The sequence below is a fragment of the Nonomuraea sp. NPDC050404 genome (genome assembly GCF_040655495.1).
Classification (GTDB): Bacteria; Actinomycetota; Actinomycetes; order Streptosporangiales; family Streptosporangiaceae; genus Nonomuraea.
Genome location: NZ_JBFAKB010000007.1, coordinates 57672 through 284362 on the forward strand (window position 1 = coordinate 57672; position 226691 = coordinate 284362).

Sequence of the window (226691 nt, forward strand, 5' to 3'; positions counted from 1 at the left end):
CGTCGGGAGCGGGGTACGGCCGGGGGCGTTGCGGGACCGGGTGTACGCGCACCTGATCGAGTACCCGGGCAAGGACTTCACCCCGTACGAGATCGGCAAGGTGCTGGACGCCTCGTCCGGTGCGGTGGCCAACGCGTTGGACCGGCTGGTCAACCTCGGACACGCGGAGCTGACCTGTGAGCGGCCCCGCCGGTTCGCCCTCACCCCCACGGAGACCGCCACCGCGACCCGCGCAGATGCCCGCGACACGGCGGTAGGTGAGCCCGGCAACACGGTCCCCGACGGCTACGACGACTGAATCAGGGCGTACGGGCGGGCCGCCCTGCCACCGGCCCGCCCGGACCCCGTAGGCCGGTAGGCCGCCCTACCGATGCCCGCAGCAGCCCACCCGCCCCGTACGGCCCCCGCGCGCGCCGACGCCGACCGCACGTCCCGACGGGACCCCCACGATCATCAACTGATCAGCGGCTCGGCGCCCCGCACGAAGGGACGGGACCGCTAATCCCCGATCCGTCATCGCGTCTGTTTCGCATGCCCACACATCAGAAAGGCCTTGTCATGGCTCACGAAATCGAGATCTTCGCCAACGGTTCGGCCGGGTTCGCCGCCGCCGGTAAGCCCGGTTGGCACGGGCTCGGCTACACCGCGCCCGGCCCGATGACCGCCGAGGAACTGCTGTCGAACGCCCAGCTCGCCGGGTGGAACGTGCGCAAGGTGCCGGTCGGTCAGGTGACCGACCCCGTCACCGGACAGCCGGTCACCACCGACGAGGACTTCCTGGTGGTGCGCACCAACCCGGTCACCGGGGCGCCGGAACGGCTCGGCCGCGTGGGCAAGGAGTACGAGGTGTTGCAGAACGAGGAGGTGACCGCGTTCCTGCAGACCCTGGTGGACGAGTCGGGGGCGGTGTTCGACACCGGCGGGTCGCTGAACAACGGGCGGCGCATCTTCGTCACCATGCGTCTGCCCGAGCCGCTCATGGTCGGCGGGTTCGATCAGATCGACCTGTACCTGGCGGCGTTCTCCCGGCATGACGGGTGGGGCGCCTTCGTGACCGTGGCGACGCCGGTGCGGGTGGTGTGCGCCAACACCGAACGGGCCGCGCTGGCCAACCATGCCTCCAAGTTCACCGTCCGGCACACCGGCCGGATGGCCGGGCGCATCGCCGAGGCCCGCGACGCTCTGAAACTGACCTGGCGGCACGGGCAGGCGTTCGCCGCCGAAGCCGAGAAGCTCCTCGCCATGCCGATGGAGGTGAAGGAGTTCCGGCAGTTCGCCAGCCGGCTCCACCCCCTCCCGGCCGACGCGAAAGAGCTGGCGAAGCGTAATCGCGATCTGACGATGCGGGAGCTGGAGTACCTGTTCACCACCGCGTCGACGCAGGAGCCGATCCGGAACACGCGGTGGGCGGCATACAACGCGGTGACCGAGCGGCTGGACCACAAGAGCCCGGTGTTCGGCAGCCGCGACGTGGCCACCGTGCGCGCCGAGCGGGCCCTGCTCGATGACCACGACAACGCCAAACTCAAGGCCCGCGCATTCCGGCTCCTGGCCACCGCCTGACCCACGACCCCCGGCATCCGGTAGGGCCCCGGGCACGGGGCCCTACCGGGCACCACGCCGCCACGCGCGGTTGTGCCGGGACCCCACCCCTCCACACACCCGGGACGGGCGGTCGACACCAACACCCCGGACCGCTCTGACCGGCCGATACCCCGCCCCGCGTACGACATCAACCAGCCCACTGAAGGAGATCATCATGGGACGACTCGAAGACCTGGCCGTCCACTACGCCAACGCCGCCCGCAGGGAACTGAGTGAGGCGCTCAACCGCATCGCCTCCTTGGACGAGGAGGGCACGTTGCACGACAAGGACTTGGGCCGGATCGCCTACGCCTACCAGCGGATGTCGTGGTGGCAGCAGGTCACCGACCTCACCCACGGCCGCGAGGACACCATGGATGGCGGCACCGCACTGCTGACCGTACGGCAACGGGCCCGGAATCTGTTGATCAACGCCCGCCCGGTGTCCAATGGCGGCTTGTTCGCCCTGGCGATGGCCGAGGTCCGCAGGGGTGGTGCTCGGGCCTTCCTGGATGCGACCGAGAAACTCGCGAACGCGCTGGCGCTGCTATCCGAGCGCGGCACCCGCCCGCCCGAGAACACCACACCGGACACCCTCGCAACCGAGCAGGCCCCGGCCGGGGGCACCGGCCGTGACGCCGCGACCGCCGGATGTGGCTTCGAGCCGCCGACCGGCGCTCACCCCTGACCCTCACCTCTCACCAACCCCTGTCACCCAGCGAAAGGGACAGCACACGATGGATAACTCTTGCCAGCCCGGCCCTCTGGCCCCGCCCCGTCCGCCGGGCAGCATCACCCCTGCCCGAGGCAGCACCACCACCGGCCATGACGAGCAGGCATGGCCCTCATGCGATCAGCTGACCACCGAGAAGATCATCGCCACCCGCCACGCCTGCTACACCGCGGCCGCCAAGGCGATCGTCGCCTTGCAGAACGGGCAACGGCTGACCGGCGAGCAGTTGTTCGCCACCGCTCACGCCCAGGCTTCCCGCGCCTGGTGGGAGCTGGTGGCGGAGGAGATCACTGGTAAGAAGCTGACCTCCGATCACGCGCTACGCCGGGTGCGGTCCTGGGCCCGCCACTACCTCACCGGGGAACCTCCGGCGACCCGGCCGGGCACGTTGTTCGATCACGCCCTCGCCCACGCCGCTCGGATGGCCGCCCGCGACTTCCTGGACGACAGCGGCCACCTGCTCACTCAGCACCTCATCCACCAGGCAACCAACCCGGCCACGCCCGCCGACTACCAAGGCGGCTCGCTCATGCCATCGGCGACGTCTGCAGCGCCATGAGCGAGCAGCCGATCGCACGAGCGCATCGCGGCGCTGGTGACACCCCCGAAGAAAGGGGCATCAAGATCATGAACAACCCCGAGCGGCATCCGGCTACCGGCGCACCACTCGAAGGAGGCCCGGGCCGATTGGAGGCGATCATCGAGCAGGCTCGTAGCGCCCGCAAGGATCACACCGACGACATCTTCCGGCGACTGGGCCGGGGTGAGCGGCTGAGCGCCGCGCAGCTCTACGACCTCCTGTATGCGCAGACCCTGAGCACCTGGTGGCTGCTGGTGGCCCGGCACATCGAGTACGCCGACAGCGGCGGCCTGCGCCCGGCCCAGGCCGTCGCCAGGTTCATCTCCTGGATCGCCCCCTACGCCGACAACCCCACCCCACCCCAACCCGCGACGGACACGCCGAACCCCGGCGCGGACGTCGAGCGCGAACGGGCCCTGGACCACCTCGAGCGCAGCCTGGCACTCATCCGGCACGACGCCGCCCACACCTTCCTCCGCCAAGCCGAGACACTCGCGCCGGCCTGCTCCCACCAGCAGACCCCTGCCGCTTCGACCGGGCAGGAGGGCACGGCATGACCCACCCCCACCACACCGCCACCAGCGATCCGACCGGCCGCGCTCCGGAGCCTCCTCCCAACGGACCGCAGCCGACGCGGACGGACCACTCGCGTCTGGAAATTTTCCAGATGCTCGGCTGGAGCTGGGACATCACCGCCGCCAAGAAGCTCACCCAGGGCCGATCCCCGGACGGGGTGATCATGACCGAATGGTGGGCGGCCATGCTCAACCTGATCGCCATCGACGCCGAGCACGCGGCCCAGGTGGATCTGTCCGAGCCGCTGATCGCGGCCACGGTCCCGACCGGCGGCATCCTGATCATCGACGGCTGGCACCGCCTCTGCAAGGCCGTGACCATCGGCCTGCCGGAGCTGTCCGCCGTGGTGCTCACCGCCGAGGAGGAACGCGCCTGCCGCATCAGTGGCGGAGAAGAGCCACTCGAGGACGAGGAGGAGGAAGACGACGACGTGCCTGACAGCGACTGAGCCGGTGGCGTAGGGGGCATGCCCCGCCCAGCACAAGTCCAGTGTGCTGGCCGGGGCACACCTCCTGCACCACCGGATCAGGCCCGTCTCCCCGGGCCTTTCCCCATCACCGGAGGGTGCTTACCCGCCATGATGAGCGCGATCTTCTTCCTCACCTTCTCGGGCGTGGGATCCCGCATCAAGTATGGGTTCGGCCCGAGACCGAGCGGGCTCACGTAGGGGGCGGGCTTGTCCGGCTCAGGCGTGGGTTCAGGTTCGATCTTCTTGAAGAGGGGGCCGCCACCGTCGGGGGCGTCGGCCGGGGTCGGGTAGAGGGTGTGGCCGATGAGCCGCAGCACGGACTCGATGGGCAGCAGGTAGTCGATGAGGCTGGTCTCGTCGTCATCGGACAGGGTGGGGTCGCGGGGCCGGTTGCGGTTGTGCAGATCGACTTGTCCGGCCTTGGCGAGATGGTCGTAGAGGCGGCCTTCCAGCCAGCCGGCCTCGCTGCTGTTGAGCGTCTCATTCTCGTTGGACTCATATCGGATGAGCAGCGCCCGGTACCAGTGCGCGCGTTCCCTGAGCTGCTGCAGGACACGGTGGCGGAGCCCTGGGGTGGCGGCCTTGCCGACGTAGGCTCCCCAGCGTCCCTCGGCATCGGGCCGGTCGAGCAGGAGGTAGACGCCAGGCACGTTCCAGCCTCGCTCGAGGCGGTTGGCGTGGTCGCGGTCGAGCAGGAGCATGCCGGCGACCTTGTGCTTGGCGCGGATCTTCATCGGGTTGTTCAGGTCGTAGGAGAGGCTGACGACGAGCTGGGACGGGGCGAACCGCATCGCACACACGTAGGCGTCTCCTTCACCTGGTGCTACGGGAAACTGTCCCGAACAGTATCGGACACATCGCTGTAGGTAATTGAGGGTTCGGAGAAGAAAGGTGCAGCTCACCCGGCGGATAGGTGCCTCCCCACCGCTGAGCGGCACTGTCCGGACGATGCCACGGTCCCGATGGGGGGCGTCATCCCATGCGGTCAGCCAGAGGCCCCGTTCGTGAAGGGCCGTCCACAAACGGTGGGGGTTGCACGGCGGTCGGAGTCACGGACGGTCAGCGTGGGTCGGGCTGGCTGCTGGCAGGGTGCGCGATCGGACGGCTGAAGCTGATCAAGTCGCGGCGATGGTAGGTGTCGATTCTGACCACGCTGCGCCGGTTGGGTGCGTGGATCATCTGCCCGTTGCCGATGACGAGGCCGACGTGTCCGGGGCCGTCGGCTTGCATGTGGAAGAAGGCGAGATCGCCGGGCTGTTCCTGGCCTGCGGGGATGGGTGGTCCGTGGCGCCATTGGTCGGCGGCGACGCGGGGGATGGCGATACCGGCTGCTTGGTAGGCGCGCATGGTCAAGCCGGAGCAGTCGAAGGCATCAGGTCCTTCGGCACCCCATACGTACCGCTTGCCGAGCTGGGCGTGGGCGAAGGCGAGGACGGCGGCGACCTGCTCGCCCGGGATGAGCGGGATGCAGGTTCCGGTGAGAGCGTCAGCAAGGCGTTGAGCGTGCGGTTCCCACGGGGCGTAGGCGTCGGGGCGGGCGGAGCGCTGGACGGCTTGGGAGGCCCGGGTGAGGGGGAGTTGCTCCCAGCGCCGCACCTTGATCAGGTGGTCGTAGAAGGTGCTGGTGGCGTGGCGGGGGTCGAGGATCTGTTCGGGTGTTCCCCAGCCTTGCGAGGGGCGCTGTTGGAACAGGCCCAGGCTGTCGAGATGGCCGTGGCGCAGGGTACGCAGCTGGGATTCTTGCAGGGCGGTGGCGATCGCGATGACGGCTGCCCGCGCGGGCAGGCCGCGCTCCATCGCGAGCTGGACGATGAGCGCGGCGTTGCCCTGCTGCTCGGCGTCCAGGTCGAGCATCGGCACCGCGCGTGGTGGAGCCGCGACCGGGCTGCCTGCCAGGCTGCTCGCTGTGCTGGGCGGGATCGCGCAGGTGACGCTACCGGGTGTTCCGGAGGCGGTCAGGATGCTGATGGCGGCTGCGACGAACGCCGAGACGAGGAGCAGCAGGAGGGCGGCGCCGGCCGCGGCGGCCTTCACCTGCTCTGGTCTTGCTGCGGGGACAGGCTCTCGAGAGAGTCGTCGTCGGGATCGTTGGCAGCGGTGGCGGGACCTTGCGGGCGGCCCTGAACAAGGCGGGGCCACGCTTTGAGGAGTTCGGCGAGTCGCATGCGTGCCTGGCCGGTCTGGCTCGGGAGAGGGAGCCAGCAGGGTCCGGCGGGGCCGTCGTCGAGTTCGGTCTGGACGGCGGTCGCGATCGGGATGTCGGTGGAGTTGATGAGCGCACGGAGGTTGGTTTCGCGTTTCCGGCTGGGCAGCCAGAACAGCACAGGGGTGGTGATCTGGGTGACCTCGGCGAGGTCGGCGTAGGTGGCGAGCTTGTCGGCGACCTTGGCCAGGGTCATGCTGCCGGTGTCGTGTTCCAGGAAGAAGTCGATCTGGCGGCCGTTCTCGGACCAGCAGCCGAAGGCGTCGGGACGGGCCAGGCCGCCCCAGATGGTGGCGCACTGCTTTTCCGACAGCCACGCCCGCAGACGAGTTCCCGGAGTGTGGCGGGCCAGGTGCCGCAGGTCGGTGAAGAAGTCGTTGACGCCGATCTGGTGGCCGCTCTTGTCCGAGACGGAGATCGACATGGCCAGGTCGGGATGGTAGCCGAGCTCTTTGACGGTGGTGTGGCTGCGGAGGGCGAGGAGTTCGGCTCCGGCGCGGCCGAGTACCCAGTGGCAGGGTGCGGAGCCGCCGTAGGGGGTCCAGGGCCGGTAGCGGGTGATGGTGTGGAGCTTGTGCAGGATGCCCAGGCGGCGGCGGGTGGGCTGCGGTTTGGTGAAGAACAGCCGCTGGAGCTGGTGCGTGGTCAGGACACGGTGGTGCAAGAGGTGCTCCAGAATCTGGAAGTCGCGGGGCGTGAGCCGGGCGGCGATGGTGGCCATGGCGGTGGCGTCGAACCGTGGCAGGCCGAGCGGGATACGAGCTGCGGGCATGGCGGAATCTCCTCAAGGTGAGCGGTACCGGGCGCGTGGGCTGAGTGGTGGGTCAGGCGGGCTCTTCGTGCTGGTCGGGAGGTCCGCTGCGCAGGTCGGTGCGCAGGTCGGGTGCGTGGCCGACTTGGTGGCGTGGCCTGCGAGTGGGCTGCTGGGCCACGTCGTCCGGCTGGGTGAACTGCTCGTGGGATGCCTGCCGGATCTCCTCGGCACGGCCCTCGATCAGGCCGGGGAGGGGGCGGGTGCGCAGGGTGAAGGCGGAGATCTGTTGGCCGTCGATGACGAGGCGGGCGGCCGTCTGGTAGGCGCCGAGGTGGGTGAGGTCGTGTGGGCTGATCAGCGGCGCGGTGTGGTGCTTCAGTTCGTTGGCGTCTTTGGGCGAGGCGTTGAAGTAGATCTTGTTGCGGGCGTCGGCGGACAGGGCTTCGCGCAGGTCGCCCGGGAGCTGGTCGAGGTGCTGGTGGGCGAGTACGAGTGAGAGTCGGTAGCCGCGTGCCTCGGCCAGCACGTCGTTGATGTGGCCGGGCAAGTTGAGGAAGTTGTGGCACTCGTCGATCACCAGTGAGGCGTCGGGTCGGTCGGCTTCGGCGAGCTGGGTGCGGCGGGTGGTGGCTTGCCAGGTGTGGGCGAGCAGGATGGAGCCGAACAGCCGGGCGGCGTCGTCGCCGAGGACTCCCTTTGGAAGGCGGGCCAGGATCAGGCCGCCTTGGTCGAGAAGCCGGCCGATGGGGACGGTGGTTTCTGGGCTGGCCAGGGCTTGCCGGACGAACGGGCGGAGCAGGACGGCACGCAGTTTGTTCATCACCGGGCCGATCACGGTCGCTTGCCCGGCGGGGGTGAGGGCTTCGTAGGAGTCCCAGAATCCGCCCAGCAGGCTGTCCTCCAGCTGGGCGACGATCTGGGCGCGGAACGCGGGGTCGGTGAGTAGCCGGGGCACCTCGGCCAGGGTCGCTTTGCGGCCCAGGACGTTGGTCAGGGTGAGGCAGGTGGAGCGCAGAAGGTCATCCACGCGGGGTCCCCAGGCGGTGGAGAAGCAGCGGTGGAAGATGGTGACGACGGAGTCGACGGCGAAGGCGGGGTCAGGCCCGGCCAGGATGTTGATCGACGGCGGCGGGGCCGGGTCCTGCGGGTCGAAGACGACGGTTCTGCCGATCGCTCGCTGGGGCAGCCGGTGGAGGATGTCAGTGATCAGGTCGCCCTTCGGGTCGATGACCAGGGCACCTCGGCCTGCGGCGGCGTCAGTGAGGACGAGGTTGGCGAGCAGGGTGGATTTGCCGACGCCGGTGCCGCCCAGGACGTGCGTGTGGTGGCGTGCGTCGGCCACCGGTAGCGCTACGGGGCGCGGTGGGCCGCTGTCGGCGTCGCCCAGGACGCGGGCCGTTCCACCAGCCGTGGTGCGCGGTACGGCCGGGGACGGCGCAATGGGGCGGGCTCCGGCACGGGTGATGCCGGGCGCGTCGATGTCCCACGGCAGGTGGGCCAGCGCGGCCAGCTCGGCAACGGACAACAGATATCCGGCGTCGAGGCGCCGCGAGCCGACCGCCCGGCGGGCGCGCCAGAGGCGGGCTCGGCGCAGGTACTGGTGGCCGCCGGTGTACAGGGCGAAGACGCCGGCCAGGGTGTGCGCGTGGCCGCGCAGCCAGCCCCGTACGAGATCAGCTGGCTCCGGGCGGACCTTCGTGCACGTAGTGGGAATGGGTTTGCGGCTGGTGGCGACGGCGTAGCGGATCGCCACGGTGTAGCGCGGTTGACCGGCCTTGGTCAGGATGGCACGGACTTGTTCGGCGCGTTCGGGAAAGTCGCGGGCCAGATCGCTGCTGTGGTGCCGGTCGCGGCGGGCGTCGGGGAGGGGGAGAAGCTCGTCGAGGACGCGGCCGAGGAGCGGGCGGCTGCCTCCGCCGCGCAGGTGAGCGGCTGCTCGGTAGGCGTGCCGCAGCCGCCGGCCGGTGGTCGGGCGGGCCAGCACCTGGACGACGGCGTGTTCGCCCTCGCGCAGCCCGCCCATTGCCTCCAGTAGGGAGCGGACGGGGTCGTGGTCGTGGTCGGTCCTGAGCGGAAGGTGTTCGGGCGCGGCCAGGATGAGCCGCCCGCCTGCGACTTCGGATGCGGCGGGGAGCGGCGAGGTGGCCGGGCTGGTGGTGGTGGTCGCGCCCGGCCAGGCAGCTTGGACGGCCTTCTCCACGATGCCGGGCGGGATGGTGCCGGGCACCCACAGGCGGATACGAACTCCGGCGTCGCTGCCGCAGTACTCCCACACCAGGTGCGGCTGGCCGGTGAAGGCGCGCTTCCACGCAGGCCGGAGCAGGCCGACAAGTTGCCGCCACAACACCACGGCGCCCTCCGGGTCACTGCGGGGCGGGCTGGAGATCTCGATGAGCCGGGCTTCGGGGGACATATCGGCGTGGTGGAGCCAGCCGAGCATGGAGCGCACGGCGGCGGTCACGGTCCAGATGACGGCGAGGGCCAGGGCGAGCCGGGGCCCGTAGGCGAGGGCGAATTCGGGCAGGCGAGCGGGTAGCTCGGCCAGGAAGTCCAGAGCGGTCTGCACGTCGTGGTCGTCGATGCCGCACAGCAGGCACGAGCCGTCCTGGCGGGCTGATTGGTTGATGCTCAAAGCGGGTCGCTCTCCTCGTCCTGGTGGCTGGTGCTGATCTGGTCGGTGTCGGGTGGGACGGGAGGTCGTGGTGGTGGAGGCTGGGCTGGTTGGGGGTGCTGCTGTTCGAGTTCGGCGAGCACCTTTGGGTCGGTCGTGACCAAGATCGCCTCGGCTGGTGAGGAAACGATGCTCAGGGCTGTCCGGCAGGCGGGTCCGGCAACCAGGAGGGCTTCGCCGCGTTCGGCGGTTAGCAGGAATTGGCGTTCACCGTCGGTCAGGTCGAAGGCGTCACCGACCGCGCCGATGGCCTGGGGTGCTTGGCGGAGCAGGATCTGGCTGGCGGCGTTGGCCACGATCGCCTGCCCGAGTTCGGAGCCGAGCAGGTCGGCGGCGTCCTGGGTGATGACGGCGAGTCCGGCCCAGTGCTTGCGTGCGGCCTTGGCCATCCGGAACAGGAAGCGGGCGCCTTCGGGTTCCTTCATCAGCAGCCAGGCTTCGTCCACCACGACGAGCCGTTTCTTACGGTCGCGGGGATTGGCCACCCGCCGCCAGATCGCATCCAACGCCAGCAGAGTGCCGACCGCTTTCATCTCCTCAGGCAGGTCACGCAGAGAGAAGACGGTCAGGTACCCGGCCGGGTGGGTGGTGGTGGGGCCGTCGAACAGCTCCCGGTGCGAGCCGGTCACGTACGGGGCGAGCTGCGCGGCCAGGTCCGCGCCGTGCTTGCCAGCCTTCAACGTGGTGACCAGGTCGGCCAGCAGCGGGGCGGGCCGGGCCCAGGTGTCCGGGTTGCGGGTGATCCCGGCCGCCGCGTACGTGGCGATGATCGCGGTATCCAGGGTCGCCCGGCTCTGTGGGGTGAGCGGGGTGCCGCCGAGCATGGTGGCGATCAGGGTCTGCAAGAACATCGCCCGCCGGGACAGCACGTCATCATGCGGGCCGTGGCTGGCGGGCAGGTCGAAGGGGTTCCACCGCACCCCGGCGGCGCCGAGCCGCAGGCAGGTGCCGCCGACCGCGCAGGCAAGGCGGGCGTACTCGTCTTCGGGATCGACCACGGCGACCTCGACCCCCTGATAGAGCAGGCGCAGGGCTTCGAGTTTGGTGAAGAAGCTCTTGCCGGAGCCGGAGCGCGCGAGGACGACGGAGTTGTGGTTGTCCTGGGCGTAGCGGTCCCACACGACAACGCCGGAGCCGGTGGCGCTCAACCCGTACAACACCCCGGCCTCGTCGGCAGTGGTGGGGAGGTCGGGCGAGGTGAACGGGAAGGCCGCTGCCAGCGCGGTGGTGTCGAACGTCCGCGTCTGCTGGAGGGAGTCAACCCCGAGCGGGAGGCCGGTGGTCCAGCCTTGCATGGCGCGGAAGGTGGCCGGTTGCGCGTCGAGCAGCAGGGATGAGGCCAGGGCTCGGACCCGTTCCACCTCGGCGGCCAACTCATGCTCCGTGGCGGCGGTGACGGTCAGGTAGAGACCGACGGAGAACAGGCGGCCGTGGCCGCGGGCGAGCTGGGCGGCCAGGTCGGTCGCGTCGTCGGCGGCGGCCTCGGCGGCGAAGTCAGCCAGGCGGCCGTGGGCGGCGTCGGCGCGGCTGGTGGACTCCAGGCGGGCGAGCTGGCGGCGCAGCCGCATGGCTGCTACGGCTTGCGGGATCGGCTCGATGTGTAGCGAGACGTCGAGGTGGCCGGGGTAGGTGAGCAGTGGTTCCAGCCATCCTGCGCCGACTTCGCGTGGGTAGCCGGTCACCGCGAACGACGCGCAGACCGCATTCGGCAGGGTCAAGGTCCGGGCGCCGACGTGTGCCGATGCCGGGTGTGCGAGGGCGTTGGGCTCGTGGCGGCGGTGTGGCTTCACGATGTGCTCCCGGTGGTCGAGGTGATGAGTTCGTCGGGCAGGGCCTGGCCGTACGGGTGCCGGCCGCCGGGGTCGAGACATTCGGCCAGCGCCTGGCTGGCGGCGTCGGCGTCGAGCACACGGGTGGCGACTCCGAGCGCGGCCAGGCTGCGTTCGGCTTCGGCGGCGCGGCGCAGGACGACGGCGGCGCAGGCGTCCCGGCGTACCGCGCGACGTCCTCGGCCGGTGGCGGGGTGGTCGCGGAGCACGATGAGCACCTGCCGGGCCAGCAGCTCGCGTGAGGCGTTCAGCTCGGCCAGGTAGCCGGCGTGTTCGCGGGCGGCGCCGGCCAGCGCGGCATGCGGCAGCACCTCTGCCTGCCGTTCGACGGTCTCGGCCAGATCAGCGAGGTCGGCGGGGCGGGCCCGGGCGAGGACTTGCACGGGTGCTTCGAGCGAGTTCAGCCACCGGCCGAACGCCCCCACCAGCGCGGCCTGCTCGCCGGTGGTGCGCAGGTGAAAGGACAGGGTGCTGGTTTCGACCAGGACGGCGACGCCTCCGTCAGTGAGTTCGAGCGCGCCGTCGGTGCGGATCGCCCGCACCGGCAGCCGCAGCGGGGCGGGCAGCCTGCCGCGCAGCCTGCACCACCTCGGCGGATCGGCCACCCCAGCGGATGCGGAGACCAGCCTCTTGGACGCACGGGCGTGAAGCAGAGCGGCCAGGGTCAACCGGTCCAGGCTGAGCCCGTCGCGGCGGCCGAGCGCGATGGTCAGACCGAGCGCCACCAGCGGCAGCACGATGGCGGCCAGGATGATGACGGGCAGCAGGCGGTGGAACAGGTAGTAGATGGCGGCGGCGATACCGCCGGTCAGGGTAACGATGAGGAGCTGGCGAAAGCTCAGCCCATAGGCGAGTGTGTCAGGGCGGTTGATGTCGGCGGGAATGTTCGTGATCAACGGTTCTGGTTCGTTCACTGGCCGTCCCTCCTGCGAGTGCGGCGGGGCGGCGGATCCAGATGGAGCTGGAGTTGCCGGGGCCGGGCCGCTCTGGTGGGCATGCCGGGCAGCATCGGCTGGGTCCAGGGCGGTTTCTGCCGGATCCACGGGCCGCTCGGCGGTGCCGGTGCGGACGGTGGTTGCGGTGGACGGGGCACGCGGGTGACCGGGAACGGCAACGCCAGCTGACGGCCGCGCGCGGCGGTCGAGCCTGCCTGCGGCGATCCCGGGCGCGCCTTCGCGGGCGGGAGGTTGAGCGGTAGTTGGAGCTGTTGCGGGCCGTGCTGAGCGGCCGGGTTGGGTGTGTTCACCGGTGTTCCTCCCGTGGTGGTGCGTCCGCCCGCTCGTTGGGTTGCGTGTGGTCCGCCGCGTGGCCGGGGTCCGTTGGGGCCGCGCCGTCTGTTGCCGCTGGTGGTGGGCGGGCGGCCGGGGCGGCGCCCGGTCCTGGTGTTCTTGGTCGCGGTGCGGGCGGCCCGGCCGCCCTTGGTCAGGGCGGTTCGGGCCAGGCCGAGGGTCTTGTAGACGATCAGCGCTTTGAGCAGGCGGCTGAGCAGTTGAGGTTGGGCGGGCTGCCAGACGGAGCGGGCCACCCAGCCGGGAATTTTGATCAGGATGAACAGCAGGCCGATCAGCACCAGCGTGTCGATGGCGCGCATGACGATCGGCTTGAACGCCGCCAGGACGGGCTCGTCGGCGGGGGTGGCGAAGGTGTCGGTGGCGTCGGTGAAGTACACCTTGAACGCCAAGATGAGCACGAGCGCCTGCAGGACCTGCATGATGAGGACGCCGGTAAAGGCGCGCCACCACAGCCGGGCGATGTGCTCGGTCTGCGGCAGCGCGTGACACAGCAGCGCGAGCGGCGCGGCGATCATCAGGAACAGCAGCAGCGTGATGCGCACGACCGCGATGAACGCCAAGATCAGGCCCATCACCACGGCGATCCCGACCATCCAGATGAAGAACATCTGCGGGGCCGCCAGCTGGCCGACCGGATTGACCAGCTTGTTGGCGATCAGGTCACCGGCCCGCCTGCCGTCCACGCCGTCGCCGAGCAGCGCGCCGACCAGGCCGTTGGCCAGCTCGATAGCGTACTGGCAGACGGTGAGCGAGAAGTTGACCGTGATCGCGGCCACCACCACGCGCGGCGCGACCTCGGCGGCAGTGGTCGAGGATTGCACGCTGCCGTACGCCATCACGATCACACCACCGGCCAGCACGAACAGCGCCAGCAACGCGTTGGCCACCACCCGCACATGGGCCGTCAGCTCCTGAACCCGCTCCACCATGTCCGGGGGCGGCGAGGACAGCAGCAGCGTGCCGACCGTCTGGAAGGCCGGCTGGATCGCCTCGGTCACAATGAGGCCGAACCAGCCGTTCAATGCCTGGTTGATCTTGCAGCCGAAGTCCAGCCAGCCGCACTCTTCTGCCTCGCCGCCTGGCGGCGTCTTCGGCTCTGATGCCGGAGCGGCGGGCCTGGCGGACTCGCTGGGCCCGGTGCTCGGATGCGGCGGTGGTGTCAGCATCGGCCCCGTCGGCGGCGCTGGGAACACCGGCGGTGCCGAAGTGGCGGGTGGCGTGGGCTGCTGGTTCGATGTGGGCGACGGTTCCGGCGGAGGCGTTTTGTCCGCAGCAACCGTGACGGCCATGGTGGCTGTGACGGCGAGCGCGATGGCGAGAAGGATCAGGACCTGCGCCACGCGGCGCATGACGGGCGACAGCGTGCCCGCCGTGGCCGGCCGAGGCGGTGGATGGCGGGTCATCAGGAACCGACGATGCCCTTGAGGACGCTGACCAGCAGCGGAGCCAGCACCGCGATGCCGTAGCCGAGAGCGGCGTAACGCAGCGTCTTCTTGGCCGATTCGACCTCGCCGGGGTCGCCGCCGGCCAGGATGTAGCGGACCCCGCCGACGGTCAGGAACAGCGTGGCGAGGGCGACCAGCAGGCCGACGATGACGTTGCGCAGGTTGTCGATCACCTGGTTCAGCGAGCCTGCTCCCTTGCCGCCATCGGCGACGCCGTCGAGGAACAAGCCCGCCGCGGCGGCTTGGGCGAAGTGGGCCAGTGCGAGCTCCAGCAGGGTGCCGAGGGTGACGGCGACGACGATCACGGCGGTGATGAGCAGGCTCTTGCGGGTGGTGAAGCGGGAACGCGGGTTCACGGCTACCCCTTCCAGGGCGAAGCGTCGAAGAAGCGTGGCTAGGTGGTGAAAGGGGCGACGCGGAGGCCCGGACCCGGACAGGGCCGGGTGGGCGTCCTCCTTCGAGCGGTGATGCGGGTGGCGTCCGGTGGTGACAGGAACCGGTGGCCGGGTGTGGCCTGGTCCGAGTCCGGTGCCGTCCGCGCCGCTCCTTTCACCAGCTAAAAGACCGGGGTGAAGGGCCGAGATCGGACACCAGGGGTGTCGGAATTTGCCCGTTCATGACGGTCGGCCCCATCGGGTGGCACAAGCTCGACGAGTTGATTCACTCGGTATTGCCGGACAGCTCGCCGCTGAGGAGGGCTTGCCGGAGGCGAGTCTCGGCGCGCTGGCGGCGCTTGAGCTCGGTGCAGTACAGCAGGCCGCGAGCCCGGCAGTAGGTGCTCAGCGAGACGCTGTCCAGCCGCGTCATCGAGATCAGCTCGGCCGCCTGCGCGGTGATGAGACCCAGCTCGACCGCGCGCTCCAGCAGCATGTCGGCATGCCCGGCCGGGTAGCGCAAAGCCTGGTGCCCGTCGCTCATCTCCGGCTCAGGCAGCAGATCAGGCCGGTCGATGGCATGGGCGCGCAGGACGGCGAACTGGGTCAGCCGCGACAGCCGCAGTACCGGATGTGACCAGGCCAGCTCCACTCGGCCCAGCGCCTCCATGAAGCAGGCCAGCATCTCGGCCTCCAATTCCTCACGCTCGACGGGAAGCGTCTGGGTGAGGGTCTTGAGCAGGCTTCGCAGCATGGGGGCCGCCAGTGCGACGGCGGCCACCATCCACGCTCCCCGGTGGGTGAGCGCCTGCTCGATGAGGTGCCGCCAGACTTCGTCCCGGGTAGCGCGAGGACAGGACGGGTGTAGGAGGAGAGCGCCCAGCTCATCGAGCGGCAGCGGGCGGGCCGGCAGCCCGAGTCCGAGGGCAGCCCCGTCGACCGCCAGCGGCTGCGGTCCCCGCATGAGCAGCTGGAACGCGTGCTCAGCCACAGCCAGTGGGCGTCCCTGCCCGGACGCCGTCGAGGCGCCGCCCGAGCCGTAGGACGACGTGGCCGTCATGTCCAGGCAGGTCTCTGCAACAATCGCGGCGGCGGTCGAAGTGGTGGCGTCGGCCGAGCGGGTGTCGTACATGGCAGCCCCCGAGAGCAGGTGAGCGGATCGGATGCTGCTCATGCCGCCAGAGACCCCGTACAGAAACCGGACGACTTTCGGGCAGACATCGGCCCGGATAAAGATCACCTCAAAGATGAAGAGGAGTCGTGAAACCGCATCTGACCTGCGCAGACAGTGCACTCGGAGGTCTCCGCGAACCGGAGAGCGGTTGAGGCCGGCCGGTGTCCGGATCACGACCGAAAACGGCCTGACCTGGAAGAACACCGATGCGACGAGATCGCGAGGTCAAGTTTGCGCAAACCCTGCTGCACGCCTTGCGGTCGGCACAAAGGGGTGGCCGGGCCCCCGGGGGTGCGCTGGCCGGAGCTCAGGCGGGCTCGGTGAGGTGGATCCCGCCCATGCGTTCGATAACGTCCGCGCCTGTTCCACATGGTCATAGGCGCGGACGGCCGACATCGCGCCGGCGATCTCCAGCGGGGCGTTCAAAAGATCCTCGCGGACCTGTACGACGCCGGGTATCTGACGCGTCAGCGCGTCGGCAGGCGCAACCACTACAGCCTCAACCTCGACCACCAGTTCCGCTACCCGACCGAGGCTGGGCTGCCAATCCGCCTGCTGATCGACAATTTCGTCGATTGGGACGCGCCCCGTAGAAGAGACGGGCGTTGGCACCCGGGACAAACGTCCGCAGCAGCGGCACACGCCCAGGCAGAGGCGGATTGCGCGGACCGATGCTGGAGGACCGGTGGCTGCGCGCGGTCGCGGACCTGGACAACCTGCGCAAGCGCATCGCACGCGACGCCGAGCGGATCAGGGCCGAAGAGCGGTCCAAGGTGACGGCCGAGTGGCTGCCCATCCTGGACAACCTGGAGCTCGCCCTGAGCCACGCGGTCCGCGGCGACGGGGGCGCGGACGCCGTCCTTGAAGGGGTACGAGCGGTACGGGATCAGGCGGTCACCCTGCTCAACAAGCTCGGCTACCCCCGTCACGACGAGACCGGTGTGCCCTTCGACCCCGCCCGCCACGAGGCGGCGACCACAGTCGAACGGGCAGACGCCGATCCGGGCACTGTGGTGGAGGTGCTCAGGCCCGGCTACGGCGACGGCGAGCGGCAGCTCAGGCCGGCGGTCGTGGCCGTCGCGAAGAAGGGGGAGTGATGGCCGAACGCCGGGACTTCTACGAGGTGCTCGGCGTCGACCGGAACGCCGACGCCGACGAGATCCAGCGGGCCTACCGCAAGCTTGTGCGCGCCTACCACCCCGACGTCAACAAGGATCCCGGCGCCGAGGACAGGTTCAAGGAGATCTCGGAGGCCTACAGCGTGCTCTCCGACCCCGAGACTCGTCGCCGCTACGACGCGTTCGGACACGATTTCCGCCAGGTGCCGCCCGACGTCGATCCCGCGGACTGGGCGCGCGCACGCAGCCGAGCGGGCGCGGGTGCGGGTGCGGGCGCGCGGGCCGGCGCTGGGGGTGGCCGGTGGCGCTCGACCGGCGCCGAGGGCTTCGGCGCGGACGAGGGCATCGACCTGGAAGACCTGCTCGGCGGCATGTTCGGTGGCCGGGGCAGACGGCAGTGGGGGCCGGTGCCCGGCGCCGACCAGGAGGCGGAGCTGACGCTGACTCTGGAGGAGGCGTATCACGGCGGGCGGCGCAGCATCACGCTGCCCGGAGGCAAGCGGCTGGAGGTCACCATCCCGCCCGGTGTCACGAACGGGCAGCGGATCAGGCTCGCCGGCCAGGGCGGGCACGGCAGTGAGGGAGCCCAGCCGGGCGACCTCCACCTGATCGTGCGGATCGCCGACCATTCCCGCTACCGCCTGGAGGGCCGCGACATCCACGCCCCGCTGCCGCTGGCTCCCTGGGAGGCGGCGCTCGGCGCCACGGTCGCCGTCGACACGCCGGGCGGCGAGGCGAAGGTGAAGGTGCCGCCGGGCACCTCCACGGGCCGCCGCCTGCGCCTGAAAGGACGCGGCATGCCCCATCCGCGCGGCGCCGCGGGCGACTTCTACGCCGAGTCCCGGATCATGGTGCCGCCCAGGCTCACGGACGAAGAGCGGCGCCTGTTCGAGCAGCTCGCCGCCGTCTCGCACTTCGACCCCAGGAGGCGCTCATGAGCTACGCGCTCGTCCGCCCGGTCCGGCTCGACCTGGACGCCTACGCGCGGGCCACGGGCCTGCACCCGCAGGCCGTGCGCCGGCTGGTGGCGCTCGGCCTGCTGGAGCCGGTCAGGAACGCCAGGGGGGAGCTGTGCTTCACGCCCGCCCAGGTGGCGGCGGCGGCCCGCATCCAGCGGTTGCACGAAGGACTGTCCATCAACTACGCCGCGATCGGCGTGGTGATCGACCTCCTCGACCGGATCGGGGAGCTGGAGGCCGCCCTGCGTGACCTCCCACGACCACGCTAGGGGGCTGGAGTGGACCCGAACAGGATGACGCAGAAGTCGCAGGAAGCCATGCACGACGCCCAGACCAAAGCCTTGCGCTTCGGCCACACCGAGGTCGACGGCGAGCACCTCCTGCTGGCCCTGCTCGACCAGCCCGAGGGGCTGGCGCCCAGGCTCCTGGAGCAGGCCGACGCCGATCCGCGCCGACTGCACGCTGACCTGGAGGACGAGCTGTCGCGACGGCCCAAGGTCAGCGGCCCGGGCGCCGCGCCCGGCCAGGTGTTCCTCACCCAGCGCCTGTCGCGGCTGCTCGACGCCGCCGACCGGGAGGCACGCCGGCTCAAGGACGAGTACGTCTCCGTCGAGCACCTGCTGCTGGCTCTCATCGAGGAGGGATCCACGACGGCGTCCGGACGTCTCATGCACGGCCAGGGCCTGAGCAGGGACCGGTTCCTGGAGGCGCTCACCGCCGTGCGGGGCAATCAGCGCGTCACCTCGGCCATGCCCGAGGTGGCCTACGAGGCGCTGGAGAAGTACGGGCGTGACTTGGTCGCCGACGCCCGGGCGGACAAGCTCGACCCGGTGATCGGCCGCGACGAGGAGATCCGGCGGGTGATCCAGATCCTGTCCCGTAAGACCAAGAACAACCCGGTCCTGATCGGCGATCCCGGAGTCGGTAAGACGGCCGTCGTCGAAGGGCTTGCCCAGCGCATCGTCCGCGGCGATGTCCCCGAGGGACTGCGCGACAAGACCGTCTTCAGCCTGGACATGGGCTCCCTCGTGGCCGGCGCCAAGTACCGCGGAGAGTTCGAGGAACGCCTCAAGGCCGTACTGAACGAGGTGAAGGCGGCCGAGGGCCGGATCCTGCTGTTCGTGGACGAGCTCCACACGGTGGTCGGAGCCGGGGCAACCGAGGGCGCCATGGACGCCGGCAACATGCTCAAGCCGATGCTGGCGCGCGGCGAGTTGCACATGATCGGCGCGACCACGGTGGACGAATACCGCAAGCACATCGAGAAGGACGCCGCCCTGGAGCGCAGGTTCCAGCCGGTGCTGATCGACGAGCCCTCGATCGAGGACACCATCTCGATCCTGCGCGGCCTGCGGGAACGCCTGGAGGTCTTCCACGGCGTGAAGATCCAGGACAGCGCGCTCGTCGCCGCCGTGACGCTGAGCCACCGCTATATCTCCGACCGGTTCCTGCCGGACAAGGCGATCGACCTGGTGGACGAGGCGTGCGCGATGATCCGCACGGAGATCGACTCCATGCCGGCCGAGCTCGACGCCCTGACCAGGCGGGTGATGCGACTGGAGATCGAGGAGGCCGCGCTGGCCAAGGAGGACGACCCGGCCAGCGGGGAGCGTCTCGCCGAACTGCGCGAGGAACTGGCCGCCACGCGGGCCGAGGCCGAGGCGATGCGGGCACAGTGGGAGGCCGAGCGCTCGGCCCTGCGTAAGGTCCAGAGCCTGCGGCAGGAGATCGAGGCCGTGCGGCGGGAGGCCGAGCAGGCCGAACGCGACTACGACCTCAACCGCGCCGCCGAGCTGCGCCACGGCAGGCTGCCCGAGCTGGAGCGTCGGCTGCGCGCCGAGGAGGAGCGGCTGGGCACCCGGCAGAACGGCCACCGGCTGCTGCGCGAGGTGGTGACTGAAAAGGAGATCGCGGACATCGTCTCCCGCTGGACCGGCATCCCGGTGACCCGGCTGCAGGAGGGCGAGCGGGACAAGCTGCTCAAGCTCGACCAGATCCTGCACGAGCGCGTCGTCGGCCAGGAGGAGGCCGTGCGGCTCGTGGCCGACGCCATCATCCGTGCCCGCTCGGGCATCAAGGACCCCAAGCGTCCCATCGGGTCGTTCCTGTTCCTCGGGCCGACTGGCGTCGGCAAGACCGAGCTGGCCAGGTCCCTCGCGGAGGCCCTGTTCGACACCGAGGACAACATGGTCCGCATCGACATGAGCGAGTACCAGGAACGCCACACGGTCAGCCGTCTCGTCGGCGCCCCTCCCGGCTATGTCGGCTACGAGGAGGGCGGGCAGCTCACGGAGGCGGTGCGGCGCAAGCCGTACTCGGTGGTGCTCTTCGACGAGATCGAGAAGGCCCACGCGGACGTCTTCAACGCGCTGCTGCAGGTCCTGGACGACGGCCGGCTGACCGACGCGCAGGGCCGCACGGTCGACTTCCGCAACACCGTGATCATCATGACCTCGAACATCGGCTCCCAGCACCTGCTGGACGGGGTCACCTCCGACGGGGAGATCAAGCCCCAGGCACGTGAGAGCGTGATGGGGGAACTGCGCCGGCTCTTCCGGCCCGAGTTCCTCAACAGGATCGACGACATCGTGCTGTTCAAGCCGCTGACCGAGGCGGAGATCGAGCGGATCGTCGACCTGATGTTCACCGACATCAGGCAGCGGCTGGCCGACCGGCGGCTCACCCTGCAGGTCACCGAGGAGGCCCGCAAGCTCATCGCCAATCAGGGGTACGACCCCGTCTACGGTGCCCGGCCGCTGCGCCGGTTCATCGCCCGCGAGGTCGAGACCAGGATCGGCCGGGCGCTGCTCGCCGGAGACGTCTCCGACGGGTCGACCATCGTGGTCGGCGCCGACAAGGGCGAGCTGAACGTCACCTTCTACACCCCGGGAAACTGACATGCACACCGTGCGCTGCGCCAACTGCGGGAGGCCGAACAGGGTTCCGGACGCCGCCTCGGGCACGCCCCGCTGCGGCAACTGCCACCAGCCGCTGCCGTGGATCGCTGAGGCCGGCGACGACACCTTCGCGGAGGTCGCCGAACGGGCCGACCTGCCGGTACTCGTCGACTTCTGGGCGGAATGGTGCGGGCCGTGCCGGATGGTCACGCCCGCGCTCGAACAAGTCGCTCGAGAGATGGCGGGACGCGTGAAGCTCGTCAAGGTCGACGTGGACCGGTCCCCGGCCCTCTCGCAGCGCTTCACGATCACGGGCGTCCCGGCGCTCATGATGCTCAACGAGGGCCGCGTCGTGGCTCAACGCGTCGGCGCGGCCCCAGTGCCCCAGCTACGCGAATGGGTCGAGGACACGCTGAGGACGCCGTCATGACCCGGTCGCCGGCCGCCCTGCCCGAGACACCGGATCTGTACGGGGCCTATCCCCGGCTGGACGAGCGGCGCATCGCGGACCTGTCGCAGTGCGGCGAGCGCAGGCCCGTGTCGCCCGGCGAGGCCCTCTACCGGGAAGGCGAGCCGGTCGGCGAGTTCATCGTGATCCTTTGCGGCACGGTGGCCATGGTCGAGGGGTATCGCAGCGGAGAGGAACGCACGATCGCCGTCCACGGCCCCGGACGTTTCCTCGGCGAACTGGGCCTGCTCACCGGCCAGGCCGGGTTTCTGACCGCGCTCGTGTGGGAGCCCGGCGAGATCCTGGCCGTCGGGGCGGACCAGGTGCGCACGCTGGTGGCCGGTGACCCTGCGCTCGGGGACCTCATCCTGCGGGCCTACCTGACCCGCCGCACCCTGCTGATCGGCATGGACGCCGGCTTCCGTATCATCGGCTCCCGCTACTCGCCCGACGTCCGCCGGCTGCGCGAGTTCGCCGCACGCAACAGGCTCCCGCACCGGTGGATCGACCTGGAGGAGGACGAACAGGCGGAGGCGCTGCTGCACCAACTCGGCATCTCCCCGCAGGAGACGCCGGTCGTGATCTGGCACGGAAACCAGGTGCTGCGCAACCCGACCGCCGCCACACTGGCCAAGGCCATCGGCTTGCCCGCGCCGCGGCCCGGCAACGGCGCGTGCGACCTGATCGTCGTGGGCGCGGGTCCCGCCGGCCTGGCCGCGAGCGTTTACGGGGCCTCGGAGGGCTTGACCACGGTCGTGCTCGACGCGGTCGCCGCGGGCGGCCAGGCGAGCACCTCCTCCCGCATCGACAACTACCTCGGTTTCCCGTCGGGCATCTCGGGCGCCGAGCTCGCCGAACGCGCCGTCATCCAGGCGGCCAAGTTCGGCGCCCGGCTGACCGTACCGGCCGAGGCGAGCAGACTGGAGTCCGACAACGGCCGCTACAGCGTGCTCGTCGAGGACGGGCCCGCCGTGCAGGGCCACGCTGTGCTCATCGCCACCGGCGCCCACTACCGCAAACTCGACGTTCCCTACCTGGAGAAGTACGAAGGCTGCGGCGTCTACTACGCGGCGACGCCGTTCGAGCTGCGCATGTGCCGGCAGACGCCGGTGGTCATCGTCGGCGGCGGCAACTCCGCCGGCCAGGCGGCACTTTATCTGGCCAGGAATGCCTCGTCGGTGCGCATGCTCGTCCGCGGCGGCGGTCTCAGCGAGAGCATGTCCCGCTACCTCATCGACGCGATCGGCCGGACGCCCGGCATCGAGATCATGTTCCACACCGAGGTACGCGAACTCCTCGGCGACGGCTCCCTGCGGGCCGTGCGTGCCCAGAACAACCAGACGGGACAGTTCATCGAGATCGAGACCAACGCGATGTTCGTGTTCATCGGCGCGGATCCGCACACCGGCTGGCTGGCGGGCGTCGTCGCGCTGGACGACCGGGGCTTCGTCATCACGGGAAACGGCTCGTCGCACTGGGAGGCCCTTCCCCTGGAGGCCGGGCGGCCGGGCGTGTTCGCCGTAGGGGACGTTCGCAGCGGGTCGGTCAAACGGGTCGCGTCCGCTGTGGGGGAGGGTGCGATGGCCGTACGCCTGCTGCACGAAAGATTCACCATGACAGGGCATCGACAGCAAGGACGGTGATCCAGATGCCAGTGATCGCGGTGTCCAGGTTCGAGCACTTCTTCCGCGCTGCTGCGGGACTAGATGTGGACAAGTCCGACCGCTGGATCTGTCGCTCAGCGAAGAAGCCGAGGCCCGGCTACGGCCGTGGCGGGTGGGCTCTCCGTGGCGCTCGCCAGGGCGATCAGAGCCATGGAGCCTGACCGCAAGAACCCGGCGAGCAAGGAGTGGACACGCACAATCCGTGTCTTCGAGTTGCTGCTATGAGGAGATTCGGCGCGTTGCTGGTGCCTCTGCTCGCCACGCGATCGGATGGCGGCTGCTCGGGCGCAGACAGGCCTGGCCAACCCCGCAGGGAGGACGGGCTCGAGCGTGATGGGTAGTAGGTGTGTTCGAGAAAGGAGGATGCCATGCGTCACAACAGTCTGCGTACCGCGGTGCTGCTCGGCGCCCTGTCTGCTCTGATCATCCTGGTGGGGTGGTGGTTCGGTGGCAGCACCGGAATCCAGATCGCCGTCCTGGTCGCGCTCGTCAGCAACGGCGTAGCCTACTTCTTCTCCGACAAGATCGCGCTGTCGGCGATGCATGCCCAACCCGTCGGCCCCGGTGACTGGCCCGCGCTGCACCAGATGGTCCGCGAACTGTCGGAGCAGGCGCACCAGCCCATGCCCCGGCTGTACGCTTCGCCGGTCCTGCAGCCGAACGCGTTCGCCACCGGGCGCAATCCGCCTCATGCCGCAGTCTGCGTGACCTATGGGATCTGAACGAACGCGAGCTGCGCGCGGTCCTGGGGCACGAACTGTCGCACGTCTACAACCGCGACATTCTGATCTCCTCTGTGGCAGGGGCGCTGGCCACGATGATCACCTACCTGGCCTACATGGCCGGGTTCTTCGGCGGGGGAGACGATGATGAGGGTCCAGGCCTCCTCGGGGCTCTCCTGATGATGATCCTTGGGCCGGTGGCGGCCGCGATGATCCAGATGGCCATCTCCCGAGCGCGGGAGTATCAGGCCGACGAGTCCGGCGCCCGGCTGACCCGTGACCCGATCGGGCTGGCCAGTGCGCTACGGAAGATCGATGCGGGCACCCGGCAACTGCCGCTGCCAGAGACCGGCCGGCTCTCCTCGACCTCGCACCTCATGATCGCCAACCCGTTCCGTGGCGGGGGCATCGGGAGACTCTTCTCCACCCACCCACCGATCGCCGACCGGATCGCACGGCTGGAGGCCATGGCCGGTTACCGCCGCTGATCAGGGCTCGGGGCCGGCGGGTAAATCCCTCAGGGTGAGGGCAAGGCCGGCGACAGCGAGCGTGCGCTGGACTCATACGTCGAGGGGGCGGAGATGGTCATGAGACGAAGAACTCGCGTTGTGGTCGTGGGGGCGGGTTTCGCCGGGCTGGCCGCAACGCGAACGCTGGCCAAGGCGGGCGCGCTGGTCACGCTGATCGACCACAACCCGTACTCGACCTTCCAGCCCCTGCTCTACCAGGTGGCTACGGCCGGGATGAGCGTGTCCGACGTGTCATACCCCATCAGGACCTACGCCGCCAAGTGGCCGAACGTGCGCGCTCGTCGGGGTGCGCTCAGCAGGGTGCTGCCCGAGAAGCGACGCGTGGAGTTGGATGACGGAAGCACGCTGGACTACGACTTTCTCGTGCTGGCCACCGGTGTGACCACCAACTGGTACAACGTGCCGGGCGCGCCGGAGAACGCACACCCGCTTTACTCGCTCAACGACGCGGCAGCGTTGCGGCGGCGACTCCAGCACTGTCTGGAGGACGCGGTGGCGGGCCGGCGCGACAGCGCCCACATCGTGGTCGTGGGCGGGGGGCTCGACCGGGGTCGAGATCGCCGGGACGCTGGCCGAGCTGCGGCGGCGCACGCTGCCGCTGACGCATCCCGAGATTCGTCCCGATCAGACCAGCGTGACGCTGGTGGAGCGCTTCGACTTCGTGCTGGCGCCGTACAAGCCGCGGCTGCGAAATGCTGCGGCGGCCGCGCTGCGCAAGCGAGGGGTGCGGCTGCGGCTGGGCGCCACGGTGGCGTCGGTGGAACCGGATGCGGTGGGGATCGTCGACGGGACGGACGTGCCGAGTGACGTGACCGTGTGGGCGCTCGGCGTGACCGCGCCCGCCTACGTGGCGGAATGGGGGCTGCCGCAGACCAAGGGCGGCAGGATCAGGGTTACCGAGGCTTTGAACGTGCCGAAGCATCCCGAGATTTTCGTGGCCGGCGACCTGGCCGGGCCGCCCAAGCCGCTGCCCCAGCTCGCTCAGCCGGCGATCCAGATGGGAAAGCACGTGGGCAGGCAGATCCTGGCGGCGGCTCAGGGACTGCCACTGCGGCCGTTCTCGTACCGGGATCCGGGGATCATGGCGACCGTGGGCCGGGCCGAGGCCGTGTTGCAGCTGTCCAACGGATTGACCATGCGTGGGTGGCCGGCGTGGCTCACGTGGATCTTCATCCATGTGGCGTACCTGCTTGGCGGGCGCAACCGGATCGCCGTGCTGGTCAACTTCTTCTGGCGGTACGCCGGGCCGCGCCACGCCGCCACCAGCGTCAGCCAGTGAGCGCCGCCGTCAGGGCGGCCAGGTCACCAACGTGGAGACTGTCGCGCCACAGCCGAGGCCGGGCCGGGCGGGCTCGCCAGGGCCACGGTCCTGGCCGCCCCGTCACCCTCTGCCGCTGTTGTTGCCTCCGTCCGGCCGGCCGGTCGCGGTGCTCTTCACAAACCAGACCCCGGCGTGTCAAAATCATGTATATCCTGTAGGGAAAATGTACTTTAGAAGGGCGAGAGTATGGCGGCGCGTGCGGCCGGAGTGGGGTTGCGCGGTGTCGGCCACACCTTCAGCAACGGTCACGTCGTGCTGCGAGACATCGAGCTGGACATCCCGCCCGGTGAGATCGTGGCCATCCTGGGTCCGTCGGGATGCGGGAAATCGACCCTGCTGCGGCTGGTGGCCGGGCTCGAAGCGCCGGCCGCCGGCGAGGTGCTGGTGGATGGCCGCGCCGTCCGGGGCGTAGATGAGCGCTGCGCCGTGGTCTTCCAGGAGCCGCGGTTGCTGCCCTGGCGCGACCTCATCGGAAACGTGGCCCTGGGCCTGCCGAAGGGAACTGGCAGGGCGGATGGGCAGCGCATCGTCCGGCACTGGCTCGACGTCGTCGGCCTCCACGGCTTCCACGGACACCGGCCGCGCCAGGTGTCCGGCGGCATGGCCCAGCGCGCGGCGCTCGCCAGGGCGCTGGCCCGGCAGCCCGGCGTGCTGCTGCTCGACGAGCCGTTCGCCGCGCTGGACGCGCTCACCCGGTTGCGGATGCAGGATCTGCTGGCCGACGTGCAGCGCGGCGCCGGGACCACGGTCCTGCTCGTCACCCACGACGTGGATGAGGCCCTCCACCTGGCCGACCGGGTGATCCTGCTCGGCAGCAGGCCGCCGCGTGCGGGCGCGACCGTTGTGACAGTGCTCGGCGTGTCTCATCCCCGGCCGCGTGACCGCGCACACCGCGAACTCGCCGCGCTCCGCGCCGATCTGCTGGAGCGACTCGGTGTACCCCGGCCCGTCCCCGCACAAGAGGCAGCCCCGTGAGAAACCTGATCTACCGTCGCTTTCTGGTCACCGCCGCCCTGCTCGCCACCCTGGCCACCGGTTGCGTGCGGGGGGAGAGTGACGCCGCCCCGTCCGCGTCGGGACAGTTGCGGCTCGACTACGCCTACTACAACCCGCTCAGCCTGGTCATCCGCAAGCAACGCTGGCTGGAGGCCGAGCTCAAGGGCACCAAGGTCACCTGGGTGCTGTCGGCAGGCAGCAACAAGGCCAACGAGAACCTCCGCGCCGAGGCCATCGACGTCGGCTCCACCGCCGGCGCCGCCGCGCTGCAGGCCCGCGCCAACGGCACGCCGATCAAGACCATCGGGATCTACAGCCGGCCCGAGTGGACGGCGCTCGTCGTCGCCAAGGACTCGCCCGTCATAGAGGTCGAGCAGCTCAAGGGCAAGAAGGTCGCCGCGACCAAGGGTACGGACCCGTACTTCTTCCTGCTCCAAGCGCTGGAGGAGGCGGGACTCGGCGGCACGGATGTCGAGGTCGTCAACTTGCAGCACGCCGATGGCAGGACGGCGCTCGAACGCGGTGACGTAGACGCCTGGGCGGGGCTCGACCCGTTGATGGCGCAGAGCCAGGTGGACGCCGGCTCCAAGCTCTTCTACCGCAACGCGGCCTTCAATTCCTATGGCTTCCTCAACGCCCGCGAGGACTTCCTCTCCAAACATCCGGGCCTCGCACAGAAGGTGATCGACGCCTACGAGCGGGCGCGCGCGTGGATCGCCGCGCGCCCCGACGAAGCCGTCCAGTTGCTGGCGGCCGAGGCCAAACTCGCCCCCGAGGTCGCCACGGTGGTGCTGAAGGAGCGGACGCAGACGGAGATCAGCCCGGTGCCGGGCGCTGAGCAGCGTGCGGTGCTGGAGCGCATCCTGCCGACCCTCGTCCGTGAGAGCCAAGTGCGCTCGGAGACGGAGGCCCGCAGCGCGCTGGACTCGCTGTTCGAGCCCCGCTTCGCGGAGACGGCGCAGGGGTCGTCGTGACCCCGCGTGCCGGCGACCCCGCTGCCTCGCCACCGGACGCGAGCAGCACGCGCGCCGGCGGGCGTGATCTCTCTGCATCGTCCGCCGGCGGGCGCGATCCCTCCTCACCGGCCGACGGCGGGCGGCCACGTGCCGGAGGCCACTGGTTGTCACGGTCGAGACGGGTCGCCGCGGGGCTGGTGGTGCCGCTGATCGTGCTGGCCGTCTGGCAGGCAGCCACGGCGGCCGGCGTGTTCACCTCCGCTCAGCTACCCGCACCCTTGGCCGTCCTGGCGGCGGTGGCGGAGCTGACCCGGCGGGGCGAGTTGTGGCAGCACGTCGCGATCAGCGGGCAGCGTGTCCTGCTGGGCTTCGCCGCCGGCGCGTCCGCGGGCCTGCTGCTCGGTGCGGCGGTCGGCTTGTACGCGCCGGTCAGGGCGCTGCTCGCACCCAGCGTCGCCGCCCTGCGGGCGGTGCCGTCACTGGCATGGGTGCCGTTGCTGGTGCTCTGGCTGGGCATCGCCGAAGCCCCGAAGATCGTCCTGGTGGCGATCGGCGCGTTCTTCCCCGTCTACACCACGGTCGCCGCGGCACTGGCCCACGTGGATCCACATCTGGTCGAGGCCGGCCGCGCGTACGGGCTGCGCGGTGTGTCCCTGCTCACCCGCATCCAGCTCCCGTACGCCGCGCCCGCCGTCCTTGCCGGGCTGCGGCTCGGCCTCGCCCAGGGCTGGCTGTTCCTGGTCGCGGCCGAACTGATCGCCTCGTCCATGGGGCTCGGCTTCTTGCTGATCGACAGTCAGAACACCGGCAGGACGGACATCCTGCTGCTGTCGATCCTGCTGCTCGCCCTGCTCGGCAAGGCCGCGGACGCGCTGCTCGGCCTGGTGGCGAGAAGCCTGTCCTGGCCCTTCTCCCACGACTCCGGCTGACGCCGGCGTCAGGCGACCGCGCGCAGCGGAACCGCGTTCACCTCGTCGGCCAGCGCGCGGAGCCGAGGGCGTAGTTCCTCGGCCAACGGCGTGATCTGCGTGTCCAGCACGAACAGCCCCCTGGTCACGTGCCGCGCCCCCAGCACGCTGAGCACCGGCCGCAACGCGTAGTCCACCGCCAGCAGGTGCGCCTGCGTGCCTCCGGTGGCGATCGGCACCACGGTCTTGCCCGCGAAGGCATTCTGCGGCAGCCCGTCGAGGAATGCCTTAACCAGGCCCGTGTAGGCGGCCTTGTAGATGGGCGTGGCCAGGATGATCACATCGGTCTCGGCCACGGAGCGCTCCGCGGCCACGAGGTCGGGATGGTCGCCGTACCCGAACAGGAGCGGCTCAGCGGGCAGGTCGCGCAGGCGGAGCAGGGATACCGCACCGTCCAGGAGCTCGGCCACGTGGTCGAGGAGTCGTCCGGTGCGGGAGCTCGCGGAAGGGCTGCCCGATATCAGGAGCACGCGGGTCATGACGAGGAGTGCCTTTCTAGAACAGGCCGTTCAGCGGCGGTTGCGCGCCGGTGAGGTGGTAGGCGCCGACGACGGCGGCCTTCCAGGCGCGGGGGTTGTGGTTGGCGACGGTTCTGGCGTTGCGCCAGTGCCGGTCGAGATTGTGGCGACGGGAGACCGCGGAGCCGCCGCCCACGTCGAACAGCAGCTCGGCGGCCTTCAACGCTGACTCCGCGGCGACGAACTGTGCCTGGGCCGCCTCGACGGCCGCCTCCGTGAGCAGACCGGGCTCCAGGTCGCCGGCCCAGGCCCGGTCGATCGCGGCGGCGGCACGCAGGACCGCGGACTCGGCGGCGTAGGCGCGGGCGGAGATCTCGCCGACGGCGTGGCGCACGTACGGGTCGTCCACGGACCGGGTGGCGCTGCTGTGCTGGATCGGGCGGGCGCGAGCGCGGGTGAAGCCGACGGCGTCGGTCAGGGCGTTGCGCGCGATCCCGGCCAGCACAGCGGCCAGATAGAGCTGCATGAACGCACTGACGGGGGAGCGGGCGCCGTTTCCCGCGCGTTCGGCGACCTCCTCCGGCAGCACCTTGACGCCGTTGAGCAGGGTCGTGCCGCTGGCCGTGAGCCGCTGCCCGATCCCGTCGAAGTCGTCGAGCAGTTCCAGCCCATCCCGGTCGCGCGGCAGAGTGAAGAAGATCCGCTCGCCGGAGTCGTTCACGGCCGACGCGCTGATCCAGTCCGCGTACAGCGCGCCGGTGCTGTAGTACTTGCTGCCGTTCACGACGCCGTCGCGGTCGATGCGGGTGCGTACCTCCCCGCTGGCGCCGCCGACCTCCCAGCCCGCGTTGCCGAACACGTCTCCGGCCAGGAAACGCGGGAACCAGCGTTCCCGCTCGGCGGAGGAGGCGGTGAGCAGGTGCTCGACCCGGCCGAAGCCGGGGCGCAGCGCCTGGGCGACATTGGAGTCGGCGGCGGCCAGGTCGATCAGGAACCCGAAGACGTCGGCCACGCCGGCGCCCGCCCCGCCGTAGGCGGCGGGGACGCGGAAGGTGAGCAGGCCCGTGGCGGCCACGGCACGAATCTGCTCCCGGGGGAGTTCGCGGGCCAGCTCCCGCTCCCCGGCACCGGCCGCCAACCCGGGAAGCAGGTCGGCGGCGCGCCGCCGCAGCTCCGGCAGGGTGCTCACCGGGCTCCCGCCGTGGCGAACGGGATCGAGGCCGGCTCGGCGGAAGTGGAGCTCTCGGAGGGGTGCTGCCACAGGCCGCGCTCGCGCAGGATGGGCAGCACACCCTCGCCGAACCAGTACGCCTCCTCCAGGTGCGGGTATCCCGACAACACGAACTCGGTGAGCCCGAGGCGGTGATACTCCTCGATGCGGTCGGCCACCTCGGCGTGGCTGCCGACCAGAGCCGTTCCCGCCCCGCCGCGCACCAGCCCGACGCCCGCCCACAGGTTCGGGTAGATCTCCAGCTCATCGCGCCTGCCGCCGTGCAGGGCGAGCATGCGCTTCTGCCCCTCCGACTCACTGCGGCCCAGCCCCGCCTGCACCTTTTCCACGGTCGCCTGGTCGATCCCGTCGAGCAGCCGGTGCGCCTGCGCCCACGCCTGCTCAGCGGTGTCGCGGGTGATGACGTGCAGCCGGATGCCGTGCCTGATCGTCCGGCCCTCGGCCGCGGCCAGGCCGTTGATCCAGGCGATCTTCTGGGCCACGGCGTCCGGCGGCTCGCCCCAGGTGAGGTAGGCGTCCACGTGTCGCGCGGCCACCCGGCCGGCGGCGGGGGAGGAGCCGCCGAAGTACACCTCCGGCACCGGATCGGGCAGCCGGTTGAGCCGGGCGTCCTCGACCTGGAGGTGCTCACCGGCCAGGCTCACCGTCTCACCCCGCCACAACGCCCGTACCACCTGCAGGAACTCGTCGGTACGCGCGTAGCGGGCGTCCTTGCCCAGGAAGTCCCCATAGGCGCGCTGCTCGTGGCCCTCCCCACCGGTCACCACGTTCAGCAGCAGCCGCCCGCGCGAGTGCCACTGGAAGGTGGCCGCCATCTGCGCGGCCAGCGTGGGCGAGACGAGGCCGGGCCGGAAGGCCACCAGGAACTTCAGCCGCTCGGTGGTGTCGGCCAGCATGGCGGTGGTCAGCCAGGCGTCCTCGCACCACGCGCCGGTGGGCGTCAGCGCGCCGACGAAGCCGACCTGCTCGGCGGCGTGCACGATCTGGCGCAGGTAGGGCAGGGTCGCCGGGCGGGCCCCTGAGGCCGCGCCCGCCGGGAGCCCGTGGCCGCCGCCCACGACGTCGCGGCTGTCGCCGTACGTGGGCAGGAACCAATGGAACGTCAAGGTCATCGTTTCTCCTAGAGCAGGCCGTGCCGCGGCGGTAGCCGGCCGTCGAGTACGTAGCGCCCGATGTGCTGGATCTTCCAGCGGGCCGGGTCGTGCAGGGTGTGGGTACGGGCGTTGCGCCAGTGGCGGTGCAGGTTGAGCCCGTCCAGGCTGGACCTGGTGCCGCCCAGGTCGAAGATCGCGTTGCCCAGCTCCACCGCCACCGGGCCGGCGAACGCCTTGGCCGCGGCCACGGCGATCGAGGCCGCGCCGGCCGACTCGTCGGTCAGGTCGTCCGCGGCGGCATCCACGGCGGAGGCGGCGCTGTCGAGCAGCGCCTCGGCGGCACGCACCTGGAGGGCCAGCTCACCGGCCCGCTGGATGACGAGCGGATCGTCGGCCGCGCGCTCCTGCCCGCTCTCGAACCACGGCCTGGCCTTGGTCCGGACGAACTCCAGCGCCTCTTCCAGGGCGCCGCCGGCGATGCCCACGTCGATGGCCGCGTGCAGGAGCTGCGCGAATGCCCCGTGAAGCTGCGGCCCGGTGAACGTGAGGTGGTGCGGGACCACCCGATCCTCGGGCACGCGCACGTCCTCCAGCAGCACGGTGCCGCTGGCGGTGGTGCGCTGACCCATGCCCGCCCAGTCGTCCACCACGGTCAGACCGGGGGCGTCGCGCGGCACGTACGCCACATGCAGCGTCCGGTCCTCGCGCCGTGCCAGCACCGGGACCCAGTGCGCGAACAGTGCGCCCGTGCTGTAGTGCTTGGTGCCGTTCAGCAGGAAGCCGCCTCCGGGGGCGGCGGTCAGTGAGGTCCGGTAGTCCTGGACATGCCGGGTGCCGGCCTCGGACTGGGCGTTGCCGAAGCGTCTGCCGTCCAGCACCTCGCCGCTGAAGAACTTGCGCTGCACGTCCGTGCCCTGCCGGAGCAGGACGTTGACGTAGACGAAGTGGCTCTGCGGGATCTGCGCGATGTTCGGGTCAGCCGAGGCCAGCAGCCTGAACACCTCGGCGACGGTGCGCGCGCTCACGCCGGCACCGCCGTACGCACGCGGCACGGTGATGGCGAGCAGCCCGCTGGCCGACAGCCGATCGAGCTCGGGCTCCGGCAGGCGGCGATCGGCGTCGCGGGCCGCCGCCTCCACCGCGAACCCGGCGGCGAGGTCTCGCGCCGCCGCGAGCGCCTCGGCGTCATCGGCGATCACGTGGGTCATGTTGTTTCGTCCGTTCTGCGTGTTACGTTATGGTTCACCGTAATCCCTGCAATGCAGGTAGGCAATACCTGTTAAGGATCCTCCATGCCCACCCGCTCCACGATGCTGCTCGTTACGGCCCTGCTCACAACGCTGCTGGCCGGTTGCGGCGCGGACGCCGCGCCACAACCGGCTGGCACCAGCGCAGGTCCGAAATCCGGAGGCACACTCGTGCTCGGTGAGAACGGCGACGAGCCCGCCTGCCTCGACCCCCACCAGCTGTCCACCACGAACACCACGGTCGTCGGCCGCCCGATCTTCGACTCGCTGCTGTGGCAGGACGCCGAAGGCGAGCTCAAGCCGTGGCTGGCCACCGCCTGGAAGGTTTCGGAGGACGGCCTGACCTACACCTTCACCCTGCGCGAAGGCGTGCGTTTCCACGACGGGTCGGCCTGGAACGCCGAGGCGCTGCGGCTCAACCTGGAGCACATGCGGGATCCGGCGACCAAGTCGCCGCTGGCCGCCGCGTACATCGCGCCGTACGAGGAGTCGAAGGTCGTGGACGAGCACACCCTCGAAGTACGGCTGAGCTCGCCTTACTCGGCCTTCCTCAATGTGCTGGCGCAGTCGTACCTGGCGATGATCTCGCCCAAGCAGCTCAAGGAGGATCCCGCGGGCACCTGCGAGCGCCCGGTCGGCTCGGGGCCATTCGTCTTCGACCGGTGGACCAAGGGCCAGAGCGTCACCTACCGCAAGAACCCCGGTTACGCGTGGGCGCCGACCGGCCGCACGGGGCCGGCGTACCTGGACCGGCTGGAGATCCGCTTCCTGGCCGAGGACGCCACCCGCCAGAACGCCCTGCTCGCCGGAGAGGTGGACGTGATCGACAACACCCCGCCCGCCGGCGTCGAGGACATCAAGGCCAACCCCGACCTCGCCTTCACCACCGTCGACCGGCCGGGACACCCCTTCTCGGTCTGGCTCAACACCGGCCGCGCCCCGTTCTCCGACGTCAAGGTGCGCCAGGCGCTCACGCTCGCCGTGGACCGCAAGGCGATCATCGACAGCGTCTCCTTCGGCCAGTGGACGGTCGCCACCGGCTTCCTCACCCCGCCCACCCCCGACTTCGCCGCCGGCGGCGGCATCTCTCACGACCCGGCCGGTGCCGACCGGCTGCTGAACGAGGCCGGCTGGGGGACCAAGGGGCAGGACGGCATCCGCGTCAAGGACGGCAAGCGGCTCACCGCCGTCGCCCTGGACACCGGTGTGAACCCGCAGAACACCCAGATCCTCGTGCAGACCCAGGCCGCCGCCGCCAAGCTCGGCATCGAGATCAAGATCGAGAACGTTCCCGCGCAGGCCGCCACGGACCGCACGGGCAAGGGCGACTTCGACCTCTCGGCCGGCATCTGGACCACCAACACGGCCGACGTGTTGTGGATCCAGTACCACTCCAAGAACATCACCACCGACAAGCGGCGCGGCCAGAACACCACCAGGCTCTCCGACGACCACCTCGACGACCTGCTCGAACAGGCCCGCAAGAGCACCGACGCCACCGAACGCGCGGCCATCTACGGCAAGGCGCAGACCCGGCTCAACGAGCTGACCCCCGCCATCCCGCTCTACGACCGCCCCAGCCTCGTCTCCGCGAACAAGCGGGTGCATGGGCTGACCTGGGACCACGCCTACGGCGCGATCGCCTTCCACGACACCTGGGTGAGCTGAGGACATGACCAAGACCCCCCTCGCCGTTCTCACGGCAGCCCTGCTGCTGACGGGATGCGGCGTCACAACAGGCGGCCCGGACGACGGCACGGCCGGCGCGAGCACCACCCCCAAGCGCGGCGGCACGCTGATCCTGGGTGAGAACGGCCAGGAGCCGACCTGTCTCGACCCGCACGGCAACGCCAGCTCCGACGGCCCCGTGAGCACGGTCCCGGTGTCCGACTCGCTGGTGTGGTTCGACGCCGACGGAACCATCCAGCCATGGCTGGCCGAAAGCTGGAAAGTCTCCGGCGACGGCCTGACCTACACCTTCAAGCTCCGCCAGGGCGTGAGATTCCACGACGGCGCGGCCTGGAACGCCGAGGCGCTCAAGAGCAACTTCGAGCACATGCGCGACCCGGCGACGAAGTCACCGCTGGCGGCCTCGTACATCGCGCCCTACAAGGACGGCGAGGTCGTGGACGAGTACACGCTGAAGGTGAAGCTGAACTCGCCCTACCGGCCCTTCCTCGACATCCTCGCCCAGGGCTACCTCGGCATGATCTCCCCCAAGCAGATCAAGGAGTCGCCCGAGAGCATCTGCACTCACCCCATCGGCTCCGGCCCGTTCATCTTCGACCAGTGGACCAAGGGCCAGAGCATCACCTACCACCGCAACCCCGACTACAACTGGGGCCCGAAGAGCGCCAAGCACACCGGCCCCGCCTACCTGGAGAAACTGGAGATCCGCTTCCTGGCCGAGGACGCCACCCGCTACAACGCTCTGGCCTCCGGCGAGGTGCACGCCATCGACTTCACCCCGCCGCAGAACGTCGAGGACGTCAAGGCCAATCCCGACCTCGGCTTCCTCAGCGCGATCAGGCCGGGGCACCCGATGGCGTTCTGGCTGAACACCTCGCGGCCCCCGTTCGACGACGTCAAGGTGCGCCGGGCGCTACTGGCCGCCGTGGACCGCGAGTCGATCATCAAGGGCATCTCCTTCGGCCAGTACCAGGTGGCTCAGGGCTTCGTCACCTCCTCTACGCCCGGCTACGCCGAAGGGCTGAGCGGCACCATCAAGCACGACGAAGCACAGGCGAACAAGCTGCTGGACGAGGCCGGTTGGACGGCCAGGGACAAGGACGGCATCCGGCTCAAGGACGGCAAGCGGCTGACGGCGTACTTCCCCATCGCCGCGAACTTCCCCGCACAGCGCATGCAGATCGCCGTGCAGACCCAGGCCGCGGCCAGGAGGATCGGCCTGGACATCCAGCTCCAGACGCCACCCGAGCAGGAGCTCAGCGACCGCTCGGTCAAGGGCGACTATGACCTGAGCTCCGGGCTGTGGGCCACGAACACGGCCGACGTGTTGTGGATCCAGTACTCCTCCAAGAACATCACCACCGACAAGCGGCGCGGCCAGAACGTCGCCCGCCTGTCCGACGCCGGGCTCGACGACCTTCTCGAGAAGGCCAGAAGCGCCGAGGACCCCACCGAGCTCTACAACCAGGCGCAGGCACGGCTCCTCGAACTCGTCCCCGCCATCCCGTTCTACGACGACCCGCGCCCGGTCGCCTACCACAAGAAGGTGCGCGACCTGTCCTTCACGCCCGCCTACCCGTCGCCGTACTTCTACGACACCTGGCTGGAGGAGTGATGAGGACGGTGAAGTTCATCGGGTGGCGCCTGCTGGCCGGGGTCGGCGTGCTGTGGGGTGCGGCGACCCTGACCTTCCTGGTGGTGCACTTCACCCCCGGCGACCCCGCCGAGGCCGTCGTCGGGGGTGAGGGCGCCGCCCCGACCCCGGAGGTGCTCGCCCAGGTCAGGTCCGAGTACGGGCTCGACCTTCCCTGGTACGAGCAGTACGCCGCCCACCTGTGGCGCATCGTGCACGGCGACTTCGGCACCTCCTACCGCCTGCACACCCCGGTCACCCAGGCCATCGGCGAGCAGGCCGCCGCCACCGCCGAGCTGGCGCTGGCCGCCGCCGTCACCGGACTGCTCCTGGCGGTCGTGGTGGCATTGGCCACCGCCGGGCGCCGCCGCTGGCGCGGCCTGGCCTCGGCGGTGGAGCTGGTCGCGGCCTCGACGCCGACGTTCTGGCTGGGCATCGTGCTGCTGACCGTCTTCTCCTTCGGGCTGCGGTTGTTCCCGTCTTCGGGCGGGCAAGGGCCGGCCTCCCTGGTGCTGCCCGCGCTCTGCCTGGCGCTGCCGATCGCGGGCGTGCTCGGCCACGTGCTGCGCGAGGCGCTGGAGGAGGTGCTGGACGAGCCGTTCATCGTCAGCGCCCGCGCGCGTGGCCTGGGCGACACCGCCGTACGGCTGCGCCACGCGCTCAGGCACGCCCTGACCACGCTCGTCACCATGACCGGCTTCTGGGTGGGTGCCCTGCTCGGCGGCGCGGTCGTCACCGAGACGCTCTTCACCCGCCAGGGCATCGGCCGCCTGCTGGTCTCGGCGGTCAACGCCAAGGACCTGCCGCTCGTGCTCGGCGTGGTGCTGCTGTCCGCCCTGGTCTACGTCCTGGTCAACCTCGTGGTCGACCTGCTCTACCTGGTCATCGATCCCCGATTGAAGGAGGCCGCGTGATGGCCGCCGACCCCCGGCCGAGGAGGAAGAGGTGAACCGGCTCGGCGTGTGGCTCGCCGGGGCCGTCCTGGCCGTGCTTGTCCTGACCGCGCTGGCGCCCGGCCTGTTCGCCGGTCAGGACCCGCTCGCCGTGGACAGCGGCGCGACCCTCCAGGCCCCCAGCGCCGCGCACCTGCTCGGCACCGACGAGAACGGCCGCGACGTGCTGTCCCGCATCGTGCACGGCACGCGTGCCTCGCTGCTGCTCGGCTTCGGCGCGATCGCCGTCGCTCTGGTCATCGGCGGGCTGCTGGGCCTGGCCGCCGGGCTGGGCAACCGGCTGGTCGAGAACGTCATCATGCGCCTGTCCGACGTCGGCATGGCCTTCCCCGAACTGCTGCTGGCCCTGGTCGTCATCACTGTGGCGGGCGGCGGCACCGCCAACGCCATCCTCGCCATCGGGGTGGCCAACATCCCCTCCTACGCCCGCCTCGTCCGTGCCCAGACGCTGGCCATCCGCCGCTCCCTCTACGTCGAGGCGGCGTACGCGCTGGGACTGCCGGGACCGCGCGTGATCCTGCGGCACGTGCTGCCGAACGCCGTCAAACCGGTGCTCATCCTGGCCACCATCGGTGTCGGCACGGCACTGGTGGCGGGTTCGGCGCTGAGCTTCCTCGGGCTCGGCACACCGCCGCCCGAGCCCGAGTGGGGATCCATGCTCTCCACTGCCCGCAACTTCATCTCGCGGGCCTGGTGGTACGGCGTCTTTCCCGGCCTGGCGATCACGCTGACGGTGATCAGCGTGACCGTGGTCGGCCGGGCACTCAGACTGCGATCGGAAGGGAGGACCTGGTGAGCCTGGTCAGAGTAAATGACCTGCGCGTCGCCTTCGGCGCGACACCGGTCGTGCACGGGGTGTCGTTCGAGATCGGGGCGGGGGAGTGCCTGGCCCTGGTGGGCGAGTCCGGCTCCGGCAAGAGTGTCACGGCGCGCACCCTGGTCGGCCTGACCGGCAGCGGCGCCCGCGTCACGTCCGGCGAGCTGACCTTCGCCGGACAGGATCTGACCCGCCTGCGCGAGCGCGGCTGGCGGCGCCTGCGCGGCGGCCGGATCGGCTTCGTGCTCCAGGACGCCCTGGTCTCGCTGGACCCCCTGCGCAAGGTCGGCAAAGAGATCGAAGAGGTCCTGGCCGCCCACACCGATCTGTCCGGCACGGCCAGGAAGGCCCGGGTGACGGAGTTGCTCGCCTCCGTGGGCGTGCCAGAACCGGAACTGCGGGCCGGACAGCTCCCGCACCAGCTGTCCGGGGGCCTGCGCCAGCGCGCGCTGATCGCCACCGCCCTCGCCGCCGACCCCGAGCTGATCATCGCCGACGAGCCCACCACGGCCCTGGACGTCACGATCCAGGCGCAGGTGCTGGACCTGCTGGCCGGGATCAAGGCCCAGGGCCGCTCGCTGCTGGTGATCAGCCACGACCTGGCCGTGGTCGCCCGGCTCGCCGACCGGGTGGCGGTCATGAAGGACGGCGTGATCGTCGAGCAGGGACCCGCCGATCAGGTGCTCACCGCGCCCGGCCACGAGTACACCAGGCGGCTGCTCCGCGCCATCCCGGCCGAGCACACCAAGGGCACCCGCCTCTCCGACGGCGCCCCGTCCCCTTCCCGGCGCGCCACGGGCGCGGTCGTGGTGCGGGCCGAGGGCATCGGCAAGTCGTTCGGCGACCGGTCCGCCGTCGAGGAGGTGTCGTTCACGCTACGCGCGGCCGAGACCCTCGGCATCGTCGGCGAGTCCGGCTCGGGCAAGACCACCACGGCCAGGATCGCGCTCGGCCTGACCCCGCCCGACACCGGCACCGTGGAGGTGCACGGCAGGCCGTGGACGAAGGGCGACCGGGCCCAGCGCCGTGGCGTGCAGGTCGTCTACCAGGACACCCTGGCCTCCTTCGACCCCCGCTACACGGTGGCCAAGGTGCTCGCCGAGGCGCTGGCCGTGGCGGGCGTGCCGCGCGAGCGGCGCCGCGACCGCTCCGTCGAGCTGCTCGAACTCGTCGGGCTCGGCGCCGAGCACCTCGCCCGCCGTCCGCTGCGCCTGTCCGGGGGGCAGCGGCAGCGGGTGGCCATCGCGCGGGCACTGGCGCCCGAGCCGTCGGTGATCGTGTGCGACGAGCCCGTGTCGGCGCTCGACGTGTCCGTCCAGGCGCAGGTGCTCGACCTGCTGGAGGACGTGCAGCGGGAGACGGGCGTGGCGTACCTGTTCATCTCCCACGATTTGGGTGTGGTGCACCACCTGTGTGACCGGGTCCTGGTCATGAAGGACGGCCGCGTGGTCGAGGAGGGCCCGGTCGGGACCGTCTTCCTCCAGCCCGCGCACCCGTACACGAAAGAACTGGTGGCGGCGGTCCCGAGGCTGGCGGCGGCGTGACATGGCACATGTGATCAAGACCGACGAAGAGGCGATCGAGGTCGCCCGCGAACTGGCGGCGGGCTTCGCCGAGGGCGCCGCCCGCCGCGACGCCGAGCGCATCCTGCCCACGGCCGAGATCGAGGCGCTCTCCGAGAGCGGCCTGCTCGGCATCACCGTCCCCGCCGGGCACGGCGGCGCGGGCGTGCGCACCGCGACGCTGGGCGCGGTCATCAGGGAACTTTCGGCGGCCGACGGCAGCATCGGGCAGATCCCGCAGAACCACTTCTGGTACCTCGACTCCCTACGCGAGCACGGCACGCCGGGCCTCCAGACGTTCCTGTACGCCGAGGTGCTGGCGGGCCGCCGCCTCGGTAACGCCGCCGTGGACGCCCGCGGCCCCGATGGGGAACGCGAGCGGGCGACCCTGCGCCCGCACGACGGCGGCTACCTCATCTCCGGACGCAAGATCTACTCGACCGGGGCGCTGTTCGCCCACTGGATACCCGTGACCACCCTCGACGAGGACTCCCACCACGTGGCCTTCGTTCCCCGGGACGCGCCCGGACTGACCGTCGTGGACGACTGGGACGGCTTCGGCCAGCGCACCACGGCCAGCGGCACCGTGCTGCTGGAGGAGGTGTTCGTGCCCGCGGACCGGATCATGCCGGTGCGCAGGCAGGACGTCACCACGTTCAGGAGCTTCGGGCTGCTGATCCACGCCGCGATCGACACCGGCATCGCCGAGGGCGCGCTCGCCGACGCCGCCGCGTTCCTGCGCGGCTACACCAAGGGCGGCTGGCCGGGGGCACGGGCCGAGAAGGTCGTGGACGATCCGGTCGTGGTGCAGCGCTTCGGCGAGCTGGCCGTGCAGACCAGGGCGGCCAGGGCGCTGCTCGAAAGCGCAGGCGACGCCGTGGACCGGGCTCGCGCCGCCGCCCCCGAGGACTTCGAGCGGCTGGCGGGCGAGGCTGCCGTCGCGATGGCCGCCGCCCGCGCGCAGGCCGACCGGGCCGCCAACCGGGTCACCGGCGAATGGTTCGAGCTCGCCGGCGCCGGCGCCGTACGTGGCCCGCTCGGCCTGGACCGGCACTGGCGCAACGCCCGCACCCACACCGTCCACGACCCCCGCCGGGCCAAGGTGCACGACGTCGGCAACTACCACCTCAACGGCATCGCCCCCAGGAGCTACCCCCGATGAGCAGCGGCATCATCCACTTCAACCTGTTCGAGATGAACTGCGTCGGCCACATCCAGCACGGCCTGTGGACCCACCCGGCCAACAACCGTCACCGCTACACCGACCTGAAGTACTGGACGGACCTGGCCAGGCTGCTGGAGCGCGGCCTGTTCGACGCCGTCTTCCTGGCCGACGTCGTAGGAGCCTACGACCGTTACCGCGGCGGCCCCGCCACCGCGATCCGCGAGGCCGTGCAGATCCCCGCCAACGACCCGCTGCTGGTGGTGCCCGCCATGGCGGCGGTGACCGAGCATCTGGGATTCGCGGTGACGTCCTCCACGACGTACGAGCCGCCGTTCGCGCACGCCCGCCGCATGTCCACGCTGGACCACCTGACCAAGGGGCGGGTCGCCTGGAACGTGGTCACCTCCTACCTGCGCAGCGCCGCGCGCAACTTCGGCCTCGACGACGAGATCGAGCACGACCTGCGTTACGAGATCGCCGAGGAGTACCTGGAGGTGCTCTACAAGTTGTGGGAGGGCAGTTGGGAGGACGGCGCAGTGCTGCGCGACCGGGAGCGGCAGCTCTATACCGACCCGGCCAAGGTGCACGCCATCGACCACATCGGCAAACACTTCCGGGTGGCCGGGCCGCACCTGTCGGAGCCGTCGCCGCAGCGCACCCCCGTCATCTACCAGGCGGGCAACTCCGACCGCGGCAAGGAGTTCGCGGCCCGGCACGCCGAGGCCGTCTTCACCGGCGCCGCGACGCTGGAGGCGCTGCGCGAGGACATCGCCGACACCCGCCGCCGCGCCGCCGCGTACGGCCGCGACCCCGCCCACATCACGTTCTTCCCCAGCGCGTCGGTGATCGTCGCCCCCACCCGGCGGGAGGCCGACGCCAAGGTCGCCGACCTGCAGCGGCACATCCGCCCCGAGGGCTTCCTCGCGCAGCGGGGCAGCGGCATCGACCTGGCCGCCTACGACCCGGACGAGCTCATCGACGACATCGTGGCCCGCGGCGGCGACTTCACCGAGCGCGCCGTGCGCCCGCTGGTCGGCCGCGGCCTGCGGGTGCGCGACGTGCTCGACTCCGTGGGACGCATCGGCGCGGGCCCGTTCTTCGCCTCCGGCACCCCGCGGCACGTCGCCGACGAGATCGAACGCTGGGTCGACGGGACCGGCGCGACCGGTTTCAATCTCATGCAGTACCTGTCACCGGGCACCGCCGAGGACTTCATCGAGCTGGTCGTGCCCGAGCTGCAGCGCCGGGGCCGCTACCGGACCGCTTACGGCGACTCGACGCTGCGCGAGCGGCTGCTCGGCCCCGGAGTTCATCGGCTGCCCGACACCCACCCGGGCGCCGCCCACCGCCGCCATCCGGCCTCCCGGCTCTGAGGGCACGGCCGGCCGCGCCGCGCTCAGCGCGGGGCGGCCGGGCCGAACGGGCGGTCGCCGCGCAGCGTGATGCGGTGCATCACCCGATGGGCGTCCCCGTAGTCGCGGTTGGCGTAGTGGGACGTGCTGCGGTTGTCCCACATGGCCACGTCGCCGGCGCTCCAGCGGTGGCGGACGATGTGCTCGGGCTTGGTCAGGTGGGCGTAGAACAGGTCGAGGAGGTGGCGGCTCTCGGCCTCGGAGACACCGACGATGTGCGAGGTGAAGCCGGGGTTGACGAACAGGCCCTTGCGCCCGGTCTCGGGATGGACGCGTACGACGGGGTGCTCCACCGGGTCCAGCCGGGTGACGACCTCGCCGTCCCAGACGCTGCCCCGGCCACCGCGCCGCTGGGCCAGGTAGTAGCCGAACTCGCGGTTGCCGTCGTGTACGGCGGTGAGCTGGTCGGCCAGTTCCCTGACGGGTGCGGCGAGGGAGTCGTAGGCGAGCTGGCTGTCGGCCCAGCTGGTGTCCCCGCCGGTGGGCGGCAGGGTCACGGCGCGCAGGATCGAGCCGAGCGGTGGGCGGGGCATGAAGGTGACGTCGGTGTGCCAGACGTCGGCGAAGCCGTTGTCGGCGCTGTCGAGTGCGTAGATCTCCGGGTGCGCCTCGTCCACGCCGCCGACGACGGGATGGGAGGCGGTCAGCTCGCCGAGGCGGCGGCCCAGTGTGACCTGGCCGTCGTCGTCGAGGGTCTGGCCGGAGAAGAAGAGCACCTTCCGCTCGACGAGGGCGGCCCGTACTTCGGCCAGTTCCCCGTCGCCGGCGGTGGCCAGGTCCAGCCCTTCGATCCGGGCGCCGAAGTGCGGTCCGAGCGGGCGCAGGGTGAGCTTGGCGGCCAAAGTGGACATGTGCGCTCCTGTTCGATGATGGTCATCCGGCGGCGTCGCGGACGGCGTGGCTGAGGACGGCACGCAGGGCTCCGTATTCGGGAAGGGCGCGGAGCTCGTCGGGCTCCAGGCCGGTACGGGGCAGGGGAATGTCGAGGTCGAGGGCGATGCGGCCGGGCCTCTTGGTGAGCACCACGACCCGGCTGCCGAGGAAGACCGCCTCTTCGACACTGTGGGTGACGAACACGGAGGTGCGGCCGGTCCGCTCGCTCACCAGACGCAGGTCCTCCTGCAGCCGCTCGCGGGTGAGCGCGTCCAGGGCCGCGAACGGCTCGTCGAGCAGCAGCAGCGGATCATCGCCCGCCAGCGCCCTGGCGATGGCCACCCGCTGCTGCTGGCCGCCGGACAGTTGCCAGATCCGGCGGTGGGCGACGTTGTGCAGGCCGACCCGTTCCAGGAGCTCCGGCACCCGGCGGGCGCGCTCCTCGCGCGGAACGCCGGCATAGCGCAGAGCCAGCTCCACATTGCCGCCCACGCTCTTCCACGGCAACAGCCGGGGCTGCTGGAAGACGACCCCCGCGCCGGCGCCGGGCAGGGGACGCTCTCCGGCGGTACGGACGGCGCCGGAGGTGGGCTGCTCGAAACCGGCGATCAGGCGCAGCAGCGTGCTCTTGCCGCAGCCGGACGCGCCGACGATGACGAGGAAGGAGCCCCGGGGGACGTCGAGGGAGATCGGGCCCAGCGCGGTCACGGCGTCGGCGCCGGTCCCGTACACGTGCTCGACCTCCTGCACCTGCACGGCGGCGGCCGTACCGATCTCAGGGGGTGAGGACATCGGGCAGGCCCTTGGTGTAGATGGCGCTCCGCACGGTCGCCAGGTCGGGAACGGCGTCGATCTTCTGCAGGTCCTTGAGGAACTGCGCGGCGCTGACCAGGTTGTCGGCCAGCGCGCCTGGCCGCTCGGGTGTGCCCAGCCATTCTGGCGCGGCCAGGTCGGCGGGCTTGAGGAAGACGCCCTGGCCGAGCTGCTCCTCGGCATCCTGCGAGGTGAGGTTCAGCTCGGCCGCCACGGCCGCGGCGGCCTGCCCGCGGTTGTCGGCGATCAGCTGCAGCGCCCTCGCCTCGGCCTTGCGCCAGGCGTCCACCGCCTCCGGGTGCGCCTTGAGGAACGCGGTGGACACCACTCCGAGGTCCAGTGTGGGCTTGCCGGCCGTGGCCAGTTCCCGGCTCGCGATCAGGACCTTGCCGTTCTTCTTCAGCTCCTTCAGGGTGGGCAGCCAGGTGTAGGCGGCGTCGATGTCGCCGCGCGTCCAGGCGGCGAGGATGTCCTGCGGTTCGAGGTCGACGATGGTCAGCTCCGACTCGCGCACTCCCGCCTGGTCGAGTGCGGCCAGCAGGCTGTAGTGCGAGGTCGAGGCGAACGACGTGGCGACCTTCTTGCCGCGCAGGCCCTCGATGGCCGACACGCCGCTGCCGTTCCTGACGACCAGGGCCTCGTTGTCACCGGCCACGTCGAGGACGAACGCCACCTGGTACGGGATGTTCAGCGGCGCCGACAGCCCGCGCGCGACCGGGCTGGAGCCGATGGCGGCGATGTCGACGCTGCCGGCCACGAAGGCGGTGTTGATGCTGGCGCCCGAGTCGAACTTCGTCCACTGGATCTGGAAGCCGGGCAGTGCCTCCTCCAGCCACCTCTTGTTCTTGACGACAAGGTCGCCGCTGGGAAAGGCCTGGTAGGCGAGGCGGATGCGCTTGTCCGCCGCCGCTCCACCGCTTCCCTGGGACGCGGTGCCGTCACCGCAGGCGGCCAGGGCCGCGATCAGCACGAAGGACAGCAAAAGTCTCAGGCGCATGGCGGGCTTTCTCATGAGGGACGTGCGGCGGGTCACGAGCGCCCCCGCCAGGGGATGAGCCGTTTCTCCGCGACCCGCAGCAGCCCGTCGATGAGCAGGCCTGACAGGCCGATGGCCAGCAGTCCCAGCACCACGACGTCGGTCTGCAGATAACGCTGGGCGTCGCGCACCATGCCGCCGATGCCGGGCACGCCGTTGACCGTCTCGGCGGCGACCACGGAGGAGTAGGCGATGCCGACGGCCAGGCGCACGCCGGTGAAGATCTCCGGCAACGCGCTGGGCAGCACCACGTCGCGGATGACGTCCCGCCGCCGTGCTCCCAGCGCCCTGGCCGCTTCGACCAGGTCGGCCGGTGCTCCGTGCACGGCGGCGGCGGTGGCCACCGCGACCGGCGGCAGCGCCGCGATCGCCAGCAGCCACAGCTTGGGCGTCTCGTCGATGCCGAACCAGATGATGAGCAGGCTGAAGTACGCCAGCGGCGGCAGCGCCCGTACGAACGTGACCACCGGCTCGGCCACGACGCGGATCCACGGGACGGTGCCGAGCACGACGCCCACGACGAGCCCGCCGGCCACGCCGATCGCGGATCCGATGAGGATACGCCGCAGGCTGATGCCCAGGTGCTCGACGAGCAGGCTGCCGCTGTAGCCGCGGATGCCGTCATGCGTCGTCGACAACAGCACGAGCTGGTTCCACACGGCGCCGGGGGAGGGGATGAAGGAGGGATTGGCCGCCGCGACGGCGGCCAGCTGCCACAGGCCGAGGAGCGCGACCCCCGCCAGCACGCGCACCACGATCCTGCGGGTCGCCGGTCGTCCGCGCCGGGCCGGGGCCGCGGGGCGGCCGGCCTCGCCGTCGGCGGCGGCGGTCACGGAGGTGGCCGCCGGGACAGGAGTGGTCACCGGGCGCGGTTGCGTCGCTGGAGCATGACCATGAAGCTACGGCGACGCCCCCCGCGAAGTCAACATTTCCTACTAGGAATATTGGTATTTAGCTCCGGCCGAGCGGCTCGGCTATTGGAGCCCGGTGCGGACGGACGTGATGCGCTGGGTATTGAAGCCGAGCCAGTGCATCCGGCCCACATAACGGGCGTGCTCGACCTTCAGGCAGCGGTCCATGACCACGCTCACCCCGCCGTCCTCGGCGATTCGCGCGCCCTCCTCATTGATCACACCGAACTGGCACCACAACGCGCCGGCCCCGACCGCCACGGCCTCCCGCGCGATGGCGGGCAGCGCGTCGGGCGCGCGGAAGACGTTCACGAGGTCCACCGGCACGGGCACGTCCGGCAGACTCGGGTAGCTGGTCTCCCCGAGGATCTCCCTCTCGCGCGGATTGACCGGGATCACCCGGTAGCCGTGCCGTTTGAGGTAGTAGCCGACGAAGTGGCTGGCCCGCAGTTCGTTGCCCGACAGGCCCACGATCGCGATCGTCTGAGTGGAGTGCAGCACGCGCTGGATCGTCAGCGGGTCCTGGTAGCGGTCGAGTCCGGTCATGCCGTGGTCACCTCTCCGACGCGGGCGAACCCCTGCTCCAGGTCCCAGATCAGATCCTCGATCGACTCGGTGCCGACCGACAGCCGTACCGTACCCGGCCCGACGCCGGCCGCCCGCAGCTCGTCGTCGCCCAGCTGGCGGTGCGTCGTGCTGGCGGGATGGATGACCAGGCTTTTGGCGTCGCCGACGTTTGCCAGATGCGACCAGAGCGTCAGGCCACCGATGAGGCCCTGCCCGCCGGCCCGGCCGCCGGCGCAGTCGAAGGAGAACACGGCGCCGGCGCCGCGCGGCAGGTACTTGTCCACCAGCGGCCGGTACCTGCTGTCCGGCAGGCCCGGGTAGGTCACGTTGGCGGCCAGCTCGTGCGACCGGAGGAACGCCGCGACCGCGCGCGCGTTGTCGACGTGGCGATCCATGCGCAGCGACAACGTCTCCAGCCCCTGCAGGAACAGGAAGGCGTTGAACGGCGAGAGCGCCGCGCCGAGGTCGCGCAGGGTCTCGGCGCGCAGCTTCATCAGGTAGCCGTAGGCGCCGAACGTCTCGTGGAAACGCAGGCCGTGGTAGGCGGGCGACGGATCCGCCACCACTGGGAACCGGCCATTGGACCAGTCGAACGTGCCGGCCTCGACGACCACGCCGCCGATGCTCGTGCCATGACCGCCGATGAACTTGGTCGCCGAGTGGATCACGATGTCGGCGCCCCACTCGATCGGGCGGCACAGGTACGGCGTCGCGAACGTGTTGTCCACGATCAGCGGCAGCTCGTGCTCGTGGGCGATGGCCGAGACGGTCTCGATGTCGAGCACGTTCCCGGCCGGGTTGCCGATGGTCTCGCCGAAGAACGCCTTCGTGTTCGGCTGGACCGCCTTGCGCCACGCGTCGGGATCGTCGGGATCGACCCAGGTCAGCTCCACGTTCATCTTGCGCAGCAGGTGTTTGAGCTGGTTCACCGTCCCGCCGTACAGCGCCGAGGAGGACACGACGTGGTCGCCCGGCTGCAGCAGCGTGAACAGCGCGGCCGCCTGCGCGGCGATCCCGCTGGCGAACGCCACCGCGCCGCTGCCGCCCTCGAGGTTGGCCACCCGCTCCTCGAACACCGCGACGGTCGGGTTCATGATGCGCGAGTAGGTGTTGCCGTATTCCTGCAGGTTGAAGTACGCCGCCGCGGACTCCGGATCCTCGAACACGTAGCTGGTCGTCTGGAAGATCGGCACCGCGCGGGCGCCCGTGTTCGGGTCCGGTCGTTGCCCGGCGTGCAGTTGCCGGGTCTCGAATCCGAACTCGCGGGCTTGTTCCGGACGGGGGAGCTGGTTGGTCACATGAACCTCTCAGACTGGCTGGGCCAGGAACCGGCGGATGATGGGGGTCTGCCGCGCTTCCTCCAGCAGGAAACAGTCGTGGCCGTACGGCGCGTCGATCACCTGCAGCTCGACCGGCTTGCCGAGAGCGCGCAGCGCCTGCTCGATCTCCTGCGACGCCGACGGCGGATACAGCCAGTCGGAGCTGAAGGCGATCAGCAGCGTGCGCGCCGCCACGCCGCGCAGCGCCCGCGTGAGCGACCCGCCGCCGTACTGGCGGGCGAGATCGAAGTACGTCAGCGCACGCGAGGTGTAGAGGTAGGTGTTGGCGTCGAAGCGCTTGACGAACGAGTCGGCCTGGTGACGCAGATAGCTCTCCACCTCGAACTCCGGCTCGGTGATCGTGTAGCGCAGGTCGTCGGCGAACTGCAGCCGCCGGCCGAACTTGCCCTCCAGCGCGGGCGCGGACAGGTACGTGACGTGGCCGACCATCCGCGCCACGCCCATCCCGGCGTCGGGCGCGCGGCCCGTGCCGTAGTAGCGGCCGCCCTGCCAGGCCGCGTCCCGCATGATCGAGTCACGCGCGATCGCGTTCCAGGCCACACCCTGCGGGTGCAGCGCGTGCGTGCTGGCGATCACCACGATGGCGTCGACCCGGTCGGGGAACAGGACCGCCCACTCCAGCGCCTGCATGCCGCCGAGCGAGCCTCCGGCCACGGCCGCGAGCCGCTCGATGCCCAGCACGTCCAGGAAGGCGCGCTGCGTCCGTACCATGTCCGAGACCGTGATCACGGGAAAGTCCGGCCCGTACGGCTCGCCCGTCGCGGGGTCGATGGATGAGGGCCCCGTCGTTCCGCGGCAGCCGCCGAGCAGGTTCGTGCAGACGACGAAGAAGCGGTCGGTGTCGAACGCCTTGCCGGGCCCGATCATCCCGTCCCACCAGCCGAGCCCCCTGCCGCCCGCGCCGTCGCGGGCTTCGGCCCCGAACCCGTCACGGGTGCTTTCCCCGGGCGGTGTCTCGGATCGGCCGGCCGCGTGGGCGTCGCCGCTGAGCGCGTGGCAGACCAGGATGACGTTGTCGCGTCCGGGTGAGAGGGATCCGTAGGTCTCGTACGCCACGCGGACCGGATGCAGCTCCCGGCCGCAGTCGAGGCGCACCGGCTCCGGCAGGTCGAGGTACCGGGTCTGCACGGTGCCGGCAGATCCGGCCGTGAGCGCCGGGGCTGACTGCGACATGGGACTCATGGTAGCCGCCACGGCCGATATATGGTCAAATACCTACCGGAAATACAGGAAGTGGCCGAAAGGGGCGGAACATGACCACGGTTGCCAACGGGGTGAACGTACAGGCGCTGCTGGACGCGCGCGACGTGCTGAAGAACGCGCCCGAAGCCGCCCAGTTCATCTGGCGGGCCTCCTCCATCTGGCGCGACGGCGTGCACAGCACCACCACCGTCAAGGAGTTCTTCGGTCTCGGGCAGGAGCAGAGCCACAAGCGCGAGACCGTGTTCGACGCCGACCATCCCGAGGTCTTCGCCGCGCAGGACAACGGCATCACCCCCATCGAGTACCTCCTCGTCGGCCTGGCGAGCTGCCTGACGGCGGGCGTGGCCTCCGTCGCGCAGAACCGGGGCATCCAGTTGCGCTCGGTCGAGGCGACGCTCGAAGGCAAGCACGACATCCGCGGCATCCTCGGCGCCGACAGTGACGTACGCAACGGCTTCAACGACATCAAGGTGACGTTCACTATCGACGCGGACGCCTCGAAACAGGACATCGAGGCGCTGGTGGCCCAATCCCAGAAGCGCTCGGCCGTGTTCGACGCCCTCACCAACCCGACGGACGTCACCGTCGAAGTCGCCTGAAGAGCCGAGTCGCCGAGCACGTCACCACCGTCGAACTCGCCTGAAGGGCCGAGTCGCCTAGCACGTCACCACCGTCCAAGCCGCCTGAAGGGCCGAGCCATCGAGCACGTCACCACCGTCGTCATCGGCGCCGGGCACGCGGGCCTGGCCGCGAGCCACTTCCTCGCCCAGCGGTCGATCGACCACCTCGTCCTGGAGCGCGGCGAGGTGGCCAACTCCTGGCGGCACGAACGCTGGGACTCCTTCCGGCTGCTCACCCCCAACTGGCAGAGCCGCCTTCCTGGCCTGCGGTACGAAGGCCCGGACCCCGACGGCTACCTGAGCACGAAGGAGGTGACGCAGTTCATCGAGCGCTTCGCCGCGCAGACGCGGGCGCCGGTCCGGACCGGGACGAAGGTCACCTCCGTACGGCGTACCGACGAGGGCTACCACGTGACGACCAGCCGCGGCGAGATTCGCTGCCGTGCCGTGGTCATCGCGACCGGCGCCTGCAACCGCCCGGCGGTTCCGCAGCTCGCCGCCGCGGTCCCGGCGTCCGTCGGGCAACTGACGCCGTTCGACTACCGCGAACCCGGCCGTCTCCCCGACGGTGGCGTGCTCGTCGTGGGAGCGTCGGCCACCGGCGTTCAACTGGCGGCCGAGTTGCGGCGTTCGGGCCGGCCGGTGACCCTGGCGGTGGGGGAGCACGTGCGGTTGCCCCGTACCTACCGTGGGCGCGACGTGCTGTGGTGGATGGGCGCCTCGGGCGTGTGGGATCAGCGCTATGACGAGATCGACGATCTCGCGCGGGCCCGGCGGCTGCCCTCGCCCCAGCTCGCCGGGACCCCTGAGCGTACGACGCTCGATCTGAACGTGCTCACCGCGATGGGCGTCGAGCTGGTGGGCCGGTGGGCGGCCGTGCGCGACGGCCGTGCGCTGTTCTCCGGCGGGCTGCGCAACGTGTTCGCCCTCGCGGACCTCAAGATGGAGCGCCTGCTGGACACGTTCGACACATGGGCACATACGCACGGCCGTGACGCCGAGGCAGGCCCGCCCGAGCGCTTCGCGCCGACCCGGGTGCCCCAGTCGGCGCGCCTGCAGCTCGACCTGCGTCGCGGGGAGATCCGCACGATCGTGTGGGCCACGGGTTTCCGGCCCGACTACAGCTGGCTGCACGTTCCCGTGGCCGATGAGAAGGGCCTGCTGCGCCACGACGGCGGCGTCGTGGAAAGCCCTGGACTGTACGCGCTGGGGCTGCCTCTGCTGCGGCGGCGCCGGTCCACGTTCATTCACGGGATCGAAGACGACGCGCGCGAGGTGATCGACCACCTCGCGCTCTACCTGACCGCACGACGGTGATCCAAGCCCGCTCTCCCGCCGAACGGTGACGTCCTTGACAAAGTCCTTCCTGCCGAAGCAGGCGGTGTGGGAGCTTGAACCGGTATGGAGCCAGATGAAGCCGTCGTGACGACGCGCGGATCGCGGTCATTACCGCTGGCGTTCGCGGCCGGGGCGGCGGTCGGCGTGCTGGGCGGCATGGTCGGTCTGGGCGGCGCGGAGTTCCGGCTGCCTCTGCTCATCGGCCTGTTCGGTTTCGCGGCCCTTTCCGCGGTCATCCTGAACAAGGCCATGAGCCTCATCGTGGTGCTGACCGCGCTGCCGGCCCGGCTGGCCGCCGTCTCTGCCGCCGAGCTGGCCGCGCATTGGACGGTCGCGGGCAACCTGCTGGCCGGCAGCCTGCTCGGCGCCTGGGCCGGTGCGTCCTGGGCGGTACGGATGCGCAGTTCCACCCTGTACAAGGTGCTGGCGATCCTGATGGTGGGCATGGCCGTGGCCTTGATGCTCACCCACGCCACGACCGTGGGCGCCTTGCCGCTGTCCGGGGCAGGGCAGGCGATCGCCGGTGTCGTCGCGGGGTTCGGTATCGGCGTCGTGGCCGCCATCATGGGGGTGGCCGGCGGAGAACTGCTGATCCCCGCGATCGTGCTGCTGTACGCCGTGGACATCAAGACCGCCGGCAGCCTGTCGCTGCTGGTGTCGCTGCCCACCATGCTGGTGGCCTTCGCCCGCTACAGCCGGGACGGCAGCTTCGCCGTCCTGGGCGCCAACCGGCGCTTTGTCGCCGTCATGATCGCCGGTTCCGTCGTCGGCGCCTTGCTGGGCGGCCTCCTGCTCGGCGTCATCACGGACCTGGTGCTCATCCCCGTCCTGGCCGCCGTGCTGCTGATCTCAGCCGTCAAGATGGCTCGCCACACCTGAGGGGCAGCAGCAGGCGCTACGGAATCGGCGGCATGCCGTCTCACCGACCTATGGGGCTCAAATTGCGCCCACGGGCGTGGCGGGGACGCCGAGCAGGCGGTTACGGCGGCTCGGCGTGTTCGAGCATGATCAGGGTGTCCAGGCGTGTGAGGTTGGTGATTTCACATGCAGGAAGCCGACGGCGATGACGTGCTCGGCTTGGACGGTCAGGAACTGCTTCCGAGCAAGAGTCCAGGCAAAGACAACAGACGCCGGGAGACGGCGTACATCATAGAGCCGGTCGGTCAGTCCTGGTTGAGGATGTACCGAACCAATCGAGGTCTATCCACCCGTGGTGCCCGAAACTCGGCTCTTGGGGTTGACCTGGGGTTTGGCGTTCCCGTCCTGGCGGGCATGATCGCTGTCCATGTCGCTGCCGTTGTTTTATCTGATCTTCGTTCGGCTCGTGGGTTGGCTGGTGCTGTAGCGGCGCTCGCAGAGGCCGAGGGAGACGGAGACTCTGGTCTTGTGGCATTGCGTCGAGACGGATCACGACCATCACCCTGCGAGTACTCATACGGCGCGCGAGCGATCAATTCCGATAAAAGCTACTTAAATAATAGGAAAACCCGGCACTTGATGTCATGGATGTGCCATAGTCCGGCCATGAGCTTGGACGAGATCCGCCCGATGAGCGCTCGTGCCCACTCTCCGATGACGGCCGCCATCTCGACCGCGCGCTGGATCAGGTCCGCCGCCGTGGATGACGAGCACGGCAGGCACTGGCGGGCCAACCCCGACCGGCACGGCAGGTCGGCGCTGCCGCCGCGGCCGAGGTCTCTGTACTCGGGGGCGGCCGGGGTCGTGCTGTTCTTCCTGGAGCTGGCCGCCGCCACCGGGCACGAGGCATACCTGGAGGACGCGCGGCGCGGCGCGCACTGGCTGGCGGCCACCTGGCGGAGGGAGGACGACCTGACGCTGCACCACGGGCTGACCGGCACGATGATCGCGCTGATGGAGGCCGGCTGGGCGCTGGGGGATGACCGCCTCGACGCCGAGGCGGTGGCCATCGCCGACCTGATCGTGGCAAGCGGGCGCGCCCGTGTGGACGGCTTCGGCTGGACGTTCGACCCCGTCCAGCGCGGCGACGGCGGTATCGTGCTGGGCCTGCTGCGCGCCGCCGCCCGGTTCGGCGAGCCCGCGTACGAGGCGGCGGCCGTCAGCGCGGGCTCGCGCATCGCCGGGCTGCCCGTGCCCGGCCACCGCCACGGCGGCCTCGACGGCCTGCCCTCCGACGCGATCACACCCGGTTTCCTGGCCGGTTCGGCCGGGATCGCCTTTCTCCTGGCCCGCCTGTACGGGGTGACCGGCGACGAGAGCTTCCTGCGCGCCGCTCGCAGCGGGGCCGGTTTCGTGCGCGAGGTGAGCGTGACCGGCGGCGGCCGGGCCCTGGTCCCGCACCACGTGCCGCGGTCCGGGGAGCTGTACTACGCCGGCTACTGCTCGGGCGCGGCCGGAGTGGCCAGGATGTTCTACGAGCTGTATCGGGTGACCGGCGACCTTGCGGACCTGGACTGGGTGGAGCGGCTGGCGCATGGCGTGGTCGACAGCTCGGCCCCGCCGCGCCGCACGCCGGGCTACTGGAACTCGGCCTGCCAGTGCTGCGGCACGGCCGGCCTGGTGGAGCTGTTCGTGGGGCTCTGGGCGGTCACGGGACGTGCTTCCTGCCTGGAGTTCGCCCGCACGCTCGCGGCCGATCTGGTGGCCAGGGCCGACGACCACGACGGGCGCGGCTACCGCTGGTACCAGGCCTACCGCCGGGTACGGCCCGGTGAGGTGAGCGCGGACACCGGCTACATGGTCGGTGCGGCGGGTATCGGGGCGGCCCTGCTCCACCTGGACGCGGCCGGACAGCCCGATCGGGCGCGCCGGGTGCTGCTCCTGCCCGACAATCCGTTTCCCGTCCTGCCTATTTCATGTATAACAAGTAGGAATAGTTGACTATTTGGAGGGTGGCGTGTAGCGTCATGATCATGAGCCGCTGCCCTTCGCTGGTCACCCGCGCGTACGTGGACTTCGGTCGCGTTGCCAGCGCCCGGTGTCGCTGATCGCCACCCGAGGGCATGCGCCGTCCCGCCGCCCGGACAGTCGTCCGGCGCCCTGCGGACGCGTGATGCGGGACGCCCTCAGGGGGCGCCGGTGAGGTGACGACACGGACTCATACAGGGAGGCGCGCGGTGGGCGCGATCGTGGTGATCGGCGCGGGACCGGCCGGGAGGTGCGTGGTGGACAGGATCCGCGCCCACGCCCCGCAGCCGGGTGGAGGGCGGGTGGTGGAGGTTCATGTGGTGGACCCTCATGCGCTCGGGACGGAACGATCGAGCGATGCCGGGCCGGCCGTGCGCGACCCGTCGTGCGGCGTCCGGGTACGCGTCCATCATGACCGGGCGGTCAGGCTCACCGAGTCGGCGGGCAGGCAGTTCGTGCGGCTCCTGGGCGGCGAGACCCTGGAGGCGGACGCCGTGGTGCTGGCCCGGGGTCGCCCCGGCATCCCGACCGGGCCCGCCGAGCGCGAGGAGGCGGTCTTCGCCGACCGGCACGACCTGCTCTACCTGCCGGGCGGGCCCGATCAGGAGCATGGCCTGGAGAGCGTGCCCGCGGGCGAGCCGGTGCTGGTGCGCGGCGCGGGACGGGCGTTCGCCGGCCTGCTGGCGCCGCTCACCACCGGGCGCGGCGGCCGCTTCTCCCAGGGGCGCCGGGGCGAACTGGTCTACCTGCCCGGCGGCTTCGAACCTCTCCTGTACGTGGGCTCGCGGCGCGGCGTGCCGCATCACGCCCGTCCCGGATACCGCCTGACCGGCGGAACACGGCCAAGGCGGTTCGCGTACGAAGGTGACGCGCGGCAGGCGACGGCCAAGGAGCTGGCCTACGCCTACTACCAGGAGCTGTTCACCGCCCACCCGTCCCGTACGAAGACGACGTGGGCGAAGTTCGGGCCCGCCTTCGCCCGTGCCGAGCAGGGCGGCAAGGAGATGCGGGCACTGGTGACCAAATCCGTGCCACGCTTCGCCGACCGGCTCCACCTGGACCGGCTCGAACGCCCGCTGCGCGGCGTGCGCTTCGGCGACCTGGCCGGGCTGCAACGATGGATGCACGGCTACCTCGCGGCCGACCTGGAGCGGCGGGCCGACCCCGGCTTCAGTCCCGACCTGGCGCTGATTCGCGCGCTGCTGGACGCGCGTCCCCGCATGGCGGGCGATCCGTGGTTCGAGGGGCTGTTCGGCCTGTTGGCCGACGGCCCGTCCCTGGTCTGCCAGGCCGAGTTGCACGCCCTGGCCAGGGCGGGAGTCGTCACCTTCATCGGGGCCGAGCCGCGCATCGAGCAGGACGACGGCGGCTGGCGGGCGAACAGCCTCACCGTCCCCGGCGTGACGAGGGCGCGGGCCCTCGTCGAGACGCGGCGGCCACGGTCCGGGTCGGCCCACTGCGCTGATCCGCTGATCGCCGACCTGTACGCCCGGGGCGAGTGTCGTGAAGCGGCCGGCCTCCTGGCCGTGCGCGTGCCCGACGGCAGGCTGATCACCGGACACGGCTCCGTGCACGGCCGCCGCTTCGCCCTGGGCTCCCTGGCCGCGGGCGACACGGGAAGCGACGGCTCCGCGACCCTGCCGGGCCGGGCCGACGCGGTGGCGCGAGCCGTGCTGTCCCAGGTCTTCGGGGCACTGGTGCACGCGGCGGCTTGATCCGCACGATCGTGTGGGCGACCGGTTTCCGTTCCGGCCACGAGTGTCTTGATCACGCTGCTGGTCAGGAAGTTCATGCCGTGCTCGTCCGCCCGTCGGGCCGAGCGCGGGCTTGCGCTGCCGTACCACGTGCGGGAGCCCATGCCCGGGCGTGGGGTTGCACCCAGGTCGGAGAAGGCCTCGATTTCCTCTGTCCCGCTGAAGGGGGTGGCCGGCTCGTCGCGTACGAAGGACAGCGGCCGCCGCACCCGCTCGTAGCTCGGATCGGGCGTTACCGCACCGAGCAAGAAAGGCCGGCCGACTGGGTGCTGGACCGCCTGGCCTGGCGGATCGCCGACAAGGGCGGCCTCGCCGGTCGGCACACCATCCGCGAACTCGTTCCACCGGGCAGGGTTTTCCTCTCACCTGATCCTTGACGTAAATACCCCAAAAACCTACTGTTTTAATATGTTATTATTCGGGAGTCATCCGTGAAAGTGGTCAGAATCGTTGTCTCCGCGCTCCTGGCCGTGGCACTGGCGGCGTGCGGCATCGATGGCACCGGCGGGGCCGCGCGGCCGGACCGGGCCGCCGCCTCGCTGACCTGGGCCGTCGAGACCGAGCCCATCACCTTCAACCCGCACCAGTGGATCCAGAACAAGGCACGGCTCCTGGTGTTCAACCAGTTCGACGCCCTGGTGGCCCGGCAGGCCGACGGTACCTTCGCCCCTTGGCTGGCCACCTCGTGGAAGATCTCGGACGATCACCTCACGTACACCTTCGACCTGCGCGAGGACGTGACCTTTCACGACGGCGAGCGGTTCGGCGCCGAGACGGTCAAGGCCAACTTCGGCAAGCTCCTCGAACCCGGTTACAACCCTGACATCGCCACGATCCAGCTCCGCTCCTTCGCACGGGCCGAGGTCGTCTCGCCGTACCGGGTCAAGCTCGTGCTCAAGCAGCCAGACGGTCTCTTTCTCGACTTCCTGTCCTCCCCGTATGGCGCGCAGATCTCTACGAAGTCGCTGAAGGAGGCCGGCAACCTCAAGGCCGGCGGGGTGGACGTGGCCGGGACGGGCCCGTTCATCCTCGACCGGTACGTGCCTGGCCAGGAGGTGCACTATAAGCGCAACCCCACCTACAAGTGGCCCCCGCGCGGCGCCGCGCACCAGGGGCCCGCACCGCTCTCGGAGGTCACCTACCGGTTCCTGCCCGAAGCCGCCGTCCGCGTCGGCGCGCTCCTGTCCGGCCAGGTCGACGTCATCGAGGGCGTGCCCGCGACCGACATCGGCGCCATCCGCAACGACCCCGGCCTCACGCTGACGACCGGCCTCAACTCCGGCACCGCGTTCACGTACTACTTCAACACCTCCCGGCCGCCCTTCGACGACAAGCGCGTGCGGCAGGCATTCCGGCAGGCCGTGGACCTCGACGCCATCCTCCAGTCGGTCTACCGGGGGCAGGCCAAGCGGGCCTGGAGCATTGTCAGCAGCGCGAGCCCCTTCCACGACGCCTCCCTGGAGGGCTCCCCGCGAGCGGCCGCCGCCGCGGGTTCCCTCCTCGATCGGGCCGGATGGCGTGGCAAGGACGCGGACGGCTACCGGACCAAGGACGGCAGGCGGCTCACCGTGCGCATCGTCGCCTCCACGGCATTCGTCCGCGACCGCCGCGACATCCTCGCCCAGGCCATTCAGGCGCAGGTCAAGCAGAGCGCCGGCATCGACCTCCAGGTACAGATCCTCGACCAGGGCGCGGCGCAGCAGGCGTGGAAGGCCAACGAGTACGAGATCTTCTGGAACTCCCGCGGCGACTCCGACGCCGGGGCGGCGCTCAACCTCATCCTGTCGTCGGGAGCCGCCGTCAATTTCGCCCACATCGACGACCCGCGCATCGACGGCTGGCTGAAGCAGGCCGCGGCGAGCTCCGACCAGGCCGAGCGCAAGGACCTGTACACCAGGATCCAGCGAGTCGTGGACGAGGAGGCCATCGTTTTCCCCCTGTACGTTCCCGCCGACCAGATCGCGGCCCGCAAGAGCGTGAAGGGGCTCGGCTTCGATCCCGCCTCGGGCACTCCGGCCGGTGCCTACGCCGTCAGCGTCGGCGCCTGACGGGTTGGGCGCCCTCGCCCCCGGGCGCGGGCGCCCACGCGTCAGATCCCGGCAGTGATCTTCTCCAGCAGGTGCGGCCCGCGGTCGGCCCCTTCGCGGTCGCGCCTGGCCACCTCCTCCCTGATGACGGGGATGACGTGACGGCCGAAGTCGACGGCGTCGCCGAGCAGGTCGTAGCCCCGGGCGGAGATGATGTCCACGCCCAGGTCGTAGTAGTCGAGCAGCGCCTTGGCCACGGTCTCGGGGGTGCCCACCAAGGCGTTGGAGTTGCCCTCCCCACCCGTGGCGGCGGAGGTCGGCGTCCACAGGGCCCGGTCGAAGCGCTCTCCCTTGGCCGCGATGGCGATCAGCCGCTGCGCGCCGGTGTTCTCGGGGCCGTCGGGCTTGTGGCCGCGCGGCGGCTGCCTGGCGGCCCGGCGCACGCGGATGGCCTCCACCGTGTGGTGCGCCTTCTCCCACGCCAACTCCTCTGTGGTGGCGATGATCGGGCGGAAGGCTGCCTGGATCCGCGGCCGGTCCGTACGCCCGGCCGCCCGCGCCGCCGCCCACACCGCCTCGATCTGCTGGGCGGTGTCCGCCAGCGGCTCGCCCCACAGGCAGTAGATATCCGCCTCCGCGCCGCCGGCGGCGTACGCGGCGGGCGAGGAGCCGCCGAAGGAGATTCCGGGATGTGGCTCCTGTATCGGGAAGACGTCGCTGACGTAGTCGTGGAAGCGGTAGTGCTCGCCCTCGTGATCGAACGGCTCCCTGCTGCTCCACACCTTCTTGACGATCTGGATGTACTCCCTGGTCCGGCTGTAGCGCTGGTCCTTGGTCAGCGTGTCACCCTCGCGGCGTTGCTCGTGGTCGTTGCCGCCGGTGATGAAGTGGATGGTCAGCCGCCCCTCGCTGATGTGGTCCAGCGTCGCGAACGAGCGCGCGGCGTAGGTCGGGTACGACACGTTCGGCCGGTGCGCGAGCAGGATCTGCAGCCGCTCCACCTTCGCCGCCAGCCAGCCGGCGGCCGGCGTGGGGATCGGGGTGTCCGAGCCGTAGGCGAACAGGACCCGGTCCCAGCCGTGGTCCTCGTGCGCGCGGGCGAGCTTGAGCGTGTAGTCCTTGTCGAAGGAGAGCCCGGAACGGGCGGTGGTCTCCGAGGCGTTGTTGGTGTAGGCGATGCCGAGAAACTCCACGGGCATGTGAGCGTCCTTATCGAAGAGCGGATCGATGGCGGGCGTGCGCGGCGGCGAGTACGCCGCCGACTTCGGCCGTGCTGATGAGCACCGCCATGTTGGCCTGCGAGGTCCGCCCGCCGGTGACCTCGTCCACGGCTCGCATGAGGTACTTGGTGATCGCGTTGCCCTTGACGCCGTCGCGTTCGGCGGCGGCCAGCGCCCGCCGCACGGCGGCTTCCGCGACCGCGGGGTCCACGGCGTCGTCGGGGCGGGGTGGGGTGGTGATGACGACGGCGCCGCGGCTGCCCGCGGCCCAGTGGTTGTCGACGACGCGGGCGACGAGGCCGGGATCGTCGATGCGGTGCGGGCTGGGCAGGCCGCTGGAGGCGCAGTAGAAGGCGGGGAAGTCGTCCGATCGGTACGACACCAGCGGCACTCCCTGCGTTTCCAGGTATTCCAGGGTCAGGCCGAGGTCGAGGATGTTCTTGGCCCCGGCGCAGACGACTGCCACCCTGGAGCGGGTGAACTGGATGAGGTCGGCGGAGACGTCCATCGTCGTCTCCGCGCCCCGGTGCACCCCGCCGATGCCCGCGGAGGCGAAGAACGGGATGCCCGCCAGCTCGGCGGCGACGAGCGAGGAGGCCACGGTGGTGGCGCCGAGCCCGCCGCGTGCCAGCACCACGGGCAGGTCCCGGCTGCTCGCCTTCGGGATGCCGGGTGCCGAGGCGAACCGCTCGATGTCGGCCGCGCTCATGCCGATCAGCAGCCGGCCGCCGTCCACGCCGATCGTCGCCGGCACCGCTCCGCCGGCCCGCACCGCGGACTCGACCTTGACGGCGGTGGCGGCGTTGTCCGGGTATGGCAGGCCGTGCGTGATCACGTTCGACTCCAGCGCGACCACCGCGCGGTCCTCGGCCAGCGCCTGGGCCACCTCTTCGGCGACCACCAGCGGGATGCCGCTCAACCGCGGTACTCCGGAGCCTTGATCAGCGACTCAGGGCGGCCGGCGATCCGCGGCTCGTACACCGTGGCGGCCCAGTCACCGGGCTCCACCGGTTCGAGCGCGATGGACACGGCGCCCTCGTAGGTGCCGAACTGCTCCACGACGACTGCGGTCAGCGCGTCCGCCAGGCGTCGCTTCTGCTCCGGGCCGAGGTCGAGGGGGAAGTGCTGGATGGTGACGTGCGGCATCACGACTCCTTCGTGCTCGTACGGATGGCGCGGGCGAGCTCGGCGACGCCGGGCTCCCTGAGCGCGCCGTAGTGGTCGGCGGCCAGCTCGACGACCTTCCCGCCGAGGTGCGGCTGCTCGTCGCCGGCGGCCCTGACGACGGTCACCGGCGCGCCGAGCGCTCCGAATGTGTACGGGAAGGCGTAGGTCGTGGCCACTAAACGGGCGATCCGGCGGATCAGCGGCCGGTCCAGCTCGGGCAGCAGGTCGTGCACGAAGCCGGTGAAGCTCTCCTCATCCCTGGCCTGCGCCAGGCAGCGTTCCAGGCTGGGGCCCGCGACCGTGCCGGTGAAGACGGAGTGCAGGATCGTCACGAATTCGGGGTTGGCGTAGGACGCCTCTCGGGCCCGGCTCCCGGTACCCACCCGGGGGTTGCCCGGGCAGATCAGGATGACCTCGTCCACCTGCTCGCCGGCTCGTTCGAGCTGCTTGGCCGCCTCGAAGGCGACACGTGCGCCGAAGGAATACCCCCACAGGGTGTACGGCCCCTCCGGCCGCACGCGCCGGATCTCGGCCACGTCGGCGGCGGCCATGTCCTGGATGGAGGGATAGGGGTCCTCTCCCGGGTTCAGCCCGTGCGCCTGGATCCCGTAGAAGGGGCGGTCCCGTGCGGCGTGGTGGGCCAGGGCACGCAGGTTCATCGGGTAGCCGCCGAGCCCGGGCCAGCAGAAGACCGGCCGGCCCTCCGCGACGCGCCCGAGCGACACCAGCCGGGAGGCCGCCGCCGGTCCCGCGCCCACGCGCGCCGCCAGCTCTGTCAGTCTGGGAGACTCGAACAGCGCCTGGAAGGGCAGCCGTGTGCCGAACTCCCGGTTGATCCGGTTGATGAGCGCCACCGCGGTCAGCGAGTTGCCGCCGCTGGCGAAGAAGTCATCCGTGGCCGACACCTCGTCGTACTTCAGCACCCGCCCCCACTCCGTGGCCAGCCACCGCTCGGCCGCGGTCGCGGGCGGCGTGTGCGGGACGGCCGGCCGCGGCCGGGCCAGGGCGCGCAGCGCGGCGGCGTCCACCTTGCCGTTCGCCGTCAACGGCAGCGCGTCCATCACCAGCACCCGGTTGGGCAGCATGTAGCTGGGCAGCAGGCGAGCCAGCTCGTCCTTGATGAGCTCGGCGGGGCCCTTCATATGGACCGCGTCCTCGCGCATGTCCTCGCCGGCGATCTGCTCCGCGCTGACCCGGCCGCCCAGGGCGAAGTACGTCGCCTGCGGGACGGCCAGTCCCGCGCCCGCGAGGATCTCCGCCACGCGCCGCGCGGCGGGCATCGGGTGGCCGCTCTTCGAGCTGTATCCCGACGACATCAGGCCGAGCCCCAGGCCGTTGCGCTGCAGGTGGTGCAGCCGGGCGCCCAGCACGACGTACGCCAGCCACGGTCGCGCTTGCCTGGCCGCCAAGACGAGGCCGAAGGCCGCGCGGTCGTAGACCTGCTGGTTGATCGCCACGACGTGCCGGCGCCGCACGAGCTCGTCGGAGACCCGCTCCAGCGCGCCGCCGCGATGCCTATACCAGCCCGCAGGCAGGCCCGCGACGCGGCCGGGATGCGCCTGGAGGAAGGCCTCGACGTCCTCGGCGCGCGGCGAGCCGTCGTGCGGGTGGACCTCGAACGTGCCGATGTAGTGGTCGTGGGGCTCGGCGCCGAGTCGCTCCCGTACCGAGGCGACGCGGTCCAGTGGCCGGATGTCCAGCCCGAATGCGGGCAGCACATCCTCGAAGACGCCCACCATGTGGCCGGCCTCGAACTCGAGGACCTCGTGCAGGTTCTCCCGGTAGACCGGGTCGATCGCCGCCCGCCTGCCGGACAGGTGCACCCTCAGGCCGCCGTCCTCGGGGAGCCGGGCCGGTCCCACGCGCACCAGGGCGTGGTCCACAGGATGGTAGTAGTACAGGCCGGACGTCAGGCCGTCCATACCGGTGGTCTCGATGTAGAGCTGGGTCGCGTACAGGGCGCCAGGCGAGGCATAGGCGTACTTGGGCAGCAGCCGCCTGTCGCTGTGAAACTGGCCGAACCAGCGCAGGATCCGCCCGAGGTCGTCGAACCGGAGGTCGCCGAGGCTGCGGGTGCGGGTCGTGGCCGGCCGGGGGCCGAGCAGCGCCAGCAGGTCCGCGCGGGTGACCGGTCCGCCCTCGTAGAACCGGTAGGTCTTGCGGGCGAAGGCCGCCCGCCGCAGCTCGGCGGGTGCGTCGCGGTGCGGGAGTGCGACCGCCGGCAGGCCGGCCAGGTCTGGCCTGAGCCCCGCTCCGGCGAGCTGCGCGCGCACCTGCAGGCGGTCGGTCTTGGAGCGGTGGTGGGCCGAGTGATGGCTCTGGTCCATGAGGGCGGCCTCGCGGGGGTTCAGCTCCGCGCACACCACCAGGTGCGGGGAGCGGGTCCTGCCGTCCGTCACGACGACCGCCGCCGCCCGCCGTACCCAGGCGTGCCGCTCGGCGGCCAGCGCCACCTCTCCCAGCTCGATCCGGTGACCGCGCAGCTTGACCTGGTCATCCGCGCGGCCGGCGAACTGCAACGTGCCGTCGGGATTCCAGTACGCCAGGTCGCCGCTGCGATAGAGCCGCTGGGTCGGGACGAACGGCGAGGGGACGAACCGCTCGCGGGACTGCTTGGGCCGGTTCAAATAGCCGCGAGCGAGCTGGGCGCCGCCGATGTACAGCTCGCCCGTCTCCCCGATGTCCACGGGGGCCAGGTTCTCGTCCAGGACGAAGCAGTGAGTGTTGTCAACTGGGACGCCGATCGGGAGCGTTCCATCCCCGTCGCCGGCCTGCCGGGGGTCGACCACGTGGGCGGCGGCGTTGATCGTGCACTCGGTGGGGCCGTACAGGTTGATCAGCGACGCGCCCGGTAGCGCGGCGAAGAAGTCCCTGGCCAGCCGCTTGGTCAAGGTCTCGCCGCCGGAGAAGACCCGGGTCAGCGCGGCGCAGCGCGACAGCCGTCCCGTCTCCACCAGCGCTTCGAGCAGTGTGGGCACGCATTGCAGGGTGGTGACGTCGTGGGCGGCCATGGTCTCGATGAGCGCGTCCGGGTCGCGATGGCCGCCCGCGGGGGCCGTGACGACCCGGCCGCCGAATGCCGGCGCCAGGATCTCCCACTGCGCGGCGTCGAAGCTCGCGGGCGTCTTCTGCAGCACGGTGGTGTGCGGGCCGAGGTGGCCGCACGTGTGCATCCAGCGCAGCTGGGACGCGATGCTGTGGTGCTCGATCATCACGCCCTTCGGCCGGCCCGTGCTGCCGGAGGTGTAGATGACGTAGGCGAGGGAGCCGGGCCGCCACTCGCCGGTCACTTCGGCCTCGCCGGCTTCGCTGGCTCCGTCGGCCAGGTTCACGACCCGCGTGCCCGGCGGTGCCAGCTCCGACACCTCGCGGACGAGGTGCGGCTGGGTGACGATGACAGTGGACCGGCTGTCCTCGATCATGAAGCGGACCCGGTCGTGCGGGTAGTCGGGGGACAGCGGCAGGTACGCGGCGCCTGCCATAAGGATGCCCCAGGCTCCGGTCAGCAGGTCGGCCGAGGGGTCGGCGTACAGGCCGACGCAGTGGTCAGGACCTGCGGACAGCCGCCGGAGGCGGGCCGCGAGCCGGCCGGCGTCGCGGACGAGTTCGCGAAAGGTGAGGCTGCCGCTGGCGGCGGTGACCGCCACGGCGTCCGGACGGTGCTCGGCCTGCTGGAGCAGGAGATCCGGCAGGCAGGCTCCGACACCGACGGGCGTGTGGAGCCCGGCCGGGCGGGCGGAAGGGACGGTGATCATCATGCTCCCGGGTCGGTGGTGCCGAAGTAGCGGTCGCCGAAGTCGCCGATGCCCGGGACCATGAAGGCGTCGTCGTTCAGCCGCTCCTCGATCGAGGAGATGACGATCTTGACGTGCGGATGCGCCTCGGCGATGGCGCGCAGGCCCTCGGGCGCGGCGATGAAGCCGATCAGAACGATGTGCCGCTCCCGCACGCCGGCCTTGAGCAGCACGTCGATGGCGGCGTTGGCCGAGCCGCCGGTGGCCAGCATGGGCTCCAGCAAAAGGACGTGGCTTTCCGCGATGCCGGGGGGCAGGTGCGAGTAGTACAGGTGCGGGAGCTTGGTCTGCTTGTCCCGCTGGATGAGGATCTTGCCGATGCGGATGCCGGGGTGGAGGTCGCGTAACTCGGCCTCCATGCTCTCTCCGGCCCTCACCACGGCCACGGCGCAGACGTCCGCGGCGTGCCTCAGCCCCCGGTAGGTGGCGCCCACCGGCGTGGTCACGTGGTTCTCGGTGAAGGGGAGCTGGTCGAGCCCGGCCTCCAGCAGGAGGCGGATGATGCGGCGGGAATTGTGGACGAAGGCGTCGAGCCCGGCGTGCCGGTCGCGGACGACAGTGTGCAGCGCGCGGAGCTGGCTGGTCTGCGGAAGCAGATGGAGGTTGTGCTGGGCAGACATGGCGGTCCCGTCAGGCGGTGGGCGGTTCGTCGAACGAGGGTGGGAGCTCGGGCGTGGCGGTGAACTGGCCCGCCGCGACCCGGTAGATCGACCGATGGCCGCTGCGCTCCCACAACCGGCGCAGCACGTACACGAGCTTGGGGTTGTGCTCCTCTTCCTCCAGGACGGCCCGGCGCGTGATCTGGTCCCAGTCGCCGGGGTGCTCGTCCACGGCTCCGGAGAAGATCCGGTGCAGGGCGGCGAGCTTGGCGCGGCGGGGGAAGTCGCCACCGGAGAAGACGGTGCCGAGCAGCCCGATCCAGAAGCAGACGGCGGCCTCCCACCGCTGCCCGGCCGGCAGGTGCAGGGCGATCCGCTCGACCGCGTACAGCGAGGTGATCAGGTGCAGCAGCACGAAGTCACCGGGACGCGACAGGTAGAGCAGGGCGACCGCGTAGTACAGCGGCTCCCAGGCGTCGTCCCGCGTCCACGCGGGTGTGTCGTAGAACAGGGGATGGCCCTCGCTCAGCGTGCGGGCGATCCTGAACTGCAGGCCGGAGCGGAGCAGCTCCGGGTGGATGCGGCCGTCCTCGGCGGGGGAGGTGTCGGCGAGGAGGCCGGCGACCCAGTGGGTGAGCTCGTCGCGGTGCTCGTCCCACACCCCGGCCAGTCGCAGCAGCGAGTCCACGGGCGCGCCGTCTTCACGCGGTGGCTGTGCCCGTTCCGGGTGGCAGGTCGAGTACGAGAACGCCAGGTAAGCCAGTCCCTCGATCGCCATCCACCGGTGGCCGATGTCGAGCGCCCAGCCGAGGTGGATGGTGGCGTGCGTGAATGAGCCAGTCCAGCCGGGCAGCAGCTCGGGTACGTACCGGCGCAGGACCTCCTCCAGGCCGAGCTCCCGCGCGCGCCGGTTGAAGAAGTCGCAGTAGGACCAGAAGCTGGTGCGCCGGCCCAGGTGCGTGCGCCAGTTCTGCTCGGTGATGAGGTGCCGGTCCGGCTTGGGCGCTTCCAGGCCGAACCCGTACGAGGTCAGCTTCGCGTACGCGTCGTAGTAGGCCTTGATGTCGGCGGCGGGCACGCCCAGTCCAACCAGCGCCACGACGGCGTGCTTGGCATGGTTGGTGAGGTGGCCGTTGAACTCGATGTGGTACGTGCGGTCGTCGAGGATGGCGTCGATCACTTCATCTCGGTCGGGCACTGGTAAATCTCCCTCTGCCGGAAACGGGCTGACAAACGGGGCAGACCGAGCCCCAGGAGCACGAGCACCACGCCGGCGAGCCTGACTGGCGCCGGCAGCGCGCGATGCTGAACACAGTCGATGACCACGGCGGACAGCACCTGCCCGCTGATCACCAGCACAGAGGCGCTCATCGCCCCGAGCCTGGGAAAGACATAGCTGTTGACCGCGACGAACAGAGCGCCGAACACTCCGCCCGCGTAGGCGGTGACGGGCGCGTCGGTGACATCCGGCCAGGCGCGCAGGACGAGGAGGACCGCGCTCAGGAAGGCGAACCCCACGACGTGGTTCCACGCAGACGCCCGGAAGGCGCCCTTCCTGGTGCTGAGCCGGCCGTTGACCGTGCGGCTGGTGCCGATGAGGACGCCGTTGAGCAGCGCCAGGACGACGAAGAAGAGCATGGTCACGCTCCGCCGATGACGATGAGGACGCTGCCCGCGAGCACGCATCCGGCGACCGCCAGATCCATGCGCGTGACCTGGCGCCTCGGGGTGTGGAGCAGGCCCAGGTGGTCGGAGACCGTGCCGAAGAGGACCTGGCCGGTGAGCATCAGGGCGATGGTGCCGGCCAGGGCGAGCTCGCTGTTGACCGCGACGGCCGACAGGACGACGACGAGGGCGCCGGGGATGCCGCCCAGGTAGTACCAGAGCGGTGCGCGGTGCTCGCCTTGGCCCGGGGCGGTGGCCGGTGCGCGGCGGGCGAGAGCCAGCACCAGGATCGAGGCCACCACGGCCCCGATCGCGTGCGCGGCCCAGGAGGCGTACAGGGCGTCGGTATGGCCGGCGAGCACGGCGTTGGCCTGCGTCATCAGCGTCAGCAGCACACCGCCGGCGATCGAGAGGGACCAGTCGAGCGCGCGCCCGCTCATCCGGCCAGCTCCTCCTTCTCTCGCCCTACCTCGATACCGTGCGTACTGTTCGCGAGCTCCGCGCCCAGCCGGGCTACGACCTCGGCGAACGTGCCGACGACCCAGGTGGGACTCGCGGTGGCCAGTTCGGCGGCACCGTGAACGCCGTAGGTGACGGCGATCGAGCGCATGCTGGCCGCGCCGGCCATGTGGATGTCGTGCGTGGTGTCGCCCACCACCACCGCGTGCCGTGCGGCCACGCCGAGCGTGCGCAGGACCAGCAGCCCCGACTCAGGGTCCGGCTTGGGCCTGCTCACCTGATCCGCGCCCACCACCAGAGCGAACCGGTCCCGCAGCCCCGCCGACCGCAGCAGCGCGTCGGCGCTGGCGTAGAACTTGCTGGTCGCCACGGCGAGGGCGATGCCCCGGGCGCGCAGCTCGTCCAACCCCTCGGTCACGCCGGGGAAGAGCAGCTCGCGGGCGCGCGGCAGGATGATCTCCTTGTACAGGCGTTGATAGTGCCGCACCGCGTGGGTCACCAGCTCGCCGTCGGGGGCGGCGGCCAGCAGGTCGCCGAAGGCCCGTTCGAGCGGGAGTCCGATCGTGGCGCGGATGGCCGCGGGACGGGGTGCGGCGACGCCCAGCGCGCCGAACGCCGCGGTGAAGGTCTCGACGATCGCGCGCGGGGTGTCGACGAGTGTTCCGTCGAGATCGAACACGGTCAGGTGACTCATGACATCCTCTCCGGGCTGCTGGAGCTTCAAGGTAGGAAGATATTTCCCATAAATCAAGTGGGTTATAGGGGAAATCTCCAATAACCAACTAAACCAGTAGGTCTTGACGGGTTTTGGAAGCTGTGTTGAGCTGGGGCCGCTGACGGACGTGAGAAAGGCCCCGGCTCATGCTTGTGGAGTTCCTTGCGCTGGACGACCCGGTGCGGGCCTCGCTACTTGGCCCGCACGCACACCTCGCCGAAAGGCGCGGGCGCGTGCTGCGCTACCCCCGCGACGTCTCCCCGTTCCTGTCGATGCCGCAGGACCCGGGCCCCGCCGACTGGCAGGACGTGGCGGCGCTGGCGGGCGAGGGCGGTGACGTGCCGCTGACCGGCCCGGCAGCGTCCCCGCCGGCCGGCTGGGAAGAGGCGAGGAACGTGCCGGGAGTCCAGCTCACCGGCGAACGCGTCGCCGGGGCGCACGACGCTCGCGTGGAGCGGCTGGGGCCCGCGGACGTGCCGGAGATACTGGGCCTCATCGAGCGGACCAAGCCGGGCCCGTTCCTGCCACGGACCGTCGAGCTCGGCACCTACCTCGGGATCCGGTCCGGTGGCGCGCTGGTGGCGATGGCGGGGGAGCGGCTGCGCCCGCCGGGCTGGACCGAGATCAGCGCCGTCTGCACCGAGCCGGCCCACCGGGGCAGAGGGCTGGCCACCCGACTGGTGCTCGCGGTCGCCGCCGGCATCAGGGAGCGTGGAGAGACGCCGTTCCTGCACGCGTCCGCCGCCAACACGCACGCGATCCGCCTGTACGAACGGCTCGGCTTCCGCCTGCGCCGCACCACCGAGTTCCGTACCGTACGGGTTCCGGCGCGCGTCCGGATCGAGGGCGGGCCATGACGCTGCCCGGAGTCGAGGCGGCGCCCTCCCACCAGGAGACGGAACGGCCCCTGGCGGTGGTGACCGCCCGCCGTCCGCTGCGATGGCTGGCCGCGGGCGCCGTGCTCGTGGTGCTGGCGATGGCTGCCAGCGCCCTGATCACCAACCCGGCCTGGGAGTGGGAGGTGGTCGGGCAGTATCTGTTCGCGCCGTCGGTGGTGCGCTCGGTGCTGCTCACGCTGGAGCTGACCGTGCTCGGCATCGGGCTCGGCTTCGCCCTCGGCACGGTGCTGGCGCTGATGCGGCTCTCGCCCAACCGGCTGCTGTCGTCGGTTGCCTTCGGGTACGTGTGGCTGTTCCGGTCCGTGCCGCTCATCCTGCAACTGCTGTTCTGGTACAACCTGGCGCTGCTCTACCCGCGGTTGTCCGTCGGGGTGCCGTTCGGCCCGGCGTTCTTCGACTTCGGCACCATGGACCTCATCGGGCCACTCACGGCGGCGGTGCTCGGGCTGGCCCTGCACCAGGCGGCCTACGCCGCCGAGATCGTCCGCGGCGGCCTGCTGTCGGTGGACCACGGCCAGCGGGAGGCGGCGGCCGCCCTCGGGCTGCCCCCGGCGCGGCGGCTGTTCCGCATCATCCTGCCGCAGGCCATGCGGACCATCGTGCCCAACGCGGGAAACGAGATCATCGGCCTGGTCAAGGGCACTTCGGTGGTGTACATCATGGCGCTGCCCGAGCTGTTCTACCAGGTGCAGGTGATCTACAACCGCAACGGCCGCGTCATGGCCCTGCTCCTGGTCGCCGCCATCTGGTACCTCGTCCTGACCACCGCCCTGTCGATCGTCCAGCACTACGTCGAACGGCACTACGGCAAGGGGCGGGCATGAACCCGATGGTCGAGTTGCGCGGCGTGCACAAGAGCTTCGGCCCCCTGCACGTGCTGCGCGGCGTGGACCTGGAGGTGGCCAAGGGCCAGGTGCTGGTGCTCCTCGGCCCGTCGGGGTCCGGCAAGTCCACGCTGTTGCGTACGATCAACCACCTGGAGAAGGTCGACCTCGGCTCGGTCCGCGTGGACGGGCGCCTGCTCGGCTACCGGCAGGCCGGCGACCGCCTGCATGAGCTGCCCGAACGAGAGGTGCTGCGGCAGCGCACCCAGATCGGCTTCGTCTTTCAGTCCTTCAACCTCTTCCCGCACCTCACCGTCAGGCAGAACCTCATGGAGGCGCCGCTGTCGGCCCAGCGCCGGCCACGCGCCGAGGTCGAGCCGCTGGCCGAACGCCTGCTGGCCCGTGTGGGCCTGGCCGACAAGGCCGGCGCCTACCCGCGCACCCTGTCAGGCGGGCAGCAACAGCGGGTCGCCATCGCCCGGGCACTCGCCCTGGAACCCAAGCTGCTGCTGTTCGACGAGCCCACCTCCGCGCTGGACCCCGAGCTGGTGGGGGAGGTCCTGGACGTCATCAAGGACCTCGCCCTCGGCGGCACCACCATGATCGTCGTCACTCACGAGATCGGGTTCGCCCGTGAGGTGGCCGACGCGGTGGCGTTCCTGGACGCGGGCCGCGTCGTCGAGCACGGCCCGCCCGCCCAGGTCCTTGCTGACCCCACCCACGAACGCACCCGCGCCTTCCTCGCCAAGGTTCTCTGACGCCCAAGGACAACAGACATGCGCGTTTCCCGCGCCGGGCTCGTCGCCCCGATCACGCTCGCCAGGTCGTCCAGCACGGGCAGAAGTGGGTGAACGGACATTGGGGTTCCTCTATTTCTGATCTGCTTGCTCAAGGGCGTCGAGCGCGAGCTGGCGTTCCAGGGAGAACACCCGTGCGTTCTGCAGCGCCACGACCTGCCAGCGTTCGCCCCGCCACCGGACGGCGAGCAGCTGCATGGAGTCACGGCTCGCCAGCGGCGTGTCCTCGCCCGGCATCACCACACCGACCCGCTGGTGCACGACACCCCAGTTGGGCCCGACGATCCTGGCGAAGACCACCTGGCCGTCCACCAGGCGCGAGCCTTTCAGGTCGGTGTCGAACAGGCCCTGGTGGAAGGGGACGATCTCGTCCTTCCCCTTCAGAACGGCTCCGTTGAAGGCGACGAACTCGGCGTCGTCCGCGAAGTCGGCGACGAAGGCGGCGGCGTCGCCGCGGTTCCACCCGTCGATCATCCCCGCCATGATGGCGCCCATGGTCTCGGCCGAGGGATTTGTGGACATTTCATTTCCTCACAGTTCGGTGGTTCTTAGCCCGGCAACAGTGGCGCCAGCAGGAGAGGCATCACGATCGAGGAGGCGTTGTTGGCCGCGTGCACGCACACGCCAGGCCAGATGGAGCCGGTCCTGCGGAACAGAACCGCGCAGAGCACCCCGATGACGAAGGCTACCGGCAGAACGGGGTTCAGCCCGTGCGCGACGGCGAAGACGGCGGAGCTCACCAGGACGTCGGCCCACCATCCGTAGCGGTTCAGGGCGTTGGCCAGCACACCGCGGAACGCGAGTTCCTCGCCGATCGGCGTCGCGACCGCGCCGAGCAGGAACGTCGCCGACAACGCGACGACGCCGGCCCCACCCGCCGCCTGGTAGTCGCCCTGCGGGGATCCGGCATCGCCGGTGACGGCGGCGTACACGATGGTCACGACGATGTTCAGCCACCATGCGGCCGCGCCGATGACGGTGCCCAGCAGGAGCCATTTCCACCCGGCGCGCCTTACGCCGAACGGCCGGACCTCACGGATGCGCACGGCGAAGGCGGCGACGAACGCGCCCACGCCGATCAGCGCGGACAGCGCGTACCCGGCGAGCCCCCGGCCGACGGAATCCTCCGCCGGGATCAGCCGGAGCACTGTCGCGGTGACCCCGAACAGGACGAGGTACGCGACGGCGGCAGCACCGATCTCGAACCATCCGGGCCGGGCCGCCTCCGCTTCGCCGCCCGGCGGCCCTCCCTTCTGCCGATGGCTGCCTGCCGATGACGTCATGACGTCTCCCCATGCGTTGGTGCCTGCGATGTCGCAAGCATCGCGCTGTCGGCGCCCTCGCCGCGTCGGTGATACCTGCCTACTTCGAGCGGATAGGCGACCTTTGCCGACGCGAAGCGGCCCGCCATCGGGCCACCATCGATCTTCTTGACGCGAACTGGTCTCAACTCCGGCCGAACCATGAAGGGCCCGCAGCACAGATGCACGATGCGCCAGCGTTCATGACCCCGGCGGCTCTGGCCGGGATGGGACTCGACCACGAGGTGCCCACCGAGGCCGACTATGTCATCGTCGGCGCCGGGCCGGCCGGCTGCGTGCTCGCCGCACGGCTGAGCGAGGACCCTCGCTGCCGCGTGGTGCTGCTGGAGGCAGGTGCCACCACCGGTGCCGAGCCGGCCGCCCGGACCCCCTGGCTCTCCTTCTCGCTAATGGCCGGGCCCACCGCGTGGCCCGACCTGACCGCCCCGCAGCCCGCCCTCGGCGGCCGCCAGGTCTATCTGGCTCAGGGCCGGGGTCTGGGCGGCGGCAGCAGCATGAACATGATGGCCTGGTTCCACGGCCACCCCGCGGACTACGACACCTGGGCCGCCACGGGCGCGGCCGGTTGGAGCTGGGACGACGTCGCGCCCACGTTCCGCGCGCTGGAGAGCGGCGAGTTCGGTCCCGACCGGTGGCACGGCACCGGCGGCCCGATGACCGTCACCAGGGCACGCGATGTCAGCCCCCTACCCCTGACGTTCCTGGCCGCCGGCAAGGAGACCGGGTGGCCGATCACCGACGACTTCAACGGCGCGACCCGGGAAGGCGTGGGGCTGTTCGCCGCCAACGTCCGCGACGGCGCACGCCACTCGGCCGTCGACGCCTACCTCGCCCCGGCGGCGCACCGGCCGAACCTCGCCGTTCGTACCGGCGTCCACGTCACCGCGATCGACCTCGACGGGACGCGCGCGACAGGCGTGCGCCACACCCGCGAGGCCGGTGGCACGACCACCGCGGGCGAGACTCACGCCACCCGCGGCGTGATCCTGGCGGCCGGGGCCCTGCGCAGCCCGCAGTTGCTCATGCTGTCCGGGATCGGCCCGGCGGCCCACCTCGCCGAGCACGCCATCGGTGTACGGCACGACCTGCCGGGCGTGGGAGCCAACCTGCAGGACCACCCGATGTTGTCGCCGAGCTGGCCGGTCACCGACGGCAGTCCGCTGCGCAACGCGATCAGCGCGCAGGACGAACGCGCGTACGCCCTGGCCCGCCGCGGCCCGCTGGCGTCGGTCTCCCAGGCCGGGGCGATGCTGAGCACCGAACCCGACCTGCCGGGTCCGGACATCCAGGTCACGCTCACGCTGCTGGGCCTGGACGCGCAGCTGCGGGTGCTTGACCAGCCCGTGGTGACCGCGGCGATCTCTCTCCTGGCGCCCCGCAGCCGCGGCGTGCTCCGCCTCGTCTCGGCCGACCCCCGGGTCGCCCCGATCGCGGACCCGGCTTACCTGTGCGACCCCGACGACCGCGCCCGGATGCGTGCGGGCCTGCGCCTGGTCAAGCAGCTCTTCGACACGCCTTCGCTCAAGGCCGCCACCGGCGCGCCGCTGCAGCCGTCGCGGTGGGACGACGACTCGCTCGACTCCTGGATCGCCGCCACCGCCGGCACCGAGTGGCACCCTGCCGGAACCTGCCGCATGGGCACGGGCCCGGCCACCGTCGTGAACCCCGCCACGATGGCGGTGCACGGGCTGAAAGCCCTGTACGTCGCGGACTCCTCCACGATGCCCACAGTGCCGCGCGGCAACACCCAGGCGCCGGTCATCATGCTCGCAGAACGGGCCGCCAAGCGCATCAAGGTCCGTAATTCGTGATCCACTTCAACCTGATCTGAGGATGCCATGGCTGCCGATATCGACCCGGAGAGCTCCGCCACGAACCGTCGCCGGCACTGCTTCATCGGCGGGGAATGGCGACCCGGCTCGGGAGACAAGGTGCTCATCGACCGCAACCCTTACGACGGGTCGGCGATCGGCGAGTTCGCGGTCGCGGACACCGGCGACATCGACGCCGCCTATCGCGCCGCCGCCGCTGCCCAGCGAGAATGGGTGCAGGTCAACGCGTACGGCAAGCGCGCCGTCTTCGAGAAGGCGATCGCGTACGTACAGGAGAACATCGAGACCATCACCTCGATGATCGGCGCTGAGCTGGGCGGCACGAGGCTCAAGGCCGCTGTCGAGATCGGCCTGGCCATCGACATCCTGAAGGAAGCGGCCACGTTCCCCCTGCGCATGGAGGGGCGAATCCTGCCGTCGCCGATCGATGACAAGGAGAATCGCCTTTATCGCGAGCCGGTGGGCGTGGTCGGTGTCATCAGCCCGTTCAACTTTCCCTTCGGGCTCGGGATGAAGTCGGTCGCGCCGGCGATCGGCGCGGGCAACGGCGTGGTCCTCAAGCCGCACGAGGACACGCCGATCGTCGGAGGCACGCTCATCGCGCAGATCTTCGAATCCGCGGGTGTGCCGAAGGGTCTGCTGAACGTGGTCGTGACGGAGATCCCGGCGATCGGCGACGCGTTCGTCGAACATCCGATACCCCGGGTGATCTCCTTCACCGGCTCGGCCGTGGTCGGCAGGCACGTGGCCGAGGTGTCGGCGCGCAACTTCAAGAGGGCGATCCTGGAACTGGGCGGGAACAGCGCGCTGATCGTCCTGGCCGACGCCGACCTGGACCTGGCGGTGGAGGCGGCCGTCTTCAGCCGCTTCACCCACCAGGGTCAGATCTGCATGTCCGCCAATCGCATTCTGGTCCATCGGGACCTCTACCAGGATTTCCTCGACAGATTTCTGGAGAAGGTCAGGTCACTGCCGGTCGGCGACCCCAGCGCACCGGACACCATCATCGGCCCGTTGATCAATCAGAGACAGGCGGACACCTTGAACGCGCTCGTCGAGCGCGGCATCGGCCAGGGTGCCCGGCCGGCGCTGCGAGGCCCGGTGAACGGCACGCTCTTCGCGCCGACGGTGCTGGTGGACCTCACGCCGGACAACCCGGTGATGCAGGAAGAGCTGTTCGGCCCGGTGGTCTGCGTCGTCCCGTTCGCTGACGAGGACGAGGCGGTGAATCTGGCCAACGACACCCGGTTCGGGCTGTCCGGCGCGGTCCACACGCGCGACATCGACCGAGGCGTGGACATCGCCAGGCGCATTGAGACCGGCATGGTCCACATCAACGACACGACGATCAACGATGAGGCGATCGTCGCATTCGGCGGAGAGAAGCATTCCGGCCTGGGCCGCCTCAACGGCGACTGGAGCCTGCACGAGTTCACCACCCAGAAATGGATCTCCGTCAATCACGGTCGGCGCCGTTTCCCGTACTGAACCCCAAGGCACGCCAGGCTCACTCCTGACGGACGAGGGCAGGCTCGCCGGTGTCGGAGGTGCCGGAACGCAGCGAGTCTCGCGGATCAGCCAGGACAGGGCGAAGGCGGCCGCAGAGCATCCCGCTCCAGCACTGGATGGCCGCTCACCCGCGTTCCGGCCGGCAGCGAGAGGTGTCCCGGCACCCCGTCCGACTTGGTGAGGACGAGCACATCTTCCAGCAGGGTCAGGATGGCGAGCGTGGCCCAGTTGACCGTGACGCCGCACACTTCGAGGCGGACCGGCCAGCACGCGAACGTGCCGCTGGGGATGCCAGCGGCATCGCGGCGCTGGTCGACGGGTCCTCCACCGGTAAGACCCGCGCCTGCTGGCAGGCTCTTGACCTGCTGCGCGGGCGGGAGGAGCCATAGCGGCTGTGGCATCCCATCGATCCCACGCGTCCCGACACCGTCCTCGCCGATCTCCCCAGATTGGGCCGTACGCGGTGGTGTGGCTGAATTTGACAAATAGCCCTTGAGCAGCAACCGAACGGCCAGTGGCGTTGGCGAGCCGTTGGGGCTTGGGCTGACGCCGCTGGCCGTTCTGATGCGGGTTGGGTAGCGGGCGGCTATAGAGCCCCAGGTCAGCCGATGAGGTTCACGGTGCGACGGAAGTGGCGGCGGCGACCTCCAGGCATGCGAGGATCCTGTGCCAGTCGGCGGTCTCGTCCTCGTTCATGTCGATCGGCCCGGCGGGCGGGGAAGAATCAATCGATGTTCAGGACGGCCTTTCCCATGACGCGCCGACTGAGGAGTGCCGTCATGGCATCCGGGAGATCCGTCCAAGGCCCGCGCCAGCCGATCTGGGCGATGATGGTGCCGCGCGCGGCCAGGTCGGTGAGGACGGCCAGATCGGGGCCGGGGTGGGACGCGTCGCCGAACGACTGCAGGGTCTTGGCCGCGCCGAGAGCGAAGATCGAGTTGAGCGGGAACGTTGCGGGTTCGTCGGATGCCCAGCCGATGCTCTGCAGGCTCCCGCCGGGGCGCAGCAGGCTCCAGGCGGTGACCAGGTGCCCGCCGCCCACGCTGTCCAGCACCACGTCGACGGGGGCGTTGATGTCGTCGAGCCCGACCACGATCTCGTTCGCGCCTAGTTCACGCAGGCCATCCCCGCGCTCGGGGGATCCGACCGAGGCGATGACATGCGCGCCGCCGAGCCGGGCCAGTTGCACCGCCATCCGTCCGACACCGCCGGACGCGCCGGTGATCAGCACCCGCCGACCGAGCACCGATCCGGCGGCGCGCAGCGTCCGCAGCGCGGTGATACCGACGAGCGGCAGCGCGGCGGCTTCGGCCAGGTCCAGCGACGGGGGCACGACGGCGACACTGCCGGCATCGAACGCGGCCCGCCGTGCCCAGGCGCCGGCACCGAACGCGACAACGCGCTCCCCGACGCCCGGCCCGGTACCGTCCCCGGCCGCTTGGACGACGTACCCGGCCGCGTCGTAGCCCAGCACACCGCCGACCGGCTGGAAGCCGATGTGGCGGACTTCGCCGTGGTTGATCGATGCGTGCCGGACCTCCACCAGCACCTGGCCGGGCCCCGGCACCGGCTCCGGGACCTCGGCGAACCGGAATCCATGCGGACCTTCGGGAGCGGCAATCAATGCTTGCACAGCACAACCTCCAAAACATAAGCGGACTGGCAGTCCGGTTCATCGCCGCGATACTATACGGACTGACAGTCCGATTGGGAACGGGAGGTATCGATGCCGGGCGTACGCGCGGACGCCGCCCGCAACCGCCAGGCGATCCTGCGGGCCACTGAGGAACTCCTGGCGGTGCACGGGCCCGAGCATGTGTCACTGGACGCGGTCGCCGCGGCGGCCGGCGTGGGCAAGGGCACCATCTTCCGTCGTTTCGGCAGCCGCACCGGCCTGTTCCAGGAGTTGCTCGCCGAACGCGCCGCGCGCATCCGGGAGGCAGTCGACGGCGTCCCGGCGCCGCTGGGCCGCGGTGCGCCGCCCCGCACTCGGCTTCTCGCCTTCCTCGACGAACTAGCTGCGCTCGCCGCGCGGAACATCGCGCTGATCGCCGCCCATGAGCAGGCTTGCGCGTCCGACAAGTACGACGACCCGACTTACCGGCGTTGGCACGATCATCTCACCGGCCTTCTCGGGCAACTGCGCCCCGATACCGACACCGAGTACCTCGCCCACGTGCTGCTCGGCTCGTTCGACGGTGACCTCGTCCGGCAGATCACCGCTCACGGCGGCAGCACTCGCCTGCGCGCGGTAGTGCACGACCTCGCCACGACGCTGGTGCCGGAACCAGGCCACGCAACCACTTGATATCAAGGTCCCAGCTGTTTGCTCAGCCGTGAGAGCCATTCCCCGCAGCACAGGGGGGAGCGATCACATCGTCCAGGGAAACGATCTCCAGGCAAGGCCGACCTCAGCTCACACCACTCGCGAACACCTCGGGCGAGGACTCCCTCGTGGACGAGTTGCTGGCCGCCTTCGGCCAGGGTCAGGAATGCGGGGGCGTCTGCAGCTGACGGCAAAGGGCGCCGACGTGCGGCACGGCGGGGTGCGCCAGAGGATTGCCGCGCCGGTCGCCCAGCCCGTCTTCTGGTGGCAAGCCCAGCATCGCCTCGCCGAGCAGCCCGGCTGCCCGGCCGAAGCGCTCAAGTGCCGTCGGGCTCGTGAGGTCGGGCTGCACGCCGGAGATCCACCGGCAGACGGTGGCGGGCCCGGCCGCGGTCTCGATCGCTGTGTCGCCGCTGGGAGCGGCGACTGGTTCAGGCACCTGGAAGGGATGTCCGGCCGGCCGTAGCCGCCGTAGGATTCGATGCTCGGCGCAGGCCTGCGCGGCGGACTGGGTCTGGCTGACCCGGAGTACGAATCGCAGGGCCCCCCTGGCGAAGCAGGAAGACGGCCGGGCGTGAAATTCCTGGCGAGCACATTGTTGTCGAACGATCCCGCGTTGTCGTCGCGGGGTGAGCACGAGCGCCTGCGTGCCACCGTGGACCTCGCGGTGTGGGCTGAGCGCACCGGCTATGACGGTTTCGGCGTGGGGGAGAGGCGCAACCCCGCCTTCCTGTCCTCCTCGCCCGCGGTGCTGCTGTCGCACATCGCCGCGAGGACGGAGACCATCCGGCTGTTCACCACGGTCACCGTGCTGTCGCTCAACGATCCGGTACGGGTCGCCGAGGACTACGCCATGCTCGACCACCTCAGCGATGGCCGCCTAGAGATGATCATCGGCAAGGGCAACGACGAGCCGTCGCTCAAGCTTTTCGGCGCCCGGCAGGAGGAGCAGTGGGACCGGCTCGCGGAGGCGTACGAGCTGCTGCGGCTCCTGCGGGGGCTCGGCGGCGGCCTGGTCAACGGTCAACCGGTGGCTGCGCGAGGCGGCGTTCCTCCCGGTGCGGTCACCGATGTGCGCGAGCGGCGAACCGGTGGGTGGGGGCATGCTAGGTCGTGTCCCATTGGCATCGGCGCTAGGGCGAGGAATCTGGTGAAGGCTGAGAGCCGCAGTGAGCGTGGCGGCGAGGTGCAGTCGGTGGCCCGCGCGGGACGGCTGCTGACGCAGGTGGTCGACGCGCCGGAAGGGCTCAGCCTGACGGAACTGGCCGCCGGCACGGCGCTCAACATCAGCACCGTGCACCGCCTGTTGCGGACGTTGTGCTCGCAAGGGCTGCTGTGCCGTGACCCGGTCACCGAGCGGTTCCTGCCCGGTCCCGTCCTGTTGCGCCTGGGCAGGAGGTCGCTGGTGGCGGCCGGGCTGCCGGAGGCGGTCGAGGTGCTGCGGACCCTGGTGGAGCACACGGGGGAGACCGCGAGCGTCGGGGTGCGGGACGGGCAGGACGTGACGGTCGGGCTCACGGTGCCCTCGCCCGCCGCGTTCCGCTACCACGCCGCGCCCGGGCAGCGCGAGCAGCTGAGGGCCTCGGCCCTGGGCCTGGCCATCCTGGCCTTCGGCGCGCCACTGCCGGAGGGCTCGGGCGAGTACGGTGAACTGCTCACGGTCCAGTTCCGCGGCTACGCCGTCCACGACCCGCCGGACCAGCCCGGCCTGCGGTCGGTGGCGGCGCCGCTGATCACCTCAGGCTCGGCGGTCACCGTCGCGGTGGAGGTACGCGGGCCCCAGGCGCGCATCGGCGACGACCGCCTGGAAGAGGTCGCGCGGGCGGTCGTCACCGCCGCCGGAGCCCTTCAGGAGCTGCCCCTTTCCCTGCTGCTCGGCTAGCTCGTTTTTGAAAGTCGCTTGCACATCGCGCAAACGAGCAGTTGACAGCACCCGTGAGCGCAAACTACCTTTTTCCTACATGTTTGGTAGGTGATAGGGGGAGTCGGCGTGCCGGAGATCGTGATCTCGCCGAACCACGGCGTGTTCGACCTGCCGGAGATCGTGGCCATCCGGGACGGCCTGTTCGACCGGGCCGGTCTCTCCGTCCGTTTCGCAGCGCACGGACCGGATATCGCGTACGACTCCACGGCGCGTGACCCGTTCGCCCGCCGCAAGGAAGCCCTGTTCGCCGCGGACCAGGCCGACGTGTTCAACCTGTGCGAATGGGGCGGCATCGACCGCCTGGAACGCAACCGCAAGCAGGGCAGCATCGCCTACCTGCGACCGGCCGTGGTGGCACAAGGGCTGGTCAGCTTCGACCCCCGCCTGAACGAGCCGCACGACCTCGGCGGCGTCGAGGTGGGCGTCAACGAGTTCACCGGCTCCCACTACACCGCCCTGCACCTGCTCGAAGGCACGTTGCCGCGTCAGGAGATCGTGCTACGGCACATCGGCGCCCCCGAGGTGCGGCTGACCGCGGTCAGCGAAGGGCGGGTGCCCGCGGCGATGCTCATGGAGCCGTTCCTGTCTCTCGCCCTGGCCCGCGGCGGCCACCTGCTCGGCGCCTACTTCTACCGCGGCGCCCAGATCATCGCCCCCGGCCTCGACGCCGAGCGCCGCGAGGACTACATCAGCGCGGTCAACGCCGCCGTGGACGTCATCAACGCCGCCCCCTGGCCCGAGCTCGCCGAGATCATCGTCGCCGAGACCCAGGGCGCGCTCGCGCCGGATCGGCTCGGCCGCGACCACATCCGCTACACGCACGCGGAGCCGTACAACGAGAAACGGTTCACCGAGAGCTACGCCTGGATGAAGGCGTGGGGCCTGACCTCGGGCGCCAGCGGCTACCGGTCGCTGCTGCCCACTCGCTGAGACCCGTACCTGGAGGAAGAAGTGCATGTGTTGGACCGCCGTGCGGTGCTGCGCGTCCTGGCGGGCGCCGGAGCGGCGTCGTTGCTGGCCGCGTGCGGGGACGACGCCGCGCAGGCCAGGGTGCAGGACTCGGAGAAGGGTACGGCCAGCGCGGTGCTGCGGCCCATCAGCGAGAAGCTCGGCCTGGTCAAAGGGCTCCAGCTGCGGTACGTGGCGGGCAGCGGCCCCGGCGACGTACAGAACAAGCTGTTGTCCGGCGCGCTGAACGTCTCCAGCTTCGGCCCGCTGGGAGCGGCGGTGTCGGCGGGCGCGGGGGCGGACGTCGTGCTGTTCAGCCCGGGGCTGGGCAACCACGTGCGCTGGCTGGTCGCCGAGAACAGCCCTTATCGCAGCCCCCGCCGACCTGCGCGGCAAGGCCATCGCGACCCCGCCGAAGAACTCCGACGCCTACCGCTCGGCCCAGCTCGCCGCCGCCGTGAACGGGATCCGCTTCGACGAGGAGTATCAGGTGCACCAGGGCGCGGTGCTCAACGGGGTGGCCCTGTTCGAACGCGGCGACGTGGAGGCGATTCTCACCATCGAGCCCAACGCCACCCGCCTGGTCGGCCAGGGCGCCCGGCAGATCGCGACCGTGGACGAGCAGTGGCGCCAGGGCAGCGGCGAGTCGGCGCCGCTGGTGCTCAACGGGCAGGGAGCGCTGCGGTCCTGGCTGGACGGCAACCGCGATCTGGCCGTCCGGCTGGCCCAGCTGCGCAGGGACGTGCACGAGCGCATCAAGGCGCGGCCCGCGCTGCTCGCCGAGTACCACGCGGCCTATGGGTTCGCCGCCACCGAGAAGAAGGCGATCGCGCTGCTGCCCGAGCGGATGGCGGCCGTCTATCCGACGGAGTGGGACCAGGCGACGTTCTCGAACCTGAAGCTGCAGATCGACAAGGCGGTCGAGTTCGGGATCCTCGCCAAGGCTCCGGCCAAGAACGTCTGGCTGGACCTGGCGGCCGGCCGATGACCGCCCCCACCGAGACGCGGCCGGCGCCGCACCGGGAGTTGCGCGCGGCCCCTTCCCAGCGGGCCGGGGCCGGGCAGGGGTGGCGCGGGATCGCGGCAGCCGCGGCCTTCGTGGTGCTGCTGGCCGGCGGCTGGCAGGTCATGGCGACGGCCCTGGACAGCGTGCTGGTCCCCTCGGTGCCCGAGATCGGGGCGCGGGTCGTGGAGCTCGCGCTGTCGCCGGGCTTCTACGCGGCCCTCGGCATCACCCTGCTGCGCGTCGCCCTCGGCTTCGCCCTGGCGTTCGTGCTCGGGGCCGCGGTGGGCATCGCCATGGGCCGCAGCCCGCTGGCCCGCCGCTTCTTCGAACCCGGCGTGCTCGTCGGCCTCACCGTGCCGGGCCTGGTCTGGGCGCTGCTGTGCGTGATCTGGTTCGGCGTGGACCTGCTCAACCCGGTGCTCGCCATCGCCCTGTCGGCCGCGCCCGCGCTGTCGCTCAGCATCTATCAGGGCACCCGAGCGATCGACGCCCACCTGCTGGAGATGGCCCATGTCTACCGGTTCCCGGCCTCGTACCGGCTGCGCTACCTGTGGCTGCCGTCGCTGGCGCCCGCGCTGTTCGCCGGGGCCAGGCTCGGGCTGTCGCTCGCCTGGAAGGTGATCGTCCTGGTGGAGATCTTCGGCATGTCCAGCGGCGTCGGGTACGAGATCAACAACGAGTTCGCCGCCCAGAACGTCGCCGGCGTGCTCGCATGGACGGCGATGTTCGCGCTGGTCATGGCGGTCCTGGAGTACGGCGTGCTGCAGGGGCTCGAACGCCGGGCGAGCCGCTGGCGCAAGGAGGCCCACATATGAGCACCGGCATCACGCTCGAAGGCGTGTCCAAGATCTTCCCCGGCCGCCCGATCCTCGACGACTTCTCGCTGAGCGTCGCGCCGGGCGAGCTGGTCGCCCTGGTCGGAGCGTCCGGCACCGGCAAGACGACACTGCTGAACATCGTCGCGGGCCTGGAGCCGCCCGACTCCGGCCACGTGCGCTCGGGCGCGGAAGGAGGCCGGCTCGGCGTCGTCTTCCAGCAGCCGCGCCTGCTCGACTGGGTGGGCGTGCGCGGCAACGTCGAGCTGGCGCTGAAGGCCGCCGGACTGTCACCCGGCGACGCCCTGCCCGCGCTGGAGGCGGTCGGCCTGGCCGACTACGCCGACGAACACCCCTCCAGGCTGTCCGGCGGGCAGCGGCAGAGGGTGGCCGTGGCCAGGGCGTTCGCCATCGAGCCCGAAGTCGTGCTGCTCGACGAGCCGTTCAGCGCGCTGGATGAGCTGACCGCGCGGCGGCTGCGGCTGCTGCTGCAGGACCTGTGGTCCCGGGCGCCCCGGGCGGGCCTGCTGGTCACCCACAGTCCCGCCGAGGCGGCGTTCCTGTCCGACCGCGTCGTCGTCCTGTCCGGCCGCCCCGCGCGGGTGAGCGCCGAATACCACATCGACCTGCCGCGGCCGCGCAGCCCCGAGGACCCGGAGCTGTTCGAGCTACAGCGGCGCATCGTCACCGATCTGATCAACGAATAGAGGAAAGGTCATGGCTGAGAAGAAGATCACGATGGAGCTCATGTCCCTGGTGTTCTCCCTGCCGCAGCTCGTCGCCAAGGACGAGGGCTACTACGCGGAGGAGGGCCTGGAGGTGGAATTCGTGGCCAAGGGGTACGGCGAGCGCGGCGTCTCCTACCTCGACGACCACGAGCTGGTGAGCTCGTTCGGCACCACCAGGTCCAACTTCGAGACCGGCGGCGCCAACCTCTACCGGGCCTGCGAATGGGGACAGATCCGGCGCTCGCACGACTCGCAGGTCGGTGGCCGGGTGGTCGGCAAGCGCTCGGCGGTCGGCAGTCAGGCCATCGTCACCAGGCCGGGCGCCCCGGAGGTGCACCCCCAGGACCTGGCAGGCAAGCCGGTCGCGGTGAACTTCCACCACGGCTCCCACTACCTGGCCCTGCAGGCGCTGGAAGGCTTCCTGCCGCGCGAGGAGATCAAGGTCGTGCACGCCGGCGGGCCGCAGCGGCGGTTCGAGGCGCTGCGTGACGGCGAGGTGGTCGCCGCGGCCCTGATGGAGCCGTGGATCACCGTCGCGGAGAAGCAGGGATACCAGGTGCTGGCCGAGGCGTACTACATCGGCTCGGAGATCGCCGGTCCTGACGTGGACGAGGAGACGTTCCAGGCGCTGAACAGGGCCGTGACCAAGGCCGTGCGCAAGCTGAACGAAGACCCCCGCCCCTACCTGCACCACCTCATCGGCGAGGTGCCGGACGAGATCGGCAAGCCCGCTCCCGAGGACTTCCCGCGCGGGCGGCTGCGGTTCATCGACCCCGCCCCCTACCCCGAGGAGCAGTTCCGCCGCACCTACGACTGGATGGTGAGCTGGGGCCTGATCAAGGACGACTCGACCTTCGACGGCCTGGTCAGCAACCTGCCGATCGGGGTCTGACCTGCGCCTGTGGCCGCTGTACGTGGCCGGGGCGCTCGGGCCGTACTGCAGCACGATGGTCACGCCCATCGTGCACGAGGTCGCGTACGGGCTGGAGAGCACGCCGGAGGTCGTCGCCGGCGCGGTCACCGCGTACATGCTGCCGTTCGCGGCGCTCATGCTCGTGTCCGGGACGCTCGCGGAGCGGTGGGGCAGGGGCGCCACGATGCGGATCTCCCTGCTGGTCTCCGTCGTGGCCTGCGGGCTGTGCGCCCTGGCCCCGAACGCGGAGGCGTTCCTGGCGGCCCGCGCGTTGCAGGGGGCCACGAACGCGTTCACCACGCCCCTGCTGGTCGCGGCCATCACCGAGGCGGTTCCGAGGGAGCGGCTCGGACGGGCCATGGGGCTGTTCGCCGGGGCCCAGGCGGCGGGGCAGGCGCTGAGCCCGCTGGTCAGCGGCGTGTCCACGACACTCGACTGGCGGGCGGCCTTCCTGTTCCCCGCGCTCGCCGCCCTGCTGCTGGTCAAGGCGCTCGCCGCCGTACCGCCGCGCCAGGCATCAGGGCGGCCGTCGTGGCGGGCGCTGGCCAACCCCCGGCTGGCCGGCGCGTGCGCCCTGTCGTTCCTGTGCTACCTGGGCGCGGTGGGGCTCACCGTCCTGGCCACGCTGCGGGCTGAGGACGCGTTCGGCCTGGGACCGGCCGGCAGGGGAGTGGCCGGGGCGGCGTTCGGGGTGGCCGGGCTGCTCCTGGCGCCCGCCTGCGGACGCGGGCTCGACCGGCTCGGCCCGCACCGCCTGGCCGTGCTCGCCAACGGCGCCCTGATCTGCGGGCTGCTCCTGGCGGCGCTCGGCCCGTCGGTGGCGCTGCTGGTCGCGGGGGTGGCCACGGTCGGAGTGGCCGTGACGGCGATCCGTTCGGCGGTCAACGCGCTCGCCGCCACCAGCGCCCCCGGCAACCGTGGCGGCGCCGCGTCACTCGCCCTGTCCGCGCAGTTCTTCGGCGGTGCGCTCGCGCCCGTCCTGTGGGTCCCCTTGTACGAAGCCGCGCCACAACCCGGCTTCGCCGCCACCGCCCTCGCCCCGCTGGCCGCTCTCGCCCTGGCCCTCCTTCTTTCAAATCGGCGTGGCTGACGGCTTACATGAGCACCCGGAAGTGGTGGGGGCCGTCCCGCTCGGGTTGCCCGACCAGACCGAACTCCCACGCGAGGTACGCCTCCATGGCCGTCCGGGCGTTGTCCGTGCCCTCATACGGGCGCCGGTACTGGTCGGCCGGATCGACCGCGTAGCGTGCCGGGCCCGACTCCAGTGGCGCGGCGGCGCGCCAGGCCGCCATGTGCCCCGTGCGGGGAGCGTGCAAACGGGCACCGTAACGAACTGCGGGCAGGGAAAACGGCCGTGGTTGTGACAAATGACGTCCAGCTGAGGGCTGGGACTTGAAGTTCGGTGGCAGTATCGATGTCAACGACACGTGCGTGTGGGTCTGGCCACTTTCCAGAAAGTGGGCCCGACCCACTTTTGCATGGCCACGGACAATCGAGAGTGGGATGCCGCCGAGCCCGGTCACGACGGGATCGACCGAAAGCCGCTCGGCCATCTCGACCTCCAGGTAGAAAAATGTCCTTGCAGAGGTAGGCACCCAGGTCCGCCGCGGTGGTTTGCCGCTGGCCACACCTCGGCCTTCTACAGCGCGATGGCCTGCTCGTCCCGCTCCAGGGCGGGCCGGGGCGGCACCTGCACCGACCAGCCGTGGCGATGCAGCAGCTTGCCCAACCTGCAGGTCGGAGTAGTAGGGCGCCCCGGGCTCGAACCCGGCAACCTACGGATTGAAGTCCGCAGCCTTGTTCCTGTATGTCAAGACGTGCTGTTTTCTGTCGCACAGTGTCCATAACTGTCAGCGCAAATGTGTCGAATCCGGACGTTCATGAATGAAGCGCTGGCGGCGCTTTATATGTGAATGTCATGGATTTGATGCCGTGTGCCGCTGTTGGTTGCTCGGGCTGTGCCCTGCCGGTGCCGATGCTTTGACCAAAACCTGACCTATCGCGCTGTCCTAACTCGGCTCTTCTGGCCGGTATTTCAATAAGTGACAGGGATGAGTTCGTCCGCCGGATTGGGGGATCCGATGGTAACGGTACGGTCCAGCCGCTTCGCCGATCTCGATGCTGCGGTCCACGCCGGCTGAGGCGGTCGCCATGCGATCAGCGGGAGGTCGTCTGTGTGAGGCCGGCTCTCCGGCCGAGGTATGCAGTTGGCCGGCCCGGGCTCGGCCGGAACGTGCGCCGGGGCAATGTGACCAGCGGATATCGCTTGACACGGGCGGTGAAGGTGGGCGTCGATACCGACCGCCCCGGGCCAACCGGTGGCCCCGAAACATCCCCGCTACGGCCCCGCAACAGGCCTGTGCTGGCTGGCCGGGGCCGCCCTCCGGCCCGGGGCACGGCAATCCCCACCCCGGGGCTACCGGACGGCGACCCGCACGGTGATGGGCCGGGTACGCGATCCCGTACCGCACCGACGGCGCCCCACGGGGAGTGCGGGGATGGGGATCGCCGCACGAAAGTGCGACGTCGGGCGAACCGGCGACGCGAGGTCAGCGAACAAGAGGGAAGGCGCGACAGCGACGATGAACGGAACCACCTTCAAGACGTGTTCCTGCAAGGACGAGGCGACCGGCAAGAAACTGGGCAAGGCGTGTGCGAAGCTGCGCCGTCCGGGCGGCGGGGAGCGGTGGAGCAGCACTCACGGCCGGTGGGCCTACCAGCTGGAGCTGCCCGCGCACGCCGACGGGCGGCGCCGCAACCCGCTGCGCCGCCGCGGCTTCGCCACACTAGAAGAGGTCGAGGTCGAACTGGAGCACGCCCGCGCCCTGCTGGCATTGGATGAGGACCCGCACGTCCAGCGGAAGATCGCCGAGCTGATGTTGTCCATGCTCAAGGATGCCAAGGCGTTGCCGCCGGTGGAGGAGGTGCGGCGTAAGGTCCGTACCCGTCAGGATCTCAACCCCACCGTCACGGTCGCCGAATGGATGCAAGAGTTCCTGCGGCGCAAGCGGAAGATCGATGTCACCACCCGCCGCTCGTATGAGGCGCACATCCGCCTGTACTTCATTCCGTATCTGGGTGACATCCGGTTGGATCGTCTGCGGGTATCGGATGTTGGGGGCATGTTCGATGCGATCGAGGAGTTCAACGACGTCATCGCCACCGAACGCGCCAGCGGCGACCCGGCCCGCGTGGCCTCGGTCCGCTACCGGCGGCCAGTAGGCCCGGCCACCATGCACCGCATCCGCGCCACCCTGAGGCACGCCCTCAACATCGCGATCAAACAGGACCGGCTGATCGACTTCAACCCCGCCGCGGTCGTCGAACTCCCCGACGCCGACCGCCCCAAGGCACTGGTATGGACCGACGAGCGGGTCGCCGCCTGGAACCGCGACCTGCATGACCGACTGGCAGTGGAGGAGCGGCGGCGCGAGGCCTCGCTCAGCCGCGCCGCCACGATCAACGTGTACGCGTCCGTGCCGCGACCATCGCCGGTGATGGTGTGGACGCCCGCGCACACCTACACCTTCCTCGCCCAAGCGGCCACCCACCGGCTGTCCGCGCTCTATCGGCTGATCGCCCTGCGCGGGCTACGCCGGGGAGAAGCGGTCGGACTACGCTGGAAGGACGTCGACCTGAGCGCCGGGACCGCAGGCGTGCACTGGCAGATCACCCAGCTCGGTTGGGAGCCGGTGCAGGGCAAGCCCAAGACCGAGGCCAGCGACCGCACCATCGCCCTGGACGAGGACACCGTCACCGCGCTGCGCGTGCACCGCAAGCGCCAAGCCGCCGAACGGCTGGCCGCGGGCGAGGCCTGGACGAACAGCGGTTTCGTCTTCACCGACGAGATCGGCCGTCCGCTGCATCCCCAGCAGGTCAGCGACCAGTTCTACCAACTGGCCTTCCAGGTGGGGCTGCCGCCGGTGCGGCTGCACGATCTCCGCCATGGGGCTGCCTCGCTGATGCTCGCTGCCGGGGTCGATCTGAAGGTCGTGCAGGAGACGCTCGGTCACGTGTCTTCCACCTTCACCCGCGACACCTACACCAGCGTCTATCCGGAGGTGGCCCGCGCCGCCGCGGAATCCACCGCCGCCCTCGTCAACACCGCGGCCAGCAGCGCCCAGACAGCCCGGCTGATCACCCTGCCGACCCACACCTGAGGCACCACCACCTGAACCCTCAAATTTAGGCAGGCCCGCCGATCCTCCGGCGGGCCTGCCTGCTTGCCCTCAAGGGCTGGAGCACAGGTCCCGCAGCCACTCGATGCTGGGTTGGAACGGGCCGGGAGAGTGCCCGCGAGAAGCAGCGGATCTTTTATCTGCTGGTCTGGAACGCCTGGTGGACGAGATGAGCCGACTTGGACAAGACCTGACTGTGTATCAGGCCATTGCTGACCGGCGGTGCCGCGCATGTCTTCTGGCTTGATCTTCTGATGGTCGTCGCTGGGGTCTGAACTGACGATGACGTTCTAAATGATCTACCGCCGTACACGGTCCATACACAAGAGCAACCACCGAGCAACCAACCATGATCAACAACGAGATTCAAGGCCGGCGGAACCCAAGAAACCCCAGGTCGGACGCGGTATTGGTGAGTAGGGCGGGTGGGACTTGAACCCACGACCCACGGATTATGAGTCCGATGCTCTGACCGGCTGAGCTACCGCCCCTGGATGAAGTTGTGCGACGTGTGGCAGGCGGCGAAAGGATCATGCTGAGCCCGCGCAAGCTAAGGGTAGAGCATGGGACCCCGTCATGGTGCCCGGCCGAAGGAGAAGACAGGTCTCCGCCGACATCATTCCATGCCTGACGGGGTTGTTGGAGACCTGGTCGATCATATTCGGCCTCGGGCGCGGGTGTAGGCAGGAATCCAAGGGGATCAAGGCTGGGGTGTTCTTCGGGGGAAGGGAGGGAAAGGCGGTCGGGGATGGTGTTGGCGCGGGTTGTAGGTGTGGCGGCGAGTATGGGTGGGTGGGTGGGGGCCCGCACTCGCCGCCCTGGTTTTGTTTAGGGGGAAGGAAGAAGAGGGGTTATGGGCGGTTCAGGCCCAGTGTGTATGAACCGGATCCGCTGTAGGCGTGCACGCGGTAGCGGTAGTACCCCGCCGAACCGTTGTAACTGATGGTCTCGTCAGGGTTGGGGCTGTCGCCGCTGGCCACTACGGACCAGGACGAGCCGTTCCACCTCTGCAGGTACACGTCGAAGTCCACGCCGCTGGGCCCGTCCAGGCATACCGCGTGGTTGCCCGAGACCGTCGCCTGGTAGTAGGAGCCGTTTGGCTGGTACTGGCTCTGGTTTGAGGTGAGGGAGCCGGTGTAGGTCTCCTCGTAGCCCTGGCAGCCGGTTGGTGGAGGGTCGGTGCCGCCGGCCGTGACGAGGGTCAGGCCGCCTGCGGAGAGGATTTCGCCGATGGGCTGGAAGTACGTGGTGCCGCCGGACGTGCAGTTGCCCGAGCCGCCCGAGGTCATGCCCTGGGCCTGGTCGCCCGAGATGAACGAGCCGCCCGAGTCGCCGCCTTCCGCGCACACGTTGGTACGCGTCAGGCCCGAGACCGTGCCCTCCGGGTAGTTGACGGTGGAGTTGAGTGCCTGGACGGTGCCGCAGTGCCATTGGGTGGTGGAGCCCGAGCGGCAGATCGAGCCCTGGGGCTGGGTGGCGGTCGAGCCGCGGACGGGCAGGATGCCGGCGCTGTAGCCGTTCACCACGCCGGGTGCCGTCCAGTTGGAGTTCACGGCCACCCAGGCGTAGTCGTTGCCGGGGAACGAGGAGATCTGCACCGTGCCCTGGGCGACGCGGTTGAAGCCGGTCGTGGTGATGCCGTTGGCGCCGCAGTGGCCGGCGGTGGTGAAGCCGAGTTGGGTGCCGCGCCTGGCCGCGAAGCCGATCGAGCAGCGGTAGCCCTCCGAGGTGTAGTACGCGTCCCCGCCCCGGATCTCGTAGAGCAGGCGCGGGCGTTCGGCCGAAGCCTCGTACTTCACGGCGGAGGCGTCCATGCCGCTGGTGGCGACCCAGGCGCGGGCCGACTTCTCGTCGCTGGTGAGCACGACGACGGAGTTGTCCCGCGGCGAGACGGCCCAGCTGTGTACCGAGGACGGTGGGGCGGTCCGGTCGAGGCCCTCCTTGACCGTGGTGAGCTGGGCCAGCGAGCGCGGGACTATGCGGGCTTGTGCGCCGGTGGCGGTGATCGCGCCCGTGTCGGCGGCGTTGACGCTGGCCACGACGAGCGTGCTGCGCGCGCCCTCGTACCAGGTTCCGGCATAGCGGTCGCCGAGCCTCTTGCTCAGCGCCGGTGCGGCGGCGTTGCCGCGCGCCTCGTTGGCCAGACGGCCGAGCGCCTGATCCTTCGTGATGCCGAGGTCGCGCTGCAGGGCGTCGACCACGCCAGGAGGCACGCTTGAAGGCGGTTTGGCGACGGCCGGGGTGGCCGTCACGAGTAACGCGCCGATCGCGATCGCGATCAGCGCCGGGGTTCGGAGCATGTGCATCTCCTCGCTGCTGGGGGGTGCCGTCACGGTAACGGCGGCCCTCGCGCGGGAGGAGTACTACTTTGCCCCTATCACCGTGTTATGGAGCGGTGCCATAACCCGGGTTTCGCACCAGCCAGTCGTAGTAGACGGGACAGCGGCGTACGGCCTCCATGTGGGCCTGTTTGGCCTGCCCCACCACCCAGGCGGCGTCGGGGGCGGTCGGGTGGCGGCCGAGGAGTTGCCGCCAGCGCAGCGGCGCTCCGACGAGTGGCACCATGACCAGGCCCTGGGCCGACTGGTGAGTGGCCTGGCAGAGCACGACGGCCCGGCCGACCTGCGCGAGGTGGGTGCAGGTCGGTACGTCGGTCTCGTAGATCGTGCCGGGCGTGAACCCGGCCCGCGCGCACGCCATCGCGAAGCAGTCCGCGAAACAGCCGTCGCCCGGCGTCACCGCCCACTGTTCCGTGGCCAGGTCGGCCAGCTCCACCTCCTTCTCCTTGGCGACCGGATGATCATCTCCGACCAGGCAGAAGACGGGGTCGAGGCTGATCGTCTCCCAGACGAGCGTGCCGGTGGGGGTGCCGGAGTCGCCGCAGGCGCCGGTCAGCACGTAGTCGAGGCGGCCGAGCTCGACCATGCTGGTCAGCTCGTGGGTCGACCACGACGTGTACGTGCTGACCGTGCGCTCCGCGGCGAGCCGGTCGACCAGGCCGCCGAGTATCGGCCCGTTGGTGGCGCCGATGCGGAAGCCGGGGGAGGGGGCGTGAGCGAAACGTACGGCCTCATCCTGCAGTTCTTTGGCTGCGGGGAGGAGTACCCGTGCCCTGGCGAGCACGAGTTCGCCGAGGCGGGTGGGCCTGGCGCCGTGGCGGTCACGCTCGAAGAGGGCGCCACCGAGCACCCTCTCGATGCGTTTGAGCTGTGCGGTCAGGGCCGGTTGTGCCAGCCCGAGCAGGGACGCGGCCTTGCTCACACTTCCCGCGTCCGCGACCGCACGGACGATCCTGAGGTGCCTGAGCTCGAGGTCCATAACGGGAAGGTAAGGCGACGATCTCTTACAAACAATGCCTAAATGTCAGGAATTGTGACAGATATTGTTCGGGGGTTCCTGGGGTAGGGGGAGCTCATGACGACGATGGGAATAGACGCCGCCCAGCTCAGCGACGATGATCTGGTACGCGAGCTGCGCCATCTGCACACCACCCGGAGCGATACTTTTTTCCACGGGTCGGACGACGCTCTGGAGCGGCACACCTCCAGGACGGGCGAGCTCGAGGCCGAGTACCTGCGCCGCTACCCCGACCGTGAGGTCGATCCTCTCCGGCTGAGGGAGGGGGCGAGGCAGCGGTCATGACCGATCATCACGATGTGCAGGCCATGTCGGACGTGGACATCCACGTGTACGAGGCCGTGGCCTCCCAGACCGTCGAGTCGGGCGGCGCCGGGATCGAGGGTCTGGTGCGGGCTTCGGGGCTGAGCGAGGAAGAGCTGCGGGTCAGCCTGTCCAGGCTGGTGGAGCAGGGGTACGTGGTGCCGCTCGGCGATGGGTACGGGCTCGGTCCGCACACGTTCGAGGTCGAGCGTTAGGGGCCAAAGGTCCTGACGCCCGGCATCTGACAGGGCGCGGAGGGTGTCAGGGGTCTGACAGGGCGCGGATAGTGTCAGGGGTCTGACAGCGCTCGGAGGACGGCTGCCTGTTCCGCCGTGATGCCCTCGGCCCGTCGGTCGGACGCCTCCCCGGGTGTGAACCCGGCCGCGCACCAGGCCGCCACCTCTCCCAGGGGCACCGCGCCCCACCAGGCGGCCATGAGCTCCACGGCGGGCAGCCCGGTGCGCGCCGCCTCCCCAGCGGTGAACCCGAGGGCCAGGAAAACCCTGGCGTCCCCCTGATCCACCCGCCGCCGCGCCCATGGCTCGGCGCCGGCGCCGTCCCACCCGGCATCGGCGTAGGTACGGGCCACGCCGGCGGGCACCCCTGCCCGCAGCAGCCACCGCAACGTCTCCGCCACCCGGGATCCGGGCTCGCCCTCGGAACGCGAGAGGGTCGGGCGGGCAGGTCGCGGGAGGCGGCGCCGGTGCTCGCCGGTCAGGCGGGTCAGCCATGGGACGTGGTGCGGGTGCTCGCCGGTCAGGCGGGTCAGCCATGGGACGTGGTGCGGGTGCTCGCCGGTCAGGCGGGTCAGCCATGAGACGCGGTGCGGGTGTTCGCCGGCCAGGTGCCTGTGGGCCGCGTCGTGCGGGGCCACGCCGAGTTCGTGCCAGCGCACCGCCTCGCGCGGTGTCATGCCGGCCCGCTGCCAGGCGATCACCGTGGACGGGGTGGCCCCGGCGGTGATCCAGAGGCGGGCGTCGGCGGGGGCCGGCACGCCTGCCTCGCGCCAGGCCGCCGCCTGCTCCGGGGTGAACCCGGCCGACCGCCAGCGTCGTATCTCGCCCTGGGTGAGGCCCGAATCATCCCATCCCGTCATGGCTGGCGCACCGTGCCCGCCCGATCCGGTGCGTCATGACCGTCCTCGAATAGGCGCACCGTGCTCGCCCAGCCGGGCGCGTCGTGGTCGTCGCCGAACAGGCAGACCACCACGTACGGGCGGGGCCGCCGGTCCGGCCAGGGTGTGTCGCCGTCGGTCAGGACCACCAGCAGGTCGGCGCCGGTGGCCTGGGCCGCCGTGAAGCCGGGCCGCAGGTCCGTGCCGCCGCCGCCCACCAGCTCGACGTGGGCCGCCGACCGTACCCGCTGGGCCGGGTACGCCCGCGTGTCGCAGCAGATCACCTCCGCCCAGCGGCTCCCGGCGGCCCGCAGCACGCCGTCCAGCTCGCTCAGGGCCTGGTCGAGTGCGGTACGGCCGATGCTGCCCGAGGTGTCGACCAGGACGGTGACGCGGGGAAGCGGGCGGATGAGGGCGGGCAGGACGATGGACGGCGCGGCGGCGGACCGCCTGGACGGGCGGCTGTAGCTGTAGTCCACCCGGCCGGCGGCCCGCGACAGACCCCTTCTGACCAGCCGCGCGAGCCTGGCCCGCCAGTTCACCTCGGGGTGCAGTGCGGACTGCGCCCAGCGTTGCCAGCCGCCGGGGGCCGTACCTCTGGCCTGGATGTCGGCGGCGACGGCGCGGGCCAGCAGTTCGCGCTCCAGTTCGGTCGTCGCGGCGGGGCCGGTGAACGGGGGGCGGGCGCAGGGCCGCAGGTGGGGTGGGGGGTCGATGAGGTCGAGCAGGGCGGCGTACCGTTCGGCGAGCAGGCCGTCCGGCAGGCCCAAAGTCTCGGGGGAGATCGCGTCGGCGGGGGCGTCATCAAGGTCGTCGTTCACCTCGGCGTCGGCGGCGCGGACCCAGCGCTCGACGTCCGTGTGCGCGCTGTCCGGCGGCGGCTCGCCGACGTGAGGTGCGTACGGCCTGGCGCGGGCGTGGTGGTCGCGTAGCAGGTGGCTCACGTGGTGCAGCAACCACCAGCCGAGCTCGGGGACGGGGGCGGCGGCGGTGGCCTCCGGGTTCAGGTGCACGTTCCAGTGTTCGTCGGCGGACGGGCGGGGCGGGGCGTCCTCGTGGATGAGGGCGGTCAGGGCGAACAGGGCCGAGGTGAGGTACGGCGCCCGCGTCGCGGCCCACAGTCGTGCGCCCGCGAAGTTCTCCTCGGCCGCGTTCATGGCATCAGCCCGGCGGCGCGCAGGATCGTTCATGGCATCAGCCCGGCGGCGCGCAGGATCGTTCATGGCATCAGCCCGGCGGCGCGCAGGATCGGGGCCAGTTCCAGGACGGCCGGCGGCAGGGTGGCGCCGTGCGGCCGCCGGGCGGCGAGCGAGCGGGCCGCACTGGCCGCGACGTCGGGGGCACGCCGGGCGACCCGGCCGATCACCGTCCAGGCCCGCTGCCAGGCGTCCGCGCTCCCGTCGGCGGCCACGTGCGCCACCACCGAACCGAGCACGGCGTGCACCCGGTCCACCCGGTCGGGCAGCGGTGCGGTGGGGTCGGCGAGCAGGGTGGCCGGGTCGGGCAGGTCCAGGTCCCGCAGCCAGGACAGCAGCTCGAACCCGGCGGCCTCGCCGACCGCGCCGATCACCAGCTCGGCCCGCACCCGCTCCGACCAGGGGGCGTCCGCGGGAGTGCGGGCCAGGGCGATGGCCGCCAGCTCCCACGTGCGAGGGCTGGGCCAGGCACGCGCGGGTCCGTCCGGCACCGCCACCACCAACTCGGGCCGCACCCGCAAGAACGCCCCCACCAGCGCCCGCGCCGCCGCCTCGCCCCCAGCTCCCACCGGCCCGCGAGCCTGCGCCGCCGCCTCGCGTCCAGCTTCCACCAACGTCTGGGCGAGCCCCGCCGCGCCGTCTTCGGTTTCCGCGAGCGGGTGGGCCGGCGTCGGGAACCCGCCGATGAAGCCCTCCGCCACCGACTCCGCGCTCACCTTCCAGTCCAGGTGAACGAGCCGGTTGGCCAGCGGCACCGACAGATCCCACCCATCGGCCGCCTGCTCGGGCGGGTTGGCCGCCGCCACGATCCGCACGGCCGGCGGCAGCGCCAGGTCACCCACCGCCCGCTCCAGCACCACCCGCAACATCGCGGCCTGTACGGCGGGCGGCGCGGTGGTCAGCTCGTCCAGGAACAGGATCCCGGCCCCGGCGGAGGCCGGCCGCTCGGCCCAGCGCGGCGGCGCGAACCAGGTCCCCCCGTCACGCAGCACCGGCAGCCCGGCGAAGTCGCTCGGCTCCCTGATCGAGCCCACCACGACCTCCACCGGCAGCCCGAGCCGCGCCCCGAGCGCCAGCACGGCCGACGTCTTCCCGGTCCCGGGCGCTCCCCACAGGACCACCGGCAGGTTCGCCGCCACCGCCACGGACAACGCGTCCACGAAATCCCCTCGCGTCAACTTTGATTGACCCATCTAGGGTCAACGTAGGTTGACGCGAGGTGGAATGTCAAACCCGGTTGATCCGCGCCCACACCAGGAACGCGCCGCCGAACACGGCCATCGCCAGGCCCGTCCACAAATTGATCGCATCGCCCACGGCCCCGGCCACGATCAGGATCACGCCGTACACCAGGAACAGCCCGCCGATCACCATGCGGATGTCACTCACAAGATCACCCCGTACGCCAAAGCCGCCAGAACGAGCGCGCCGACACCGAGCAGCAGCGGCGAGCGGTACCACCGCGAGTCCCCGGCCAGCGCGTCGTCCTCCAGGTTCACGTCGCTGAGCCCGTACACGAGCCCGCGCAGCTCCTCCACCGGTTTCGCCGTGGTGACCAGCGTGACCACCACGGACACGATCACGTCCACGGCGAAGGCCACGCCCGCGCCCCAGAAGCTCGCGTTCAGCTCGGTGCCGAAGTCCAAGACGCCCATCTTGTAGGAGATGTAGCAGACGAAGGCGGCCAGCGTGCCGGACAGCAGCCCCCAGAAGCCCGCCCACGGCGTCATCCGCCGCCAGAACAACCCGATGATGAACGTCGCGAACAGCGGCGCGTTGAAGAACGAGAACAGCGCCTGCAGGTAGTTCATGATGTTGGAGTAGCCGGCCGCGATGAACGCCGTCCCGACCCCCATCGCCACGCCCGCCACGGTCGCGATCCGGCCCACCCGCAGGTAGTAGCCGTCGTCGCGGTCCTTGCGCACGTGCGCCTGCCAGATGTCGTTGGTGAACACCGTGTTGAACCCGCTGATGTTCGCCGCCATCCCGGCCATGAACGAGGCCAGCAGCCCGGTCACCGCGACCCCCAGCACCCCGTTCGGCAGCAGGTCGCGCATCAGCAGCGGGATCGCGTTGTTGTAGTCCTGCCCGCCCGCGCCCCAGTCGCTGAAGAGCACCAGGGCGATCATCCCCGGCAGCACCGTGACCAGCGGAATGAAGATCTTCGGGTACGCGGCGATGATCGGCGTCAGCCGGGCCGCGTTGGTGTTCCTGGCCGACAGGGCCCGCTGAACCTCGGCGAAGTTCGTGGTCCAGTAGCCGAACGACAACACGAAGCCGAGCCCGAACACGATGCCGATCCAGTGCGCCTGCATCGGGTTGTCGCCGGCCGTGCCCGCCCAGGTGTGCAGGCCGCCCTCGCCGAGCGGGCTCTGCCGTACCTTCTCGAACAGGCCGGAGATCCCGCCCACCTTCATCAGCCCCAGCACCGTCAGGGGGATCAGGCCGGCGAGGATGACGAAGAACTGCAGGACCTCGTTGTAGATCGCCGAGGAGAGCCCGCCGAGCGTGATGTAGGACAGCACGATCACCGCCGAGACCACCACCGAGACCGGCAGCGGCCAGCCCATCAGCGCCTCCATGACCAGGGCCAGCGCGTAGAGGTTGACGCCCGCGATGAGGATCTGCGCGACGGCGAAGGTGATCGCGTTCAGCAGCTGCGTGGCCCCGTTGAAGCGCCTGCGCAGGAACTCGGGCACGCTGCGGACCTTCGAGCGGTAGTAGAACGGCATCATGACGATGCCGAGGAACACCATCGCCGGGACCGCGCCGATCCAGTAGTAGTGCACGGTCATCGCGCCGTACTGGACGCCGTTCGCCGCCATGCCGAGGATCTCGATCGCGCCCAGGTTGGCCGACACGAACGCCAGTCCGGTGATCCAGGGTGGCAGCCCGCGCCCGGCCAGGAAGAAGTCCAGGCTGGAGCTGATCCGTTTTCGCGCCGCGAAGCCGATGCCGAGCACGGTGACGAAGTAGATCGCGATGAGGGAGTAGTCGAGGAGGTTCACGTCGAGACGCACGGCGAACCGGCTACCCAAGGTGGACCCCCCTATGCGGTCCGCCGTAATGTCAACAGGTGGACGTCGCCGACCTGAGCCCCGCGCAGGCGCGGGAGCGTTTCCGCACCGGTGAGCGGGTGCCCACCGCGGGCTGGTGCAGGGGCTGGACGCAGGCCAACCTCATCGCCGTGCCCGCGGCGCTGAGGTACGAGCTGCTGCTGTTCGCCCATCGCAATCCCCAGGCGTGCCCGGTGCTCGACGTGGGCGAGCCGGGAGCCTGGTCAACCGAGCTGTTCTCCGGTGACCTGCGTACGGACCTGCCGGGCTACCGCCTCTACCGGCACGGCACGGCGATCGCCGACCTGAGTGAGGTGACGGCGCAGTGGCGCGAGGACCTGGTGCCGTTCCTCATCGGCTGCAGCTTCACCTTCGAGCGCGCCCTGCTGGCCGCCGGGGTGCCGGTGCGGCATCTGGAACTGCGCACGAACGTGCCGATGTACGTCACCGACGTGCCCTGCGAGTCCACCGGCAACCTGGCGGGGCCGCTGGTCGTGTCGATGCGGCCGGTGCCCCGGGAGCTGGTGGACACCGCCGTCGAGGTGAGCGGCCGGTACCCGCTGGTGCACGGCGCGCCCGTGCACGTCGGCGACCCCGCCGGGATCGGGATCGGCGACCTGGACCGCCCGGACTACGGCGATCCCGTGCAGGTGCGGGAGGGGGAGGTGCCGCTGTTCTGGGCGTGCGGGATGACGCCGCACCAGGCGGTGCTGGCCAGCGGCGTGGAGTACGCGATCGGCCACCTGCCCGGCCACATGGCGATCATGGACGTCCGCGACGACCACTATCGAGTGACTTAACGAGATATTTCGCCGTATAGGTGGACGCTTCGGTCAGCTCGGCCGGGGTGCCCTCGAACATCACCATGCCCCCGTGCCGGCCCGCCTCCGGCCCCAGGTCGATCACCCAGTCGGCGTGCTTGACCACGGCGAGGTCATGCTCGATCACGATCACCGTGTTGCCCTCCGCCACCAGCCGGTCGAGCAGGCCCAGCAGCGTGTCCACGTCCGCCATGTGCAGCCCGGTGGTCGGCTCGTCGAACACGTACACCCTGCCCTGCTCGCGCAGCCGGTGCGCCAGCTTCAGCCGCTGCCGCTCCCCGCCCGACAACGTGCTCAGCGGCTGCCCCAGCGTCAGGTAGCCGAGCCCCAGCCCGCCCAGCCGCGCCACGCCGGGCAACTCGAACGCCGCCGCCGCCTCGTCCGCCGTCATCGCCAGCACGTCCGCGATCGTCCGCCCGCCCACGGTGTACGACAGCGCCTCCGCGCTGTACCTGCTGCCCTCGCACGCCTCGCACACCCGCGTCACCGGATCCATGAACGCCAGGTCCGTCTTGATCTCGCCCCGCCCCTTGCACACCGGGCACGCCCCGGCCGAGTTGAAGCTGAACATCCCCGGCGCGACCCCATGGGCCTCGGCGAACAGCCTGCGCAGCGGATCCATCGCGTTCAGGTACGTCGCGGGCGTGGACCGGACCGAGGTGGCGATGGCCGACTGGTCGATCAGCACGGTCTCCGGATGCCGGGCCACCAGCTCCTGCCGCATCAGCGTGCTCTTGCCCGACCCGGCCACCCCGGTGACGGCGGTCAGCACGCCCAGCGGCACACGTACGGTGACGTCGCGCAGGTTGTGGGCGTTCGCGCCCGCCACGGTCAGCCAGCCGGCCGGCTCGCGCACCCGCTCCTTGAGCCCCACCACGCGCCGCAACATGCGCCCGGTCGGCGTGTCGCCGGCGCTCAGCCCGGCCACCGTGCCCTCGAACACCACGTGCCCGCCCTCGGCCCCCGCGCCGGGCCCCAGGTCCACGATGTGGTCGGCCAGCTCGATCAGGTCGCGGTCGTGCTCGACGACCAGCACCGTGTTGCCCTTGTCGCGCAGCTCCACCAGCAGGTCGCCGAGGCGGTGCACGTCGCGCGGGTGCAGGCCGGCGCTGGGCTCGTCGAAGATGTAGATCATGCCGGTCAGGCCGCTGCCCAGGTTGCGCACGGTCTTGAGCCGCTGCGCCTCGCCGCCCGACAGCGTCGGCGTCTCACGGGCGAGGCTGAGGTAGCCGAGCCCGATGGCCTCGATCCTGCGCAGCGACTCCACGGCGGCCCGCGCCACCGGGTCGTCGAGGCGGTCCAGCACCTCGATCAGGTCGGTGACCTCCATCCCGCAGTGGTCGGCGAGGTTGCGCCCGTCGATCCTGGAGGCCAGTGCGGCGGCGTTGAGCCGGGCTCCGCCGCAGGTCCCGCAGACGCTCTCGCGCACGTACGGGCGGGCCTCCTCATCCAGGCGCTCCCTGGCCCGCTTGAGGTGCAGCCGGTCGAACCGGGTCACCACGCCCTCGTAGGTGTTGTCGTATTTGCCCCGTCTGACCTTGAACCCGCTCCCGTACAGCAGCAGCTCCCGCTCCTTGGCGGTGAAGTCGCGCAGCGGCTTGTCCGGGTCGAACAGCCCCGAGGTCGCGTAGATCTGCCAGGCCGCCGAGCCGATCGGGTGCAGGGCGAGCGCGCCCTGGTTGAGTGAGAGGTCCGGGTCGGTCAGTTTGTCCGGGTCCACCTCGACGGTCCTGCCCAGGCCGTCGCAGCCGGGGCACATGCCCTGCGGGTCGTTGAAGCTGTAGGCGGTCGCCGGGCCCGCCGACGGCTCGCCGCGCCGCGAGAACAGCACCCGCAACTGCGCGTGGATCTCGGTCATCGTGCCCACGGTCGAGCGCGCCCCGCCGCCGACCGGCTTCTGGTCCACGACCACGGCGGCCGTCAGGTTCGCCATGCGCTCGGCCCTGGGGCGCTCCTGCTTGGGCAGCCGGTTGCGGACGAAGGCGCTGAAGGTCTCGGCGAGTTGCCGCTGCGACTCGGCCGCGATCGTGCCAAACACGATGGACGACTTCCCCGAGCCCGACACGCCGGTGAACACCGTCAGCCGCTCCTTGGGCAGGCGCAGCGACACGTTCTTGAGGTTGTTCTGCCGCAGTCCGGTCAGCTCGATGTCGCGCGACACGATTCGCACCCCCATAGCTTTGGCTACTAATATTAGCTTAAGCTATGGTGCATGGAAGATATTCCCGACCGCAGGGCACGCCGCAACGCCGAGACGAAGGCCGAGATCCTCGGCATCGCGCTCGACGTCATGGCGGAGGAAGGGGTGGCCGGGCTGAGCATGGCGACCGTGGCCAGGCGGCTGGGCGTGCGGCCGCCCTCGTTGTACAAGTACTTCGCCTCGCGGCACGCGGTCTACGACGCGCTGTTCAAGCGGGGGCAGGAGGGCTACCTGGCCGCCGTCGGGACGCCGGGCGAGGAGGGGCTGCGCGGGGTGGGGGCCTCGCTGGAGGCCGGAGCTCGGTGGATCATGGACAACCAGGTGCTGGCGCAACTGCTGTTCTGGCGGCCGGTGCCCGGATTCACCCCTTCGCCCGAGTCGTACGCGCCCGCCCAGGACATCCACCGGCACTTCGCCGCGCTGATCGGGCAGGCCGTCGAACGCGGCGAGCTGCATCCGGACGCCGCCGGCGAGGAGGGCCTCGACCTGGTGGCCAGCCTCATCTCGGGGGCGATCACCCAGCAACTCGCCAACCAGCCGGGCGTCACCTACGAACAGGGCCGCTTCACCCGGCTCGTTCCCCGCCTGTCGGCCGTGTTCGCGGCGGTATACCCGCCGCCGTGAGCTGCCCCCCGACCGGCGGCGCGCCCCGCCGGTTGTCGATCTCCAGGTACGGTACGGCCGGAGGCTCGGCCACCCGGATGTTGACCAGGTAGTCCTCGAACGCCGCCAGCTTCCCCGCGTCCCGCTCCAGCCCTCTGGCCAGCAGGCGCTCGCGCAGCGTCGGCCCGTCGGAGCGTACCCACACCAGCCGCACCGGCGGCCCGCCCAGCTCCGCCAGCCACGCCCGCCACCGGGCCGCGTCGTGCACCTGCGTGGTGAACGGGCCGTCCAGCATGACCGGGCAGCCGTGCCCGCGGATCTGCCTGGCGAGCCTGGTCAGGCCGCCGTACTCGTGGTGTTTGACGTGCTCGTCATACCACAGGCCCTCGCGCTCGCCGTCCGGCCTGCCATGGGCGCGCAGCACCTCGGTCACGATGCCGCCGTACACGGTGTCCTTGTCGAGCAGGGCGGGCACGGGGTCCAGGCGGGCCAGCAGTTCGGCCGCGACCGTCGACTTTCCCGCCCCCGGCGGCCCGCTGATCACCCAGAGATCACTCATCCCACGGACAATATGGCAGGCCGCGTCCGGCGGTCTGCCATAGGTCGTGGCGCCCGCGCCACGCCTACGCGGATTTGCGTATGGCGGTGCCTCGGCTCAGCGGACGACCCCGGCACTTGCGGCGAGCAGACTCCTTTCCCATGCTGACCGTTCTGACCAGGGTGTTCCGGGCGCCGGAGCTACGCGGGAAACTGCTGTTCACCCTTGGCATCATCGTGCTGTTCCGGCTGGGACAGCTCATGCCCGCGCCGGGCGTGGACGTGGTGGCCGTGCGTCAATGCGTGGGATCCGCCAGCGGCGGCCTCTTCGACATGGTGCAGATGCTCAGCGGGGGCGCGATGCTGCAACTGTCGGTGTTCGCGCTCGGCGTGATGCCGTACATCACGGCCAGCATCATCATGCAGCTCCTCGCCGTGGTGATCCCCAGGCTGGACGCGCTGCGCAAGGAAGGGCAGGGCGGGCAGACCAAGATCACCCAGTACACCCGCTACGCGACCGTCGGCCTGGCCGTCATGAACGCCGGCACGGTCGTCGCGCTGGCCCGCGGCGGGCAACTCCTGCCCGGCTGCGCCCGGCCGCTGCTGCGGGACGACGGGCTGCTCAGCGTGACCGTGATCGTGCTGACCATGGTGGCGGGGGCCTGCGCGGTCATGTGGATGGGCGAGCTGATCACCGAGCGGGGGATCGGCAACGGCATGTCGCTGCTGATCTTCACGCAGGTCGTGGCCGTCTTCCCGTCGTACCTGTCGAGGATCTTCGTGCTCAGCCCGGTGAGCTTCGTGGTGATGATCGTGGCCGGGCTGTTCCTGGTGGCCGCCGTGGTGTTCGTGGAGCAGGCGCAGCGGCGGGTGCCGGTGCAGTACGCCAAGCGCATGGTGGGGCAGCGGACGTACGGGGGCAAGAGCACGTACATCCCCCTCAAGGTGAACCAGGCCGGGATCGTGCCCGTCATCTTCACCTCCTCCCTGCTCTACCTGCCGTCGGTGGCGGCGCCCCTGCTGGGCCCCGAGGCCCGCACCTGGGTGGAGCTCAACCTCACCTCGGGCACGCACCCGCTCTACATGACGGTGTACGTGCTGCTCATCGCCGCCTTCGCCTACTTCTACGTGTCGATCACCTTCAATCCGGAGGAGGTGGCGGACGGTCTGCGCAAGTACGGGGGATTCGTCCCCGGGATCCGGCCGGGACGGCCGACCGCGCAGTACCTGGCGTACGTGCTGAGCCGCCTGACCGCCTCGGGAGCGGTGTACCTGGCGGTGCTGGCGTTGTTGCCGCTGGTGGCGGTCGCGATACTCAAGGATCCGGGTACGCAGCAGAACTTCCCGTTCGGCGGGACCAGCGTGCTGATCATGGTCATGGTCGGGCTGGACACCATGAAGCAGATCGAGGCCCAGCTGCAGCAGCGCAACTACGAGGGCTTCCTGAAGAAGTTCTGAACACCTCAGGCGGGGAGCGCGAGGCCGGCCCGCATGGCGAACACCACGAGCTGCGCCCTGTCCCTGGCGTGCAGTTTGACCATGGCGCGGCTGACGTGGGTGCGCACGGTGTCGGGGCTGATCGTCAGCTCCGCGGCGATCTCCTCGTTCGACCTGCCGGTGGCCACCCACGCCACCAGCTCCCGCTCGCGCGGCGTCAGCGTCTCGACGCCCTCGACCGGCCCCTCGACGGGCCCCGCGCCGTGCCGTCCGAACAGGCCGATGACCTTCCTGGTGATCGCGGGGGAGAGCAGCGCCTCACCGGCTGCCACCACGCGTACGGCGTTGACCAGCTCGTCGGGGGCGCTGTCCTTGAGCAGGAAGCCGCTGGCTCCGGCCTGAAGGGCGGCGAAGACGTACTCGTCCATGGCGAACGTCGTCACCACCACGATGCGGGTGCCTCGCAGGTCGGGGTCGCCCGCGATGGCCCTCAGGGCGGCCAGGCCGTCCATGCCGGGCATGCGGATGTCGAGCAGCAGGACGTCGGGGTGGGTACGCCGGATCAGCGTCAGCGCCGCCTGCCCGTCGGCCGCCTCGCCGACGAACTCCATACCGGGCTCCCGCTCCAGCAACGCCCGCAACCCCATCCGCACAACCGCCTGATCGTCGGCGACGGCGACCCTGATCGCGGGTTCTGCGGGGAGGTGGCCGGTGTCGGTCGCGCCGGGTTCCATGGGGAGGTGGCGGTCGGCGTCAGTGGTGCTGGGCTTCGCGGGGAGGTGGCGGTCGGCATTAGTGGCGCTGGGCTTCGCGGGGAGGTGGCCGGTGTCGCTCATGCCGTGTCTCGTGGGAACGTGGCGATGACGCGGAAGCCGCCGCCGTCCCGGGGGCCGGCCGTGAAGTGGCCGCCCGCCTGGGTCACCTTGGCGCGCATGCCGCTCAGCCCGCGTCCTTCGCCCGTGCCCGTCCATCCGATGCCCCGGTCGGCCACCTCGACCACGAACCGGCGCGCGTCCGCGGCGTCCGTGCGTACCAGTGCCCTGGTCGGGCCCGCGTGCCGCAGCACGTTGGTGAGGGACTCGCGCACCACGCCGTAGACGGCTCCCCGCAGCTGGGCCGGTACGGTGAAGTCCGCTGGCTCGACGTCCACGGGCAGGCCCGCCGCCCGGACACCCGCGATCAGGCCGCGCAGGTCGCCGGCCGGCGGATCGATGCCGTCGAGGGCCGCCCTGAGGTGGGCCAGCGCCGTCGTGCTGGTCTCCTTGATCGCCCGCAGCGAGGCACGCGCCTGCTCGGGGTCGTCGTCCAGCGTGACGAGCGCGAGCCCGGCCTGCATCGCGATGGCGGCCAGCCCGTGCCCGGCGGCATCGTGCACCTCCCCGGCGATCCTGGCCCGCTCCAGCGCCACAAACCCGGCGTCCGGCTCCGCAGCCAAGACGGACGGCTCCGCGGCCAAGACGGACGGGTTCGCGGCCAACGTTGTGGCGTCCTCGGGTCCGCGGCGGACCGTCGTGAGCGGGACGGTGCGGGCCGCGGGAATGCCCCACGCCGCACCATCCGCCACCACGCCGTCACCCGGCGAGGCGGCGTTCCCCGGTCGCCACCCGTCGGCCGCGCTGTCGAGCGGTGCGGCGCCGTTTCCGGGTCGCCGTTCGTTCGGCGAGGCGTCGTTTCCGGAGGGCCATCCGTCCGGCGCCACGGCATGCCCACCCGCCTGGCTGGGCGGCTCCTGCGTCATGGCGGGGGTCTGGACGGGGGGCAGTTGGGCCTCGGCGGCTGCTGCGGCGGCGGCGCGGGCCTGGGCGAGGCCGCTGAACGACCACGGCACGGCCAGCCAGCCCGCCCACGCCAGCATCACCACGACCGGCACGTCACCCAGCCGGCTAAGGCGCGACAGCGCGGCTCGCGACCCAGCGAGCGACCCGGTGAGCGGCCCGGTGAGCGGCCCGGTGAGCGGCCCGGTGAGCGGCTCAGCGCGTGGCGTGACGCGTGGCCCAGCGAGCGGCCCGGAGTGTGGCGCGGTGAGCGGCTCAGAGCGTGGTTCGGTGAGCGGGTCTGGGCGTGGTGCGGTGGGCGGTTTGCGGCGGCGCCAGGTTCGCCGCGTGTCCTCGGTCGCCATCCCCCACCCGCTCAGGCTCGTGTGGTACCGATCCTAGCGAGCTTTCAAAGGTTCCGGCTCTCCCGCGGCCCGTCCAGCCCCCAAGAAATGATCTTGCTGGGCGTGATCCGGATGACCTCCCGCGAGAAGTACGGCACGGGCGGCTCATGATCCATCAGCGCCTGCGCCGTGCCCCGGATCTCGATGCCCCGCGCCACCCAAGGATCGACCGAGGCCAGATCGTCGATGACGAGCGCGACCGTGCTGCCGCGCTGAATGTTCCTGAACTTCTTGGACACCCCCAGCGCGTGCCCGCCGATCACGATGGTGCCGCCGTCCACGAAGAAGCCGACCGGGTTGTTCTGCACCTGCCCGTCAGGCGCGACCGTGGCCAGGCGGCCGAGCCGCTGACCGCCGAGGTAGTCCAGTTCCGCTGGTGTGAAGGTCATGCGGGCCAGTCTGCAACCTTGACATTGGTGGAGGTCAAGGAGAAATCAGGACAGGCCCTCGGTCAGCCAGCGCAGCGGGTTGTCGTGGGTGACCAGGCGGATGACGTCCTCGCCCAGGTCCGCCTCGCGCAGGCGCGGCAGCAGCGCCTCGAACAGGTGGCCGTACCCGGGCCCGTCGTACCTGCGGAGCTGGGCCACCCGGCTCACGCCCGTGCTGATCAGCAGGCGGTCGGCGTGGCCGTCCTCGATGAGGCCGAGCGCGATCCTGGCCGCCTGGTCGGGGCCGAGGCCCAGCAGGCCCAGGCTCACGTACGCGCCCGCCTCGGCGATCTTCCTGGCGGCGCCCAGATCGGTGCCCGTGTACCCGACGGCCACCCGCGAGCCCGGCAGGTTCTGGCCGAGCAGGATCTCCAGCAGCGCCAGGCCGTTCCTGCCGTGCGTGGCGACGGGCAGGCGCGTACGCAGGGAGGCGCGGGCGGCGGCGAGCAGGCAGCGCTCCTCGCGGGCCGTGGGCTCGGCGCCCCAGGAGCCGACCTCGCCGATCACACCGGGGAACACGCCCGTCCCGTCCACGCCGTTGAGTATCTCCTCCATCAGCCGGCCGGTGAGCGTGTCCACGTCCTGTTCGCCGACGTCCGTGAACGGCTCGGCGAACAGGCCGGTCGAGGCGATCACCGGCACCCGGCTGCCGGCCGCGACGCGGGCCAGCGCGGAGGCGTCCCGGCCCATGCCCATGCAGGTCAGGTCGACCGCGAGCCCGAGCCGGTGCTCGGACTGGCGCAGCTCGCGCAGTTCGGCGGTTACGCTGGTCTCCTCGTCGAGCCAGCGGTGCGGGTCGGAGTCGATGCCGACCGCCCAGCGCATGTCCGTGCGCAGGTGCTCGTGGGGGAGTACGACGCCGTCGATGGCGGCCGCGCGTACGGGGCCGGTGACGGTACGGAGCAGGACTTCGGGCATAGCAGACATTAACCGATGATTGCCGTATCAAGGCTGATCAGGCAGGAAATTTTACCGGATGTAGCGTTTGATAGTTTGCTAGTCGTCTGCAAGTGGCGGCGTTCGCCGCGCCGTATCCTGGGGTGCAAACCGACTGCCGGGGGGCATTGTGCAGCTTCAGAACTCCGACACCGGCGATGCCGACGTGATCAAGGAGAAGGCCGCGGAGGATTCCGACATGCCCGCGCGCCGTACGGGGATTCACGGCTGGCTGGACGGCGTCAGGTCCACGCGCACGGGCGCGCTGACGTTGAAGATCGTGATCGGTCTGCTCGGGGGCCTCATCGTGGCGGCGGGCCTGATCATGGTGCCGTTTCCCGGGCCGGGCTGGGCCGTGGTCTTCGTCGGGCTCGGCATTCTCGCGCTGGAGTTCGAGAAGGCGCGGAAGGTCCTGGAGTTCGGCAAGGACACGCTGCGCGCCTGGACCAGGTGGTACAAGCGGCAGGGCTGGATCGTCCGCATCATCGTGCTCATCATCACGGTGGCCGCCGCCAGCGTGATCGTCTATTTCGGGCTGCTCACGCTCGGCATCGACGTCATCGCGATCGCGCAACGCTTCATCTAGGCCCCGGCGGTCACCGGGGCCGGGCATGAGGGCCGGTCGTCAGAGGTAGAGGCCGGTGCCGTGGTCGGTCTCCTGGGTGGCCACCGCGTGCAGGTCGCGCTCGCGCATCACGAGGTAGACCTTGGCGTGCAGTTCCACCTCGAACTGCTCCTCCGGGTTGAACAGCACCTTGTCGCCCACCTTGACCGCGCGCACATTCGTGCCGACCCCGCAGACCTCGCCCCAGGCCAGCCGGTTGGCCATCTTGACCGTCGCGGGGATGACGATCCCCGAGCCGCTGCGCCGCTCCTCGGCCTCCTGCTCCAACCTGATCATCACGCGGTCGTGCAGCATCTGAATCTCGAACTTGGGCTCTAGCACGCGCCCAGTTTACGAGCAGACACGCGCACGGTCCGCCACCAAGGCCGCACCGAGAGCCGCTACGGCAGCCTGAGCTCCGCGAACACCGGATGGTGGTCGGTGTCGTCGAGCGAGAGCACCTCGAAGTCGAGCACCGCCATCCGCGAGTCGGCCAGCACGTGATCGATGCTCACCCCGGGCGGTTGCGAGCCGAACTGCGGCCAGGTCGCCCGGAAGCCGAGCCCCATCACGTCCGCCGCGTCCCGGTAACCGGAGGCCAGCAGGTCGCGCATCGGCAGGTGGTCGAGGGTGGCGTTGAAGTCGCCCGCCAGCACCCGCAGCGCCTTCCCGCCGCCCCGGGGCAGCGCCCTGAGACCGGCCTCCCAGCACGGCAGCGACCTGGTGCGCTTGGGCGCGCACGGATGCACCGAGACGATCTCGATGCGTTCCCCGCCGGGATGCGACAACCATGCCCTGGCCTGCCCGAACACACCTTCCTTGATCAGCCCGCCGTCCTTGAGCGGATGCCGCGCGTACACGGCGGACCCGCCCACCCCGTTCGCCGGCCTGGTGACGGCGTGCCGCAGCGCGCGGCGCAGCCCTGCCTTCTCCAGCCGCTCCATGGCCGCCGGGGTGAACTCCTGCAGCGTCAGCACGTCCGGCTTCAGCCGGGTGACCAGCGCCATCAGCTCCGCCGTGTCGGCCCGGCCGACCAGCAGGTTGGCCGCGAGCACCCGCAGCACCGGCCCGTCCGCGTCGGGGTTGCCGTCGGCGAGCGCGCGGGGCAGCAGGACGGGCGTCATCGCCAGCACCGTCACGAGCGCGACCGTGCCGGCCGCCCACTGCCGCAGCGCGCAGGCCAGCACCAGGCCGGCCGCCGCCGCGCCCGCCGCGTACGGCGTATAGGACACCACCGGCACCCACGGCCAGTCAGGCTCGAACCCGCTCAGCCGCACCACGGCCCACAGGGCGAAGGGAACCACCACGATCCAGCTCATCCATGTCCGCACGCCCATGTATCGCCACAAACCAGAGCCAGGGTTCATGAGAAGGTGTGCTCCATGCACGACGTGGAAGCCCGCGTCCTGGACGCCATCGACGCGCCAGGGACCGTCAACCTGCTGGCCGAGGCCGTGAAAGTGCCCAGCGTCACCGGCACGGACGCCGAGTCGGAGCTGCAGCACCGCTTCGCCCGCCTGCTCACCGAGGCCGGCATGGACGTGGACGTCTGGAAGCTCGACCTCGCCGACCTGACCACCCGCCCCGGCTTCCCCGGCACCGAGGCCCCCAGGACCGAGGGGTACGGCGTCGCGGCCGTCACCCCCGGCGGCGAGGGCCCACCGGCATTGGCGCTGCAGGGTCACGTGGACGTCGTGCCGACCGGTGACCTGGCCAAATGGGCGGGCAGCGACCCGTTCGCCGCCCGGATCGCCGGCGACGTCCTGTACGGCAGGGGCGCCTGCGACATGAAGGCGGGGCTCGTCGCGAACCTGGCGGTGGCGCGCGCCATCGCCGCGGCCGGGGTCAGCCTGGCCAGGCCGCTGGCCGTGCACTGCGTGATCAGCGAGGAGGACGGCGGGCTCGGCGCGTTCGCCACCCTGGCCAGGGGTCACACGGCCGAGGCCGCGGTCATCAGCGAGCCCACCAGCGGCGCGGTCATGACGGCCAACGCGGGCGCGCTGACGTTCCGGCTGGAGATCGCCGGACGCGCCGCCCACGGCGCCACCCGCTATGAGGGGGTCAGCGCCATCGAGGCGTTCTGGCCGGTGTTCGAGGCGATCAGGCGGCTGGAGGCCGAACGCAACAGGGACGTGCCCGGGATCTACGCGGGCAACACGATGCCGTACCCGATCGAGGTCGGCACCGTGCGCGCGGGCGACTGGGCCAGCACCGTGCCGGACCTGCTGGTCGCCGAGGGGCGGCTCGGGGTGCGGCTGGATGAGGAACCGGCGGCGGCGCGGGCGGCGTTCGAGGAGGCCGTGGCCGGGGTCGCGGATCCGTGGCTGCGGGCCAACCCGCCGGTGGTGACCTGGCCGGGCGGGCAGTTCGCCAGCGGCCGGCTGCCCGCCGGGCACGAACTGCTCGACCAGGTCGGCAGGGCGGTCGCGGACACCACAGGGTGCCGCCCCGCCGAGACGGCCGCGCCGTACGGGAGCGACCTGCGGCTGTACGCGGCGGGCGGCATCCCGACCCTGCACTACGGCCCCGGAGACGTGCGGTTCGCGCACGCCCCCAGGGAGCAGGTCGAGCTGAGAGAGCTCCTCGACGTCACACGGGTACTGGCACTGCTCGCTGTACGCCGCTGCGCAGCACTCTGACCAGAGCGGCTGGGCTCAGCAGCGCCGCCGGCGGATCGTAGAGGTTGCTCACCCGCAGGAAGCGCCGGGTCAGCTCGGGGTCGTGCACGGCGGCGGCGTGGAAACGGTCGAGGTAGGCGGCGGCCATCCGCATCCTCGGCGTCAGCCCGCCGCCCAAGCCGGGCATCCGCAGGTCGCCGGAGACCGTGATCTCCCAGGGGATGTCCGTGATCTGGGTGATCCGCCGGAAGTAGCCGCGCGCGCTCAGGTCCGGGTCCAGCAGCGCCCTGGCGTGCATGGCGGCCACCGACATGCCCTGGCCGTACAGGGGGTTGAACGAGCAGACCGCGTCCCCGGTGACCAGCAGGCCCTCGGGGAAGCGGGACAGCCGCTCGTAACGCCGCCGTACGGCCGACGGGGTGCGGTAGGCGCGCGGCTCCCCGGCCGGGTTCGCGGCCGTGATCAGGTGGTGCAGGTCGGGCGCCGGGAGGGTGGCGGCGTAGGCGGCGAAGCCGGCCCGGTCGAGGGGCGGGTCCTCGCCGTAACCGGCCAGGGTGACGATCCAGCGCTCGTCCTCCAGGGCCAGCGCCACCCCGGCGCGCGGGGCCTGGGGGGTGGCGCCGATGACGACGGCCAGGTCGCCGGCCAGGTGGTCGGAGCGGCGGCGCAGCTCGTACGTGCCGTACCGCACGTCGATCCCCACCTGCTCCTCCTGCGGCGGACGGAAGCCCAGCTCGCCCAGCCACTGCGGGGTGCGCGAGCCCCGGCCCGAGGCGTCCACGACGAGGTCGGCGGGGATCAGCTCGCCGCCGGAGAGCCGCACCCCCATGACGCGGCCGTCACGGGACGGCGGGCCGGTGACGGGCCGTTCGGACAACACCCGCACCCCCGTGACCCGGCCCTCGCGGGACAGCAGGCCGGTGACGAGCCGTTCGGACAACACCCGCACGCCGGGCAGCGCGCTCACCCGGCGCCGTACCTGGCCTTCGAGCAGCGGCCGGCCGACGAACAGCCCGGTCAGGCCGCTGTGCCCGCGCGCCAGCCGCCGGCCCGAGTGAATGTGGCGGGCCTGATCCTGCAGATCGCCCCTGATCGCCCCCTGGGCGACGAGCTCGGCCGCGATGCCGGGCAGCAGCCCGTCGATGACCTCGTGGCCGGTGGCGAGCAAGCCGTGCGCGTGGCGGCTCTGCCCGGCGCCCCTGCGGTGGGCGTCGACCGCGGGCAGCCTGTCCCGGTCGAGCACCGTGACCCGGGCGAACCGCCGGTGCAGGGCCGCCGCGGACAACAACCCCGACATGCTCGCGCCGATGACGACGGCGTGGTCCATGAACATCCCCCCTGATGAAGGCGCTTCAGAGCATTCGACAGAGGGTCACCCGCGGATGCGCCCGGTTCCACGTCCTTTGGCACACCCACGGCGGGGATGTCAGGCGGAGACGCGGCGGCGGGCCTCGGGAACGATGAGGGGGGTGCCGGACTGCGGGTCCTGGATGATCTCGCAGCGCAGGTCGAACACCTCGCGCACCAGCTCGGGCGTGACGATCTTCGTGGGGTCGCCCTCCGATACGATCGCCCCGTCCCGCATCACGATCAGGTGAGTGGCGTACCGGCACGCCTGGTTCAGGTCGTGCAGCACCGCCACCATGGTCCGCCCCTCCTCATGCAGCTCGGCGCACAGGTCCAGCACCTCGATCTGATGGGAGATGTCCAGGAACGTGGTCGGCTCGTCCAGCAGCAGGATCGGCGTCTCCTGCGCCAGCGCCATGGCCAGCCACACCCGCTGCCGCTGCCCGCCCGACAACTCGTCCACGATCCGGTCGGCCAGCTCCGCCACGTCGGTGGCCTTCATGGCCTCCGAGACCGCCGCCTCGTCGGCCTTGGACCACTGCCGCATGAGCTTCTGGTGCGGGTACCGGCCGCGCGCCACCAGGTCGGCCACGGTGATCCCGTCGGGCACGATCGAGCTCTGCGGCAGCAGCCCGAGCCGCCGCGCCACCTCCTTCGACGGCAGCGAGGTGATCACGCTGCCGTCCAGGTGCACGGCGCCCGTCTTCGGCTTGAGCATCCTGGCCAGCGCCCGCAGCAGGGTGGACTTGCCGCAGGCGTTCGGCCCGATGATGACGGTGAAGGACTCGTCGGGGATCACCACGTCCAGGTCCGTGGCCACGACGCGCTGGTCGTAGGCGAGGGTGAGGCCGGTGCCGGACAGACGGGAAGAGGGGGCTGCCATCAGTGGCGGTCCTTTCGCAGGAGCAGGACGAGATATGTACCGCCGATGGCGGCGGTGAGCACGCCGACGGGTAGCTGGGTGGGGGCGAGCAGCCGCTGCGCCGCCAGGTCGGCGGCGGTCAGCAGCACGGCGCCCATGAGGGCGGAGGAGGCCAGGGCCACGCCGGGGGAGCGGGTGAGCCGCCGGGCGAGTTGCGGCGCGGCCATCGCGACGAAGACGACGGGCCCGGCGGCGGCCGTGGCCACCCCGGTCAGCAGCACGCCGGCGGTGATGGCCGTCGCGCGGACCAGTTCGACCCTGATGCCCATGGCCTTGGCCGCGTCGTCGCCCATCTCGATCATCCGCATCGGCCGCGCGATCCAGACACACAGCGGCAGCAGCACGAGCAGCGCCAGCGCGACGGGCTGGGCGTGCTCCCAGCCGCGCCCGCCGAGGCTGCCGGTGAGCCAGGCCCCTGCGGTGGCCGCGTCGTTGATGTTGGCCCGCGTCAGCAGGTAGGAGTTGACCGCCAGCAGCAGCGCGTTGGCCCCGATGCCGACCAGGACCAGCCGGTAGCCCTGCACGCCGCGCCGGTAGGCCAGCACGTACACCAGCACGGCGGTCACCACGCACCCGGCCAGCGCGCCGCCGGCGATCATCATGGCCGAGCCGCCCGTGACGACGGCGACGATGCCGCCCGTGGAGGCGCCGGCGGTGAAGCCGATGAAGTCGGGGCTGCCCAGGGGGTTCCTGGTCAGGCTCTGGAAGATGGCGCCGCCCACCCCGAACGCGGCGCCGACCAGCAGACCGGTCACCACGCGCGGCGCGCGCAACTTACCGACGATCAGCTCGGCGACCGGCGTGCCCTGGCCGAAGATCGCGCCGACGATGTCGGGCACGGGCACGGTGAACTCGCCCGTGGACAATGCCGCCACGGTCACCAGGAAGCCCGCCATGAGCAGGAGCAGGCCGACGAGCAGGGCGCGCGGCGCGAGCCGCAGGGACCAGGTGCCGACGCGCACGTTCACAGCGCCGCCACCCGCCTGCGCCTGGCCAGCACGATGAAGATCGGCGCGCCGATCACCGCCCACACGATCCCCACCTGCACCTCGCCGGGCCGCGCGATGAGCCGCCCCACCACGTCGGCCCCGAGCAGCAGCGCCGGCGCGGCCAGCGCCGAGTACGGCAGCACCCACCGCTGGTCGGGTCCCACCAGGGCGCGCACGGCGTGCGGCACGATCAGCCCGACGAACACCAGCGGTCCCGCCGCCGCGGTGGCCGCGCCGCACAGCAGCGTCACGGCCACACCCGTGAGGATCCTGGTACGGTTCACCGCCACGCCCAGCGCCTTGCCCGTGTCCTCGCCCAGCGCCAGCAGGTTGAGCGGCCTGGACAGCAGCAGCCCGAGCACCAGCCCCGCGGCCATGAACGGCGCCAGCCGCACCAGCGTGTCGGCCGTCTGCCCGGCCAGCGAGCCGGTCAGCCAGAACCGCATGCGGTCGAAGGTCTGGGAGTCCATGCGCAGGATGGCCGAGGAGATGGCGGTGCAGACCATGCCGAAGGCGACTCCGGCCAGGGCCAGGCGTACCGGGCTGGAGCCGGAGCGGCCGGAGGAGGCCAGCGCGTACACGATGACGGAGGACAGTGCGGCCCCGCCGAAGGCGAACCACACGTACACGGTGGGGTCGGTGAGCCCGAGCAGGGCGATCGCGAGCGTGACGCCGAGCGCGGCGCCCTGGTTGATGCCCAGCAGCCCGGGGTCGGCCAGCGGGTTGCGGGTCAGGCTCTGCATGAGCGCGCCCGCCAGTCCCAGGGTCGCGCCCACGCCGAGCCCGAGCAGGGTGCGCGGGACGCGCAGTTCGCGGATGACGGTGTGGTCGTTGGAGCCGTCCGGTGCCAGGAACGCGTCGATCACCGTGCCGAACGACACGCCGCGCGCGCCCAGCGCCACGCTCGCCATGGCGACCAGCGCCAGCACCGCGACCGTGACGACCAGCCCGGCGACCAGCACCGGCGGGCGGCCCCCGGCCGTGCGATCGTCCCCGTGCCGCGGCGCCTGGGGTCCGGCCGGGGTGGTGCCCGCGGCCGTCTCCTCAGCAGGGCGCACCCGACCCCCTTTCCTGGCAAGTCAAACTTAGGCAAGGCTAATCTAATGGTCCAACAAGAGCGAAAGCCTATCCATAGGGAGATGGACATGTCAGGACCGCTCATCGCACGCAGCGGCTTCCTGGCGAGCGCTGCGGGACTTGCCGCGGTCAAGGCAGGCCGGCTCTACCCGTGCAGCACCGAGGCCCCCTACAGCTACCAGGGCTACGCCGCGTTCCTGGAGGGCCTGGTGGCGAACCTGAAGAAGGCCAAGCCCCTTCAGTAGGCGCCCCGCACTTCGACGATCTCGGCGAGCGGGAACTCCAGGTAGTCGCCGGCCTCCTCGCACCAGGCGTCCAGCGCGCCGCCCTTCAGCTCGCCATGACTGATCGTCGCGGTCAGCCCGCCGGTCAGCGTGATCCCGGCCCGCACACCCCGGTCGACCACGAACCCGAGCAACGACTGCTGCGCCGTCGGCAGCCGGGTCGCCATCCTGCCGATGATCGCCCACGTGCGCCCGTTCTTGACGTCGTCCAACCGGCCGGCGGCCATCAGGCGCCGGGCGTGCTCGTACGGGTCGGGCGCCGGCTCCAGCAACATGTGGGCGGGCGCCTGCAACTCCGAGACGCCGGGGAAGTCCGCCAGCTCGGCCACCTGCCCGCCGGGCAGCAGGATGAGCTTGCCGTTGACGGGCTCCTCGGCCCTGGCCCGGTGGATGGTGATCTCGCCGGCGCCGGTACCACTGTCCGCGACGGGCACGGGGGAGTAGCCCACCTCGCGCAGCGCCGCCAGCGTACGATCGGCCGGCACCCCGCTCACCAGCACCGTGGGGGCCAGCAGCCGCAGGCCCAGCCGCCCCAGCCGGCGGTGCGCGGCGATCTCGGCCAGCAGCGTCGGGTCGGCGGCCTGCACCACGCAGCCGACCGTGGAGACGGTGACCTCGCCGTGCCTGCGGGCGGTGTCGCGGATCAGGTATTCCAGCGGCTGCGGGATGGTGCCCACCGCCGCCAGCTCGTCGAGCAGTTCGTCGGCCTCGTGGCCCGCGTCGAGCGCCCGCCGCACGCTCGGCGTGGTGAAGCGCCACACCGAGGCCGCGCCCCGCGACTCGCGGTCGGCGACCCGGTCGAGCAGCGCCGCCAGCTCCGCCGACGGCGGCCCCGTGACGACCGCGGTCAGGTCGGGGCCGAACAGCGCGCTCCTGCGCACGCTGGCCAGCGCCCGGGTGGCCGCCTCCGCCAGGACCGGGTCGTGCTCGACCATGGGCACGGCGTCGTCGCTCTCGTCGCCCGGCTTGGCGGTGAGCCCGGCCAGCGCCCGGCCGAGGTCGGTCAGCGCGTTGTTGGCCAGCAGCCCGAGCAGCCCGGCCTCGTCCAGCACCGCGGGCGCGCACTCGTGCAGCCGCGCCACGTCGATCAGCGGCGCGTGCCAGCGGACGCTGCGCAGCAGGCTGTCGCGGTCGGCGAAGGCGGTGCCCGCGGGCAGGTGGGCCAGCACCGACAGCACGGACCTGCGTACCTCGGCCACCGTGTTGCCGCCGGGCTCGTCGCCGAGCACTGTGCCGTACTTGCCGTCGGTCTTGAGCAGCGACGAGCGCTCCATCCGCCACCACGCCGCCAGCAGCACCCGCAGCCGCGCGGAGCCCTCGTCGAGCCGCCACCGGTCGAACCGGTCGGTGGGGATCATGCCGCCGGACGGCTCGTCCCAGGCCAGCAGCCTGGCCACCGCGCACACCTCCAGCAGCAGCCGCGTCTCGTCCTCGTCGCAGCCCGTCTCCTTGGCCAGCCTGCGCACCTCGCGCACGCCCACGCCGCCCGTCTTGAGCAGCGGCAGCGGCGTCTTGGACGCGTTGTCCAGCAGGGCCGCGCAGCGCTCGACCACGTGCGGCGCGGCCAGCGTCATGAGGTGGTCGACCTCCTCGGGGTCGACCGGGATCGCGGCCACCTCGGGCGCCACGGGCAGGTAGGGCGGGATGTAGCCGGGGCCACGCAGGCAGAGCGCCACCTCGCGGGGGATCTCCGCCCGGTGCCAGCTCGGCCGGAAGAGCAGGCCGTGGTCGGCGCACCACTTCTCCGGCGTGCCGGGGGAGACGAACCTGCCGCCGTCCACGGCGAGCGCGGGGCCGTCCCAGGCGAAGCGGTCCAGCAGCGGGACGGTGCCCTGGGGCGCGCCGCGCATCAGCGTCTTGAGGCGTTCGGCGTCGCCGAGCGTGTCGATGACGCGGGAGATCGTGTGGCGCTTGTTGCCCTGCGCGGGCAGGCCGAGCCCGCGGGCGAGCGCGTGCAGCGCGTCGTTGCTGATCGACCAGGAGTTGAGATAGTGCTCCAGCGGCTCACCCAGGCTGAGCGGCGCGGCCCAGTAGCGGGCGACGCCCTCCGCGAGCCGGATCGTCCCGTCGTCGCCCGGCCAGGCCAGCGCGTGATCGTAGAGCTGCTCGACCCAGGGGATGACCTCCTCCTGGCCCATGCCGAGGAAGCGTGCGAGCGTCTCGGGGGTGGGGCGGGTCATGGCCAGCGCCGCCTCGGCGAGTTGCAGGCAGGGCAGCGCCAGGCCGCGCAGGGTCTCCATCACGGCGAAGCCGTTGCCGAGCCGCTGGGCCAGGGTGTCGAGCCGCCTGGGCCAGGGCGCGGCGATGGCGTCGGGCCTGTTGGCCAGGATGCGCCCAAGCCTGTCTTCATCCAGTGTTCGCAGCCAGCCGAGCAGGTGATCTTCCATCTGTCAGCACTCTCATGGGGTCGCGCGCGGGACTCACCGTGAGCCATGAGCATCCACGGTAATGCAGATCACCCCCGGTCAGGAGAGGACTGCCCAGACGATCTTTCCGTGAGGCGCGAGTGCGGACCAGCCCCAGCGGAGGCTGAGCGATTCGACGATGTGGAGTCCGAGGCCGCCGGTGTCGAGGGGGCCAGGGTATCGCAGCACCGGGACCGAGGACCCGGGATCGGTGAAGGCGCTCGTGACCAGCGGGCCACGGCGTACGAGGGACATGTGCACCGAGTGCTGGCGCGCCGGGTCGTCCAGGCACAGGCCGTGCCGCAGCGCGTTGGTGGCCAGCTCGGAGACCACCAGCTCCATGTTGTCGGCGAGTTCTTCGCCGAGCCCCCAGCCGCTCAGCGCTCCCGCCGTGAAGCTGCGGGCCGAATGGACGGAGGAGGCGGCGGGCGGGAGCACGAACGTGGCGCTCGCCGACGGGCCGGGGACCAGCAGATCGCGGGCCGCCTCCGGCCACCAGCCGACGGGGGGCCACCAGTCGAACGTGGTCCACTGGCCCTGTGCCGTGGTGGATTGCACGTGATCATTGTGCCGCGAACTCTCGTGCAGGTGCAAGAGCGAATGCACGTGCAGACAACTCGTGCACACGCTACGGTTGCCCTCAAAAGGTCAATAAGGGGGAAAGGGGATCTTGTCCGCGGCCCATGATCTTTCGGCCGCGAAGTGTCAGACTATAGGTGCATACTCCGCTACCTGCGGTGGACAGCCACAAAAGCGACAAACCGTAGGTGCACACTCCGCTACGTGCGGTGGTTGGCCGCCGAGAACGGTGCGGCACACCGCGTTGCAAGGCACGACCTTGCAGGAAAATGACCAAGGAGCAGCACGTGTCGATTGATCCGCCCGGTTCCGGTTCGACCGTCCGCCGTATCATGCTGGGGGCCAGTCTCAGGCGCCTGCGCGAGGCCAGCGGGCTCGACCGGGCACAGGCCGGATTTCACATCCGGGCGTCCGAGTCCAAGATCAGCCGCATGGAGCTCGGCCGCGTCGGCTTCAAGACACGTGACGTGGAAGACCTGCTCACCTTGTATGGCGTCGTCGACGATGCCGAACGCCGTGCCCTGCTGGAAATGGTGCGCGAGGCCAACACCCCCGGGTGGTGGCACAAGTACTCGGCCGAGCTGCCGTCGTGGTTCACCACGTACGTCGGCCTGGAGGAGGCCGCAAGCGTGATCCGTACCTATGAGGTGCAGTTCGTGCCCGGCCTGCTGCAGACGGCCTCGTATGCGCGTTCGGTCTTCCAGCTTGGCAATCCCGATGCGAGTCCGGACAGAATAGAACGGCGCGTGCATATGCGCATGCAGCGCCAGGAGCGCTTCACCCAGAAAGACGGACCCCGCCTGTGGGCCGTCATCGACGAGGCGGCGCTCAAACGGACCATCGGCGGGCGGGAGGTCATGTCCGAGCAGCTCCAGCATCTGCTGGAAGTCGCTGCCCTTCCCAACATCACCATCCAGGTGATGCCCTTCAGGTTCGGCAAGCACGCCGCTGAAGGGGGCGCGTTCAGCATCTTGCGGTTTCCCGAGTCCGACTTGTCGGACGTTGTCTACGTCGAGCAGCTCTGGGGTGCCCTGTACCTGGACAAGCGTGAGGACATCGATCCGTACCTCACGGCCATGGAGCAATTGTGCGTGGAGAGCACCACGCCAGGGGGCACAGTCGAGCTCATCGGCGGTCTTCTCAGAAAGATGTAGATGAACCAGACCTACAACGGCATGCCGGCGGCGGATCTGACCCAGGTCGCCTGGCGTAAGAGCCGCTACAGCAACTCGCAGGGCAACTGCGTCGAACTCGCGCAGCTGCCCGACGGGGGCATCGCGGTGCGCAATTCGCGCTTCCCCGAAGGCCCCGCTCTCATCTATACCCGCGACGAGATCCGGGCCCTGGTGCTCGGGGTTAAGGACGGAGAGTTCGACGGCCTGCTCGTCTAGCCGTTAACAGGGTGTTAACCTCCGGCGCGCCCGCTTAACGGGGGCGCGCCGGAGGCGTAACCGTCCTGCCTCGACCCGCGGCGAGGATTGCGGTCATGCTCGACCAGATGACCCTGTATCCGATCGCCGACGACGTGTTGTTCGCGCCGGGCGGCAAGGTCGTGATCCGCACCTATGGCGTGGCGCCGGCCACCTCGGGCGCCTCCGTCTCCTATCGCACGTGGGTGACCGGCCTGCGTGACCAGCCCCGCTACTGGCACTGGGGTCACTTCGAGGACGCCGCCTCCGGGCACCGCAGGGTCCTGGAGTGGCTCACCGGGCGGGGGCCGCAGCCTTCCCAAGCGCTGTCCTGATCGCTATCCTCAGGCCAAGCAACCGCTTGGTAGAGGAGGCGTGGTGCGGCGCGCGATCCACCTGATCGAGGAGGTCGACTTCCGGCCGATGAACTCCAGGCGGCCGCTGGAGTACCTCACCTGGCTGACCCGCTACAAGCGCGAGGACGAGACCCGCGACGCTCCCGCGCTCACCTCGGGAACGTCCATCAGATCCCGCGAGATCGACCTCGTGGGCGCCTTCTACGCGGTCGGCATCACCGGCCATCCGCAGTTCAAGGCCGTCACGCTGTGGGACTGCCACGGCGGGTGGGACGGCGGCTGGCGCCAGATGATGGAGATCTACCAGGGCGTGGACGAGCGCCTGTTCCTGTCCGACATCGACGACCTGCGCTTCTCCGCCTTCTCCCGGCCGCTCGGCGCCGCTCCCGGCTGCCCGCCGTTGTCACAGGCACCCGCCGCTGAGCTCTACCTCTTCGAGAGCGCCCGCGTACGGCCCGGCGCCGCGCTCGACTACCTGCACGCCGTGCGCACCGAACGCGCCCCGATGCTCGCCGAGCACGGCCACACCCTCGTCGGCCTGTACGAGGTGCTGTTCTGCGACACCGAGGCGGTCACCGTCTGGGCCGTCTCCCTCGACGACCACCTGGCCACCCAGCGCGCCCGCGACGCCGCCCTGGGCCTCGACGATGAAGTACAGCCTGATCCCCGGCTGCTCGACTGGGGAAAACGCGCCCGCGACTACCTAGAAGGCCGCTGGCGTGAGACGCTTCTGGCACCGTTCCCCGGTTGCCGCCTGGCACCTGAGTGCCCGCCGGGTTAGCGTCGGCTGCGGAGGTGGCCATGACGGACTCATACCTCTATAACGGGCAGAGCCCAGACGACCACGTCGCCTCGTGTCCCGACTGCAGCGCGGCCATCGCGCTGCTCGACCAGCCGGAGACGGCGACCACGCCGCCGCCCGCGCTGCGTGAGGCCGTGTTGTCCACGGCGCGCCGCCGCCGCAGCCCCGCCCTGGTGAGCGTGGCGTCGGTGGCCGTGCCCTACGCCGAGCAAGTGGCGATCATGGACGACCTGCTCGCGGAGCTGAGCGAGCCGCAGTGGCAGGTCCCGGTCGCCAAGCACGGCACGATCAGGGGCATGGTCGAGCACCTGGCCGCCAACGACGCCGCCGTGGCCGCCTTCATGGGCGTCGGCACCGGCATCTCGGGAGTGCCTTTGCACAGGCGCTGGCGCGAGCAGGCCGGCTCCCTGCTGGAGCGCGTCTCGGCCGGCAACGAGGTGCTGATGGGCGTGGAGGTGGCCCTGGCCGGCGCGCGGCCGGTCCGCGCGCCGCTGCGCCAGGCCCTGATCCAGCGCACGTTCGAGACCTGGACGCACGCCGACGACATCAGGGCCGCCACCGACCGCTCCAGGGCCGCGCCCCGGCCCGAGCACGTGCGCATGATCGCCGAGTTCGGCCTGGCGATGCTCCCGCGCGCGATGAAGGGCCCGCGCCGCGACGTCTCGGCCACAGTGGTGCTGACCGGCCCCGGCGGCGGCACCTGGACGATCCCTCTCTCACCCACCTCCGACCACGTCGCCGTGCTCATCTCGGCCGACGCGGTGGACTTCTGCCGGCTGCTGGCCAACCGCTGGCAGCTCGGCTGCTTCCCGTACGCCGCCGAGGGCGATCCCGCCCTCGCCCGCGACCTGATCGCCGCCGCCGCGACGCTGGGATGCGACTGATGAGCGACATGGACCTGTGCGCGCGGCTGACCGCCGGCGACCTCGACGCACTGGCCGACGCCTACGACGCGCACGGCTCGTACGTGTACGGCGTCGCCGTCAAGGTCACCGGAAACCAGTCCAACGCCGAGGAGGTCACCCAGAACGTGTTCGTCGCCCTCTGGGAGCATCCCCTCTCCTACGACCCCGGCCTCGGCTCGTTACGCGGCTGGCTGGTGAGCCGGGCCCTGCACGAGTCGGCCCTGCGCTCCAAGGTCTGATCCGCCTTTTCAGTGGGCCGGGCCTGGTCGGTGGGCCGGGCCTGGTCAGTGGACCGGGGCGTTCCAGGTCAGGAGCACCGGCTCGGCGTGCTCGAAGCCCAGCCGCGAATAGGTGCCCGTGTCCAGCCGCAGCAGCCGGCCCTCCTCGGGCGCCAGCCCCAGCCAGCGGGCGGCCAGCACGCGCAGGAAGTGCCCGTGCGCCACCAGCACCACCCGCCCCTCCGCGCGCCGGGCCCGCTCGATCACCCGGTCGGCGCGCACGGCCACCTCGGCGGCGCTCTCGCCGGGATGCGCGGCGTCGCCGGGGATCACGCCGTCACGCCACAGGTACCATCCGGGCCGCGTCCGCCGGATCTCCGGCGTGGTGATGCCCTCATAGCCGCCGTAGTCCCACTCCCACAGGTCGTCGTCCACCTCGTAACCGCTCAGCCCGGCCAGCTCCGCCGTGCGCCGGGCGCGCTGGGCGGGGGAGACCAGCACCAGCTCGAACGGCTCCTTGACCAGCGGCGCCAGCGCCCTGGCCTGTTCCTCGCCGTGCTCCGTCAAAGGCAGGTCGGTACGCCCTGTGTGCCTGCCCGCCTTGCTCCATTCGGTCTCACCGTGCCGGAGCAGCAGCATGTCGTTCATGCCTCCCATCATCCGGCACGGCCGATCACCACCCGCCGTCAGGTGGCCAGGTCCTCGGCCACGGCCTCGAAGGCGGGCAGGTCGCGCTCGTGATGCACCACGAAATACGACATGTCATGCTCGTCTCGCCAGTAGCGGAGTTTGTCGGCCATGTCGTACCAGGTGCCGAGCAGCACCTGCGGCGTCTCGTCCAGCGCGGCGCTGTCGGCCGCGCTCCACGGCTCCTCCGCCTTCCGCTCGCCCACCTGCAGCACGCTGGTGCCGAGTTCGAGCCGCGCGTACCGCTCCCCGGCGGCCTCCCGTATGGCCGCGAGCTTGTCCAGCAGCGCCGGCAGGCCGCCGTCGAGGGGATCGGGCCCGCTGCCGTCGGGCCGTACCCGCGTCCCGATGTTGACCACGTTCGCCCGCTCGGCCGCCAGCCGTAACATCCGGGCTCCGCCCGCGCCGATCACCAGGGGCGGCCGGGGCTTCTGCACGGGTTTGGGCTGCTGGTCCAGCCCGGTGATCTGGTAGTGCCGGCCATCGAAGCTGAACGGCCCCTGGCCCCAGAGCCCGTCGAGCACGTCCAGCGCCTCCCGCAGCCGCTCGATCCGCACTCCCGGCGGGTCCAGCGTGAGCCCGGCGCCGGTGTAGTCGTCCGCCATCCAGCCGGTGCCGATGCCGACCTCCAGCCGCCCGCCGGACAGCAGGTCGAGCGTGGCCAGCTCCTTGGCCAGCACGGCCGGATGCCGGAAGTCGTTGGCCAGGACCATCGTGCCGACGCGCAGCCTGCTGGTGGCGCAGGCGGCGGCGGTCAGCGCGGCGATGGGCGCCAGCCGGGAGCCGACCAGGTGGTCGGGCACGAGCAGCACGTCGAACCCCGACCCCTCCAGCCGCCTGGCCTTCGCGGCCCACGCCTTGGCCGACCCCGCCTCCCGCACCACCGCACCGAACCTGAACCGCCGCATGCCAGCCTCCAACCAAGTGCTTGCTCAGAATGGTAGTGGCCGCCCGTGTCCCCGCACCCGGAAACGGGGACTTACCAAGCGCTTGCTTTAGATGCGAGACTGTGGGGCATGGAGATCCCGGTGCGTCAAACCACCGACGACGAGGCGGCCTTCTTCGCCGGGCACGGCTGGGTGCGGCTGGGCCGGCTGGTGCCGCCGGACGTCGCCGCCGGGCTGCGCGAGCGGGCCATGGGTTTCCTCGGCGAGCGGTCCAAGAGCCACGAGACGCTGGTCGACCAGGCGTTCGGGCAGTCCAGGGACATCGCGGCGAGCGATGAGGCGTTCGGCGCGCTGGCCATGAGCCCCGTGATGGGGCGCAACGCCGTACGGCTGCTGCGCGGGGTGCGGGCCGTGCGCGTGCAGGTGACCAACCTGCTGGTCAAGGAGGCCGGCGAGCACGGCGCCACCGAGTTCCACCAGGACTTCCCCTGGATGCCGATGGACCGCTCGGCCATGCTCACGCTCTGGCTGGCGCTGGCCGACGTACCCGCCGACATGGGCTCGCTGCGCTTCTACGACGGCTCGCACCGGTACGGCGTGCTCGGCCGCAGCTTCACCCGGCCGGGCGACGACCAGCTCAGCCAGCACCCGTGGCTCAAGGAGCTGGAGTTGTCGCCGCCGCTCGACCTCAAGGCCGGGGACGCGACCGTGCACCACGCCCTGACCGTGCACGGAGCGCCCGCCAACCGGCGCGACAGCCCGCGCCTGTCCTTCACCGTCACCTACTTCGACGCCGACGCCCTCTACACCGGCCTGCCGTACGGCCAGACCGACGGGCTCGGGCTGCAAGTGAACCGGCCCTTCGAGCACGAGAGGTTCCCGTGCCTGAAACCGTGATGGGCCCGGTCGCCGGGCTCGGGGCGACGCTCATGCACGAGCACGTCTTCGGGCTGAGCCCGGAGATCCTGTGGAACTGGCCGGACATCCCCGAGGAGTGGGACCTGGAGACGCGGGCGCGCGAGGCGGCGGGCAAACTCGACGCGCTCAAGGCCGCGGGCGTCGACACGATCGTGGACCTCACCGTGGTGGGCCTGGGCAGGTACGTGCCGGCCGTGCGGCGGGTGGCCGAGCTGACCAGCGTGAACATCGTGGCCGCCACCGGGCTCTACACCTACGACGCGCTGCCGCCGTACTTCGCCAACCGGGGCCCCGGATCGTTGTTCGGCGGGCCCGACCGGCTGGCCGAGTTCTTCGTCCGCGACCTCACCGAGGGCATCGGGCGCACCGGCGTCAAGGCGGCCATGCTGAAGTGCGCCTCCGACCACCTGGGCCTGACCAAGGGCTGCGAGCGGGTGTTCAGGGCGGTCGCCGAGGCCCATCTGGCGACCGGTGCGCCGATCACGACGCACTCCCACAGCGCCTCCAGGGGCGGCCTGGACCAGCAGAAACTGCTCGCCTCGCTCGGCGTGGACCTGGGCCGGGTGGTCATCGGGCACGCCGGCGACTCCACCGACCTGGCCTACCTGGAAGAACTCCTCGCGAACGGCTCGTACCTGGGCATGGACCGCTTCGGCATCGAGACGATCAGCCCGTTCGAGGACCGGGTGGCGGTCGTGGCGGCGCTCTGCGAGCGCGGGCACGCCGGGCGCATGGTGCTGGGCCACGACTCCTACTGCTTCAACGACCGCTTCGACGCCGACGTCGTACGCCGGCGCCACCCCAACTACCACCTCCTGCACATCTCCCGCGACGTGCTGCCCGCGCTGCGCGCCCGGGGCGTCACGCGGGAGCAGATCGACCAGATGCTCGTCGGCAACCCGCGGAGGATCTTCGCATGATCGAGGACTTCGACGTCGGCTCGGACTGGCACGTGGCCGCCCCCTACGAGTTCCTGGCCAGGCTGCGCAGGGAGGCGCCGGTGTTCTGGAGCGAGCACCTCGGCGCGTACGTGCTGACCCGCCACGCCGACGTGCGGGCCGCGTACGGCGACCCCCGGCGCTTCTCCTCCAGGGGCTCGCTGACGATCTCGCGCAGCCTGACGGGCGAGACGAAGGAGAAGCTGGGCGAGCACGGCTCGTTCCTGTCCAGCTTCGTGGCCAACGTGGACCCGCCCGACCACACGCGCCTGCGCCGCTCGGTGTCCCGGGCGTTCACGCCGCGTGCGGTGGCCGCGCTGGAGCAGGAGTTCAGGCGGCTGAACGAGGACCTGCTCGACCGGCTGATCCCGCGCGGCCGGGCCGACTTCGTCGCCGACATCGGCCACGAGCCGTCGATCAAGCTGACCGCCCGCTTCATCGGCGTGCCCGAGGCCGACGAGGCGTTCGTGCAGTCGCACGTCAAGGACTGGTTCCAGCTCTTCCTCTCGCCGCAGCCGCCCGACCGCCAGCTCGAACTCGCCGACAGCTTCCTGACCTATCTCGACTACGTGGACCGCCTGGTGGCCGAGCGCGCCAAGCAGCCCCGGGACGACTTCACCTCCCTGATGACCTCGCTGATCGGCGACGAGCTGACCCACAGGGAGGTGGTGGAGCTGATCTCCACGATCCTGCTCGGCGGCAACGACACCGTGCCCAACCAGCTCGGCACCACCGTGCTGCGGCTGCTGCGGGAGGGCTGCTGGCCGGTGCCAACCGCGCGGATCGCGAACGCCTGCGAGGAGTGCATGCGCATCGACGGGTCGGCGCTGGGCTCCTTCCGGTACGCCGCCACCGACGTCACCCTGCACGGCGTGACGATCCCGGCGGGGTCGCTCGTCCTGCTGTCCATCGACTCGGCCGCCCACGACGAGAGCGTCTTCCCCGACCCGGAACGGTTCGTGATCGACCGGCCGAACGCCGCCGAGCACATGGTCTTCGGCTACGGCATCCACTTCTGCGTCGGGGCCGCGCTCGGCCGGCTGCAACTGCGTACCGCGCTGGAGGTGCTCGGCCGGCGGCTGCCGGGACTGCGGCTCGCACCGGGACGGACGGCCGCCTACCGCAAGTCGATCGTGGGCCGCGGCCTGACGTCCCTGCCGGTCGAATGGTGAGCGGCCCGTTCGATCCGGCCGGTCGAATGGAAAGCCGCCGGTTTGACGGGCGGGTGGCGCTGGTGACCGGCGCCGGCTCGGGCATCGGCGCGGCCTGCGCGGCCCGGCTGGCCGCCGAGGGCGCCTTCGTCGGCGTGCTCGACGTGCGCACGGCGGGCGCGCGGGCCACCGCCGCCGCCATCCATGCCCAGGGCGGCACCGCGATGGTGCTGACCTGCGACGTCTCCGACGAGAAGCAGGTGCAGGAGGCGGTCGCGACGCTTGTGGAATCCTTCGGCCGGGTGGACGTTCTGCACTCCAACGCCGCCGTGCTCGACCCCGCCGTGTACGGGCGGGACCGCGAGCTGGAGACGCTCGACGTGGCCGTATGGGACCGCACCATGGAGGTCAACCTGCGCGGCGCCATGCTCATGGTCAAGCACACCATGCCCGTCATGCCCGACGGCGGCGCCGTCGTCCTCACGTCGTCGGTGTCCGCGCTGGTGGGGGACGCGGCGCACGCCGCGTACGGGGCCTCGAAGGCGGCGCTGATCGGCTTCACCCGGTACGTGGCCACGATGTACGGCTCGCGCGGGATCCGCTGCAACGCGGTCGCGCCCGCCCTCGTCCTCACAGAGGCGGCCCAGCGTGCCATGACGCCCGCGCAACTCGCCGACAAGGCGGCCGAGCGGCTGCTGCCGTGGGCGTGCTCGGTGCAGGACGTCGCCAACCTGGTGGCCTTCCTGGCCTGCGACGAGTCCCGCTGCCTGACGGGCCAGACCCTGGTGATCGACTCGGGAACCCTCGCGCACCGGCCCCAGCACGCGGTTGAGCGGTGGCGCTCGCGGCCGTAGGTTGCACGGGTGGATGATCGAAACGAGCCGGTGGCGGTGGGACTGGTCGGAGCGGGGCCGTGGGCGCGGATGGCGCACGCGCCGATGCTGGCCCGGGGGCCGCACACGCGGCTGGCCGGGGTGTGGGCACGCAGGCCGGAGGCCGCCGCCGAGCTGGGCGCGCCGGTGTTCGCGACCGCCGAGGAACTGTTCGAGCACTGTGAGGCCGTGGCGTTCTGCGTGCCGCCCGCCGTCCAGGCCGAGTACGCCGTACGCGCCGCCCGCGCGGGCAAGGCGCTGCTGCTGGAGAAGCCGCTCGCCGACACCCTGGCCAACGCCGAGCGGCTGGCCGGGGCCGTCGCCGAGGCGGGCGTGGCCTCCCAGATGGTGCTCACGCTCAGGTACGCCCCCCAGGCCCGCGCGTTCCTCGCCCGCTGCGCCGAGATCGAACCGTTCGGCGGCCACGCCGTGAACGTCTCCGGCACCCTGCTCGGCGACCACCCCTTCGCCACCCCATGGCGGCGCGCGCACGGCGCGCTGCTCGACGTCGGCCCGCACGTGATCGACATCCTGGACGCCGCCCTGGGCCGTGTCACCGGCGTACGCGCGCACGGCGACCCGCTCGGCTGGACGGGCCTGCTGCTCGAACACGAGGGCGGCGCCGTCAGCGAGGTGTCCCTGTGCATGACCGCCGCCGGCGACGTGCCCCCGCCCGTGATCGCCGTGTACGGCCGCGCGGGCGGCGTCGTGCTGCCGCACTTCGACGACGACCCCTTGGAGACGATCGCCGAGGAGTTCGCCGGGACCGTGCGCGAAGGTGGCGGGCACCCGCTGGACGCCGCCCACGGCCTGCGGCTGCAGCGGATCATCGCCGAGGCGCAGGCCCAACTCGCCCCTTGACGCGGGGCGACATCCGGGGCATTGGTAACGTACGTCCGACGCGCAGAGCGCAGCGAAGTCCGGTGCGAGTCCGGCGCTGTCCCGCAACTGTCACAGCCAGGTCGCCTGCCTCCGCGCCGACGTCATCAACCCTCGTGGAAAAGGGTGATCCGTCGCTCCGCAGCGGGTCTCTCGGTTCCGAACAGTGTGAAAGGACTACTCGTGAGGTCCGTACGCACGGCCTTCGCGGGCGCGCTGCTGGGAACGCTCGTCCTGGCCGGTTGTGGTCAGACCGGCACGACAGCCTCCCCGGCCCCCGCCGCGACCACGGCCCCCGCCCCCGCCTCCGGTGGCTTCCCCGTCACCGTGGAGGCCGCCAACGGCAAGGTCACCATCGCCAAGAAGCCGGAGCGCATCGTGTCGCTGTCGGCCACCCACACCGAGACGCTGTTCGCCATCGGGGCCGGCGCCCAGGTCATCGCGGTGGACGAGCGGTCGAACCATCCGGCCGAGGCCCCCAAGACCAACCTGTCCGGCTTCAAGCCGAACGTCGAGGCCATCGTCGCCCACAAGCCCGACCTGGTCGTCGTCTCCGACGACCTCGACAAGGTCGTGGCCGAGCTGGGCAAGGTGAACGTGCCCGTCCTGCTCCAGCCGTCCGCCACCAAGCTCGACGAGGCGTACGAGGAGATCACCGAGCTGGGCGCGGCCACCGGCAACAAGGCCAAGGCGGAGGAGGTCGTCACCGGCATGAGGACGGCCATCGACAAGCTGGCCGCCGAAGCCCCCAAGGGCAAGCTCACCTACTACCACGAGCTGGACACGACGCCGTACGCCGCCACGTCCCAGACGTTCATCGGCCAGATCTACGGCATGTTCGGCCTGACCAACATCGCCGACAAGGCGCCCGACGCCGCCGGCGGCTACCCCAAGCTGTCGGCCGAGTTCGTCGCCCAGGCCGACCCCGACCTGATCTTCCTGGCCGACGTCAAGTGTTGCGAGCAGAGCAAGGACACCCTGGCCAAGCGGCCGGGCTGGAAGAACCTGAGCGCCATCAAGAACGACCGGGTGATCCAGCTCGACGACGACATCGCCTCCCGGTGGGGGCCGCGCGTCGTGGAGCTGGCCGAGACCATCGGCGCGGCGGTCAAGAAGGCGGGCACGAGCTGAAGTGGTGAGGCAGGCCGGTCCCTCCGGAAAAGCTGGGACGGTGACGCGGGCCGGCCCGTCCAGGGCCAGACCCCTGTGGGTGTTGTGCGCCCTGGGCGTGCTGGCCGTCTCCATGATCGCCGGATTGCTCGACGGGGCCGCCGACATCTCGCCGTGGCAGATCGTGCTGCAGGCGGTGGACTGGCTGCCGTTCACGCAGGTTGACTCCGGGCTGGCGCCCGTGGAGCAGGGGCTGCTGTTCGAGCTGCGGCTGCCGCGCGTGCTGGTCGCCGCCGTGGTCGGCGGCCTGCTGGCCATGGCGGGGGCCGGTTACCAGGGCGTCTTCCGCAATCCGCTCGCCGACCCGTACCTGCTCGGGGCCGCGGCCGGGGCCGGCCTGGCGGCCACCGCGGCCATCGTGCTGCTGCCCTCCGTCGCGGGCAGCATCCCCGTGGCCGCCTTCGCCGGGGCCGTGGGCGGCGTGTTCATGGCCTACACGCTGGGCAACACCGCCGGGCGCGACGGCGGCACCGCCACGCTCGTGCTGGCGGGGGTGGCGGTCACCTCGTTCCTGACCGCGATCCAGACGTTCATCCAGCAGTTCAAGGTCGAGGAGCTGCAGCGCATCTACTCGTGGATCCTTGGCGACGTGGGCGGCGGGTGGGACCAGTTCTGGCTGGTCCTGCCGTACGCCGCCGTCTCCTCCGTGCTGCTCCTGCTGCACGGCCGCCTGCTCGACGTGCTGTCCGTCGGCGACGAGGAGGCCACCAGCCTCGGGCTGCGGGCGGCCAGAGTGCGCTTCATGGTGCTGCTGGCCGCGTCCCTGGCCACCGCCGCGGCCGTGGCGGTGAGCGGGCTGATCGGGTTCGTCGGCATCGTCGTCCCGCACATCGTGCGGCGGGTGGCGGGCGGCTCCTACCGCGTCGTGCTGCCGCTCTCGCTGATCGTCGGTGCGGCGTTCCTGGTGCTGGCCGACCTCGTCGCCCGTACGGTGATCGCGCCGGCCGAGCTGCCGATCGGAGTGGTGACCATGTTCGTGGGCGCGCCGTTCTTCGTGATCGTCCTGCGCATGACGAGACGGGCGGCCCTGTGATCAGCGTCAGCGGCCTGTCGGTGCGGCTCGGGGAGCGCGAGGTGCTGACCGGCGTGGACCTCGACGTGCCGCGCGGCGCGTGGACGGCCGTCATCGGGCCGAACGGGGCCGGCAAGTCCACCCTGCTCAAGGCCCTCATGGGGCTCGTCGCGCACCGGGGCGAGATCCTGCTGGGGTCCCGGCCGTCGGGGGCGCTCAAGCCGCGCGAGCGGGCCAGGCTGGTGGCGTACGCGCCGCAGACGCCCGCCCTGCCGCGCGACATGACGGTCTTCGACTACGCGCTGCTGGGGCGTACGCCCTACATTCCCTACCTGGGACGGGAGAGCAGGCACGACCGGCAGGTGACGGAGTCCGTACTCGACCGGCTCGACCTGACCGCGCTGGCCGGACGGCGGGTCGGGGAGCTGTCCGGCGGGGAGCGGCAGCGCGTGGTGCTGGCCAGGGCGCTCACCCAGGAGGCCCCCACGCTGCTGCTGGACGAGCCGACCACCGCGCTGGACCTCGGCCACCAGCAGCAGGTGCTGGAGCTGGTGGACCGGCTGCGGCGCACCGACGGCCTGACCGTCATCACCACCCTGCACGACCTCACCGTCGCCGGCCTGTACGCCGACGCCCTGCTGCTCCTGACCGACGGCCACGCCGCCGCCTCGGGGGAGCCCGCCGAGGTGCTGACCGAGGAACTCGTGGGACGGCACTTCGACGCCCGGGTGAAGATCGAGCCAGGACCCGGCGGGCGGCCCGTCGTGCAGCTGGTCAGGGATGAGACATGAAGCTCACGTATCGGGTGGAGGAGGGCGTCCGGCTCGGGGCGCTGCTGTGGGAGTTCGGGCCCGGCTGGCGGATGATCTCCTCGGCGATGCTCGGCGGCGGGATCGGCGTCCGGGAGTGGGTGCTGAACGCGCAGGTGGTGGCGGGTTATTCGCGGATGGACCCGGTCGATCACCTGACGTCCCTGGGCCCCGGTGCGGGCGCCGGGGTCGGCATGATGACGGCGGCTTCGGTGGATCGTTACGTGCGGGCCTCCGACGGGGGCGTGGAGGCGTACGCGACGGTCGGGCTGCGGGTGCCTACGTGGGCCGCCGCGCCGGAGGGGCACCCGGATCCCGAACTGGCCCCGATCCGGGTCGGCACCATCAACATCGTGGTCGCCGTGCCCGTCGCCATGACGGACGCGGCGCTGGTCAACACGGTGATGACGGTGACGGAGGCGAAGTCGCAGGCGCTGGCCGAGACCGGGTTCGCCGGAACGGGGACGGCTTCGGACGCCTTGTGCGTGGCCGTGCCCGTCACGGGGGAGGAGGAGTTGTTCGGCGGGCCACGGTCGGAGTGGGGGGCCAGGGTGGCGCGGGCCGTGCACACGGCCGTGCGGCGAGGGGCCGAGGCGTGGCGGCCTCGTCACTTAAAGTGAGGAGATTTGGAGAAGTAGCATGTGGGCGAGGGCGAGACTCCCGATACTGAGCAGGTGACCGCGATGGCGACGATCGAACCAACGGGGCGCACTGGCTTCCCCAGTGCTCCGTTCACCGTCAACGACCTGCTTGAGTTTCCCGAGGACGGGAACCGCTACGAGCTCTTCAACGGGAGCCTACTGGTGAGCCCCGCACCCACCCCCCGGCATCAGCGTGTGATCACGCGATTGTTGCTCATGCTGCAGAGCGCGGCACCGCCCGAGCTGGAGTGCCTGACCACCGTCAACGTCAAGCACAGCAATGAGGATTTCTACATCCCCGACCTCGTCGTCGTGCCCGAGGAAGTGTCGGAGCTGGTGGACCTGATGTACACGCCCGGCGATCTGCTCATGGCGGTGGAGGTCGTCAGCCCGAGCAGCAAGGCTCATGACAGGTCGACCAAGGTCGCGGCATACGCGGAAGCGGGTATTCCACTCTACTGGCGTGTGGAGCCCATGGAAGGGCCGAGGGTCTACGTCTACGAGCTGGACGGCCGCAGCTACGCGGGCCCAGTCGTTCACAAGGCCGGAACCGAGATCACCTTGTCGGCGCCCTTCCCTGTGACGTTCGATCCGGCTGATCTGCTACGACCGCGCGGCTGAATCCGTAGTCCTGTGCCGCACCTCGCGCCGAAACGCGCCCGGCGTCCAGGTCGGCGAGGACTGCCTCCCTGTCCCTTTCCTCCGGCGGCCCCAGCCCGCCGCCGCCCGTCGTCTCCACGATGAACGCCTCACCGGCTGCGAACCGCACATTGTTGACCTTGGACGCCAGCCGTTCCACCGTTCCGTCCAGCCGCCGCCGGTAGAACCCGCCCAGCCGCCCCGGCAGCCCGCCCTCGCGCCCGGGAGGCGCCAGCCGCAGCCGGTCGCCGCGCGTGGTGACGTGGCAGTCCGCCAGGAAGCGGTACACCGTGCGCGAGCCCAGCCCGCCCCGATGCCGGCCAGGCCCGCCCGAGTCCTCGATCGTCTCGATCGACTCCACGATCAGCGGGCAGCGGCTCTCCACCGGCTCCACCTGCGGCACCGAATTACGGCCGATGCCGAAGTGCACGCCCGTCGCGTCAGGACCGTCCAGGCCCCTGCGCGCGCCCACGCCGCCGAAGTCGTAGGACAGGTGAATCCAGTACGGCGCCCCGACCGCCGCGATCGAGAACGGCTGCAGGATCCCGCTGGCCGCGATCGCCCGCTCGGGCACCGCGTCCGACAGGGCCTGGAAGACGGCCTCCATGGCGGCGTAGATGGGCACGTACCGGCCGCCGCACGGGTGCGGGGAGCGGGCGTTGAGCAGGCAGCCCTCCGGCAGGCGCACCTCGATGGCCCGCAGGCAGCCGTCGTTCATCGGGATGGTGGGGTCGAGGAAGCAGCGGACGGCGAACACGGCGGCGGCCAGCGACTGCGACGCCGAGGCGTTGATCGCCGCCGGGACCTGCGGGTCCGTGCCCGCGAAGTCGAGCACCGCTACCGACTCCGCACCGGCGACCGCCTCCTGCTCGCCGAGGGTGACGGCCACCCGGATGTGGTGGGTCACGTCGGGGTCGATCCCGTCGTCGTCGATCGGGTACGCCGCCTCGTAGCGGCCCTTCGGCAACCCGGCCAGCGCCGCGCGGGTCCTGGCCTCGGTGTGGGCGAGGTAGTCGTCGATGCCCTCCGCCAGGCCCCGCTCGCCGTACTCGCCGATCAGCGACTCCAGCCGGGCGGCGGCCACGGCGGTGCCGGCCACGAGGGCACGTACGTCGCCCATGACCTTGTCCGGGGTGCGGCTGTTGGCCCGCAGGATCGCCTCGACGGCCGGCTCCAGGCCCTCGCCCGTGGCCAGGCGTACCGGGGGGAGTTGCAGGCCCTCCAGGAAGATGTCGGTGGCCAGCGGGGCCATGCCGCCGGCCGAGAGGCCGCCCAGGTCGGAGACGTGGATCATGGTGGCGGTGAAGTACGCCGGAACCTCCGCCACGAAGACCGGGCGGTAGACGAGCAGGTCGTTGGTGTGCACGCCGCCCCGGTAGGCGTCGTTGAGCGCGTACACCTCGCCCGGGCGCATCGTGTCCGGCGGGATGTCCTTGAGGAGTTCGGGGAGGGCGACCTTGAGTGCCATGCTGTTCATGAGCGTCGTGGCCATGGAGTGCGCGACCAGGCGGCCGCGCGCGTCCAGGACGGCGGCCGAGGCGTCGGAGCCCTCGACGATGAAGGTGGAGTACGCCGAGCGCACCACCACGATGCCGGCCTCCTCCGCCGCCACCACCAGGGCGTTCCTGAGCACCTCGGCGGTCAGGGGGTCGGTGGTCATGGGGTGGTCCTTCTGAGGTGTACGGCGCGGGTGCCGGTCAGGGTGGCGCTCCAGCCGGGCGGGACGACGATCGTGGACTCGGCGTCCTCGATGATGGCCGGGCCGGGGAGGTCCTGCGGAAGGGTGTCCCTGGTGTGGACGGGCACCTCGGTGTAGCCGCCGCCCGACTGCGGGAAGTACGCCATGCGCGTGTAGCTCGGCGTGCTCGTGCCCGTGCCGGTAGTGGGCGGGTCGGGGGTGCTGGTGACGGTGTCGTTCGTGGGTGGGGCGGCGGGGGCGGTCAGGCGGATGCGGTAGCTCACCAGCTCGATCTCGCCGCGCTGGCTGATCCCGTACACCTCCGCGTACCTGCCGAAGAAGCGGGACTCCAGGGTGGCGCGGTCGGCGGACCAGTCCACGGTCAGGTCGTGCGACTGGCCCTTGAAGCGGACGGCCACCGAGCGCAGCACCCGCACTCCGGCGGAGGTGAGTGAGACGCCCAGGTCGGTGGCGGCCTCCGTGGCCAGGCGGGTGAAGACGGCCTCCGGGTCCGGCTCGTCCAGGCGGGACAGTACGCGGTCGGTGGACAACTCGCCCGACAGCAGGCCGGCCGCCGAGGCCACCCCGCAGTACGCGGGGACCACCACCGTCCGGATCCCGAAGCGCTCCGCCACCCGGGCCGCGTGCATCGGCCCCGCGCCACCGAAGGCGACCAGGGCGAAGCCGCGCGGGTCGATGCCCCGCTGCACGGTCACCACGTGCACCGCCGAGGCCATCGCGGCGCTGACGATCTCGTACACGGCGTACGCGGCCTCCTCCAGCGACACCCCGAGCGGTCCGGCCAGCCGCTCCAATGCCTTGTCCGCCAGCGCGGGCGACAGCGGAAGGCCCGCCAGGGCCGATTCGGCGGGCAATGTGGATGGCGCTTCCGAGGGAGAGGCGGAGGGCAATCCCGGCGGTGCTTGTGCGGGCGGGGTGGAGGGTGGTCCGGGCGGTGCTTGTGCGGACGGGGCGGAGGGTGGTCCCGGAGGCGTGGGGGAAGGTAAGGAGAGGGATGGGGAGAGGTAGCCGAGTACCAGGTTGGCGTCGGTGACGGTGGGGTCGGAGCCGCCCAGGCCGTAGCAGGCCGGGCCGGGGGAGGAGCCGGCCGAGCGGGGGCCGACGCGGAGCGCGCCCGCCGCGTCCAGCCAGGCCACGCTGCCGCCGCCCGCGCCCACCTCGGCCAGGTCGATGGCCGGGGTCTTGATGGGGACGCCGGTGCCCGCCCGGCGCCCGCCGAAGCTGCCCTTGCCCCCGACGTGGAACTCGTGCGTGATCTCCGGCCGGCCCCCGCGCACCACGCACGCCTTGGCGGTGGTGCCGCCCATGTCGAACGAGATCGCGTTCGCGAACCCGGCTCCGGCCGCCGCCAGCACGCCCGCCGCAGGCCCCGACTCGATCGTGGTGACCGCCCGCCTGGCGGCCAGTTCGGCGGAGATCACCCCGCCGCCGGACTCCATGACGTGGATGGGCGCGCAGATCCCGAGGTCCGCCAGCCGCTCCCGGAAGCGCGAAAGGTACGAAGCCATCATTGGACCGATATAAGCGGACATGATGGTGGTGGTGGCGCGCTCGTATTCGCGGCTTTCCGGCCAGATCTCGGAGGAGGTCACGACGTTGGGGATCGATGCGCGGAGGATCTCGGCCACCCGGCGTTCGTGGTCCGGATTCGCGTACGCGTGCAGCAGGCACACCGCCGCCGAGGCGATCCCGCGCGCCGCGATCTCGCGGGCGACCCGGCGTACCGAATCAAGGTCCAGGGGGGTGAGCACCGCGCCGCGCGCCGATACCCGTTCCGTCACCTCGAAGCAGTCCCCGGGCGCGACCGGGGGAGGGGGCGGGGTGAAGCGCAGGTCGTAGCGGTCCTCCTCGACGCGGGCGTAGCGGCCGAGCGGCACTGTGGCACGAAAGCCCCGGGTCGTGACAAAGGCCACCCGCGCCCCCGTACGTTCGAGCACCGCGTTGGTGGCCAGCGTCGTCGCGTGCACCACCCGCGTGACCAGCGACGGGTCCCGGCCGCCGAGCGCGCGCGTAACGCCGGCCACGATCCCCGCGATGGGGTCGTAGTGGGTGCTCAAGCATTTGGCCACGGTGATCGCGCCGGACGTGCCTCCAAGGACCACATCGGTGAAGGTGCCACCGACATCTACGCCGATCGTGTAGCCCATCCCGGTACGTTATGTCCCCGAGCAAGCGCTTGTCTACGTAGTGGTCTATTGACTTACGGCACGTGATTGGGACGCTGGTCCTAACCTTGCGTTTGGAGCGGAGATGGCGCGCCTCACAGCTCTAGCCGGTGGCGTCGCGGTGGCGGCACTGGTGCTCACCGCACTGCCGGTCGCGGCGCACGAACACCCGAGCGGCATCACCGACCTGGTGAGCCCGGCCGTGGTGCGACTGGAAGCCGTGTCCCACGTGGAGATCACCCTGCTCGACCACGTCAGTGAGCTGAAACATGTGGAGCGGTCCTACGACATCCCGTTCGGCGCGGGCACCGGGACCGTCGTCAGCCCCGACGGCACGGTCGTGGGGCTGCGGCGGCTGGCGGTCAACCCCGACGACGTCGCCGTCTACGCGGCCAACAAGATCTTCGCCGAGCACCACAAGGTGAAGATCCCGGCCGACTACGAGAAGCACACGCTCTCCGACGACATACTCAACCGGCACCTGCAGGACTGCTACCCGCCCAAGAGCAGCACCGCCACCTGCATCGTCAACGTCACCACCGACATCACGGCCTTCCCCAACGTCAGTCCGCCCAGCCCCGACGGCTACAAGCTCAAGTGCATCAAGGCGGGCCCGAAGCCCGACGACCCGGCCGTGCTGGTGCCGCTGACCCCCAGCGCGGGCGGCGTCGGCATGCCGACCGCGCCGCTCGCCGACAAGGTGCCCGACCAGCAGGGCTCGCCCACCAACGTGGCGGGCTTCCTGGGCAGGCCGGGACCGAACGTGGCGCACACGGTCGAGATCGCCCACCTCGGCAAGGGCGGCGTGGCAGGACAGGGCGGCAGGCCGTTCTCCGACCCGGAGAAGAAGGTGGACGAGCCGGTCAAGCTGGGCGGCCTGGCCGACAAGGGCCTGGTCGGCGCGCCGGTGATCGGCGACAAGAACGGCCACGTCATCGGCCTGCTGGTCGGCGGCGGCAAGGACGGCAAGATGATCGGGGTCAAGGAGATCACCGCAGTCCTGGCGGCCGCCAAGGTGGTGCCGCGCAGAGGCGCCATCGACACGGCGTTCGAGGCGGCGCTGACCCGCTACCACACGAAGTACTACACCGAGGCCGCGCCGGGCTTCCAGCGCGTGCTGGAGCTCTACCCCGGCAACGTGGTGGCCGCGGGACTGCTGAAGACCTCCCTGGCCAAGCGGGGCGGCCCCGAGGACCAGGGGACGAAGAAGGCGGCGGCCGAGTCCGAGCCGGCCACGCCGCTGTGGCCGTTCATCGCGGCTGCGGGGATTCTTTTCGCGGCGGCGGGGAGCGGGGCGTATTTGCTGTGGCGCCGCCGCACTCCGGAGATATCGACGGAACTGCCACAACCAATGGCGGCCACCGCACCGCTCGACGACGGCGCCAATCAGACCGTGGTCGTACGGCGGTCCCAGTCGTTCCAAGTGGTTCCGCAGCAGCAACAGGTGATGACGGCGGCGGATCCGATGATCAAGTACTGCACCTCGTGCGGCATGAGGCTCGGACCGGCGCACCGCTTCTGCGGCTACTGCGGCCACCCCAGCGAGACGTGATGCCATTGAACGAAAGATCCCTCATCGGCCAGGAGGTGGCCGGGTACTACATCGAGGACATCATCGGCAAGGGCGGCATGGCCGTCGTCTACCTGGCTCTCGACCCGAGGCTGAGCCGCCGGGTGGCGCTGAAGATCCTCAACCCGGTGCTCAGCGTCGACGACAGGTTCAGGCAACGGTTCATCCTGGAGTCCAGGACGGTCGCCAGCATCGAGCACCCCAACATCATCCCGATCTACGAGGCGAACGCCGACGTCGACGGCGTGTTGTACATCGCCATGCGCTACGTCGACGGCCTCGACCTGCGCCGGCTCATCTACGATCGCGGGCCGCTGCCGCTCGGCCAGGCCAACCAGATCTTCGCCCAGGTGGCCGCAGCGCTCGACGCCGCGCACGCGCACGACCTGATCCACCGTGACGTCAAGCCGGCCAACATCCTGCTGGCCGGGGACCACGTCTACCTGACCGACTTCGGCATCACCAAGCACCGCTCGTCGATCTCGGGGCTGACGCAGACCGACCAGTTCATCGGCACGCCCCGGTACATGTCGCCCGAGCAGATCAACAAGGAGCACATCGACGGCCGCTGTGACCAGTACGCGCTGGGCTGCGTGGTCTACGAGGCGCTGTCGGCGCGGCTGCCGTTCCAGCGCGAGAACGACATCGCGCTGCTCTGGGCTCACCTGGCCGAGCAGCCGACGCCGCTGTCGCAGTTGCGGCCCGAGCTGCCGCCGCAGGTGGACACCGTGATCATGCGGGCGCTGGCCAAGTCGCCCGACCAGCGCTACGCGACCTGCACCGAGTTCGTGACCGAACTGCGCGACGCGATCAGCGGGCAGCCGTACGATCCGTTCGACCCGTTCGGAGGGGCGGGCTCGGGGCCGCACGGCCTGGTGCCGCGCCCGGGCCAGAGCCCGCACTCGGGGCCCTATCCGGTGCAGCGCGCGGTGCCCAGGCAGCCCGCCGGGCCAGGATCGGGACCGCACTCCGTGCCGCCGCAGCCAGGGCCAGGCCCGGGGTCGGGGCCGCACGCCGTACCTCAGCAGGGGATCGGATCGGCTCAGCAGAGGACCGGGTCGGGGCCGCAGCTCGGGCAGCCGATCGGGCACGGCGGGGCGCATCGGGCGCCCGCGCCGCCCACGCAGCCGTCCAGGGCGAAGGGCCGGCCGGGCAGGATCCCGATCGTGGCCGCCACGCTGGTGGCCGCCATCGCGGCGCTCGCGCTGGTCGCGTTCGTCATCGTGAACAACCGGAGCGACGCCTGGGTCCGCTACAAGACCAGCGCCGCCGCGCCGCTCACGTTCGACTATCCGGGCGACTGGACGGCCCGCACCCACCAGGACCTCTTCGCGGTGGCCTCCCCGCACGCCCCCGTGTTCGAGGACCTGTTCGTGGCGGGGCCCGGCGCGGACTGGTCGAGGGCCGCGGAGATCATCAGCAGCGAGCCCGACAGCGCCACCGGCGTGTACGTCCAGGTCTCCGACACCCTCGACGCCAGCGGCACCGCCGACCTGATGAAACCCAAGATGGAGTCCCTGCTGCCGGGCCAGGTGGACCTGCAGAAACCCGTGCAGGACCAGGCGGGCAACAGCCCCGCCACCCGCTTCGACGGCTCCCTGCACGACCCCTCCACCGGCTCCAGGCTGGGCTTCGTCAGCTACGTGATCGACCGCGAGCCGAAGACCATGCTGGTCATGTACTTCTGCGCCAAGACCACCTGCGACGACGCCACCCAGACCCGGATCAGGCAGAGCGTGCGGTTGTCATGACGTTCGGGTGTGCAAGACGGGCAGGTGGCGTCTAACCTCCCGCGTGTGGGCATTCGCATCGTCATCGCCGACGACCAGGCGATGGTCAGGGCAGGGCTGCGCATGGTCGTGGAGAGCGAGCCCGGCATGGAGGTCGTGGGCGAGGCGGCCGACGGGCGCGAGGCCGTCGTCGTGGCCGGGCGCACGCGGCCGGACATCGTGCTCATGGACATCTCGATGCCCGGCCTCGACGGGCTGGCCGCGGCCAGGGAACTGCTGGAGGCCCCCGCGCCGCCCAAGGTCATCACGCTGACCACGTTCGACACCGACGAGAACCTCTACGCCGCGCTGCGCGCCGGCACCAGCGGGTTCCTGCTCAAGACGTCGCCGCCGGAGCAACTCCTGGAGGCGATCAGGGTGGTGCACGCCGGCGACGCGCTGCTCGACCCCGCGGTGACCAGCCGGGTGATCGCCACGTTCGCCGGCCGGGCCGAGCCGAAGCCGTCGCCCGCGCTCGGCGAGCTGACGCCGCGCGAGCTGGAGGTGCTGCGGCTGCTGGCGCGCGGCCTCACCAACGCGGAGATCGCCAGAGACCTGTACGTGGGGGAGGCGACGGTCAAGACGCATGTGGCGCGGGTGCTGATGAAGTTGTCGCTGCGGGACCGGGCGCAGGCCGTGGTGTTCGCGTACGAGACGGGGGTCGTACGGCCGGGCGCGGCCTGACGTCCTTCGCGCAGAACGTTCTACCAGGCAACACGCCATAAGCTGACCAATGTGGTCGAATCGACTAAGGAACTTCGAGCATGATCATACTGATTACCGGGTCCGCGGGGCCCACCGGTGAGGCCGTATCCGGATATTTCCGGGCCCAGGGGCACACCGTGATCGGGGTGGACAAGCAGGACGTGGACCTGCTCGACCGCGCCGCCGTACAGGACCTGGCCGCCCGCGTCGAACGCGAGCACGGCCGCGTGGACGGCGTGGTGCACCTGGTGGGCGGCTGGCGCGGCAGCGACTCCTTCGCCCAGACCAGCCTCGACGACTGGGACCTCCTGCACGACCTGCTGATCCGCACCCTCCAGCACGTCTCGCTGGCCTTCGAGCCGCTCCTGCGGCGCAGCGACACCGGACGCTTCGTGATCGTCTCGGCCAAGGCGGCCCAGGCGCCGGACGCCGGAGGGGCGGTCTACGGGGCGGCCAAGGCGGCGGCGGAGGCGTGGACGCTCGCGCTGGCGGACGCGCTGCGCGGCACCTCGGGCGCGGCCATCATCCTCGTCGTCAAGGCCCTGGTCAACGACGCCATGCGGGCCGCCGACCCCGACGCCCGCTTCCCCGGCTTCACCGACGTCAACGAACTGGCGGCGGCCATCGGCGGTCTCTACGACTGCCCGGCCGCCGAGATCAACGGCACACGATTGGACCTCACTTCTTGACTCCCCGGCACGACCCCCGGCTCAAGGGCTTCGCCAGCGACAACTACGCCGGGGTGCACCCCGAGATCCTCCAGGCCATCGCCCAGGCCAACGACGGCCACCAGACCTCCTACGGCGACGACGTCTACACCGAGGCCATGGGCGAGATCTTCCGCCGCCATTTCGGCGCGCGGGCGCGGGCGTGGCCCGTCTTCAACGGCACCGCCGCCAACGTCGTCTGCCTGCGCTCGATGCTGGCCCCCTGGGAGGCGGTCATCTGCGCGGAAAGCGCCCACATCCACACCGACGAGGGCGGCGCGCCCGAGGTGGCGGGCGGCATCAAGCTGCTGGCCGTCCCCACGCCCGACGGCAAACTCACACCCGAGCTGATCGACCGGCAGGCGTGGGGCTTCGGCGACGTGCACCGGGCCCAGCCCAAGGTGGTGTCGATCTCGAACACCACCGAGCTGGGCACCCTCTACACGCCCGACGAGATCGCCGCCATCTGCGCGCACGCCCACGGCCTGGGCCTGCGCGTCCACCTCGACGGCTCCCGGCTGACCAACGCCGCCGCCGCGCTGGACGTCCCGCTGCGGGCGCTGACCACCGACGCGGGCGTGGACGTGCTCTCCTTCGGCGGCACGAAGATCGGCCTGATGTACGGCGAAGCCGTCGTCGTGCTCGACCCCGAGGCCGCCACCGGCGTGGACTACCTGCGCAAGACGTTCATGCAGCTGTCGTCGAAGATGCGCTTCGTGTCGGTGCAGTTCGAGGCGCTGCTCTCGGGCGACCTGTGGCTGCGCAACGCCCGCCACGCCAACGCCATGGCACGGCGGCTGGCCGGGGCGGTGCGCGACGTCCCCGGCGTGGAGCTGGCCCGGCCGGTCGAGGCCAACGCCGTCTTCGCCGTGCTGCCCGCGGACGTGGCCGAGCGGCTGCGCAAGCGGTTCAGGTTCTACGTCTGGGACAACGCGACCGGGGAGGTGCGCTGGATGTGCGCGTTCGACACGACTGAGGACGACGTGGACGCCTTCGCCGCCGCCCTGGCCGAGGAGATGACCGCAGCAGACCGCTGAACCCGAGGCCGGCCGGGCGCGCGCCGCCTGCCGGGTCGGGGTCAGCGGGGGCGCAGGGCCTGGCGGGCGGCCTGCCAGCCGCCCATCCCGTGCGCGGCGGGCCCCGGCGGCGTCGAGGACGAGCAGAGGAACACCCCCGGCAGCGGCGTACGCCAAGGGGCCGGCGACCAGACAGGCCGGCGCAGGAACTGGCCCAGGCTCGCCAGCCCGCCCCCGATGTCCCCGCCCACCAGGTTGGGATTGGCCGCCTCCAGCTCGGCCGGACCCATCGCGTGCCTGGCCAGCACGCGATCGCGGAAACCCGGCGCGTACCGCTCGATCTGACGCTCGATGGCGTCGGTCATGTCGGCCCGCGAGCCGTGCGGCACATGGCAGTAGGCCCACAACGTGTGCCCGCCCCGCGTCGGATCGGCCACGTACGGCTGGACGAGCAGCACGTACGGATGCGGCGAGACCCGCCCGGCGGCCGCCTCCGCCTCGCTGAGCGTGATCTCCTCCAGCGTCCCCCCGAGGTGCACCGTGCCCGCCAGGGCCACCGCCGGATCCCGCCACGGCACGGGCCCGTCCAGCGCCCAGTCCATCTTGAACACCCCCGGCCCGTAGCGGTACCGCTCCAGCCGCCTGCGATAGCCCTCGGGAAGGTCGTCGGTCATGGACAACAACTGCCGGGGCGTCACGTCCAGCACGACGACGGGAGCGTCGAGCTCGGCCAGCCGGCGTACCCGGTGCCCGGTCACCGCCTCCCCGCCCAGCGACCTGAACTCGGCCAGGAGCGCGTCGGTCAGCACCTGCGACCCGCCGCGCACCACCGGCCAGCCCACCAGGTGCGCCAGACCGCCCAGCACCAGCCCGTAACCGGCCGAGATGGGCCGGCGCAGGTCGAGCATGGCGTGCGCGGCGATCCCCGCGAACAGCGCCCGCCCCTCCACCGTCTTCAGCACCCGCCGGGCGAACGTGGTGGCCGGCAGCGCCGCCATCGGCCCGAACGCGGCCGCCCGCAGCAGCGGCCCGGGGCGCGGCGGCCACGGCCCCAGCGGCTTGAGCAGGATGTCCACCAGCGGGAACCCGCCGCGCGCCACCGCCCCGGCGGTCGCCGTCCACGCGACCCCGTCACGCCCGAGCCCTTCCGCGGTACGCCGCAGGTCGCGGTGGAGCAGCGCGGACGGACGGCCGTCGAGCGGATGGGCCGCGGCCACGGGCGCATGGGCGAACTCGACCCCTTTGAGCTCCAGCCCGCGGAACGCCGGCGAGGCCAGCGCCATCCCCATCACGGTCGCGCCGAAGTCGTGGATCAGGCCGGGCAGCGTCGCCTCGCTGGACCTCAGCCCGCCCCCGAACTGCGCGGCCCCCTCCAGCAGCAGCACCTTGCGCCCGGCCCGCGCCAGCATGATCGCGGCGACCAGCCCGTTGGGCCCCGAGCCCACGACGATCGCGTCGGCGCTCACGGCTCGTCGCGGCCGCTGATCGACGGACAGGCGCTCACAACCCGTGACGGCTCCAGCGCCGGCGGCTGCGCGTTCATGACCCGTGACGGCTCCAGCGCCGGCGGATAGGCGCTCATGACCCGTGATGGCCTCAGCGCCGTCGGATAGGCGCTCATCGGCCTATTGGGGCTTCAGAATCGACGGATACGGCTGCGCGCCCCGCTGCTTGAGCAGGTCGGTCATCAGTTTGATCTCCCCGCTCTGCCCGTCGACGATCTTCTGCGCCATGCTGACCACCTCGCTGCGGGTGGACAACCTCAGCAACCCCTCGGCCATGTCCACACCCCCCTCATGGTGGCGGATCATGAGCTGCAGGAACAGCACCTCGGCCTGCGTGCCCCGCGCCTCCTTGAGCTTGGTCAGCTCCTGCGGCGTGGCCATGCCGGGCATGACCCCCGGCGTCGCGGCGGGCGCCGCGCCCGGCGTGGCGCCGTGGCCGTGGCCGCTCATCCAGGCCATCGCCGGCTGGTCGGTCGACGGGTCGAGCCGCCACTGCTGCAGCCACCCCTGGAACATGCCGCGCTGGTTGGCCTGGGTGTTGATGATGTCGAAGGCCAGGCTCCTGATCTCCCTGGCGGGCCCCTTGTCCCTGATGATGAACGCCATGTCCACAGCCTGCGCGTGATGGGTGGTCATGTCGCGGGCGAACCCGGCCTCGGCCGAGGTGTCGCTTGGCGCGCTGTCGCGGCCGAACAGCAGGAACGCGGCCACGGCGAGCACCAGCACGCCGCAGGCGATCAACAGGGGGTTTCTCACCGGCTTTTCCATGGCCGTTCCAGCGTACCCACCAGCGGACGCAGCCGTGATCGGACCCTTATATGCCGCTTATTCTCCGCATACGCCCGGAGGGCATAGGGTGACCCGGAGTTGGTACGCCGATGGAGGAGCGATGACGAAGGAGAAGGCGCAGGCGAGGCGCGAAAACCTGCAGAAGTTGCGCGCCGAGCAGAAGCGCAAGCAACGCCGCGCCGCGCTGCTCATGTGGGGAACGGGCGGGCTGATCATCGTGGTGCTCGTCGGCGTGGTCGGCTTCTATCTGGTCAGGCAGGCCCAGGAGACCTCGCTCGACGCCGTGAGCAGCACCAAGTACGAGGCCGGCCAGCACGTCTGGAACACGGTGACGTACAAGGAGACGCCGCCGGTGGGCGGTGAGCACAACAACTACTGGCAGCAGTGCGCGATCTATGACAAGCCGATCCACAGCGAGCACGCCGTGCACTCGCTGGAGCACGGCGCGATCTGGATCACCTACCGGCCCGACCTGGCCAAGGCGCAGGTGGACAAGCTGAAGGAGGTCGCGGGTTCGACGGGGCAGCAGGACTACATGCTCATGAGCCCCTACCCCAACCTGCCGTCGCCGATCGTGGTCTCCTCGTGGGGGCATCAGCTCAAGCTGACCGATCCGGCGGACCCGAAGCTCGGCGCGTTCATCAAGCGCTACCAGAACGGCAAGGACACGCCCGAGCCGGGCGCGACCTGCGGTGGCGCGGACGCGATCAGCACCACCGCAGACCAGGCACCGCTGCCGCCCCAGCCTCAGCAGCAGCAACAGCCGCAGGAGACCACCGCTCCGTCGCCCAGCCAGTCCCAGAAGTAGACGCGGGGTACGAAGAAGAAGGGCCCGGCACGCCGGGCCCTTTCTCCTTGTCCTAGGGACTTCCCAGAATGTCCTGCGCGGCCGTCCATTCCAGCCCGTGCGCCTGGGCCACGGGGCGGCTGGTCAGATGGCCCTCGTGGGTGTTCAGGCCGAGCGCCAGTGCCCGGTCCTCGCGCATCGCCCGCCGCCAGCCCAGGTCGGCGATGGCCAGCGCGTACGGGAGCGTCACGTTCGTCAGCGCGAACGTCGAGGTGTGCGGCACGGCCCCCGGCATGTTGGCCACGCAGTAGAACAGCGAGTCGTGCACCCGGTAGGTCGGCTCCCGGTGTGTGGTCGGCCGGGAGCCCTCGAAGCAGCCGCCCTGGTCGATCGAGATGTCCACCAGCACCGAGCCCGGCTTCATGCGGGCCACCAGCTCGTCGCTCACCAGCTTCGGGGCCCTGGCGCCGGGCACGAGGACCGCGCCGATGACCAGGTCGGCCTCCAGCACCGCGCGTTCGATCTCCAGCGTGTTGGAGGCGACGGTCTGGCAGTGGCCCTGGTAGATCACGTCGGCCTGGCGCAGCTTGTCGATGTTCCTGTCCAGCAGCAGCACCTCGGCCTGCATGCCGAGGGCGATGGCGGCGGCGTTCATGCCGGAGACCCCGGCCCCGATCACCACCACGTGCGCCGCGCGTACCCCCGACACCCCGCCCATCAGCACGCCTCTGCCGCTGGCCGAGCGCATCAGGTGGTAGGCGCCCACCTGCGGCGCCAGCCGGCCCGCCACCTCGGACATGGGCGCGAGCAGGGGCAGCGCGCCGTCAGGGGTCTGGACGGTCTCGTAGGCGACGGCGGTGCAGCCCGACTCCAGCAGCGCCCGCGTGCAGGCGGCGGACGCGGCCAGGTGCAGGTAGGTGAACAGCACCAGCCCCTTGCGCAGCCGGTGGTACTCCTCGGCCACCGGCTCCTTGACCTTCATCACCAGGTCGGCGACGCCCCACACCTCGTCGGCCCCGGCGAGCAGGACCGCGCCGGCGGCGGCGAAGTCGGCGTCGGGGATCGCGGACCCCGTGCCCGCGTCGCGCTCGACGAAGACCTGGTGGCCGTGGCGCACCAGCTCGTGCACTCCCGCCGGGGTGAGAGCCACCCGGTACTCGCTGTTCTTGACCTCGCGGGGCACTGCGATCTTCATGGCCCAACTCTTCTCGGCGAACGCGCGCTCACACCTCCATTCTTGCTCCCATCTCACGGTTGGGTGAGGATTGTCCGCCTGATTACCCCGGTGCGCCTTCTCCTCGATAGGCTCACCGGCAGCCCGAACGTCAGAATGGGATCGTCATCGATGGACAAGCCGGAAGAGCCGCCACCCGCGGACCCGGGGGAGCCGAAGGCCAGCAGACTCACCACCATCGTGCTGATCGTCTCGCTGGTCCTCGTCGTGCTCGTCGCAGGCGTGCTCGGCACGGTCGCCGTTCTGATGACCAGGAGCCCCGACGCGCCGCTGTTAGGCGGCGCGCCCCCGCGGCACCTGGCGGTGCCCATCCACTTCGCGCCCGTCAGGGAGAGCAAGCCCGCGCCCTGCCCGGGTGACCCGGCCGTGCTCGACGAGAAGCAGACCACCTGCTACCTGCTGGAGGACGGCGTCACGGTCGCCTCCGTGCAGCAGATCGAGCCGCTGCGGGAGAAGGACGGCCAATACTCCGTGCGCATCGCGGTCGCTCCCGCGTTCAAGGAACGACTGGTCACGCTGATCGACGAGATGGTGCCCGAGCAGCGGCCGGTCGCGATCGTGCTCGCGCCCGAGCAGGCAGACCAGCCCAAGACCGTGCTGGCCGCGCCCGTCGTCACCCAGCAGATGGACGGCGACAGCGTGAGCATCGCCGGCTTCACCAAGGAGGACGCCGAGGCCCTGGTGGCCCGCCTGCTGGGCGGCTCGCCGGGCGCGACCACGCCCCCGACCGGCCCCGCGGACACCGGCCCGCCGTCGCAGTCGCCCGGCACGGGCGGCCAGCAGAGCACGGTCCCGACCGGCCCGGCGATCCAGCCGACGGGAACCACCACCGGCAATACCACTGGGAGCACCACCGGCAGCACCACCGGGACCACCGGCGCCACGACGGGCGCGTCACAGCCGGGCTCCACGATCGGCGGCCGGCGCACCCCCGACAAGCGTCACGCGAGTTGCAAGGAGGCCGTGGCGGCCGGTGACGGGCCCTACCACCAGGGCACGCATGAGGAGTACGGCTGGTACACCGACGTAGACCGCAACGGGGTGGCCTGCAACAGCGGCGACATCCGCTAACCGAACAACTCCCGCAGCCAGTCGATGGCGAAGTAGGCGAAGAAGACCAGCGAGACGACCCAGAGCAGCCAGGGAATCTCGGCGAACCGCCCCCTGACCGCCTTGATCAGCGTGTAGACGATCACGCCCGCGCCCACGCCGTTCGTGATCGAGTACGTGAACGGCATCAGCGCGATCGTCAGGAACGCCGGCACCGCCAGATCCAGGTCGTCCCACGGCACGTTCCTGCTCTGCGTCATCATCAGCGCCCCGACCAGCACCAGCGCGGGCGCCGCGGCGGCGGCGGGCACCACGGCGGCCAGCGGCGTGAACAGCAGCGTCAGCCCCAGCAGCGCGCCCGTCACCACGCTGGCCAGCCCGGTACGCGCCCCCTCGCCGACCCCGGCCGCCGACTCCACGAACACGGTGTTGGCCGAGGCGCTGGCGGAGCCGCCCACCATGCCGGCCACGCCGTCCACGGTCAGGATCCGGCCCAGCCGGGGCACTCGCCCGTGCCGGTCCACCAGCCCGGCCTCGTCGCTGACGCCGATGATCGTCCCCATGGCGTCGAAGAACCCCGACAACACCAGCGTGAACAGCACCACCGTGGCCGTCAGCGCCCCCGCCGTGACGAACCCGCCGAACAGGTCGAAGTGGCCCACCAGCCCGAAGTTCGGCGCGGAGACCAGCGACTCGGGCATGCGCGGCGTGACCACGCCCCAGGCGCCGGGCTCGATGGTGGTCAGAGAGTTCACCAGGATGGCCAGGGCGGCGGTCACGGCGATGCTGATGAGGATGGCGGCGGGGACCCTGCGGACGTACAGCAGGATCATCAGCAGCAGGCCGAAGCAGAACACCGCGACCGGCCAGCCCGTCAGGTGCCCGGTCGAGCCGAGTTGCACGGGCGTGCCGGAGCCCGGGGCGACGAAGCCCGCGTCCACCAGTCCGATGAGCGCGATGAACAGCCCGATGCCGACGCTGATCGCGTGTTTGAGCGCGAGCGGGATCGCGTTCATGATCAGGGTGCGCAGGCCGCTGACGGCCAGCACGATGATCACGAAGCCTTCCAGCACCACCAGGCCCATGGCCTGCGCCCACGTCATGTGCGGCGCGGCCTGGTAGGCGACCACCGCGTTCAGTCCCAGGCCGGCGGCCAGCCCGAAGGGCGCGTTGCCGACGAAGGCCATGAGCAGCGTGGAGATCGCCGCGGCCAGCGCGGTGGAGGTGGTCAGCTCGCCGATCGAGAGCCGGGCGCCCGTGACGTCCTTCGCGCCGGCCAGGATGATGGGGTTGAGCAGGATGATGTACGCCATGGCCACGAACGTGGTCACCCCGCCACGCACCTCGCGGCCGACGGTGCTGCCCCGCCCGGTCAGCTCGAAGAACCTGTCGAGCACCGGCACTCCCCCTCGTGATCAAGGGGGAATGCCGGGTTGCCTACCCAGGCGGCGCGTAGATCACGCCTTCTCGTGGCGGCCGTGGCCCACCAGGGCGACGAACTCGTCGAGCTTGATCTTGCCGTCCCCGTCCCTGTCGGCGGCGGTGATGAACGCCTCGATCTCGCTCTCCGACGCGCCCTGCCCGCCCAGCGCGTCGTTGGCCTGCCTGATCTCGTCGGCCGTCAGCAGACCGTCGCCGTCGCTGTCGAAGCGGTTGAACTCCGCCTCCGCCGCCTCACGCGCGGTAGCCATCAGATCCCCCTTTTGGAGCTGTCGTCGAACAACGCGATATCTTCCGGCCTAATCGGAACGCGAGTCAACCGAAGTCCGGTAGCCGCTCTGACGGCGGCCGCGATGGCGGGGGTTGAGGACAGCGTCGGGGGCTCGCCGGCGCCGCGCAGCCCGTACGGAGCCGCCGGGTCCGGATTTTCCAGGATTTTCAGCGTCATGGGCGGCATGTCGAGGATGGTGGGGATGAGGTAGTCGGTGAACGACGGGTTCAGCACCCGGCCCTCGCGTACCTGCACCTCCTCCATGAGCGCCAGCCCGAGCCCCTGCGCGGACCCGCCGTGGATCTGGCCCTCCAGCGCCTGCGGGTTCAGTATCCGCCCGACGTCCTGCACCGCCGCCAGCTCCACCACCTTGACCAGGCCCAGCTCCACGTCCACGTCCACGACGGCCCGGTGCACGCACAACGCGAGCTGCGTGTGGGAGTCGCCCTGGCCGGTGAGCGGGTCCATCGGGTACGTCGGCCGGTGCCGGTACTCGCGGGTCTCCTCGATCGGCCCGAACCGCTCCAGCGCCTCCTTGGGCGCCAGCCCTCCGAACCGCTCGCGCACGGCCTCGCAGGCGGTCTTGACCGCGCCGCCGGTGACGTAGGACTGGCGCGAGGCCGAGGAGGAGCCCGCGGAGCCGACCGAGGTGTCGGCGGTGGCCACGGTGACGTCCGCGATGCCCAGCTCCGTACGGGCGATCTGGGCCTGCACGGTCACCAGCCCCTGGCCCACCTCGGCCGCCGCCGTGTACACGGTGACGTGCGGCTCGCCGCCGACCAGCTCGGCCCGCACCCGGGCGGTGGAGAAGTCGTCGAAGCCCTCGGAGAAGCAGATGTTCTTGATCCCCACGCCGTAGCCCACGCCACGGCGTACGGACTCGCCGTGCGTGGTCTGCGAGACGCCGCCGGGCAACCCCCGCAGATCGTGCTCGGGGCCGCCGGGCGGCAGCGGCATGGCCTCCAGGTCGCGCAGCATCTCCGCCAGCGGAGCCGGGGAGTCGATCACCTGGCCGGTGATCAGCGCGGAGCCCTGGGAGACGGCGTTGCGCCGGCGGATCTCGACCGGCGACAACCCGCACGCCTGCGCCAGCCGGTCCATCTGCGACTCGTAGGCGTAGCACGCCTGCACCGCGCCGAACCCGCGCATCGCGCCGCACGGCGGGTTGTTGGTGTAGACGCCGGTGGCCTCCACCCGCACGTTCGCCACCTCGTACGGCCCCACCCCCAGCGACGCCGCGTTGCCGACCACGGCGGGGGAGGAGGAGCAGTACGCGCCGCCGTCCAGCAGGATGTCGGCCTTGACGTAGACCAGCCTGCCGTCGCGGGTCGCGCCGTGCTCGTAGCGCATCCGGGCGGGATGGCGGTGCACGTGCCCGAAGAACGACTCCTCACGGCCGTAGCTCATCTTGACCGGGCGGCCCAGCCGCAGGGCCAGCATGCAGGCGTGGATCTGCATCGACAGGTCCTCGCGGGCGCCGAACGCCCCGCCGACACCCGACAGCGTCAGGCGCACCTTGTCCTGGGGCAGGTTCAGGCAGGGCGCGAGCTGGTCGCGGTCCACGTGCAGCCACTGGGTGGCGATGTACAGGTCCACGCCGCCGTCCTCGGCCGGCACCGCCAGGCCCGACTCGGGGCCGAGGAAGGCCTGGTCCTGCATGCCGACCTCGTACTCGCCGGTGACGACCACCTCGGCCTCGAACGTGTCGCCGCGGCGCACCGGCTGGTGGCGCACGAAGTGCTGGGACTCGCGGGGGTCGGTGATGGCGGGGCGCGGCTCGTACTCCACCACGATGGCGGCCACGGCCCTGCGGGCGGTCTCCGGATGGTCGGCCGCCACCAGGGCCACCGGCTCGCCCTGGTGACGCACCTGGTCGATGGCCAGCACCGGCTGGTCCTTGTGCTCCAGGCCGTAGAACTTCGCGCCCGGCACGTCCTCGTGGGTCAGCACGGTGTGCACGCCCGCCATCCGCAGCGCGGGTCCCACGTCGATCGAGCGGATCCACGCCGACGGGTGCGGGCTGCGCAGCGTCGCCCCCCACACCATGCCCTCCAGCCACAGGTCGGAGGAGTAGGCGAACTCGCCCGTCACCTTCAGTGCGGCGTCGGGCCGCCGCGCGCTCTCCCCGACCCCGTGAATGACCGCGTCAGCCGTCTGCGTCATCTTCCGAGTCAAGCACCGCGGGCCCCGCCCGTCCTATGCGCCCGGCGTGAAATCCCGGTCAGCGCTTGTCCTGCCGGGCTTGTATCTTCCTCCAAGCACGTTCAGGCGGGCTCAGGTCCGTACATGGCCTCGCGGGCCGCGCGCACGGCCTCCTGCTCCTCCCGCAGCCGCCCCTCCCAGTAGTAGTGGCCGAGCCCACCGCCGCTCGCGGCGGCCTCGGTGATCCGGGAGAGCGCCTGGTCGAGATCGCCCAGCATCCGGTACGCCCTGGACAGGGCCATCAGCGACCGCTGCCGTGCGATGCGGTAACCGGACGCCGAGAGCAGTTCGTAGGCGTGCAGCAGATGGGGCAGGGCCCGCCCGGGGTCGTCGAGGCCGAGGTAGGCGTCTCCGAGCGTGGACAGAATCTGGCCCCCGAAGCCGTCGTCCCCGGCCTTCTCCGCATTGGCCGCGGCCTCGATCAGCACGTCCACGGCCTGCCGTGGCCGACTCGTGCCCACGTAGGCGACGCCCATGGTCATCAGCGCGTATCGGATGCCCACCTGACTGTCGATCTGCCTGGCCAGTTCGAGCTGACGTTCGGTCCAGGGCAGCGCCTCCGCATGGCGCCGGCCCGAGTTGTAGGCGTTGGCCAGGTTGCCGAGTGTACGCATCTTGTCGATCACGTCGCCGGTCCTCTCGGCGATCTCGAGCTCGGCCCGCAGATGCCCGACCGCTTCGTCCGTGCGCCCGAGCATGCGCAGGGCGTTGGCGAGGTGGCCGTGCGCGACCGCGAGATCGTGCGTGTCCTCCAGGCGCTCGCACACCTGCAGCGCCAGCGTGGCCAGGTCCCTGAGCTCCACCATGCGGTGCGAGCGCTCCTGGTGGCGATACAAGCTGAAGGCGATGCTGACACCGAGCCTGGCGACCGTGTCGTCCGGGGAGGCGAGCGCCTGGATGGCGGCGGCGGTCAGCACGTTCTCTTCCTGGAACAGCCAGGCGCGGGCCTCCTCGCCCGTGGTCACGTGGTGCGGTACGGCGTCCACCGGTTTGGTCATCACCATCCTGGGTGGGTCGGCGACGTGGGCGGCCAGCCGGGCGGAGGCGGCGTAGTAGGACAGGGCGCGGATCAGCGCGTCGCGGGCGCCGTCCGGTCGTAGCTCACTGGCGAACAGGCGGACGAGGTCGTGCAGCTTGTAGCGGTCGTGGGTGGCGTGGTCGAGCAGATGGGCGTCGGCCAGTCGTTCCAGCGCCCGCTCCGCGTCCTGCACCGGCATCCCGAGCAGCGCCGCAGTCACCTCAGCGGTCACTTCGGGCACGTGCAGGAGGCCGAGCAGTGACAGGGTGCGGGCGGCGAGCCGGTCCACGGGGCGTGAGCCGCGTTCCAGCATCGTGTGGCTGGCGCTCAGGCTGGAGCGGACCGCGAGGTCGCCCGCCGCCAGTTCGTGCAGGCGGCTGCGTTCGTCGCTGAGTCTGGCCGCCATCGCCGACACGCTCCAGCCGGGGCGGCTGGCCAGGCGCGCCCCAGCGATGCGCAGCGCCAGGGGGAGCCCTTCGCACAGGCTGATGAGGCGGGTCGTCTGGTCGGTGTCGGTCGAGACGCGGCCGGCGCCGATGAGTTCGGCGAGCATGGTGGCCGATTCGGCGTGTGACATCCGGCTCAGGCCGACCTGTACGGCGTCCTCGCCCCACGCCATGGACTCCCGGCTGGTCACCAGCAGCGTGCTGCCCAACGGCGTGGCCAGCAGCGGCCGGATCTGGCCGAGGTCGGCGGCGTCGTCCAGCAGGGCGAGCACCCGCCGGCCGTGCAGGTTGCTGCGCCACAGGGCCGCCGCCTCGTCCACGTCGGCGGGTACGGCCTCGGGGGGCAGGCCCAGGCCACGCAGGAAACGCCCGAGCACGTCCAGCGCGGTCAGGGCGGGCACGTCGGGCGTGGCGCCGTGGCAGCTCACGTAGAGCTGGCCGTCGGGGAAACGCTTCTTGGCCAGGTCGGCGGCCCGCGCGGCCAGGGTCGACTTGCCCACGCCGGCCGGTCCCGTGACGATCACCAGTGGGTGGGGCGGCGTGTCGTCACGGGGCGCCAGCAGTTCCTCCAGCCGGACCAGTTCCCGCGCCCTGCCCACGAACCCCGCGGGCGGGCGCGGCAACTCGTGCGGTACCACCGCCGGTGCCGCCGGGGCCTTGCCCCGCAGCACCAACTCGTGGCATCTGCGCAGACCCTCGCCGGGCGAGACGCCCAGCTCCTCGGCGAGCACGACCCGGCCTTCCTCGAAGACCGCCAGCGCCTCGGCCTGGCGGCCCGAGCGGTGCAGGGCCTTCATGAGCAGTTCGCGGGCCGGTTCGCGCAGCGGGTGCTCGCGGGTGAGGTGGCGCAGCTCCTCGACGACCTCGTGGTGGCGGTTCAGCCGCAGCAGGATCTGCGCGCGCCGTTCCCGCGCCGCGAGCCTGAGCGTGTCCAGGCGGCCCCGTTCCACGTCGGCGAACGGGCCGTGCAGGCCGCTCAGCGCGGTGCCCTGCCACAACTCCATCGCCTGGTCGAGCCGCCCCACGGCCGAGCTGTCGTCGCCGCCGACCTGCAGCCGGCGGGCCTCCTCCAGCCGATCGGTGAACAGCAGCGCGTCCACCCGGTCCGGAGCCAGGCGCAGGGTGTAGCCGGCCGCTGAGCCCGTCAGCAGGCGGGACGGCTCACGCCGCCCCCGGCCGGGTTCGAAGGCCCGGCGTAAGCCCGCGATATAGGTGTAGATGCTCTGCTCGGCGTTGCGCGGCGGATCCGCCCACAGGCCGGCCACGAGCTGGTCCATCGGTACGGGACGCGGCGCCCTGGTGGCGAGCATGGCCAGGAGCGCGCACTGCCGGGGAGGCCCGAGGTCGATGTGCTCCGTGACGTCACGGAGGCCGACCTCGGCGGTGACCGCGCCCAGAAGGCGGATGAAGATTCCCTCGCCCAAAACTGCCTCCGTCATCCCATCGAGCGGGCGTCAACGAGGCAGCGTAATGTCTGCGCCACCCCTGTGAAGCGGCCGAGGCAGGTTGTGGCAATGGAGATGTGGCCGAACACCGAGCGCTCCAGGTGCAGTACGAGGCTCCGGCCCGGCGTGAGATCCCCGGGTCAGCGAATCGCGGCGGGCTTGTATATTCCCCCAAGTGCGCATCTCCGACCTGCTGGCCATCGACGAACTGCGCCTGACCCTGCTCACCGGCGACCCCGGCCGCGAGTTCGGCACCGTGCACATCACCGACCTGCCCGAGCCCGGCCGCTACCTGGGCGGCGGCGAGCTGGTGCTGACCGGGCTGATGTGGTGGCACGAGCCGGGCGACTCGGCCCGGTTCGTGGCCGCGCTGGCCGAGGCCGGGGTGGCCGCGCTCGGGGCCGGGCAGGCGTGGCTCGGCCACGTGCCCGCCGACCTGGTGGCCGCCTGCGAGGCCGCAGGGCTGCCGCTGGTGCTGGTGCCCGTCGAGGTCTCCTTCCGCACGGTGGCCGAGGTGGTCGTGCCCCGGCTGGCCGGCGACGTGCGCGACGCGCTCGGCCGCCACCGCCGGCTGGTCGCGGCCATCGCCGAGGGCGCCGACCTGCGCGAGCTGTTCGAGCTCACCGCCGCCGAGCTGGGCGTCACCGGCGCGGTCGTGTCCGCCTCGGGACAGGTGATCGTGGGCGCGGTGGCCGATCCCGTACGGCTGGCCAAGGCGTACCTGACCGAGCCCCGGCTCCCGGTACTGGTCGGCGAGCACACGATCTTCGCGGTCGGGCGCGGCCACCGCGCCGCCGGCTGGGCGCTGGCCTGCGAAGGCGACCTGATGGGCCGGGCCGACCTGGGCTACGAGCTGGCCGCCTGCGTCGGGCTCGAACGCAGCCGCATGGAGGAGGGCCGCAGGGTCGAGCGCCGCCTGACCGAACAGCTCATCGTGGCCGCGCTGGCCGACGCCGACTCGGCCGAGCTCAACGCCAGGCTGCGGACGTGCGGGATCGACGCGGCGGAGCCGTACGCGGTGGTGAACGTCACCGCGCTGCGGCCCGGCGCCACCCGGGGCCCCGACCCCGCCACGCTCGGCGGGCAGATCGTGGAGGAACTGCTCGGCCGCGAGGTCGTGGCGGCGGCCGGCGCCGACGGCGCGGTCGCCGTGGTGCCGCTGCGCGAGCGCACCGCCGCCGAGCTGGCAGAGCGGCTGCGCGCCGGCGCCGGCGTGCTCGCCGCGCTGCCCGACACCCGCGTGTGCGCCGGCCTCAGCGGCGCGCTCACCGGCGCCGCCGCCGTCAAGGGCGGCGTGGAGGAGGCCGGGCACGCCCGCCGCCTGGCCGAGGCGCGCGGCGGCGGCGTGGTGACCAGCGACGAGATCTACACTCACGCGCTGCTCCTGGCCACGGTGCCCGGCGACGTTCGCCGCTCGTTCGCCGCCCGGCTGCTGACGCCGCTGCTCGACTACGACCGCAGGCACCAGTCCGAGCTGGTGCGCACGCTCGGCATCTACCTCGACTGCGCCGGCTCGTGGAACGCCTGCGCGGAACAGCTGCACGTGCACGTCAACACCGTGCGCTACCGCGTACGCAGGATCGAGGAGCTGACCGGCAGGGACCTGTCCACCATGGCCGACCGGGTGGACTTCTTCCTGGCACTCAGGGACACCGGTACGCCTCGCTAGCCCTCGTTCGAGGCCGAGGCGGCCTCGCGGGCCGCCCGCACGGCCTCCTGCTCCTCCCGCAGCCGCCGCTCCCAGCGGACATTGCCCAGCCCGCCACCGTTCAACGCCGCCTCGGTGATCCGGGAGAGCGCCTGGTCCAGCTCGCCCAGCGCCCGGTACGCCGCCGACATCGCGATCAGGCAGATCTGCAGCCTGAGCCGGTATCCGGTCCTCGTGAGCACCTCATACGCCTCATGCAGATAGGACAGGGCTTCCCTCGGGTCGTCCAAGAAGAGGTAGGCCTCCCCGAGGAATTCCAGGGTCTCTCCTTCGAAGCCGGCATCCTCTGCCTTCCTCGCGTTGGCCAGCGCTTCGTACAACGGGGGCAGGGCCTCTCGCGGCCGGCCCGCGCTCAGGTGAGAGTCACCGATACATATCAGCGCGTACCGGATGCCCACCTGCGACTCGATCTGCTTGGACAGCGCGAGCTGGCGCTCGGCCCAGGGGAGCGCCTCTTCGGGGCGCAGGCCCGAGTTGTGCATGGCGGACAGGTTCCCGAGCGTGCGCATCTCGTCGACGACGTCGCCGGTCCGCCTGGCGATCGCGAGTTCAGCCTGCAGATGCCCGATCGCGTCGTCGATGCGTCCCATCGCGCGCAGGGCGGTGGCGATATAGCCGTGCGCGATCGCGGCGTTGCGCTCGTCTCCCAGCCGTTCGGACACTGCCAGCACCATTGTGTTCAGCTTTTTTATCTCCACCATGCGCTGGGAGCGATCCTGGTGCCAGAACAGGCTGAAGGCGATGCTGACGCCCAGCCTGGCCACGGTGTCGTCCGGGGAGCCGAGCGCCTGGATGGCGGCGGCGGTCAGCACGTTCTCCTCCTGGAACAGCCAGGCGCGGGCCTCTTCGCCGGTGGTCACCTGGTGGGGCACGGCGTCCACCGGTTTCGTCATCACCATCCTGGGTGGCTCGGCGACGTGGCCGGCCAGCCGGGTAGAGGCGGCGTAGTACGACAGCGCGCGGATCAGCGCCTCCCGGGCACCCTCCGGGCGCAATTCGCCGGCGAACAGGCGGACGAGGTCGTGCAGCCTGTAGCGGTCGTGGGTGGCGTGGTCGAGCAGATGGGCGTCGGCCAGTCGTTCCAGCGCCCGCTCCGCTTCCGGCACCGGCATCCCGAGCAGCGCAGCCGTAGCCTCCGCGGTCACCTCGGGCACGTGCAGGAGGCCGAGCAGCGACAGCGTGCGCGCGGCCAGCCGGTCCACCGGGCGTGAGCCGCGTTCCAGCATGGTGTGGCTGGCACTCAGGCTGGAGCGGACCGCGAGGTCGCCCGCCGCCAGCTCGTGCAGACGGCTGCGTTCGTCGCTGAGCCTGGCCGCCATCGCCGACACGCTCCAGCCGGGGCGACCGGCCAGGCGCGCCCCAGCGATGCGTAACGCCAGGGGGAGCCCCTCGCACAGCCCGATGAGCCTGGTCGTCTGGTCGGTGTCGGCCGAGACCCGGCCGGCGCCGACGAGCCCGGCCAGCATCGTGGCCGACTCCGCGTGCGACATCCTGCCCAGCCCGACCTGTACGGCGTCTTCCCCCCAGGCCATGGTCTCGCGGCTGGTCACCAGCAGCGTGCTGCCCAACGGCGTGGCCAGCAGCGGGCGGATCTGCGACAGATCCGCGGCGTCGTCCAGCAGCGTCAGCACCCGCCGGCCGTGCAGGCGGGTGCGCCACATGGCCGCCGCCTCGTCCACGTCGGCCGGTACGGACTCGGGCAGCACACCCAGCCCGCGCAGGAAACGCCCGAGCACGTCAAGTGCGGTGAGCGCGGGCACGTCGGGCGTGGCGCCATGGCAGTTGACGAAGAGCTGGCCGTCGGGGAAGTGCTCCTTGGCCGCGTCGGCGGCCTGCGCGGCCAGCGTGGACTTGCCGACGCCCGCAGGTCCCGTGACGATCACCAGCGGGTGCGGCGGCGTGTCGTCCCAGGGGGCCAGCAGTTCCTTCAGCCGTATCAGCTCCGGCGACCTGCCGACGAATCCCGTCAGCGGGCGCGGCAACTGGTGTGGCCTCACCGGCCCGGAGCCGGAGCCGGAGCCGGAGGCGGAGTCGGTGTCGGCCCGCAACACCATCTCGTGGCACCTGCGCAGGCCCTCGCCGGGCGAGACGCCCAGCTCCTCGGCGAGCACGACCCGGCCCTCCTCGAAGACCGCCAGCGCCTCCGCCGGGCGGCCCGAGCGGTGCAGGGCCTTCATGAGTAGCTCGCGGGTCCGCTCGTGCAGCGGGTACTGGTGGGTGAGGTGGTGCAGCTCTTCGACGATCTCCCGGTGGCGGCCCATCCGCAGCAGGCTCTCCGCGCGCTGTTCCCGCGCCGCGAGCATGAGCGTCTCCAGCCGGGCCCGTTCCCTGTCGGCGAACGGGCCGTGCAGGCCGCTCAGCCCGGTGCCCCGCCACATCGCCAGGGCCCGGTCGAGCCTGTTCACGGCCTGGGCGTCGTCGTCGGCACGCTGGAGACGACGGGCCTCCTCCAGCCAGTCGGCGAACAGCAGCGCGTCCACCTGCGCCGGTTCCACGCGCAGGACGTAACCGGCCGGTGAGCCCGTCAGCAGACGGGACGGCTCACGCCGCCCCCGGCCGGGCTCGAACGCCCTGCGCAGGCCGGCGATGTAGGTGTAGACGCTCTGCTCGGCGTTGCGCGGGGGATCCTCCCAGAGGCCGGACACGAGGTTGTCCATCGGCACGGGATGCGCTCCTGCGGTGGCGAGCATGGCGAGGAGCGCGCGCTGCCGGGGCGGGCCGATGTCGATGGGCTGCGCGGTGCCCTCACCACGGAGCTCGGCGGCCACCGCGCCCAGAAGGCGGATGAAGATTCCCTCGCTCAAGCCGACCTCCATCATCCCGACAAAGCTGTATCAACGAGGCAGCGTAATGTGCTTGTCGCTGTTGTGATGTGAAAGGTTGCGCGCCTGGTTCATGCCGGATGCCGGGTTCTGTGACGCTGCGGACTTCTCGCTAGCGTTCAGGCGGTTCGGACGCGGCCTCACGTGCAGCCCGCACGGCCTCCTGCTCCTCCCGCAGCCGCTGCTCCCAGCGGGCATGGCCCAGCGCGCCACCGTTGAGTGTGGCCTCGGTGATCCGGGAGAGTGCCTGGTCCAGCTCGCCCATCGCCCGGTGCGCCATCGAGATCGCGATCATGCAGCGCAGCCGCATGATCCGGTAGCCGGCGGTCGCGAGCAGCTCGTAAGCCTCCCGCAGATGGGAAAGCGCCTCCTCCGGATCCTCCAAACAGAGGTATGCCTCCCCTAGCGACAACAGGGACTGCCCCTCGTACAGGGGATCCCCTGCCTCCCGCGCGTTGGCCACAGACTCGTGGAGTGGGGGGAGGGCCTGCCGCGGGCGGCCCGCGCCCACGTGGGCGTCGCCTATGGCGCTGAGCGCGTACCGGATGCCCACCTGTGAGTCGATCTGCCTGGCCAGCGCGAGCTGGCGCTCGGCCCAGGAGAGCGCCTCCTCGAAGCGCTGGCCCGAGTCGTAGATGGTGGCCAAGTTTCCGAGTGTCCGCATCTCGTCGACGGCGTCGCCGATCCGCCTGGCGATCTCGAGTTCGGCCTGCAGATGGCTGATCGCCTCGTCGATGGCTCCCATCGTACGCATGCCGCTGGCGATGTTGCCGTGCGCGATCCCGGCGTCACGTTCATCCCCCAATCGCTCGCACACCTGCAGCACCAACATGTTCAGGTTTTGCAGATGCACCATGCTGTGTGAGCGCTCCTGGTGCCTGAACAGGCTGAAAGTGATGCTGACGCCAAGCCTGGCGACCGTGTCGTCCGGGGAGGCGAGCGCCTGGACGGCGGCGGCGGTCAGGACGTTCTCCTCCTGGAACAGCCAGGCGCGCGCTTCCTCGCCCGTGGTCACGTGGTGCGGTACGGCGTCCACGGGTTTGGTCATCACCATCCTGGGTGGGTCGGCGACGTGGGCGGCCAGCCGGGCGGAGGCGGCGTAGTACGACAGAGCACGGATCAGCGCGTCTCTGGCGCCCTCCGGTCGTAGCTCACTGGCGAACAGGCGGACCAGGTCGTGCAGCCTGTAGCGGTCATGTGCGGCGTGGTCGAGCAAGTGCGCGTTCGCCAGTCGATCGAGCGCCCGCTCCGCGTCCGGTGTCTCCGTCCCGAGCAGCGCCGCGGCTGCCTCGACGGTCATCTCTGGCACGTGCAGGAGGCCGAGTAGCGCCAGGGTGCGGGCGGCGAGCCGGTCCAGGGGGCGCGAGCCGTGTTCCAGCATTGTGTGGCTGGCGTTGAGGCTGGAGCGGACCGCGAGGTCGCCTGTCGCCAGTTCGTGCAGGCGATTGCGTTCGTCGCTGAGCTTGGCCGCCATGGCTGAGACGCTCCAGTCGGGGCGGGCGGCCAGGCGTGCCCCGGCGATGCGCAGGGCCAGTGGGAGCCCTTCGCATAGTCCGATGAGCCTGGCGGTCTGTTCGGTGTCGGCCGAGATCCGGGCGGTGCCGGCGAGCTTGGCCAGCATCGTGGCCGACTCCGCGTGGGACATCCTGCCGAGGTCGAGTTGGATGGCGTCCTCACCCCAGGCCATGGTCTCGCGGCTGGTCACGAGCAATGTACTGCCCAGCGGCGTGGCCAGTAGTGGCCGGATCTGGGCCAGGTCGGCGGCGTCGTCCAGCAGGACCAGCACCTGCCGCTCGTGCAGGCGGCTGCGCCACATGGCCGCTGCCTCGTCGAGGTTGGCGGGTACGGTCTCGGGCGGTACTCCCAGTCCGCGCAGGAACCTTCCGAGCACGTCGAGCGCGGTGAGGGCGGGCACGTCGGGTGTGGCGCCATGACAGTTCACGTAGAGCTGGCCGTCGGGGAACTGCTCCTTGGCGGCGTCGGCGGCCTGCGCGGCCAGGGTGGACTTGCCCACGCCCGCAGGTACCGTGACGATCACCAGCGGGTGTGGCGGCGTGCCGTCCCGGGGCGCCAGCCGTTCCTTCAGCCATGACAGCTCCCGAGATCTGCCGACGAACTACGCAGGCGGGCGGGGCAACTGGTGGGGTGCCGCCACCGTGTCGGCGCTGTCGGCCCGTAGCACCATCTCGTGGCATTTGCGCAGGCTCTCGCTGGGCGAGGTGCCCAGTTCCTCGGCGAGCACGACCCGGCCCTCTTCGTAAACCACTAGCGCCTCTGCTTGCCGGCCCAATTCGTACAAGGCCTTCATGAGCAGTTCGCGGGTTCGTTCGTGCAGCGGGTGCTGGTGGGTGAGGTGGCGCAGCTCCTCGATGGCCTCAAGATGGCGGTCCAGCCGCAGCAGGATCTCGGCGCGCTGTTCCAGTGCCGCGAGCTTGAGCGCGTCCAGCCTGGCCCGTTCCGTGTCGGCGAATGGGCCGTGCAGGCCGCTCAGCGCGGTGCCCTGCCACAGTTCCAGGGCCTGGTCGAGCCGGGCCGCGGCCTCGCGGTCATCGCCGTCGTGCAGGAGGCGGCGGGCCTCGTCCAGGCACTCGGCGAACAGCAGCGCGTCCACCTGCGCGGTGTCCACGCACAGGGTGTAGCCGGCCTGCGAGCCGGTCAGCAGGCGGGACGGCTCGCGCCGCCCGCGGCCGGGCTCGAAGGCCCGGCGTAAACCGGCGATGTAGGTGTAGACGCTCTGCTCGGCGTTGCGCGGGGCGTCACCCCAGAGGCCGGCCACGAGTTGGTCCATCGGGACGGGACGGGGTGCCTGGGTGGCGAGCAGGGCGAGGAGCGCGCGTTGCCGGGGAGGGCCGAGTTCGATGGTTTCCACGGCGCCCTGCTGGCGGGACTCAGCGGCCACCGCACCCAGGAGCCGGATGAAGATCTCCTCGCCCAAAACCTGCCTCCGTCTTCCCATCGACCGGGCGTCAACCAGGCAGCGTAAATCTTTTCGCCGACCGCATGAAGGGGCCACCGTCATGTAGATCAAATGTAGAAACCCCGCGCTAGGCTAACGCCGAACGCGGGGCTTCGGGGCGCTCTGGGGTGAGAGAAGACACGGCGAGCCGATGCGTTGTGCGCCGCTGTCGAGGCCGAGGTCTACCGGGCGCGGTGCGGTGTCGAGCCTGGCAGATGAGCCTGTTTGTCTCTACTCCAGACTTGGTTCAGCAGCAGGGGCTGTCGTCCGCTACTGCCCTAAGGGCAGACGAACCGGTGCTCGCGGCCGTAGCATTACCTCCAATGGCTACCGCGAACAGGACTGCGGTGACTACAGCAGACAGGGCAAGACGCATGTGCATGGGGGTTCATCCTCGCCTATGTGGGGTTTGCTCGGACTCATCTTCTCAGGGAGCGACGCCTGTGACCACATCTGACCTGGTCGGACTCCGCATTAAGACGGTCCGGCGACAACGTGGCCTCTCCCAGGCGCAGTTGGCGCACCCCGAGTTGTCGGACAGCTATGTCTCGTTGATCGAGAGCGGCAAGCGTACCCCGACTCCTGCAGTTCTTGAGTTGTTGGCGCAAAAGCTGGACTGCTCACTGTCCTATCTGATCAACGGTGTGACCGCCGAGCAGATGGAGGACATCGAACTGGCCCTCGGTTATGCGCGGCTCGCACTTGAGAATGGCGAAGTCCAGGAGGCCCGTACCCGCTTCGCCGAGTTGCTGGCGAACAACAACCTGACAGGGCTCACCACCCTACGTCAAGACACGGAATTCGGTCTCGCGCTCGCCACCGAGGCCTGCGGAGACCTCGATGAGGCGATTTCCATCCTGCTCGGGCTGCGCGAGGAGGACCTGCCCACGGAGCGCCGCATCGAGGTGATGATGGTGCTCTGCCGCGCCCACCGCGACAGCGAGCGCCTGACCGAGGCGGTCGAGGTCGGCGAGCAGATGCTGGCCGGCAGCGCCCGTCTGCCCTGGAGCGACTCCCTGGTCGAGCTGGCGGCCACCCTGCTGTCGGCCTACATGTGGCGCGGTGACCTGCTGCGCGCCCGCCAGTTCGCCGCCGAGTTGCTCAACGCCGCCGACGCCCTGGGCACCCCGCGCTCGATCGTGGCCGCCAATTGGAACGCTTCGCTGGTCGCGCAGGTAACCGGCCACCACGAGGAGGCGCTCTCCTTCGCCGAACGCGCGATGGCTATGCAGGCGGAGACCGGCCAGCCGCGCGGCCTTGCCAGGATGCGCCTGTCGCTGCTGCGGGTCCGGCTGCGGGCCCGGCCCATGGAAAGCGAAGCCGTACGCGACCTGCTGCGCGCTTCGGTGGCGGAGTTCGAGCAGACCTCGACCAGCATGATCGATCGCGCCCGCGTGCACGTGGAGCTGGCCAACGCCGAGTACATGAGCGGAGATTTCGACAAGGCCGTCGAGCACGCCACTATCGGGAGGTCCTTGGCCCCCGAGTTCAAGCACGTGCTCGGCGCCGAGGCCGGGCTGCTGCTCAGCAGGGTATACAACGCGGTCGGCCGTCATGAGGAGGCCGCGGAACACGCCACGTCGGTGCACGACTGGCTCACCCCGCTGCCCGACTCCCGCCGCTCGGCCTCCACCTGGTTCGCCACCGCGGAGACCATCGAGGCACTCGGCGACGCCGACGGAGCCGTGGAGGCCTATCAGCGGGCACTGGCCTGCGCTGGTTTGTAGAGCGAAGTCCGGACCGGGCGGTGGCATCGGTAGCCTTGAGGATGCCATGAAGACAACCCCGTTCGCGGCCCTCACCGCGATCCTCGCCGCCGCCCTGTTCGTGCTCGGCACCGCCGCTCCCGCGCTGGCGCACGACACGCTCAAGAGCAGTTCCCCGGCCAAGAACGCCAAGGTCGAGTCCCTCGAAGAGGTCAGGCTCGAGTTCAGCGCCAAGGTCCGCATGCCGTTCGTCATCGTGCGTGGCGACGGAGACGCCCAGCTTCAGAGCGGAAAGCCCGAGCTGGACGGATCCGTGGTGACGCAGGCCGTGGACGGGCCGCTGCCGGACGGGAAGTACACGATCGCCTACCGGGTCGTCTCCTCCGACGGGCACCCGATCGAGGGGGAGATCCCGTTCAGGGTGGAGGGGGCGGAGACGCCGTCCCCGAGCGCGAGCGCGCCGCCGACCGGCGCGTCCCCTGCTCAGTCGGCCCCGCCTGCCTCCGCGGCCCCGCCTGCCTCCGCGGCCCCGCCTGCCTCCGCGGCGCCGGCGCCCGAGCAGGCTTCGGTCGAGGAGCAGCAGGGTGTGTCGTTCCCCATCTGGCTGATCATCGTCATCGGCGCGCTCGTCGGCATCGGCATCGGGTTCCTGCTCAGCTCGCGGAAGAAGCAGCCGTGAGCCGGGCGGCGCGCCTCGCGCTCGTGGCCACGGCGGCGGGGGTCGCCGCCCTGGCCATCGGCATGATCGCGGGCGGCAGGGCGTTCCCCAGGATCATTCCGGGGCTGCCCGACTCCGGCGCGTTCGTGCGGTGGGGTCTGCCGCTGTCCAAGCTGGCCATGGACGCGGCCGGTGTGGTCACCGTGGGCCTGCTGCTGATGGCCGCCGCGCTGCTGCCCAACGACAAGGGCGTGCTCGGCAAGAGCGCGCTCGACTACGTCAAGGCCGCCTCGTGGGCCGCGCTGGTGTGGGCCGGGGCGGCGTTCCTGTCCATCGTGTTCGGCGCCGCCGAGTCCATCGGCAGGACCGTGCCGCAGATCCTCGAACGCACCATCCTGACCAGCTACGCCACCCAGACCACGCAGGGTGTCGCCCTGACGCTCGTGGTGCTCTTCGGGGTGGCCATCGCGCTGTTCTCGCGCGGCGCCATCACGGCGGGCGCGGCGGCGGGGCTGCTGGTGTTCGCCATGGTGACGCTGCTGCCCGCGCCGCTCACCGGGCACACCTCCTCCTCGCCCAACCACGACCTGGCCACCTCCTCGGTGTCGCTGCACCTGCTCTCGCTCGCCCTGTGGGTGGGCGGGCTCGGCGTGCTGGCCCTGCACGCGCTGCGCAAGCAGCCGCAACTCGACGTGGCGGCGGCGCGTTTCTCCCAGATGGCGCTGTGGTGCTACGTCGGGGTCGGGCTGTCCGGGGTGTTCGCCCTGGTCGCGCGGCTGGGCTCGATCTCGGACCTGTGGACGGGCGAGTACGGCCTGCTCGCCGTGGCCAAGATCGTGGCCTTCGTGCTGCTCGGCTACGTCGGCTACTGGCACCGGCAGCGCACGCTCGTGGACCTGGAGGCCGGCAAGCCCAGGGCGTTCACCCGGCTGGCCGGTGGCGAGACGGTGCTCATGTTCGCCACCATGGGCGTGGCGGTGGCCCTGTCGCGTACACCGCCGCCCGAGTTCAGCCTGCCCGCCGACCGGGCGTACGAGCTGCTCGGCTTTCCGCTCCCGCCGCCGATCACGGTGGGCAACGTGGTGTCGATGTGGTGGTTCGACCTGTTCTTCGCCGTGGTGGCGGGCGTGCTGGCCGGCCTGTACGCGCTCGGCGTGCGCCGCCTGCTCCGGCGCGGCGACCGCTGGTCGTGGGGCCGCACCGCCTCCTGGTTCGCAGGCGTCGCGCTGCTGGTCTTCGCCACGCAGAGCGGCCTGGCCAGGTACGCCCAGGTCATGTTCGACGTGCACATGATCGAGCACATGACGCTGTCCATGGTGGTGCCGATCTTCCTGGTCCTCGGCGGGCCCGTCACGCTGGCCCTGCGCGCGCTCAAACCGGCGCCCAGGAGGGGCGACAGAGGGCCGCGCGAGTGGATCACCACGATCCTGCACAGCCGGTTCACCAAGGTCATCAGCCATCCCGTGGTCGCGACCGCGATCTTCGTCGCCTCGACGTACGCGCTGTACTTCACGCCCTTGTTCGAGTCGGCGATGAACGAGCACCTCGGCCACATCTGGATGACCCTGCACTTCCTGCTCAGCGGGTGCCTGTTCTTCTGGGTGATCATCGGCGTCGATCCAGGGCCCAACCGGCTCCCGTACGTCGGACGGCTGTTGATGCTCTTCGTCACCATGCCCTTCCACGCCTTCTTCGGGATCGCGCTGATGATGATGGGCAGCGTGATCGCCTCGGGCTGGTACGAGCAGCTCGGGCGCACCTGGGGCGACACGCTGATCCAGACGCAGCGCGACGGCGGGGCCATCGCGTGGGGGTTCGGCGAGATCCCGACGCTCATCGTCCTGCTGGCCATCGCCCTGCAGTGGTACAAGGACGACGACAGGCAGGCGCGACGCGCCGACCGCAAAGCCGATCGCAGCGGGGCCGGAGACCCCGAACTCGACTCCTACAACGCCTACCTCGCCCGCCTGAACCGCGCGGACAAAGGGGCAGGCAAGGGTGAGTGACCGCTTGCGTACCGGCACGGCCGAGTAGCCGTTCGGACATGGCCCTCTACCTTCCGACTACAAGTTCCTGGACCGACAGGTAGCCTTTCTCCCAGGGGAGACGGGCATAACCCCATTAGCTAAGTGCGCAGGCCTTGAGGGGGGAGTGCGCGCCGCGGTTGGGAACGCCGGTGTGGGGACCGGTGCGGCGCCCGGGTGCCAAGGAAGGCGAGAACCAATTGTCGGAAGAGACACGGATGCGCGGGGGGCAGAGCCTGGCCGAGGCGCTCGAGAGCTACCTGGCCGAGTGGTCGGAGCGCACCGGAATCACGGTCGAGACGTGGGCGCTGCCCGCCACCGACGTGCCTTCGCGCGTCTCGAACGGCGTCATGGCCACCATGCGCGAGGCCCTGTCCAACGTCGAGCTGCACAGCAGGGCCCGGACCGTGTCCATCGCCGTGACGGCGGGCAAGAGCGGGTTGCGCCTGACCGTCAGCGACAACGGCCAGGGCTTCACCCCGGCCGGGGCGGGGCGGGGGATCGCCAGGATGCGGGCGGCCTTCGCTGAGATGGGCGGAAGTCTCTCTGTGAACAGCGTGCCCGGCGAGGGCACCACGGTGTCCGGGGTGGTGCCCCGGCGCCACTGACACCGACCCCGACCGGCCCCGGGCTGCTGTCGCGCACGGCGACCGGCCCGGGGCCGGTGTCTCTGTGGCAATCGTCCCTTTGTGGCGACCGGCCTGGGGCCGTCGTCTCTGTGGAGATCGTCCTTCTGTGGCGATCGGCCGGGGCCGTCGGTCGACAGGCGGTCGTCTTGGGGGCCTCGGGCGGCGGGCGAGCGTTCCGGGACGGTGGGCCGTCGGTTGGCGGGTGATCGGCCGGGGCCGTCGGTTGCCCTGCGCGTGAAGGGCCGTGTCAGGGAAGGGTGAGGATTTCGCTGCCCGAGTCCGTGACCACGATCGTGTGCTCGAACTGGGCCGTGCGCTTGCCGTCCCTGGTCACCGCCGTCCACTTGTCGGGCCAGATCTCGTAGTCGATCGTGCCCAGCGTGAGCATCGGCTCGATGGTGAACGTCATCCCGGGCACTAGTTCCACCCGCAGCGAAGGATCGTCGTAGTGGGGCACCATGAGGCCGGAGTGGAAGCTGGTGCCGATCCCGTGGCCGGTGAAGTCGCGTACGACGCCGTAGCCGAAGCGCTTGGCGTACGCCTCGATGACGCGGCCCACCACGTTGAGCTGGCGGCCGGGCGCGACCGCCCTGATGGCGCGCATCATCGCCTCCCGCGTGCGCTCCACCAGCAGCCGCGACTCCTCATCCACCTCCCCGGCCAGGAACGTGGCGTCCGTGTCGCCGTGCACGCCGCCGATGAAGGCGGTGATGTCGACGTTGACGATGTCGCCGTCGCGCAACACGGTGTCGTCGGGGATGCCGTGGCAGATCACCTCGTTGATCGAGGTGCACAGGGACTTCGGATAGCCCTTGTAGCCGAGGGTGCTGGGGTAGGCGTTGTGGTCGAGCAGGAACTCGTGGCCGATCCGGTCGAGCTCGTCGGTCGTCACGCCCGGTCGTACGTGCTTGCCGACCTCCTCCAGAGCCTGGGCGGCGATCTTGCCCGCCACCCTCATCCGCTCGATGATCTCGGGGGTCTTCACGTCGGACTCACCGGTTTTGGGGCGCTTCTTGCCGACGTACTCCGGCCGCTCGATGTGGGCGGGGACCTTTCGCATGGGCGAAACTCGCCCGGGCTGGAGCAGTGTCGTCATGAAACACGAGTCTACGGGGCAGAATTGACCTCGTGAGCGAAGGCCAGTGGTGGTTCTGTCTCAAGCACATGCGGGTCGAGCCCGACAAGGGCTGCCCCAACAAGGACCGGATGGGTCCGTACGCGTCGGAGCAGGAGGCGGCGGGAGCACTGCAACGCGCCTCCGACCGCAACAAGGCGTGGGACGAGGCCGATCAGGACGACGAGTGACGATCGGGAGAGGAGCCGCACGGGGACGGGCATGATCACGAGCCGGTGGTGGCGGCCCGGCGCGGTCAGTCGGCGATCTGGGGACCGCTGACCTTGTCCAGGAGGCGGGCCAGGCGGTCGCGCAGGCTGGGGCGCCGATCCGGCTCGCCGGCCGCCGCGCTCACCAGGTGCTGCGCGCCGTCGAAGGTCACCAGCCCGTCGCGTGGCACCGCGATCGCGTCGTGCGCCAGCCCGGCCAGTTCCGGGTCGCCGCCCTCGATCGCCAGGATGGTCGCCCCGGTCCGCCGTGCGTCGTCCACGCGTTCGAGCAGCGGGACCGGCGCGTGCTGCTCCGACAGCACGAACAGCGTCTCCCCGCGCCGCGCGCTCTCCAGGCGGTCCAGGCCGACCCGCAGGTGAGCCGGAGCGTCCGGCGGTGGGGACCAGCGCACCAGCGTGGGCGTGAGCTGCGACAGCCCGGAGAACTCGGCCTCGTCGGCCAGGTGGGCGGTCAGGTGCCAGGGCTCGTCGTCGGGCGTGCCCACCAGCAGCAGGCCGCCCGGCGAGCGGGTGGCGCGCAGGGCGAGGCCCAGTTCGCGCGTGCGCTCCAGCCAGCCCGTCTCGGCCAGGATTTCGCGCAGGAAGGCCACTGATCCTGAGTCCATGTCTCCATGGTGCCTGACGCGCATGCACGGGGTGGCAGTTTCTGGAGTGATGTGCTGACACGAGGTGTGTTCACCCGTCATTTCGGGCCTTGACATGGAGTTACCCTCGGGTAACGATCGGGCTCGCGGCGCCGCCGTCCCAAGTGGTGATCCTCACGGAGAGGGGCGGCACATGACCTTACGTGTGCGCGTCAGCATGTCCATGATCCTGTTATCGATCATGTCGCTCATCGCGGCCCCGGCACACGCCGCGGCCCCGGGAGACGTGGTCTCCGCCGAGCCGACCACGGTCTACCTGCTGCCGGGCAAGCTGCTGGAGATCCCGGTCAGGGCCTGGAACGTCCGCTACGCCTCCACCTCGGCCACCGGCGCGGCGAACACCGTCTCCGGCACCCTGCTCGTGCCCAGGGCCGGCTACCCGCTCGGCACCCGCCCGATCATCGGCTACGCCTTCGGCACCCACGGCCTCGGCGACCAGTGCGCCCCCTCGGCCGGCCTGAGCCGGGGCGGGGAGGCCGAGCTCGCGCTGATCAGCCTGTTCCTGCTCAAGGGGTACGCGGTCGCGACCACCGACTACGAGGGCCTCGGCACGCCCGGGACCCACACGTACATGGCGGGGATCTCGCAGGGGCAGGCCGTGCTCGACGCGGTCAGGGCCGCCAGCCGCGTCTCCGGCGCCGGCCTGTCGGACCGGGCGCCCGTCGGGGTCATGGGCTACTCCCAGGGCGGCTCGGCCGCCGGATGGGCCGCCCAGCTCCAGCCCTCCTACGCGCCCGAGCTGCGGTTGCGCGGCGTGGCGGCCGGTGGGGTGCCGGCCGACCTGCACGCCGTCGCCATGCACCTGGACGGCGGGCCGGACTTCGGCCTGGCCGCCGCCGCGGGCGTGGGGCTCGACGCCGCCTACCCCGAACTGGACCTGGAGGCCGACCTCAACGACCGGGGCCGCGCCCTGCTCGCCGACGCCGCCGACGACTGCGTGGGCGACCTGGAGACCAAGCTGGCCGGGCTGCGCTTCTCCGACCTGAGCCCCGTCGACCTGCTCAACCAGCCCAAGTGGCTGACGCGCCTGGCGGAGAACCGGCTCGGGGCCACCAGGCCGCGGGCGCCGATGTTCCTCTACCACGCGCGCGGCGATGAGATCATTCCGCTCGCGGTGGGCTCCACGCTGCGTACCGAGTACTGCCGGGCGGGCGCGAACGTGCGCTGGGCCACCATGCCCGCGCCCGACCACGTCACGGGCGCCGTCGAGGGCGGCCCGCTGGCCATCGAGTGGCTGGCGCTGCGGATGCTGGGGCTGCCCGCCTTCGGCAACTGCTAGCGGGACCTCTGCCGGCGGCGTATCCGCCGGACGCTCATCCGTCCGGGACACATCTGCCTGAGACACATCTGCCTGAGACACATCTGCCTGAGACACATCTGCCTGAGACACACTGGCCCACTCGGTCACCGCGCCGGGTGGGCCTGGCATGATCTGGCTATGACAGACGTGAACGGACTATCCATCGGCATCCTTGGCGGCACCGGCGACCAGGGGAAGGGGCTGGCGCGGCGGTTCGCGCTGGCGGGGCATCCGGTGCTGATCGGCTCGCGCAGCGCCCAGCGGGCCCAGGAGGCGGCCGAGTCCATCGGGGCGGGCGCGACGGGCGACGAGAACGCGGTCGTGGCCGCGCGGGCCGACATCGTGATCGTGGCGGTGCCGTACGAGGGGCACAAGGCGTTGCTGGAGTCCCTGCGCGCGGAACTGGCGGGGAAGATCGTGGTGGACTGCGTCAATCCGCTCGGGTTCGACAAGCAGGGCGCCTACGCGCTGCCGGTCGAGGAGGGCAGCGCCGCGCAGCAGGCCGCGGCCGTGCTGCCGGACAGCCGGGTGGTGGCGGCCTTCCACCACGTGTCGGCCGTGGTGCTGATGGATCCGGCGGTGGACAAGGTGGACCTGGACGTCCTGGTGCTGGGTGAGGACCGTGAGGCCACCGATCTCGTACAGGCGCTGGCCGAGGTGATTCCGGGCGTGCGGGGTGTGTTCGGCGGGCGGCTGCGCAACGCCCACCAGATCGAGGCGCTCACCGCCAACATCATCTCGGTCAACCGCCGTTACAAGGCGCACGCCGGGCTGCGGATCACCGACATCTGACCAACGCGGGCCGCACCCTCCCATCCAGGGCGGGGCCACACCCCCCCACGGCCCTTCAACTCTTCCACCAGGGGATCGTGCCCCTCCGCGGTTCTACAGCCAGCCGGCGTCCTCGGCGATCCGGATGGCGTCGATCTTGTTGCGCGCCCCCGTCTTCGTGATCGCGCCGGTCAGGTAGTTGCGTACGGTGCCCGGGGACAGGTGGAGGCGGGCGGCGATCTCCTCGGCCGATGAGCCCCTGGCGGCCTGCTTGAGCACGGTGGCCTCCCTGGGGGTTAGAGGGCTCTCGCCGTACTCCATGGCGGAGGAGACGAGCTCGGCGTCCAGCACGCGCAGCCCGGCCGCCGTGCGCCTGATCGACTCCGCCAGCCGATCTCCGGGCGAGTCCTTGACCAGGAACGCCTCGATGCCCGCGGCCAGCGCCCTGCGTACGTGCCCCGGCTGCCCCATGGCAGTCAGCACCAGGATCCGGCACGACGGCAGACGCTCGCGCAGGGTGGCGGCGGCGGTGATGCCGTCCACGACCGGCAGGTCGATGTCCACGACCGCGACGTCGGGCCGGACCCTCAGCGCCTCGGGAACGATCTCGTCGCCGCGGGTGACCTCCGCGACCACCTCGATGTCGGACTCCAGCCGGAGCAGGGCGGTGAGCGCGGCGCGAATCATGTGCATGTCCTCGGCAAGCAGAACCCTGATCACGCCGTCGCCTCCGGCAACCCTGGTCACGCCGTCGCCTCCGGCAACCCTGGTCACGCCGTCGCCTCCGGCAACCCTGGTCACGCCGTCGCCTCCGGCAACCCTGGTCACGCCGTCGCCTCCGGCAACCCTGATCACGCCGCGACCTCCACCGCGAGCAGGAAGCCGCCTTCCCCGGTGGGGAGTGTGGTGCAGGAGCCGCCCGCCTGTGACGCCCGTTCGGCCAGCCCCGTCAGCCCGCCGTTCGCCGCTTTCCGCGCGGCGGGCGCGCCGTCGTTGGCGATCTCCAGCCGGACCGCGCCGTCGTGCCGGGACGTGGTGATCGTGCAGATCGTGGCCCGGCTGTGGCGCAGCACGTTGGTGACCCCCTCGCGTACGGCCCAGGCCAGCGCCTCCTCGGAACGCCCCGGCAGCGGCACGTCCACCAGGTGCGCCTGCGCGCTGACCCCCGACGACTCCAGCAGCGCCACCGCCCGATCCACCTCGCCCGCCAGCGACATCGCCCGGTAACCCCTGGCCACCTGCCGTACGTCCTGCGCCGCCTCCCTGGCCACCTGCACCAGCTCACCCACCTCGGCGCGCGCGGCGCCGGGGTCGCGCTCGATGAGGCGCCCGGCCAGGTCGCCCTTGAGCGCGATCGCGGTGAGGCTGCGGCCCAGGCCGTCGTGCAGGTCACGGGAGATCCGCAGCCGCTCCTTGAGCACCGCGGCCTCGGCCAGCTCGGCCCTGGCCTGCTCCAGCTCCGCCGTAACGCGGACGAACCGGACCAGCGCGTAGATCATCGCGCCCGTCGTCGGCACGGTGACCGCGTAGAAGAGGGTCACGTAGGACGGCGTGCCGCTCAGCCAGAGCACGCCGGTCTCGTACGCCGTCATCACCGCGACCAGCGACCCGGCCCAGCCCAGCGGCAGGAACACCAGCAGCGACCCGGCCAGCAGCGGCGCGTTGAGCGCCGACATGCCGCCGGGCAGCAGCACGTCGGGCAGGTAGCAGGCCGCCACCTGAAGGATCAGCGTCCACGGGAAGTGCGGCGGGCGCCGGCCGGCCAGCCCGGCCCGCATGTTGAGGAAATGGGTGACGATCACGGCGAGCATCGCCATCAGGGCGGGCGCGCCGTAGAGCACGCCGTACTGGAAGTAGGTCAGCACGACGGCCGTGTAGGCGCACGAGACCGCCGTGATCAGCACGATCGCGAGCCGGCGGGCGGAGGAGGAGTCCACGCGACGATTATGGCCTTCCGCTGGTGGCGACTAGGAGCGGCGGGGTTCCCAGCGGAACCACAACCGCAGCGCCAGGTAACCGAGGACGGCCCAGACGGCCAGGATCAGGAACGGCACGGCGAGCTCGCCGGTCCTGACGGCGTCCACGACGGCCGTGGTGGGCAGCAGGTCCAGGATCGCCTGCAGCCAGGAGGGCAGCGGGATGGGCCCCATCGCGCCCGCCGACAGCCCGCACACCAGGAAGACCGGCATGGTGTAGGCGGCGGCCAGCTCCAGGCGCGGGATCACGGCCGTGTAGGCGGCCCCGAGCAGGGTCATCACGACCGAGCCCGCGATCGTGACGGCGGCGAAGGCCACGGGGTTCGCGGGCAGCGGAACACCGGCGACGATCCGCACGGCCACCACGCACACCACGATGATGGCCACGGTCTGCGTGGCGACACTGGCCATCTGCCCCAGCAGGATCTGCCCGTCGGTCAGCCGGGTGCAGCGCAGCCGCTTGAGCACGAGCTGGTCGCGGCGGCCGGTCAGGGCCACGCCGATGTTCATGAACGCGGTGATCGACAACACCACGGCGATCGCGCTCTGGGACAGCGCGGCGGCCGCGGCGACGCCCTCCGCGGTGACGTGCCGCATGAGGGTCGGCAGCCCCACGGCGATGCCGACCGGGGTGAGCACCGAGGCGAACAACATGGCCTTGTCCCGCCAGAACAGGCGGGTGCCCAGACGGTAGGTGGCGGTCAGGCTCATCGGGTCCCTCCTTGAAGGCGGTCTGCGGGAGCGGTCATCGGGTCCCCTTGAGGGCGGTCGGCGGGAGCGGTGGTCAGGCTCATCGGGTCTCCTTGACGGCGCTCTCCAGGAACAGGTCTTCGAGGGTGGCGGTACGGACCTCCAGGCCCTCAAGGCGCAGCCCGCGCTCGGCCGCCCAGGTCAGCAGCGTCTGCGCGGCCAGGTCGGGGTCCTCCGCGCGGCACACGGCCAGCCCGTTCTCCACCGTGACCGGCAGCGGCAGCACGCCGGGATCCATGGCGGCGGGCAGCCGGAAGGCCACCCGACCGCTGCGCGCGGCCAGCGTCTCGGCCATCCCGCCCGAGGCCACGATCACCCCATGGTCCATGATCGCCATCGCGGCGGCCAGGCGCTGCGCCTCCTCCAGGTAGTGCGTGGTCAGCAGGATCGTGGTGCCCTGCCTGGCCAGGTCGCGGATGACCTCCCAGGTGGCGGCGCGCGCCTCCGGATCCATGCCGGTGGTCGGCTCGTCCAGGAACAGCACGTCAGGACGGCCCAGCAGGGCCAGCGCCAGGTCCAGCCTGCGCTTCTCGCCGCCGGAGAGCTGGCGCACCCTGGTGCCCGACCTGGCCGTCAGCCCCGCCAGCTCCAGGGCCTCCGCGCGCGGGCGGGGAGCGGCGGTGAAGTCGCGCCAGGTGTCCACGGTCTGGGCGACCGTCAGGTCGGGGAAGAAGCCGGCCTCCTGCAACATGATGCCGGTGCGCTGGCGTACGGCCGCGCGATCGGCGTACGGGTCGAGGCCGAGCACCCGCACGGTGCCGCCGTCAGCCCGCTGGAAGCCGGCCAGCACCTCGATCGTGGTGGTCTTGCCCGCGCCGTTCCTGCCGAGCAGCGCGAAGATCTCCCCGGCGGAGACCTCGAACGAGACGTCCTTCACCGCCTCGAACCCCTGGTGGCTCTTGCGGAGCCCGTTCACTTCGATCGTCGTCATGCGCTCCACTGTGGCCGGGCGCGATCACCCGGCACAGTGAAGAATTCACGACTTCCTGGACAGCTTGAGCACCGCGTCGGCGACGCCCCCGGGGTCGATGAGCTGGTGCAGGTGCAAGCCGGGCAGCCGGGTCACCGGCCAGCCCCTGCGGGCCGCCTCCTCGGCGACCGGCTCGTACGGCGGCCCGTACCACAGGCACGAGCACCTGACCGCGTCCCACCCGGCGGGCACCGGGATCGGCTGGGTGTAGTAGTCGAGCGGCAGCCGCGGCTGCTCGGCCGCCACCTTGATCCGTACGGCGGGATCGGGCAGCATGGCCACCACGTCCTCCTCATCCCACCAGTCGGTCCAGCGCGGCAGCACGCCGTCGGGACCGGCCAGGTCGTGCAGGAACGGCAGGAACCCCTCCTCGGCGGTCCTGATCAGCCCCTCGGGCGGCGGGATGTGCGCGTCGGCGAACACGCAGGCCACCACCCGCTCGCCGAGCCCCTCCTTGATCACCGGCAGGAAGAACCCCGCGTTGCTGTGCACGACCAGCACGACGGGGGTGTCGGGGGTGACGGCGCGCACCGCCTCCACCACACGCGGCCAGTACGGTGCCCCGCCCGTCGCCACGCCGGTCAGGTCGGGCACCACGGCGGCATGCCCGCGGCGCTCCAGCGACTCGGCCACCGGCGCCCACGTCGAGGGCCCGACGGAGGGGCTGTGCACGAGTACGAACGTCGTCTGCATGCACTCCACCCTCTCAGACGATCAGGGGGTGCCGGGAGACCGTCCGCCCGGCCCCGTCGTAGGAAGCCCAGGCCACGGCCAGGTTGTTCACCGCTCGCGAAAGCTCCTCCTCGGGGAAGAGGAAGTGCAGCCGCATGTGGTCGGCGTGCCCGCCCAGCGGGTCGAACGACCTGCCCGGAGCCACCGCCACCCCGTGCCGGAGCGCCACCTGGGCGAAGGAGTCGGCGTCGCCGTGCGGCAGGCGTACCCAGAGGGTGTGGCCGCCGAGCGCGGGCTCGAACGACCAGGACGGCAACCGGGCGCGCAGCTCGGCGCACAGGTGGTCGTGGCGCGCGCGCCAGGTGCGGAGCTGGGCGGCGCGCACCTCGTCCAGGCGGCGCAGCAGCGCGGCGGCGGCGAGCTGGCTGACGACCTCGCCACCGAGGTCGTGCACGGCCCGCAGCCTGGCCAGCCGCGAGATCAGCGGCGCGGCCGCGCGGATCCAGCCCACCCGCAGCCCGCCCCAGACCAGCTTGCTCATCGAGCCGACCGTGATCACCTGCTCGCCGCCGGGCCCGAACCCCGCCAGCGGCCCGGGCCGCTCACCCGAGAAGCACAGCTCGGCGCGTACCTCGTCGTCGATCAGCGGCACGTCGTGCTCGGCGGCCAGCGCGGCCAGCCGCCTGCGTGACGGGTTGTCCATGACTGTGCCGTCCGGGTTGCGCAGTGTGGGCGCGAAATAGGCAAGCGCCGGGCGTTCGCGCAGGTCCTCGATGCTTGTGGCGGGCCTGATGACCGCGGCCGCGTGCCTGAACGCCTCCAGCGCCCCGGGGTAGGTCGGCGTCTCGGCCAGCACCGTGTCGCCCGGCGCCACCAGCAGCCCCGTGAGCAGCGTGAGCGCCTGCTGGGCGCCGGTCGTCACGATGACCTCCGCCGGCGACGTCGGCACGCCGCGCCCGGTGTAGTACGCGGCCAGCTCGGCCCTCAGCTCCGGGTTGCCCGCCGGCTGGTAGCCCATGTCGCGCATCCCGGCCAGACGCCCCGCGGCCTCCGCGTACGCCTCCCACAGCTCGGGCGGCGCGTCATGCGGGGCGGCGCAGGTCAGCAGCTGCACGTTGTCCGGCGGGTACAGGATGTGCAGCAGCAGCGGGTTGGCCGCCACGCCGTCGGCCGTCCGCGTGGCGGGCAGGTCGAGCGGGGCGACCCTGGTGCCGCTGCCCTGCCTGCGCACCACCCGGCCCTCCTGCTGCAGCAGGTCGTACGCGGCCACCACCGTGCCCCTGCCCACCGCCAGCCGCCTGGCCAGCACCCGGTCGGGCGGCAGCGGCTCGTCGGGCGCGACCACGCCGTCGTCGATGAGGGCCCGCAGGCGGGCGGCGAGCAGCAGGTACAGCGGACCGCGCCCGGAGGCCCAGCGGCCGAGCAGGTCTACGAGGTCATCGAGATTGGCCCCATTCATGGACCAATTCTGCCGCATTGGCTCTCACATCGGACCCGGTGGCGGGAGATCCTTGAGGACATGGACGACTTCCGCCCCGATACCCCCTCAACTCTCCGCCCCGAGACCAGGGCCATCCACCAGCCGCGCCCGGACATCGAAGGCAGCCGGTCGATCAGCATGCCCATCTACCAGACCTCGGGGTTCGTCTTCGACGACCCCGCCGTGATGGCCGAGGCGATGGGGCGTCCCGACGGCGCGTACGTGTACGGGCGCTACACCAACCCGACCGTGCGCTCGCTTGAGCTGGCGGTGGCCGGGCTGGAGGGCGGCACGAGCGCCATCGCCACCGGCTCGGGCATGGGCGCGATCAACACCGTCCTGCTCGGCCTGCTGCGGCCCGGCGACCACCTGGTGGCCCAGCGTTCCCTGTACGGAGGGACCGCCGCCATGCTGAACGACCTGGTGGACAGATTCGGGATCGAGATCACCTACGTGCCCGAGAACGACCCGGCCGCCCTGCGCGCCGCCGTCCGCCCGCACACCAAGCTCGTCTACCTGGAGACGATCAGCAACCCGATGACGCTGGTCGCCGACCTGCCCGGGATGTGCGAGGCGGCCCGCGAGCTGGGCATCGTGTCCGTGGTGGACAACACGTTCGCCACGCCCCTGCTCTGCCGCCCGTTCGAGCACGGGGCCGACATCGTCGTGCACTCCACCACCAAGTACCTGTCCGGGCACACCGACGTGGTCGGCGGGATCGCCGTATTCGCCGCTCAGGACCTGTACGAGAAGGTGTGGCACTTCGCGATCGAGCTGGGGGCCACGGCGGACCCGTTCGCGGCCTGGCTGACGCTGCGCGGCCTGCAGACGCTCGCCCTGCGCATGGAACGCCACTGCGCCAACGCCCACACCCTGGCCACCAGGCTCGCCGAGCACCCGGCCGTGACGGCCGTGCACTGGCCGGGGCTGGCCTCGCACCCCTCGTACGAGCTGGCCAACAAGCTGCTGTCCGGCTGCGGCGGGGTGCTCTCGTTCGACCTGGCCGGCGGGCGGGCGGCGGGGGAGCGGTTCATGAGCTCGGTACGGCTGGCGCTGCTGGCCCCCTCGCTCGGCGGCGTCGAGACGCTCGTCCTGCACCCCGCCTCCACCTCGCACCGCGCACTCAGCCCCGAGGAGCTGACCCGCAGCGGCATCGGCGAGGGCACGGTACGCGTCTCCGTCGGCATCGAGCACCCCGAGGACCTGTGGGCCGATGTGTCGCAGGCCCTGGCATAGCCTGACGTGGACGAGCGAGGGGGAGATGTGACCACCGTTACCCATGAAGACGTGCTCAAGGCGGCGGACAGGATCGCCGGGCACGTGCTGCGCACGCCGGTGCTGGAGGTCTCGCCCGGGTTGCTGCTGAAGCTGGAGCTGCTGCAGCACTCGGGGTCCTTCAAGGTGCGCGGGGCCTTCAACCGCATCCTGTCCGCCGGTGAGCTGCCCGACAGCGGGGTGATCGCGGCCAGCGGCGGCAACCACGGGCTGGCGGTGGCGTTCGCGGCGCGGGCGCTGGGGGTGCGGGCGGAGATCTTCGTGCCCGAGGTGACCAGTCCCGTGAAGGTGGCCGGGCTGGAGTCGCTGGGCGCGCACATCACGCAGACGGGCGCCATCTACGCGGCCGCCGCCGAGGCCGCCGCCAAGCGGGCCGCCGAGACCGGGGCCCTTTCCGTGCACGCCTACGACCAGGGCGAGGTGGTGGCCGGGCAGGGGACCACCGGGCTGGAGCTGATGGAGCAGGCCGGCGAGGTGGACACGGTGCTGGTGGCCGTCGGCGGGGGCGGCTTCGCGGCCGGCATCACCCTCGGCACCGCCGTCGGCTCGGGCACCACCATCGGCTCAGGCGCTGCCGTCGGCTCGGGCACCACTGTTGGCTCGGGCACTGCTGTTGGCTCGGGCGCTGCTGTTGGCTCGGGCGCCGCCACTGGCTCGGGTGGGCCGCGGATCGTGGCCGTCGAGCCCGAGCGGATCCCGACGCTGAACGCGGCGCTGGAGGCGGGCGAGCCGGTGCAGGTGCAGGTCAGCGGCGTAGGGGCGGACGCGCTCGGGGCCAGCAGGATCGGCGGGCTGGCCTTCGAGATCCTGTCGGGGCCCCGGGTGGAGAGCGTGCTGGTGCCGGACGAGGCGATCGTGGCGGCCCGGCGTACCCTCTGGCAGGAGCACCGGCTGGCGGCCGAGCACGCGGGCGCGGCCGCCTACGCGGCGCTGCTGTCGGGCGCCTACCGGCCGGCTCCGGGGGAGCGCGTGGCCGTGGTGGTGTGCGGCTCCAACACCGACCCCGCCACCCTGCTCACCACCTGACCCCGAACCCTGACCCCGAACCCTGACCCTGAGCCCAGGCCCCGAACCCAGGCCCCGAACCCAGGCCCTGGGCTCAGGGCTTGGGCTCAGGGCTTGGGCTCAGGGCTTGGGCTCAGGCGCGGATGTACGTGGCCCGCGCCCGGGAGGTCGTCAAAGGCGCTTGCGACCCCCGCACGCGGATACACGCGGCCCGTGCTCGTGCGAGACGTCCGCGATCAGCTGTAGGTGTGCTCCGGCGCGGGGAACGTGCCGGAGGTGACCTCGTCGCCGAAGGCACGTACGGCGCGGTCCATGTCGGTGGCCAGGTCCGCGTACTTCTTGACGAACTTGGCCGGGCGCGGCGTGAGCCCCATCAGGTCCTGCCACACCAGGACCTGGGCGTCCGTCGCCGCCCCCGCCCCGATCCCGATCGTCGGGATGGCCAGCGAGGTCGTCACCCGCTGCGCCAGGTCGGCGGGCACGCACTCCAGCACCACCGAGAACGCCCCGGCCCGCTCCAGGTCCTTGGCGTCCGACATGAGCTCGTCGCCCGCCTGGCCCCGCCCCTGCACGCGGTACCCGCCCATGACGTTGACCGACTGCGGGGTCAGGCCGAGGTGCGCCATGACCGGCACACCGGCCGCCACCAGCGCCTCGACCTGGGGCAGCACCCGCCGGCCGCCCTCCAGCTTGACCGCGTGGGCCCCGCTCTCCTTCATGAACCTGGCCGCCGACTCCAGCGCCTGCCGGGGCGAGGACTGGTAGGAGCCGAACGGCAGGTCGGCGACCACCATGGCGCGCGAGGAGCCGCGTACGACGGCGGCCGTGAGGGGCAGGAGATCGTCGACCGTCACCGGCAGCGTGGAGTCGTAGCCGTAGACGACCATGGCCGCCGAGTCGCCCACCAGCAGGACCGGGATGCCCGCCGCGTCGAACACCCGTGCCGTCATCGCGTCGTAGGCGGTGAGCATCGGCCACCGCTCTCCGCGCTCCTTGGCGGCGGTGAGGTCGCGTACGGTGACCCGGCGTCCGGACGTGCCTCCGTACAGCGTGGTTGAAGAGGACATAGATAACCCTCCTGGAACGTCTCGAGGCGCCCCAGTGGCGTCCCCGGACTCAACTTCGATGATGGCACGCGCTGTCATGGCCGGAAAAGTGGGTCGAAACTGTCGGTGCCGCTTGCCAGAATCGATGGGGAGGTAACACACACAATGGCTCTCGCTCCTTACCGGCGGCTGCTCGCGATCCCGGGCATCCGCACATTGCTCCTGGTGGGGCTGCTCGCCCGGCTCCCGTCCACCGCCATGGGCATGGCGCTGACCCTGCACGTGACCAAGGTGATGGGCGCCGAGACACCCGGCGCGGACTTCACCGAGGCCGGGCTGATCGCCATGGCCAGCACGGTCGGCATGGCGATCGGCTTCCCGTTATCGGGAAGGTTCCTCGACAGATACGGCCTGCGTCCCGTTCTCGTCGTCACCACCGTGGCGCAGGCGGTGTTCTGGGCGACCGCGTGGATGTTGCCCTACCCCGCCCTGGCCGTGGCGGCGCTGCTGGGCGGGCTGCTCATGCTGCCCGTGTCCAGCCTGAGCAGGCAGTGCCTGGCCGCCATGGTGCCGGTCGATCAGCGGCGCAGCGGGTTCGCGCTCGACTCGATGCTGGTCGAGGTGTCCTTCATGGCGGGGCCCGCGCTCGCCGTGGCGGGCATCACGACGCTCGGCAGCGCCGTGACGATGACCGGCATCGGCGCCGGGCTGACCGTGGGCGGCCTGGGGCTGTTCCTGCTCAACCCGCCGACCCGCTCGGTGGCGGAGCTGGCGGAGCAGGAGGTGCGGGTGCCCAGGCGGCAGTGGATCACCCCGGGGTTCCTCGCCCTGCTCGGCACGGCGGCGGCGGCCACGTTCGTGCTGCTCGGGACGGAGCTGGCGGTGGTCGCCGCCATGGACAGGGCCGGCCAGACCGCGTGGGTCGGCCTCGCGCTGGCCATCTGGTGCGTGTTCTCGCTCGTCGGCGGTTTCGTGTACGGCGGGTTGTCGCGGGGCCTGTCCCCGCTGACCCTGATCGCCGCCATGGGTCTGTTCACCATTCCGGTGGGGCTGGTCGGCGGCGGCTGGCCCTGGATGATTCTGGCGCTCCTGCCCGCCGGCCTGCTCTGCGCCCCCGCGTTGTCGGCCACGGCCGACGTGCTCAGCCGCTGGATCCCCAGCGGAGCCCGGGGTGAGGCGATGGGCCTGCACGGCACCGCGCTGCTGATCGGGAGCGCGGTCTCCGCTCCCCTCGCCGGAGCGGTCATCGACGGGCACGGGCCGGAGTGGGCGTTCGTCCTGGCCGGGGCCGTGGGGGTGGCCATGGTGCTCGTCGCCCTGCCCCTCTGGCGCCGCCGACCGGCCCTCTCACCGGCACCGGTCCCCCAAGAACCGACCGCGGCAGCGCCGACCGGGGTGGTGTCGGCCGAACCGGGTGTGGTCGCGTCCCCCCGGAAGTGATTCGCCTGTAGCTGATGGGCCTCACCCCGGGCGTCGCCCGGGTGAGGGCGGTTGTTTACCGAAGGTTTACGAAACGAGTCCGTTGCGTATCGGAATAGCTTGCGATACGTTGTCGTTGCGAAACTCAGACGTATCGAAATTAAGGATTTTCATGGACCCGAACACGGGACATCCACGCCGCTGGAGCATCCTCGGCGTGCTGGTGTTCAGCCTGCTGGCGGTCGTGCTGGACAACACGATCCTGAACGTGGCGATGAAGACCATCGCCGATCCGACGGTCGGCTTGGGCGCCACGCAGAGCGAGCTGGAATGGGCGATCAACTCCTACACGCTGGTGTTCGCCGGGTTGTTGTTCACGTTCGGTGTGATCGGTGACCGCACGGGGCGCAAGCGCATGTTGTTCATCGGCATGGTGCTGTTCGGGCTGGCCTCGCTGGCCAGCGCGTACGCGCAGGATCCGATGCAGTTGATCCTGGCCAGGGCGGCGATGGGCATCGGCGGCGCGGCCATCATGCCGGCCACGCTGGCGATCATCTCCAACGTCTTCCCGCCCGGTGAGCGGGGCAAGGCGATCGGGGTGTGGGCCGGTGGCGTCGGGCTCGCGGTGGCCATCGGGCCGATCACCGGCGGCCTGCTGATCGAGCACTTCTGGTGGGGCTCGGTCTTCCTGGTCAACGTGCCGATCGTATTGATCAGCATGGTGCTCATCGCCACCATCGTGCCCGAGTCGCGCGACCCGAAGCCGTCCAAGCTGGACCCGGTCGGCGTGGTGCTGTCCATCATCGGCCTGGTGGCCGTCGTGTACGGCATCATCCGCGGCGGCGAACTGGCCACCCTGGCCAGCGCCGAGGTGCTGATCCCGACGCTGTTCGGCCTGGCGGTGCTGGGCGTGTTCGTGTGGTGGGAGCGGCGCATCGACCACCCCGTCTTCGACGTGCGCAACTTCGGCAACGTGCGGTTCAGCTCGGCCATCGGCATGATGGGCATCGTCTTCTTCGCGATGATGGGCGGGATGTTCTTCCTGACGTTCTACCTGCAGATCGTCCTGGGGTTCACGCCGATCCAGGCGGGCGCGCTGATGATCCCGTTCGCCGCCGCGCAGCTCATCTTCGCGCCGCTCAGCCAGCGGGTGAACGAGCGGTTCGGCGCCAAGCTGTCGGCCACCGTCAGCATGGCCGTGGTGACGCTGGCCCTGGGCAGCTACGCGCTGATGGACCAGAACACGCCGATCGTGCTGATCGAGGTCATCTTCTTCGTCCAGGGCGCGGCGATGGCCAACATCATGCCGCCCGCGACCACCGCGATCATGGAGGCGCTGCCCAGGGAGAAGGCAGGCGTCGGCTCGGCCATGAGCAACACCGTCCGCCAGGTGTCCGGCGCGCTCGGCGTGGCGGTACTCGGCTCGGTGTTGTCCTCCAGCTACCGCGGCGAGATGGCGCCCGTGCTGGCCGGGCTGCCCGAGGGCGTGCGGCACGCCGCCGGTGAGTCGATCATGGCGACGATGACCGTCGCGCAGCAACTGGGCGAGAGGGGACAGGCGATCATCCAGCCGGCGTACACCGCGTTCGTTGACGGCATGCACGTCACGGCGATCGTGTCGGCGCTGATCGGCCTGGTCGGCATCGCCGTGGTGGCCCGCTGGATGCCGGGCAAGCCGCGTCCCGCGAGGCACGCCCAGCAGAAGGAACCGGCGCTCACCTCCTCCAGCGGCTGAGACATGTAAGGTGAGGCCGCGATGTCGATCCAGGAAACCGGGACTGCCCGCCCAGCGGGCCGTCCGCGCAGCGAGAAGGCCGAGAAGGCGATCATCGAGTCGACCCTCGATCTGATCGCCGAGGGCATGGGCCTGTCCGACCTGACGATCGAGGCGATCGCGTCGAGGGCGGGCGTCGGGAAGACGACGATCTACCGGCGCTGGTCCAACAAGGAGGACCTGGTCGTCGACGCCCTCGCCACGCTCAAGGCGCCCCTGCCGCCGCTGTCCGGCGCGTCGGTGCGCGAGGATCTGATCGCCCTGATCGACGCCATGCGCCAGGAGTCCGGGCATTCCCGCAGCCGCTGCGTGATGAACATCGCGATGAGCGAGGCCGACCGTTATCCGCGGCTCATGGAGCGCTTCGTCAAGCGCGCCATCGAGCCGCGCAGGGAGGCGCTGCGCATGGTGATCGAGCGGGGCATCGCCTCCGGCGAGCTCCGCTCCGACCTGGACGTGGGCATGGCCCAGGCGATGGTCTCCGGCACCATGATGTGGCACTCCAAGTGGGGCCCCGCCGGCGATCTCCCGCCCGACCTGGCCGAACGGGTCGTGGACGCGTTGCTCGCCGGAATGGCCCACTGACAATTCAGAAGAAATGTAGGCGTGCCGGATAACCTCCTGTGTGCCCCACGGAGCCGCAGGATGCCAGGCTCCGCGGGGCACCATCCCGGTGAATGACCTAGGCAGAACATGAGCCTTGTTCTACTCTCGCGGTCATGCCCCCCATGCGAAAATTCGCGTTCGTGGTCGTGCTCGCGGCGGGCCTGTTGTTACCCGGCGCCGCCGCCCTGGCCCACGAGGAACGCCCGGTCACCTTCCCCGACGGCACGGGTTCCGTGCCGGTCCTGCGGACGGGCGAACCCGATCTGCTGGTCTGCAAGACAGATAAAGCCGACTTCGAGCGTCGAATCGCGAATTTTCCGGCCGAGCTGAAGGCCCGCAACCTCGACCTTTTCGCGAAATGTCAGCAAAAAGGGGTGCGGCATCTTCAGGAGGCCGTCGATCAGGTCCAGCGCCCTGGAATGACGATCGCCATCCTGCCCGGCCTCTACCGCGAGGAGCCCAGCCAGCCGGCCCCCACCGGAGCCTGCGCGCGACTCCCCGCCCGCTGGTCGGACTGGGGGTACCAGATCCTCAGCTTTGAGCAGCAGGTGCAGTGCCCGCACAACCAGAACCTCGTCGCCATCCTCGGCAAACAGGACCTGCAGATCGAGGGCACCGGCACCGGGCCGCTGGACGTCGTCATCGACGCGGAGTACCGCAAGCTGAACGCCATCCGCGCCGACCGTACCGACGGCATCTACTTCAGGAACCTCACCGCCCAGCGCACGACGTTCAACTCCCTGTACGTGCTCGAAACCGACGGTTTCGTCATCGACCGCGTACTGACCCGCTGGAACGACGAATACGGCTTCCTCACCTTCGCCAGCGATCACGGCCTCTACACCGACTGCGAGGCGTACGGCAACGGCGACGGCGGCCTCTACCCCGGCAGCGCCTCCAACATCAACGACGGCCGCGGCCACGACGTCCCCCGCTACGCCATCGAGATCCGCCGCTGCAAGAGCCACGACAACGCGCTCGGCTACTCGGGCACCGCGGGCGACTCGCTGTGGGTGCACGACAACGAGTTCTACGACAACATGGTCGGCGCCACGATGGACAGCCTGTACCCCTCCCATCCCGGCCTGCCGCAGAACCACGCCAAGTTCGAGAACAACAAGATCTTCAACAACAACCGCGACTACTACCGGCACACCCGCGACGGCACCTGCGCCAGACCACCGGCCGAGCGCGGTTACGAGCGGGGTGTGGTGTGTTCGCAGGTGGGCGTGCCGCCGGGGACGGGCGTGATCGTCGCGGGCGGCAACTACAACGTCTTCAAGAACAACCAGGTCTGGGGCCACCGGCGGGCGGCCTTCCACCTCTTCGGCGTGCCGGCGTTCATCAGGGGCGAGGAGGACCTGGCCAAACAGGCCGACACCTCCGACTACAACCGCTTCGAGGGGAACGTGTTCGGCGTGGCGCAGTCGGGGGAGCCGCGGCCGAACGGGCTGGACGTGTGGTGGGACGGGCAGGGCACGGGCAACTGCTGGCAGGGAAACACCGGCGCGTCCACACCCGTGGTGCTGCCCGTCTGCGCGGCCACCGCGCCCGAGCTGTCGGGCGGCTCGAACCGCCTGCTCGCCGAGCCGGTGAAACTCATCAAGCAGTACCTGTGCGCCGACTTCAGCGCCGCCGAGGCCCGGCTGCCGGCCGGCTGCGACTGGTTCGGCGCGTCGGGCGCGGGCAAGGTGGAGACCCAACTCGCCCTGGGCGGCTCGGTGGTGCTCGGCCTGCTCGCGGGCCTGTTCTGGTGGCGCTCCCGTCAGGCGACCCGCCCGCGCGGCGGCTCGCCGGGCTCGGGGGCGGGCGATGGCGTGGCGTCGGGGCCAAGGGTGATCGGCCGGCGCGGGCATCGGCTGGTCCTGGCCGGGACTGTGGCGGGGGTGCTTGGGCTGGCGCTCGACGTCGTGGCCGCAGCCATGGCCAGTGCGGCGCTGACCGGGGTGGCGTTGCTGCTCATGGGGGCGTGGTGGTTGTGCCTGGGGGCGGCGCTGCGGGGCGGGCGGCCGGTGTTCGGCTGGTTCACGATCGTGCTCGGGGTGCTGGCGTGCGTGGATGCCTTCGATCGGCTGGTGTACCTGATCCCGGTCATTCCGCTGGGTCCCGGGTGGATCCGGGGTCTGGTGACCGGATTCTGGGTGTTGTGCGCGGTCGTGGTGCTGGCGCCCAGGCGTACCCGTATGGCGGCGGAGCGTCCCGCCGAGGCCGAGGTGCCCACGTGAGGGTCGCGACCGCGTGCTGTGCCGTGCTGGCGTACGCGCTCGTCGTCGCGTGCGGGCCGCTGTCGCAGACCCATCGCGACCCCGGCAACAGCCATGAGGTGGCGACGGGCGCGCCCAGCGGGCAGTCGGACGCCGAGATCACCGTCACCCGCGGCCGGGTGAGCCCGCCTCCCGGCTGGCTGGAGGTGGACAAGGGCCAGTCGGTCAGCATCACCGTCACCAGCGACGTCGCCGACGAGTTGCACGTGCACGGCTACGACATCACGGCCGCACTGCGCCCCGGCACGCCCGCCACCGTCCGCTTCACCGCGGACCTGACCGGCGTGTTCCAGGTGGAAACCCACGTGAGCAAGCTCGTCCTGACCCAGCTCGCGGTCCGATGAGTGCCCAGGCGATCGCGGCGATGGTGGAAGCGGTCGCGCTGGGTGCGGCGGGGGCAGCGGGAGCGGGTGCGCCGGGTGGTGCCGGGATGGCGGCCGCGGTCGGGTCGGCCGGTGCGGGGACGGCGGGAGTGCTCGGGTCGGCCGGTGCGGAGGCGGCGGGTGTGCTCGGGGCGGGTGGTGCCGGGATGGTGGATGTGGTTGGGGCCGGCGGTGATGGCTGGGTGGCGCACGCGTATGACGTGCGGGTGGTCGAGGTGCTGGCGCATGGGGTCGGGGCGCGTTCCGACCTGCCGATTCCGCTCTTCTACGCCTACGCGGGCGCGTTCGCCGCGCTGGTCGTGTCGTTCCTGGCGCTCGGCCTGCTCTGGGCCGACTCCCGCTTCCGCGGTGACCAGGCGGGCCGGCCGCTCCCCGTGAGGCTGCCCGCCCGTCCGGCCCGCGTCCTGACCCTGCTGGCCGCCCTCTACACCCTGGGATGGCTGGTGCTGGGCCCGGTGGAGGAGAATGCCGGGCCTTACCTGGTGTATGTGCTGTTCTGGGTGGGTTTGGTGCCTGCGTCGCTGCTGTTCGGACCGGTGTGGCGGACGTTGAACCCGTTCCGGCTGCTGCCGGACGCGCCGCGCCGCCCGTACCCGCGCGGGCTCGGTCTCTGGCCCGCCGCCGCGGGCCTGCTCGCCTTCACCTGGATGGAGCTGGTCGCCCCCGAGCCCGCCGCACCCCTCACCCTGCTGATCTTCCTCACCCTGTACGCGGCCGTCCAGCTCACCGGCACCCTCGTGTACGGCCACGCCTGGCTGGAGCGCGGCGACCCGTTCGAGGTGTATTCGACCCTGATAGGCCACCTGTCACCCCTCGGCAGGCGGGCCGACGGCAGGCGCGTGCTGCGTAACCCGTTCGACGGCCTGGATGCCGTACAGCCCGTCCCCGGCCTGGTCGCCACCGTCTGCGTGCTGCTCGGCAGCACCGGTTACGACGGCTTCTCCACGACTCCGGCCTGGGTGGACGCCCTGCAGTCCGGCCCCCTCGGCCGTACGTGGCTGGGCACGCTGGGCCTGCTGGCGGCGGTGGCCGGCGTGGCCGTCCTGTACGCCGCCTGCATCGGCGCGGCCGGCCTGATCGGCGGCACGAGTGGGCTGAGCCCCCGCTTCGCCCACTCGCTGCTGCCCATCGCCGTCGGTTACCTGATCGGGCACTATTTCTCGCTGCTGGTCATCGAGGGCCGGCACACGATCGCCCTGGCGCTTGGGCTGCCCGCCGAGGCGGATCCCAACGCCGTCGCCCCGGGGACGATCGCCACCGTGCAGGTGCTGGCCATCGTGCTCGGGCACGTCGCGGGCGTGGTGGCCGCCCACGACCGCTCGGTCCGCCTGCTGCCGCCCGCCCGCGCCGTGGCGGGACAGATCCCGCTGTTCGTGCTGATGGTCTGCTACACGACGGGCGGCCTGACGCTGCTGCTAGCGTGAGGCGGTCCTGCGGCGGAACAGCACCGCCGCGAGCGGGACGCAGAGCACGACCGTGCCCGCCAGCCACAGCCCGGCCACCAGCCCGGACGAGCCCATGGGCAGGCCGAGCAGCAGCCCCCGCATGGCCTCGATGATCGGCGTGAGCGGCTGGTGCTCGGCGAAGCTGCGCAGCACGCCGGGCATGGTCTCGGCGGGGACGATCCCGTCCGACACGTACGGCAGGAAGAGCACGACGAAGCTGAACGCCCCCGCCGCCTGGGCGGACCTGACCAGCAGCCCCCAGACGGCCGCCAGCGCGGACATCGCCAGCACGTACGCCGTCACCAGGGCCATCGCCAGCAGCCAGTCGGCGGGGGAGGCGTCGGGCCGGAAGCCGAGCAGGAGCGCGGCGGCCAGCGCGATGGCCGCGGAGACCACGTTGCGGATCACCGAGGCCACCACGTGCCCGGCGGGCACCACCCAGCCGCTGATCGGCAGGGTGCGGAAGCGGTCGATCATGCCTCCCGTCATGTCCTCGGAGATGGCCACGGCGGTCAGCGCGGCGCCGTACCCGCCCGACATGAGCAGCACGGCGGGCACGACGAAGTCGATGTAGTCCAGCCCGCTGGAGCCGGTGGTGATCGCGCCGCCGAACACGTACACGAAGAGGATCATGATGATCACCGGCAGGGCGGTGTTCACGATGAGGCCGTCCAGGACGCGCGTCTCGCGGCGCAGGCCCCGGACGACCAGGCGGCGCAGGTCGCCCGCGGCGGTGATCGGGACGCTCATGCCGCGGCCGCCGTGAGCTCGAAGAACACGTCGTCCAGCGTCGGGGTGCGCAGCTCCACGTGCTCGACCGCGACGCCCGCCCGGTGCAGTAAGTCCAGCGCGCGGCGCAGGTGGTCGGGGTCCTGGAGGGCCAGCGTGAGCTCTCCCGCTTCAGCGTCCAGGTGAGGCGCCGCGAACTCGCCGGCCGCAGTGGAAAGGTGGGCCGCCGTGATCTGTGCGGCCGGAGTAGACAGGTGGGGTGTCGTGAGCTCTCCGGCTGCGGTGGGCAGGTGGGCTCCGGCGAGTGCGGCGCTCGCCCGGGGCAGGTCCGCGGGATGGGTCAGGCGTAGCGCCAGGCGTTCCGCGCCGACCTGGCGCTTGAGCGCGGCCGGCGAGTCGTCGGCGACGACCCGGCCCCCGTTGATCACCACGACGCGGTCGGCGAGCTGGTCGGCCTCCTCCAGGTACTGCGTGGTGAGCAGGATGGTGGTGCCGGAGCCGAGCAACTCCCGGATCACCGACCACAGGTCCGCCCGGCTGCGCGGGTCGAGCCCGGTCGTGGGCTCGTCCAGGAACAGGATCGGCGGCTCCGACACCATGCTGGCCGCCAGGTCCAGGCGACGGCGCATGCCTCCCGAGTACGTGCCGGCCAGGCGGTTGGCGGCGTCGGTCAGGTGGAAACGTTCCAGCAGCTCCTCCGCCCGCCGCCGGGCCTGCCTGCGGCCCAGGTGGTACAGGCCGGCGAAGAGCTCCAGGTTCTCCCGCCCGGTCAGCAGCGCGTCCACCGTGGCCTGCTGGGAGGTCAGCCCGATGACGCGGCGCACGGCCACGCCCTCGCGCGTCACGTCGTGGCCGCCCACCGTGGCGGTGCCGCCGTCGGGGGCCAGCAGCGTGGTCAGGATGCGCACGGTCGTCGTCTTGCCAGAGCCGTTCGGCCCGAGCAGTGCCAGCAGCGAGCCGGTGGGCACGGTCAGGTCGATACCGGCGAGCACCCGCGTGCCGCCGAACGACTTCGTCAGCCCCCGGGCATGGATGGCATCTGTGAATGCCCTACTGTGTATGACGTTCATAGTTTTAAGGTAATGCAGAATCCTAGGAGCGAGTCAAGCCAAGGAGGAACTCGATGGCGCCGGACCGGTCGTTGCCACCCAAGCTGGAGCGGTTGTGGGGGCGCGAGCCCACGCCGCGCAGAGGGCCGCGGCCACGGCTCGACCTGGCCACCATCACCGCCGCCGCCATCGAGATCGCCGACGAGGAGGGGCTGGCCGGCGTCTCGATGAGCAGCGTGGCCTCGCGGGTGGGCGTTGCGGCCACGGCGCTGTACCGGTACGTCGGCAGCAAGGAGGACCTGCTCACCTCGATGGCCGACGCCCTGGCCCCGCACCCGCCCGAGCCCGGGGACACGCCGTGGCGCGCGTACCTCGCCCTGTGGACCCGGGCGCAGCGGGACATCGTGCTGCGGCACACCTGGGTGTTGTCGATCACCAAGTTCGCCCCGCCGCTGGGTCCGCGGCGGTTGCTCTGGCTGGACCGGGCGCTGACCGCGCTGTCCGGCACCGGGCTCGACGACGGCGAGAAGGTCAACGTGGCCAGCACCCTGACCGGGTACGCGCTGACGGACGCGGCGATCGTGCACGCCGCCAACTCCGGGTTCGAGGAGCTGGAGGAGGCCGGGATCGAAGGGTCCGTGGACTACGGGGAGGTGCTGGCCGAGGTGCTCGACCCGGAGACTTATCCCGCCCTGTCGTCCGCCGTGCGCGCGGGCGCCTTCAGGGGAGGCGGGGGCTGGACGGACGACGCGGACTTCCGCTTCGGCCTCGACCTGCTGCTCGACGGCGTGGAGCAGCTCATCGCGCGGCGCGCGACGGAGGGCGGGCTCACGGAGGAGTAGCCGGAGGTATCCCGCGGGCGCCCGGAGGACCGGCCGGAGGAATCTCGCGGAGGCTCGGAGGATCGGCCGGAGGGATCTCGCGGGCGCTTGGGGGATCGGCCGGAGGGATCCGCTAAGGGGTGACGTCCGCGGGGAGTAGTTGCTCGGTGAGTAGCCGCCGGACCTGCTCGGGGCCGGTCACCCAGCGCCGCAACAGCTCCCATCCATGGAAATATCCGAAGATGTACGGGCTCATCGGCGACGGCTTGAGCAGCCCGATCGAGATCGCCACCTCTTCGTCGCTGTACAGCGACCATTTGGCCAGGTACGCGCCCAGTTCGGCCTCGCTCCGCCCCTCCTCGGCCAGGAACGTCGCATTGCCCCAGACGCCCCACAACACATTCTTGGCCCGGTGCACGGCCGCGAGATCGCTCCCGTCGGGCCGGATCCCGAACTCGGGAAAGATGTTCGCGTTCAGCCAGACCTGCGCATCGTCCCCGGGGAACAGCACCTCCTCGGCCAGCAGCCCGAGCCCCTCGCTGAGCACGAACGACGGCGACAACATGAACCGCACCCGCTGCTCCGGCCGCTCCCCGAGATGCATCTCCTTGAGCATCGACTCGGCGATGTGCCCGGGATGCCCCTCGTGGGACACCAGATACAGCAGGTCCGCCAGGTTGAACGGGATCGACTTGTTGATGTGGATCGTCGACTTCAGCCCGCCCTCATATTCGCCCGCCCCATGGAAGGCCACGCCCTCCACGAGCGCGCATTCCACGACCTCGCCCTCCGGCAGCGCGATGATCGTGCTCGCGGTCCTGGCCCGCGTCTCGGCCACGGCTTTGGCCACCAGTTCGGGCAACCGCTCGATGTCGGCCAGGGTGTGGGCCGCCTGCCAGGCCCGCAGCCGCTCGGCCAGCGGGCCGGGTGTCTTCGGCAGGGCCGCGTCCAGGTCGGCGTGCGCCTGCTCGAACACCTCCTCCGGCACCCACCGCGGCTCCAGGCCCAGGCACTGCGCGCCGTACTCGGCCAGCGGCAGCCGCTCGCCGGCCAGATGACGGGCCATGGCGCGGATGGGGCGTACATGAGCGGCCAGATAGGCGGAAGGGGCGCTCTCCAGCAGCCGATCCGCCTCCTCCGCCAGCGCCCGGGCCGCGGCGGGCTCCTCGGCCGCGACCCCGGCGGCCCACTGCGCCGGGCCCCGGTAGATGAGCACGGTTCCTCCCGAGTCGCCGCTCGCCAGCCGGTTGGTCCGCAACGCCAGCATCGCGTAGTCCCGCTGCCACTGCCGCTCCGTCATGAGCCCTCCTCTGTCGTCCATCGGGTGGCCTAAGCTAGCCGTACGGTTTTCCGTACAGTGCACGGAAAGAAGGGCCCGGGATGCCCGAGTCGATCTGGTTTCGCGACGACGCCCGCCGGCGCAGGCCACGGCTCTCGCGTGAGCGCATCGTCGAAGCCGCCGTCGCCCTCCTCGACGCGGAAGGGGCGAACGGCCTGTCCATGCGCGCCCTCGCCGCGCGGCTGCAGGCGGGGACGATGTCCCTTTACGAGTACGTCCAGAGCAAGGAGGACGTCCTCGACCTGGCGCTGGACGAGGTGTTCCGCGAGATCGACGAGCCGCGCGAGCCCGGTCCCTGGCGCGATTTCCTGATCAGTCAGCTCACGCAGAGCCGCGCCGTCATGCACCGCCACCCCTGGGTGCCCGCGCTCACCGCCACCCGCCCGCTGCTGGGACCGAACGCGCAGGCCCGCTCCCGCCTGTTCTACGGGGCGCTGACGGACGCCGGACTCACCGGCCCCGAGCTCACCGCCGCCGTGGGGACGCTGTCCTCCTACGTCAACGGGTACGTCGCGTCGGAGAACATCTGGTGGGAGCGGATGCGCACCTCCGAGGCGGACGCCGAGATCCGCGCGAAGGTCGACGGTCACCTGCGGGAGAACTCCACGGAGTACGCCGACCAGGCCCAGGTGGGCAACGGCGACTTCGACGGCCAGTTCCTGATGGGACTCGATCTCATCCTCGACGGCATCGCCTCCCGCCTGCCGGAAACCGGGCTGCGGACCTGATCTCCCGGGCGGTAGCGTTGCGGGCGTGTGCACGTACGGGGAGGTCCACTACAAGGTCCACTACGTCTGCCTGTCCTGCCGCCGCTCCTTCAAGCAGCCCTGGTACAGCGGCGAGCACCGCTGCGCCCGTTGCCGCCGGCCGATGTTGTACGCGGGGCACGACTTCGCCGCGCCGCGCCGGGCGGACGAGCGCGGGTGGCGGGCCGTCGTGGCGGTGCTGGAGGCGGGGCTGCGTTACGAGGGGTTCGAGGCTTGCGGGTGCGGGCGCCAGCCGAAGTTCCGGCCCCGTACGAGCGCGCAGGTACGCGCCCGGCGCCGCGTGGCGGCCCGCAACGGCCTGACCAACGCCCAGGCCCTCGCACTACGCGACCCATCCGACGCCCAGGCCCCGGCCTTGCGCGACCCGTCCGAGGCGTAGGCCCCGGCGCTACGCGAGCCGTCCGAGGGGTGGATCGGCCGCGAGGTGCGAGGTGCTGTGCGTGGGCAGGGCGCTGGCTCCTGTCAGAGCCGAGGTGAGTGGCGGCTTGCCTCCTGTCAGCGTTGGGCGAGGACGGTGGCGAGCAACGAGTCGAGCGCGCTCTGGGAGGTCTGGAGCCGTTCGATGGTCTCGGCGATGCGGCGGCGTTCTCCGCGCAGGTGGCCGACCATACCGGGACAGGCGACCGGCACCGTCCGCCCGCCGTCGTCGCGTACGCAGTGCAGCAGTCGCGCGATCACGGCAGTGGGCAGGCCGGCGGCGAGCAGCGCACGGATGTGGCGGACGGCGGCCACGTCCGCGTCGCCGTACTCGCGATAGCCGTTCGGCAGCCGCCGGGGCCGCAGCAGGCCCTGCTCCTCGTAGTAGCGCAGCAGCCGCCTGCTCACCCCGCTCTCGCGGGCCAGGTCACCGATCCTCATACGCACCTTGACCTTCACATCGATGTGACGCCTTACCGTCGCGACTGATGACTCGCAACAACGTCAAGGAGCGGATCGATGCCAGGAGTGGTGATCATCGGGGCGGGGCCGGGGATAGGGCGGTCCGTGGCCCGCAGGTTCGCCAGGGAGAGCCTGCCGGTGGCCCTCATCTCGCGTACCGGCGACGCCCTCGGCCTCGAAGGGGCGCTCACCTATCGGGCCGACTGCGCCGATGAGGACGGACTGCGCGCGGCGCTCGACGCGGCGGCGCGGGGATTTGCAGGCACGCCGGACGTCGTGGTGTACAACGCCGCGATCATCCGCCCTGACTCCCCGGGCGAGGCGAACGCGAAGGTCCAGCTCGACGCCTGGGCGGTCAACGTGGTGGGCGCTCTCGTCGCGGCCTCGCACGTGGCGCCCGCGATGGCGCGGCGCGGCAGTGGCACGTTCCTCCTCACCGGCGGCATGCCCGAGCCCAAGGCCCGCTACGTGAGCCTGTCCCTGGGCAAGGCCGGCGTACGGGCGCTGGTGGCGATGCTGGCCGAGGAGTACGGGCCGTCGGGCGTCCACGTGGCCGGCGTCACCGTCGCCGGCACCGTCGCCCCGGGAACAGCCTTCGATCCGGACGACATCGCCGAGCACTACTGGCGCCTGCACACGCAGCCCCGCGACCAGTGGGAACAGGAGGTCCTCCACACGGGCACCCACGATCACCCCTCGGCAACGTGACCCCGGCGGCCGGCGGCACAGGCACAGGGTGTCAGAACGTGACACCGGTGGGGCAGCGCGGCACTCCCGCAGGGCGTCAGAACGTGACACCGGCGGGGGCGGTGCGGCACTGGCGCAGGGTGTCAGTCCGTGACACCGGCGCGGCACTGGCGCAGGGCGTCAGCACGACACCAGCGGGCGTGGCGCGGCACTCACGCAGGGCGTCAGATGGTGAGCTTCCAGAACCAGCCGAGCGGGCGCAGGCCCAGTCGCCCGGCCACCCGCTGGGAGGAATGGTTGTCGGCGCTGGTGCTGTAGAACAGGTGGATCCCAGGCAGCAGCCCGGCCCAGACGGCGGTGGTGGCGGCGGCGTACCCCTGGCCCCGATACGCCGGAGCGGTCCACGTGCCTGCCTCGGCGCCCAGCGGGGTTCGGCGGGGAGTGTGGCAGATCGCGGCCACCTGGCCCTCCTCGACGATCATCGCCCAGGGTGCTCCCTCGCCGCCGCCGATGAGCTCCTCCCACTCCTCCGGCTCCCAGTTGCCGGGGCGTAGCGGATGAACGAGGCGGGCATGCGCGGGCTCGTCGGACCGCAGCACCTCGGCCACCGCGCCGCCGGACCGGACGGGCGGGCTCACCAGGTAACTCGGCCCACCCGAGATCGCCACCCCGTCGCCGCCCAGCAGCTTCCGGCAGTCCTCCAGCACGTCCGGTGGCGTGCCGGAGGGAGAGGGGACGCTCTGGCCGACGATGTCGAGCAGCCGTCCGGCGAGCGCGTCGGCCACACCGGACGACACGGCCGCGGTCATGCCGTCGGACGCCACGCCGATCACCACGTCCTCCGGCCCCGGCAGCCGTCCACGCGCGTCGAGACGCCAGATGACGCCCATCTCGATCCTGACCAGGTCGATATCCCGCAGAGACTCCCCATCGACCCCCGTCACGCGACCACCGCCGCAGGTCTCGCGGGCGTCTCCGAGAGCGTCGAGGGTCCGGCGAAGATCATGGGAACACCGTCCTGGACTCGGCGAGGGTGGCTGCACCCGTCCGGGGCCCGGCGGAAGCGGTTGCACTCGTCCTGGACTCGGCGGAAGCGCCTGTACTCGTCCAGGGCTCGGCGGGGGCCTCCGAGGTGGTCTTGGCTGCGGCCGGAGTCAACCGGGATCGCCGTGATGTTGGTAGAGGTCACAGGGCCGCCTCGGGGTCGAGCAGGGTGAAGGGGATGCTGGCCGCCACCCTACCGTTGACGATCACATCGAGCTCCCTGGCGCCGGGCGGCTCGTCGCGGGTCGTGACCGGCCGGAAGGAATGGCTCTTGCGTACGGTGAACGTTTCTCCGGAGCCGTTCGCCGCCCGCTGCCCGAGGTGGAAGACGCGCCGCGACCCCGGCCGCCTGATCGCGTATTTCAGCAGCACCGGCCCCGCCGCCTCCGACGTGACCGTGATCGTGAACGTCAGCTTCCCGCCGACGGCCACCGTCTCCGACTCCAGGGTCAGCGTCTCGACCGCGCCGCTGCCCGGCGTGGCGCCCACCAGCGTCAGCGCCCGCGGATGGCCGGCGCGCAGCAGGCCACGCACGGCGTGCCGCAGCACCTTCTCCACGTGCGAGCCACCGGCCGCGCGCCACCGGGTCAGCAGCTCCAGCGCCACGTCAGGATGGTCCTTGGCCAGGTCATTGACATGGTTGGCGACCGAACGGCGCACGTATTCGCTCGGGTCGTCGCGCAGCCGGTCGAGCAGGGGCAGGGTCGGCCCCGGCGTCATCAGCCAGCCGACCCGCCGCGCCCACGGCAGCCGTGGGCGCGACCCCTCGGAGGCCAGGCGGCGCAGGTGCTCGTCGGGGGACTCTGCCCAGTCGAACATGATCTTGAGTGCGTCGTCGCGGTGGTGCTCCAGATAGGGACGGACGGCGAACTCTCCCGTCGCGTACGGCGTGAGCGCGGCCAGCGTCTCCATCCCGGCGTGCAGATGGTCCAGCCCCCGGACGGCCGTGTGCTCCGTCGCGGGCCAGCCGCTCCACATGTCCAGATCGCCCCGCCCCGCGCACTCCCGTACGAACTCGGCGGCCAGCGGATAGGGCACGGTCAGCGCGTCGTGCAGGGACGTGGCGACGTGGGACACGCGCGCCTTGAGCTCCAGGCCGTCCAGGCCCGCCAGCGCGGCGGCGGTGAAGCGGGCTCGCGGGAACGGAGCCCAGGCCGCGCTCAGCCCGTCGGCCAACACCGACACCGAGCGGGCGTTGATCATGTCTTTGAGAGGTTGGGCCACGCGGGCAACTGTGCCAGGCGGCACCGACAATTACGCGCGGGCCTGGTCGAGGAAGTGCTCCTTCATCGAGGGGTAGTAGTCGGCGAAGTCGGGGGCCGGGGATCCATCGCGGGAGGCCACCAGCAGGTCGAGGTAGTACTCCCAGCCGGGGCCGATGTCCCCGACGCCGTCCGGGGAGTCGAGGTGCTGGACGAAACGTAGCTCCGTCACGCCGTCCGTCTCGGACAGCAGCAGCTCCAGGTGCCAGGCGCCGTGCTCGTCCAGCGACGAGATCGCCAGGCGGTGCGGCGGCTCGCAGGCGTCGATGCGCATGTCGTACCAGGGCTGCTGATCCTCGAACACCAGCCGCACCTTGATGGTGTTGCCGGGCGCGGCGTCGCCCTCCCAGGGGCCGAACCAGCGGGCGGTGCGGTCGGACTCGGTGATACTGGCCCAGACGTCGTCGGCGGGCGCGCGGAAAGTCCTGGTGAGGACCAGGTCGGCGCCCTCGGCGGTGCTGAACAACCGGCCGGTGGGGATGGGGCTCATGCGGTTCTCTCCTCTCCTTCGCCGCGCGAGCCGCCGGGCTGCGGCTCGGATTGGTCGCGGCGTTCGCGGCGCGTCCGGTAGACCTCTGTCTCCAGGGCGTCGAGGCGGTGCTCCCACCCGGTGGGCCGGGCGAACTGGCCGAGCCAGCCGACCAGCTCACCGAACGGCTCCGGATCGAGTGTGTAGAGGCGCTGCCTGCCGACGAGCTCGGCGCGTACCAGCCCGCTCTGCCTGAGCACCCGCAGGTGGCGGCTCACGGCGGGGCGGCTGATCGCGAAACGCTCGGCCACCTCGCCGGCCGAGAGCCGGCCACCGCGCAACATCACGAGTATCTGCCGCCGCACAGGGTCGGCGATCGCTCCCGCCACCTCGTCCACGCCATGAAGCGTAACCTACTGGTTACGCGTCACGGAAGAGGCCGCAGCAGGTCGGACGAAAGGGGCTGCAGCAGGTCGGACGGAAGGGGCCGTGGCCGGTCAGGCGGAAAGGGCTGCAGCCGGTCAGGCGGAAGGGGCCCCAGCCGGTCAGTTCGTGGTCTCGCGCCACCGGTTGGTGATGGGCAGGCGGCGGTCGCGGCCGAAGTTCTTCGGCGTGATCTTGGGTCCGGGCGGATACTGCCGCCGCTTGTACTCGGCCACATCGACCAGCCGGATCACCCGCGTCACCAGCTCGGGATCGTGCCCGGCCGCGATGAGCTCCTGCGAGCCCATGTCCTTCTCCACGTAGTCGTCCAGCAGCCGGTCCAGCACCTCGTACGGCGGCAGCGAGTCGGTGTCGCGCTGGTCGGGCCGCAGCTCCGCGCTCGGCTCCTTGGTGATCGAGTTCTCCGGGATCGGCTGCTCGGCCAGGAGCAGGAACCCGGGCCCGGAGTGGGCGTTGCGCCACCTGGCCAGCTCCCACACCATCGTCTTCGGCACGTCCTTGATCGGCGCGAAACCGCCCGCCGAGTCGCCGTAGAGCGTGGAGTAGCCCGTGGCCAGCTCGCTCTTGTTGCCCGTCGTCAGCACCAGGTGGCCGTGCTCGTTGGACAGGCCCATCAGGATCATGCCGCGCACCCTGGCCTGGAGGTTCTCGGCGGCCAGTCCCGACAGCTCGATCTCCTTCTCGAAGGCGTTGACGATCTCCGAGATCGGCGCCACCTGCGCGACGATGCCCTGCCTGCGCACCAGGTCCTCGGCGTCGGCCAGCGAGTGGTCGGAGGAGTGGCGCGAGGGCATGAGCACCACGTGGACGCGCGAGGGGCCGATGGCGTCCGAGGCGATCGTGGCGGTCAGCGCCGAGTCGATGCCGCCGGACAGGCCCAGGATGACCGACTTGAAGCCGTTCTTGGCCACGTAGTCGCGCACCGCGAGCACCAGCGCCGAGTAGACCTCGGCGTGCGGGTCGAGCCGCTCGGCGAGCCTGGCGGGCTCGGGCGGGTAGGGCGCGACGGGCTCCCGCGACAACACCAGGCGCTCGACCGTGATGGTGGAGCCGTCGCCCGCGTCGTACGGGTACGTCCCAGGCTCGGCGTCCGAGACCGGCAGCCCGTCCAGATCCACGACCAGCAGCTCCTCCTTGAACTGCCCGGCCCGCGCCACCGGCTCGCCCGAGGCGTCCACCACGATCGAGTCGCCGTCGAAGACGAGCTCGTCCTGCCCGCTGACCTGGTTGACGTAGGCGAGCGCGCACCCGGCCTCACGGGCCCTGCGGGCGCACAGCTCCAGCCGTACGTCGTCCTTCTCCTTCTCGTACGGCGAGGCGTTCGGCGCCACCAGCAGCCCGGCCCCCGCCTGCCCCACGACGGCCACGGGGCCGCCCTCCTGCCAGAGGTCCTCGCACACCGCGATCGCCACATCGACCCCGTGCAGCCGGAAGATCGGCAGCCGGTCGCCGCGCACGAAGTAGCGGTACTCGTCGAACACCCCGTAGTTGGGCAGGTGGTGCTTGGCCGTGCGGGTGACCACCCGGCCCTGGTGGAGCAGCGCGGCGGCGTCGAGCGGCGCGCCCTTCGGCTGTCCCACCCGGGGGGCCAGCCCGGCGCGGTCCACGTAGCCGACCACCACCGGCAGCCCGCCCAGGCCCTCCCGCTCCAGCCTGCCCGCGACCTCTTCCAGGGTCCTGATGCTGGCGTCCACGAAGGACGTGCGCAGGACCAGGTCCTCCACCGGGTAGCCGGTGAGGTACATCTCGGTGAAGACGACGAGATGAGCTCCCCGCTCGGCCGCGTCGCGGGTCCACGCGACCAGCTTGTCGGCGTTGGCGCTCAGATCGCCGACCGTCGGGTTCGTCTGTGCCAGAGCAATGCGCAGTTGAGCCACATATGACAGCCTAATACGCGTTCATTTTTATCGTCAAAGCGACGATAAGACGGCATTTCCGGAAATCGCGGTACCCCGGTCAGCGGCGCCTGATCGCCGGTCCGAGCAGCAGCATGCCGACCGCCGACACCGCGCCGACCCCGCCCATCGTGAACCACAACACCTCGGAGCCGAGCGCCAGCAGCGGCCCTCCGAGCATCGGCGCCAGCACGGCCGCCAGCGACCACGCGAACCCGAACAGCCCCGCGTACCGCCCGCGCAGCTCGGGGGGCGCCAGCGCGGCCGTGACGGCCCCGGGGATGCCCGCCAGCACGATCTCTCCCGCCGTCCAGACCGCGATCGTCGCCGCAAGCCCGAGCGTGCTGGTGACGAACGCCGTCATCGCGAACCCCGCCCCCATCACGGCCAGCCCCAGCGCCAGCGTGCGGGCCGGATCCCTGCGCCCCAGCCACCCCGACACCAGCGGCTGCACAACGACGATCAGCACCCCGTTCAGCGCCATGGCCAGCCCGAACTCCTGCGGCGACAACTTCACGACGTCGGTCATCGCCACCGGCAACATCGTCGTCGTCTGCAGGTAGAGCAGCGCGTGACCCAGCATGACCAGCGTGAACCCGACCATCACCCGGTCGCGCAGCACCACGCCGAAGCCGCCCGCCGCGTGCCGCTGCGTCGGCCTGGTCTCCGGCACCGCCCGCCACACCAGCACCGCGAACACCACGCTCGACACCGCGTCGATCCAGAACAGCCAGAGGAACCCCTGCCCGGCCAGCCACCCGCCGGCCGTCATGCCCACCGAGTAGCCGAGGTTGATCCCCCAGAACAGCAGCCCGTACGCCCTGGGCCGCTCCTCGGGCGAGACCAGGTCGGCCACCAGGGCGTTCGAGGCGGGCCTGTAGACGTCGATCACCAGGCCGAGCCCGAACATCGAGACCAGGATCGCCGGCAGCGAGGTGCTGTACCCCAGCGCCAGCATGAACACCGCCGTGGCCAGCATGCCGCCCGACAGCGTGGCCCGGCGCCCGATCCGGTCCGCGAGCACGCCGGCGAGCAGCTGCGACAGCAGTGAGCCGGCGCCGAACACGCCCATGACCACGCCCGCGGCGGCCACCGACAGGCCGCGGCTCTGGGTCAGGTACACGCCGGTGAACGGCAGCACCATGGTGCCCAGGCGGTTCACCAGCGTGCCGCCCCACAACGCCCAGAACGGCCGGGGGAGGCCACCGAACTTCGACCTCAGGAAGGAGGGCTTCTCCGCGATAGCGTTCGACACGGGTCAAAGCGTGAGATCTGCGGTGTCAAGGCGCGAACGATTTAGCGCACACTAAAAGCATGGCCATCACGTGGGTACTCAGGCCGGAGGACGTGGCGCGCATCCGGTTCGCGTTCTCCCCGATGTGGGAGCTCGTCGCCAGCCTGCGCACCCTCCAGCAGCCCGCCAGGCAGTCCATCCACCTGCCCTGGCTCAAGGCCGTGCGGCCCCGGCTGGCCGGGCTCGACCTGGCCGAGCTGTTCGCGCTCGTGCCGCCGAGCGGATACCTGGCCGACTTCATCACCCCGCCGCCCGACACGCCGATGCCCGACTTCGCCGCCGAACTCGACCGGGTCAGGAGCGCCTCCCCCGAGCTGGCCCGGGCGGAGGCCGCCCGCGTGAAGAGCACGAACCCGGAGGCGATCGCGCGGTTCGTCGCCGACCCCGAGGCGGGGGTGGCCAGGGTCGCCGACGCGCTGCGGGCGTACTGGCAGGAGTGCTTCGCCGAATTCTGGCCGCGCGTGTACGCCCTGCTGGAACGGGACGTGCTGCGCCGCTCGCGGCAACTGGCCCAGGGCGGGGCGCGCGAATTGTTCGCCGGGCTCGGGCCCTCGGTGGTCTGGACGGGGGAGCGGCTGCTCATCGACCGGCCATGGTGCCTGTCGGACGGGGTGCACGGCGACGGGCTCGTGCTGGTGCCCAGCGCGTTCTACTGGCCGGCGGTGGCCGTGATGTCGGCGCCGTACCAGTCGATGCTGGTCTACCCGGTGCAGGGCGTCGGCACGTTGTGGGAGCAGGGCCCGCCGCCCGCGCCCGGCGCGCTGGCCGCGCTGATCGGCAGGAGCAGGGCACTGATCCTGCTCGCGCTCGCCGAGCCCGCCACCACCTCCGCGCTGGCCGCCCGCATGTCGCTCACGCCCGGCGCGGTCAGCCAGCACCTCGGCGTGCTGCGCGGCGGCGGGCTGGCGGTGGGGATGCGGATCGGCAAGCAGGTCGTCTACCGCCGCACCCTCGCCGGCGACATCCTGGCCGCCGGCCCCGGCCCGCGTGAAGACCCGCCGGTCACACCCTACGCGTAGCGCTTCGACTCCAGGAGCCAGTCCAGGTGGGCGCGGGGCGCGGCCAGGTACGCGCAGGCGACCTTGCTGACGTCCCTGGCAGTCTTGGGCTCCAGATCGTCCAGCGGCAGCCGCCTGGCCGCCTTGCGCATGTCCTGGCAGCGCGCGGCGATCCGGTCCAGCACCCAGTCCGTCGCCTCCCGGTCGCCCAGCCCGAGCTGCCGCATCGCCAGCACCACGAAGTTGTGCGCGTCGCCGCGCTCCTTGGGCCGCGAGGCCACGTCGTTGCACCACGCCGTGACGTCGCTGCAGGCGTTCACGAGCTCCTGCCACGGGTCCGACTCGTGCACCCAGACCGGCACCTCCACCCGCAGGCATGGCTCGACCAGGTCGTACAGGTAAGGCCCCACCGTGCCCCTGCGCAGCTCCGGGTACTCCTCCAGCGTCGGCATCCGCCCGGCCGCCCGGTTCTCGGCCTCGGTACGGCAGGCGTCGTACTGGCGCTGCAGCCCCACCGCGAACCTGGCCCGCCACTGGTCGCTCATCCGCACGCTCGTCACCCGCCACAGGTCGGCGAAGGCCGCCTCCAGCGGATGGCGCGAGGCGCCCTTCAGCATGCCGTGGAAGATCTCCAGCGGCCCAGAGCGCTCGTCGAGCTCGTCGTCCAGGTGGAACAGCCAGGTCAGCCACTGCGCGAACAGCGCCGCCGCGGCCGCGTCGAACTCGGCGAACGCCCGGCCCGCCATGCGGTGGTATCCGACGCCGGGATCGGCCCGCAGGCCGGTCCTCCTGGCCCAGTCGATGACCGCGGCCTCGATCGCGTACACGGCCGGGTGCATCCTGCACGGCGTCGCCATCGCGGGCACCCGCTCGGTCAGCGGCAGCAGCGCCAGCGCGGCCGAACCCCCTCTGCGCGGCAGCGGCAGCAGGGACGCCAGGGCGGCACGCACTGTCGTGAGCACCGTCGCGCGTACTGCGGCGAATACGGTGGTGCTGTTCGCGGCGGCTTTCACCGTACTGCTCACCGTGCCCTTCGCTGTGCCCTTCACGGGAGTCTTCACCGTGCTCTTCATCGTGGCTTTCACAGGGGCTTTCACAGGGGCCCGTAGAGCCAGTTGCCGGCCGCGTTGGGGTCGCCGCTGCGGTAGTAGTCGGCTGCGGCCAGGACCAGTTCGTCCACCGTGAGCGAACCTCTGCCCGTCCGGTCCAGCCGGTCGAACGCCTCGTCCACGTCGTCGTAGGCCACCCCGAAGGCGCACAACATCGTACGGAACTCACCCGGCCCGATCACCCCGTCCCCGTCGCCGTCGCACAGTTCCGCCACCGCCAGCGTGGCGGGCCTGAAGACCGGGTCGTAGTGGTCGCCCTCGACGAACGCCGCCGTCATCCCCCGCAGGAAGTCCGGGCGGGCGATGCCGGAGTCACCGTCGCGTTCGAGGGTCTCCGACAGGGTGGACCAGATGCGGTCGAAGCTGTCCACGAGGCTCGCCCCGGTGACCGAGGTGGGTGACTCCCCGAAACCCACCAGCAGGCGGGCGCCCAGCCCCAGCAGGTCCTCGCGCTCAACGACGCCGTTGCCGCCGGCGTCGATGTGGTCGAACGCCCGATCGAGCTTGTGATTGAGCAGGTCGATAGCCACCAATGCCTCCCCCGAGACTGACTGCGTGATCACAGTAAGTCGGGGCGGGCCCTTTGTCAGCGAGGCTCGCACCGGCACCCCCCGTAACGTGTGCGAAACACGGACACGGCATGCTGGGATAGAAGTCGTTACTGTTCGTCAAAGGGGACGCTGTGGACCGCCAGCAGGAGTTCGTGCTCCGCACGCTAGAGGAACGCGACATCCGGTTCATCCGGCTCTGGTTCACTGACGTGCTCGGCTTCCTCAAGTCCGTGGCCATCGCGCCCGCCGAGCTCGAAGGCGCCTTCGCCGAGGGCATCGGGTTCGACGGCTCGGCCATCGAGGGCTTCGCCCGCGTCTACGAGTCCGACATGCTGGCCAAGCCCGATCCGGCCTCGTTCCAGATCCTGCCGTGGCGCAGCGAGACGCCGGGCGCGGCGCGCATCTTCTGCGACATCCTCATGCCCGACGGCTCGCCCTCGCACGCCGACCCGCGCTGGGTGCTCAAGCGCACGCTGGCCAAGTGCGCCGACATGGGCTTCACCTTCTACACCCACCCGGAGATCGAGTTCTTCCTGCTGAAGAACCGGCCGGAGCCGGGCGTGCGGCCTGAGCCGATCGACTCGGGCGGCTACTTCGACCACACGCCGCACAGCTCGGGCCACGACTTCCGCCGCCAGGCCATCATGATGCTGGAGTCGATGGGCATCTCCGTCGAGTTCAGCCACCACGAGGGCGCGCCCGGCCAGCAGGAGATCGACCTGCGTTACGCCGACGCGCTCACCACGGCCGACAACATCATGACCTTCCGCCTGGTCATGAAGGAGGTCGCGCTGGAGCAGGGCATCTGGGCCTCGTTCATGCCCAAGCCGTTCACCGAGCACCCCGGCTCCGGCATGCACACGCACATGTCGCTGTTCGAGGGCGACAGGAACGCCTTTTACGAGGCCGGCTCCGACTACCGGCTGTCCAAGATCGGGCGCTCGTTCATCGCGGGGCTGCTCAGGCACGCCGCCGAGATCACGGCCATCACCAACCAGTGGGTCAACTCCTACAAGCGGCTGTGGGGCGGCGCCGAGGCCATCGCCGGGCAGGGCGGCGAGGCCCCCTCCTACGTGTGCTGGGGCCACAACAACCGTTCGGCCCTGGTCCGGGTGCCGATGTACAAGCCGAACAAGGCCGGCTCCACGCGCATCGAGTTCCGCTCGCTCGACTCCGCCTGCAACCCCTACCTCGCCTTCGCGCTGATCCTGGCCGCCGGGCTGAAGGGCATCGAGGAGAGCTACGAACTGCCGGCTGCCGCCGAGGACAACGTCTGGACGCTGACCAGCGCCGAGCGGCGCGCCCTCGGCATCCAGCCGCTGCCCGGCTCGCTCAACGACGCGATCGAGGTCATGGAGCGCAGCGAACTGGTGGCCGAGACGCTCGGCGAGCACGTCTTCGACTTCTTCCTGCGCAACAAGCGGGCGGAGTGGCGCGAATACCGCCGCCACGTCACCGAGTTCGAGCTGGGCCGTTACCTGCCCGTCCTCTGAACGGGCCGGGCGGCTTTACGGCTTTTCATCAGAACAATCGACGCCGGCCGGGATCGGCGTCCCTGACCGAGTCGAACAGGATCTCCTCCAGCAACCCGGCCTCGGCGCGGTCCACGATGCGCGCGCCGGTGGCCGGCGTGAACCTGCCGCCCTTGACCCGCGCCAGGAGGCTCTCCCACCTGCGCTGGTGGCGCGCGAACGTCCTGGGCGCCACCACCCGGCCCCTGACCCGCTGGCCCGCCAGCGCCAGCTCGGGCGCCGTGTCCAGCAGGAGCAGGTGGAAGTCCGCGCCGTGCCTGCGGGCCAGCCAGGCGAAACCCCGCAGCACGTACGGGCCGCAGCCCCGATTGTGCGCGATGACCGCCTGCCCCTGGTTCAGCGCCTGCCTGATGCGGCTCAGATGTGTGGCGAAGACCACAGCGCGGCGCACCGGGTAGGGCGCCCAGGCGAGCCTGCCGTGCCAGTGCAGCTTGGCCTGCGAGGAGTCGATGACCACGGCGCTCCCGGCCGCGACGGGCACGCTTTCCGCGCCGTGCATGCCGTACAGGCGTTGCAGCAGCGTGGTCTTGCCCGCGCCAGGCAGCCCCGTCAAAATCACCAGGGATCCTGGCGGATAACGCAACCGCGCCCCGTCCACAGACAACACCCTCCGCCCGATCTGCCGTGTCTTTCCCTGTCGCGCCAGCATAGGCCGCGCGCTACCACCCTCTACGAGGATGCGCGAATCCGCGCACATTGGTCCGGCCCGCCGCCCACGGCCGTGCCGCCGTCTGCGGGCCGTGCCGCAGTTATGGGCCGTGCCGGGCCGTCAGCTCGGCCATCGCCTTGCGTAGTTCGGTCAGCTCGGCGACGACCTGGGCCAGTTCGGCCTCGGTACGCCGTTCGAGGGCCGCCGTGCGCTCGAACCGCTCGACGAACCAGGAGGCGATGGCCGCCGTCACCACGCCCAGCAGGGCGATGCCCGCCAGCATCAGCCCGGCGGCCACCACCCGGCCCTCGACGGTGACGGGGAAGCGGTCGCCGTACCCGACCGTGGTCATCGTGGTCAGCGCCCACCACAGGGCGTCGCCGATCGACTTGATGTTGCCGTCGGGATCGTGGCGTTCCACGTCGAGGACGGCGATGCTGCCGACCAGGGCCAGGAAGACTGCGGTGCCGCTGACGTACACGACGGCGCGCAGGCGCAGCGGGAGCTGGATGCGTTCGGCGACGACGTGCAGCAGGAGCAGCGCGCGCAGCAGCCAGAGCGGGCGCAGCAGCGGCAGGACGACGACCAGGAGCGCGGGGATGTTGCGCAGGAGGAAGCGCGGCTTGCGCGGGGCCAGGATAAGGCGGATCAGGTAGTCGGCGGTGAACAGGGCCCAGGAGAGGACCTGGAGGTACCAGCAGACGGCGTGCGCCGGCGCGGGCAGGCCGGGGACCAGGACGGGGATCGCCCAGCCGAGTAAGAAGCCGGTGCCGATGACGAGCAGCGCCACGCTGGTGCGCTGCTCCCAGGAGGTCAGGCGGTCCATGCGCCCCAGTGTGCTGCAGCGCGGAGCCGAGCGGCAGTGCCCACCGTCACCGCCCGCCATCACCGCCCGCCATCACCGCCCGCCATCACCGCCCGCCATCACCGCCCGCCATCACCGCCCGCCATCACCGCCCGCCGCGCCCTCCTGCCGTCGCCCCGGAGCGGGGGGAATTGGTGGATTGGTCGCGGGAGGCGGGAAACCCGGTTAAGGTAGCGCCGACGCCTTGATCGGCCTCACTCCCGGAGCACTTCGGAGTGGGGCCGATTTTCGTTGCTTCTCACCCCCGAGTCACCTCCATGGCACCCGGGGCGGGAAGTATCGGGCTGCTTCGAGGCGTTATGGAGTGATACCGAGCGGCCACCGGACCCCCAGCATCCTAGGTAAACCGGGCGTCCAGTAAAATCGGCCTGCTCTTTATGATATTTCCGGACGTTTCGCCGGGTGTGGCGATATAGGAGGGTGTGGCATGACGACGGCTGCCCTGCAGACCGTACTGACCGTTCCCGAGCGCTTCCGTGGTCCCGTGGGCGTCGCCAACGGCGGCTGGATCGCGGGCACCATGGCCGAGGCGCTGAACGGCGGTCGATCAGCCGTCGAGGTCACGCTGCACGCCCCCACGCCGCTGGAGACCGAGCTGCGGATGGAACACGTCGCCAACTCGGTCTCCCTCTCGCACGGCGACCAGTTGCTGGTCGAGGCCATCCCCGTGGCCGAGGAGCTGGAGGGTCCCGGGTTCGTGCCGTTCAACGACGCGGCACGGGCCGAGGCCGGTTTCGCCGGGTTGAAGGCGCACCCGTTCGCCGAGTGCTTCGCCTGCGGGCTGCGCGAGCCCGGTGACGGCCTGCGCATCTTCCCCGGCCCGGTGGACGGCTCCGACCTCGTGGCGGCCGGCTGGCGGGTGCCGTTCACGGTGGCCGGCGAGGACGGCGTGCCGGCCTCGATCGTCGGCGCCGTGCTCGACTGCATCACCGGCTGGGCCCACTTTGCCCCGGGGGAGAGCGCCCTGCTCGGCCGCCTGGTCGTGCAGATCAACCGTCCCGTGAACCCCGGCGGGCGCTACTCGGTGGTGGCCCGCCCGACCGGTGACGAGGGCCGCAAGATGTACGGCCAGAGCGCCATCTACGAGATGGACGGCACGCTGGTGGCCGCCGCTCGCGCCACGTGGATCGCTCCACGCTGAGACGACTCTTTCTGCGAAGGCCCCGGGCGTGCGCTCGGGGCCTTCGCCGTTAGCACCAAGCAGTCTTTGTCCGCATATGTCGGATACTTGGGCATATGCGGATTACCGTCATCGAACACGAGGCCGAGGCCGGGCTCGGTTACCTGGCCGGCTGGCTGGGAGTGGCCTGCGAGGTCGTCCGGCCGTACCTGGGGGAGGAGATCCCCGCCCGCCCGGCCGACGGGCTGATCGTGCTCGGTGGCGCGGCGGCCGCCTGGGAGGACGAACGCAGCCCTTGGCAGCCCGCCACCCGCGACCTGCTGCGCGTCGCCGTCGATGACGCGGTCCCGACGCTGGCGATCTGCCTGGGGGCGCAACTGCTGACGATGGCCTGCGGCGGCACGGTGGAGCGCGGCGCGAACGGGCTGGAGATCGGAGCCTGCGAGGTGGTGCCGCTACCGGCCGCCGCCTCGGACCCGCTGCTGTCGGGGGTCGGGACGTCCGTGGCCGTGCAGTACCACCAGGACGCCATGACGCGGCTGCCCGACGGGGCGGTGCCGCTGATGACCGGCGCCCAGTACCCGAACCAGGCCTACCGCCTGGGAGAGGCCGCCTGGGCCGTGCAGTTCCACCCCGAGGCCACGCCGGAGATCTTCGCCTCGTGGACGGCGGAGTCGGGTCTGGAGGCGGCCGAGGACCTCAACGCCGGGGTCAAGGCCGCCGAGAACACGCTCGTGGCGACCTGGCGCCCGGTGGCGCGGGCGTTCGCAGGAGTGGTGAGAACGGCCGCCCGCGCCTGAGCACCGGCCGGCGCGGTGAGAACGGCCGCCTGAGCACCGGTCGGCGTGGTCAGAACGGCCGCCTGAGCACCGGTCGGCGTGGTCAGAACCGCCGTCCGCGCCCGCGAGTGATCGGAAACGGCCGCCCGCGCCTGGCCCTCCGGGAAGGAACTGCCAAGATGGAGGGGTGCCCAGGATCGAATCCACCGCGGCGAGACTCGCCAAGCTCGGCTTCGCCGACGGCGCCAGGGCCGCTCAGCTCGTCCATCAGTCCGGGCCGGGGGTGGAGGACATCCTGGACTCCCTGGTGGACGTGGCGGACCCGGACCTGGCGCTGACCTCCCTGACCCGCCTGATCGAGCGCGAGCCCGCCGTCCTGGACACCCTGCGCGACGACGAGGGGCTCAGGGGCAGGCTCCTGGCCGTGCTCGGGGTGAGCGACGCACTCGGCGAGCACCTCGTACGCCATCCCGCCCAGGTGGCGCTCCTGGCCGAGCCGGACCTGGGCGAGGCCAGGGCCGGGCTGCTGCGCGCGGTGGGCGCCGACCCGGAGGACGGCGAGCCGCGCGCGAGGGCAGGCAACGGCGCGCTGGTGGACCTGCGGGTGGCCTACCGGGGCAGGCTGGCGCACCTGGCCGCGCGGGATCTCACCGGCCAGGCCACGCTGCAGGAGGTCACCTCCGAGCTGTCCGACCTGGCCGGCGCCGCGCTGGAGGCCGCGCTGGCGATCGCACGCGCCGAGACCGGCTCCGACGGGGTACGCCTGGCGGTCGTCGGCATGGGCAAGTGCGGCGCCAGGGAGCTCAACTACATCAGCGACGTGGACGTGATCTTCGTCGCCGAGCCGCGTGAGGGCGCCGACGAGGACAAGGCGCTGCGCACGGCCACCCGGCTGGCCCAGGCCATGATGCGGGCCTGCACCACGACCACCTCCGAGGGCTCGTTGTGGGAGGTGGACGCCGGGCTGCGGCCGGAGGGCCGCTCCGGGCCGCTGGTGCGCACGCTCGCCAGCCACCTGGCCTACTACCGGCGCTGGGCCAAGACGTGGGAGTTCCAGGCGCTGCTCAAGGCCAGGCCCGTGGCGGGCGACCTGGAGCTGGGCGCGGCCTACGTCGAGGCGGTCAACGAGATGGTGTGGTCGGCCGCCACCCGTGAGCACTTCGTCGAGGACGTGCAGGCCATGCGCCGCCGGGTCGAGGCCCACGTGCGCGCCGAGGGCGAGCGGCAGCTCAAGCTGGGGCCGGGCGGGCTGCGCGACATCGAGTTCGCGGTGCAGTTGCTGCAACTCGTGCACGGCAGGCTCGATCCGCTGCTGCGCCGCAGGGCCACCCTGCCCGCCCTGGCCGCGCTCTCGCGGGGCGGGTACGTGGGGCGCGACGACTCGCGGGGGCTGGCGGAGGCGTACACGTTCCTGCGCCGGGTGGAGCACCTGCTGCAACTGCACCGGCTGCGGCGCACCCACATCGTGCCCACCGAGGAGGCCGACCTGCGCCGGCTGGGCCGGGCGCTGGGCATGCAGGCCGACCCGGTGGGGGAGTTCACCGCCAGGTGGCGGCGGCACGCCATGGAGGCGCGGCGGCTGCACGAGAAGCTGTTCTACCGGCCGCTGCTGCAGGCCGTGGCGCGGCTGCCGGAGTCGGAGGCGCGGCTGTCCACCACGGCCGCCGCGGCCCGGCTGGAGGCGCTCGGCTACGTCGATCCGCGCGGCGCGCTGCGGCACATCGCCAACCTGTCCACCGGCGTGTCCAGGCGGGCCGCGATCCAGCGCACGCTGCTGCCCGTCATGCTCGGCTGGTTCGCCGACACGCCCGACCCGGACGCGGCGCTGCTCGGCTTCCGGCAGGTCAGCGACAAGCTGGGCAGCACGCCGTGGTACCTGCGGCTGCTGCGCGACGAGACCGCCGTGGCCGCCAGGATGGCGCGCGTGCTGGGCACCAGCCGCTACGCCACCGGCCTGCTCATGCACGCGCCCGACGCGGTCGCCATGCTGGGCTCGGACGCCGAGCTGGCCGTGCGCCCGCCGCAGGCGCTGCTCGGTGAGGCGTCGGCCGCGGTGTCCAGGCACGCGGGCGACCCGCAGACCGCAGTAGCCGCCGTACGGGCGCTGCGGCGCAAGGAGTTGTTCCGCACGGCGGTGGCCGACATCTCGGGACTCATCGACATCGAGGCCGTCGGGACCGCCCTGTCGCGGCTCAACGACGTGACCCTGCAGGCCGCCCTGGACGCCGCCCTCGCCAAGGCCGCCGACGTCACCTCCTTCGCGATCATCGCCATGGGCCGGCTCGGCGGCCTGGAGTGCTCCTACGCCAGCGACGCCGACGTCATGTTCGTGCACTCGCCGCTGCCGGGGGTCGGGGAGCGCGAGGCCACCGACGCCGCCTTCGCCGTGGCCAACGAGCTGCGCAGGCTGCTGTCGCTGCCCGCCCCCGACCCGCCCCTGCCCATCGACCCCGACCTGCGCCCCGAGGGCCGCCAGGGGCCGCTGGTGCGCACGCTGGCCTCCTACCGCGCCTACTACTCGCGCTGGTCGTCGCCGTGGGAGGCGCAGGCGCTGCTGCGGGCCCGGTTCTCGGCCGGGGACGCCGAGCTGGGGGCGGCGTTCACCGCCATGATCGACGAGCTGCGCTACCCGCAGGACGGGCTGCCCGACGACGCGGTCAGGGAGATCAGGCGGCTCAAGGCCCGGATGGAGGCCGAGCGTCTGCCGCGCGGCGCCGACCCCGCCCTGCACACCAAGCTCGGCCCCGGCGGGCTGTCCGACGTGGAGTGGGTGGCCCAGCTGCTGCAACTGCGCTACGCCGGTACGCGGCCGTCGCTGCGCACCACCCGTACGCTGCAGGCCCTGCGCGCGGCCGTGGTCGAGGAACTGCTGGACCCGGCCGACGAGGTGGTGCTGGCCGAGGCGTGGCGGTTCGCCTCGCGGGTCAGGGACGCGATCATGCTGGTCAAGGGGCGGCCGGGGGACAGCGTGCCGGCCGACTCGGGGGAGCGCAAGCTGATCGCGCAGACGCTCGGCTATCCGCCGGACGGCTCCGAGGACTTCCTCGACGACTACCGCAGGGTGACTCGCAGGGCCCGCAGGGTGGTGGATCGGGTCTTCTACGGCGCCTGATGCCGTGCGTCATTGCGCCGACACGGGCGGTGGGTGTATCAAGGCCCGGTGTTATCCGTATACGTGGATCTGGCGCTCGGCCTGGTGGTGGCGTTCCTGCTGCTGTCGCTGCTGGTGAGCGGGCTCAACGAGGCGTTCGTGCGGGTGTTGTCCATCCGCAGCAAGTTCCTGTGGGCCTACCTCAGGGACACCCTGGACGGGGTCGGGGACAAGTCGCCCTCCTGGCTGCCCGCCAGCGTCCGTGGCGTGCTGCTGGCGCTGCCCTTCGGCCGCGACCCGCGGCCGGCGCACAGCGACCGGCCGGCGCCCGCCAAACTCGGCGAGATGCCCGAGACACGCACCGGCGACTCCATGATGAACCTGCTCTACGAGCGGGTACGGGAGATCGACCACGCCAAGCGGGGCAGGACCAGCATCGCCGACATCCCGCCCGAGCGGTTCGCGGTGGCCGTGATGGAGCTGGCGGCCATGGAGAACGGCGACATCACCAAGTTCCTGGAGAACCTGCGCAGGATCGACAGCCCGCTGTACGGCGCTCTCAAGGGCGTGTGGGACAGCGCGCAGGGCGACCTCGACCGGTTCAGGAAGGGGGTGGAGACCTGGTTCGACGGGGAGATGAAGCGCCTGTCGATGTTGTACAAGCGCTACGTCAAGTGGGTGCTGGCCGTGCTGGGCGTGGTGGTGACGCTGCTGTTCTCGATGGACGGGCTGGAGTACGCCAAGACGCTGCTGCGCGACAACGCCTACCGGGCCTCGGTGGCGGCGGTGGCCGAGGCGGGTCCCGACGCCTACAACGAGCTCAAGGCGCAGTGTACGGGCGGCGATCCGGTGCCGTGCGTGACCGAGGTGCTGAGCGAGCCCGCCCTGGTCAAGATCATGGGGCAGGCGATGGTCAGCGTGTCGATCCCGGCAGAGGGGGAGCCCAGCGTGCAGGGGAACTTCCCCATGTGGTGGGACCGGGTGAGCACGCCGAGCCACTGGCCGGGGTTCCTGCTGACGTACGTGGCGCTGCTGTTCGGGGCGCCGTTCTGGTGGGACGTGTTCCGCCGCATCACCGGGATCAAGTCGCGGCGCTGAACCGAGCCTTGATCAGGCCGAGCCCTGATCAGGTTGAGGGGCTGAGCCGGGTGCCGCCCAGGGCGGCCAGGGCGATCACGTCGGCGAGTGAGGCCAGCTCGTCCCGGTCGTCGGTGAGGCGGGTGGTGGCCAGCCGCAGGTGGTGCCGGGGCGCGGGGCCGACCACGTACCGGCTGCCCGGTGCGACGGAGATGCCGTGCGCGGCCAGGGTGACCAGGGCGGCGGGCTCGTCGCGTACCGGCACCCAGAGCACCAGGCCATCGCTGCCGCCCGTGTGCACGCCGCGCGCCGCCAGCTCCGCGGCCAGCCGCGCGCGGCGGCGCGCGTAGACCGTGCGGGCGTGGGCGACGCCTTCGCGCACCCCGGCGTCGGCCAGCAGGTGGGCCAGCGTGTCCTGGAGAATCCTGCTGGTCCAGCCGGTGCCGAAGCTGCGCAGCACGCGGACCCGCTCCACCGCGTCGGCCGCGCCGCCGATGACCGCGATGCGCAGGTCGGGGCCGTGTGACTTGGAGTAGGACCTGACCAGCACCGTACGGTCGGGAAAGCGCGTACCCATGCTCACCATGGGCGAGACCGACAACTCGCCGATGCCGTCGTCCTCGACGATGAGCGTGTTGGCCGGCTCCAGCAACGCCGCCAGCTCCGCAGAACGTTCAGGGGTCACCACGTGGCCGCACGGCGACTGGCCGCGCGGCTGGTACACGAACGCCACGGGCCTGGCCCGCAGCGCCTTGGCCAGCGAGGCGGGAGTGGGTCCCTGCTCGTCGCAGGCGACCGGGATGATCTGCACGCCGACCCGCTCCAGGATGTCCAGCAGCCGCGCCCCCGTCGGCTCCTCGATCGCGATCCTGTCGCCGGGCAGGGCCGCGGTCTGGCACAGGAGCTGCACGCCCTCGTAGCCGCCGCCGACCGCCAGCCAGCCGCGCGCCGGGAAGGGCCAGTCCGGCTCGACGGCGGCGCGCAGGCCGGGCGTGATCGTCGCGCGGGCGTAGTCGTTGAGTCCTTCCGCACGGGCCGCCGAGGTCAGTGCCGCCTCCAGGGGCGGCAGCAGCGCCGGGTCGGGGCGGATGATGGTCAGGTCGATGGCCAGGCGGTCGCCCCACTGGCCGAGGCGCTCGTACCGGATGGGCCTGGGCACGTCGGGCGGGCCGAGCACGACGGTGCCGCGGCGTCGCTCGGTTCTGATCATTCCGTGTTTGCGCAGCTCGGCCCAGGCTTCTGCGACCGTTCCCGAGCTGACTCCGAGCTCTCTGGCCAGGCCGCGGACCGTCGGCAGGCGCGTCTGCGCGGTGATCGTGCCCTCTCTGATCAGATCGGTCAGGGAGGCGGCGATTCCGCGCGCGCTCGGGTCGGCGATCTGCTGCGCCAGCCATGCGGCGTCCACTTTGTCCCCCTGTAAATCTTTGTTCAGCAACAAAGATCTCCTTGTGTTGCTTACATGCCTGAACATATGGTTTCTCGCAATTAAACGGCAACTGCTGCTTGTTGGGGGATTTGTGCCGAAAGTCCGTCTTGCGGTGCGGGACTGGGACCACCTCGTGCCGGTCGTGACCGGGGTCGTGCGGCCCGAGGGGTTCGAGCTGGAGATCGACTCGCGCGCCGTCACGCCCGACGTGCTCAGCGAACCGCACATCGACGGGGGAGAGACCTCCTTCAGCCGGTACGTGCTCGGCCGCGCCGCCGGCGACGACCGCCTCGTGGGCCTGCCCGTCTTCGTGATGCGCGGCTTCCGGCACCGCTGCGTCCTGGTCCGCCGCGACAGCGGCCTGACCTCGCTGGAGGAGCTTAAAGGCGCCCGCATAGGGCTCACCGGCTGGCCCGACTCGGGCAACACCTGGACCCGCGCGCTGCTGCGGAACGCCGGAGTGGACATCAAGGGCATCGAGTGGACGGTCGGCCCGCTGGTCGCCGGGGAGACCGGCAAGGACCGGGTCGGGCCCGTGCCGTTCCCCGACAACGTCGGCCTGACCGAGGACGGCCTGGCCGAAGGGCTCGCGGACGGCCGCTACGACGCGATCATGACGCCGTTCATGCCGGAGGAGTTCTTCACCCCCGCCGGCCGCTTCCGCCACCTGCTGCCCGACCACCGCGCCGCCGAGCTGGCCTACTACCAGCAGACCGGCTTCGTGCCCGGCATCCACCTCATCACGCTCAAACGCGAGACCGTCGAACGACACCCGGAGCTGCCCGGCGCGGTGCGGGATCTGTTCGACCGCGCCAAGCGCCACTGGCTGGCACGCCGGCGGCTGCTCGCCGACACCACGCCGTGGTTGCTGGCCGACCTGACCGAGACGGCCCGCACGTTCGGCCAGGACTGGATGCCGTACGGCACCGCCCAGAACGCCCCCATGGTCGCCGCCTTCTGCGAGGAACTGCACGCCCAGGGGATCTCTAACCGCCGCATCGAAGCCGAGGAGGTCTTCACCGTATGAGGATCGCTGTGGGGCAGTTCGCCTCGTCAGAGGACTGGACCGCCAACCTCAAGACCTGCGAGGAGCTCATTGACGGGGCCGTGGCGGGACAGGCGGACCTGCTCGTCCTGCCGGAAGGGGCGCTCGCGCTCTTCGTGGACGAGCCCGTACGCATCCGCGAGGCTGCCCAGCCGCTGGACGGGCCCTTCGTCAGCGGGCTGGTCGAGCGCACGCGCGGCTCGGCCACCACCGTGGTCGCCGGCGTGCACGTGCCCTCCGATGACGGCCGTGTCTCCAACGTGCTGGTCGCGGCCAGGGACGGGGAGATCGTCGCCACCTACGTCAAGCTGCACCTGTACGACGCCTTCGGCAAGCGCGAGTCCGACAACGTCGTCCCCGGCACGAACGCGCCCGTCGTCTTCGACTGCGCCGGCTGGAAGGTCGGCGTGATGACCTGCTACGACGTGCGCTTCCCCGAGATGGCCAGGCTGCTGGCCGACCAGGGCGCGCAGGTGCTCGCGCTGCCCGCCGCCTGGGTGCGCGGGCCCGCCAAGGAGTGGCACTGGGAGGTCATGGTCACCGCCCGCGCCCTGGAGAACACCTGCTATGTGGCCGCCTCCGGCGAGTGCGGCCGCCGCAACATCGGGGCCAGCATGGTCGTCGATCCGCTCGGCATCACCAGGGCCCGCCTGGGCGACGCGCCGGGGCTGCTGTGGGCCGACGTCTCGGCCGACGAGCTCGCCGCCGCCCGCCGTACGCTGCCCGTCCTCGAGAACCGGCGATTCGCCGTGGACCCTCGATTGGAGCCACATGCCTAAAGAACCGATCGCGCTGCTGGCCGCCGCCGTGCTGCTGGTGGCCGGCTGCGGTGCCAACCCGCCGGAGGCCGAGGGCGTGCTGGAGCCCACGGCCCAGGCCTCCGCCGCCGCCCAGACCAAGGACCAGGCCCTGTACGACCGGCTGCCCGCCAAGGCGAAGGAGTCCGGCAGGCTGATCTCGGTCAACAACGGCTCGTTCCCGCCGTACGAGATCGCCGGCCCCGACGGCAGGTCGCTGACCGGCGCCGCCGCCGACATGTCCGAGGCGCTCGCCCAGGTGCTCGGCGTCAAGATCGAGCACGTCACCGTGGACGGCCTGCCCAGCTCGCTGACCGGCATCGCCTCCGGCCGCTACGACTTCGCCATCGGGCCCGTGGGCGACTTCACCGACCGGCAGAAGGCCAACGACTTCGTCGACTGGGTCAAGGAGTTCGTCGTCTTCGCGGTGCCGAAGGGCAACCCGGACAAGATCGGCTCGGTCGCGGACACGTGCGGGCTGAAGATCTCGGTCATGGCCGGCGGCTCCGCCGAGGCGGTGATCAAGGGCCAGTCCGCCGCGTGCGTCAAGGAGGGCAAGCAGAAGATCGAGGTGCAGTCGTACAAGGATCAGCCCACCTCCGTGCTGGCGGTCAGCTCGGGCCGGGCCAACGCCTTCTTCTCCTCACAGGCGCCGCTCACCTACTTCGTGCAGCAGGCCGGCGGGAAGCTGGAGCTGGCCGGAAAGGGGCAGGCCAACGGGTTCGACGACCTCTACCAGGGGGCCGTCGTGGCCAAGGACTCGCCGCTGCGTGACGTGCTCAAGGACGGCATCCAGAAGCTCATCGACAACGGCACCTACGGCAAGATCATGGCCAAGTGGGGCACCGCCGACAACCAGCTGGAGCGGGCCGGCGTGAATCTGGCGAAGTCATGAGCGGCGCACCCCCCGAGATCGATGTGGCGGGCGCGGCCCGTACCCGGCACCCGATGCGCTGGGTCGCCTCCGCCGTGCTGCTCGTGCTGGCCGCCCAGCTCGTCAGCCTGCTCGTCACCAACCCCAACTTCCAGTGGGACGTGGTCGGCAGCTACGTCAACGCCCAGCTCATCGGCCAGGGCATCTTCACCACGCTGCTGCTCACGGTGATCGCCATGGCCGTGGGCGTCGCGCTGGGCGTGTTGCTGGCCATCGGCCGGCTCTCGGAGAACCCGGTGGCGCGGGCCGCCTGCGGGCTCTACGTCTGGTTCTTCCGTGGTACGCCGGTGCTGGTGCAGCTCGTGCTCTGGTACAACCTGTCGTACCTGCTGCCGGAGATCTCCTTCGGCATCCCGTTCGGGCCGGAATTCGTCACCGCCGACACCAACGTGCTCATCACGCCGCTGCTGGCCGCCATCCTCGGGCTCGGGCTGAACGAGGGCGCGTACATGGCGGAGATCATCCGCGGCGGCCTCATGTCGGTGGACCCCGGGCAGACCGAGGCCGCCTCCGCCCTGGGCATGAGCAACGGCCGCGCCTTCCGCCGCATCGTGCTGCCCCAGGCGATGCGCTTCATCATCCCGCCCACCGGGAGCCAGGTCATCAGCATGCTGAAGGCCACCTCCCTGGTCAGCGTGATCGCGCTGGCCGACCTGCTCTACACGGTGCAGTCCATCTACAACCGCACCTTCCAGACCATTCCGCTGCTGATCGTCGCGTGTATCTGGTACCTGGTGATCACCTCGATCCTGTACGTCGGCCAGTCGTTCATCGAACGCCACTACGCCCGCGGCGCCACCAGGAACGCCCCGCAGAGCTTCTGGGCGTTCGCGGCCTTCCGCCGCCGCTCGGAGGTGAAGTCATGACCGTCCCCATGGTGCGCGCCCGCGCCGTACGCAAACACTTCGGCCACCTGGAGGTGCTCAAGGGCATCGACCTGGACGTCGCGCCGGGCGAGGTCGTGGTCGTCCTCGGCCCGTCCGGCTCGGGCAAGTCGACGTTCCTGCGCTGCGTGAACCACCTGGAGACGATCGACGGCGGCTCGATCCACGTGGACGGCGAGCTGATCGGCTTCGAGACGTCCGGCGGCAAGGTCCGGCACCTGCGCAAGAACGCGATCACCCGCCAGCGCAGGGAGATCGGCATGGTCTTCCAGCAGTTCAACCTCTTCCCGCACATGACCGTGCTGCGGAACGTCATCGAGGCGCCCGTCGGCGTCCGCGGCGAGCCGCGCGAGCAGGCCAGGGAACGCGCGTACGCCCTGCTGCGCCGCGTCGGCCTGGAGGACAAGGCGACCGGCTATCCCCGGCAGTTGTCCGGCGGGCAGCAGCAGCGGGTCGCGATCGCGCGGGCGCTGGCCATGCGGCCCAAGCTCATGCTGTTCGACGAGCCGACCAGCGCCCTGGACCCCGAACTCGTCGGCGAGGTGCTGGCCACCATGAAGGGCCTGGCCGAGGACGGGCTCACCATGATCGTGGTGACCCACGAGATCGGGTTCGCGCGGGAGGTGGCCGATCGGGTGGTGTTCATGGACGAGGGCGTGGTCGTGGAGACCGGCACGCCCGCCGAGGTGCTGGACAACCCGAGCAGCCCGCGCACGAAGGCGTTCCTCAGCCGCGTGCTCTGACCCCTCGGCCGCGTCCGCTGTGCCGCCGGAGCGGGGAGTTCATCGACTTCACCGGCCCGATAGGCTTCGCAGGAAACCCGGCGGCCTCTCGCGGAGCGAGTCATCCATGTATTTCCAGCATTCCGGCGACATCTGGCGCGATTTCCCCGAGCTCGTTCCCGGGGCACTCTACGCCGAGGGCATCACCCCGGACGCCGACCCCGGCGCCGCGATCGCCGCGTACGGCGAGACGGCCGCCGCCAGGCTCGCGACCGCTGCGGAGAGCGAACTGCCGGAGATCCAGGCGTGGCGGCGCACCTTCGCGAAGATGGGGCTCAAGCCGACGCAGTACAGGTGCGCGTCGGAGGCCCTGCTGCGCCGCTTCAGGAAAGAGGGCTCGCTTCCGCGCCTGCACCCTCTGATCGACCTGTGCAACGCGGTCTCGATCGCCTACGCCGTCCCCATCGCCGTCTTCGACGTCTCCCGGATCAGCTCGTACGTCGAGGTCAGGCACGCCGCGGGCGACGAGACGTACCTGACCTTCGCCGGCGAGACCGAGCACCCGCCGGCGGGGGAGGTCGTCTTCGCCGACGCCGAGGGCCGGGCGCACGCCCGCCGCTGGACCAACCGCCAGAGCGGGCTGTCGGCCGTGCGCGACACGACGGCGAACGTGCTGATCGTGGCGGAGGCGCTGCACGAGACGGCGGCCAAGGACGTGGAGTCCCTCATGACCGCGCTCACCGGCGAGCTGAACGCCCTGTGGCCCATCGCCCCGAAGTCGGCGATCCTGACCCCCGCCGCGCCCCGATTCGAGTTCACCGGGGCGTGAGGTCTAGGGCGCGGTGAGGCCGTACAGGACGGTGTCGGCGAGGGACTCGGCCTGGTCGGCGGGGGAGAACAGCCCGGGGCAGGCCAGCCAGGTGGCGGCGGTGCCGTTCACGGACATCATGATCGCCAGGGCGGCGGCCTCCACCCGCACCCCTTCGCGCAGCCGCGCCCCCGCGAGCAGTTCCATCAGCCCCCGCTTCCAGCCCTCCATCATGGCCTGCTTGTCCCGCAGGCCCGCCGCCAGTTCCGGCGCACCCTCGGCGCTGCGGCCGGCCTCACCCCACGGGAGGCCCTCACCGCCGCCACGAGCGCCCCGGCCGATCGCTTCGGCCTGACCGACCGGGGCAGGATCGCCCCCGGCCTCCGGGCCGACCTGCTCCTGGTGAACGGCGACCCGACCACGAACATCGACGCCACCCTGGACATCGCGGGGGTGTGGCTGGGCGGTGTCCGGCTCGCGGGCAGATGAGAGCGGGGCCGCCGTCAGATCAGTTCGCTCTTGTAGAAGATGCTGGCCAGGCGCGGCCCCCGCTCCGAGGCCAGGCCCAGGCACAACCGCGGAGCCCCGGAGACGATCTGGATGCCCATGCCCTCCGGCTCCCGGAAGTCCAGCGACTTGCCCGCCACGCTGCGCGCCCGCTGCACCTGCTCGCCGCTGCGCAGGTCCAGGCAGGTGATGTACGTGTTGCCCGGCGGCGGGCTGTCGTCGTAGGAGTTGCCGGTCAGGATGTAGACGAAGTCGCCGTAGGCCGCGTACCCCTGGAAGGTCCCCAGGCCGCCGGGCTGGGCGATGTCGTGCAGCAGTTCGGGCGCGCCCGCCTTGACCGACGCCAGCGTGAACACCGCGAACCTGAACGAAGTGCCACCGTGGTAGCGCATGACCAGCCGATTGGTGGACGGGTCGATCGTGCACGTCGTGTTGGTGGCCCCCGCGACGGGCGAGTACTTGGTGAGCGCCGCCGAAGAGGCGTTCAACGTCTGGCCGTTGACGAACTTGAAGCGGCACAACCTGGTGCCCCGTGAGCTGTTGTCCTCGTTGGGGACCCCGTCGGTCTCCGTCCACAGGTACGCGGCCGACCCCGACGGCTCGACGCCGATCTGCACGCCGTGGCCGAACCCCATGAGGTACATGTGGCCGAGGATCGCGCCGGACAGGCTCAGCTTGGTCAGGCACAGGTTTCCGGCCGCGTCCGAACCCGAGCCGCTCCTGACCTGGACCGTGTAGATGTGGCCGTGCGCGTTGTCGATGGCGAACGACTGCAGGACGGTGCCGTTGTACAGCGCCTTCCGCCAGATCAGCGAGGTCGAGGGGGCCGTGAGCTGGAAGCGCCCCTCGGTGGCGGACGCGGCCCCGGCGGGTAACAGAGCGGCGGTGGCGGCTGCTCCCGCGCCGAGCTTGAGGAGCCCTCTGCGGGTGATCGGGAAGGGACAGATCATGTCACATCCGTTCGAAAGGTTCGAAGAAAATCCAAGTCAATGATCGCCGAATAACCTCGAAACTATGATCTTTCCCGTGAACGAAACCACGCGAAACTCAGCCATTGTCGCCGCCGCGGTCGCCGCCCTCGTCAGCGCGGCTCCGGCCGCCTCGATCACCACGGCAGAGGGCCGGGACGATGAGGGCATCACGGTCGTCGCGCACGGGAAGATCAACGTGGCGCCCGCCGAGGACGGCCTCGCGACTGTCGCGCACATCGTCATCTAGTTCCGATGACCGGTGAGGGGCGGGGTGTGTCCTCGATGGGGCCGAGCACGGGCCACCGGGCCGAAGCCGCCACCCCGTCCTCCCTGATCGAGCGATTGGTCACCCTCTCCGCTGATCTGCGGAACCTGTGGGCGGCGGACCCGCTCCTGTACTTTCCCGGCTGGGACCACCCCTTCCGGGCCCTCGGCGACCTCCTGCCCGAACAGGACCTCGACTACTGCGCCGACAATCCGCAGATGGTCCCCCTGCTGTGGTATCCGGCCCTGCGAGCCGCGGATTCCGCCGCGATCGACCTCCTAGACCACCTGCCTTCCGGCCACCCGGCGGCACCGTCGATGTTGCGCAGAAGCGAACTCTCCGCCGTCTACAGCTGGGCGATCGTCACTCGGTCGGCACTGCGGTGGATCGGTGAGGTCACCGATGGCGTGCCTCTGGTGGAGGTGGGCGCCGGGTCGGGCTACTGGGCGCGGCAGATGTCACGGGCGGGCATGGACGTGGTGGCCACCGACGCGGCCGGCGCGACCGCCAACGCATTCACCCGGGGCTTCCAGTACGCCGACGTCCGGCTCATGTCCGCCACCGAGGCCGTGCGGGCGCATCCGGACCGGACGTTGATGCTGGTGTGGCCGCCCCACCGGGACCCCATGGCGATCGCCGCGCTGTCGGAGTACGCGGGCGACACCCTCATCTACGTGGGCGAGCCCCGTGGCGGTCTGTGCGCGGACGACGCGTTCTTCGATGAACTGCGGCGACATTGGCGCCTGGAGGCCGTCAGCCCCGTCAATGTCCGCTGGCTGGGCCACAACGACCGGATCGCCCTGTATCGCCGCCATGGCGGGCCGGAAACGCGAAAGGGCCACCGGCCCAGAGAAGCCGGCGACCCTTTCGCTGAATGTGATCGATCAATCACACATCGTAATACAGCTCGAACTCGTGCGGGTGCGGGCGCAGCCGGATCGGGTCGACCTCGTTCTCCCGCTTGTACGCGATCCACGTCTCGATCAGGTCGGGCGTGAACACGCCGCCTTCGAGCAGGTAGTCGTGGTCGGCCTCAAGCGCGTTGAGCACGTCGGTGAGCGAGCCGGGCACCTGCGGGATGTTGCGGGCCTCCTCCGGCGGGAGCTCGTAGAGGTCCTTGTCGACCGGCTCCGGCGGCTCGATCTTGTTGCGGATGCCGTCGATGCCGGCCATCAGCATCGCCGCGAACGCGAAGTACGGGTTGCACGACGGGTCGGGCACGCGGAACTCGATGCGCTTGGCCTTCGGGTTGGAGCCCGTGATCGGGATGCGCACGCAGGCCGAGCGGTTGCGCTGCGAGTAGACCAGGTTGACCGGGGCCTCGTAGCCGGGCACCAGACGGTGGTAGGAGTTGACCGTCGGGTTGGTGAAGGCCAGCAGCGAGGGCGCGTGCTTGAGCAGGCCGCCGATGTAGTAGCGGGCCGTGTCCGACAGGCCCGCGTAGCCGACCTCGTCGTAGAACAGCGGCGAGCCGTCCTTCCACAGCGACTGGTGGCAGTGCATGCCGGAGCCGTTGTCACCGAAGATCGGCTTGGGCATGAACGTGACCGTGTGGCCGTACTCGAGGGCCGTGCTCTTGATGATGTACTTGTACAGCATCAGCTGGTCGGCGGTCTTGAGCAGCGTGCCGAACTTGAAGTCGATCTCCGCCTGACCGGCCGTGCCGACCTCGTGGTGCTGCATCTCGACCTCGATGCCGCACTCGATGAGGTTGCGCACCATCTCCGAGCGCAGGTCGGTGAAGTGGTCCATCGGCGGGACCGGGAAGTAGCCGCCCTTGTAGCGCGGCTTGTAGCCCAGGTTGCCGCCCTCGGTGGACTTGCCGGTGTTCCAGGCGCCCTCGATGGAGTCGATGTAGTAGTAGCCGGCGTTCTGCTTCGTCTCGAAGCGAACGTCGTCGAAGATGTAGAACTCGGCCTCGGGGCCGAAGTACACCGTGTCGGCGATGCCCGTGCCCTTGAGGAATTCCTCCGCCTTGCGTGCGACGTTGCGCGGGTCGCGGCTGTAGGCCTCGCCCGTCAGCGGGTCGTGCACGAAGAAGTTCAGATTCAGCGTCTTGTGCTGGCGGAACGGGTCCAGCACGGCGCTCGTCGGGTCGGGCAGCAGGAGCATGTCGGACTCGTGGATCGCCTGGAAGCCACGAATGGACGAGCCGTCGAACATGAGTCCGTCGGTGAAGACGCTCGCGCTGAAGTTCTCAACCGGGAAGGTGAAGTGGTGCGTCGTCCCCGGCAGGTCGGTGAACCTGACATCGACGAACTGCACCCCTTCGTCACTGATGAACTTCAGGACGTCGTCGGCGGAGTTGAACACTCTCGAACCTCCCTGGGGACTGGCCATCATGGCGACGCTAGGGCTTGGCCGTTTCCGTATGGTGTCTCGATTGTTTCGCACGTGTTACGCGGGGTGAGGTTGCGCGCGGGGCGTGTCGGGCGCTGTTCAGGTTGCCTCGGATGCGGCGCATTCGCCCTCGGGTTCCTGTCCGTCCAGCTCGTACGGGTCCATGGGCGGACCTGTCGCGCCCTCCTCGTCCGGCACGGAATCGTCGTACATCGGGTGGATGTAACTGTCATCCACGTCGCACCGGACCGGCGTCGAGCTCCTGCCCCACTCATAGACCCAGACGACCAGCTTCCCGTCCTCGCGGTAGACGTGCAGCGTCCCGGTCTGGCGTGTGACGAGCCGCGTCACCGTGTGCGGCTGACCTGGCCGCTGGATGGCGTGCACGACGATGTACTTAGTGTCCAGCTTCGCGCCGGTGCGCCCGTCCTCCTTCCAGGGCGACACCTTCGTCGTGCCGCGCACCTTGACCACGTCGCCGACCCGCTCGGCGGTCTTGGGCGCGAGGCTCGCCACCCACAGGCGGGTGTCCTCGGAGCCCTTGCCCTTGTCGAGGTTCTTCACGAACCACGACCGCTCCTCGGCGGGAAGCAGCCCGATGAACGCCGTCGGCCTGCCGCCCATGAGCGTCTTGTGGTCGAACTCGGAGGCGGCCAGCAGGTCGCGCGTGCGCTCCAGCGCCTTGGCCACGTCCTTCTTCGACAGGCCGCCGACCGCCTTGGCCTCGGGCATGACCAGCCCGGCCGCGTTCTCGGCCCACTTCTCGGCCGGGGAGCCCGCGAACGGCCGCTCGGGCGTCGGCGCCTCGGGCGCCGCCCCGTCCTCCAGGGCAGACCCCGCCACCGGCATCGTCTCCTCTGGCACCGCCCCGGAAGGGGTGAGCAGGCCGGGGCGGATCGTCAGGACGAGGGCCGCCGCCGTGAGCACCGCCAGGGCGCCGCCGAGGATCGCGGCCCAGTTCCGTCCCCCTCCGCGCCGGGGCTCCGGCTCTGGGGCCTCCCACTCGGCACGCCAGGCGTCCCGGCGTAAGTCCTCGGCGCCACCTGCGCCTGGGGCCTGTTTGGCGCTCTTCTTGGCCGACGCCCGCATCCTGCGCTGTTCCTCGGCGTCGATCTGTGAGACCAGCTTCTCGAAACGCTGGTCAAGGTCATCCCCGTGTGGCATGGCGTACATCATGGCCGGTCCGTGACGCGGTTGGGTCACAATCCGGACCGGCTCCAGGGGCGGATACCTTTGGAGGTATGAGCGGCAAGCAGCAGCAGCCCAGATGGACGCAGACGTGGCTGGGCGGGGTGCGATCGGCCGGGGTCGATCTCGGTTACCCGGGTGAGCGCCTGGGGCTGCCCGAGGAGGGTGGCGGCTCGATCGCGGGCTGGGGACGCAGGATCGGCGCGCTCGTCATCGACTGGATGATCTGCACGTGGGTGGTCGTGCAGTTGCTGCTCGGGATGAGCCCGGCCCAGTCGCCGTGGGCGCCGGTGCTGGTCTTCGCGCTGCAGTACCTGCTGCTGGTCGGATGGCTGGGGCAGACGTTCGGGCACCGGCTCATGGGGGTCAGGGTCGCCGCGATGGACGGGGGTGACCCGCGGCTGCTGCCCGTCGCGGTGCGTACGGTGCTGCTGGCCCTGGTCGTGCCGGCCGTGATCTGGGATCGCGACCACCGGGGGATCCACGACCGCGCGTCCAACACCATGGTCGTCCGCATGTGAAAACCGTACCGGGTTTAAAAATGTACCCGGTTCGGTTTATGCTGTCCGCATGATGATGGCGGGGCTCAGGGAGAGCAAGAAGGAACAGACCCGGCAGCGCATCTCCGAGGTCGCGCTGCGGCTGTTCGACGAGCGCGGGTACGACGCGGTGACCGTCAACGAGATCGCCGAGGCGGCCGGGGTCGCCAAGGTCACCCTGTTCAACTACTTCCCGGGCAAGGACTGCCTGGTCCTCGACGCGGTCAAGGACGACACGGCCGCGGTCGTGGCCGGCCGCGCGGCCGGGCAGACGCCGCTCGGCGCCCTTCGCGCGCACTACCGGGGCATGGCCGCCCGGGGCACCGGCGAGATCGACGTCGAGGGCCTGCTGACCAGGGTCCGGGTGATCTCGTCGAGCCCCGCCCTGCTGGCGGGCGTATACCAGGCGAACATGGGCCAGCGCTACGAGTTGGCCGCCGCGCTCGCCGAAGCGGGGGCCGGGCCGGCCGCGACGCTCATGGCCGCGCAGATCACCGCCGCCATCACCACCCTGCAGGAGGCGTTCTTCCAGCGGCTCTCCACGGGAGTGCCGCTGGAGGAGGCGGGACGGCTCCTGGACGAGGAGGTCGAGCTGGCCTTCGACCTCCTCGAACACGGCTTCTCATCAATCGAGGCGGTTGAGCTATGAAAAAGGGCATCAACTACGACACCGGCTTCCTGCCGGGCGGCGACATCTCACGCAAGGCGTTCGACACCGGCACTGTCGCCCGCGAGATGCGGGTCATCGCCGACGAACTGCACTGCCAGGTCGTCCGCGTCTCCGGCCGCGACCCGGAGCGGCTGAGCGTGGCCGCCGGGCACGCCGCCGCGGCGGGCCTGGAGGTCTGGTTCGCGCCGTTCCCGGTGGACGTCCCCGCCGCCGAGATCCTTTCGTTGTACGCCGACTGCGCGGAGCGCGCCGAGTCGCTGCGCCGCGGCGGCGCCGAGGTGGTGCTCGTCACCGGCTGCGAGACCAGCGCCTTCTGCCCCGGCTACCTGCCCGGCGAGACCTACGGCGACCGCCTGGCATGGATGGGGTCGGCCACCATGGAGCAGTGGACCTCGCTCACTTCGGTGATGGAGCGGTTCAACGGCTTCCTCGCCGAGGCCGCGGAGGTCGCCAGGGCGCGGTTCGGCGGCCGGGTCACCTACGCCGCGGGCCCGTGGGAGTTCATCGACTGGAGCCCGTTCGACCTGGTGGGGACGGACGCGTACCGGGCGGCGTACAACAAGGACACCTTCGTCGAGGAACTGCGCGGCCACTTCAAGCACGGCAAGCCGGTCGCGGTCACCGAGTTCGGCACCTGCCCGTACACGGGGGCGGGGGAGCGGGGCGGCATGGCCTGGGAGGTGCCCGCGGGCGCGGTGCCCGACCAGGGCGAGCAGGTGCGCTACTTCACCGAACTGCTCGACGTCTTCGAGCGGGAGGGCGTCGAGACGGCGCTGTGGTTCACCTTCGCCGGGTACACGCGGCTGCGCGAGAACGACGACCTGGGTTCGTACGGCGTCGTCAGCATGCTGGACGAGACGCGGTGGGAGCCCAGGGAGCTCTTCCACGCCATGGCCGCCAGATACGCGCTCTAGGGAGGCGCTTTAGGTAGGCGCTTTAGGTACGCGCGCAGCTGAAGATGGCCGTGCCGGGCAGGTGGCGGCCGCGCAGCGGGCTCCAGCCGGCCCACACCCCCTCGTGCCCCTCGGGCCACTCCGGCTCCGTCAGAGCGGTGATCGTCAGGCCGGAGGCGGCCAGCAGGTTGATCCAGTCGGCCATCGTGCGGTGGTGCTCGACGTAGGTCAGGGTGCCGTGCTCGTCGCGCTCCTCGTACGGTGACCGGTCGAAATAGGACCGGTCGGAGGTCAGCCCGCGCGGCCCGGGATCGTCGGGGAAGGCCCACCGGATCGGATGGCTCACCGAGAACACGAACCGCCCGCCCGGCCGCAACACCCTGCCCACCTCGCGGAAGACGGCCAGGGGGTCGGCCACGAACGGCAGCGCCCCGTACGCGGAGCAGGCCACGTCGAAACTGCCGCCGGCGAACGGCAGCGCCTCGGCGTCGGCCTGCACCACGGGGACGTCCACGCCCACTTCCAGATCGATGCGCCGGGAGTGGCGCAACTGGCGGTGGGAGATGTCGAACGCCGCCACCTCGGCCCCCTGGCGTACCAGCCACCGCCCGCACTGGGCGGCGCCGCAGCCGATCTCCAGCACGCGCCGCCCGCTCACCGGGCCGAGCAGGCGCGCGTCCGCCTCGTCGAGGCCCTCGGGACCCCACACGAACCCTTCGTCGCGCAGGAAAGCGCCGTGCTCGACCTGGTAGTCGTCGGCGTTGCCGTCCCACCAGCCACGATTGGCCCGCGAGGAAGCCGACGTCACCGGCGCCGGCGATGAGGCCGGCATTTTCGGTTCCGGCGTTTTCGGTTCCGGCGTTCGCGGGAAAGCCGGCGGTTTCGGTTCCGGCGGCGTTTGCGGGGAAGCGAACAACGGCCGCACTAGCGCATCTTGGGGCCGCGCGGCATGCGGGCGCCCTTGGGCATCGGGCCCTTGGGCATCGGCATGTTGCGCGGCAGCGAGCGCAGCCGGTCCTTGACCTCGCTGACCGAGGGCTTCTTCAGGTTGCGCGGCAGCTTCATCAGGTGGCGCTGCAGCTTGCCCAGCGGCACCTGCCCCTCGCCGTCGCCGCACTGGACGTCATAGATCTCGACGCCCAGCACCACCCGCGCGATCCGCTTCTTCTCGGCCGTCAGCATCTTCGCCACCCGGTTGCCCGGCCCCTCGGCCACCAGCACGACGCCGGGATAACCGACCACGAGGTGCACGACGTCCTGGTCACGGTTGACCGCGATGGCCGGGGTGACCTGCCAGTTGCCACGCATGCCCTGCAGCACGGCCGCCGCCGCGCCGGTCTGGCCGTGCAGGATCGAGTACTGGGCCCGCTGCGCGAGCTGCCCGAACACCACCAGACCGACGGTGAAGGCGGCCAGGATGCCGATGAACACCGAATACCACAGGTAGTCCGTGACCAGACCGATCACGACCACCACAGCCAGCGTGCCCACCGCCGAGAGGAAGACGATCGGCATTCCCTTGGGATTGGCCTGCTTGATGATCTGCGCGATCATGCGGAGCTGCTTGATGCGCCCCGGCTTCTCTTGGTCTTCGGACTTTGCCATGCTCCGAAGGATACAAACCAACTGGTGCAGTGTGGAAAACGCGGGCCCGCCGTTTTCTCCCTGTGACTAGATCTTCACCGAAGCCGACAGCCGGAGATCGGCCGCGCTGCGGCCCGCGCGTACCAGATGCTCGCCCTCGACCGTGCGCCACCCACCATCCCACACCTGGAAGGCCCGCTCGGACAGGAACACGGTGGAGAGCACCGTCTCCCCGGGCCCGGCCTCCACCACGTCGAATCCGGCCAGCTCGCCGCGCGGCCCGGCGTAGATCTGCACGACCTCCCGACCCGGCCGCTCACCGGTGTTGGTGACGGCCACGGTGACGCTGGTGCCCTCGGCCGCGATCGAGTCGTAGGACCAGGTGGTGTACCCGAGACCGTGCCCGAACCAGAACGCGGGCTCCCCGCCGGAGCGCCGCCACGCGGGATAGCCGATGTGCACGCCCTCGTCGTAGGCCACCCGGCCGTCCACCGGCGTCACGGTCGTCACCGGCGCGTCCGACAGCCGCCGCGGCCAGGTGGTGGGCAGCCGCCCACCCGGCTCGGCGTCCCCGGACAGCACGTCGGCCAGCGCCGCCCCGGCCTCCTGCCCGGGGAACCAGGTCAGCAGCACCGCCGCCACCTCCGCCAGCCACGGCATCTCGACCGGCGAGCCCGCGTTGACCACGACCACCGTACGGGGGTTGGCCGCGGCCACCGCGCTGATCAGCTCGTCCTGCCGGCCGGGCAGTCGCAGGTCCGCACGGTCGAAGCCCTCGCTCTCCACCTCCGGCGTGGTCGCGGCCACGACCACCGCCACGTCACATCCGGCCGCCACCCGCACGGCCTCGGCCATGAGCTCGTCCTGGCCGGGCGCCGGGTCGGCGTGGCCGAGGGTGAAGGACACGAACACCATGCCGCCGAACGTCCCCGCCGGGTGCGTCAGCGTCAGCTCGTACGTCTCTCCCGCCGTCATCGCCACGCCGACGCGCCGCTCCGGCGGCGACAGGAACGCGGCGGCCGGGTCCTCGCCGTCCAGGCCGATGGTCTCGTCCAGGACGGCGTCGCCGTTCACGCTGAGCGTGAACGCGCCCACGCCCATCACCGACAGCTCGTGGCCGCCCGACACCTCCGCCGTGTACGCCGCCCGCAGCCGGACCATCGCCAGCCGTTCCCCGTCCACGCCGGGCGGCAGTTGCCCGAGCCAGCGCGCCTCGCCGGTGGCCAGCGGCTGCTCCGACAACACCTCGCCGGCCGCGTCCATGAACTCGGCCGTGACGGGGCCTGGCAAGGGGGACAGGCGGATACGGGGGTCGGTGCCGACCGCGTACCTGACCTCGGCCCGCCCCGACAGGCCGGCCAGAGGGGAAACCACGTGATCGGGGAAGACCTGCGCGCTGCCGCCGCCCATCACGCGCGCCTCCCGGG

At 71.0% G+C, this 226691-nt stretch carries 217 protein-coding genes, 1 tRNA gene and 3 pseudogenes (2 of these 221 cut by a window edge); 115 read left to right on the plus strand and 106 right to left on the minus strand.

Features of this window, described 5'->3' with window-relative positions; all coding sequences use genetic code 11:
- The 6 genes from AB0I81_RS20365 to AB0I81_RS20390 all read left to right on the plus strand — a co-directional run.
- Positions 1 to 298: the 3' portion of a hypothetical protein gene (locus AB0I81_RS20365; RefSeq protein ID WP_360658731.1), read on the plus strand. Its footprint begins 956 nt before the window's first position; 298 of the gene's 1254 nt are visible here — the last part of the coding sequence; the start codon falls outside the window, past its left edge; it ends in the stop codon at positions 296 to 298.
- A 260-nt stretch (positions 299 to 558) separates the two neighbouring features.
- Positions 559 to 1563 carry a DUF932 domain-containing protein gene (locus tag AB0I81_RS20370; RefSeq protein WP_360658733.1) on the plus strand — a complete coding sequence of 335 codons (1005 nt, stop codon included), beginning with the start codon at positions 559 to 561 and terminating at the stop codon, positions 1561 to 1563.
- Positions 1564 to 1759: 196 nt separating this feature from the next.
- Positions 1760 to 2272, plus strand: coding sequence for a hypothetical protein (locus AB0I81_RS20375; RefSeq protein ID WP_360658735.1), 513 nt, complete (start codon positions 1760 to 1762; stop codon positions 2270 to 2272).
- 49 nt (positions 2273 to 2321) lie between these two features.
- Entirely contained in the window at positions 2322 to 2876 is a 555-nt protein-coding gene (locus AB0I81_RS20380) for a hypothetical protein (RefSeq protein ID WP_360658737.1), read from the plus strand.
- Positions 2877 to 2944: 68 nt separating this feature from the next.
- Positions 2945 to 3454 carry a hypothetical protein gene (locus AB0I81_RS20385; protein ID WP_360658739.1) on the plus strand — a complete coding sequence of 170 codons (510 nt, stop codon included), beginning with the start codon at positions 2945 to 2947 and terminating at the stop codon, positions 3452 to 3454.
- A complete protein-coding gene (locus AB0I81_RS20390; RefSeq protein ID WP_360658741.1) occupies positions 3451 to 3921 on the plus strand; it encodes a hypothetical protein in 471 nt (156 codons plus the stop codon). The genes AB0I81_RS20385 and AB0I81_RS20390 overlap by 4 nt, the downstream gene beginning before the upstream one ends.
- Before the next feature lie 77 nt (positions 3922 to 3998).
- Here the strand turns inward: AB0I81_RS20390 and AB0I81_RS20395 are convergent, their stop codons facing one another.
- The 9 genes from AB0I81_RS20395 to AB0I81_RS20435 all read right to left on the minus strand — a co-directional run bounded on the left by AB0I81_RS20395 (position 3999) and on the right by AB0I81_RS20435 (position 15684).
- Positions 3999 to 4742 carry a hypothetical protein gene (locus AB0I81_RS20395; RefSeq protein ID WP_360658743.1) on the minus strand — a complete coding sequence of 248 codons (744 nt, stop codon included), beginning with the start codon at positions 4740 to 4742 and terminating at the stop codon, positions 3999 to 4001.
- A 259-nt stretch (positions 4743 to 5001) separates the two neighbouring features.
- Positions 5002 to 5976 (minus strand): C40 family peptidase, encoded by a 975-nt coding sequence (locus AB0I81_RS20400; protein ID WP_360658745.1) that lies wholly within the window; start codon positions 5974 to 5976, stop codon positions 5002 to 5004.
- Complete coding sequence (locus tag AB0I81_RS20405; protein ID WP_360658747.1) at positions 5973 to 6917, minus strand: replication-relaxation family protein; 945 nt, start codon at positions 6915 to 6917, stop codon at positions 5973 to 5975. Before AB0I81_RS20405 ends, AB0I81_RS20400 begins: the two co-directional genes overlap by 4 nt.
- A gap of 52 nt (positions 6918 to 6969) precedes the next feature.
- Positions 6970 to 9531 (minus strand): type IV secretory system conjugative DNA transfer family protein, encoded by a 2562-nt coding sequence (locus AB0I81_RS20410; RefSeq protein ID WP_360658749.1) that lies wholly within the window; start codon positions 9529 to 9531, stop codon positions 6970 to 6972.
- On the minus strand, positions 9528 to 11360 hold the full coding sequence (locus tag AB0I81_RS20415; RefSeq protein WP_360658751.1) for an ATP-binding protein: 1833 nt from the start codon (positions 11358 to 11360) through the stop codon (positions 9528 to 9530). Before AB0I81_RS20415 ends, AB0I81_RS20410 begins: the two co-directional genes overlap by 4 nt.
- Complete coding sequence (locus tag AB0I81_RS20420; protein ID WP_360658753.1) at positions 11357 to 12313, minus strand: PrgI family protein; 957 nt, start codon at positions 12311 to 12313, stop codon at positions 11357 to 11359. Before AB0I81_RS20420 ends, AB0I81_RS20415 begins: the two co-directional genes overlap by 4 nt.
- Positions 12310 to 14094, minus strand: a complete 1785-nt coding sequence (locus AB0I81_RS20425) for a hypothetical protein (RefSeq protein ID WP_360658755.1) — start codon at positions 14092 to 14094, stop codon at positions 12310 to 12312. Before AB0I81_RS20425 ends, AB0I81_RS20420 begins: the two co-directional genes overlap by 4 nt.
- A complete protein-coding gene (locus tag AB0I81_RS20430) occupies positions 14094 to 14492 on the minus strand; it encodes a pilin (protein WP_360658757.1) in 399 nt (132 codons plus the stop codon). The genes AB0I81_RS20425 and AB0I81_RS20430 overlap by 1 nt, the downstream gene beginning before the upstream one ends.
- Before the next feature lie 304 nt (positions 14493 to 14796).
- Positions 14797 to 15684: a hypothetical protein gene (locus AB0I81_RS20435; RefSeq protein WP_360658759.1), complete on the minus strand. Its 888-nt coding sequence runs from the start codon at positions 15682 to 15684 to the stop codon at positions 14797 to 14799.
- Between the two features lie 671 nt (positions 15685 to 16355).
- Between AB0I81_RS20435 and AB0I81_RS20440 the strand changes: the two genes are divergently transcribed.
- The 13 genes and pseudogenes from AB0I81_RS20440 (at position 16356) to AB0I81_RS20500 (ending at position 28224) form a co-directional block, all read left to right on the plus strand.
- Positions 16356 to 16781, plus strand: a complete 426-nt coding sequence (locus AB0I81_RS20440; protein ID WP_360658761.1) for a nucleotide exchange factor GrpE — start codon at positions 16356 to 16358, stop codon at positions 16779 to 16781.
- Positions 16781 to 17740, plus strand: coding sequence for a DnaJ C-terminal domain-containing protein (locus AB0I81_RS20445; RefSeq protein WP_360658763.1), 960 nt, complete (start codon positions 16781 to 16783; stop codon positions 17738 to 17740). The genes AB0I81_RS20440 and AB0I81_RS20445 overlap by 1 nt, the downstream gene beginning before the upstream one ends.
- On the plus strand, positions 17737 to 18030 hold the full coding sequence (locus AB0I81_RS20450) for a chaperone modulator CbpM (RefSeq protein ID WP_103959560.1): 294 nt from the start codon (positions 17737 to 17739) through the stop codon (positions 18028 to 18030). The genes AB0I81_RS20445 and AB0I81_RS20450 overlap by 4 nt, the downstream gene beginning before the upstream one ends.
- A gap of 9 nt (positions 18031 to 18039) precedes the next feature.
- On the plus strand, positions 18040 to 20658 hold the full coding sequence (clpB, locus tag AB0I81_RS20455; protein ID WP_360658765.1) for an ATP-dependent chaperone ClpB: 2619 nt from the start codon (positions 18040 to 18042) through the stop codon (positions 20656 to 20658).
- Between the two features lies 1 nt (position 20659).
- On the plus strand, positions 20660 to 21088 hold the full coding sequence (gene trxA, locus AB0I81_RS20460) for a thioredoxin (RefSeq protein ID WP_360658767.1): 429 nt from the start codon (positions 20660 to 20662) through the stop codon (positions 21086 to 21088).
- Positions 21085 to 22749: an FAD-dependent oxidoreductase gene (locus tag AB0I81_RS20465; protein WP_360658769.1), complete on the plus strand. Its 1665-nt coding sequence runs from the start codon at positions 21085 to 21087 to the stop codon at positions 22747 to 22749. The genes trxA and AB0I81_RS20465 overlap by 4 nt, the downstream gene beginning before the upstream one ends.
- Before the next feature lie 63 nt (positions 22750 to 22812).
- The gene (locus AB0I81_RS20470) at positions 22813 to 22995 is read left to right on the plus strand and encodes a DUF1931 family protein (RefSeq protein WP_360658771.1); all 183 of its coding nucleotides are present in this window, start codon (positions 22813 to 22815) and stop codon (positions 22993 to 22995) included.
- Between the two features lie 143 nt (positions 22996 to 23138).
- Positions 23139 to 23980, plus strand: a pseudogene (gene htpX, locus AB0I81_RS20475) (zinc metalloprotease HtpX).
- A gap of 99 nt (positions 23981 to 24079) precedes the next feature.
- A pseudogene (locus tag AB0I81_RS20480) lies at positions 24080 to 24544 on the plus strand (FAD-dependent oxidoreductase); the annotation flags it as partial.
- 25 nt (positions 24545 to 24569) lie between these two features.
- Positions 24570 to 25301, plus strand: a pseudogene (locus tag AB0I81_RS20485) (FAD-dependent oxidoreductase); the annotation flags it as partial.
- Between the two features lie 228 nt (positions 25302 to 25529).
- Positions 25530 to 26318 (plus strand): ABC transporter ATP-binding protein, encoded by a 789-nt coding sequence (locus tag AB0I81_RS20490; RefSeq protein WP_360658773.1) that lies wholly within the window; start codon positions 25530 to 25532, stop codon positions 26316 to 26318.
- Complete coding sequence (locus tag AB0I81_RS20495; RefSeq protein WP_360658775.1) at positions 26315 to 27313, plus strand: aliphatic sulfonate ABC transporter substrate-binding protein; 999 nt, start codon at positions 26315 to 26317, stop codon at positions 27311 to 27313. The genes AB0I81_RS20490 and AB0I81_RS20495 overlap by 4 nt, the downstream gene beginning before the upstream one ends.
- Positions 27314 to 27459: 146 nt before the next feature.
- Complete coding sequence (locus tag AB0I81_RS20500) at positions 27460 to 28224, plus strand: ABC transporter permease (RefSeq protein WP_360658777.1); 765 nt, start codon at positions 27460 to 27462, stop codon at positions 28222 to 28224.
- A gap of 8 nt (positions 28225 to 28232) precedes the next feature.
- On the opposite strand, the gene ssuE is transcribed toward AB0I81_RS20500, so the two are convergent.
- The 4 genes from ssuE to AB0I81_RS20520 are packed head-to-tail and all read right to left on the minus strand — an operon-like array spanning position 28233 to position 32254.
- Entirely contained in the window at positions 28233 to 28742 is a 510-nt protein-coding gene (gene ssuE, locus AB0I81_RS20505) for an NADPH-dependent FMN reductase (protein ID WP_360658779.1), read from the minus strand.
- Positions 28743 to 28758: 16 nt separating this feature from the next.
- Positions 28759 to 29910, minus strand: coding sequence for an acyl-CoA dehydrogenase family protein (locus AB0I81_RS20510; RefSeq protein WP_360658781.1), 1152 nt, complete (start codon positions 29908 to 29910; stop codon positions 28759 to 28761).
- Entirely contained in the window at positions 29907 to 31064 is a 1158-nt protein-coding gene (locus tag AB0I81_RS20515; RefSeq protein ID WP_360658783.1) for an LLM class flavin-dependent oxidoreductase, read from the minus strand. Before AB0I81_RS20515 ends, AB0I81_RS20510 begins: the two co-directional genes overlap by 4 nt.
- 8 nt (positions 31065 to 31072) lie before the next feature.
- Entirely contained in the window at positions 31073 to 32254 is a 1182-nt protein-coding gene (locus AB0I81_RS20520) for an SfnB family sulfur acquisition oxidoreductase (RefSeq protein WP_360658785.1), read from the minus strand.
- An 84-nt stretch (positions 32255 to 32338) separates the two neighbouring features.
- Here AB0I81_RS20520 and AB0I81_RS20525 point away from each other — a divergent pair, with 84 nt between their 5' ends.
- Genes AB0I81_RS20525 through AB0I81_RS20555 form a run of 7 tightly spaced genes read left to right on the plus strand, consistent with a single transcriptional unit; the run spans position 32339 to position 41485 of the window.
- Positions 32339 to 33961 carry an ABC transporter substrate-binding protein gene (locus tag AB0I81_RS20525; RefSeq protein WP_360658786.1) on the plus strand — a complete coding sequence of 541 codons (1623 nt, stop codon included), beginning with the start codon at positions 32339 to 32341 and terminating at the stop codon, positions 33959 to 33961.
- 4 nt (positions 33962 to 33965) lie between these two features.
- Positions 33966 to 35597, plus strand: coding sequence for an ABC transporter substrate-binding protein (locus tag AB0I81_RS20530; protein ID WP_360658788.1), 1632 nt, complete (start codon positions 33966 to 33968; stop codon positions 35595 to 35597).
- The gene (locus AB0I81_RS20535; RefSeq protein ID WP_360658790.1) at positions 35597 to 36529 is read left to right on the plus strand and encodes an ABC transporter permease; all 933 of its coding nucleotides are present in this window, start codon (positions 35597 to 35599) and stop codon (positions 36527 to 36529) included. The genes AB0I81_RS20530 and AB0I81_RS20535 overlap by 1 nt, the downstream gene beginning before the upstream one ends.
- Positions 36530 to 36560: 31 nt before the next feature.
- Positions 36561 to 37364, plus strand: coding sequence for an ABC transporter permease (locus AB0I81_RS20540; protein ID WP_360658792.1), 804 nt, complete (start codon positions 36561 to 36563; stop codon positions 37362 to 37364).
- Positions 37361 to 38929, plus strand: a complete 1569-nt coding sequence (locus AB0I81_RS20545) for an ABC transporter ATP-binding protein (protein WP_360658794.1) — start codon at positions 37361 to 37363, stop codon at positions 38927 to 38929. Before AB0I81_RS20540 ends, AB0I81_RS20545 begins: the two co-directional genes overlap by 4 nt.
- Position 38930: 1 nt before the next feature.
- A complete protein-coding gene (locus tag AB0I81_RS20550) occupies positions 38931 to 40109 on the plus strand; it encodes an SfnB family sulfur acquisition oxidoreductase (RefSeq protein WP_360658796.1) in 1179 nt (392 codons plus the stop codon).
- Positions 40106 to 41485: an LLM class flavin-dependent oxidoreductase gene (locus AB0I81_RS20555; protein ID WP_360658798.1), complete on the plus strand. Its 1380-nt coding sequence runs from the start codon at positions 40106 to 40108 to the stop codon at positions 41483 to 41485. The genes AB0I81_RS20550 and AB0I81_RS20555 overlap by 4 nt, the downstream gene beginning before the upstream one ends.
- 23 nt (positions 41486 to 41508) lie before the next feature.
- Here the strand turns inward: AB0I81_RS20555 and AB0I81_RS20560 are convergent, their stop codons facing one another.
- The 7 genes from AB0I81_RS20560 to AB0I81_RS20590 all read right to left on the minus strand — a co-directional run bounded on the left by AB0I81_RS20560 (position 41509) and on the right by AB0I81_RS20590 (position 48237).
- Entirely contained in the window at positions 41509 to 42375 is an 867-nt protein-coding gene (locus AB0I81_RS20560) for a TauD/TfdA family dioxygenase (RefSeq protein ID WP_360658800.1), read from the minus strand.
- Positions 42376 to 42397: 22 nt separating this feature from the next.
- The gene (locus AB0I81_RS20565) at positions 42398 to 43189 is read right to left on the minus strand and encodes an ABC transporter ATP-binding protein (RefSeq protein WP_360658801.1); all 792 of its coding nucleotides are present in this window, start codon (positions 43187 to 43189) and stop codon (positions 42398 to 42400) included.
- On the minus strand, positions 43173 to 44207 hold the full coding sequence (locus tag AB0I81_RS20570) for a glycine betaine ABC transporter substrate-binding protein (protein WP_360658803.1): 1035 nt from the start codon (positions 44205 to 44207) through the stop codon (positions 43173 to 43175). Before AB0I81_RS20570 ends, AB0I81_RS20565 begins: the two co-directional genes overlap by 17 nt.
- 32 nt (positions 44208 to 44239) lie before the next feature.
- A complete protein-coding gene (locus tag AB0I81_RS20575) occupies positions 44240 to 45109 on the minus strand; it encodes an ABC transporter permease (protein WP_360658805.1) in 870 nt (289 codons plus the stop codon).
- Between the two features lie 111 nt (positions 45110 to 45220).
- Positions 45221 to 45703, minus strand: a complete 483-nt coding sequence (locus AB0I81_RS20580; RefSeq protein WP_360658807.1) for a CoA-binding protein — start codon at positions 45701 to 45703, stop codon at positions 45221 to 45223.
- Positions 45700 to 47022, minus strand: coding sequence for an O-acetylhomoserine aminocarboxypropyltransferase/cysteine synthase family protein (locus AB0I81_RS20585; protein ID WP_360658809.1), 1323 nt, complete (start codon positions 47020 to 47022; stop codon positions 45700 to 45702). The genes AB0I81_RS20580 and AB0I81_RS20585 overlap by 4 nt, the downstream gene beginning before the upstream one ends.
- Before the next feature lie 9 nt (positions 47023 to 47031).
- Positions 47032 to 48237: a homoserine O-acetyltransferase gene (locus tag AB0I81_RS20590; protein WP_360658810.1), complete on the minus strand. Its 1206-nt coding sequence runs from the start codon at positions 48235 to 48237 to the stop codon at positions 47032 to 47034.
- Between the two features lie 80 nt (positions 48238 to 48317).
- On the opposite strand from AB0I81_RS20590, the gene AB0I81_RS20595 reads away from it, so the two are divergent.
- A complete protein-coding gene (locus tag AB0I81_RS20595; protein WP_360658812.1) occupies positions 48318 to 48866 on the plus strand; it encodes an OsmC family protein in 549 nt (182 codons plus the stop codon).
- Between the two features lie 57 nt (positions 48867 to 48923).
- On the opposite strand, the gene AB0I81_RS20600 is transcribed toward AB0I81_RS20595, so the two are convergent.
- Complete coding sequence (locus AB0I81_RS20600) at positions 48924 to 49094, minus strand: hypothetical protein (RefSeq protein WP_360658814.1); 171 nt, start codon at positions 49092 to 49094, stop codon at positions 48924 to 48926.
- Here AB0I81_RS20600 and AB0I81_RS20605 point away from each other — a divergent pair.
- The 5 genes from AB0I81_RS20605 to AB0I81_RS20625 all read left to right on the plus strand — a co-directional run bounded on the left by AB0I81_RS20605 (position 49011) and on the right by AB0I81_RS20625 (position 56913).
- Positions 49011 to 50204: an FAD-dependent oxidoreductase gene (locus tag AB0I81_RS20605; RefSeq protein ID WP_360659784.1), complete on the plus strand. Its 1194-nt coding sequence runs from the start codon at positions 49011 to 49013 to the stop codon at positions 50202 to 50204. The two genes, AB0I81_RS20600 and AB0I81_RS20605, sit on opposite strands and share 84 nt — an antisense overlap.
- Before the next feature lie 105 nt (positions 50205 to 50309).
- On the plus strand, positions 50310 to 51104 hold the full coding sequence (locus AB0I81_RS20610; RefSeq protein ID WP_360658816.1) for a sulfite exporter TauE/SafE family protein: 795 nt from the start codon (positions 50310 to 50312) through the stop codon (positions 51102 to 51104).
- Positions 51105 to 51749: 645 nt separating this feature from the next.
- Positions 51750 to 53084: a lanthionine synthetase LanC family protein gene (locus tag AB0I81_RS20615; RefSeq protein WP_360658818.1), complete on the plus strand. Its 1335-nt coding sequence runs from the start codon at positions 51750 to 51752 to the stop codon at positions 53082 to 53084.
- Positions 53085 to 53320: 236 nt separating this feature from the next.
- Entirely contained in the window at positions 53321 to 54826 is a 1506-nt protein-coding gene (locus tag AB0I81_RS20620) for an FAD/NAD(P)-binding protein (protein ID WP_360658820.1), read from the plus strand.
- A gap of 470 nt (positions 54827 to 55296) precedes the next feature.
- Positions 55297 to 56913, plus strand: coding sequence for an ABC transporter substrate-binding protein (locus AB0I81_RS20625; protein WP_360658822.1), 1617 nt, complete (start codon positions 55297 to 55299; stop codon positions 56911 to 56913).
- 41 nt (positions 56914 to 56954) lie between these two features.
- Here AB0I81_RS20625 and AB0I81_RS20630 read toward each other — a convergent pair whose 3' ends face one another.
- The 9 genes from AB0I81_RS20630 to AB0I81_RS20670 are packed head-to-tail and all read right to left on the minus strand — an operon-like array spanning position 56955 to position 66490.
- Positions 56955 to 58091 (minus strand): LLM class flavin-dependent oxidoreductase, encoded by a 1137-nt coding sequence (locus AB0I81_RS20630; protein ID WP_360658824.1) that lies wholly within the window; start codon positions 58089 to 58091, stop codon positions 56955 to 56957.
- A 10-nt stretch (positions 58092 to 58101) separates the two neighbouring features.
- On the minus strand, positions 58102 to 59031 hold the full coding sequence (locus tag AB0I81_RS20635; protein WP_360658826.1) for a pseudouridine-5'-phosphate glycosidase: 930 nt from the start codon (positions 59029 to 59031) through the stop codon (positions 58102 to 58104).
- Positions 59028 to 59258, minus strand: coding sequence for a tautomerase family protein (locus tag AB0I81_RS20640; protein ID WP_360658828.1), 231 nt, complete (start codon positions 59256 to 59258; stop codon positions 59028 to 59030). Before AB0I81_RS20640 ends, AB0I81_RS20635 begins: the two co-directional genes overlap by 4 nt.
- Positions 59258 to 63037 carry an amino acid adenylation domain-containing protein gene (locus AB0I81_RS20645; RefSeq protein ID WP_360658830.1) on the minus strand — a complete coding sequence of 1260 codons (3780 nt, stop codon included), beginning with the start codon at positions 63035 to 63037 and terminating at the stop codon, positions 59258 to 59260. Before AB0I81_RS20645 ends, AB0I81_RS20640 begins: the two co-directional genes overlap by 1 nt.
- Positions 63034 to 63693, minus strand: a complete 660-nt coding sequence (gene upp / locus AB0I81_RS20650; RefSeq protein ID WP_360658832.1) for a uracil phosphoribosyltransferase — start codon at positions 63691 to 63693, stop codon at positions 63034 to 63036. Before upp ends, AB0I81_RS20645 begins: the two co-directional genes overlap by 4 nt.
- A gap of 10 nt (positions 63694 to 63703) precedes the next feature.
- Positions 63704 to 64870: a questin oxidase family protein gene (locus AB0I81_RS20655; RefSeq protein WP_360658834.1), complete on the minus strand. Its 1167-nt coding sequence runs from the start codon at positions 64868 to 64870 to the stop codon at positions 63704 to 63706.
- Complete coding sequence (locus tag AB0I81_RS20660; protein ID WP_360658836.1) at positions 64849 to 65310, minus strand: DMT family transporter; 462 nt, start codon at positions 65308 to 65310, stop codon at positions 64849 to 64851. The genes AB0I81_RS20655 and AB0I81_RS20660 overlap by 22 nt, the downstream gene beginning before the upstream one ends.
- Positions 65311 to 65312: 2 nt before the next feature.
- Positions 65313 to 65777, minus strand: coding sequence for a DMT family transporter (locus AB0I81_RS20665; protein ID WP_360658838.1), 465 nt, complete (start codon positions 65775 to 65777; stop codon positions 65313 to 65315).
- Positions 65774 to 66490, minus strand: coding sequence for an HAD family hydrolase (locus AB0I81_RS20670; RefSeq protein WP_360658840.1), 717 nt, complete (start codon positions 66488 to 66490; stop codon positions 65774 to 65776). Before AB0I81_RS20670 ends, AB0I81_RS20665 begins: the two co-directional genes overlap by 4 nt.
- 167 nt (positions 66491 to 66657) lie before the next feature.
- Between AB0I81_RS20670 and AB0I81_RS20675 the strand changes: the two genes are divergently transcribed.
- From AB0I81_RS20675 to AB0I81_RS20685, 3 genes are read left to right on the plus strand one after another with little or no spacing between them, the layout of a single operon-like run.
- Positions 66658 to 67368 carry a GNAT family N-acetyltransferase gene (locus AB0I81_RS20675; protein ID WP_360658842.1) on the plus strand — a complete coding sequence of 237 codons (711 nt, stop codon included), beginning with the start codon at positions 66658 to 66660 and terminating at the stop codon, positions 67366 to 67368.
- Positions 67365 to 68234, plus strand: coding sequence for an amino acid ABC transporter permease (locus AB0I81_RS20680; RefSeq protein WP_360658844.1), 870 nt, complete (start codon positions 67365 to 67367; stop codon positions 68232 to 68234). The genes AB0I81_RS20675 and AB0I81_RS20680 overlap by 4 nt, the downstream gene beginning before the upstream one ends.
- On the plus strand, positions 68231 to 68992 hold the full coding sequence (locus AB0I81_RS20685; protein ID WP_360658846.1) for an amino acid ABC transporter ATP-binding protein: 762 nt from the start codon (positions 68231 to 68233) through the stop codon (positions 68990 to 68992). Before AB0I81_RS20680 ends, AB0I81_RS20685 begins: the two co-directional genes overlap by 4 nt.
- 111 nt (positions 68993 to 69103) lie before the next feature.
- On the opposite strand, the gene AB0I81_RS20690 is transcribed toward AB0I81_RS20685, so the two are convergent.
- Both AB0I81_RS20690 and AB0I81_RS20695 read right to left on the minus strand, forming a co-directional pair.
- Positions 69104 to 69553 (minus strand): SgcJ/EcaC family oxidoreductase, encoded by a 450-nt coding sequence (locus AB0I81_RS20690; RefSeq protein ID WP_360658848.1) that lies wholly within the window; start codon positions 69551 to 69553, stop codon positions 69104 to 69106.
- A gap of 26 nt (positions 69554 to 69579) precedes the next feature.
- Positions 69580 to 70314 carry a type II CAAX endopeptidase family protein gene (locus AB0I81_RS20695; protein WP_360658850.1) on the minus strand — a complete coding sequence of 245 codons (735 nt, stop codon included), beginning with the start codon at positions 70312 to 70314 and terminating at the stop codon, positions 69580 to 69582.
- 221 nt (positions 70315 to 70535) lie between these two features.
- On the opposite strand from AB0I81_RS20695, the gene AB0I81_RS20700 reads away from it, so the two are divergent.
- Positions 70536 to 72164: a GMC family oxidoreductase N-terminal domain-containing protein gene (locus tag AB0I81_RS20700; RefSeq protein WP_360658852.1), complete on the plus strand. Its 1629-nt coding sequence runs from the start codon at positions 70536 to 70538 to the stop codon at positions 72162 to 72164.
- Positions 72165 to 72191: 27 nt separating this feature from the next.
- A complete protein-coding gene (locus AB0I81_RS20705) occupies positions 72192 to 73673 on the plus strand; it encodes an aldehyde dehydrogenase family protein (protein ID WP_360658854.1) in 1482 nt (493 codons plus the stop codon).
- 86 nt (positions 73674 to 73759) lie between these two features.
- Here the strand turns inward: AB0I81_RS20705 and AB0I81_RS20710 are convergent, their stop codons facing one another.
- Together AB0I81_RS20710 and AB0I81_RS20715 are read right to left on the minus strand one after the other, a co-directional pair.
- Positions 73760 to 74095, minus strand: a complete 336-nt coding sequence (locus AB0I81_RS20710; protein WP_360658856.1) for a hypothetical protein — start codon at positions 74093 to 74095, stop codon at positions 73760 to 73762.
- A 323-nt stretch (positions 74096 to 74418) separates the two neighbouring features.
- On the minus strand, positions 74419 to 75327 hold the full coding sequence (locus tag AB0I81_RS20715) for a zinc-binding dehydrogenase (protein WP_360658858.1): 909 nt from the start codon (positions 75325 to 75327) through the stop codon (positions 74419 to 74421).
- Between the two features lie 93 nt (positions 75328 to 75420).
- Between AB0I81_RS20715 and AB0I81_RS20720 the strand changes: the two genes are divergently transcribed.
- Positions 75421 to 76002, plus strand: coding sequence for a TetR/AcrR family transcriptional regulator (locus tag AB0I81_RS20720; RefSeq protein WP_360658860.1), 582 nt, complete (start codon positions 75421 to 75423; stop codon positions 76000 to 76002).
- Between the two features lie 178 nt (positions 76003 to 76180).
- On the opposite strand, the gene AB0I81_RS20725 is transcribed toward AB0I81_RS20720, so the two are convergent.
- Positions 76181 to 76657 carry a phosphotransferase gene (locus AB0I81_RS20725; protein ID WP_360658862.1) on the minus strand — a complete coding sequence of 159 codons (477 nt, stop codon included), beginning with the start codon at positions 76655 to 76657 and terminating at the stop codon, positions 76181 to 76183.
- On the opposite strand from AB0I81_RS20725, the gene AB0I81_RS20730 reads away from it, so the two are divergent.
- On the plus strand, positions 76595 to 77902 hold the full coding sequence (locus AB0I81_RS20730) for an LLM class flavin-dependent oxidoreductase (RefSeq protein ID WP_360658864.1): 1308 nt from the start codon (positions 76595 to 76597) through the stop codon (positions 77900 to 77902). The genes AB0I81_RS20725 and AB0I81_RS20730 overlap by 63 nt on opposite strands.
- 108 nt (positions 77903 to 78010) lie before the next feature.
- Positions 78011 to 78874: a hypothetical protein gene (locus AB0I81_RS20735; RefSeq protein ID WP_360658866.1), complete on the plus strand. Its 864-nt coding sequence runs from the start codon at positions 78011 to 78013 to the stop codon at positions 78872 to 78874.
- On the opposite strand, the gene AB0I81_RS20740 is transcribed toward AB0I81_RS20735, so the two are convergent.
- Positions 78847 to 79224: a hypothetical protein gene (locus AB0I81_RS20740; protein WP_360658868.1), complete on the minus strand. Its 378-nt coding sequence runs from the start codon at positions 79222 to 79224 to the stop codon at positions 78847 to 78849. The genes AB0I81_RS20735 and AB0I81_RS20740 overlap by 28 nt on opposite strands.
- Before the next feature lie 125 nt (positions 79225 to 79349).
- On the opposite strand from AB0I81_RS20740, the gene AB0I81_RS20745 reads away from it, so the two are divergent.
- The 5 genes from AB0I81_RS20745 to AB0I81_RS20765 are packed head-to-tail and all read left to right on the plus strand — an operon-like array spanning position 79350 to position 83444.
- The gene (locus AB0I81_RS20745; protein WP_360658870.1) at positions 79350 to 79880 is read left to right on the plus strand and encodes a hypothetical protein; all 531 of its coding nucleotides are present in this window, start codon (positions 79350 to 79352) and stop codon (positions 79878 to 79880) included.
- Positions 79877 to 80713, plus strand: a complete 837-nt coding sequence (locus AB0I81_RS20750) for an ABC transporter permease (RefSeq protein ID WP_360658872.1) — start codon at positions 79877 to 79879, stop codon at positions 80711 to 80713. The genes AB0I81_RS20745 and AB0I81_RS20750 overlap by 4 nt, the downstream gene beginning before the upstream one ends.
- Positions 80710 to 81420 carry an ABC transporter ATP-binding protein gene (locus AB0I81_RS20755; RefSeq protein WP_360658874.1) on the plus strand — a complete coding sequence of 237 codons (711 nt, stop codon included), beginning with the start codon at positions 80710 to 80712 and terminating at the stop codon, positions 81418 to 81420. Before AB0I81_RS20750 ends, AB0I81_RS20755 begins: the two co-directional genes overlap by 4 nt.
- 10 nt (positions 81421 to 81430) lie before the next feature.
- Positions 81431 to 82333 carry a hypothetical protein gene (locus tag AB0I81_RS20760; protein WP_360658876.1) on the plus strand — a complete coding sequence of 301 codons (903 nt, stop codon included), beginning with the start codon at positions 81431 to 81433 and terminating at the stop codon, positions 82331 to 82333.
- A 22-nt stretch (positions 82334 to 82355) separates the two neighbouring features.
- Positions 82356 to 83444, plus strand: a complete 1089-nt coding sequence (locus AB0I81_RS20765) for an MFS transporter (protein ID WP_360658878.1) — start codon at positions 82356 to 82358, stop codon at positions 83442 to 83444.
- A gap of 4 nt (positions 83445 to 83448) precedes the next feature.
- On the opposite strand, the gene AB0I81_RS20770 is transcribed toward AB0I81_RS20765, so the two are convergent.
- Both AB0I81_RS20770 and AB0I81_RS20775 read right to left on the minus strand, forming a co-directional pair.
- A complete protein-coding gene (locus AB0I81_RS20770; RefSeq protein ID WP_360658880.1) occupies positions 83449 to 83670 on the minus strand; it encodes a hypothetical protein in 222 nt (73 codons plus the stop codon).
- 323 nt (positions 83671 to 83993) lie between these two features.
- Complete coding sequence (locus AB0I81_RS20775) at positions 83994 to 84083, minus strand: winged helix-turn-helix domain-containing protein (RefSeq protein WP_360658882.1); 90 nt, start codon at positions 84081 to 84083, stop codon at positions 83994 to 83996.
- A gap of 853 nt (positions 84084 to 84936) precedes the next feature.
- Between AB0I81_RS20775 and AB0I81_RS20780 the strand changes: the two genes are divergently transcribed.
- Complete coding sequence (locus AB0I81_RS20780; protein WP_360658884.1) at positions 84937 to 86514, plus strand: tyrosine-type recombinase/integrase; 1578 nt, start codon at positions 84937 to 84939, stop codon at positions 86512 to 86514.
- 435 nt (positions 86515 to 86949) lie between these two features.
- Here AB0I81_RS20780 and AB0I81_RS20785 read toward each other — a convergent pair.
- The 3 genes from AB0I81_RS20785 to AB0I81_RS20795 form a co-directional block, all read right to left on the minus strand.
- Positions 86950 to 87023, minus strand: a tRNA-Ile gene (locus AB0I81_RS20785).
- Between the two features lie 360 nt (positions 87024 to 87383).
- The gene (locus AB0I81_RS20790) at positions 87384 to 88832 is read right to left on the minus strand and encodes a S1 family peptidase (RefSeq protein ID WP_360658886.1); all 1449 of its coding nucleotides are present in this window, start codon (positions 88830 to 88832) and stop codon (positions 87384 to 87386) included.
- Between the two features lie 85 nt (positions 88833 to 88917).
- On the minus strand, positions 88918 to 89850 hold the full coding sequence (locus tag AB0I81_RS20795) for a LysR family transcriptional regulator (RefSeq protein WP_360658887.1): 933 nt from the start codon (positions 89848 to 89850) through the stop codon (positions 88918 to 88920).
- Positions 89851 to 89946: 96 nt separating this feature from the next.
- Here AB0I81_RS20795 and AB0I81_RS20800 point away from each other — a divergent pair, with 96 nt between their 5' ends.
- Positions 89947 to 90174: a DUF6158 family protein gene (locus tag AB0I81_RS20800; protein WP_360658889.1), complete on the plus strand. Its 228-nt coding sequence runs from the start codon at positions 89947 to 89949 to the stop codon at positions 90172 to 90174.
- Positions 90171 to 90407 carry a hypothetical protein gene (locus AB0I81_RS20805; RefSeq protein WP_360658891.1) on the plus strand — a complete coding sequence of 79 codons (237 nt, stop codon included), beginning with the start codon at positions 90171 to 90173 and terminating at the stop codon, positions 90405 to 90407. The genes AB0I81_RS20800 and AB0I81_RS20805 overlap by 4 nt, the downstream gene beginning before the upstream one ends.
- 74 nt (positions 90408 to 90481) lie before the next feature.
- Here AB0I81_RS20805 and AB0I81_RS20810 read toward each other — a convergent pair whose 3' ends face one another.
- From AB0I81_RS20810 to AB0I81_RS20830, 5 genes are all read right to left on the minus strand, one after another.
- Positions 90482 to 91288 carry a hypothetical protein gene (locus tag AB0I81_RS20810; RefSeq protein WP_360658893.1) on the minus strand — a complete coding sequence of 269 codons (807 nt, stop codon included), beginning with the start codon at positions 91286 to 91288 and terminating at the stop codon, positions 90482 to 90484.
- Complete coding sequence (locus tag AB0I81_RS20815; RefSeq protein WP_360658895.1) at positions 91285 to 92496, minus strand: VWA-like domain-containing protein; 1212 nt, start codon at positions 92494 to 92496, stop codon at positions 91285 to 91287. The genes AB0I81_RS20810 and AB0I81_RS20815 overlap by 4 nt, the downstream gene beginning before the upstream one ends.
- Before the next feature lie 29 nt (positions 92497 to 92525).
- A complete protein-coding gene (locus tag AB0I81_RS20820; protein ID WP_360658897.1) occupies positions 92526 to 93662 on the minus strand; it encodes a MoxR family ATPase in 1137 nt (378 codons plus the stop codon).
- A gap of 67 nt (positions 93663 to 93729) precedes the next feature.
- The gene (locus AB0I81_RS20825) at positions 93730 to 93891 is read right to left on the minus strand and encodes a hypothetical protein (protein ID WP_360658899.1); all 162 of its coding nucleotides are present in this window, start codon (positions 93889 to 93891) and stop codon (positions 93730 to 93732) included.
- A complete protein-coding gene (locus AB0I81_RS20830) occupies positions 93888 to 95522 on the minus strand; it encodes a sodium:solute symporter family protein (protein ID WP_360658901.1) in 1635 nt (544 codons plus the stop codon). Before AB0I81_RS20830 ends, AB0I81_RS20825 begins: the two co-directional genes overlap by 4 nt.
- A gap of 56 nt (positions 95523 to 95578) precedes the next feature.
- Here AB0I81_RS20830 and AB0I81_RS20835 point away from each other — a divergent pair, with 56 nt between their 5' ends.
- Positions 95579 to 96358: a putative hydro-lyase gene (locus AB0I81_RS20835; protein ID WP_360658903.1), complete on the plus strand. Its 780-nt coding sequence runs from the start codon at positions 95579 to 95581 to the stop codon at positions 96356 to 96358.
- Here AB0I81_RS20835 and AB0I81_RS20840 read toward each other — a convergent pair.
- On the minus strand, positions 96321 to 98540 hold the full coding sequence (locus AB0I81_RS20840) for an excinuclease ABC subunit UvrA (RefSeq protein WP_360658905.1): 2220 nt from the start codon (positions 98538 to 98540) through the stop codon (positions 96321 to 96323). The two genes, AB0I81_RS20835 and AB0I81_RS20840, sit on opposite strands and share 38 nt — an antisense overlap.
- Before the next feature lie 51 nt (positions 98541 to 98591).
- On the opposite strand from AB0I81_RS20840, the gene AB0I81_RS20845 reads away from it, so the two are divergent.
- Positions 98592 to 99203 (plus strand): TetR/AcrR family transcriptional regulator, encoded by a 612-nt coding sequence (locus AB0I81_RS20845; protein WP_360658907.1) that lies wholly within the window; start codon positions 98592 to 98594, stop codon positions 99201 to 99203.
- Here AB0I81_RS20845 and AB0I81_RS20850 read toward each other — a convergent pair.
- Positions 99145 to 99741 (minus strand): ATP-binding protein, encoded by a 597-nt coding sequence (locus AB0I81_RS20850; protein WP_360658909.1) that lies wholly within the window; start codon positions 99739 to 99741, stop codon positions 99145 to 99147. The two genes, AB0I81_RS20845 and AB0I81_RS20850, sit on opposite strands and share 59 nt — an antisense overlap.
- Positions 99742 to 99881: 140 nt before the next feature.
- Between AB0I81_RS20850 and secY the strand changes: the two genes are divergently transcribed.
- Positions 99882 to 101177 (plus strand): preprotein translocase subunit SecY, encoded by a 1296-nt coding sequence (secY, locus tag AB0I81_RS20855; RefSeq protein ID WP_360658911.1) that lies wholly within the window; start codon positions 99882 to 99884, stop codon positions 101175 to 101177.
- 5 nt (positions 101178 to 101182) lie between these two features.
- On the opposite strand, the gene AB0I81_RS20860 is transcribed toward secY, so the two are convergent.
- From AB0I81_RS20860 to AB0I81_RS20875, 4 genes are all read right to left on the minus strand, one after another.
- The gene (locus tag AB0I81_RS20860) at positions 101183 to 101890 is read right to left on the minus strand and encodes a response regulator transcription factor (protein WP_360659786.1); all 708 of its coding nucleotides are present in this window, start codon (positions 101888 to 101890) and stop codon (positions 101183 to 101185) included.
- 98 nt (positions 101891 to 101988) lie between these two features.
- On the minus strand, positions 101989 to 103026 hold the full coding sequence (locus AB0I81_RS20865) for a histidine kinase (RefSeq protein WP_360658913.1): 1038 nt from the start codon (positions 103024 to 103026) through the stop codon (positions 101989 to 101991).
- A 293-nt stretch (positions 103027 to 103319) separates the two neighbouring features.
- Positions 103320 to 103703, minus strand: a complete 384-nt coding sequence (locus tag AB0I81_RS20870) for a PPOX class F420-dependent oxidoreductase (protein ID WP_360658915.1) — start codon at positions 103701 to 103703, stop codon at positions 103320 to 103322.
- 45 nt (positions 103704 to 103748) lie between these two features.
- Positions 103749 to 104660 (minus strand): aryldialkylphosphatase, encoded by a 912-nt coding sequence (locus tag AB0I81_RS20875; protein WP_360658916.1) that lies wholly within the window; start codon positions 104658 to 104660, stop codon positions 103749 to 103751.
- 148 nt (positions 104661 to 104808) lie between these two features.
- Between AB0I81_RS20875 and AB0I81_RS20880 the strand changes: the two genes are divergently transcribed.
- Entirely contained in the window at positions 104809 to 105264 is a 456-nt protein-coding gene (locus AB0I81_RS20880) for a TIGR02611 family protein (protein WP_360658918.1), read from the plus strand.
- A 39-nt stretch (positions 105265 to 105303) separates the two neighbouring features.
- Here AB0I81_RS20880 and AB0I81_RS20885 read toward each other — a convergent pair whose 3' ends face one another.
- Both AB0I81_RS20885 and AB0I81_RS20890 read right to left on the minus strand, forming a co-directional pair.
- A complete protein-coding gene (locus AB0I81_RS20885) occupies positions 105304 to 105624 on the minus strand; it encodes a co-chaperone GroES (RefSeq protein WP_360658920.1) in 321 nt (106 codons plus the stop codon).
- A gap of 59 nt (positions 105625 to 105683) precedes the next feature.
- Positions 105684 to 106601, minus strand: coding sequence for an endonuclease/exonuclease/phosphatase family protein (locus tag AB0I81_RS20890; protein WP_360658922.1), 918 nt, complete (start codon positions 106599 to 106601; stop codon positions 105684 to 105686).
- 63 nt (positions 106602 to 106664) lie between these two features.
- Between AB0I81_RS20890 and AB0I81_RS20895 the strand changes: the two genes are divergently transcribed.
- Positions 106665 to 107921 carry an ArgE/DapE family deacylase gene (locus AB0I81_RS20895; protein WP_360658924.1) on the plus strand — a complete coding sequence of 419 codons (1257 nt, stop codon included), beginning with the start codon at positions 106665 to 106667 and terminating at the stop codon, positions 107919 to 107921.
- Here AB0I81_RS20895 and AB0I81_RS20900 read toward each other — a convergent pair.
- The 4 genes from AB0I81_RS20900 to AB0I81_RS20915 form a co-directional block, all read right to left on the minus strand.
- Positions 107872 to 109227, minus strand: coding sequence for an NAD(P)-binding protein (locus AB0I81_RS20900; RefSeq protein WP_360658926.1), 1356 nt, complete (start codon positions 109225 to 109227; stop codon positions 107872 to 107874). The two genes, AB0I81_RS20895 and AB0I81_RS20900, sit on opposite strands and share 50 nt — an antisense overlap.
- Positions 109228 to 109326: 99 nt before the next feature.
- Complete coding sequence (locus AB0I81_RS20905; protein WP_360658927.1) at positions 109327 to 110130, minus strand: ABC transporter ATP-binding protein; 804 nt, start codon at positions 110128 to 110130, stop codon at positions 109327 to 109329.
- A complete protein-coding gene (locus AB0I81_RS20910; RefSeq protein ID WP_360658929.1) occupies positions 110130 to 111137 on the minus strand; it encodes an iron chelate uptake ABC transporter family permease subunit in 1008 nt (335 codons plus the stop codon). Before AB0I81_RS20910 ends, AB0I81_RS20905 begins: the two co-directional genes overlap by 1 nt.
- A complete protein-coding gene (locus tag AB0I81_RS20915; protein WP_360658931.1) occupies positions 111134 to 112216 on the minus strand; it encodes an iron ABC transporter permease in 1083 nt (360 codons plus the stop codon). Before AB0I81_RS20915 ends, AB0I81_RS20910 begins: the two co-directional genes overlap by 4 nt.
- A gap of 87 nt (positions 112217 to 112303) precedes the next feature.
- Between AB0I81_RS20915 and AB0I81_RS20920 the strand changes: the two genes are divergently transcribed.
- Positions 112304 to 112480, plus strand: coding sequence for a hypothetical protein (locus AB0I81_RS20920; RefSeq protein WP_360658933.1), 177 nt, complete (start codon positions 112304 to 112306; stop codon positions 112478 to 112480).
- Here AB0I81_RS20920 and AB0I81_RS20925 read toward each other — a convergent pair.
- Both AB0I81_RS20925 and AB0I81_RS20930 read right to left on the minus strand, forming a co-directional pair.
- Positions 112474 to 114906 carry a helicase-associated domain-containing protein gene (locus AB0I81_RS20925; protein ID WP_360658935.1) on the minus strand — a complete coding sequence of 811 codons (2433 nt, stop codon included), beginning with the start codon at positions 114904 to 114906 and terminating at the stop codon, positions 112474 to 112476. The genes AB0I81_RS20920 and AB0I81_RS20925 overlap by 7 nt on opposite strands.
- A gap of 78 nt (positions 114907 to 114984) precedes the next feature.
- Positions 114985 to 115482: an ATP-binding protein gene (locus tag AB0I81_RS20930; protein ID WP_360658937.1), complete on the minus strand. Its 498-nt coding sequence runs from the start codon at positions 115480 to 115482 to the stop codon at positions 114985 to 114987.
- A gap of 353 nt (positions 115483 to 115835) precedes the next feature.
- On the opposite strand from AB0I81_RS20930, the gene AB0I81_RS20935 reads away from it, so the two are divergent.
- The 6 genes from AB0I81_RS20935 to AB0I81_RS20960 all read left to right on the plus strand — a co-directional run bounded on the left by AB0I81_RS20935 (position 115836) and on the right by AB0I81_RS20960 (position 119214).
- Positions 115836 to 116657, plus strand: a complete 822-nt coding sequence (locus AB0I81_RS20935) for a helix-turn-helix transcriptional regulator (protein WP_360659788.1) — start codon at positions 115836 to 115838, stop codon at positions 116655 to 116657.
- Positions 116658 to 116894: a DUF397 domain-containing protein gene (locus AB0I81_RS20940; RefSeq protein ID WP_103957865.1), complete on the plus strand. Its 237-nt coding sequence runs from the start codon at positions 116658 to 116660 to the stop codon at positions 116892 to 116894. It begins immediately after the preceding gene.
- A gap of 95 nt (positions 116895 to 116989) precedes the next feature.
- The gene (locus tag AB0I81_RS20945) at positions 116990 to 117247 is read left to right on the plus strand and encodes a hypothetical protein (protein WP_360658939.1); all 258 of its coding nucleotides are present in this window, start codon (positions 116990 to 116992) and stop codon (positions 117245 to 117247) included.
- A gap of 43 nt (positions 117248 to 117290) precedes the next feature.
- Complete coding sequence (locus tag AB0I81_RS20950) at positions 117291 to 118049, plus strand: hypothetical protein (RefSeq protein WP_360658941.1); 759 nt, start codon at positions 117291 to 117293, stop codon at positions 118047 to 118049.
- Between the two features lie 20 nt (positions 118050 to 118069).
- Positions 118070 to 118954, plus strand: coding sequence for a maleylpyruvate isomerase family mycothiol-dependent enzyme (locus AB0I81_RS20955; RefSeq protein WP_360658943.1), 885 nt, complete (start codon positions 118070 to 118072; stop codon positions 118952 to 118954).
- Positions 118954 to 119214 (plus strand): sigma factor, encoded by a 261-nt coding sequence (locus AB0I81_RS20960; protein WP_360658945.1) that lies wholly within the window; start codon positions 118954 to 118956, stop codon positions 119212 to 119214. The genes AB0I81_RS20955 and AB0I81_RS20960 overlap by 1 nt, the downstream gene beginning before the upstream one ends.
- A gap of 45 nt (positions 119215 to 119259) precedes the next feature.
- Here the strand turns inward: AB0I81_RS20960 and AB0I81_RS20965 are convergent, their stop codons facing one another.
- Together AB0I81_RS20965 and AB0I81_RS20970 are read right to left on the minus strand one after the other, a co-directional pair.
- Positions 119260 to 119841 (minus strand): histidine phosphatase family protein, encoded by a 582-nt coding sequence (locus AB0I81_RS20965; protein WP_360658947.1) that lies wholly within the window; start codon positions 119839 to 119841, stop codon positions 119260 to 119262.
- A gap of 38 nt (positions 119842 to 119879) precedes the next feature.
- Positions 119880 to 120788 (minus strand): TIGR03621 family F420-dependent LLM class oxidoreductase, encoded by a 909-nt coding sequence (locus AB0I81_RS20970; RefSeq protein ID WP_360658949.1) that lies wholly within the window; start codon positions 120786 to 120788, stop codon positions 119880 to 119882.
- Positions 120789 to 120908: 120 nt separating this feature from the next.
- Here AB0I81_RS20970 and AB0I81_RS20975 point away from each other — a divergent pair, with 120 nt between their 5' ends.
- The 10 genes from AB0I81_RS20975 (at position 120909) to AB0I81_RS21020 (ending at position 129778) form a co-directional block, all read left to right on the plus strand.
- Entirely contained in the window at positions 120909 to 121664 is a 756-nt protein-coding gene (locus AB0I81_RS20975; RefSeq protein ID WP_360658951.1) for a phytanoyl-CoA dioxygenase family protein, read from the plus strand.
- Positions 121649 to 122605: a phosphotriesterase-related protein gene (locus AB0I81_RS20980; protein ID WP_360658953.1), complete on the plus strand. Its 957-nt coding sequence runs from the start codon at positions 121649 to 121651 to the stop codon at positions 122603 to 122605. Before AB0I81_RS20975 ends, AB0I81_RS20980 begins: the two co-directional genes overlap by 16 nt.
- Entirely contained in the window at positions 122602 to 123795 is a 1194-nt protein-coding gene (locus AB0I81_RS20985) for a cytochrome P450 (RefSeq protein WP_360658955.1), read from the plus strand. The genes AB0I81_RS20980 and AB0I81_RS20985 overlap by 4 nt, the downstream gene beginning before the upstream one ends.
- 26 nt (positions 123796 to 123821) lie before the next feature.
- Complete coding sequence (locus tag AB0I81_RS20990) at positions 123822 to 124628, plus strand: SDR family oxidoreductase (protein ID WP_360658957.1); 807 nt, start codon at positions 123822 to 123824, stop codon at positions 124626 to 124628.
- Positions 124629 to 124637: 9 nt separating this feature from the next.
- Positions 124638 to 125507, plus strand: coding sequence for a Gfo/Idh/MocA family oxidoreductase (locus tag AB0I81_RS20995; RefSeq protein WP_360658959.1), 870 nt, complete (start codon positions 124638 to 124640; stop codon positions 125505 to 125507).
- 201 nt (positions 125508 to 125708) lie between these two features.
- Positions 125709 to 126656: an ABC transporter substrate-binding protein gene (locus AB0I81_RS21000; RefSeq protein ID WP_360658961.1), complete on the plus strand. Its 948-nt coding sequence runs from the start codon at positions 125709 to 125711 to the stop codon at positions 126654 to 126656.
- Positions 126657 to 126696: 40 nt separating this feature from the next.
- The gene (locus tag AB0I81_RS21005; protein WP_360658963.1) at positions 126697 to 127728 is read left to right on the plus strand and encodes an iron ABC transporter permease; all 1032 of its coding nucleotides are present in this window, start codon (positions 126697 to 126699) and stop codon (positions 127726 to 127728) included.
- Positions 127725 to 128498 (plus strand): ABC transporter ATP-binding protein, encoded by a 774-nt coding sequence (locus tag AB0I81_RS21010; protein WP_360658965.1) that lies wholly within the window; start codon positions 127725 to 127727, stop codon positions 128496 to 128498. The genes AB0I81_RS21005 and AB0I81_RS21010 overlap by 4 nt, the downstream gene beginning before the upstream one ends.
- The gene (locus AB0I81_RS21015) at positions 128495 to 129136 is read left to right on the plus strand and encodes an adenosylcobinamide amidohydrolase (protein WP_360658967.1); all 642 of its coding nucleotides are present in this window, start codon (positions 128495 to 128497) and stop codon (positions 129134 to 129136) included. The genes AB0I81_RS21010 and AB0I81_RS21015 overlap by 4 nt, the downstream gene beginning before the upstream one ends.
- A gap of 63 nt (positions 129137 to 129199) precedes the next feature.
- Positions 129200 to 129778, plus strand: coding sequence for a Uma2 family endonuclease (locus tag AB0I81_RS21020; RefSeq protein WP_360658969.1), 579 nt, complete (start codon positions 129200 to 129202; stop codon positions 129776 to 129778).
- On the opposite strand, the gene AB0I81_RS21025 is transcribed toward AB0I81_RS21020, so the two are convergent.
- Positions 129714 to 131456, minus strand: coding sequence for a hydantoinase B/oxoprolinase family protein (locus AB0I81_RS21025; protein WP_360658971.1), 1743 nt, complete (start codon positions 131454 to 131456; stop codon positions 129714 to 129716). The two genes, AB0I81_RS21020 and AB0I81_RS21025, sit on opposite strands and share 65 nt — an antisense overlap.
- On the minus strand, positions 131453 to 133642 hold the full coding sequence (locus AB0I81_RS21030) for a hydantoinase/oxoprolinase family protein (protein WP_360658973.1): 2190 nt from the start codon (positions 133640 to 133642) through the stop codon (positions 131453 to 131455). Before AB0I81_RS21030 ends, AB0I81_RS21025 begins: the two co-directional genes overlap by 4 nt.
- Before the next feature lie 103 nt (positions 133643 to 133745).
- Here AB0I81_RS21030 and AB0I81_RS21035 point away from each other — a divergent pair, with 103 nt between their 5' ends.
- From AB0I81_RS21035 to AB0I81_RS21055, 5 genes are all read left to right on the plus strand, one after another.
- The gene (locus AB0I81_RS21035) at positions 133746 to 135212 is read left to right on the plus strand and encodes a zinc ribbon domain-containing protein (protein WP_360658975.1); all 1467 of its coding nucleotides are present in this window, start codon (positions 133746 to 133748) and stop codon (positions 135210 to 135212) included.
- Positions 135212 to 136981, plus strand: coding sequence for a serine/threonine-protein kinase (locus tag AB0I81_RS21040; protein WP_360658977.1), 1770 nt, complete (start codon positions 135212 to 135214; stop codon positions 136979 to 136981). Before AB0I81_RS21035 ends, AB0I81_RS21040 begins: the two co-directional genes overlap by 1 nt.
- 45 nt (positions 136982 to 137026) lie before the next feature.
- The gene (locus tag AB0I81_RS21045; protein WP_360658979.1) at positions 137027 to 137683 is read left to right on the plus strand and encodes a response regulator transcription factor; all 657 of its coding nucleotides are present in this window, start codon (positions 137027 to 137029) and stop codon (positions 137681 to 137683) included.
- Positions 137684 to 137763: 80 nt separating this feature from the next.
- Positions 137764 to 138393: an SDR family NAD(P)-dependent oxidoreductase gene (locus AB0I81_RS21050; RefSeq protein ID WP_360658981.1), complete on the plus strand. Its 630-nt coding sequence runs from the start codon at positions 137764 to 137766 to the stop codon at positions 138391 to 138393.
- Positions 138390 to 139448 (plus strand): low specificity L-threonine aldolase, encoded by a 1059-nt coding sequence (locus tag AB0I81_RS21055; protein ID WP_360658983.1) that lies wholly within the window; start codon positions 138390 to 138392, stop codon positions 139446 to 139448. Before AB0I81_RS21050 ends, AB0I81_RS21055 begins: the two co-directional genes overlap by 4 nt.
- Positions 139449 to 139489: 41 nt before the next feature.
- Here AB0I81_RS21055 and AB0I81_RS21060 read toward each other — a convergent pair whose 3' ends face one another.
- Genes AB0I81_RS21060 through AB0I81_RS21070 form a run of 3 tightly spaced genes read right to left on the minus strand, consistent with a single transcriptional unit; the run spans position 139490 to position 141688 of the window.
- A complete protein-coding gene (locus tag AB0I81_RS21060; protein ID WP_360658985.1) occupies positions 139490 to 140893 on the minus strand; it encodes an NAD(P)/FAD-dependent oxidoreductase in 1404 nt (467 codons plus the stop codon).
- Positions 140890 to 141048, minus strand: a complete 159-nt coding sequence (locus tag AB0I81_RS21065) for a hypothetical protein (protein WP_360658987.1) — start codon at positions 141046 to 141048, stop codon at positions 140890 to 140892. Before AB0I81_RS21065 ends, AB0I81_RS21060 begins: the two co-directional genes overlap by 4 nt.
- Before the next feature lie 4 nt (positions 141049 to 141052).
- Positions 141053 to 141688: a DUF305 domain-containing protein gene (locus AB0I81_RS21070; RefSeq protein WP_360658989.1), complete on the minus strand. Its 636-nt coding sequence runs from the start codon at positions 141686 to 141688 to the stop codon at positions 141053 to 141055.
- 133 nt (positions 141689 to 141821) lie between these two features.
- On the opposite strand from AB0I81_RS21070, the gene AB0I81_RS21075 reads away from it, so the two are divergent.
- Positions 141822 to 142529: a DUF3105 domain-containing protein gene (locus tag AB0I81_RS21075; protein WP_360658991.1), complete on the plus strand. Its 708-nt coding sequence runs from the start codon at positions 141822 to 141824 to the stop codon at positions 142527 to 142529.
- 52 nt (positions 142530 to 142581) lie between these two features.
- On the opposite strand, the gene ald is transcribed toward AB0I81_RS21075, so the two are convergent.
- Positions 142582 to 143703, minus strand: coding sequence for an alanine dehydrogenase (gene ald, locus AB0I81_RS21080; RefSeq protein ID WP_360658993.1), 1122 nt, complete (start codon positions 143701 to 143703; stop codon positions 142582 to 142584).
- A gap of 150 nt (positions 143704 to 143853) precedes the next feature.
- Between ald and AB0I81_RS21085 the strand changes: the two genes are divergently transcribed.
- The gene (locus tag AB0I81_RS21085) at positions 143854 to 144813 is read left to right on the plus strand and encodes an excalibur calcium-binding domain-containing protein (RefSeq protein WP_360658995.1); all 960 of its coding nucleotides are present in this window, start codon (positions 143854 to 143856) and stop codon (positions 144811 to 144813) included.
- Here the strand turns inward: AB0I81_RS21085 and AB0I81_RS21090 are convergent.
- From AB0I81_RS21090 to AB0I81_RS21105, 4 genes are all read right to left on the minus strand, one after another.
- Positions 144810 to 146189 (minus strand): NCS2 family permease, encoded by a 1380-nt coding sequence (locus AB0I81_RS21090; RefSeq protein WP_360658997.1) that lies wholly within the window; start codon positions 146187 to 146189, stop codon positions 144810 to 144812. The two genes, AB0I81_RS21085 and AB0I81_RS21090, sit on opposite strands and share 4 nt — an antisense overlap.
- 60 nt (positions 146190 to 146249) lie before the next feature.
- Positions 146250 to 146483: an EF-hand domain-containing protein gene (locus AB0I81_RS21095; RefSeq protein WP_360658999.1), complete on the minus strand. Its 234-nt coding sequence runs from the start codon at positions 146481 to 146483 to the stop codon at positions 146250 to 146252.
- Entirely contained in the window at positions 146483 to 148666 is a 2184-nt protein-coding gene (locus tag AB0I81_RS21100; protein ID WP_360659001.1) for a molybdopterin cofactor-binding domain-containing protein, read from the minus strand. The genes AB0I81_RS21095 and AB0I81_RS21100 overlap by 1 nt, the downstream gene beginning before the upstream one ends.
- A 101-nt stretch (positions 148667 to 148767) precedes the next feature.
- The gene (locus AB0I81_RS21105) at positions 148768 to 151593 is read right to left on the minus strand and encodes a BTAD domain-containing putative transcriptional regulator (RefSeq protein WP_360659003.1); all 2826 of its coding nucleotides are present in this window, start codon (positions 151591 to 151593) and stop codon (positions 148768 to 148770) included.
- A 196-nt stretch (positions 151594 to 151789) separates the two neighbouring features.
- Here AB0I81_RS21105 and AB0I81_RS21110 point away from each other — a divergent pair, with 196 nt between their 5' ends.
- Positions 151790 to 153283, plus strand: a complete 1494-nt coding sequence (locus AB0I81_RS21110) for a helix-turn-helix domain-containing protein (RefSeq protein WP_360659005.1) — start codon at positions 151790 to 151792, stop codon at positions 153281 to 153283.
- On the opposite strand, the gene AB0I81_RS21115 is transcribed toward AB0I81_RS21110, so the two are convergent.
- From AB0I81_RS21115 to AB0I81_RS21125, 3 genes are all read right to left on the minus strand, one after another.
- Positions 153280 to 156126, minus strand: a complete 2847-nt coding sequence (locus tag AB0I81_RS21115) for a BTAD domain-containing putative transcriptional regulator (RefSeq protein ID WP_360659007.1) — start codon at positions 156124 to 156126, stop codon at positions 153280 to 153282. The genes AB0I81_RS21110 and AB0I81_RS21115 overlap by 4 nt on opposite strands.
- Positions 156127 to 156256: 130 nt before the next feature.
- The gene (locus tag AB0I81_RS21120; protein WP_360659790.1) at positions 156257 to 158239 is read right to left on the minus strand and encodes a tetratricopeptide repeat protein; all 1983 of its coding nucleotides are present in this window, start codon (positions 158237 to 158239) and stop codon (positions 156257 to 156259) included.
- Positions 158240 to 158260: 21 nt separating this feature from the next.
- Positions 158261 to 159079 carry an AfsR/SARP family transcriptional regulator gene (locus AB0I81_RS21125; protein WP_360659009.1) on the minus strand — a complete coding sequence of 273 codons (819 nt, stop codon included), beginning with the start codon at positions 159077 to 159079 and terminating at the stop codon, positions 158261 to 158263.
- Positions 159080 to 159543: 464 nt separating this feature from the next.
- Here AB0I81_RS21125 and AB0I81_RS21130 point away from each other — a divergent pair, with 464 nt between their 5' ends.
- The 4 genes from AB0I81_RS21130 (at position 159544) to AB0I81_RS21145 (ending at position 164096) form a co-directional block, all read left to right on the plus strand.
- Positions 159544 to 160827, plus strand: coding sequence for a helix-turn-helix transcriptional regulator (locus AB0I81_RS21130; RefSeq protein ID WP_360659011.1), 1284 nt, complete (start codon positions 159544 to 159546; stop codon positions 160825 to 160827).
- Between the two features lie 46 nt (positions 160828 to 160873).
- Positions 160874 to 161485, plus strand: coding sequence for a copper resistance CopC family protein (locus AB0I81_RS21135; RefSeq protein ID WP_360659013.1), 612 nt, complete (start codon positions 160874 to 160876; stop codon positions 161483 to 161485).
- The gene (locus tag AB0I81_RS21140; protein ID WP_360659015.1) at positions 161482 to 163470 is read left to right on the plus strand and encodes a cytochrome c oxidase assembly protein; all 1989 of its coding nucleotides are present in this window, start codon (positions 161482 to 161484) and stop codon (positions 163468 to 163470) included. The genes AB0I81_RS21135 and AB0I81_RS21140 overlap by 4 nt, the downstream gene beginning before the upstream one ends.
- A 236-nt stretch (positions 163471 to 163706) precedes the next feature.
- The gene (locus AB0I81_RS21145) at positions 163707 to 164096 is read left to right on the plus strand and encodes an ATP-binding protein (RefSeq protein WP_360659017.1); all 390 of its coding nucleotides are present in this window, start codon (positions 163707 to 163709) and stop codon (positions 164094 to 164096) included.
- Positions 164097 to 164364: 268 nt separating this feature from the next.
- Here AB0I81_RS21145 and map read toward each other — a convergent pair whose 3' ends face one another.
- Positions 164365 to 165213 (minus strand): type I methionyl aminopeptidase, encoded by an 849-nt coding sequence (gene map / locus AB0I81_RS21150; RefSeq protein ID WP_360659019.1) that lies wholly within the window; start codon positions 165211 to 165213, stop codon positions 164365 to 164367.
- A gap of 32 nt (positions 165214 to 165245) precedes the next feature.
- Here map and AB0I81_RS21155 point away from each other — a divergent pair, with 32 nt between their 5' ends.
- Entirely contained in the window at positions 165246 to 165422 is a 177-nt protein-coding gene (locus AB0I81_RS21155) for a hypothetical protein (protein WP_360659021.1), read from the plus strand.
- A gap of 65 nt (positions 165423 to 165487) precedes the next feature.
- On the opposite strand, the gene AB0I81_RS21160 is transcribed toward AB0I81_RS21155, so the two are convergent.
- On the minus strand, positions 165488 to 166066 hold the full coding sequence (locus AB0I81_RS21160; RefSeq protein ID WP_360659023.1) for a hypothetical protein: 579 nt from the start codon (positions 166064 to 166066) through the stop codon (positions 165488 to 165490).
- A gap of 172 nt (positions 166067 to 166238) precedes the next feature.
- On the opposite strand from AB0I81_RS21160, the gene AB0I81_RS21165 reads away from it, so the two are divergent.
- Both AB0I81_RS21165 and npdG read left to right on the plus strand, forming a co-directional pair.
- Complete coding sequence (locus AB0I81_RS21165; RefSeq protein WP_360659025.1) at positions 166239 to 167384, plus strand: lipase family protein; 1146 nt, start codon at positions 166239 to 166241, stop codon at positions 167382 to 167384.
- A 159-nt stretch (positions 167385 to 167543) separates the two neighbouring features.
- Entirely contained in the window at positions 167544 to 168197 is a 654-nt protein-coding gene (gene npdG, locus AB0I81_RS21170) for an NADPH-dependent F420 reductase (protein ID WP_360659027.1), read from the plus strand.
- 93 nt (positions 168198 to 168290) lie between these two features.
- On the opposite strand, the gene AB0I81_RS21175 is transcribed toward npdG, so the two are convergent.
- The 6 genes from AB0I81_RS21175 to AB0I81_RS21200 form a co-directional block, all read right to left on the minus strand.
- Positions 168291 to 168896, minus strand: coding sequence for a response regulator transcription factor (locus AB0I81_RS21175; RefSeq protein WP_360659792.1), 606 nt, complete (start codon positions 168894 to 168896; stop codon positions 168291 to 168293).
- Positions 168897 to 169027: 131 nt separating this feature from the next.
- Positions 169028 to 170113, minus strand: coding sequence for a sensor histidine kinase (locus tag AB0I81_RS21180; RefSeq protein ID WP_360659029.1), 1086 nt, complete (start codon positions 170111 to 170113; stop codon positions 169028 to 169030).
- 30 nt (positions 170114 to 170143) lie between these two features.
- A complete protein-coding gene (locus tag AB0I81_RS21185) occupies positions 170144 to 170863 on the minus strand; it encodes an ABC transporter permease (protein ID WP_360659031.1) in 720 nt (239 codons plus the stop codon).
- A gap of 79 nt (positions 170864 to 170942) precedes the next feature.
- Positions 170943 to 171833, minus strand: a complete 891-nt coding sequence (locus tag AB0I81_RS21190; protein WP_360659033.1) for an ABC transporter ATP-binding protein — start codon at positions 171831 to 171833, stop codon at positions 170943 to 170945.
- Between the two features lie 45 nt (positions 171834 to 171878).
- Positions 171879 to 172565, minus strand: a complete 687-nt coding sequence (locus AB0I81_RS21195; RefSeq protein ID WP_360659035.1) for an alpha/beta hydrolase — start codon at positions 172563 to 172565, stop codon at positions 171879 to 171881.
- A 13-nt stretch (positions 172566 to 172578) separates the two neighbouring features.
- A complete protein-coding gene (locus AB0I81_RS21200; protein ID WP_360659037.1) occupies positions 172579 to 174003 on the minus strand; it encodes a PLP-dependent aminotransferase family protein in 1425 nt (474 codons plus the stop codon).
- A 60-nt stretch (positions 174004 to 174063) separates the two neighbouring features.
- Between AB0I81_RS21200 and AB0I81_RS21205 the strand changes: the two genes are divergently transcribed.
- Positions 174064 to 175260 carry an aminotransferase class I/II-fold pyridoxal phosphate-dependent enzyme gene (locus AB0I81_RS21205; protein ID WP_360659039.1) on the plus strand — a complete coding sequence of 399 codons (1197 nt, stop codon included), beginning with the start codon at positions 174064 to 174066 and terminating at the stop codon, positions 175258 to 175260.
- Between the two features lie 27 nt (positions 175261 to 175287).
- Complete coding sequence (locus AB0I81_RS21210) at positions 175288 to 176325, plus strand: pyridoxal-phosphate dependent enzyme (protein ID WP_360659041.1); 1038 nt, start codon at positions 175288 to 175290, stop codon at positions 176323 to 176325.
- Between the two features lie 215 nt (positions 176326 to 176540).
- Here AB0I81_RS21210 and panB read toward each other — a convergent pair whose 3' ends face one another.
- A complete protein-coding gene (gene panB / locus AB0I81_RS21215; protein ID WP_360659043.1) occupies positions 176541 to 177371 on the minus strand; it encodes a 3-methyl-2-oxobutanoate hydroxymethyltransferase in 831 nt (276 codons plus the stop codon).
- A gap of 144 nt (positions 177372 to 177515) precedes the next feature.
- Here panB and AB0I81_RS21220 point away from each other — a divergent pair, with 144 nt between their 5' ends.
- From AB0I81_RS21220 to AB0I81_RS21245, 6 genes are all read left to right on the plus strand, one after another.
- Positions 177516 to 178790, plus strand: a complete 1275-nt coding sequence (locus AB0I81_RS21220) for an MFS transporter (RefSeq protein WP_360659044.1) — start codon at positions 177516 to 177518, stop codon at positions 178788 to 178790.
- Between the two features lie 151 nt (positions 178791 to 178941).
- Positions 178942 to 180504 (plus strand): MFS transporter, encoded by a 1563-nt coding sequence (locus tag AB0I81_RS21225; protein WP_360659046.1) that lies wholly within the window; start codon positions 178942 to 178944, stop codon positions 180502 to 180504.
- Positions 180505 to 180525: 21 nt separating this feature from the next.
- On the plus strand, positions 180526 to 181128 hold the full coding sequence (locus tag AB0I81_RS21230; RefSeq protein WP_360659048.1) for a TetR/AcrR family transcriptional regulator: 603 nt from the start codon (positions 180526 to 180528) through the stop codon (positions 181126 to 181128).
- A gap of 134 nt (positions 181129 to 181262) precedes the next feature.
- On the plus strand, positions 181263 to 183374 hold the full coding sequence (locus AB0I81_RS21235) for a right-handed parallel beta-helix repeat-containing protein (RefSeq protein WP_360659050.1): 2112 nt from the start codon (positions 181263 to 181265) through the stop codon (positions 183372 to 183374).
- Entirely contained in the window at positions 183371 to 183757 is a 387-nt protein-coding gene (locus AB0I81_RS21240) for a hypothetical protein (protein WP_360659052.1), read from the plus strand. The genes AB0I81_RS21235 and AB0I81_RS21240 overlap by 4 nt, the downstream gene beginning before the upstream one ends.
- Positions 183754 to 185220: a hypothetical protein gene (locus AB0I81_RS21245; RefSeq protein WP_360659054.1), complete on the plus strand. Its 1467-nt coding sequence runs from the start codon at positions 183754 to 183756 to the stop codon at positions 185218 to 185220. The genes AB0I81_RS21240 and AB0I81_RS21245 overlap by 4 nt, the downstream gene beginning before the upstream one ends.
- Here AB0I81_RS21245 and AB0I81_RS21250 read toward each other — a convergent pair.
- Together AB0I81_RS21250 and AB0I81_RS21255 are read right to left on the minus strand one after the other, a co-directional pair.
- Complete coding sequence (locus AB0I81_RS21250; protein WP_360659056.1) at positions 185212 to 185991, minus strand: ABC transporter permease; 780 nt, start codon at positions 185989 to 185991, stop codon at positions 185212 to 185214. The two genes, AB0I81_RS21245 and AB0I81_RS21250, sit on opposite strands and share 9 nt — an antisense overlap.
- On the minus strand, positions 185988 to 187040 hold the full coding sequence (locus AB0I81_RS21255) for an ATP-binding cassette domain-containing protein (RefSeq protein WP_360659058.1): 1053 nt from the start codon (positions 187038 to 187040) through the stop codon (positions 185988 to 185990). The genes AB0I81_RS21250 and AB0I81_RS21255 overlap by 4 nt, the downstream gene beginning before the upstream one ends.
- A 53-nt stretch (positions 187041 to 187093) precedes the next feature.
- Between AB0I81_RS21255 and AB0I81_RS21260 the strand changes: the two genes are divergently transcribed.
- Complete coding sequence (locus tag AB0I81_RS21260) at positions 187094 to 187861, plus strand: TetR/AcrR family transcriptional regulator (RefSeq protein ID WP_360659060.1); 768 nt, start codon at positions 187094 to 187096, stop codon at positions 187859 to 187861.
- Positions 187862 to 187973: 112 nt separating this feature from the next.
- On the opposite strand, the gene AB0I81_RS21265 is transcribed toward AB0I81_RS21260, so the two are convergent.
- Positions 187974 to 189140: a hypothetical protein gene (locus tag AB0I81_RS21265; RefSeq protein WP_360659062.1), complete on the minus strand. Its 1167-nt coding sequence runs from the start codon at positions 189138 to 189140 to the stop codon at positions 187974 to 187976.
- 80 nt (positions 189141 to 189220) lie between these two features.
- Between AB0I81_RS21265 and AB0I81_RS21270 the strand changes: the two genes are divergently transcribed.
- The gene (locus tag AB0I81_RS21270) at positions 189221 to 189907 is read left to right on the plus strand and encodes a TetR/AcrR family transcriptional regulator (protein ID WP_360659064.1); all 687 of its coding nucleotides are present in this window, start codon (positions 189221 to 189223) and stop codon (positions 189905 to 189907) included.
- 25 nt (positions 189908 to 189932) lie between these two features.
- Positions 189933 to 190325, plus strand: coding sequence for a hypothetical protein (locus AB0I81_RS21275; RefSeq protein ID WP_360659066.1), 393 nt, complete (start codon positions 189933 to 189935; stop codon positions 190323 to 190325).
- 116 nt (positions 190326 to 190441) lie between these two features.
- Here the strand turns inward: AB0I81_RS21275 and AB0I81_RS21280 are convergent, their stop codons facing one another.
- Entirely contained in the window at positions 190442 to 190804 is a 363-nt protein-coding gene (locus AB0I81_RS21280; protein WP_360659068.1) for a MerR family transcriptional regulator, read from the minus strand.
- A gap of 78 nt (positions 190805 to 190882) precedes the next feature.
- On the opposite strand from AB0I81_RS21280, the gene AB0I81_RS21285 reads away from it, so the two are divergent.
- Positions 190883 to 191533, plus strand: coding sequence for an SDR family NAD(P)-dependent oxidoreductase (locus AB0I81_RS21285; protein WP_360659069.1), 651 nt, complete (start codon positions 190883 to 190885; stop codon positions 191531 to 191533).
- Between the two features lie 203 nt (positions 191534 to 191736).
- Here AB0I81_RS21285 and AB0I81_RS21290 read toward each other — a convergent pair whose 3' ends face one another.
- The 6 genes from AB0I81_RS21290 to AB0I81_RS21315 form a co-directional block, all read right to left on the minus strand.
- The gene (locus AB0I81_RS21290; protein ID WP_360659071.1) at positions 191737 to 192456 is read right to left on the minus strand and encodes a GNAT family protein; all 720 of its coding nucleotides are present in this window, start codon (positions 192454 to 192456) and stop codon (positions 191737 to 191739) included.
- A gap of 241 nt (positions 192457 to 192697) precedes the next feature.
- The gene (locus AB0I81_RS21295; RefSeq protein ID WP_360659073.1) at positions 192698 to 193780 is read right to left on the minus strand and encodes a DNA alkylation repair protein; all 1083 of its coding nucleotides are present in this window, start codon (positions 193778 to 193780) and stop codon (positions 192698 to 192700) included.
- A gap of 30 nt (positions 193781 to 193810) precedes the next feature.
- Positions 193811 to 194308 (minus strand): SRPBCC family protein, encoded by a 498-nt coding sequence (locus AB0I81_RS21300; protein WP_360659075.1) that lies wholly within the window; start codon positions 194306 to 194308, stop codon positions 193811 to 193813.
- Positions 194305 to 194685 carry a metalloregulator ArsR/SmtB family transcription factor gene (locus AB0I81_RS21305; RefSeq protein ID WP_360659077.1) on the minus strand — a complete coding sequence of 127 codons (381 nt, stop codon included), beginning with the start codon at positions 194683 to 194685 and terminating at the stop codon, positions 194305 to 194307. The genes AB0I81_RS21300 and AB0I81_RS21305 overlap by 4 nt, the downstream gene beginning before the upstream one ends.
- A gap of 147 nt (positions 194686 to 194832) precedes the next feature.
- Entirely contained in the window at positions 194833 to 196608 is a 1776-nt protein-coding gene (locus AB0I81_RS21310) for an NAD+ synthase (RefSeq protein ID WP_360659079.1), read from the minus strand.
- A gap of 79 nt (positions 196609 to 196687) precedes the next feature.
- Positions 196688 to 197881, minus strand: coding sequence for an MFS transporter (locus tag AB0I81_RS21315; protein WP_360659081.1), 1194 nt, complete (start codon positions 197879 to 197881; stop codon positions 196688 to 196690).
- 59 nt (positions 197882 to 197940) lie between these two features.
- Between AB0I81_RS21315 and AB0I81_RS21320 the strand changes: the two genes are divergently transcribed.
- The gene (locus AB0I81_RS21320; RefSeq protein WP_360659083.1) at positions 197941 to 198939 is read left to right on the plus strand and encodes a DUF5937 family protein; all 999 of its coding nucleotides are present in this window, start codon (positions 197941 to 197943) and stop codon (positions 198937 to 198939) included.
- Here the strand turns inward: AB0I81_RS21320 and AB0I81_RS21325 are convergent.
- Complete coding sequence (locus tag AB0I81_RS21325) at positions 198930 to 199979, minus strand: terpene synthase family protein (protein ID WP_360659085.1); 1050 nt, start codon at positions 199977 to 199979, stop codon at positions 198930 to 198932. The two genes, AB0I81_RS21320 and AB0I81_RS21325, sit on opposite strands and share 10 nt — an antisense overlap.
- 32 nt (positions 199980 to 200011) lie before the next feature.
- Positions 200012 to 200557 (minus strand): hypothetical protein, encoded by a 546-nt coding sequence (locus tag AB0I81_RS21330; RefSeq protein ID WP_360659087.1) that lies wholly within the window; start codon positions 200555 to 200557, stop codon positions 200012 to 200014.
- 152 nt (positions 200558 to 200709) lie between these two features.
- Between AB0I81_RS21330 and AB0I81_RS21335 the strand changes: the two genes are divergently transcribed.
- Complete coding sequence (locus AB0I81_RS21335) at positions 200710 to 202071, plus strand: glutamine synthetase family protein (protein ID WP_360659089.1); 1362 nt, start codon at positions 200710 to 200712, stop codon at positions 202069 to 202071.
- A gap of 28 nt (positions 202072 to 202099) precedes the next feature.
- On the opposite strand, the gene AB0I81_RS21340 is transcribed toward AB0I81_RS21335, so the two are convergent.
- Complete coding sequence (locus tag AB0I81_RS21340; protein WP_360659091.1) at positions 202100 to 202669, minus strand: AAA family ATPase; 570 nt, start codon at positions 202667 to 202669, stop codon at positions 202100 to 202102.
- Positions 202670 to 202859: 190 nt separating this feature from the next.
- A complete protein-coding gene (locus AB0I81_RS21345) occupies positions 202860 to 203585 on the minus strand; it encodes a potassium channel family protein (protein ID WP_360659093.1) in 726 nt (241 codons plus the stop codon).
- Positions 203586 to 204051: 466 nt separating this feature from the next.
- Between AB0I81_RS21345 and AB0I81_RS21350 the strand changes: the two genes are divergently transcribed.
- The 4 genes from AB0I81_RS21350 (at position 204052) to AB0I81_RS21365 (ending at position 209712) form a co-directional block, all read left to right on the plus strand.
- Positions 204052 to 204765, plus strand: a complete 714-nt coding sequence (locus AB0I81_RS21350) for a hypothetical protein (protein ID WP_360659095.1) — start codon at positions 204052 to 204054, stop codon at positions 204763 to 204765.
- Positions 204766 to 204860: 95 nt separating this feature from the next.
- Complete coding sequence (locus AB0I81_RS21355) at positions 204861 to 205544, plus strand: type 1 glutamine amidotransferase (protein ID WP_360659097.1); 684 nt, start codon at positions 204861 to 204863, stop codon at positions 205542 to 205544.
- A gap of 166 nt (positions 205545 to 205710) precedes the next feature.
- On the plus strand, positions 205711 to 208635 hold the full coding sequence (locus AB0I81_RS21360; protein ID WP_360659099.1) for a bifunctional [glutamine synthetase] adenylyltransferase/[glutamine synthetase]-adenylyl-L-tyrosine phosphorylase: 2925 nt from the start codon (positions 205711 to 205713) through the stop codon (positions 208633 to 208635).
- A gap of 48 nt (positions 208636 to 208683) precedes the next feature.
- Positions 208684 to 209712, plus strand: coding sequence for a hypothetical protein (locus tag AB0I81_RS21365; RefSeq protein ID WP_360659101.1), 1029 nt, complete (start codon positions 208684 to 208686; stop codon positions 209710 to 209712).
- A gap of 28 nt (positions 209713 to 209740) precedes the next feature.
- Here the strand turns inward: AB0I81_RS21365 and AB0I81_RS21370 are convergent, their stop codons facing one another.
- On the minus strand, positions 209741 to 211096 hold the full coding sequence (locus AB0I81_RS21370) for a PLP-dependent aminotransferase family protein (protein ID WP_360659103.1): 1356 nt from the start codon (positions 211094 to 211096) through the stop codon (positions 209741 to 209743).
- Between the two features lie 133 nt (positions 211097 to 211229).
- On the opposite strand from AB0I81_RS21370, the gene AB0I81_RS21375 reads away from it, so the two are divergent.
- The 6 genes from AB0I81_RS21375 to AB0I81_RS21400 all read left to right on the plus strand — a co-directional run bounded on the left by AB0I81_RS21375 (position 211230) and on the right by AB0I81_RS21400 (position 216328).
- Positions 211230 to 212144 carry a hypothetical protein gene (locus tag AB0I81_RS21375; protein WP_360659105.1) on the plus strand — a complete coding sequence of 305 codons (915 nt, stop codon included), beginning with the start codon at positions 211230 to 211232 and terminating at the stop codon, positions 212142 to 212144.
- Positions 212141 to 212941 (plus strand): deaminated glutathione amidase, encoded by an 801-nt coding sequence (locus tag AB0I81_RS21380; RefSeq protein ID WP_360659107.1) that lies wholly within the window; start codon positions 212141 to 212143, stop codon positions 212939 to 212941. Before AB0I81_RS21375 ends, AB0I81_RS21380 begins: the two co-directional genes overlap by 4 nt.
- Positions 212934 to 213854 (plus strand): ABC transporter substrate-binding protein, encoded by a 921-nt coding sequence (locus AB0I81_RS21385; protein ID WP_360659109.1) that lies wholly within the window; start codon positions 212934 to 212936, stop codon positions 213852 to 213854. The genes AB0I81_RS21380 and AB0I81_RS21385 overlap by 8 nt, the downstream gene beginning before the upstream one ends.
- Entirely contained in the window at positions 213851 to 214759 is a 909-nt protein-coding gene (locus tag AB0I81_RS21390; protein WP_360659111.1) for an amino acid ABC transporter permease, read from the plus strand. The genes AB0I81_RS21385 and AB0I81_RS21390 overlap by 4 nt, the downstream gene beginning before the upstream one ends.
- Positions 214756 to 215520, plus strand: a complete 765-nt coding sequence (locus tag AB0I81_RS21395) for an amino acid ABC transporter ATP-binding protein (protein WP_360659113.1) — start codon at positions 214756 to 214758, stop codon at positions 215518 to 215520. Before AB0I81_RS21390 ends, AB0I81_RS21395 begins: the two co-directional genes overlap by 4 nt.
- Positions 215521 to 215626: 106 nt before the next feature.
- Positions 215627 to 216328, plus strand: coding sequence for a phenylalanine--tRNA ligase beta subunit-related protein (locus tag AB0I81_RS21400; RefSeq protein WP_360659115.1), 702 nt, complete (start codon positions 215627 to 215629; stop codon positions 216326 to 216328).
- Between the two features lie 3 nt (positions 216329 to 216331).
- Here the strand turns inward: AB0I81_RS21400 and AB0I81_RS21405 are convergent, their stop codons facing one another.
- Positions 216332 to 216541 (minus strand): hypothetical protein, encoded by a 210-nt coding sequence (locus AB0I81_RS21405; RefSeq protein WP_360659117.1) that lies wholly within the window; start codon positions 216539 to 216541, stop codon positions 216332 to 216334.
- 3 nt (positions 216542 to 216544) lie between these two features.
- Between AB0I81_RS21405 and AB0I81_RS21410 the strand changes: the two genes are divergently transcribed.
- Positions 216545 to 216796, plus strand: coding sequence for an amidohydrolase family protein (locus AB0I81_RS21410; RefSeq protein WP_360659794.1), 252 nt, complete (start codon positions 216545 to 216547; stop codon positions 216794 to 216796).
- Between the two features lie 14 nt (positions 216797 to 216810).
- On the opposite strand, the gene AB0I81_RS21415 is transcribed toward AB0I81_RS21410, so the two are convergent.
- Positions 216811 to 217764: a teichoic acid biosynthesis protein C gene (locus tag AB0I81_RS21415; RefSeq protein WP_360659118.1), complete on the minus strand. Its 954-nt coding sequence runs from the start codon at positions 217762 to 217764 to the stop codon at positions 216811 to 216813.
- Between the two features lie 76 nt (positions 217765 to 217840).
- On the opposite strand from AB0I81_RS21415, the gene AB0I81_RS21420 reads away from it, so the two are divergent.
- On the plus strand, positions 217841 to 218032 hold the full coding sequence (locus AB0I81_RS21420) for a hypothetical protein (protein ID WP_360659120.1): 192 nt from the start codon (positions 217841 to 217843) through the stop codon (positions 218030 to 218032).
- A 5-nt stretch (positions 218033 to 218037) separates the two neighbouring features.
- Positions 218038 to 219048, plus strand: a complete 1011-nt coding sequence (locus AB0I81_RS21425) for a hypothetical protein (protein ID WP_360659122.1) — start codon at positions 218038 to 218040, stop codon at positions 219046 to 219048.
- Here the strand turns inward: AB0I81_RS21425 and glnA are convergent.
- Together glnA and AB0I81_RS21435 are read right to left on the minus strand one after the other, a co-directional pair.
- Entirely contained in the window at positions 218939 to 220363 is a 1425-nt protein-coding gene (gene glnA, locus AB0I81_RS21430) for a type I glutamate--ammonia ligase (RefSeq protein WP_360659124.1), read from the minus strand. The two genes, AB0I81_RS21425 and glnA, sit on opposite strands and share 110 nt — an antisense overlap.
- A 126-nt stretch (positions 220364 to 220489) precedes the next feature.
- Positions 220490 to 221554, minus strand: coding sequence for a hypothetical protein (locus AB0I81_RS21435; RefSeq protein ID WP_360659126.1), 1065 nt, complete (start codon positions 221552 to 221554; stop codon positions 220490 to 220492).
- A gap of 77 nt (positions 221555 to 221631) precedes the next feature.
- Here AB0I81_RS21435 and AB0I81_RS21440 point away from each other — a divergent pair, with 77 nt between their 5' ends.
- From AB0I81_RS21440 to AB0I81_RS21450, 3 genes are read left to right on the plus strand one after another with little or no spacing between them, the layout of a single operon-like run.
- Positions 221632 to 222099, plus strand: coding sequence for an RDD family protein (locus tag AB0I81_RS21440; protein ID WP_360659128.1), 468 nt, complete (start codon positions 221632 to 221634; stop codon positions 222097 to 222099).
- Positions 222100 to 222148: 49 nt separating this feature from the next.
- Positions 222149 to 222766: a helix-turn-helix domain-containing protein gene (locus tag AB0I81_RS21445; RefSeq protein WP_360659130.1), complete on the plus strand. Its 618-nt coding sequence runs from the start codon at positions 222149 to 222151 to the stop codon at positions 222764 to 222766.
- A complete protein-coding gene (locus tag AB0I81_RS21450) occupies positions 222763 to 223701 on the plus strand; it encodes a hypothetical protein (protein ID WP_360659131.1) in 939 nt (312 codons plus the stop codon). The genes AB0I81_RS21445 and AB0I81_RS21450 overlap by 4 nt, the downstream gene beginning before the upstream one ends.
- Positions 223702 to 223723: 22 nt before the next feature.
- On the opposite strand, the gene AB0I81_RS21455 is transcribed toward AB0I81_RS21450, so the two are convergent.
- From AB0I81_RS21455 to AB0I81_RS21465, 3 genes are all read right to left on the minus strand, one after another.
- Positions 223724 to 224512, minus strand: a complete 789-nt coding sequence (locus AB0I81_RS21455; RefSeq protein WP_360659133.1) for a class I SAM-dependent methyltransferase — start codon at positions 224510 to 224512, stop codon at positions 223724 to 223726.
- A 92-nt stretch (positions 224513 to 224604) separates the two neighbouring features.
- On the minus strand, positions 224605 to 225285 hold the full coding sequence (locus AB0I81_RS21460) for a DUF4191 domain-containing protein (RefSeq protein WP_360659135.1): 681 nt from the start codon (positions 225283 to 225285) through the stop codon (positions 224605 to 224607).
- A gap of 66 nt (positions 225286 to 225351) precedes the next feature.
- Positions 225352 to 226691, minus strand: partial view of a glycoside hydrolase family 3 C-terminal domain-containing protein gene (locus AB0I81_RS21465; RefSeq protein ID WP_360659796.1) — the 3' portion only. Its footprint extends 967 nt past the window's final position; only the last 1340 of its 2307 coding nucleotides appear in the window; its start codon lies beyond the right edge, outside the window; its stop codon occupies positions 225352 to 225354.

Coding starts and splice junctions, on each gene's coding strand:
- AB0I81_RS20385 (WP_360658739.1), top strand. CDS start 2,945: ATGAACAACCCCGAGCGGCATCCGGCTACCGGCGCACCACTCGAAGGA.
- AB0I81_RS20965 (WP_360658947.1), bottom strand. CDS start 119,841: ATGAACGACATGCTGCTGCTCCGGCACGGTGAGACCGAATGGAGCAAG.
- panB (WP_360659043.1), bottom strand. CDS start 177,371: ATGTCCTCTTCAACCACGCTGTACGGAGGCACGTCCGGACGCCGGGTC.
- AB0I81_RS21085 (WP_360658995.1), top strand. CDS start 143,854: ATGGACAAGCCGGAAGAGCCGCCACCCGCGGACCCGGGGGAGCCGAAG.
- AB0I81_RS20445 (WP_360658763.1), top strand. CDS start 16,781: ATGGCCGAACGCCGGGACTTCTACGAGGTGCTCGGCGTCGACCGGAAC.
- AB0I81_RS21100 (WP_360659001.1), bottom strand. CDS start 148,666: ATGACGCAGACGGCTGACGCGGTCATTCACGGGGTCGGGGAGAGCGCG.
- AB0I81_RS20800 (WP_360658889.1), top strand. CDS start 89,947: ATGACGACGATGGGAATAGACGCCGCCCAGCTCAGCGACGATGATCTG.
- AB0I81_RS20790 (WP_360658886.1), bottom strand. CDS start 88,832: ATGCTCCGAACCCCGGCGCTGATCGCGATCGCGATCGGCGCGTTACTC.
- AB0I81_RS21200 (WP_360659037.1), bottom strand. CDS start 174,003: ATGAATGGGGCCAATCTCGATGACCTCGTAGACCTGCTCGGCCGCTGG.
- AB0I81_RS20555 (WP_360658798.1), top strand. CDS start 40,106: ATGAGCAGCGGCATCATCCACTTCAACCTGTTCGAGATGAACTGCGTC.
- AB0I81_RS20750 (WP_360658872.1), top strand. CDS start 79,877: ATGACCGCCCCCACCGAGACGCGGCCGGCGCCGCACCGGGAGTTGCGC.
- AB0I81_RS21230 (WP_360659048.1), top strand. CDS start 180,526: ATGTCGATCCAGGAAACCGGGACTGCCCGCCCAGCGGGCCGTCCGCGC.
- AB0I81_RS20530 (WP_360658788.1), top strand. CDS start 33,966: ATGACCAAGACCCCCCTCGCCGTTCTCACGGCAGCCCTGCTGCTGACG.
- AB0I81_RS20795 (WP_360658887.1), bottom strand. CDS start 89,850: ATGGACCTCGAGCTCAGGCACCTCAGGATCGTCCGTGCGGTCGCGGAC.
- AB0I81_RS21205 (WP_360659039.1), top strand. CDS start 174,064: ATGGACGACTTCCGCCCCGATACCCCCTCAACTCTCCGCCCCGAGACC.
- AB0I81_RS20660 (WP_360658836.1), bottom strand. CDS start 65,310: ATGCTCTTCTTCGTCGTCCTGGCGCTGCTCAACGGCGTCCTCATCGGC.
- trxA (WP_360658767.1), top strand. CDS start 20,660: ATGCACACCGTGCGCTGCGCCAACTGCGGGAGGCCGAACAGGGTTCCG.
- AB0I81_RS20985 (WP_360658955.1), top strand. CDS start 122,602: ATGATCGAGGACTTCGACGTCGGCTCGGACTGGCACGTGGCCGCCCCC.
- AB0I81_RS21390 (WP_360659111.1), top strand. CDS start 213,851: ATGAGCGGCGCACCCCCCGAGATCGATGTGGCGGGCGCGGCCCGTACC.
- AB0I81_RS21265 (WP_360659062.1), bottom strand. CDS start 189,140: ATGACGGAGCGGCAGTGGCAGCGGGACTACGCGATGCTGGCGTTGCGG.
- AB0I81_RS20760 (WP_360658876.1), top strand. CDS start 81,431: ATGGCTGAGAAGAAGATCACGATGGAGCTCATGTCCCTGGTGTTCTCC.
- AB0I81_RS21195 (WP_360659035.1), bottom strand. CDS start 172,565: ATGCAGACGACGTTCGTACTCGTGCACAGCCCCTCCGTCGGGCCCTCG.
- AB0I81_RS21350 (WP_360659095.1), top strand. CDS start 204,052: ATGACGACGGCTGCCCTGCAGACCGTACTGACCGTTCCCGAGCGCTTC.
- AB0I81_RS20565 (WP_360658801.1), bottom strand. CDS start 43,189: ATGTCCTCACCCCCTGAGATCGGTACGGCCGCCGCCGTGCAGGTGCAG.
- AB0I81_RS20550 (WP_360658796.1), top strand. CDS start 38,931: ATGGCACATGTGATCAAGACCGACGAAGAGGCGATCGAGGTCGCCCGC.
- AB0I81_RS20425 (WP_360658755.1), bottom strand. CDS start 14,094: ATGACCCGCCATCCACCGCCTCGGCCGGCCACGGCGGGCACGCTGTCG.
- AB0I81_RS20525 (WP_360658786.1), top strand. CDS start 32,339: ATGCCCACCCGCTCCACGATGCTGCTCGTTACGGCCCTGCTCACAACG.
- AB0I81_RS20520 (WP_360658785.1), bottom strand. CDS start 32,254: ATGACCCACGTGATCGCCGATGACGCCGAGGCGCTCGCGGCGGCGCGA.
- AB0I81_RS20705 (WP_360658854.1), top strand. CDS start 72,192: ATGGCTGCCGATATCGACCCGGAGAGCTCCGCCACGAACCGTCGCCGG.
- AB0I81_RS20670 (WP_360658840.1), bottom strand. CDS start 66,490: ATGAGTCACCTGACCGTGTTCGATCTCGACGGAACACTCGTCGACACC.
- AB0I81_RS20380 (WP_360658737.1), top strand. CDS start 2,322: ATGGATAACTCTTGCCAGCCCGGCCCTCTGGCCCCGCCCCGTCCGCCG.
- AB0I81_RS21280 (WP_360659068.1), bottom strand. CDS start 190,804: ATGAGGATCGGTGACCTGGCCCGCGAGAGCGGGGTGAGCAGGCGGCTG.
- AB0I81_RS20615 (WP_360658818.1), top strand. CDS start 51,750: ATGAGCTTGGACGAGATCCGCCCGATGAGCGCTCGTGCCCACTCTCCG.
- AB0I81_RS21400 (WP_360659115.1), top strand. CDS start 215,627: ATGTATTTCCAGCATTCCGGCGACATCTGGCGCGATTTCCCCGAGCTC.
- AB0I81_RS21345 (WP_360659093.1), bottom strand. CDS start 203,585: ATGGACCGCCTGACCTCCTGGGAGCAGCGCACCAGCGTGGCGCTGCTC.
- AB0I81_RS21035 (WP_360658975.1), top strand. CDS start 133,746: ATGGCGCGCCTCACAGCTCTAGCCGGTGGCGTCGCGGTGGCGGCACTG.
- AB0I81_RS20595 (WP_360658812.1), top strand. CDS start 48,318: ATGACCACGGTTGCCAACGGGGTGAACGTACAGGCGCTGCTGGACGCG.
- AB0I81_RS20535 (WP_360658790.1), top strand. CDS start 35,597: ATGAGGACGGTGAAGTTCATCGGGTGGCGCCTGCTGGCCGGGGTCGGC.
- AB0I81_RS20875 (WP_360658916.1), bottom strand. CDS start 104,660: ATGCCCGAAGTCCTGCTCCGTACCGTCACCGGCCCCGTACGCGCGGCC.
- AB0I81_RS20375 (WP_360658735.1), top strand. CDS start 1,760: ATGGGACGACTCGAAGACCTGGCCGTCCACTACGCCAACGCCGCCCGC.
- AB0I81_RS21020 (WP_360658969.1), top strand. CDS start 129,200: ATGGCGACGATCGAACCAACGGGGCGCACTGGCTTCCCCAGTGCTCCG.
- AB0I81_RS20695 (WP_360658850.1), bottom strand. CDS start 70,314: ATGACGTCATCGGCAGGCAGCCATCGGCAGAAGGGAGGGCCGCCGGGC.
- AB0I81_RS21285 (WP_360659069.1), top strand. CDS start 190,883: ATGCCAGGAGTGGTGATCATCGGGGCGGGGCCGGGGATAGGGCGGTCC.
- AB0I81_RS20850 (WP_360658909.1), bottom strand. CDS start 99,741: ATGAGTGATCTCTGGGTGATCAGCGGGCCGCCGGGGGCGGGAAAGTCG.
- AB0I81_RS20590 (WP_360658810.1), bottom strand. CDS start 48,237: ATGTCGCAGTCAGCCCCGGCGCTCACGGCCGGATCTGCCGGCACCGTG.
- AB0I81_RS21225 (WP_360659046.1), top strand. CDS start 178,942: ATGGACCCGAACACGGGACATCCACGCCGCTGGAGCATCCTCGGCGTG.
- AB0I81_RS20860 (WP_360659786.1), bottom strand. CDS start 101,890: ATGGAACCCGGCGCGACCGACACCGGCCACCTCCCCGCAGAACCCGCG.
- secY (WP_360658911.1), top strand. CDS start 99,882: ATGCTGACCGTTCTGACCAGGGTGTTCCGGGCGCCGGAGCTACGCGGG.
- AB0I81_RS21435 (WP_360659126.1), bottom strand. CDS start 221,554: ATGCCACACGGGGATGACCTTGACCAGCGTTTCGAGAAGCTGGTCTCA.
- AB0I81_RS21445 (WP_360659130.1), top strand. CDS start 222,149: ATGATGATGGCGGGGCTCAGGGAGAGCAAGAAGGAACAGACCCGGCAG.
- AB0I81_RS21255 (WP_360659058.1), bottom strand. CDS start 187,040: ATGAACGTCATACACAGTAGGGCATTCACAGATGCCATCCATGCCCGG.
- AB0I81_RS20870 (WP_360658915.1), bottom strand. CDS start 103,703: ATGACCTTCACACCAGCGGAACTGGACTACCTCGGCGGTCAGCGGCTC.
- AB0I81_RS21415 (WP_360659118.1), bottom strand. CDS start 217,764: ATGATCTGTCCCTTCCCGATCACCCGCAGAGGGCTCCTCAAGCTCGGC.
- AB0I81_RS21355 (WP_360659097.1), top strand. CDS start 204,861: ATGCGGATTACCGTCATCGAACACGAGGCCGAGGCCGGGCTCGGTTAC.
- AB0I81_RS20945 (WP_360658939.1), top strand. CDS start 116,990: ATGCTCGACCAGATGACCCTGTATCCGATCGCCGACGACGTGTTGTTC.
- AB0I81_RS21380 (WP_360659107.1), top strand. CDS start 212,141: ATGAGGATCGCTGTGGGGCAGTTCGCCTCGTCAGAGGACTGGACCGCC.
- AB0I81_RS21075 (WP_360658991.1), top strand. CDS start 141,822: ATGACGAAGGAGAAGGCGCAGGCGAGGCGCGAAAACCTGCAGAAGTTG.
- AB0I81_RS21015 (WP_360658967.1), top strand. CDS start 128,495: ATGAAGCTCACGTATCGGGTGGAGGAGGGCGTCCGGCTCGGGGCGCTG.
- AB0I81_RS20560 (WP_360658800.1), bottom strand. CDS start 42,375: ATGTCCACTTTGGCCGCCAAGCTCACCCTGCGCCCGCTCGGACCGCAC.
- AB0I81_RS20370 (WP_360658733.1), top strand. CDS start 559: ATGGCTCACGAAATCGAGATCTTCGCCAACGGTTCGGCCGGGTTCGCC.
- AB0I81_RS20490 (WP_360658773.1), top strand. CDS start 25,530: ATGGCGGCGCGTGCGGCCGGAGTGGGGTTGCGCGGTGTCGGCCACACC.
- AB0I81_RS20900 (WP_360658926.1), bottom strand. CDS start 109,227: ATGGACCACGCCGTCGTCATCGGCGCGAGCATGTCGGGGTTGTTGTCC.
- AB0I81_RS21030 (WP_360658973.1), bottom strand. CDS start 133,642: ATGGGCTACACGATCGGCGTAGATGTCGGTGGCACCTTCACCGATGTG.
- AB0I81_RS21165 (WP_360659025.1), top strand. CDS start 166,239: ATGACCTTACGTGTGCGCGTCAGCATGTCCATGATCCTGTTATCGATC.
- AB0I81_RS20515 (WP_360658783.1), bottom strand. CDS start 31,064: ATGACCTTGACGTTCCATTGGTTCCTGCCCACGTACGGCGACAGCCGC.
- AB0I81_RS20680 (WP_360658844.1), top strand. CDS start 67,365: ATGACGCTGCCCGGAGTCGAGGCGGCGCCCTCCCACCAGGAGACGGAA.
- AB0I81_RS20780 (WP_360658884.1), top strand. CDS start 84,937: ATGAACGGAACCACCTTCAAGACGTGTTCCTGCAAGGACGAGGCGACC.
- AB0I81_RS20940 (WP_103957865.1), top strand. CDS start 116,658: ATGAACCAGACCTACAACGGCATGCCGGCGGCGGATCTGACCCAGGTC.
- AB0I81_RS21245 (WP_360659054.1), top strand. CDS start 183,754: ATGAGTGCCCAGGCGATCGCGGCGATGGTGGAAGCGGTCGCGCTGGGT.
- AB0I81_RS21065 (WP_360658987.1), bottom strand. CDS start 141,048: ATGAGCGCCTATCCGACGGCGCTGAGGCCATCACGGGTCATGAGCGCC.
- AB0I81_RS21160 (WP_360659023.1), bottom strand. CDS start 166,066: ATGGACTCAGGATCAGTGGCCTTCCTGCGCGAAATCCTGGCCGAGACG.
- AB0I81_RS21260 (WP_360659060.1), top strand. CDS start 187,094: ATGGCGCCGGACCGGTCGTTGCCACCCAAGCTGGAGCGGTTGTGGGGG.
- AB0I81_RS21235 (WP_360659050.1), top strand. CDS start 181,263: ATGCCCCCCATGCGAAAATTCGCGTTCGTGGTCGTGCTCGCGGCGGGC.
- npdG (WP_360659027.1), top strand. CDS start 167,544: ATGACAGACGTGAACGGACTATCCATCGGCATCCTTGGCGGCACCGGC.
- AB0I81_RS20845 (WP_360658907.1), top strand. CDS start 98,592: ATGGAAGATATTCCCGACCGCAGGGCACGCCGCAACGCCGAGACGAAG.
- AB0I81_RS21025 (WP_360658971.1), bottom strand. CDS start 131,456: ATGACCACCGACCCCCTGACCGCCGAGGTGCTCAGGAACGCCCTGGTG.
- AB0I81_RS20465 (WP_360658769.1), top strand. CDS start 21,085: ATGACCCGGTCGCCGGCCGCCCTGCCCGAGACACCGGATCTGTACGGG.
- AB0I81_RS21145 (WP_360659017.1), top strand. CDS start 163,707: ATGCGCGGGGGGCAGAGCCTGGCCGAGGCGCTCGAGAGCTACCTGGCC.
- AB0I81_RS21220 (WP_360659044.1), top strand. CDS start 177,516: ATGGCTCTCGCTCCTTACCGGCGGCTGCTCGCGATCCCGGGCATCCGC.
- AB0I81_RS21455 (WP_360659133.1), bottom strand. CDS start 224,512: ATGCCGGCCTCATCGCCGGCGCCGGTGACGTCGGCTTCCTCGCGGGCC.
- AB0I81_RS21395 (WP_360659113.1), top strand. CDS start 214,756: ATGACCGTCCCCATGGTGCGCGCCCGCGCCGTACGCAAACACTTCGGC.
- AB0I81_RS20710 (WP_360658856.1), bottom strand. CDS start 74,095: ATGCCACAGCCGCTATGGCTCCTCCCGCCCGCGCAGCAGGTCAAGAGC.
- AB0I81_RS21050 (WP_360658981.1), top strand. CDS start 137,764: ATGATCATACTGATTACCGGGTCCGCGGGGCCCACCGGTGAGGCCGTA.
- AB0I81_RS20570 (WP_360658803.1), bottom strand. CDS start 44,207: ATGCGCCTGAGACTTTTGCTGTCCTTCGTGCTGATCGCGGCCCTGGCC.
- AB0I81_RS20805 (WP_360658891.1), top strand. CDS start 90,171: ATGACCGATCATCACGATGTGCAGGCCATGTCGGACGTGGACATCCAC.
- AB0I81_RS21040 (WP_360658977.1), top strand. CDS start 135,212: ATGCCATTGAACGAAAGATCCCTCATCGGCCAGGAGGTGGCCGGGTAC.
- AB0I81_RS21405 (WP_360659117.1), bottom strand. CDS start 216,541: ATGATGGAGGGCTGGAAGCGGGGGCTGATGGAACTGCTCGCGGGGGCG.
- AB0I81_RS20665 (WP_360658838.1), bottom strand. CDS start 65,777: ATGAGCGGGCGCGCGCTCGACTGGTCCCTCTCGATCGCCGGCGGTGTG.
- AB0I81_RS20390 (WP_360658741.1), top strand. CDS start 3,451: ATGACCCACCCCCACCACACCGCCACCAGCGATCCGACCGGCCGCGCT.
- AB0I81_RS20630 (WP_360658824.1), bottom strand. CDS start 58,091: ATGCCCGTGGAGTTTCTCGGCATCGCCTACACCAACAACGCCTCGGAG.
- AB0I81_RS20640 (WP_360658828.1), bottom strand. CDS start 59,258: ATGCCGCACGTCACCATCCAGCACTTCCCCCTCGACCTCGGCCCGGAG.
- AB0I81_RS20435 (WP_360658759.1), bottom strand. CDS start 15,684: ATGAGCAGCATCCGATCCGCTCACCTGCTCTCGGGGGCTGCCATGTAC.
- AB0I81_RS20890 (WP_360658922.1), bottom strand. CDS start 106,601: ATGAGCTGGATCGTGGTGGTTCCCTTCGCCCTGTGGGCCGTGGTGCGG.
- AB0I81_RS20685 (WP_360658846.1), top strand. CDS start 68,231: ATGAACCCGATGGTCGAGTTGCGCGGCGTGCACAAGAGCTTCGGCCCC.
- AB0I81_RS20895 (WP_360658924.1), top strand. CDS start 106,665: ATGCACGACGTGGAAGCCCGCGTCCTGGACGCCATCGACGCGCCAGGG.
- AB0I81_RS20810 (WP_360658893.1), bottom strand. CDS start 91,288: ATGACGGGATGGGATGATTCGGGCCTCACCCAGGGCGAGATACGACGC.
- AB0I81_RS20955 (WP_360658943.1), top strand. CDS start 118,070: ATGACGGACTCATACCTCTATAACGGGCAGAGCCCAGACGACCACGTC.
- upp (WP_360658832.1), bottom strand. CDS start 63,693: ATGTCTGCCCAGCACAACCTCCATCTGCTTCCGCAGACCAGCCAGCTC.
- AB0I81_RS20720 (WP_360658860.1), top strand. CDS start 75,421: ATGCCGGGCGTACGCGCGGACGCCGCCCGCAACCGCCAGGCGATCCTG.
- AB0I81_RS20700 (WP_360658852.1), top strand. CDS start 70,536: ATGACCCCGGCGGCTCTGGCCGGGATGGGACTCGACCACGAGGTGCCC.
- AB0I81_RS21190 (WP_360659033.1), bottom strand. CDS start 171,833: ATGACGACGATCGAAGTGAACGGGCTCCGCAAGAGCCACCAGGGGTTC.
- AB0I81_RS21425 (WP_360659122.1), top strand. CDS start 218,038: ATGACCGGTGAGGGGCGGGGTGTGTCCTCGATGGGGCCGAGCACGGGC.
- AB0I81_RS20970 (WP_360658949.1), bottom strand. CDS start 120,788: ATGCGGCGGTTCAGGTTCGGTGCGGTGGTGCGGGAGGCGGGGTCGGCC.
- AB0I81_RS20925 (WP_360658935.1), bottom strand. CDS start 114,906: ATGGAAGATCACCTGCTCGGCTGGCTGCGAACACTGGATGAAGACAGG.
- AB0I81_RS21185 (WP_360659031.1), bottom strand. CDS start 170,863: ATGAGCCTGACCGCCACCTACCGTCTGGGCACCCGCCTGTTCTGGCGG.
- AB0I81_RS21135 (WP_360659013.1), top strand. CDS start 160,874: ATGAAGACAACCCCGTTCGCGGCCCTCACCGCGATCCTCGCCGCCGCC.
- AB0I81_RS20440 (WP_360658761.1), top strand. CDS start 16,356: ATGCTGGAGGACCGGTGGCTGCGCGCGGTCGCGGACCTGGACAACCTG.
- AB0I81_RS20905 (WP_360658927.1), bottom strand. CDS start 110,130: ATGGCAGCCCCCTCTTCCCGTCTGTCCGGCACCGGCCTCACCCTCGCC.
- AB0I81_RS21250 (WP_360659056.1), bottom strand. CDS start 185,991: ATGAGCGTCCCGATCACCGCCGCGGGCGACCTGCGCCGCCTGGTCGTC.
- AB0I81_RS20960 (WP_360658945.1), top strand. CDS start 118,954: ATGAGCGACATGGACCTGTGCGCGCGGCTGACCGCCGGCGACCTCGAC.
- AB0I81_RS20675 (WP_360658842.1), top strand. CDS start 66,658: ATGCTTGTGGAGTTCCTTGCGCTGGACGACCCGGTGCGGGCCTCGCTA.
- AB0I81_RS21320 (WP_360659083.1), top strand. CDS start 197,941: ATGGCCATCACGTGGGTACTCAGGCCGGAGGACGTGGCGCGCATCCGG.
- AB0I81_RS21300 (WP_360659075.1), bottom strand. CDS start 194,308: ATGAGCCCCATCCCCACCGGCCGGTTGTTCAGCACCGCCGAGGGCGCC.
- ssuE (WP_360658779.1), bottom strand. CDS start 28,742: ATGACCCGCGTGCTCCTGATATCGGGCAGCCCTTCCGCGAGCTCCCGC.
- map (WP_360659019.1), bottom strand. CDS start 165,213: ATGACGACACTGCTCCAGCCCGGGCGAGTTTCGCCCATGCGAAAGGTC.
- AB0I81_RS20935 (WP_360659788.1), top strand. CDS start 115,836: ATGCTGGGGGCCAGTCTCAGGCGCCTGCGCGAGGCCAGCGGGCTCGAC.
- AB0I81_RS20920 (WP_360658933.1), top strand. CDS start 112,304: ATGTCAGGACCGCTCATCGCACGCAGCGGCTTCCTGGCGAGCGCTGCG.
- AB0I81_RS21450 (WP_360659131.1), top strand. CDS start 222,763: ATGAAAAAGGGCATCAACTACGACACCGGCTTCCTGCCGGGCGGCGAC.
- AB0I81_RS20645 (WP_360658830.1), bottom strand. CDS start 63,037: ATGATGATCACCGTCCCTTCCGCCCGCCCGGCCGGGCTCCACACGCCC.
- AB0I81_RS21460 (WP_360659135.1), bottom strand. CDS start 225,285: ATGGCAAAGTCCGAAGACCAAGAGAAGCCGGGGCGCATCAAGCAGCTC.
- AB0I81_RS21270 (WP_360659064.1), top strand. CDS start 189,221: ATGCCCGAGTCGATCTGGTTTCGCGACGACGCCCGCCGGCGCAGGCCA.
- AB0I81_RS20450 (WP_103959560.1), top strand. CDS start 17,737: ATGAGCTACGCGCTCGTCCGCCCGGTCCGGCTCGACCTGGACGCCTAC.
- AB0I81_RS20470 (WP_360658771.1), top strand. CDS start 22,813: ATGTGGACAAGTCCGACCGCTGGATCTGTCGCTCAGCGAAGAAGCCGA.
- AB0I81_RS20580 (WP_360658807.1), bottom strand. CDS start 45,703: ATGACCGGACTCGACCGCTACCAGGACCCGCTGACGATCCAGCGCGTG.
- AB0I81_RS20690 (WP_360658848.1), bottom strand. CDS start 69,553: ATGTCCACAAATCCCTCGGCCGAGACCATGGGCGCCATCATGGCGGGG.
- AB0I81_RS20990 (WP_360658957.1), top strand. CDS start 123,822: ATGGAAAGCCGCCGGTTTGACGGGCGGGTGGCGCTGGTGACCGGCGCC.
- AB0I81_RS20815 (WP_360658895.1), bottom strand. CDS start 92,496: ATGAACGATCCTGCGCGCCGCCGGGCTGATGCCATGAACGCGGCCGAG.
- AB0I81_RS21385 (WP_360659109.1), top strand. CDS start 212,934: ATGCCTAAAGAACCGATCGCGCTGCTGGCCGCCGCCGTGCTGCTGGTG.
- ald (WP_360658993.1), bottom strand. CDS start 143,703: ATGAAGATCGCAGTGCCCCGCGAGGTCAAGAACAGCGAGTACCGGGTG.
- AB0I81_RS20405 (WP_360658747.1), bottom strand. CDS start 6,917: ATGCCCGCAGCTCGTATCCCGCTCGGCCTGCCACGGTTCGACGCCACC.
- AB0I81_RS20755 (WP_360658874.1), top strand. CDS start 80,710: ATGAGCACCGGCATCACGCTCGAAGGCGTGTCCAAGATCTTCCCCGGC.
- AB0I81_RS21440 (WP_360659128.1), top strand. CDS start 221,632: ATGAGCGGCAAGCAGCAGCAGCCCAGATGGACGCAGACGTGGCTGGGC.
- AB0I81_RS21095 (WP_360658999.1), bottom strand. CDS start 146,483: ATGGCTACCGCGCGTGAGGCGGCGGAGGCGGAGTTCAACCGCTTCGAC.